Genomic DNA, 230,686 nt, shown 5'->3' with positions numbered 1-230,686 from the left:
ATCAACGAAATTAACCCTAAGTTTTTAGAACTGGATGTTAAACCTGCTAAATCAACCAGTTTTGATGGTAATTTTGATGATGACCGCAAATCGTGGACATCACAACCACGCGATTTCATTAGCAAACCTAAACCAGCAGCTGGTGCAACCACTTCTGCCCTACCAGTTCGACCAAAAACAACATCATTACTGGCAAAAGCCCACATCCCAACGCCTGGTTTTACCCCATCACAAGCACATGAATTTCAGGGTGGTATGGAAGTAGAACACGAAAAATTCGGCTTCGGAAAAATCATCAGTTTAGAAGGAACATTACCTGATGTTAAAGCAACGGTATTTTTCCAGGGATTAGGCAACAAACAGTTACTGCTTAAATTTGCGAAACTGATGATTGTGAAATAAGTTTTTTACCACAAAGGCACCAAGTCACGAAGAGCATTAATTTATACTTTATGTTTTTGTGCCTTCGTGGGTTAATTATGGAAAATGTAATGTGGATGATGGAATAATTTATCCTTTCACTTTGCGTCCTTTTCCCTTTTCTCTCTGCAACCTTTGCGGTTAAAACCACTTGAAAAAACACAAAATTATCCTTAATATTGAGGTCGGTTCTTCCGATTACAAACCATGCAACTTACCAGGTTAGAAATTAAAGGTTTTAAGAGTTTTGGCGATAAAGTGACCATCAATTTTAATGAGGGGGTTACGGCTATTGTTGGACCCAATGGTTGCGGGAAATCAAATGTAATTGATGCCATGCGCTGGGTTTTGGGCGAGCAGAGTACCAAAGCTTTGCGTTCTGAAAAGATGGAAAACATCATCTTCAACGGAACTAAAAACCGTAAACAAGCGCAACTTGCTGAAGTTTCATTAAGCTTTGATAATACCAAAAACATCCTTCCTACAGCCTACTCGCAGGTTACCGTAACACGGAAACTTTATAGAAACGGCGATAGCGAGTACCGTTTAAACGATGTTCAGTGCAGGCTAAAAGATATTACGGACCTCTTTTTAGATACAGGGATCGGCTCAGATAGTTATTCGATCATCGAGCTGAAAATGGTTGATGAAATTATCACCAATAAAGAACACAGTCGCCGTTCCTTATTTGAGGAAGCATCGGGGATTTCGAAATATAAATTACGTAAAAAACAGACTTTCAATAAGTTAAAAGATACCGAAACTGATTTAGAACGTGTTGAGGACTTACTTTTTGAAATTGAGAAAAACCTTAAAACCTTAGAAAATCAGGCCCGTAAGGCTGAACGTTATTATAAATTAAAAGAACAGTATCGCGAATTGAGCGTTCAACTGGCTACACACCGTATTGCGTTCTTCCGCACAGATTTAAGTGCATTGGAAACACAGGAACAAAGTCAGCTGGTAAACCGGACAGAGCTTAGCAATAAAATAGATACCGGCGAAGCAGAACTACAAAAGCTTAAACTGGGCAGCATCAGTCAGGAAAAAAACCTTTCCGTACAACAGAAAGCTACAAATGAATTTGTTTCTAAAATTCGTGCCTACGAAAGCGAGAAAAAGGTAAAAAATGAACAAATGCGTTTCTTGCAGGAAAAAGAAACACGTTTATCTGGTGAACTTGAAAAGGATAAAAACCAGGTTAACCACATTAAGTATAACATTAAACGCTTAAACGAAGAAGTGGTAACAGAAACCGAGGTATTTAACCGTCTGGATTCTGACTTAAAAACCTTAAAATCAACCCTTGATACTTTACGAGAGCAACAACAAACAGAAAAAAACAGGATTGATAACCTCATAAAATCTGTTAACGAACTGCAAAACACAGTTTATCAATCGCAAAAAGAAATAGACATCCTTAACATCCAGAAAGATGCCCTTGTACAGGAAACAAACCGGAATGTGGATGATACCGAAACCAAAACCTTAGAATTAAAAGCATTTGACCATGCTTTGGCTGAGTTGGATATCCAGGTAAGGGAAAAACAGGCCAATATTAAAAACCTAACGGAAGCTGAGGAAATCTTAAAAGAAAAATTAGCGGCTTCAGAAATCAACCTAAGTTCGAACAAGGAAAAATTAACGGCCGAAAATCGTAAAAAAGATGCCAAACAGAACGAGTATAACCTGACTAAATCGCTGGTTGATAGTTTAGAAGGCTTTCCGGAATCGATTCGTTTTTTAAAGAAAAACAATGCTTTTGCAAAAAGTGCACTGCTTCTTTCTGATATTTTATTTTGTAACGAAGATTATCGCATCGCTATTGAAAATTACCTCGAGCCGGTAATGAACCATTATGTGGTAGAGAAATATGCCGACGCTGTTCAGGCCATTAATCTTTTAACCGATGCCAGTCGTGGAAGGGCGAATTTCTTTATATTAGAGAATGTTCCCGATAAAAATCCCGTTATTGGTACTCACGAAGGTTTGGTTTCTGCATTATCGGTAATTGAAGTAGACAAAAAATATCAGCATCTCTGCAATTTGCTGTTACAAAATGTATATATAGCTATAGCGGAACAGGAAAATCTTTTTAAAGCAACGCCAACCGATAGTTTAACCATTTTGGCTAAAAACGGAAAATATGCCCAAACCAAATTCACTTTGGCAGGTGGCTCGGTAGGTTTATTTGAAGGAAAACGTATTGGCCGTGCGAAGAATTTAGAAAATCTGGCGAAAGAAATTAAGGCTTCAGAGTCATTGATTAACCAGTATGATGCTGCAATTAAAGCTGAAACAGATCATATATTTAATCTTAAAGAGGCATCTAAAATTAATCAGATCAATAGTTTGCAGCAGGAAATGAACCGTTTAAACAACGAACACATTTCGGTGCAAACCCGCCGCGATCAGTACCAGGAGTTTATCACCACCAGTGAAAACCGCAAAACAGATATTGCGCAAAAGATTGTATCAATAGAAAAAGCCTTGTCAGAAAAATTGCCAGCGCTGGTTCAACTGCAAAAAGATCAGCAGGAAGCGCATGTGAATCTGCAAGAGCAACAACTTAACTATCAGGAAATTGCCGACCAGGTAAACGAAAGCGCAGGTAAATATAACCAGGACAATATCCGGTTCCACCAACAACAGAATAAACTTTCAAGCCTGGAAAAAGACCTGGATTACCGTTTTGTACAGGAAGAAGCCTTAAACAAGCGTATTGCCCAAAATGATAAAGAATTGCAGGAAGCGTTGGTTCAAATTACGGCAACTTTACAACATACTGACCTGAACGATGATACGCTTTTAGAGATGTATCAGCAACGCGAAGAGATGGAAAAAGGCCTTGCCGAAGCCGAACAAGCTTATTTTACGAGTAAAGGAAGTATCAACGAAGTGGAGAACGACCTGACCAATATCCGTAAAAACCGTGAAGAAACTGATTTTCTGTTAACGGAGATCAAGGACAAAAAAAATGCACTAAAAATTGATTTGAATGCCTTAAAAGAACGTTTAGCAGTCGAATTTAATATTGATATCAACGATCTTTTAGAAACTGATACTGAAATTGAGGCTTTAGAAAGTGAGTTCGATCTACGCCAAAAAGTAGAGAAGATGAAGCGTCAGCTGGATGAATTTGGCGCCATCAACTCTATGGCTATGGAGGCTTTTAAAGAAATGGAAGAGCGTTACACCTTTATCCAGAACCAGAAAAAAGACCTTAATGCAGCTAAAACGGATCTTTTACAAACGATAAAAGAGATAGACGATAACGCGAAAGATAAATTTATGCAGGCTTTTACACAGGCTCGGGAACATTTTATCGTGGTTTTTCGCTCTTTATTTAATGAAGAAGATAGCTGCGACCTGATTTTATCAGATATTAACAACCCATTAGAAGCCGATATTGATATTGTGGCCCGTCCGAAAGGTAAAAGGCCTTTATCCATCAATCAGTTATCCGGTGGAGAAAAAACATTAACGGCAACCGCATTGTTGTTTTCACTTTACCTCTTAAAACCTGCCCCTTTCTGTATTTTCGATGAGGTTGATGCACCATTGGACGATACTAACATCGATAAATTCAATAATATTATCCGCAAATTCTCCGATCAATCTCAGTTTATCATTGTATCGCATAACAAACGCACCATTGCCAGCACTGATATTATTTATGGGGTAACGATGGTAGAACAGGGCGTTTCGAGGGTTGTAGCCGTAGATTTAAGAGAAGTAGCAGCGTAAAAGCTTAAAGTTAAAAGCAGAAAGGCCAGAGCAAAACCTATCTTATTGGAGTTTCTACCGTCATTATATTCTGTGTCATGCTGAGGCACGAAGCATCTGTTTCATATTTTGTTATGCTTCTTATCTCAGCATGACAAAATATTCAAGGTTGCTGCAAATAAAAAGTATTCTGTTCCCATCAGTTTTAGAAATGCAATACAGTAAACTAAACTACGTTTTCCTTTCTATAGCCTAATAATTAATATCTTTAGAAAAATTTAGGCAATAATCGTCCTTTCGAGCGAAATGAACGAAGTCGAGAAATCTATAGCAATAGATCTCTCCATTCCGCCATGCTCCGGTCGAGATGACGACCATAACTTATTACATTATAACCATGAAAATCCTATATATCCTTCCCTTAGCCATGATGCTAAGCTGCTGTTCATCAGTAAAAAATCAAACCAGTACCACTGATTCCGGCAAATTAGATACCCAGTTATTGAAAGATGTAGAAGTGCTGTCATCAGATGCCTATCAAGGCCGAAAAACCGGAACAAAAGGCGCAGAAATGGCCAGGGCTTATATTATAGAAAGATTTCAAAAACTAGGCTTAAAATCATATCCACAACATGTAAACTATGCACAGGAATTTACTTTTAATGGCAGAAATGGTGCAAAAGTAAATGGAACCAATATTATCGGCTATATTCCGGGAAAAGGAAACAATGTAATTGTGGTTTCGGCACATTACGACCACTTGGGTGTAGTAAAAGATGAAGTTTTTAATGGAGCGGATGATAATGCATCCGGAACAGCGGGTCTGTTAAAAATCGCAGCCTACTTTGCAAAAAACAAACCTAATAATACCATTATTTTTGCTTCTTTTGATGCTGAAGAAATGGGGCTGCAAGGCTCTAAAGCATTTGTAGGCAATCCTCCAGTATCCATTAACACCATTGCTATCGATCTGAATATGGATATGATTAGTCATAGCGACAAAGGTGAGTTGTATATTTGCGGAACCTTTAAACACCCTGATTTAAAGAAATACGTAGATACTACAAAAACCAATATCAAATTGCTTTTTGGTCACGACGATCCCAAACAAGGTCACGATGATTGGACCAACCAGAGCGATCAAGGGTCTTTTAATGCCAAAAACATTCCGTTTTTGTATTTTGGGGTAGAAGATCATAAAGATTACCACAAAGCTACCGACGAATATTCGACCATTACCAAACCGTTTTTCAGCAATGCGGCAAGTGCGGTATTAGATGTTGTAAAAAATATCGACAGTCAAACTGGCTTACAGCTGTTACTAAAAGATAAAATGAGGATGATGGACAATCCAAGAAAATCGGAAAGATTTTAAAAAAGCGATCAATTTAACCCAAGCCTGCCCTATGTGGCGGGCTTTTTTATGTCTTGACATTTTTAAATATAAATTATTTAGCTGTATATCAACTAATTAAAAATACTACTATAAAAATAGTTTGCAAACTATTTTTATAGTAGTAACTTCATTTATCCGAACTACAAAAATAGTTACCATGATAAAAGAACTCACAAAAGCAGAAGAACAGGTGATGCTCATCCTTTGGGAAATGGGCGAAGCACTGACAAAAGACGTGATCGAAAAAATGAATGAGCCCAAACCTGCCTACAATACCGTTTCAACGGTAATCAGGGTTTTAGAGGGAAAAGGTTTTGTTGATCACAAAGCCGTTGGAAATACACATATCTACTTCCCCATTATAAAAGAAACTGATTATAAACGTTTTGCCTTCGACAAGGTAATGAATAATTACTTCGAAAACTCATACGAAAGTTTGGTTTCCTTTCTGGTCAAAGAAAAAAGTATGAGTACCGAAGAGCTCAACGAAATTATTCAATTAGCAGAGAAACTTAAAAAAGACAAATGATGGGCTGGCTATATTATTTACTCGAAGCAAATCTATACCTTATGCTGTTTTATGGATTTTATAGATTATTTCTCCACAGGGAAACCTTTTACGAATTAAACAGATACTACCTTATATTCAGTACAATACTTGCCTACCTACTTCCATTTTTTCAGTTAGGTTTCTTAAAAAAAGATATAATAGGAGGTTATAATGAAAATATCCATATTCAAGACACGGCACCGTTGCTGAGTGCAGCCAATGTATGTTTATCGATCTACATCATCATCTGCCTTATTTTGAGTTTAAAGATTTTTTGGGGGTTACGCCACATCAAAAAATTAACGCGTAATGCTAAAAAACGTAAGGAAAATGGTATTACCATAATCGAGATAGACCATTCCAAGATCGCATTTTCATTCTTTAATTTATTGTTTATCGATCCTGAAATGAACCAAAAGGATACGGTATTAAAGCACGAAATGGTTCACATTAAACAAAAGCATAGCATTGATATTTTATTTTTTGAACTGATACAAATTTCAAGCTGGTTTAATCCAGTTACTTATTTCATCAAAAACGACATCAAACTCATCCACGAATATTTAGCCGACGAAGCAACTACCCAAAAAGACATTGCGAAATATGAATATGCATTATTTCTAATTCAAAATTCATATGGAAATCAAGAGGTTAAACTTAGCAATCAATTTTTCAATTCTTCACTACTAAAAAATAGAATAAGTATGTTAAATCAAAAAAAATCAGCGAAATGGGCCAGGCTCAGATTGTTATTGGTACTTCCTGTCGTTGGCGGAATGCTTTGTACCTCAACCATGGCTTTAACCAAAAATTATACAGTTGTCGATTTGTTTCCTAAAAAAGTAACAGCGTTAAATATTAAACTACAAGATACCGTTAAGAGACCAAAGGCTAAGGAAATTGTTATTGCTGAACCTGTTCCACAAGTAAAACAAGTAAGGAGCGTAAAATTAGCACCACCTCCGCCGATAGAACCAGCACCAAAATCTAAAAGCGCCAAAAAACAAATGAAAAGCGTAGCTCCTCCACCACCTCCAATGGAACCAAAGTCTGCCAAGGGTGAAATATTGGAAATAAAATTAAGTCCGCCGCCACCGCCAGTAGAACCTGGTACTTTAAAAGGGAAAAAGCCTACTCAAACAAAAGTTGGTCAAGTTCGTTTCGCTCCTCCTGTTGTAACAAAAGATAAAAAGAACTTGCCAGTACCACCGCCACCACCAGTTGAACCAAAAACTAAAAAAAGCAGTGGTAAATAGCGAAAGGTAATATATAAAGTAAAAGATAATTACTGCGGCACGTAAACCACATATTTAGTCTCAAAAAAATCTTCCTCAAAATAAGCTGAAAGCGGATATAATTCTGCTTTCAGTTTCGATTCTTTGATTTCTTCAGCCAAATCGCCACCTTTCAGGTACAAAATGCCGTTCGGAATAGCATTTAATGAGTCTTTTTTAAATTTCCCTTGTATCCATGGGTAAAATTCGCCTAAACGCGTAACCGCTCTAGATACCACAAAGTTAAATTTCTCTTTAATTTGCTCTGCCCGTAAATGGTCGGCCCTTAAATTCTCCAAACCTAATGCCGAAGCCACTTCTTTTACCACCTTAATTTTTTTTCCGATAGAATCTACCAGATAGAATTGCGTTTCAGGAAATAAAATTGCCAGCGGAATACCTGGAAAACCACCACCAGTACCTACATCTAAAACAGATTCGCCAGCTTTAAACATGCATACTTTAGCTATCCCCAATGAATGCAATACATGGCGTTCGTACAATTCTTCAATATCTTTTCTCGAAATTACATTGATCTGTGCATTCCAAAAGCTATATAATTCGAATAATTGCGAAAATTGGGAAATCTGTTTTTCGCTTAAATCAGGAAAATATTTTAAAACGATATCGGGCTTTACATCAAGCATATTGTAATTTCTAAAGATTAATGAATTATTTCCAGTTTACTTTTTTCTTGCCAAACAGGGCCAAAAATCCGTTAAGGGTTAAAAACAGGAACAAAAGTATATCTAAAATCGGGAACCACCAACGCAAATCGCTATAGTTTAAGCGTTTTAGCAATTTAGGATAGATAAAACACCTGATAATAATGCTAAATGCAAAAATGCCTAAGGCTACATATTGTGCATCCCGGCTTAAAAACATACATGCAGCAAAAAAAGCATAAAAAAGGAACTGGGCTACAATTTGAAGGGTTAAAATAAACTTATGTTTAGGTTTATATAATTTTCCAGCACCAAAATGACGCTTTTTTTGTTTAAGATAACCTCTCCAGGTTTTATTTGGTTCGCTCCAAACGTGGCTGTCCTGATGTAATCGGATTTCAGTATTGTATTTATTGGCATGCGCATTTACAAACAAATCGTCATCACCGGATGGGATATGCATGTGTGCGGCAAATCCTTTATTTTTAAAAAAAAGTGATTTTTTATAAGCCATATTCCTTCCAACCCCCATATAAGGCATGCCTTTTAAGGTAAAAGACAGGTAATTTACAGCAGTGAAAAAAGTTTCAAAGCGGATCAGCGCATTTAAAAGGCTTCTCTTTTTCATATAAGGAGAATAACCCAATACGATATCGGTATTTTCATCGGCCGGTTGTTGCATATCCATTAACCAACGTTCGGAGTTGGGCGTACAATCGGCATCGGTAAACACCAGCCAATCATATTTTGCGGCCTTTATTCCCATGGTTACCGCGAATTTTTTGCCTGCAATAAATTTATCGTTATCTAAAATTTTAACAATCCTGATGTTGCTGTATTTCTTTTCAAATTGCTCTAAAAATTCCTCTGTTCCATCCCATGAGCGATCGTTAACCACTACAACTTCGTATTGAGGGTAATCCTGGTTTAATAAGATAGGCAGGTATTTCTCTAAGTTTACAATTTCATTTCTGGCACAAACAATCACGCTTATCGGTTTTTGGGCCGATAACGGCACCTCTTCGATATGCACATTGGCCAGTTTTAAATGTACGAAAAGCACATAATACAGCTGAACCAAAAGGCAAAAAGCCAATATCGAGAGCAGAATAATTTCAAGCGGGGTTAATATCACGATGGTAAAATAAATAGGCGCAAATTTCTCATTTTTAATCTGTAAAACACTTTTATGTGGATAAAAAATTAAACAAAATAATGCCCTCAATTTTTGCTATTTTTGGCAGATTTTTGACGAGAAAAAACACATTATGAAATTTAGTTTACAGGCTAACGATCCACTATCAAAAGCCAGGGCTGGCACAGTAACAACGGCCCATGGCGAAATACAAACCCCAATTTTTATGCCTGTGGGCACTGCCGGAACGGTTAAAGCCGTACATCAGCGCGAACTTAAAGATGATATCGATGCAAAAATCATTTTAGGTAATACTTACCACCTTTATTTGAGGCCAGGTTTAGAGACCCTGGAACAAGCCGGTGGATTACATAAATTTATTGGCTGGGACCGTCCTATTTTAACCGATAGCGGTGGCTACCAGGTGTATTCTTTAAGTAAAGTTCGTAAAATTAAGGAAGAGGGCGTTACTTTTCGCTCTCATATTGATGGTTCGAAACACCTTTTCACTCCCGAATATGCCATGGATATTCAGCGGACTATTGGTGCCGATATCATTATGGCCTTCGATGAGTGTACACCATATCCATGTGATTATACTTATGCTGCGCAATCCATTAAAATGACACACCGTTGGTTAAAACGCTGCTGTGAACGTTTTGATACTACAGAACCTAAATATGGTTTTGATCAAACACTTTTCCCTATTGTACAGGGTTCAGTGTATAAAGATTTACGCATTAAGTCGGCAGAATTTATTGCCAGCATGGGCCGTGAGGGTAATGCCATAGGCGGTTTATCAGTTGGAGAACCCGCAGAAGAAATGTACGCCATGACGGAAGTGGTTTGCGACATATTACCGGTCGAAAAACCACGTTATTTAATGGGTGTGGGTACACCGATCAATATTTTGGAAAACATTGCATTAGGCGTTGATATGTTTGACTGTGTGATGCCTACAAGAAATGCAAGAAACGGCATGCTTTTTACCAGAAACGGGATCATCAACATCAGAAATAAGAAATGGGAGAATGATTTTTCTCCACTGGATGCAGAAAGCGACCTACATGCTGATCAGGTAACGAGTAAAGCATATTTAAGGCATTTAGTGCACAGCAAAGAGATGCTTGGCGCACAAATTGCTACCTTACATAACCTACATTTCTATCTATGGCTGGTAAAACAGGCCAGAGAAAAGATTATTGCTGGTGAATTTTACGAATGGAAGAACAAAATGGTTAAAATATTAGGCAATAAGCTATAAAATGAGTCTGTTAAAAGGAAGAATAAAAATCATCGATCAGTACATTATCGGTAAATACCTGGGTACATTTATATATACCCTGGCCATTTTCGTAATCATTATTGTGGTTTTCGACCTGTCTGAAAAGATGGATGATTTTATGAAAAGCGGGCTGAGTTTTTGGGGAATCCTCTCTAAATATTACGCTGGTTCTATTCCTTTTTACGTGAATATGCTTTCGCCTTTGATCAACTTTATTGCCGTAATTTTCTTTACGGCTAAGATGGCTGACCAGACCGAAATAGTTCCGATTTTAAGTGGCGGTGTAAGTTTTAATCGTTTTTTATTTCCCTATCTAGTATCAGCAACTATCATTTTTTCGGCAAATTTAGTCTCCAATTTATACATTTTACCTTACACCAACACCCTAAAAAACCGCTTCGAAAACACTTATGTAAAACGAAACGACCCCTCAACAAAATCGAACATCCACATGAAACTGGATGACAAAACCTATATCTATATTGATAATTTCGATAATAAAACAAACTCGGGATACCGCTTTTCACTCGACAATTTTAATGGCGATATTTTAACCAAAAAAATTGTTGCTGAAACGATTAAATGGGATTCATTAAAACGTAAATGGCAGTTAACCAACTATTCAATCCGTAAGATAGACGGCCTTAAAGAAACCATGATTTATGGTAATGGGAAACTAAAAGATACGATCCTGGATATGCGTCCGGATGATTTTTCTGCTTACGATAATGTGGTACAGAATTTAACCACAAAAGAACTTTCGGAGAAAATCAAAAAAGAAAAAATCCGCGGAACCGGCGTAATGAACGATCTTCAGTTTGAAAAATACAAACGTTACCTACACCCACTTTCGGCATTCGTATTAACCCTTATAGGAGTAGCCCTGTCATCACGTAAAGTACGTGGAGGGGTTGGTGTATCGTTAGGTATCGGAATCTTCATTAGCTTCGCTTATATCGTGTTTAACCAGTTTACACAGATGTTCTCTACCAAAGGCGGCTTACCTCCTTTTGCAGCTGTTATCATGCCTACGCTCTTCTTTGGCCTGTTAGGTTTTTATCTACTGAGGAAGGCACCAAAATAGTAATGGAAGCTACCAGAAAAAACCTGCTGATTCTTCATCTTACTGTATTTGTTTGGGGTTTCACAGGCGTACTTGGAAAAGTAATTTCCATTGATGCCGTGCCCATGGTTTGGTACCGCGTAATGATTGCAAGCATCACACTTTTTGCCTGGTTTTTAATCACCAAAAAAAATATTAAAATCAGTAAAAAACAGTTCATCCAGTTATTTTTAACGGGTGGAATTGTAGCCATTCACTGGATATTTTTCTTCCATGCGATCAAAGTTTCTACCGTTTCGGTTACCCTGGTGTGCCTTTCTTCTTTCACTTTATTCACCGCAATTTTAGAACCCCTTATTAAAAAACAACCGATTCAGATGGGCGACATCCTGATTGGCTTGTTAATTATTTTGGGCATTTATATGATCTTTAAATTCGAAGGTCAATACACTTTGGGGATCATTTTTGGATTGTTAGCAGCGGTAGCTTCAAGCCTTTTTTCGACAATTAATTCTACATTGGTACAAAAAACCGAGCCTTCCATTATTGGTTTTTACGAGTTGCTCGGTGCCTTTTTCTGGATCACTATATACCGTTTATACGATGGAACTTTGCTGCACACACACTTTAACCTGAGCACAAAAAACTGGTTCTGTTTAGCACTTCTTGGTACACTCTGTACTTCTGTTGCGTACGTAGCAGGCGTTTCAGTAATGCGCACTTTATCGGCGTTCAGGGTAGCCTTAATTACGAACTTAGAACCTGTTTACGGAATCGTACTGGCCTTCATTTTCTTTCAGAATAAAGAACAAATGACCGGCGGATTTTATATCGGCGCAACAATTATCTTGGGATCAATTTTTTTGTATCCTATCTACAAAAAGAGAAAGAACAAACTGTAGAAAGCAAGCCAGTACAACGCAGTATTTTCGCATCATAAAACAGCTTTTAGATCTATCAAACAGCTATCGCACGAAGCATAGCGGAATGAATATCCATCTACTCCGCTATGGATTATTGCTTAACAAAACGGTTATCTTTCTTAACTTTCTTGCAATCCGCTACCGCTGACAAACTTCCCTTAAAACTGGCCGTTATCCAGACTGTAGCGCAGCGAAACGGAGAGATCTAGCTCGAGGTAGATTCCCGACTGCATTGCTCTCTACTACCGCTGACAGACTTTAATAAGAAGGCTCGTTATTGCAAAGAACAAAGCAATCTTAAAGCTACGGCCAGGCAGTGGATCGTTTAAAATTACTTCCGAAAACCGGAGCAGACTGTCGGCTAAAAAAGTCTGCTTACATCCGATAGCTATCGCATGGCGACTATTTTAGACCTATCGCTGCGCTAAGAATTCTCCGTCACTCATGTTGATTTCACACAACAAATCATCCTTCAAATTAGACGGAAACACTTGTATGGAAGCTACATTACCCAAACGCCAAAAATTGGCTCATAAATGGTTACAAAAAGTAAAAATATCAACCCATAAAAACTACGACCTAAAACCATAAAACACATCAATATCTCCAGACAAACACCATGTATTCCAGATTACATTTCTTTTAAAGCAATCACTAAAAATAGCTAACCATTTCCATCAAAAATAAGGCATAAAAACACACGAAAATATACTTAAGCTACGGCATTAAAAAAAAGAAAATAATCGAATTTAAAACTTGATAATATTTAATACAAATTACAATTTCAAAATCAATATTTATCCGTGGATTAACCATATAAAACTGAAACTAAAGTCACATACAATACCTTCTAAGAAACCCATAAAAACAACCGAAAATTTTACTATAAAAAGAAGCACATACCTCACTTATATACGTTAGATAAACCCAGTAATATTAAGGTTAATTGCACACTAAAAAAACTATACCGAAACGGCAGTCACTCCAAACAACATCTTTCTTTCAGCTTAACATTTTTATCAAAACAGGTTTTATAAACAATAAAAAACGCGAACATTTCAATACTCCATTATCATAAAAATTGAAATAAAACAGAAGTTTATATACGCTCAAAAGAGTCTTCATGAATTAAAAAACAAGAAAACCCATCACACTTAGCACCGGGAAAAAATTAAAGCAAAACATGTAAAAAAACCTGTTTAAATAGCAAAGAGGCAAGTTTTTAATTTAAAAAATGATTTTCCAAAAAATGCTGATAAAAACCCTATTACCCGAGAATATCGTAAGGAAACAGCATTATCTGGTCGAAAAATTAGCGATTTCGAGGCTAAAAACTTCAAAAAAGCATACAAATCTGAATGTCCAAACCAAATTTTGAGCAAGAATTTCGTTGGTAAAATATTGATTCTACACATCAAAAACACGGATTTTAATAGATTTCGCCGGTGATTTTAAGCGTTTTAATTTAAGGAACCGGAACCAAAAGGCCCCATATCAATATGCTGAGATTGATAAAGCCGACCGCATTACGCCATAAAAACACACAGACATTTTGTCATAAAATTATCATCACTCGAATAAATTCCAATATTGAGCGAGCGTCTGTTTAGAAAAACAACAATACAAATCTTCGAGATAATTGATTTTACAGGCCAAATTTCTAGCGCCCAAATGATCAGTTTTTAAAGCCGGGATTTTGGCTACACAACCAAAAATCACCAGCCCTTTTTAACTCATAAAAATCCTTTAGCACAGTCCTTGAATTTATGAGATGCAGGTTCTATTCTCAGCACATAAACCCGATTGCTCCATTCATACAGAAATTAAAAAAGGAGGAAAAATTTTCAGGTAAAATCGATTAATAAGTGTAAATTAAATCAACAAAGTCACCGAGATTAAAAATGTGATCAGACACCTAAAGAAAGCGAAAAATCACATAAAAAATTACGGTAAAAACGATATTTAATAAATTTACATACAATTCATTTAAGCTTAAAAATCAATAAGTTAAACAACACAACTTAAATTAAAAAATTACTTTTAGAAAGAGTAGTAAAATTTAAAAAACTAAATATTTTAGCAAAGAATTCAGATGAATTTAAAAAAAGCAAACAAAAAACTAATTATCAAGTATTTAAGTGCAATTACTTTAAGTTTTATTTCACCATCGGTTTTTGGGCAAATTTTCAGCACTGCACAGAACCCACTTAGTGTAAAATGGAACTACATTTCATCTGGTGGCTTTAAAATCATCTATCCGGAAGAACTGGAGAAAGAGGCACAAAGAATGGCCAATACCCTACCCTTTATTTATACCAAAGTGGGACTCGGCTTAAGGCAGCAAAAAACCTCCATCCCACTACTCTTGCAGAACCGTGGTACGGTAGCCAATGGCTTTGTTCAACTGGGCCCAAAGAAGTCTGAATTTTATGCTACCCCCCCACAGTATTTCGATAGTCAGGATTGGCTAAACAACCTGGCCGTTCATGAGCTCAGGCACATTGCCCAGTTTGACAAATTGACAGGAGCACAGGCACACCCTTTTCCGGAGTTGGTTTACTTCGCCTATTTTGGGGCTGGCATCCCTACCTGGTTTTTCGAAGGTGATGCGGTGGTGAACGAGACTGCATTAACTGAGTCGGGTCGTGGCCGGCAGCCAAATTGGATCATGCCTTACCGGGCCTCGATTTTGGAAGGCAAAAAATTCACTTATAGCAAAGCCTATTTCGGATCGAACAAAGATGTAACTCCGGGGTATTATCAAACCGGATATTTGATGGTATCAGATATGAAAGAAAAATACGGCCAGTTTATTTCCGACAGCTTACTTGGCGACATCAGGAAAAGACCAGTTCGTCCATATCCATTTTCGAAAAGCCTAAAAAAATATACCGGAGAAAACACCCGACAGTATTTTTTAGCAACTCAAAATAAGCTCGCAGAAACATGGAAAAACCAGGAAGAAAAATCGGTTGCAGAAACCTATGAAAGTCTGAATAAAAAATCAGCATTGGCTACTAATTATTTCCTACCGGTAAGGTTAAATAAAAATCAGATTTTAGCACTTAAAGAAAGTAAAACTGATGCGCGATATTTTGTGGTGATAAACGAAGATAAATCAGAGCAAAAATTATTTGGAATCGGTTACCAGGAACAGCCCTGGTTCAGCTTAAAAAACGAGCTTTTGGTTTGGGATGAAATTCGTTATGATCCGAGGTACAAACAACGCAGTTACAGCGTAATTTGCTTATATAATTTAAAGACTAAAAAATTCAGCAAATTAAGTAGTAAAAGCAGGCTCTTCTCCCCTAGTTTATCTGAAGATGGAAAGAAAATTATTGCAGCCAAGGTTGAGCTCAACAACCAGTTCAACCTGGTGGAGATTGATGCCACTTCAGGAAAAATTTTAAAGACCTATCCAAATCCTGAAAATGACATCCTGCAAACTCCATCATTCGACAAAACAGGAAACAAGATTTCTTATATCGGCGTAAATGAAAATGGAAAAACATTATGGCTGATGGAGGAAGAAAAAAAATCAGCATTAATTTCAAACAGCAGACAACAACTCAGTCGTCCGGTTTTTATGGATGAAAAAATTGTTTTCAATGCACACTTTAATGGCATCGATAACATTTACGGAATAGATCCCGCTTCGAAAAAAATAACAGCACTCAGCGCATCAAAATATGGCGCTTTTAATCCTACTGAAACCAGCGATGGGAAAATCATTTTTAACGATTATAAAATCAATGGTTACGAAATTGCCGAAACCAGCATTAGCGAAAAACCTGTTGGCGAAAATAACTTTGTCGATTTTTCGGCAGCAGCAGAAAAGCAGGAAAACGTAGGAAATGTTTTTAATAAAATTCCGGATAGCACTTATCAATCGAAACGATATCACCAGGCGCTAAATCTTTTCAGCATCCACAGCGTTATCCCGGTAATTGATGATGAATATGTTTTTGGTTTGGAGCTGCAATCGAACAACCTGCTTAACACGATGGACTTTTATTCGGGTGCGAAATACCACCGCGATTTAAAACGTTTTGAGTACACAGCAGACATTAGCTATAAGGCGCTTTATCCGGTACTTAGTGTGTTGTATCGCAACCGCCCGAAAAGAACGTTCTACAGAACTAAAAACACGATAGAACAAGGCGACTGGAGGGAGAACTATATCAAACTTAATGCATCGCTTCCGTTATCGTTCAATGCCCGCAACGAGAACTATGCTTTTACCTTAAATGCAGCAACGAGTTTTACGCAGAGGTATATGCCCGAAAATATGCCGGGCAATTTTATCCGCGAACTTAAATTCCCGATGGAGTACAACTTTACTTTCAATCACAGTGTACGTACTACCGAAAGAGACATTGCGCCAAAGTGGGCGCAGGTGTTCAGGGTAACTTACGACCACCAACCTTTCGATAAAAATTTAGGTGGCGAAATTTTGGCGCTTGAAAGTTTTCTTTATTTCCCGGGGCTTGCCAAAAACCACTCCTTCCTGGCAAGTTTTAATTACCAAAAAGCAAGTGGTGTAAACCAGTACGCCACAGAGATTGCTACCGTGTACGGGTACAACAATATTTTGGCGAAAAGCAAACTGCAGAACAGCTTACTTTTTAACTATCGTTTCCCCTTTGCTTTTCCTGACTGGGAATTGGGACCGCTGGCTTACGTGCGGAATTTTAGGGCAGGTTTGTTCTGCCATTACGAAAACATTGGCAAAGGCACAACCTTTAACGATCCGAAAACTTATGGCGTAGAATTAAACACCAGCGTAAACCTTTTACGCTATCAACCTGTTGTAGATTTAGGAGCGAGATTGGTTTTTGTTAACCAGATTTACAATCAAAATCCGATATTAGAGTTTTCATTTAACTATAGCTTTTAAACCATGAGCGCAAAAACAATTTCCATCATCATACTAACGGTATTACTAACTGTTTTTTTAATGGTCAATACCGAACCTGTCGATTTCGATTTCCTGGTAGCAACAGTTCCTGTATCTAAACTTTTGGTTATTGGCATCTGCATCATCATCGGTTTTATTATCGGCTTTGTTGTAGGCCGTCCGCGAAAAACGGTAAGCAGTTACGATGATGAGATCGAAAGAAAAAGTCAGCCAACGGGAAATAAAAATGAGTTGAGCGACGAGGACAGGGATTACATCAGTTAGATCCTGGATTTTTAGGAGACTTATACGCTATACTAAAATCGTCATCTCGGCCGAAACGTCCCGACGATAAGTCGGGAGAGAGATCTGCTTCGATAGATTTCCCGGCTACGTTGCTCTCCGCTCGAAACGACGGATATTTTTTTTAGCATCGTTTTTTGTTTACAGCAAACTTTAGCGAAGTATTGTAAAATGTTTTGAAAAGCAAAACCAGTAGTGCTATTAATCTTTAGTCGGGCTTTTCGCTAAATCTTTTAAAATCCAGCTGTTATGCTGAGGCACGAAGCATCTTTTTCATCGTTGGCAGATGCTTCGTACCTCAGCATGACAGTAAAATGGAAGCAGGTGCTAATTTTAAAAGGATACCGCTACAATCCCGTTTAGGTAAACAGAATTGTGCTACTATTCGGGGTTTACCAGCAAAGCACATAAACCACTCTTTCTATACTTGTAGGGCCGTTATTATCTCCCCGTACAACAACCCACTCCCCCCGCCATAATGCTGGATAATTTTTATTCCCGGTTTAAGCACGGTTAGTTTTGCCCTTAATGCTTTTTCACATTCGGCATCAATTCCATTGCCTAACAATGCCAGGTCTATTTGCTGCGCCTGACAGATTTCGACAGCCTCTTCATCAGTGCATACACAGATGCCTTTCCATTCAGGTCGGGCATTTAACAAGCGGTTCATTACAGTTGTAATTTCGGGATCCCTGCCGATATAAAGTATAGTGGTTTGCATATTTTTAAGTTTGAAAATGTAGTTGTAATTAAAAAAAATCAACAAAAGAAAATCGTCATTCCGACTGAGGCACCGATTTTTGATCGGCAGGAAAAATTTGGTCTCTACTCCAAGATTTCTCCACTTCGGTCGAAATGACGATTTTTCTAAATTAATTCAATTCCATCGGAACATCCATCAATAAAACTTCTGCTCCTGCGGTATTGGCTTTAAAACTGATACTATCGGTATCCCACACGCCTAACCCATCTCTTTTACCAAGCACCTGCCCGTTAATGGTTACTTCTCCGCTGATTACAAAAGCATAAACACCATTACCGGCTTTTTTGATTTTATATTCGGTTTCGAAACCTTCATCAAAATTGCCTAATGAGAACCATGCATCCTGATGGATCCACACACCGGCATCATCTGCATTTGGTGATAAGATCTGCTGAAAGTTGTTATGACGGGCAGTAACATCCAAAGTTTGCTGATCGTAACGTGGTGTAACATTTTTCTTGTTAGGGAACAACCAGATCTGCAATAAACTTAACTGCTCACCGGCATTCGCATTAAACTCGCTATGACTAACACCTGTACCTGCACTCATTACCTGGATTTCTCCATTTTTAATGACCGCTGAATTACCCATACTATCTTTGTGTGCAATTGCACCCGCCAATGGAATGGTAATAATTTCCATGTTATCGTGTGGGTGACTACCAAAGCCCATACCACCATCAATCAAGTCATCATTTAAAACCCTCAAAACTCCGAAGTGCATCCTTTCAGAATTGTAATAGTTTGCAAAACTGAATGAGTGGTGTGCATTTAACCAGCCATGATTAGCATGACCGCGGGTGTTTTCTTTGTGCAAAATGAACTGTGACATAAATTTCCTTTCTTATTTATGATACAAAGTTAATGCTGTAAGGCTGGGTGTGTATTGATGTAGGGTAAGAAGTGAGGGGAGCGATGAACCTGGGGCGCAGAGCGGCAGCATCTAGCCTCGCGCTAGGCGCAAAGCGGAGCGTGTTTGTTTCTAAGCACTCAATTTTGACCAGTATAGCATTGCTGTTAAGTTCTCTTAAGGCACCTAACGCTACCCAGTTTGCTTTTTTATTGTTCTGGGCAAGAATGTTAATGGCCGTTTTTATAGCATGTTTATAGCATGTTGATGCAGGAAAGCATTCCGCTTGCCAATTTGCCTTAAAGCCCATGATGCCTTTTTAACAAAATTCCGGTTATCGTAAGCTTCTCTTTCAATTACCGGCAGAAAAGCAAGAAAAGTTTCATCAGGTTCTTTTTTCAGGTGAGCAGCTGCCTCGGCCATCAATACAAAACCGGTACGTTTTACAAATTCTGCTTCTGCTTCGGTAAACTCAAAAGCCTTCGACTTAAAATAAGGCGTTTTAACGAAAAGATTTCCACAAACCTGATCACAACATCCCGTGAACTGAAATCTTTTGTCCACGCGTTTATTTGCGCTTCTGTTACCAATTTATAATCGCCAATAAAGGTAGTCAACAAACGTGACTCATAAAATCCGGTTTCCAGAGCAATAAAGATAATTCCTGATTTTTACCGATCTGCTTGCCCAACTTTCTGATATTGGGTACACGAATGCCAAAAGCCTTTGAAATATCGATCCCAAAACGGGCCATTTTCTTCAGGTAATCGGGTTCACTGATACATTGCAGCCCGGAAAGGATAAATTCAATGCCTTTCATGATTCGAATTTAGTTTTTTTGCTCCGCTTCACTACGGATTTATCTCAAATGATCCTGTTTATTGAACGAAGTCTATTCTTTCTACTTCCGAAGTACCTTTTTGTACCTCCAGGCCTATTCTTTCTACTTCCGAAGTACCTTTTTGTACCTCCGGGCCTATTCTTTCTACTTCCGAAGTACCTTTTTGTACCTCCGGGCCTGTTCTTTCTACTTCCGAAGTACCTTTTTGTACCTCCGGGCCTGTTCTTTCTACTTCCGAAGTACCTTTTTGTACCTCCGGGCCTGTTCTTTCTACTTCCGAAGTACCTTTTTGTACTTCGGAACAGCAAATTGGTCTTAGGAGGTACTTTTAAATAGCATTGAAGCCCCTTTCTGCATTAATCGACCGGGATATAACCTAATCAGCCACAGCACTAAACATAACCAATCCTTAACACGGTTTCGGCTTTAAGTTTACATCAACCCTTTAAACTTGCTCCAATTTAACCAGAACAATCAACCTTATAAACTCATGCAAAAAAACATCATCTGGATGCTGTTAGCCTCCTGCCTGTTCGCATTTTCATGCAAAAAGAACACTATAACTGAAGAAAAGGGCAGCGCAACGGCTCAAAACAAAAATATGCTGATGGCTACTTCAGCAGTGAGCGCGGCTGTAAGTGTAAATGCCTACACCAATACTTCGGCTTACATTAACACCGGTTTTACTTTTCTAAACCCAACACAACTGGATAAAAACCGCCAGGCGATTGGCGGGAGTTCTTACACTGAAGTATACGGCTTTAACGTGCCTGAAGAAAACAGGGTAAGGGGTATTAGATGGAATGAAGATGATGAAACCACTTCTATTTGGCGCCCACAGGGTATCGCCGGCTTCTCCAGGAATGGTGTGCGTTATTTGCTGGTGAGCTGGTATGCCAAAGATGCGGCAGAGCCCAAAGGATTGAGGATAAGCCTTATCGACATCAGTCCGAGTTCGGCCACTTACTTAACTTACAGGCACATTTTACTGGTACAGCCTACCCTGCCAACCGGAACGTTAGATTATACACAATACGGCTCTTATGCACCATTAAATGTACATGCAGGTGGAATCGCTTATTTTAATGGCAAAATTTATTTAAGCAGCACAAGTTTAGGCTTAAGGGTATTCGATTTAGATAAAATTATCGAAGTAAGCGCTGGAACCGGCACCGAAAATAAATGTGGTAAAGATGCCGGTGGTAACCTTTATGCCTTTAATTACAGGTATATCCTCCCACAGATAGGTTATTATAAAATCAATAATGCTGGTCCGTTTTCTACCGTACAGGTAAATTACGAGAACAACCAGTTATGGACGGGCCAATATTATGCTGGCAGTGCTGATGCCTCCATTGTACCCAAAATATTCGGATTTCCGATCAATGCCTCTGGTGAATTGCAAAACTCCGGTATACAAACAGTAATCCCTAAAAACAGTCTGTTTACTTCCGATCATGCTCATGGCATACAGGGCGTTTTTAGAAAAGGAAACCGGACCTGGCTTTCTTGTACCGGATCACCCGGCGAATCGTACGGATCTACCGCCCGTTTGGCAAGGTATACCGATGGAGATACCAATACCGTTCGGTACAGGTGGCCTTATGGCTCCGAATCGTTATATCTTGAAGCACAATATGGATACTTATGGAGTTTAACAGAATTCGAACCCAACGCTGGTGCCAATAATGGCAGTCAGGTTAACCGTTGCATATTTGCAGTAGACTTTTCAAAATACGAATAGGAATAGTTAGAATAAAAAGGAGGTTGTATCATAAGCCTTGTATCTCTTAAAACTTGTCACGTTGAGCTTGTCGAAACGCTATGATAGATCCTTCGACAGGCTCAGGATGACAACCTTATGTATAATACACCTCCCTTTTTTATATATTTTGATTGCAGATTACGCCAACGCCTGCTCAATATCCGCTAAAATATCGTTAATATGCTCTAAACCGATTGATAAACGGATAGAGCCCTGTTCGATACCTACTTCATTACGTTGCTCTTCGGTAAGTTTGCTGTGCGTGCTGGTTGCAGGGTGTGTGGCAATAGAACGTGTATCGGCAAGGTTTGCAGAGATAGAAAACATCTCCAAGCGGTCCATAAACTTACGGGCTGCATCTATTCCTCCGTCAACCACAATGGTTACAATACCACCACCCTGTTTCATTTGCTTTTTGGCAATTGCATACTGCGGGTGAGATGGTAAAAACGGATATTTCACCAGTTTGATTTTCGGGTGTTTTTCCAGGTATTCGGCAACCTTTAAAGCATTTTCGCAATGGCGATCCATACGGATGGCCAAAGTTTCTAAGCTTTTAGACAAAATCCAGGCGTTAAAAGGCGAAAGTGCTGGTCCGCTGTGACGGGCAAAACCCACCACTTCAGCAATTAATGCTTTAGTACCTAAAATAATACCACCTAACACACGCCCTTGTCCATCGATGTATTTGGTAGCCGAATGGATAGAAATGTGTGCGCCAAGCTCAATCGGACGTTGTAAATAAGGTGTCGCAAAACAGTTATCAACCACCAGTAACAAATTGTGTTTTTTAGCCAGATCGCCTAAAAATTCCAGGTCGATAATGTCGATACCCGGATTGGATGGCGTCTCCACAAAAATCATTTTGGTGTTGGGTTTAATCAGTGCTTCCCAATCCTGTGGTTTATCTAAATCAGCATAATCAAAAGTTACGCCCCAGTTAGAAAAAACATTGGTTAACAATTGGTGTGTAGAACCAAAAACCGAACGGCTGGAAACCAGATGGTCGCCATTTTTCAAAAAAGCACCAAACGTGGTAAAAATAGCCGCCATACCGGTTGCAGTGGCAAAGCCGTCTTCTGCACCTTCTAAAAGGCACATTTTATCGATAAACTCTGACGTATTCGGGTTTGAATAACGGCTATAAACGTTTCCTTCTTTTTCGTTTGCAAATAAGGCACGCATTTCTTCCGCATCTTCAAATTTATAACTAGAGGTAAGGTAAATCGGCGATGAATGCTCTTTGTGTAAACTGCGTTCGGTTTGAGTGCGTATGGCTATGGTTTCAAAATTTTCGGATTTCATTTTTAGTATCAAGATTTGAGTATCAAGTAGCAAGTATTGAGTATCAAGTAGCAAGTATTGATTATCAATAACTTATCTTGCTACTCAATACTTGCTACTTGATACTATTTATATTATAAGTAAAATTAATGGTTGCTGAACGGCCTAAAATATTCGATACCGAGCAATATTTATCGAAAGTCATGGCTAGTGCACGTTCTACCTTTTGCACGCTTAAATCGCCAAAAAGATCAAAATGAATATCGATTACATCAAAAATCGGAGGCATTTCTTCATCTTTACGCGTTGCTTTAATCGCGATTTTAACATCATCAAGGGGTTCCTTTTGTTTGGTTAATACATTTACCATATCAATCCCACTGCAGCCACCTAATCCAATAAGAAGCATTTCCATTGGCCTGAAACCTTTTCCCTCGCCACCTATTGCGGCTTTAGCATCCAACTCTACGGTAAAACCGCTCTCGTTTTCTGCCTCAAAATTAAATTTACCGCTCTTGCGGACTAGATTAATGTTCATCTTGTTAGTATCGAGTATTAGTATCAAGAATCAAGACGCATTTGCTTTAGTCTTTCTGCTTTAACCTTTAAGCTCTATTTAAATATGATAATAAACTATATTGTTTTTTTCCAGTTCAGGCAATTTAACCGGATGGCTAAACAATGCAAAAACAGACGAACCGCTACCACTCATTAAAGCGAATGTTGCGCCTGCATCGTATAAACTGGTTTTTATTTGACGAATTTGGGGATATTTTGCGAAAACTGATATTTCGAAATCGTTAATAACCTTATATTTCCATGTTGTTGGATGCAAATGTATGATTTCTTTTAACGATTGCAAAGGCTTTTGCGGTTTTACATGGGCATAAGCATCGGCCGTGCTCACATGTACGGGTGGTTTTACCAAAACTTTAAACCACGCTGACAAATCTACTTCGCATTTTTCAAATTCATCGCCTTTATTAAATGCGTAAACAGGTTTATTTTCGATAAAGAAAGCACAGTCCGCACCTAGTTGGCGGGCGTAATCCTCCATTTTACCAGCTGATAAGTCTAAACTGAATTTTTCATTTAATAATTTGATCAGAAAAGCACAATCTGCCGATCCTCCCCCCAAACCCGCTCCTACCGGAATGTTTTTCAACAAATTGATTTGCTGTGCGGGGATATCGAAATCCCTTTTCACCAATTGATAAGCTTTAAAACACAGGTTATCGTTCGGATCGCCAGGAATATCAATGCCATGTATTTTGCATGAGGTTACCTGCGCATCGGTAATTTCTACCGCATCCTTAATATTAACCGGATAAAAAACAGTTTCGAGGTTATGGTAACCATCGGCACGTTTTTCGGTGATATTTAAACCTAAATTTATTTTTGCGTTGGGAAAAGATAACATGTTAGTCCTGAGTCGTGAGTCTTAAGTCATGAGTCCATGTGCCGAAACCAGCAACCGGCCCATTTTGCAAACATACAAATTTTATGTAGGTCGCGGCTTCACGCCGTGACTACAAACCGGAATTAAACATCCGGATGGCATGCCATAATTCCCCCAACCGATGTTAACAATTAAACATTAAAATGATTTACAACACCTGATAAATTTTAGATATTTGTATTTTATTAATTATTTACAATTTAAAAGCCCCTCAAGGGGTTTGGGGTGTATGAAACAATATTTAGATTTAATGCAGCATGTGCTTGATCATGGCGCTCAAAAACACGATCGTACCGGAACCGGAACAATAAGCGTTTTTGGTTATCAAATGCGTTTTAACCTGCAAGAAGGTTTTCCGATGGTAACCACGAAGAAACTGCACTTAAAATCTATCATTCACGAACTGATCTGGTTTTTAACCGGCGATACCAATATTAAATACCTTAAAGATAACGGTGTACGTATCTGGGACGAATGGGCCGATGAAAACGGCAACCTGGGGCCGGTTTATGGTTCGCAGTGGAGAAGCTGGCCAACTCCCGATGGGCAGCATATCGATCAGATTACGAATATCATCAACACCATAAAAAACAATCCCGATTCGCGCAGGATCATTGTTTCAGCATGGAATGTTGCCGAAATCGAAAATATGGCCTTGCCCCCTTGTCATGCTTTTTTTCAGTTTTATGTAGCCGATGGAAAATTAAGCTGCCAGTTGTACCAGCGCAGTGCCGATATTTTCCTGGGTGTTCCTTTTAATATTGCCTCTTATGCCTTGCTTACCATGATGGTGGCGCAGGTTTGCGGTTTACAGGCCGGAGATTTTATCCATACCCTTGGTGATGCCCATTTATACAATAACCATATCGAACAGGCCAATTTACAATTAAGCCGTGAGCCTAAACCGCTTCCAACCATGAAAATCAATCCTGATGTAAAAAGCATCTTCGATTTTAAGTTTGAAGATTTTACCTTGGAGAACTATGAAGCACATCCGCATATAAAAGGTATTGTAGCAGTATAATATTTGTTCATTGGTCATTAGCCATTGGTTCATTTGTTTGGGTGCAGAATAGAACATCTGATTTTTATAAATCATCCCGATATATAAATTCACTTAAATTGAAAAAAATGAATTATAAATTAGAGGATTTAGAAGTCTATAATCTTTCAGAACTGATTTCTGATAAAATCTGGGATATCGTTATGGGATGGGATTATTTCGCAAAAGATACCATAGGAAAACAAATATGCCGGGCGGCCGATTCTATCAGTGCAAACATTGCCGAAGGATATGGTCGGCATCATTTTAAAGAGAACAAAAACTTTTGCTATTACAGCCGGGGTTCAATCTTAGAAGTAAAATCATTTCTGAGGAAATCAAAAAACAGGAATTTAATATCTGAAGATTGTTATTCAGAACTTTATGCAGAACTACAAACTATCCATTTAAAACTAAATGCTTATATTAAGTACATTGGCAAAAACCTAAACAAATTTTAACTCACTGTTGATGCATGTTGGAGTCTGACCTTAAAAACCATGCTTTATACGCCTTGCAAAACACCAATAAACAAATGACTAATGACCAATGAACCAAAAAGCCCTTCGCTTTCTATCGCCGTAGCAGTAGGCGAAAATTACGCAATTGGTAAAAACAACCAGCTTTTATGGCACATGCCAGCCGATTTAAAGTTTTTTAAACAAACTACTTCAGGCCATACCGTAATAATGGGTCGGAAAACCTTCGATTCTGTTGGCAGACCCTTACCAAACCGCAGGAATGTGATAATTACAAGAGACACTGAATTAAAAATCGAAGGTGTTGAAGTGGTAAATAGCCTGGATGAGGCCTTAGCCATTACCAAAACGGAAGAAAAACCGGTATTTATTGTAGGCGGGGCAGAAATTTACAGACAGGCTTTACCCAAAACCACCACACTTTATTTAACCACCATCCATCATAACTTTGATGCAGATACTTTTTTTCCTGAAATTGACCGGAACGAGTGGAAAGTGATTAGCAGTGAAGCCCATCAGGCAGACGAGAAAAATAAATACGATTATACTTTTGAGGTTTTAGAACGGATTTAATCCTTCCGCTCGTCATTGCGAGAAGGCTTTTTCAGCCGACGAAGCAATCTTAAAACACAGGCTTACCAAGCAATCGTATAAGATTGCTTCGTCGTTCCTCCTCGCAATGACGTACCCATTAGCAGGACCGAACCAAAGCCAAAAGTGCAGCACCTGCTTTCCCAATCATTTGGCGGCATCAAAATGTAAGTATTTAGTAAAACGATTAGCAGACAAAAAATGAGATTATTGCCCGATAAAAATTAATGTTAATAAATTATCAATTAAGGGGTTCTATAATTTAAAAATTTAATTAGATTTGCCGACTTGTTAAAAAACAGCGAAAGACAAAATTATTTTAAACAAACAATGCAAGGAAAAGGTTTTATTAAGTTTATAGCGATAGTATTGGCTATCGTTTGTGCGTATGCACTTTCTTTTACTCTGGTAGCATCCAAGGTAGAAAAAGACGCAAAAAACTATGCGAAAGGTGACTTAGCCAAAGAAAAGGCTTACTTAGATTCGATGAGTACCGAGAAAGTTTATCCACTTGTTGGATTTACCTATCAGGAAGTAAAAGCCAAAGAGATTAACTTGGGTTTAGACTTAAAAGGCGGAATGAACGTAACGATGGAGATATCGTTAGCTGAACTGGTAAAATCATTAGCGGGTAACCCTACTGATGCCAACTTCAATAAAGCAGTTCAAAACGCACAGATCCAGTTAAACGCTGGCGGTAAAGACTACATCAAAATCTTCGTTAACGAATTTGAAAAATTAAGTCCGGGTGTAAAACTTGCTGATTTCTTTTCAAATCAGGACAATGCTTCGCAATTAAAACCAAACGCAAGCAATGGCGATGTTGAATCTTTCTTAGAAAAAGAAGCAACCAGCGCTATCGATCGCTCATTTACAGTATTACGTTCTCGTATTGATGGTTTCGGAGTAGTAAGTCCGAACATGCAAAAACAAGAAGGCAGTAACCGTATTTTAATCGAAATGCCAGGTGTGCAGGATAAAGAGCGTATTGCTAAACTTTTACAAGGTTCTGCCGAATTACAATTCTGGCAGGTATACCAGGTACAGGAAGTTGCACCTTTGTTAGAAAACATTAATAAAACTTTAGCTTCAACATTAAAAGCTGATGCGCCTGCAACTAAAGATACAACTGCTGCTCCGGCTGCTGGTGGTAAATTAGCAGGATTAGAAAAAGCTGCTACTAAAGATACTACTGCTAAAGGTGGTAAACTTGCCGGTTTAGGTAAAAAAGATTCTACAGCCGTTAGAGCGGAGTTAGCAAAATCTAACCCATTATATGCTGTTCTTAATCTTCCAATTTATCAAGGACAAAACGGACAACAACAATTAATGCCAGGTGCAGTAGTTGGTATGTCGTTACAAAAAGATACTGCAAAAGTTAATGCATATTTAAGAATGCCTGAGGTTGCTGCTGCAATTCCATCTACGATGAAATTTATGTGGAGCGTTAAACCAAGAGAAGGTTCTAAAATTTTCGAATTGTATGCCATTAAAGTGGTTAGTGCTGATGGCAAACCAGATTTAGGTGGTGAGGCGATCAGCGATTCGCGTGCAGATTTTGATCAGAAAGGCAAACCAGAAGTAACCATGTACATGACCAGCGAAGGTTCTGCTAAATGGAAAAAAATTACTGCTGAAGCTGCTGCTGATCCAAATAACAAAAAATCTATTGCTATTGTATTAGATAACCAGGTTTATTCTGCTCCTACCGTTCAGAATGAAATTGCTGGCGGTGTATCTTCTATCACTGGTAACTTTACACAGGCAGATACTAAAGATTTATCAAACATTTTAAAAGCGGGTAAATTACCTGCTCCTGCACGTATTGCAGGTAGCTACATTGTTGGTCCTACTTTAGGTGCACAAGCTATCCACGATGGTTTAATCTCTTTCGTAATTGCGTTTATTGTAATCTTAATCTTCATGGCGTTGTATTATCACCGTGCAGGTTGGGTTGCTAACTTTGCGTTGTTAATCAACTTATTCTTCGTTATCGGTATTTTAGTATCGTTAGGCGCCGTATTAACTTTACCTGGTATTGCCGGTATTGTATTAACCATCGGTTTATCGGTTGATGCAAACATCCTGATTTTCGAACGTGTACGTGAAGAACTTGCACATGGTAAAAGCATTGGTGTTGCCATTAAAGAAGGTTTTAAACATGCAATGCCTTCAATTATCGATTCAAACGTTACCTTATTCATTTTAGGTGCTATTCTTTATGCTTTCGGTAGCGGTCCGGTTCAAGGTTTCGCAACTACATTATGTATTGGTATCCTTTCATCTTTATTTGCTGCCGTAGCCATTTCAAGAGTAGTTTTCGATTCATTCTTAACACGTAAAATCGAAATCAACTTCGATAATAACTTAACCCGCAACGCATTTAAAAACTTAGCATTCAACTTTGTTGGCCGTCGTAAAATTTATTACATCATCTCTACCATCATTATTTTGGCTGGTATTGGTATGTACTTCAAAAATGGTGGTTTAAACCTTGGTGTTGATTTTAAAGGTGGTAGAACTTATTTAGTCCACTTCGATAAATCGGTTAATACTGAAGATTTAAAATCTAAATTAACTCCTGCTTTCGGTAATGAAACGCCAGAGGTTAAAACTGCAGGTGAAGACAGCCAGGTTAAAATTACCACTACTTTCCACATCGAAGATCAGGATATTAAAACTGATAAAGTTGTAGAAGATGCCTTAAACAAAGGTTTAGCAGGTTCGAAATATGAAATCGTAAGTTCACAAAAAGTAACGCCGATTATCGCAAGCGATATTGTAAACGGTGCTTTCTATGCCGTATTGATCTCATGTTTATTCATGTTTATCTACATCGTTGTACGATTTAAAAAATGGCAGTATGGTTTAGGTGCGGTAATCGCATTATTCCATGATGTGTTAATGGTATTATCTTTCTACACCATTTTAGATGGTATTATGCCATTCTCATTAGAAATCGGTCAGGATTTTATCGCAGCAATTTTAACGGTAATGGGTTACACCATGACGGAGACAGTTGTTGTATTCGACCGTATCCGTGAGAAATTAAAAGAATCTGGTAAAGAGGATTTACATGGCGAAGAGCGTAACAACTTAATTAATTTTGCGTTAAACAGTACCTTAAGTCGTACCATCTTAACCTCATTAACCGTATTCTTCGTGTTATTGGTAATCTTTATTTTCGGTGGCGATAGCATCCGTGGATTTATCTTCGCATTGTTAATCGGTCGTATCATCGGTACCTATTCATCATTATGTATCTCTACTCCTATCGTAATCGATTTGGGTAGCTCAGCCGAGAAAAAATAAGAGATTAAATTTCTTAAAATATATAAGCGCTCCGATTTATCGGGGCGCTTTTTTTGTGCACCTCACCCTGTGAATGTTTGGAATATTTATGCTGAAGTGCCATCCCTCTCCCCCAAGAGAGGGAAACAAGGTGTTGTGTTTTCAACCATTTTTTTTAATCTTTTGTACTAACCAAACTATTCTATATAACCTGGAAGATAACACAATCTAATTTTAACCCATGTTATAAAAAGTGGGGATTACCTACTGCCTTATCCTGTCCCTCTCCTCAAGGAGAGAGACTAATGAACCCTGGCCTATCTTCTAACTTAAACAGGGTGAGGTTTTTGAAAAGCAATACCCGTAGCTTTTCGGTTCCGATAGCCCTGCTGTTCGTTTTATCCCGATGAAGGATCGGGATGCCCACTGCCATCAGGTTTAATTAACTTAAAACAGTGCGGAGAAACCTATAAAATCCCGTTTCGTCATACCAACGTTATATCTTCTTTATTAAGTTAGAATAACTGCCAAAACCCTATTTTTTAAACCTTTTGGCTACCTTTTTGTTACATTAGCAATAGATAAACCGATACAGAATGGATTTACAACTTCCGAAAAGCGAATACCCCAGAGTAGTTATTGTTGGTGGTGGATTTGGTGGGATTGAGTTAGCTAAACGTTTAAAAAACAAACCTTTTCAGGTGGTTATGCTCGATAAACATAACTATCATACTTTTCAGCCGTTACTTTACCAGGTAGCCACTGGAGGATTAGAAGCCGATTCGATCGCTTTTCCCTTACGTAAGATTTTCAGGGGACAAAAAAACCTCATTTTCCGTGTAACCAAAGTTACTGAAGTAAATGCGGCAGAAAACTGTTTGCAAACCGATATTGGCAGGGTTAATTACGATTACCTGGTGATTGCTACAGGTTCTACCAGTAATTTCTTCGGCAATAAAGAAATAGAGGCCAATTCTATGCCCATGAAATCGATCCCCGAAGCGTTGGATTTAAGAAGTTTGATTTTACAGAATTTCGAAAAATCGCTGATCGAAAAAAATGCAGATAAAAAAAGTGCACTGTTAAACTTTGTGGTAGTGGGTGGCGGTCCAACAGGGGTTGAAACCTCAGGCGCTATTGCAGAGCTGAAAAGACATGTTATTCCAAACGATTACCCTGAAATGGATTTAAGTAAGGTAAATATTTACTTAGTAGAAAATTCACCAGAATTATTGGGGGTAATGTCGCCACAGGCACAGAAAAAAGCAAAAGATTTCCTTACCGATATGGGCGTTCAGGTGATGAATGAAACCCGGGTACTGGGTTATGATGGTCATACACTCACTTTACAGGATAAACCAGCGATTTTAAGCGCTACCGTAATCTGGAGTGCTGGTGTTAAAGGCGAAGTTTTAGCTGGTTTAGACCAGGCTGAAGTAGTTCGTGGAGGAAGATTAAAAACCGATATGCAGAATTTAGTAGTGGGCTATCAGAATGTGTATGCCATTGGCGATGTTGCTGCCATTATTGATGAGGAAACACCAAATGGTCACCCAGGAGTTGCGCCTGCAGCCATACAACAAGGACATCATCTGGCTAAAAACCTGATCAACATTAAAGAAAATAAACCTCTGGAGAAATTTAAATATTTCGATAAAGGATCAATGGCCACCGTAGGCAGAAATAAAGCGGTAGTGGATATTGGTAAAATTCGTTTCCAGGGCGTTTTCGCATGGTTTACCTGGATGTTTGTGCACTTAATGACCTTAGTGGGTTTCCGTAATAAAATTATCGTTTTCGTAAACTGGGTTTGGAGTTATTTCAGTTATGATAGAGGAACCCGTTTAATTATCAGAACCTTTGCAAAAGATCGAAGTGTTGATTATAGAGAGGAAGTGAAGAGTGAGGTTCATTAGTTCATTAGTCGGTAGTTCATTAGTCAGTAGTTCATTGGTTCATTAGTTTATTGGTGAATTTCCACAGACCTGGTTGTTCATAGTTGTTGGTTTATAGCTTACAGGTTAATGGTTGTAATTGGTTAATTGATTTGACAAGTCGGTCAGGCAATAGCCTTATGAGCCGTTTTACTATTTGACCATTAACTAGAAAACCATTTGCTATTTATGCACCACGGCTATCAACCACCCTAACCATGAACCATCACCCATAAATATCGAATTCTTTCCTTATTTTGCTAAAAATTCCACTAGCCAAAAATATGAGCCAAAATAAATTCAAATTAGTAGAATGTCCACGCGATGCCATGCAGGGATTGCATGATTTTGTTCCAACGGCACTTAAAGCCGAGTATTTGAACCTTTTACTTCAGGTGGGTTTTGATACGCTAGATTTTGGAAGTTTTGTTTCGCCTAAAGCCATTCCGCAAATGGCCGATACAGCAGAAGTTTTAGCACAATTGGATTTGAGCAGCACCTCTACCAAACTTTTAGCCATTGTAGCCAATTTAAGGGGCGTAGAAGACGCTGTAAAGCATCAGGAGATCGATTACCTTGGCTTTCCTTTTTCTATCTCTGAAACCTTCCAGCAGCGTAATACCAATTCAAGCATTACACAATCACTAAATACAGTTGAAGAAATGCTTTCTTTATGTGCAAAAAATAATAAAAAAGCCGTTGTTTACTTATCCATGGGTTTTGGAAATCCCTACGGAGATGAATGGAATTACGATATTACAGAAAAATGGGCAGATGTGCTGGTAGGTAAAGGCGTTGAAATTTTGTCGCTGGCTGATACCGTTGGCGTTTCTACACCTGAAAAGATAGAAAGTATATTACCGAAGCTAATTTCGCGATTTAATAACACGGAAATTGGCATTCATTTACACTCCACTCCTGCCGAACATTTCGAAAAAATAGAGGCTGCTTATCTTTCGGGCGTAACACGTATAGATTCAGCCTTAAAAGGCTTTGGTGGTTGCCCAATGGCTGCTGATGACCTTACCGGTAATATTGCGACCGAAGATGTGATCAGTTTTTTGAATGCAAAAGGAGAAAATCTAAACCTGAATATGGATAAATGGAATGAGGCAATGGCTTTATCAGGGAAGATATTTGGGTAGGATTGTTTTTCTCAAGGATCGTCATTGCGAGGCACGAAGCAATCTTACAACTATGGGTAGGTAAATTATCTCAAATACGTAACACAACTTTAACTTGTTATCATTCACTCCCTGCCCAAAGTCGTCATTGCGAGGCACGAAGCAATCCTACTACTATAGGTGGATAAACGAACTCCTAATAAGATTTTAATTTATTAATATCCACTCCCTGCCCAAAGTCGTCATTGCGAGGCACGAAGCAATCCTACTACTATGGGTGGATAAATAACTCAGATCCAGCGATCGCTTTAAGATTGCTTTTCCGAAGAGTCGGAACAGGCAGTACCTCGCAATGACGGAATCTACTCATTCAATCCACTATATAAATCAAGCCAATTTGGATTAACAGATACAATTAAATCTATTTTCTGTTGGCGACTGCCTCCCTTTATTCTTTTTTCTTCGTCAATAGCTTCTTCGATATCAGAGAAAAACGAGTAGTAAACCAACTTATAACATTTAAATTTTGAAGTAAAGCTTTTTGGGAATTCGTTGTTTTTATGTTGCCAAATCCTGCCGGGCAAATCAGAAGTTACACCAGTATAAAAAACAGTATTAAAAGAATTTGTCATGATATAAACACATCCTCCCCTTTCCATCTTAATTTAATCAAGTTATTTCGACAGTGATTTTTAGCGTGCGTCATTGCGAGGCACGAAGCAATCCTACTACTATGGGTGGATAAATAACTCAGAGCCAGCGATCGCTTTAAGATTGCTTTTCCGAAGAGTCGGAACAGGCAGTGCCTCGCAATGACGATTGTTCGTTGAATGCCTTGTGCTTTCCGTGTCTCCGTGGCAAATTATCTTTAAACCTTCTTCACCATTTTAAAGTGCTGTATACCTGCCTCTTCAAACTGATCTCCTTCAGCTACAAAACCAAATTTGGCATACAAACTCATGGCATCTAACTGCGAGTTAAGGTAAATATAATGCGCGTCCTCCGGCAGGTCTGATAAAGCCTCTGCAATTAACGCACGGCCTACACCTTGCCCCCTAAAATCTTTTAAAACAGCAAAACGCTCCAGTTTATAACCAGCATCTGTTCTACGCCACCTGCAGGCACCGCAAGGCTGCCCGTTGTTGGTAGCGAGAAAATGTGTTGATTCATCTTCATGCTCCCACTCCAGCTCCGGCGGGCAATTTTGTTCGTCTACAAATACAATTTTACGTATAGCAAATACTTTATCTAAATCTTCTGGGTGGTTAACTTTTTGAACTAGTAGACTCATTATCGTGGTGTTTAAAGTGTTTATTCGATTTTAATTTCAATTCATTGAGCTCTTTTGCTACATCTATCGAATGCGAACAATGAATATCGGCCTCTTTTTTGGCAAGTGTGGCAATCGTAACGTAAAATTTATGTAATTGATCCAATTCTTTCTCGCTCAGGTCTTCAATATCCACCATTCGGTTGCTTGCACCCTGTTGTGCGGCAATTAATTCGTTCAGTTTTAACTGAATTGCCTTACCATCTTTATTTTGCGCCTTCTGGATCAGAAAAACCATTAAAAAAGTAATAATTGTGGTCCCAGTATTGATCACCAATTGCCAGGTTTCAGAATAATTGAATATCGGGCCACTCAATGCCCAAATAACGACAATAGCGGTTGCGCTGATAAACGCAGCAGAACTACCGGTAAACTTGGTTGCCGCATTGGCGAATTTCTCGAAAAAATTATTTCTTTTAGTTTCAGTTTTAGATTTTGCCATTACAATTTGTTTGCTTAAATATAACCATAAAACAAACAAAAGCGCCATAAGTTTTTAAACCCATGGCGCTTTTGTTTAACGTTGTAATGTTAAAAACGTTTGCATGTTGTAAGGTTTGAAAGTTGCAACATTAAAACATTCCAACCTTACAACTTTTCAACTTAATTAAAGTTTGTCGTTAACGTTGATACAGTTCAGATCTTCGAAAGCAGTAGTTAAACGTTTCACAAAAGTTTCTTCGCCTTTACGCAACCAAACGCGTGGATCGTAGTATTTTTTATTTGGTTTATCATCGCCATCAGGGTTACCAATCTGGCCTTGAAGATAAGCTTCGTTCTTTTTATAGTATTCTAAAATACCTTCCCAAAATGCCCATTGCATATCAGTATCGATATTCATTTTAATTGCACCGTAAGAAATTGCTTCTCTGATTTCTTCCTGTGTAGAACCAGAACCACCGTGGAAAACAAAATTGATTGGTTTCTCTGCAGTTAAGCTGAATTTTTCTTTGATAAAATCCTGAGAATTTTTCAAAATTACCGGTTGTAATTTTACGTTACCTGGTTTATAAACACCGTGTACATTACCAAAAGCGGCTGCAACGGTAAAACGATGAGAAACTTTACTCAATTCTTCGTAAGCATAAGCTACTTCGCTAGGCTGAGTATATAATTTAGAGCTATCTACATCACTATTATCAACACCATCTTCTTCACCACCTGTTACACCAAGTTCGATTTCGATAGTCATGTTCATTTTAGCCATACGGGCTAAATATTTAGCAGAAATTTCCATGTTTTCTTCGATCGATTCTTCCGATAAATCTAACATGTGTGATGAAAATAAAGGTTTTCCGGTTTCAGCGAAGAATTTTTCACCGTGGTCTAAAAGTCCGTCAATCCAAGGCAATAATTTTTTAGCCGCGTGGTCGGTATGTAAAACCACAGCAACACCATAATGTTCTGCCAATAAATGTACATGTTTAGCTGCCGATACAGCACCTAAAATACATGCTTGCAATTTCTCGTTATCTAAAGATTTACCAGCATAAAACTGTGCACCTCCATTTGATAACTGAATCATAACAGGCGAATTTACTGCCTTTGCAGTTTCCAATACCGCGTTAACCGTATTGGTACCGGTTACGTTTACTGCTGGTAAAGCAAACTGATGTTTTTTAGCCTGCTCAAACAATTCTTGAACGGCATCTCCGTAAATTACGCCTTTGTAGCCTTTTAAACTCATTTCTTGTTAATTTTATTAAGTCCGAAGTTATAAAAAAAAATAACATTCCAAGCTTTTGTAACAACAGAATTATTTGCCTAACAGCAAAATAAGGCCTATTTAGTGTAAAATACACATTATCCTTAGTGTAAAAAAGACACACCTCTGCAAATAATCAAATCGCAATGATCAATTATCAAACCATACTAAACGCCTGGCAAGTTTGATGATTGTGATTTGATCATTGGTTATTAATGATTGTAATTCTTTATCTTAATTATATTTTTCGTTTCTTTGCAATCCAATTCTTTAAAAAATTATATGGCTTGGTTTAAAAGAGAGAATAAAGGTATCATTACCACAACAGAAGAGAAGAAAGAAGCACCAGATGGTTTGTGGAATAAATGTCCAAATTGTAAGAAACCGCTACATCAGGCAGAACTTCAGGAAAACAAATACGTTTGTCATTACTGCGATTACCACCTGAGGGTAGGCTCAAAAGAATATTTCGAGGTTTTATTTGATAATAACGAGTTTAAAGAGCTTTTCCCTAACTTAACATCAGGTGATCCGTTAAACTTTAATGATAACAAACCTTATACCGATAGGATTAAAGAAAGTCAGGCTAAAACAGGTCTAAAAGACGCTATCCGTGCAGGTGTTGGTAAAATTGAAGGACAAGATCTTGTTATTGCCTGTATGGATTTCGCTTTCATCGGCGGTTCTATGGGTTCAGTTGTGGGTGAAAAAATTGCCCGTTCAATCGATTATAGCATTAAACATAAAGTTCCGTTCCTGATGATTTCTAAATCAGGTGGCGCCCGTATGATGGAAGCCGCATTTTCATTGATGCAAATGGCTAAAACATCGGCTAAACTAGCCTTATTGGCTCAAGCTAAGGTTCCCTATATTTCTTTATTAACCGATCCTACTACAGGTGGTGTAACGGCATCTTATGCGATGCTTGGCGATATTAATATTGCCGAACCAGGTGCATTAATCGGTTTCGCTGGTCCGAGGGTAATTAAAGAAACCATTAAAAAAGATCTGCCAAAAGGTTTCCAAACCGCAGAATTTGTGTTAGAACACGGTTTCCTTGATTTTATTGTTGATAGAAGGGCAATGAAAGCTAAATTGAGCGCTTTTATTAAAATGATGAGTAATTAAAATAGTTCAGTAGTTCATTAGGCATTGGTTCATTGGGCTGGATGCAAAAAAATGGATTCATAATATTTAGAAAAGCAGGGCTTGGAGAACTTCGGTTAATTCAGTCCTGCTTTTTGTTTCTCCTGATTTTACATCGGGACCGCGGCAATCAGGTTTAGTTAATATGGGACGGTGGTTCTTTTGAGGGATTTTCCCAGCGAGTGCTACAACCACCCCGCCCTTCGGGCACCCCTATAATGGAGGGGAATTGGAGCAAACTTATCCCACCACAACCTTTCCGAAGTCCGCATCCGGCATCAGAAGATTTGGCAGTAAATGCAAATAAATCTTTGTTACTTTCCATTTCAATAAGCACTGAAGCAAGAAATCCTACGAGTGTTGCAGAAACAAACAAAAACCACAAACGTTCTCGCGGCTTAGGATTACGCCTAAAGATTTATTTAGGATTTGCAACAAAGGTTCGCGAGCCTTGATTTTTTGTTTCTTTTTTATCAAGAAAAAAGAAAGAGCCCTTCCGGCGGTGAGGAAAGACACTACAATTTTTCTTATTTTTAGCTTAACCAAACTAAAAATCAGATGAAAAAGCTATTATTATTCACCTTCCTCATCACAGCTATTATTTCTGTTTATGCACAAGAAAAAAAAGCTAAAGCCCCTTACGACGAAGCTTTAGCAAAAAAACTCGGCGCCGATAATTATGGAATGAAAATGTATGTTTTAGTAATGCTTAAATCAGGCACCAATACCACAGAAACCAAAGCCAAGTCTGATAGTTTATTTGCAGGTCACATGGCTAACATGGGCAAAATGGTCGAAATGCAAAAACTAGTAGTTGCCGGACCGTTGGGTAAAAACGATAAAAATTACCGCGGTATTTTTATTTTAAACACAAAATCGATCGAAGAAGCCAAACAGTTATTAGAAAGCGATCCGGCAATTAAAGCCAAATTATTAGAACCAGAATTATATAACTGGTATGGATCTGCTGCACTTTCGGAATATCTGCCATTTCATGATAAGATACAGAAGAGTAGTCTTTAGCAAAATTTGTGAGGTCAGATGTTCCCATCTGACCTTTAAACCTAGTGAATCATTCAAGATTCCACTGGTGTCAGCTGGTAACAGCTGACACCACAACTCAACTGCAACATTTCCATTAACTTCTCCAACCATACCGCTAATTCCATAAATTAGCGCATCAAATAATCAACCCTAACTAATTATGAATAAAAAACTACTATTTTCTGCACTATTCCTGTGCGCTTCGGCCAGCGTTTTTGCGCAAGACCGGAAAGTAATCGATAATATTGTTAAAGAAGTAAACGAAAACTCCCAATTAGAGAAACTTGCTCACGAATTGCTTGATGTTGTTGGTCCGCGTTTGGTTGGCTCCCCACAAATGAAACAGGCCAATGATTGGGCTGTAAAAAAATACAGCGACTGGGGTATCTCTGCCAAGAACGAAAAATGGGGCGAATGGGCTGGTTGGGAACGTGGCATTACCCATATCGATCTGGTAAGTCCGCGGGTACGCACTTTAGAAGGCACACAATTGGCATGGAGCCCATCAACCAATGGCAAAGCCATTAATGCCGAAGCAATTATCCTTCCGGCAATAACAGATTCGGTATCTTTTCAGAAATGGTTGCCGAATGTAAAAGGTAAAATCGTATTGATTTCTATGAACCAGCTTTCTGGCCGACCAGAAAAAAACTGGGAAGAATTTGCCACAAAAGACCTTTTCGAAAAATTTAAAAAAGAAAAAGCTGAAGCAGCAAAAGCATGGACAGCTAGTCTGGCCAAAACAGGCTTAACCGCTAAAACACTTCCTGTAGCTTTAGAAAATGCAGGTGCGATGGCTGTAGTAATCAATAACTGGTCGCAAGGTTTTGGTGTAGATAAGATTTTTGGGGCAAATACCACAAAAGTACCAACTTTGGATCTATCTGTTGAAGATTATGGACTGGTTTACCGTTTGGCATTAAATGGCGACAAACCGAAGCTTAAAATTGAGGCAGATTCGAAAAAATTAGGCGCTGTGCCAACCTTTAATACCATTGCAGAGATAAAAGGAACACAAAAACCGAATGAGTATGTAATGCTTTCGGCACATTTCGATTCGTGGGATGGTGCAAGCGGTGCTACCGATAATGGTTCGGGAACCATTTTAATGATGGAAGCCATGCGCATTTTGAAGAAAATTTACCCTAACCCAAAACGTACCATTTTAGTTGGCCATTGGGGAAGCGAAGAACAGGGCTTAAACGGTTCGAGGGCATTCGTAGAAGATCATCCCGAGATTGTTGGCAATTTACAGGCTTTATTTAACCAGGATAATGGAACTGGTCGTGTAGTAAATATTGGCGGACAGGGTTTTGCGAAATCAAAAGACTACATCACGCGTTGGTTGGCCGCAGTACCTGATACCATTAAAAACCAGATCAAAACCAGTTTCCCTGGAACACCTGGCGCAGGCGGATCAGATTTTGCTTCATTTGTAGCTGCAGGAGCCCTTGGTTATTCATTAAGTTCTACCAGCTGGGATTACGGCACTTATACTTGGCATACCAACCGCGACAGTTACGACAAATTGGTTTTCGATGAAATCAGAAGCAATGTAATTTTAGCTGCCATTATGGTGTATATGGCATCAGAAGATCCTGAAAAAACTTCGAACGAAAAAGCTACGGATTTACCGGTTAACGAACGTACCGGAAAGCCATCTACATGGCCGGTTCAAACCAAATCGAACAGAAAAGGTGGGTTGTAGATAAATATTTTTAAATCGGTTTATAAAAGGGCATTTGGAAACAGGTGCTCTTTTTTTTTGGAGCAACCCTGAATATGCTGTCATGCTGAGGCACGAAGCATCTGTTTCATTGGTTGCAGATGCTTCGTACCTCAGCACGACAACAAGCGGCATTACTCCTCTTTCTTCTGAAATTTATAAAACAAATACCCCAAAAAAGGTAAAATCAATATACTACCCAACAAAAGTGCTAAACCTAAACTATAAATGGTTTTTTCAGGTCCAACGGTTTCCAATAGCGAAATTGTATTTCCACCTTTTAAACGGATAAAATTCGGGAAGTGGGCATAACTTATCGCCAGGAGGATCATTGTTACCTGGAAGCCAGCTAAAATGCGTAAAACTTTTGTTTTACCTTTAATCAACAGGTACCATAACAATACCAGGGATAAACTGGCCAAAATAATAGCCGATAACCCAACATTGCTTTTAAAAACCCAATCAACCAAAGGAATTTTATCACGCTGTGCCGCAATAAATACCATGGCACCAAAAACTACCGCAGCAACATTCATAAATTCGGCTTTTTTAATAAAACGGCGTTTATCATGCGCTTCCTTCGTTTCACCTATCAGATAAATTGCTGCAAGGAAACCGCATAATGCAACTGTGAAGAAGCCTACAGCAACAGAAAACCAATTTAACCATCCCGAAATATAAGCGGTATAAAAATCGGTTGCCTGCGGATTAATATGGCCAGAAATCAGGCTTCCTGCAATAATCCCGAGGAACAATGCCGTAACAAAGCTAGAGTACCTAAAAATCCGGTTGTAGAGCCACTGCATATCATCTTTTACAGCATCATAATGACGGAATACAAAAGCGGTACCTCGGGCAATAATCCCGATGAGCATAATGGCCAATGGAATATGCAGGTAAACCGACATGGTGGTATAAATATGCGGGAAACCTACAAAAAGGATTACTATGGCAATAATTAGCCACATGTGGTTAGCCTCCCAAACCGGACCAATGGCCTGGTACATGGTTTTTCGGGTTTTACTCCTGTTTTTTGTTGAAGTAAACAGTTCGATAATCCCGGCACCAAAATCGGCCCCTCCCAATAAAAAGTAGAGCAGGATGGCCATGCATAAAAATGTAATTACAACGTATTCCATAGTCTATATTTTTGCCACAGATTTGCACAGATCTTGAATAGTTCAACCACAGCCACTAAATTTTTATCCGTGCTTATCCTTTTCATCTGTGATTAATGATTATTTTCCTCAGTTTTATTGTATAGTACAGGCACCATTTTAATCTGCCGATACAGCAAAAACGTTACGATAATACTCAGCGACACGTAAATTGCAGAGAAGATATAAAATGAATAAGCTATACCTGGCATTGGTGTAATCGCATCTTTGGTGCGCATAACGCCATAAATAATCCACGGCTGCCTGCCAACCTCTGTAACTACCCAACCGGCCTCTAAAGCTAGATAACCGAGCGGAATGGCAAAAACAAATAGTTTCAATAACCAGCGTTTTTCAGTTAAAGGTTTCTTTTTAAAAAGCATGAAGAAATAAATTAACGATACCAAAAGCAACAAGGTACCAATGCCCACCATAACCTGAAAAGCATAATGTGTTATCGCAACAGGAGGGTGCTCGTTTTCAGGAATCTGATCCAGTCCTTTAACTTCAGCCTTGAAATCACCATGTGCCAGAAAGCTTAGTGCCCCAGGGATTTTGATTGCACCTGTTACCGTTTTATCTTGCTCGTTTACAATACCACCAATCAATAACGGTGCAGGTTTTTCGGTTTTATATAATGCTTCCATGGCGGCCAGCTTAGCAGGCTGGCGTTTGGCAACATCTTTTGCAGAGATATCGCCACTTAATGGCTGTAACAAAGCAGCAATGCAGGCAAATACAGCCGCAATTTTAAAGGCTTTTAAATGAAAATATGCATTTCTGTTCCGTAAGATCATTAAAGCATGTACGCCTGCCACGGCAAAGCCAGTTGCGGTAAAAGCAGCTAAACACATGTGCAAAGCCTGACTGAACCATGCTTTATTGAACATGGCCTTTATGGGATCGATATTAAGGTATTGTCCGTTTACAAAATCAAAACCTGCCGGACTGTTCATCCAGGCATTGGCAGCTACCACAAGTATGCCCGAAGCCAGTCCGCTTACGCCTACTACCATACCCGTAAACCAGTGAAACCATTTATTTAACTTATTCCAGCCATAAAGGAAAAAGCCAAGTGCTATCGCCTCGATAAAAAAGGCCGTTCCTTCTAATGAAAATGGCATTCCGAATATCGGTCCGGCATGATCCATAAATTTCGGCCAGAGCAGCCCCAGTTCGAACGATAACATGGTACCTGATACGGCTCCTGTTGCAAAAAATATGGCTACGCCTTTACTCCAGGCTTTGGTGAGGTTTTTATACACCTCATCGTTCGTTTTAAGCCATTTATAATGCGAAACAGCCATAAAGAAAGGCATCACCATGCCGATACAGGAAAAAATAATGTGAAAGCCTAATGATAAGGCCATCTGGGAACGGGCTGCGATAAAATCATCCATGAGCTGTAGATTTTGAATTGTAACAAATATAGTTGTTAAACACTAAAGCCTACGGTAATTCAATGCCGTTGAAAGGATTATTTTAAATATAGAACGTTTATAAATTGAAAAAAGATTTGGTTGTTCTTTAACACATAAAAACTTAATATCGCTGTTTGTCATCCTGAGCGGAGTCGAAGGATTAGCCATGGAATTAATTCGTTCAAAAATTAACAGTCAAAAAGTCCTTTCCTAATAAATTAGGATAACATTATAACCACGCTTATGAGATTGCTTCGTTGGCTGAAAAAGCCTTCTCGCAATGACGAAATCCTCTAAACCCCTTTCAGCTCATCATAAGCAGCACCTAAACTCCTTTGGATCCCCTCTCCCTTCCATTCTGTTGCATTTGGAATTGAGCTTGCTTTTAGAATGTCTTCTTTACTTTTACCTGCTTTGATTTCTCCGCTCACAAAAGTTAAAAGATTCTGCAGGTAATTTTGAAAGGCTTTAACATCTGCTTTGTTTCCGGTTACTTTTTCAGGTTCTAAGCTGTGCCCCCAGATAAATAAGGTATCGTTATCAAACTGAGCTAAAATTTTATCTAATGCAGTGATCCAATTGCCGATGTGTGCGCCGTTTTCGCGATCAATGTAAGGAAACTTACGATTGAACACTAAATCACCTACATGTGCAACATTTGCATGCTCAAAATGATAAACGGCATCTCCATTGGTGTGGCCAGAACCATAATAATAAGCCTTGATATTTTCGTTGCCAACTTTTGCATTCCATTTTGTGCCGAAAGTAGTATCAGGCAATAACTGTTTATCCAAATTATTAGCTTTTTCTGATGCCCTTTTCTGGTTAACTAAGGAATTTTGATGGGCTACTACTTTTTCGGCCAGTCCTTTAAAAGAAATGTTCCCGGCGGTATGGTCGCCGTGGTGGTGCGTATTGATTAAATATTTGAAAGGTTTTTCGCCAAGCTTTTTTAATTCGTCGATTACATGAGGTGCTGTAGTAGGAAATTGCGCATCAACCACCACAAAACCATTGCTCGAATTTAACCAGCCGATTGTACCACCCTGCTCGGTAAATATGCCTACATCATTACGGAGCGGTTTAAAGTTGTAAGCACGAAGCAGGTCTTGTTGTGCAAAAACATCTGTTTTATAAATCGAAAGCAGGGCCATGGCCAATGCTGAATTTTTGATAAAATTTCTTCTTTCCATTTTGGGATTAAGCTAAAAAAAACCACAGCAAATGCTGTGGTTTAAATTTAATCATTTTGATCGTGAATTAACAAAATTTATATGCCCGAACCCGGTGTAGTACCCGGCTCGTGCCCCGGACCAAAAGAATTATTCTTACGGTCTTTGTCTTTATTAAACAAATTGGTAGTTACTTTAGATGATTTGTTTTCATCTAGCGTTCTATCCTCTTTAATATCTTCTGCGCTTTTATCCAGTAAATCGTTCTCAACAACTTTACCTTTTTCTTTATTCGTTTCCATAGTAATTGTAAATTGATGTAATATAGGAACAAGCGAAAAATAAGATTGTTTTTAATTTTGTTTTAGGAATGGGATTTGGTAAAAGAAAAATGTTGTGGTTGGTGAGCAACCAATTAGAGAGTTTGAGTTTAACTAACTTTCTGCTTTACAAACAAAACTTCGGGTAAAATTATTTTGACTTCTTCACTTGTGCCTTCTTTTAGCCAATAAAGTACAAAATTCACTTTTGCGGCTTTCAGATCATAACCTTTTTTCTTTTGCATTTCTATTTCTGCAATAAATTTCCTTGAAAATTTAAGAACAGATTGACCACTTAAATTTTTACACTCATCTCCATCAACCATTAATCTATCCCCACTAATTAATTGTGACAATAAAGATTGTTTATTGGCAAAATAATCCAACCAGATATCAGTATGCGTTAGGTTATAAACAATTTCTTCCAATTCAGGATAAATATTGTCATCTTCAATTCTTTCCAAATTTTCAACATCGATATGATCCAGATAATTACTATTTATATGGATTGACAGGTTATTTTTTGCCCTGGTTATCCCAACATATAACTGCCTTTTAGTACTATCCTTACTCACATCAAAATCTTTCAACAGTAAAAAAACGTTATCATATTCTTTACCCTTTGATTTATGGATGGTAGAAACCATAATTATCTCGCCATTATCATTAAAAAAATCCTCAATTTTTGATTCTTTGATAAAAACATCGAAATCAGACTTATACTTGATTTTTGGATTAACAGCTTCAAAATCACGGATGAGGTTATCACAGATTTTGAATTTGGAGCTTTTTTTAAATTTATAGTTCAATTCCCGATATGCATTTGCCCAAACCTCATCACTATAAGTGTATACTTCATCATTAGTTGCCAATTTTGATAGGAAGAACCGGATTTCTGCAAGATTATATAGATTAAAATAATCATTAGTCTGGATTAACTGCGTCGGCATTTTATGTTTCAGCAAGCTCCCAACAACCATAGCTGCTTCTTCATTTGTTTTTGTTAATACACATGTTGTTCCGGTTAATCCAGTTTGCAGCATATCATTAACCAAGGGGATAATTAAATTGCCGTTTTTATGATGGGTTATTTTTAGGTTGCCAATATCGTTGCGGTTCGGAATAATTGGTGTTGTTTTTAAACGATGGCTTACTTTTGCAATAAATTGATTACTGAAAGAAACTAAATTCCGCTTACTCCGATAATTATCAAGTAATTCATACTTAACAGCATCCTTATTTTTAATAAATTCATTCAGGTATTTCGAATCTGCATTTCTAAACTCATATATATTCTGGTCATCATCGCCAACGGCAATTACCCGCATTTCTTCATTTTGTTCCATTAATGAGTTGATCAGCTCAAATTCGTCAGCATTCATATCCTGTGCTTCATCAATTACCAAAACAGCTTTAGTAATTTTGCTGATTTCTACTTCATTACTTTTTATTTTGGCTATAGTACTTTTTAATATTGCCTCTGCTTTTTCCAAACTACCCACCTTACCCAACAGGTCAAAACAAAAAGAATGAAAGGTTTTGATCTCGACAAAGCCTGCAGCATTGCCAATTAATTTTAACAAGCGCTTTTTGAACTCCGTTGCCGCAGCCCTCGAAAAAGTAAGCATTAACAACTGCTCATGCTTTACATCTTCCATCAATAAAAGAGAGGCGAGCTTATGGACCAATACTTTGGTTTTCCCACTTCCAGGCCCAGCAGCTACAACGATATATTTATTCTCTTTATCACTTATTATTTGGGACTGAGTTTTAGACAAACTACCAAACAATTGACGGTATTTAGCTGGAGTAATATTCCGCTTAATTTCATTTTGGCGGGTAGCATTAAAATATTTATTTAAAAAAGAAGTATAATTAAGCTGAAAATAATCTTCTGCAAATGCTAAGGCCAAATTATAATTTTCGATCATTTTCTTTGCATACTCTCCTACAATATGAATCTGTTGTACCCTGTTTTCATAAAACTGACTTAATTTTTCATAATCTTCTGCCTTATACCTTACTTTGTTATCATTTTCCAGTCTATCTATCGTTAAACGGTTATAGATCACCATAAAACCTCCCTCAATCTTAATTGCTTCAATCCTGGAGAGATAAAACAATGTATCTTCTACGTCATCAACGGTAACTGAAAGCTGAAATAAACTGCCCCTATTATAAAAGGCATCTTTTAGTTCGTGAACAGAAAATTCGACTAATACTTCATCCTTTTCGGTATTTTCTTTACTATTATTGGATTTATCGTATAAATATTCGACTATAAAGCGGGCCAATTCATGTCTTTTCTGCAGCTTATCTGTTAATAAGCCTAATAGTGGAGTGGTAGTTACTGTAATATGGTTTTTGGAGTTTGAATGATGCTGCCTCTTGATCCAGTTCTTTATCGCCCAAAAATTGATGATGGTTTTGATTTTGTTGGGAGTAAAATCGTTAAAGCTCAAAGATTCTGCTTCTTCATTTAGTTCTTTCAGATTGATTGTTCTTTCCTGTTCTTTAAAAAACGGCAGCAAGAAGTTCTCAATTTTTCTAAATGTTTCTACAATACTTAGCGAACGGTTCCGGTTTTCATTTTTTTTGATAAAAGCAGTCAAATCCTTTCTATCAGCAAGAATTTTCTCCTCTCTCAGTAAGTTTATAATGTGGATCACGTCTTCTTTTACAATCCCCAAATGATCAGATATATAATCTACACGTGCCTCACCTTCACCATCCGATGCTTGCTTTCTATTTTTGCTCGACAGCAGTTTCCTGATAATCCGGATAGCCTTTTCTTTCTGTTTTTCATCAAACCGAAAAGAGTTGTTAATTTTGTCTATTGCCTCTTGGGCTGTTTTGGCTAAAATGCTATTCGCAAAAACCCTTGGCATATTCTGCCCACGCTTTAGGTAACCGGCATCTTCTAAGGCAGCAATAGCCGTAGTAACCCTTGTTTCAATTTCATTTACACTATCGTCCCAGCCTGCCTTTCTGGCAATTTCCAATGCAGAATTTGAAATATTTAAACGGAACCGCGTAATATCTTTTACCGCCTTCCAAATCTGCTGGATTTCTTTTATGCTTAATTTGGTTTGATTGAGCAAGATAAAATGTTTGCTTAAATCTTCTTCACTAAACAACACATAACAAACTGCCGATAACTTTTCATCACGGCCTGCCCTGCCCGCTTCCTGAACATAATTTTCTAAAGAGTCGGATATGTCATAATGCACCACCATCCCTACATCTTTTTTATCTACCCCCATTCCAAATGCAGAGGTAGCAACCATAATATCAATTTGTCCTGCTATAAACTCATTCTGATTTTTAGTCTTATCCCTCGATTCCATTCCCCCGTGGTAATAAGCTACAGAAAAACCATCCTGTAATAAGCGCTTAGCCAACTTAACAGCCCTACCCCTTCTGGATACATACACAATGGTTGGACACAGCTTTTCATCTATCAGATCTCTTAGTGCATTGTATTTTTCTTCTTCGTCGTTCTTTTCAAATACATTATAAGTAAGATTTGTCCTCGTAGCCTTTGAGCTAAAAACCTCTAGATCAAGCGATAATTTCTTCTTAAAATAACGCCTAATATCTTCTATAACATTTTGTTTGGCCGTGGCAGTAAAACAGGAAACGGGAATATGCTCTTCGAGATTCTTTTTTTCCTGCAATAGTTTTATAAAATCTCCTATATACAGGTAGTCAACCCTAAAATCTTGTCCCCATGAGGAGAAACAATGTGCTTCATCTATTACGAAACGGATAATTTTTCTTCCTAAAAGAAGCCTTTCAATTGATTTTGAACGTAAAGATTCAGGAGATATATACAGCATTGATGCCGAACCATCCTCTACCCGCTCAAACGATTTCCCCTTTTCTATCGGATCGAGCAAGCCGTTGATTGTAACTGCTTCTGTTATTCCTATTTTTTCCAGATTATCTACCTGGTCTTTCATTAAAGACTGTAGCGGAGATATGATAACAGTGAGTCCCTTTGCATTTGCACCTCCCATTAAAGCTGGTACCTGAAATGTTATTGATTTGCCACCTCCTGTAGGAAATATGGCTAAAATGGATTTGTTTTGAATAGCTGCTTCAACCGATTTTTCCTGTAATGGCTCGCCGGCATAACTTCGGTACAAATCAAACCCGAAATATTTTTTTAATCCTTTCCTAATATCCAACGCAATGTTACAATACCCACAACCGGTTAAACATGGCTTGTTTGTTAATTCAAACATAATATGCTCCGTTTTTGGATAATTTTTTAATACCCAAGGTGGCGTAATTGAATGCCTGTTTTGGCAATTGATTAATGATAAACAATAAGCAAACTCTATAGGATTTTGTTGTAGAATTTTTTCGAGGTCAGAATGCCGGCAGATTTTAGAGTGAAATCCCTCATGTATAACCCTAACAATTTCAATAGGTTCAGCTTGGAAATCGATAAATTTAAAAAAGGCACCAAACTCTTTTTTATCATTTAGTAAAAAATAAAAGATCTGTTTTAGCGAATTATCCAATTGATCAAATGATGCAATTTCATCATAAAAAAGATCTCTCGCTTTTATAGCATCATTTAAGGGATTATTTAATTCTTCAACCTGGAGTTTATCGTCTTTTAATAGCGCATGATAAGGTTTATTTGGAAAAAGTAATGGCGATAAATACAGCGTATCAATAATCTGTAAATTATCTAATCCAGTTATTGATTTTTTAAGGTGCGGTATATCATGATAAATAATATTATGCCCACAAATGAATTTGGTATTGTTTAAAAATAAAGAAATGGATTCTGCTGAATTTGAATGAATACTTGTTCCATCGTTCTTTACACAACCAATATCAAAAATCTTTAAAGTATCAGGTTGGATTTCGGTATCTATAAAAGCTATTGGTTTCATAAAAATGATAACTGAGCGCGTTAATGACTATTTTTAATATGCAATATAATAAAAACCAAATGCTTGCAAAAAAGTCCCGGTAAAAACCAAGACTTTCTTATTCGATTAACAATAAATTTAAACCTGTAAAATAAACCAGGCACAGGAGCTGGCTGGCGATTGGTGAACCACCAATTAAGGCGTTAGATTTTATAATAATGGTCATCTCTACAATCTTACACTCCGCTTGCAATGACGACATTTCCGATGAAGATTTTACAACATCGCCCCAGGCAGTTTGCCTAACTCATGGATGCAACCAAAAGAATGAAACCTCCTTTTATGGATTTTATTGAAATGGTTCGAAGATTCGAAAGAAAACGGATTGAAGATAAATTTGTAAATGTGTTTCCTCTCTTCATTTAATTTTTCTTCCAGTTTTGCGTTTTCCAGATTTTGAGTGTTGTGGTTCGTTTCCATGATGATATAGATTATAGAAAACCTGGCGGGTTTTCAGGGTTAACAATTTTAATAATAATAAAAAGCTATTTTAAAATTTGCTTAACCTTATACCATAGGATTTGATAAGGTTTCGTTTAGGAACAACAGGTAAATGGCATGGATTGCCTTATGTTTAATTAAATATAAGCTTAATTTTTGAGTTTTGCAAGCTCATTTCTGTTTTTTATATGAGAAATTCAAAAGGTGGTATTTTTTTTTGGAAATCAGGTATAGTGGCATTTGGCAGATACAGTCCTGCTCTCCACTTTATCCCGATGAAGGATCGGGATGTTCGTTCCGATCAGGTTTAGGTGGCACAGCCGGTAATAGTATTTAGGGCTGCAGGATGTACAAAATCCTTTTTTAAACCATGCTATTAAACGTTAATAGCAACACCAGCTTCTGTATATAAACCTGATTGAAGTGAGCATGCCGATCCTTCATCGGCATAAAACGGAAAGCAGGACTAAAATTAAAATGAAATGCTGCCTTTTCTTTCCAAAAAATCAGCTATTTGTTTGCACACAAAAAAAGTCCCGATTTACACCGGGACTCTCCTATTTGGTTAATGATATTTTATGCTAAAGCATTCTGCTTTACTACCATTTTAACTTTTTCGATTACGTAATCCAACTCTTCTTTAGTGGTATATTTACTAAAAGAAAAACGTACGGATGGGCGGTTTGGATCGGCATTGATACCGTTTAATACGTGCGAACCAATATTTGAACCTGATGAACAGGCACTACCGCCGGAAGCGCATATGCCATTAATATCTAAGTTAAACAATAACATATCGGCCATATCCATTTCAGGGAACGAAACATTGAGCACGGTATACAAACTTTTATTGGCATCGGTTTCACCATTAAAGCCAATGCCAGGTATTTCGGCAATCAATTGTGCTTTTAAATAATCTTTTAAGCCCTGAATATACGTTTGGTGCTCAGTCATTTCGGCATAAGCTATTTCTAAAGCTTTAGCCAAACCAACAATACCGTAAACATTTTCGGTACCACCACGCATATTACGTTCTTGTGCACCACCATAAATCATCGGTGGGATTTTAATATTGCTGTTTACATATAAAAAGCCAACGCCTTTTGGGCCATGGAGTTTATGTGCAGCACAAACAATAAAATGTGCTTTAAGTTCTCTTACATTATGTGGATAATGCCCCATGGTTTGCACGGTATCAGCATGGTAAATGGCATTATATTTCTCGCAGATATCGCCCACTTTAACCATATCGGTTAGGGTACCCAATTCATTATTGGCGTGCATTAACGATACAAAAGTGCGTTCGTTGTTTTGAAGCAGCTCTTCTAAATGATTGTAATCAATGTTGCCTTTTTCATCAATATTAACGAAACTCAATTTATCGATTTCGCCATTTTTAAGCATGGTATTTAAGGTATGCTCAACCGCGTGGTGTTCTATTTTAGAGGTAATGGCATGTTTTATACCGTAAGCAGCAATACCACAACGGATAGCGGTATTATCGGCCTCTGTACCACCAGAAGTAAAAAATATTTCGGAAGGTGACGCATTTAACAAACCTGAAACAGTTTTACGGGCTTTTTCTACAAGGGTACGCACCTCGCGACCAAGCGCATGAATGGCAGATGGATTACCGAAGTAATTTTCCATCACATTTGTCATTTCTGCAATTACTGCCGCATCTAAAGGCGTTGTGGCCGCATTATCTAAATAGACCCTTTTCATTTCTACGAATATTTAAAAGTTAGTATGTTGCTAAGATGTTTTGTTATCAACATCTCTGTTGTAAATAGTTAGCGTTGTACCTCATGTTAATGTTTATTTAAACTGGTCCTTCGACAGGCTCAGCATGACAAATTCACATTGATAATACAACCCTAACGGTATGCCTGATTCTTAAATCCAAATGGGATTAAAGGTGTAATATTTCTTTAATATCTGATATGATTTTATTTGCCAAATTTTCGGCAATGGTTTCATTTTCAGCCTCACTGTAAATCCTGATAATTGGTTCAGTATTCGAACGGCGTAAATGTACCCAGGTTTTATCAAATTCTATTTTCAAGCCATCAATGGTACTGTATGGCTGATTTTTGTATTTCTCTTCTACCTGTTTCAGTAAATTATCGATATCCATTTCTGGTGTAAGGGTAATTTTGTTTTTAGAAATGTGGTATTGAGGATAACTGGCCCTTAATACAGAGATCGATTTGCCAAATTTAGCCAAATGGGTTAAAAATAAAGCAATACCAACAAGGGCATCTCTACCATAATGCGATTCAGGGTAAATGATACCACCGTTTCCTTCACCGCCAATAATGGCATTAGTAGCTTTCATTTTATTTACCACATTAACCTCGCCCACGGCCGAAGCATTGTATTCTGATCCCGCTTTTTCAGTCACATCACGCAAAGCACGTGTTGAAGAAAGGTTAGAAACGGTATTTCCAGGTGTATTTTTCAATACATAATCGGCAACGGCTACCAAGGTATATTCTTCGCCAAACATGCTGCCATCTTCGTTTACAAAACATAAACGGTCAACATCAGGGTCAACCACAATACCTAAATCGGCATTTTGTTTCTGAACTTCTTTTGATATTTCTGTTAAATTTTCTGGTAGCGGTTCAGGATTGTGCGGAAAATGTCCATCTGGTGTACAATATAGCTCAACCACTTTGTTAACACCTAACGCCTTTAATAAAGCAGGAATAAAAATGCCACCAGTAGAGTTTACACAATCGATTACTACTTTAAAATCGGCCTTTTTAATGGCTTCAACATCAACTAATGGCAATGCTAAAACTTTATCAATGTGTTTTTGAAGGTAAGTATCATTTTTGATTACTTTTCCTAATTTATCTACATCAGCAAAGTCGAAATCGGCACTTTCGGCTAAATCTAAAACCTCTTTACCATCTGTATCGCTGATAAATTCGCCACTGGCATTTAATAATTTTAGTGCATTCCACTGTTTTGGGTTATGGCTGGCTGTTAAAATAATACCACCGCCTGCGTTTTCATCAGGTACTGCAACCTCCACCGTTGGTGTGGTAGATAAACCTAAGTCGATTACTTCGATCCCTAAACCCTGCAAGGTTCCAATAACGAGGTTATTCACCATTTCTCCCGAAATCCGGGCATCACGACCTAAAACTATTCTTTTATTACCTGTTTTTTGTACCACCCAGCTTCCAAAAGCCGCTGTAAATTTCACAATATCAAATGGGGTTAAGCCATCGCCAACTCTTCCACCTATGGTTCCGCGTATTCCTGAAATCGATTTTATTAAAGTCACTCCGTATAATTTATTTGAGGCTCAAAAATAACAAAAAAAACAAGATAGCTGCTATTTAGCAACGTTTTGCGATGCAAATTTACATTGTTTTTATATCTAGGTAGGCGATGTATTTGATAGAAATTATATCTTTATTTACAATCAAACGTGTGTTCTAATCCAGAAAATTATTTTTATTTACCAATCTCGATTTTGGTTATATAAAATTTCATTCATAATATTCTTGCAACATTATTGCATAAAAGCACATTCTAACTTTACTAGCGGTTGTAAAACCTTATATTTGCATCTTTTTAAGATAAAAACGGCTATTATATGCAGCGCAAGTGGTTTCAATATTGGTTTAATTCACCATATTATCATATTCTATATCAACAACGAAATGATGCTGAAGCCGAATTCTTCATTGATAAACTTACTCATTTCCTCCATCCTAAAGCTGATGCAAAAATGCTGGACATTGCCTGTGGCAAAGGCCGTCATTCCATTTACCTCAACAAAAAAGGTTTCGATGTTACCGGGATAGACCTTTCTGAACAGAGCATTAAATACGCCAAACAATTCGAAAACAACAAATTACATTTTCTGGTACATGATATGCGCAGGCTGTTCTACATCAACTACTTTGATGTGGCGTTAAACCTGTTTACCAGCTTTGGTTATTTTGATACCGAGAAAGATCATGTAAATGCCCTTAAAACTTTTCGCAAATGTTTAACTGCAGATGGTATTTTGGTGCTCGATTATTTTAACACCGAAAAAATTATCCGCAACTTAAATTCATGCGAAGTAAAATCGCTTGATGGCATTACTTTTAATATCACCAAAAATGTTGTGGACGGTAAAATCATCAAAAAGATAAATTTCGAAGATAACCACAAGGTATATAATTTCGAAGAACGGGTGCAGGCATTTAGTTACGAAGATTTCGAACGCATGCTCACCAAAGCAGGGATGCATATTGAAAAAACCTTTGGCAGCTATAGTTTGGATGATTTTGATCATTCTACCTCCGATCGTTTAATTTTAATCTGTAAAAAGGCATGATAGAAAGCATACAGCAATTTGATGTAGAATTGTTCCTGAAAATCCACCGCGGACTTTCAAACAGCTTTTTTGATTGGCTAATGCCTTTAATGCGCAACCGTTTCTTTTGGTCGCCACTTTACCTTTTCATCGTTATATTTTGCATTAAACAGTATAAAAAACAAGGCTATTATATTATCGGCATGGTACTTTTTACCTTTGCCATGGGCGATTTAATTGCTTCGAGGGTAGTAAAACCATGGGTATCAAGGGTTAGGCCCTGCAATGATATGAGTTTGGCCAATGACATTATCCATCGGGTGCCTTGTGGCAGCGGATTGAGTTTCCCTTCAGCACATGCTACCAATCATTTTGCGATAGCCGTTTTTTTAATCTGTATTTTTTACAGCAGGTGGAAACCCATTTTACCAATTGGCATCTTCTGGGCGTTCATTATCAGTTTTGCGCAGGTATATGTGGGCGTTCATTATCCTGTTGATGTTACTACTGGTGCCCTTTTGGGGATCACCATAGGCATTATCTGTTCGAGAATATTTAAAAAATTACAACCTGATTTTTAAACTATGGAAATCTGGAAACTTTGTGTGCTCTTTTTCTGTGCCTTTTTAGGCGGAACAGCTATTTTTCTGGTAAAGAGCGATAAATCGAAACTACTGAAACTGATTTTATCTTTCAGTGGAGCTTATTTATTTGCGATTACGGTTTTACACCTGATCCCGGATGCCTACAGCGGTACGGATAAGTGGCAGATTGGTGTTTTTATCCTCATTGGTTTTTTATTACAGATTTTCTTAGAGCAATTTTCTGAGGGTGTAGAACACGGCCATATCCACAAACACCATCACGGGCACGTTTTTCCTTTCGGAATTATGATTAGCTTGTGCCTCCATGCCTTTTTAGAGGGAATGCCATTAGCAAAAGAACAACATAATGAATTGATTTTCGGTATTGCGTTACACCATATTCCTGCTGCTTTTGCACTGGCCAGCATATTGATGCAAAACCACTTTAAGATAGGCAGCATCGTACTTTATCTCATTTTATTCGCAGTAATGGCACCATTGGGCTTTTATGTAAGTGTTGGTTTAAGCAACGGAACCATTGGCGGTTTAGATGCCTATTTTAATAAAATTATGGGTATTGTAATCGGTATTTTCCTGCATATCTCTACTACTATTTTATTCGAATCGAGTGCTGACCATAAGATCAATACGCGCAAAATGATCGCCGTTTTACTGGGAATAGGTGTGGCACTGATTGGTTTCTTTGCCGGACACTAGGTGAGTTGACAGATTAACCGATTTAAACAGTTACCAGTTAACCATTCGTCCCCAGTTCAAAAAACTAACCTGCTAGCCGTTTTAAACGTTTAATCGTTTAAATTTTACAGCCTCTGTAAAAAATTGGGTAAATTCGTATATGGACGAAATTGTAAATGAACCGATTGTAGCCTATCAAAAAAGACGTTACACTGTTGAAGAATACCTGGAGATGGAAAAAGAAGCGACAGTTAAACATGAGTATTTTGAAGGTGAGATATTTGCAATGTCGGGTGCCGGTGATAATCATAATGAGATTTTTAGTAATGTCTTTGGAGAGATACTTAGCAAGCTCAAAGGCAAACCTTGCAGACCTTATGGAAGTGATAAACGGATGAACATTCCAGAGAATACATTATTCACCTATCCTGACATATCCATCTATTGCAATGGCCTAATACATAGCGAATTTGATGATGATACTTCAATCTTACCAACGGTAATCATCGAAATCCTTTCCCCTTCTACAAAAAACTACGACAGAGGCAAAAAATTTAACCTGTATAAAGATATTCCTTCGTTAAAAGAATACATTATGATCGAATCGGAATCGGTTTCGGTGGAGGCTTATTATATCAATGAAGAAAGGAATTGGGAGATCAATCAACATAAACTAATTACCGATACCTTAACCTTTGTTTCGATGGGATTTGATATGGCTTTAAGTGATATTTATTATTACGTTAATATTTAAAATCTAACTGTATATGGATAACATTGTAAATGAACCGGCTGTAGCCTATCAAAAAAGACGTTACACTGTTGAAGAATACCTGGAAATGGAAAAGGCATCAACAGGGAAACATGAGTATTTTGAAGGGGAAATATTTGCAATGTCGGGGGCAGGCTTTAACCATAATCTTATATTTTCAAATGTTTTCGGACTTCTTTTTTCTAAACTAAAAGGTTCGAAATGTATACTGTTTGGAAGCGATATGCGAATGAATATTCCCGGAAACACCTTATTCACCTATCCCGATATCTCTATCTATTGCAACGGATTAACGCATAGTGAATTTGATGAAGATACCTCGATTTTACCAACGGTAATCATCGAAATTCTTTCCCCTTCTACAAAAAACTACGACAGAGGCAAAAAATTTAACCTGTATAAAGATATTCCTTCGTTAAAAGAATACATCATGATTGATTCTGAATCGGTTTCGATTGAGGCTTATTATATTGATGAAGAAAAAAGCTGGAAACTTAACGAGCACAAAAAGATTTCTGATACCATAACCCTAGTGTTGATGGGATTCGAAATAGGTTTAAGTGACATTTATTATAACACCAGTATTTAAAATTAATGTATATGGATAACATTGTAAATGAGCCGGCTGTAGCCTATCAAAAAAGACGTTACACTGTTGAAGAATACCTGGAGATGGAAAAAGAAGCGACAGTTAAACATGAATATTACCAAGGTGAGGTATTTGCGATGTCGGGCGCAGGCAACAATCATAATCAGATCTTCAGCAATGTCTTTGTCGAAATAGGTATTAACCTAAAAGGCAAGGCATGCAGTCCTTATGGAAGTGATATGCGAATGAACATTCCAGAGAATACTTTATTCACCTATCCCGATATTTCAATTTACTGTAATGGCTTAACACCTAGCGATGTTGATCAAGAAACCTTTATTTCACCTATAGTCATCATCGAAATTCTTTCGCCTTCAACCAAAAACTACGACAGAGGCAAAAAATTTAACCTGTATAAAGATATTCCCTCATTAAAAGAATACATCATGATTGATTCGGAATCGGTTTCGGTTGAGGCCTATTATATTGATGAAGAAAAAAAACTGGAGACTTAACGAGCACAAAGAGATTTCTGATTCCTTAACCCTAGTATCGATGGGATTTGATGTGTTTTTAAGCGATATTTACAATCATGTCCGCTTTAATAAAAAGTAATATCCAAACCTGAATTTTGGGTTCAAAACTAAATACTATTGCAATTACGAACTGAAACTGCCATTTATTAACTGCCAACTAAATTACTTTTTCTCTTTCTTCTTCCCATAACCCCAGGGGCAGTGTTTGCACTTATTTTTACAGCAATAACCGCGTTTTAAGTGGTAAGCTTCGGTAAACACCATCAATCCATCTTCGTTAAAATAAAAATCTTCACCTTCTTTCATAGTTAGTTTTGAATGATTGAATTAGAGAATGAGTGAATGTCTTATCGTATTTTTCTATCTATCATTCAATCCTTCTCTCCTTTACTAATTCAGTATTTTAACTTCGAGTTTATCTTTAAAATAATCTTTAAGCTGTTTGCCATCACCATGCAAAGTCCATACCTGTTTTGGTTTTACTTTTTCAATGGTTTCTAAAATGGCATCCCAATCAGCATGATCAGAAATATAGAGTGATATTCCATTTTGCTGTTGGAGGTTTTTCCAGCCAGAAGCAAAAGCTCTTACCACATTTATTGCTTTATGATAGCTATGAAAAACCATTGGCGGAACAATATAAACCTGATTTTCGTGATTATTTTTCATCACTTTCCGGTCGTACATTTTGTAATTTCCCAACTTCACACCATAATCTTCATATATTTTAACAAAAGGCACTATACTGAAATGTACCATAATATTGCGCGTTGGGCAATATTCGTTTAACAGTTGAATAATCCGCTGACTTTTGCCCAGGGCGTAAGCACCAAGCATGATATTGGCATTGGTTTCGTTCAGTTTTTTGATTTCATCAACCGGAGAGGGGTGTTTAGTTTCAGGATCGGCAAAGGTACTTTCGGTAATCAATACATCAGCCTCAACAAATTCAAAAGCTTCACAAGTAGCATCAGGTTCTATTTTATAATCGCCAGTATAAAGGTATTTAACGCCTTTATATTCCATTAAAACCTGTGCAGATCCTAAAATATGTCCTGCTGAATAAAAAGTAATGGTTACATCCTTTATTTTAAAAGCTTCGTGGTATTTTTTTGTAAAAAAATCGACCGCGGCAAATTTACGGTAACGGTGTTTCATAAAAGCCGCAGTGGCTGCTGTACAATACACATTCTGGCTTCCGCCAATGGCATGATCGCCATGTGCATGCGAAACCACAGCTTCATTAACGGGCTGTTGCGGATCAAGGTAAAAATCGCCGTAAGCACAATACAGGCCCGTAGGGGTAATGGTAATAAAATCTTCTAAAATCATGATCAGGATTTTGAGGATTTAGGGATATGGCAGGATTTAATTTTCATAAACTGGATTTAATAATAACATTTCAACATTCAAACCTTTCAACATTTCAACATTCAAACCTTTTCAACTCCTCAGCTATTTGTAAAAAGTGCTTGTGTAAAGCTAAAACCTGTTCAATAATGGATTGCTCTTCGTCATTAACAATAAAATGATCAGCTAATTTACCTTTTTGCTCATCGCTAAGCTGTTTATCCATACGGGCTTTTATCTGTGCTTCTGTAACACCATCGCGCTGCATTAAACGCTTTATTTTAACATCGTACGGCGCTGTAACCAAAATGGTAGTATCGCACATTTTATACGACCCGCTTTCGAACAATATTGCAGCTTCTTTTAAGGTATAAGGCACAGTTGAAGGAATAGTAGCTTCCCAGGCATCAAAAGCCCTGAAAACTGCCGGATGAACCAAAGCATTTAACTGTGCAAGTGCTTTTTCATTATTAAAAACTATACCCGCGATATGTTTATTATTCAATTTACCATCTTCGAAGTAACTTTCATTACCAAAAGCAGTTTTAACCCCTTCTATCAATAAAGCATCCTTAGTCATGATTTCTTTTGCCACGGTATCTGCATAAAAAACAGGAATTCCCAATACTTCAAAAACCTTGCAGGCAGTTGTTTTACCACTGCCTATTCCTCCGGTTATACCTACTTTATACATTATTTTTCTACTATGAAATCAATTTTGGATGGCACCACTTTTACCAGCTTACAATAATCAGGAAACTCTGTAATCTTGACTGTAAACTGGCGGTGCTTTAAATTTTGCCATTCGTCTACATCAACAATGGCGGTAATAAAACTCTCATCTACCTGATCGTAATTACTTAATGCAACCAAAAATGAAACTTTTATCTTTTTAGGGTAGAGTTTTATACTGTTATAATTTCTATTGTTGATTACTTTTAAAGGTACTTCGATGGTTTTCTCTGTAAACTCATCAACAGGCAGCCGAACTTCTACAGATGAAGGATAGATGCTTACATTTTTATGAATACTGTGCTGTAAAGCCACTCTGGTGTTACTACTACTTTGTATTTTATCCAGCTTTAAAGTATCTGTAGGCCAAAACTTAATTTTAGCCAGTTCTTCTGTAGGTCCTGCAACTTTAACATATTTTGGATTAAGGATAATCTCACTCGAGATGCCATATTGTTTTATAAAGCTGAGCTTATCAATCAGTTTAACCGGAACCTTTTTTACCACGCGTTTGGTAAAATCGAAATATAAGGTATCGGGTTTAACCGAAATTACTTTTTGTGTACTTTCCAGCTGCCTGTTGATATTGAACAACTGATCGGAAAAAACAATAAAATCTTTTGTATTGAGCTGGCTTAAGTTTACAGAAACGGATGGCGGACTAATCCTTAATCTTGCAAATAATAATTGCCATCCTGTACCTTCCACCTGTAAATCTATCGTATCTGATTGCAGGGGGTAAAATGCCCTTTTGGTAGGCGTATTTTTAAACACCAGTACCGTTTTTGCTACATAAATATATTTGTTATTCAACGCCATAAAAAGCCATGCAGCAACAGCCAGCAGCAAACAGGCCAATAAGCTAAATACACGTCTTTTTTCAATCTTCGTTAATCTGATGAAGGGCATAATAAAAACTTAGTTCTCTACAGCAATAACGTCAAATGTAACAAAACTAAATAGCTGCTCAAAAAACTAATCTGTTTAATGATAAATTAACATCATAATTTCGTTAGAATGCTTACAGATAACTACATTCGTAGTAGATAAAACATGACATGAAAAAATATATTTTAACGCTCATTGCCTTAACCGTTTTTAATTATGCCTTTGCACAAAAAGCAACTCAGGTTTCCTATTTTAAAAAAGGCATGGTAACCGAAAACAAAAATAATTACGATTACCGGCGGGTGATCCAGGAAACAGATACTGTTTCGCTCTACCATTTACTGGAATTTTACCCGGATAATACTGAAAAAACAATTGGTAACGTTTCTAAATTTGAACCTAAGCTTGTTTATGAAGGCCTAAAACAAAGTTTTAACAAACAAGGGATTTTGACTGCCAAAGAAAATTTCAAAAATGGGACACTAACGGGTGAATGTTTTTATTATCATAACAACGGTAAGCTAGAAAATATTTTTCAATACGATGGCCCGGATGACAGGAAAAGAAAGTGGCTTACAGGAATAGACTCTTTAGGCAATCAGTTTATCAAAGATGGCAATGGTTTCTATAAAAAATTTGATAAAAAAGGACAGGGTGAAGAAGGAAACTACCACAATGGTTATAAAGATGGAACCTGGAAAGGAACAGGAAATAAAGCTACTTATGAGGAAGTTTTCGAAAACGGTGTTTTTAAGTCAGGAATAAGCACATTTGAAGATGGAAAGCAAATCCAGTATGATAAAATGGAGCAACAACCCGAATTTAAAGGGGGAATAGCTGAGTTTTATAAGTATTTAAGCAGAAATTATAAATTCCCTTCTGAGGCACAACGAAATCGCGTAAGTGGAAAATTGTACATTACTTTCGTTGTAGAAAGAGATGGCAGATTAACAGATTATGAGTTTAAAAATAGCCTGGGTTATGGCACACAGGAAGAAGCCGTAAGGGTTTTAAACGAATGTCCTAAATGGATTCCCGGACAACAACATGGTATCCCGGTGAGGGTTAAATATAATATTAACATCAACCTGACACAGCGCTAAACAAAAATGCCACCCGATAGAGGTGGCATTTTATTGCTTTTTATTAAAAACTAAGCTTTAGTTGCTGGAGCTGTTGTTGCTTTTGTTGCATCTAAGGAAACTGCCGATTTATCGAAACGGATTTTTACACCACCTTCAACCTCGATTAAAAAAGTGGTATCATTTAAATCGGCAATGCGACCGTGAATACCTGCTGTAGTTACAATTTTATCTCCTTTTTTCAACTCGCTGATCAGTTTTTTATGGTCTTTAGCTTTTTTAAGCTGAGGGCGGATCATAAAAAAGTAGAAAACTAATGCAATTGCTCCAAACATGATTAATTGTCTTGGATCAAATCCTCCTGCTGCCTGTAAAATTACTGTTGATGTCATTTTATATTTTTTTGTTTGTGTTATGAATAGCTGATGATCTGTATCTTAGTGCGATCAATAATCAGCTAAATTATTTTTTAGCAAGTACCTCTCCTACCAAATGAACGGTGGCTACCGTTGGGTTTGCATTTGATGTAATGGTTACTACTTTATCTTGCATACCCATTTTGCCTTCGCTGTTAAAAACTACGCTGATGATACCCGTTTTACCCGGTAAAATGGGCTCGCCTGGTACTTGAGGAACGGTACAACCACATGTTGCTGTTGCATTTGAAACAATCAGCGGGCTTCTACCTGTATTCTTCAGTTTGAAATCGTGTTTTACTTTTTCACCCTGCTCAATTTTACCAAAATCGAAAATATCGCGTTCGAAAACAATAACGGGCGCATCTGCCGGGGCAACTTTTGCTGTTTTTGAAGTATCGTTACCTACAGAAACTGTTGATTTACTTTCTGAGGTCTGATTATTTGCATTACGGCAAGCAGCAAATGAAAGTGCAGCAATAGCCAAGATAAATGTTCTTTTCATTTTTAATCTTCGATTAATCCACGGCCAATCTTTTTAATGGTATTGTTTTTCTTAAGATCGCCTAAAATTTTGTCCAAAATACCGTTTATAAATGAATTACTCTTCGGTGTACTGTAATCTTTTGATAACTCTAAATATTCGTTGATGGTAACTTTAACCGGAATAGATGGAAAGTTTAACAACTCACAGATGGCCATTTTCATCAAAATGGTATCCATAAGGGCAATACGCTCCGATTCCCAGTTTTTTGTTCTATCGGCAATCATTTCCTGGTATTTGGCATCATTTTGTAAAGTATGCACAAAAAGATCCTGTACAAATTTGCTATCCTCTACCCAATCAGCACTAATTTCGGTCAGTTTGTTTTTGAAAGGATCATCGAAAGTAAAGTTTTTCAGGGTTTTGGCTACCATTCCTTTCATTACTTCGTGATCTACCTGCCAGTTGATAAATTTTTCTTCAAAAACCTGCAAAATAGCCTGGTTTTTTAAGATGATTTTCCTGAAAATGTATTTGATAATGTCTTTTGAGGATTCTAAACTTTCATTTGGATCTGCAAGGTAATCGGCATATTCTTTTGAAGCTTTTAACGAGTTATACACGGTTTTACGGATTTCAGGATCGAAACCCCAATCTACCTTGTATTTTTTAATCGCAGAAACGTATTCCGGGTTCTGCTGCAGTAAAATGCTAAACTTATTGTGTAGCAATTTCATGTTAGGATTGATATCCTCTGCTGTTTTAATGAATTTGTTTGCGCGTTCGGCCGCGTCGTTGGCAGTAAATTCGGTAACTTCTACCATTAAAGAGAGCATCCAGATGTACATTTCGTACACACTGTCGATACTTTGCATTAAGGTTTTCAAGTCACCTTTAATGTCTTTTTTGTCTGCCATGTGCCATGCAAAAATGTTTTGCAAAGCTTTGATCCTTAAGTGCCTTCTGTTTAACATGAATGTAAGAACGAGTGCGGTTTTTTAAAACCTGTTTTAATAATTATGATTTAATATGACGATTTAATTTTTTTAACATCTGCAATCCGTTTTTCAGCAATACGGTTTGCAGCAATATTTGTTGAAATGTTTTCAGCTTTACTCAATTTAATTACACTGCGGGTAGCATCATAAATATTTTCAGTAAGCTGTACGGTACGTTTTTTACCAAAACCAGTTAATTCAGAGTAGCAGGCAATCAATCCGCCAGCATTAATTAAATAATCAGGGGCAAATAAAATTCCTTTTTTCAAAAGCAATTCGCTATCTAAAAACTCATCTTTTAGCTGATTGTTTGCGGAACCTGCAATAATTGCAAATTTCATTTTCTCGATGGTTTTGTTGTTTACAGTCGCACCCATGGCACATGGGGCATAAACATCGGCATCGATAGTAAAAATTTTATCTGCTTCGATCGGTTTTGCTTTATATTTACGTGCAACGTAAGTTAGCTGCTCCTGGTTAATATCGCTAATGAGTACCTCGGCATTTTCTTTTCTTAACAAAGCTACCAGGTGCTCTCCAACATTACCAATACCTTGCACCACAATTGTTCTGCCGGCAAGCATATCGGTACCAAAAACTTCTTTAACGCTTGCTTTAATACCTAAATAAACACCCTGAGCTGTAAAAGGAGCAGGATTACCTGCACCACCAATTGATTCGGGAACACCAGTAACGTGGCTGGTTTCCATGCGGATATATTCCATATCGCGCGTATTGGTACCCATTTCTTCGGCCGTAATGAATTCGCCATTGAGGTTTTTAATAAACCTGCCGTAGCTGCGCATTAAAGTTTCTGTTTTATCTTTTCTGGAATCGCCAATGATTACGCCTTTTCCACCGCCCAGGTTTAAACCGGTGATGGCGGCTTTATAGGTCATTCCGCGTGATAAACGAAGGGCATCTTCTAAAGCTTCGGCCTCGGTAGAATAGCTCCACATCCTGGTTCCGCCTAAAGCAGGACCTAAAGTGGTATCATGTATAGCAATAATTGCTTTTAAACCTGTATCTGGATCATTACAAAAAACCAACTTTTTGTGCCCATAGGCACTTAATTGATCTAAAATTGATGAATCTGACGGAGAATTTGCTGGCATATTGGACGTTCGGCTAACCTGCTGCAAAATTAAAATAAAAAACCATTATTACACGTATTTAACTAAACTATAACAAAATTAATTCAGCCCAGGGCTAAATTAATAAGGTTAAAAAAGCATTCTTTTGAAAAAAAATAGTGAAATGTTGGTTTGTGGAGACACGAACCAAGGTGCAGGACAGGATTAAGTGATTAAAGTTATATGTTTAAAAAAGTATCATTTTAAAGAAAAACATACTCAGCCTGATCTTAAAACCACAGGTTTATGTTAAATAAACCTGATAAAGCGAAAAGCCCGCAGCGTAGCGAGGACTTGAAGCGATAGCAGGACTGGTATAACCTAAAAGTACCGAACCTTGCTTTTCAAAATAATAATCGACCACCTAAGCCATCTGAAATATGTTAGCAATTACCCTGCATCTTCCCTTTTACATCTGAAAGTGTCATTAATTTCTAAAGCTTAAGCCCGAATGGATAAATATGCTACATGAAATAACAAAAATATCTAAGTTTGTACAACATGAAACATCTGAGCCGATTAAACAAATACTTTCTCAAATACAAATGGTGGATTATCCCAGGAAGTATTTTCGTGGTGATTTCTAACATTTTTGGTGTTGTACCTGCACAGGTTATTGGCTATGCGGTAGATCTGATCACTGAAAACATCCAGATTTTTAACCTTTTTCATGGTTTCGATCGCCAGGCCATTATTTATGATATTTTTAGCAGCAACCTTTTGTATTTCGGTCTGTTGGTTATTGCCCTTTACTTATTGAGGGGTTTATTCTTATTCTTTATGCGGCAAACGATCATTTTAATGTCGCGGCATATTGAGTTTGATATGAAAAATGATATCTATCAGCATTATCAGGAGCTAAGCCTGGGCTTTTATCGCCGGAATAATACTGGCGATTTAATGAACCGTGCCACAGAAGATGTGAATCGGGTAAGGATGTATGTGGGCCCGGCCATTATGTATACCATCAATACTTTTGTGCTTTCGGTACTTATTATTTGGTCGATGTTTGATGTAAACTCAAAACTGGCTATTTACTGTTTACTACCTCTCCCCTTTTTAGTGGTGATTATTTATTATGTAAATACGCTTATCTTTAAGAAAAGCGGAAAAATCCAGGAACGTTTATCAGATCTATCCAGTTTTGTACAGGAGCGTTTCTCTGGAATCAGGATTATAAAATCGTATGTACGTGAAGATTATACACGGAACATGTTCGAAATACAGAGCAATGAGTACAAAAAAGACTCGATGAGTTTGGTTAAAGTATCGGCCCTGTTTTACCCTACTATGCTGTTATTGATTGGCCTGAGTACCATTTTAACCATATATATAGGTGGTATCCAGGTGATGAACGGCAGCATTACCGCAGGGAACATTGCCGAATTTATCATTTACATCAATCAGTTAACCTTTCCGGTTACCATGCTGGGCTGGGTTACTTCGTTGATCCAGCGGGCAGCAGCTTCACAAAAAAGGATCAATGAATTTTTGGATATCCCTTCAGATATCCAATCAAAAGAGACTGAAGGTAGACCTTTATCAGGTAATATCAAATTTGATCAGGTAAGTTTTACTTATCCGGATACGGGTATTGAAGCTTTAAAAGATGTCAGTTTTGAGATCAACAGCGGCGAATTTGTGGCGATTATCGGAAAAACCGGATCGGGGAAATCGACATTGGCCAACCTGATTATGCGGATGTATGACGTAGAAAATGGCGCTATTGATATTGATGGAAAGAATATTAAGGCACTAAATCTTAAAGATTACCGCGGACAGATTGGTTTTGTACCACAGGAAGTTTTCTTATTTTCTGACACGATAAAAAACAACATTGCCTTTGGTTTAGATGCTGTTACAGATGAAGAAGTCTATACTGCAGCGAAAAATGCCTCGGTGTACACCAACATTATCGACTTTGAAGAAAAGTTCGAAACGATGCTTGGTGAACGTGGTATAACCTTATCAGGAGGACAAAAACAACGGGTTTCTATAGCAAGGGCTTTGATTAAATCGCCTAAGATTTTGATTTTTGACGACTGTCTTTCGGCTGTTGACACCAAAACGGAGGAGGAAATCTTACAAAACCTGGGCAAAATCATGGCCGGAAAAACAAGTATTTTAATTGCCCACCGGATTTCTACCATTAAAAATGCGGATAAGATTTTAGTGCTCGATAATGGAAAAATCATCGAACAAGGCACACACAATGAATTACTTAGTTTAAATGGCAGTTATACGGAGCTTTATAATAACCAGCTTTTGGAGGAGGAAACACGAACGATTTAAATTGTATTAAAATTGTATTTTGAACTTTAAATATTTGCTTTATATTTACCGAAACCAAAAACCAACATCAATACCAACCATGGGAGAATTCGACAACAAGGAAAGAGAAGAAGTTTTTTCAAAGAAAGTAAGAGCAGGTAAGAGAACTTATTTCTTCGACGTGAAGGCTACTAGATCGGGTGATTATTATTTAACAGTTACCGAGAGCAAGAAAAGATTAGAAGACGGTGTGTTTGTAAAACATAAAATCTTTTTATACAAAGAAGATTTTGAAAAATTTGCAGAAGGATTAAACGAAACTGTTGATTACATCAAAACCCATCAGGATGTGGTTGAAAAGCGTTATGAATATTCTGAAAATGGAGAACATAGCACCAGATCAAACGACGATTTTACTTTTTAAGTAATATAATTTCAATAAAAAAGCCTTCTAATTTTTAATAATCAGAAGGCTTTTTTGTACGCGGTAATATTTTATTTTATGCCTCCGCTGGCAAGTACTGCCAATAGCAACAGGAAATAACTGGCTATAAGTATAATGGTAAGCACTCCCCAAAATTTAAAGAGCGATTTTACATGGGAAATGGAATCACTGAAATTTTCCTGGTCGCCGAACAAAATCCCCTGTTTTGCTTTGGCCGAAAAACGCAGCAGCAGCAAACTCGGATAAAAAAAGAGCAATGCCAAAAACAAGTAAAATATGGTAAAGCCTGTAGCACCAATAGCTCCCAATGGCCCCAATTGACTGAGCATGGCCGGATTGGCACTTATGGCTGCCCCTATCCCAAACGAGCCCAAGGTTAAAAACGCCGAAACCACAAACCCTACAACCGATAAAAACCTGGCCCATTTACTCATGTCGTAAAAATAGCTCCGCATTTCTTCGGTTACTACTAATTTTACTTCCTGAGGTACTTCCTTTTCAAAATCTTCCATTTATGTATCTGTATTTTCGGCTAAACATAGATAAAATATCGATTTGATACAATAGCAAGGGTTTAAATAAAGGTTTTAAAAGCTTATCTTTGCGCGGAAATTGAGATGTGAGATGATTGGCCATGAGCCATCAAACTAAAACTCAAAATTACTGAATAGAGAAATAAAGACTAAAAAATAATGGCATTACAATGTGGTATAGTAGGTTTACCAAATGTTGGAAAATCGACTCTTTTTAACTGTTTATCAAATGCAAAAGCGCAGGCAGCAAACTTTCCCTTTTGTACAATTGAGCCCAATGTTGGCGTAATTACAGTACCTGATGATCGTTTAACCAAACTTGCAGAATTGGTTAAGCCAAACAAAGTGCAACCCAATACAATAGAGATTGTAGATATTGCTGGATTGGTAAAAGGTGCATCGAAAGGTGAAGGCCTTGGAAACCAGTTTTTAGGAAACATCCGTGCTACAAACGCCATCATCCACGTTTTACGTTGTTTTGACGACGGAAATGTAATCCACGTAGATGGTTCTGTTGACCCCATCCGCGATCGTGAAATTATTGATACGGAGTTACAGCTTAAAGATTTGGATACGGTTGATAAACGCATCCAAAAGGTAGAGAAAATGGCTAAAACCGGTGGCGATAAGGATGCGAAACGCACTTATGAAATTTTAACTGCAGTTAAAGCTCACTTAGAAGCTGGTAAATCGATTCGCACGGCAGCCTTAGCACAAGATGATTTTGATTTTATAGAAGATTTAGGTTTACTTACCCAAAAACCGGTAATGTACGTTTGTAATGTTGATGAAGCATCGGTAATTAACGGCAATAAATACGTAGATCTGGTAAAGGCAAATGTTGCTGATGAAAATGCTGAGGTTTTAGTCATTTCTGCTAAAATTGAATCAGAAATTGCTGAGCTGGAAAGCTACGAGGAGCGTCAGGAGTTTTTGGCTGATTTAGGCTTAACTGAATCGGGCGTAAATAAATTGATCCGTGCGGCTTATAAATTATTAAACCTTTACACATATTTCACTGCGGGCGTGCAGGAAGTTAGAGGCTGGACGATTACAAAAGGTTTTACAGCCCCACAGGCTGCTGGTGTAATCCACACTGATTTTGAAAAAGGTTTTATCCGTGCTGAGGTAATTAAATACAATGATTTCGTAACCTTAGGGTCTGAAAATGCGTGTAAAGATGCAGGAAAGCTTGGTGTAGAGGGAAAAACTTATGTAGTGGAAGATGGCGACATTATGCACTTCAGGTTTAATGTTTAATTAGACCCCAAACCCCTAAAGGAGCTTTTTACAGCATAGATGATATTGAGCCATTCGAAAGAATGGCTTTTTTCGTTTAAGATTTTGTACCACGGAAATACAGAAAATACAGATATATTCGATTGTGACGCTGAGCGGAGTCTAAGCGCATTAGCGCGCTTAATTAACCACAGATTTAAACGGATAAACACAGATAATTAAGTAGGGCGTTCACTTGTAATAATAACAACTGATTTGCCTCCTAAACCCGATTGACCGTGAAAGCGGCTGATTCTTCATCAGGCCTTGAACAGAAAGCGGGAGCAAGCTTTAAAAACAGCTCCTGCAATTGCTTTTCAAATACAAAGTTATATTTTAACATTCTAGGCTAGAAGTAATCTAAATGCTTAATGCGATGGGCAATTCGGGCCTATACAACCCACAGTAGTAAGATTGCTTCTTCGTACTTCCCCGCAATGACGATTTATCTATTTAGACCTCCAGCCCATAAGCAGCCAGTTGCATTTTGGTATCTTCGTAACCGGTATGATGGATACCCTTTAAACCCAAACCTTCGGCAACCTGTACAAACAACATTCTATCATCGATATATAAACTGGTTTCTACATCGCTTTGCGAAATATCAATTGCTACTTTAAAAATATCGGCATCGGGCTTACGGAAATGCACAAAACTGGATGAGACAAAGAAATCGACAAATTCGTTCAGTTTGAAGGTATTGATGCGGTATTGGTTCAATTCTCTCCCTTCGTTGCTGATTACGGCTACTTTTAGGTTATATTTCTTTTTAAGTTGGCAGATTAGTTGAATCATTTCGGGATAAGGAAGTGATTTTTTGAACATAAATTCTTTAAAATCATCATAGCTAAAACTACGTTCTTCGAAGAAAACGATGCGTTCTAAATACTCATCAAGGGTTAGTTTACCCACTTCGTAAGTATCGAAGGTAAGGTGGTGGCGTTCTTCCAGGTCAACTGAATCGAGGTTAAAAAGTACAGCCGCCTCTCCCCTTGCCTGTCTATCCCAGCCATTGGTTAGTAAAACGCCGCCGATATCGGTAAAAAGCGTGGTAATTTTCTTTTGCATGATTTTGTTTTAAAGTAAAACGCCTTTTAAAATTAATACGGCAACACTAAAATAGATTACAATCCCGGTTACATCAACCATAGTAGCCACAAAAGGCGCTGAAGAGGTTGCCGGGTCGAGTTTGAGTTTTTTCAAAATAATGGGCATCATAGAGCCAATTAAACTACCCCATAATACAATGCCAACCAGGGTAAAAAATATGGTTGCGGCAATTAAAAACCAATGCGGGCCATAATTATAAAGGTGTAACTCTTGCCAGGTTACGATGCGGATAAAACCGATTGTACCTAAAATAATGCCAAGCAATGCACCCGATACCAACTCCCGGCGCATAACACGCCACCACTCGGCTATGGTAACTTCGCCCAGAGCCATGGCCTGAATAATTAATGTGGAAGCCTGCGAACCACTATTGCCACCACTGCTCATAATTAAGGGGATGAAAAGCGATAAAACGACCGCTTTTTCGAGTTCAATTTCGAAATGCTGCATGGCGGTTGCGGTTAACATTTCGCCTAAAAACAGTACAATTAACCAGCCTGCGCGTTTTTTTACGAGTTTTAGGATGGGAATATCGAGATAAGGCTCATCCAGGGCTTCAGTACCCCCGATTTTGTGCATATCTTCAGTATATTCTTCATTTGCAATCCATAAAATATCATCTACGGTAACAATTCCCAACAAAATATTATTTTCATCCACTACAGGTAAGGCCACACGGTTATTCATCCTGAAGATATTAATGGCATCTTCCTGCGGATCGTTGGCTTTCAGGGCAATAAAACGTTTGTCCGTAAGTTCACCGATAATTGCTTCGGGATCGGCCAATAACACCTCCCGGATCCGGATATCATCCAACAATACGCCATCTTTATCAATTACATAAACCACATCGATGGTTTCTGAATTTTTTCCGTAACGCCTGATATGTGCCAAAACATGTGTAATAGACCATTCGGGTTTTACAGCAATGTAATCGGGCGTCATTAAACGGCCGATACTGTCTTCTTTATAACCTAAAAGTGCAAGTGATTCTTTACGTTCTTCGGGCGGTAAAAGGGTAATCATTTTTTTTACCACATCGCCCTTTAACTCACTAAAAAGTGCGGTACGGTCATCAGGAGGCAGATCTTTAATAATCTGATTGAGTTTATTGCCCGAAAGTTTTTTAATAATACGTTCCTGGGTTGGAAAATCCAGGATTCTGAATACGTTTACAGCCCTGTTGAGGGAGAGGGTTTCGATAAATCTGGCTGCATATTGTGGAAGTTCATCGATCAGTTCTTCAACATCCGAAATGTTCAGTTGATCGAGATATTGCTTTAAGGCTTTATCATTTTCTTTTTCAAGTAGTTTCTGAATTTCTTCCACAACCATTTCTTCCATACACAAAAATTAATTTATTACATGCTAAACCTCTATTAACGGTTCGCAAAGGTGCATTTTTATTTCTTAAAAAGCCAGCCGCATCCTCTAAAATTCGAACACTAAAAAGCCTATTTTAAAAATACAAGAGCTTAAACCCTTCAGGTGTGAAGGTTTAAGGGAATGATTTAATCATTTTATAACATAAAAAACATCTGTTTATGGGCGAGGCTGATTTAACATCATATTATCCCCCATTAAGGCAGGTTTTTATTTTAAGTATTTATATCCTTTTTTAAAACCGATAAAGGCATTTTCGATATTTTATATCTAATTTTAAAAATCAACTGTGATAGCTATATACTTTGAATGATCAATAATTACCTTCAATATCTTGATGGCGGTGGCGAAATGGGCAAACTAACCAGAAACTTTAACTGGAAGGATACCTCACTTGGTTCTCCTGAGGGATGGCCATCGAGCTTACTTACTACGATAAGTATTGTCCTAAATTCCAGGTTTCCTATGTTTATCTGGTGGGGAGATGAGCTGATCCAGTTCTATAACGATGCTTACAGACCGAGTTTGGGCAACGAGGGGAAACATCCTGCAGCTTTAGGTCAGCGCGGAGAAGATTGCTGGCAGGAAATCTGGCCAGTGATAAAGCCGCTTATCGACCAGGTTCTGGCAGGTGGTGAGAGTACGTGGAGCGAAGATCAGCTAATCCCTATTTACCGCAACAACAGGCTTGAGGATGTATACTGGACTTTTAGCTACAGCAAACTGCTTGGTGAACTGGGAGAAATAGCCGGCGTATTGGTTACCTGTACTGAAACCACAAAACAGGTTACGGCCCTTCGTGATGTATCTACTGCAAAACAGGAGCTGGAATTTGCAATCAATGCGGCAAACCTGGGTACATGGGACCTTGATCCAAACACAAACCGCTTTATTGGCAACGAAAGGCTCAAAAGCTGGTTCGGACTTGAAGCAGGTGCAGAAATAGAACTCGCTAAGGCTACCGATGTAATTATTGCCCAGGATCGCGATCGGGTGATCACTGAGATAGAGCAGGCAATGACATTTGGTGCCAGTGGGTATGATATTGAATATACGATCATAAATCCATTAAAACCTGAACCCAGACTGGTAAGGGCTGTAGGTAAAGCTATTTTTAATCCGGAAAGAGAAATTGTGCGTTTTAGCGGAACCTTACAGGATATTACTAAGGAGCGTAATGCATTAAAGCAGTTGAGGGATGCCCACCACAGGCTTGAGCTTACGCTTGATCAATCCAGGCTATCTAAGATTGCCGCCCAGCTGGGAACCTTTGATATGGACCTGATTAAAGGAACAATGGAATGGGATGACCGCTGCAGGGAGCTGTTTGGTATCAGCCACACGGGAGATGTCTCCTATGAAAGAGATTTCATCAATGGCCTGCATGCTGAAGACCGGAACAGGATATTAAATATTATCGATGATGTTTTTGATAAATCGAAAACTGATGGTGACTATGATGTAGAGTACCGGACTGTTAGTGTAGCAGACGGAAAGGTAAGGTGGGTACGTGCAAAAGGGAAAGCTTATTTCGACGATGCTGGAAAGCCCTTTCGTTTTATCGGCAGTGTGTTGGATATTACAGAACAGAAAACAGACGAACTCAGGAAAAACGATTTTATCGGCATGGTTAGCCATGAGCTGAAAACACCACTGACCTCACTTAAAGGCTATATCCAGATCCTTAACCATAAAGCAAAAATTAACGCTGATGATTTTGCGGTGAATGCCCTGCTAAAGGCTGATATGCAAATCGGCAAAATGAGTAAACTTATAAATGGTTTTCTGGATGTATCGCGGCTTGAAGCTGGTAAAATCAGTATCGAACCTGAAGATGTTAACCTGAAGGAGATCATAGATGAAGTAGTTGAAGACCTTAAGATGATTTCTACTACCCACCAAATCCATATTGTGCCCTTCGATCCGATAATTGTACAGGTAGACCGTGATAAGATTATTTCGGTAATTTCAAACTTGTTGAGTAATGCGGTTAAATATTCGCCCCAGGGTAGCAAAATAGGAATCAGTTGTGATACACAGGATTGTTTTGCTAGGGTAAGCGTTAGGGATGAAGGCTCAGGAATAAAAATACAGGACAGGGAAAGGCTATTTGAGCGATTTTACCGAGTGGGTAGCGCAGAATCGTCAACCGTACCTGGTTTTGGGATTGGTTTGTACCTCTGTGCAGAAATTATTCAACGACATAATGGAAAAATCGGACTGATGAGCGAGCCAGGCAAGGGAACAACTTTCTACTTTTTATTGCCATTAAACAAGTCTGTTAATTGATAATTGGGTAAATACTTTGCTTGGTTTATCATTTGTAGAATATGATTTTCCCCCCACTTTTACCAGATTATTGAGAATCCTGTAGTGGGAATCCCTTTGGAGAATACACTTTTTATGCAATTCCGCCTAAAGTGGATATTTCGGTACATCCTGATTGCAAGGCAAATCGGCTAAAAGGAAAGATTAACCAGGGAATGCGACATGCAAATTGGATTGTCGATATTTATTCAGGAGGAAAGAATAAGTGTTTTTTTTATTCAAAATGCCAAAAAAATAAGTTTTCAAATCCTATATTTGCAGCCTTGCTCCCGTAGTTCAATGGATAGAATTATGGTTTCCGGTACCATCGATATGAGTTCGAATCTCGTCGGGAGCACTTAAGGAGACAACACATTCTTGTTGCCTCCTTTTTTTATGCCTCTAAAAATCTGTTGCACAACAATTTAACACGCCAGAAATTAGTGTTCGATTTTAAGTTTGAAATTACTTATACCCTTTTTAGAATTGATTCAAAAAACACTTAGATATTGTTTCTATTGCCCTTTCGAGGAGTTCGATTTCTCCTTAGGGATAATTGATTTTTCAGCATCATTACCAATCGGATTGTTTTTTGCCATTAGGTAAAGGAAATCAAGTATTATATGCGCCTCAGATCTAGAAACAACAATACCATCCTTTCCCAAAAGTAAAACAGCCTCATCATCAGAGATTTTTCTATCTAAAATCATCATAGCTTTAAGCTTTAATTGTAGTATGAACTAAGATTTTTTTGAGGGCATCTGGCAATTGTATGGAAAGATTTCCTGAAGTAAAATCAATTCCCTGCGGCGGGATAAGTGTGGCTAACTGTTTCTTGTCAGCAATATCAAAGCTTGAATAACCTTTAAAAAGCTGTATTGAACGTTTACTGCTATGTTCCCGTTGCTGGCAAATATTATCAACCATATCCATATTTTTAGCTATCTCTTTTTTCAGACAGTTAGTACGCTCAAGAACTTCTCCCTTGAATTCGTTGTAGTCATCAAGTTTCAATATATCTTCAACAAAAAGACTACGAGCCTTGGATAATGATTTCTGTTGGCTCGAAAGTTGTCTAAGCAAACTAGCTCTTTCATTTGAATATTCTTGAATAATTGAATCGAGATTCACTTCCTCCAAGATTTTATTGTAGAGGGCAATCGCCCCTTTAGAAAGTACATAATGTTGTAGGTTATTTTCATATTTGAGGTTGACAAGCCTTGCACTTACCCTAGTTGCACACCTATTTCGACAATGATAATATGGATATCTAGACCTCGCTCCCCGGGAAAAACTACCAAGAATTATGTGTCCACAAAGCGGACAAGTCATAAAGCTCCTTAAATAGAACATTTCCTTCACCGCCGTATTTTTTGCGCACACTTTTCTTTTGGAATTGATAATATCCTGAACTTCATAAAATAATGACTTATTGACCAGAGCCTCATGGTTACCTTCCACAAGTTCTGATTCACCAGATTTGGTTGATAAAGTAATGAGCCCGCAATAAACAGGATTGCGAATGATTTTAAAAAAATATGAACGAGTACAATTAAAACCTTTAGCCAAGGCCATCCTACGAACCTCAGATGGGCTATAGAGATTCTTTGAAAGTTGCTTAAATATCCACTGAATAATACCAGCTTCAGGCCATTTTGGGGCTATAAACTTACGACCTTCAATCGAGGTGAGGTTCACAAATCCTACTGGGGCCTTATTGGGATAACGGCCCATAAGCTTAGCCCTACGCATACCATTTGCAGTATTGAGCGCACGCCTGGTATTCTCAGCTTCTGGAATGGCAAGATATACTGCTAACATGACTGAGCTTTCCGGAATTCCAAGATCAACAGGCTGGTCTATCGCCATGGCATTGGTGTTGTACTTCCGTAAAAAACCTATCGTTTCATAAGCGTACTGAATGTTTCGACTGAACCGGTCCCATTTCACAAATAATATGTTGTTTTCTCCCCTCTCCTTATTCTTTTTAATTTCCGAAATGAGTTTCTTCCATTCCGGCCTAATAAAGTTTTTAGCGGAAAAGTCCTCCCTATAAATTCCTTTCACCTTGATACCATTACCTTCACAATATTTCAGTAATCTATCTTCCTGTTCAGGCAAAGAGTATCCTTTTCTTTTCTGTTCATCCGTACTTACGCGAAGATATAGATAAGCCGATTTCATGAGTCTTAACGTTTATATCCTATTTAACGAATAAGAGTTAACAATAATTACATTAGAATTTGTGAGTAAGGTTTCAGACAGAGAATTCACAGTACTTCATTCCAAGTATGCATATATTTCTTTTTCAGGGATAGGGATTTTCTGGGTCAGTCTTAATCCAAACACAGACTGTGTATTTCATTAAAAGTTGTTTGTCCCTACTTTTACTGAAATATAGACCTATTCTACTGATCAGGTTCCGGCATATGGTTTTGATCGTATAGAAAAACTCTCAGAAGGAGAGATTATAGAATTGGATATCGTGCTCAGTCCTATCGGAATGGTTTATTATGCCGGCGACACCCTGCGGGTGATGATCAGCAGTAAAGATGAAATCGGGTCGGTAATGCCGGGAACTCCAGGCTGTATCACCAACAACAAAGGCATACATATTCTGCATACCGGAGGTAAATATGCCAGCTATCTACAAATGCCTATATTGAAATAACGGATATTTGACCACTCCTTTTTTTAAACAAAAGGAGTGGTCTTTCAGTTTATTAAACGGCCATAAAACGGACAGGCAAAACTGTTAAAGCCACTTCTTCCATTTAAACCAAATTAAAGGTGCAAGAAAACTTAAAAGCAGTAATATGATTACGTAAGTATATCCATACGCCCATTCCAGCTCCGGCATAAATTTGAAATTCATACCATAGATCCCTGCAACAAGCATAGGAAGGGAAATACAGACCGTAACGATGGTAAGCGTTTTAAAAATCCGGTTCTGCTCCATATCCACTTTATTCGATACGTATTCTTTAAGATCATCTAAACGTTCAAAATTATTCTGAACATATTCATTGATAACGGTCAGGTCGTTCAGGTCCATCAAAATAGCCTCTTTTATCTGTTCGTTTAATTTTTTGCTTTTTCTTAACATGAGCAAGATCCGGCGGTATTTATTCAGCGATTCTTTTAGAATGAAATTATTAAATTTAAGCTTGGTTATTTCATCGAGTGCATTTTCAGAAAGTAATTCCTTTTTTTGGAGATTTGAGTAGATAATCTTTATATTTTTGGCAATTACCTCAGTCAGGTCGGCAAAATAATCAGAAATAATTCCAATCATCATAAGCAAAAAAGTATCAAGGGTAAAGGGCAATGTGCTTATATGATCAAACTGCTTCTGTTTTTGATTTTCGGGAATAAACTGTTCAAAATTTATGGCCATGAAGGAGAACATCAGCTTTTCCTTTAATATAAAACAAATTACAACTTCTTCCATTCCATTTTCTGAACTGAAATAAGGAAAGGTAAAGTTAAAGGCGAGCTGGTCTTCTTTTTCCAGATAATGGGAACTTATTTCAATATCGTCGCCATGGTTCAACATGGAAGCGTCTATACCAAAAAGCTTCTCAAGCTGCGTCACTCCTGCCTGTGTATAACCGATAACCTGCACACTCGAAATTCCACTTAAGTCGTCCGGAATTTGCTCAACATGCTCCAGCGTGATAATTTCCTTATCGCTTTTTAACAGTTCAATAATCATTATTTGCTCATTTTACGTTTAAGTCCATGGATTATTTCTCCATGCAACTAAGATAAGTAAATGTAGAAAATTATCACCTTTCGATCATTGAGGGAATTTCTTAAAGTATCACTCAAAATATCGGCAGAAATGTAAAAAATCACGAGTTAGGTCTTCATCGTAAACAGCTGGCATTTTCAAATAAGTCATTCGCTGACACTGCTCTGTTTAGTTGGATTTAAAGTTCTTTACATCAGATTGATAGATTGCTGTCCGCTCATCCGGTGACTGCAGGAAAAACTTTACATTATTAAGTTCGATGCCATTAATATGCCTTAGAAATAGTCCGTAGGCCGGTAAGGTTTTGCCAAACATGCTGTTTCCAGGGTACCCTCCACTGTTTTCCGGAATTGGTTTAGCGGGGTCTAAGTTTTTCCCACCTCCTTTGCTAATGAGCATAATGTCGCGCAAAATTACATTGTTTACATCATTACCGGGAATACCTGTAATGGAACTTGGAAGAAAACTTGTTGAGGTCGCTGTAACGTTACTGATGATAATATTGCTTACCGGTGCCGGCTGAAATTTGCGGTTCCCAAGTTTGATAAAGATCGGTGTCTGGATACCTGTCATGGTGATATTCGAAATTACAACCTGGTTAATGCTTCCACCATCTACCGCCTCGAGTGCAATTCCAGCTTCAGCTGAAATACTATCTTCAACACTGATATTGTGTCTGTTCTTTTTCCCCATGATGGATACCGATGCTTTTTTCAATACGCAGTTACTCACCGAAACGTTTTTAAACCCCGCATAACTTGCCGTACCCATTTTAATCAGGTTGCAGTTGGAAGCGACTACACAATTGGTAATGCTCACGTTTTCCACTAAATCAAAACCATCGCTTTTCATGCAGATTGCATCATCATCGCTATCAATATTGCAGTCGGATATAATAACATTTTTACTGTCGATATCTATTCCGTCATTGTTTAAATTTCCATGATTATAAACATTTACGCCCGTAATCCTTACCCCATCGCAGGCGAAATAATGCTGAAGCCAGAAAGCAGAATTTCGGAGGTGGATATCGCGTACATTAACATCCTTACATGCCACGAACATGATCATTTTAGGCCGGTTGGGATCATCATCCCTGGTTTTAAATTCTTTGCTCAGTCCGTTACCGTTAATTGTACCCTCGCCTGTGATGCTGATATGGCTTTGCCCGTCGGCATAGATAAGTGCACGGCTTGGCATTGAAGGCCACTGTGGACGGTGAGGAGGTCTGGTTTTAGCCGAAACAGTATTTACAGGATAATCTTTTAAAAACGGGCTCCCTACAAGTTCAGCACCCTTCATTACCGATAGGGTTACATTGCTTTTAAGGTAGATGGTGCCAGAATAATATTTGCCTGGCGGCACAAGTACTATCCCACCTTTTTGGGCACATTTATCAATTGCATTTTGTATAGCTTTTGCATTATTGAGATTGCTGCCTTCCTTCGCGCCAAAAGAAACTATGTTTAAAACCTGGGCAAAAGAACTGGTAGAGAGCAAAAGTGCAACAAACGCACCGATTAATTTATTTTTCATATAAGGATTGAATTCTGAAAAACCTGTGCCCAGTCAAAGGCACAGGTTTGATTTAATAATTTATTTTCTAATTGATTTCGAGAGCCAAAGCCTCTTCCAGATTATCAATGGGCTTGATGTTGCGTTCAGATCCAGAGTAGCCGATGGGTTGATTGATCCTTCCCTCTCGGTTTGCATCTATGTCCCGCTGCGGAACCGGATAGTAAATATGGTATGGGCTAATCCTGAACACAGAGCCATAGGTCGTCTGAACATTTTGACGATAAAAATTATTATATGTAATTACGCGGGTATACCAGTAACTGTCTTTCGACAGGTTTGCAACTGTATAACTTTTCCCAAATTCATCCGATTTACCTGTCGAAGCAAAAATATACGATACACGGCTGAGTTCCATATGGCGCATTTCCTCATAATTGAGTTCCCTGGCACGCTCATCCATAATCTTTCCCATGGTCATCTCGCCGGCAGTATACATTTTTGTGCACTGTGCACGGCGGCGTACGGTATTTACATCATTTGCTGCAGATTGAAGATCCCCTTTCCAAAAGTAGGCTTCAGCCCTTAACAAATATGTTTCCGCCAAACGGTAAATATACCAGTCGCCTGCCCCGCCGTTGTACATATCCTGGTTTTCGGCACGTGGTGATTCTACCCAAAGTTTGTAATGTGGCCAGTCATACCAGCATCTAATGGTATCGGTAACCAACATTTTTCCATTACTGTTATAAAGTTGTAACTTTTTACCATAATAAGGGTCTCCTGAAGACTGCAGTGTTGGGTTATTGTATACCAGATCTTCCATACGCATCCAGTTTCCTGTACTGCTGCTATGGCGAAGATCGTTCGGATCATCCCAGATGGCATTGGTACTATACCAGGTACCCCTCGAAGTTCCGATCCCACGTCCGTAGGCTTTTCGTTGATCTATCTTGTTAAATGTAGCGGAATAACTCCAGTTCAAACCAGCTTTACCGCTCGGCGTGATGATCAGTTGCGAACCTGTTCCCACAAAAAATGGTGTGGCGTTTCGCATTGTGGTCATATCAAAACGACTGGCGGCATTTTCCTCGCGGTTGACAAAGGTCATAATCGCTTCCTTGTTGGCCCCTATCGACTTGTTCTGCGGCCTGTGCAGATCCCAGATCACATTCCTGGTGATATTATGAACGGCAGGCATCGGGTTGATGAAGGTTCCGAAGGTATTAATCATCAGCGAATATCCAGAACTATTGATCAGTGAATTGGCCGTTTCAATAGCTTTATCAAATTTTCCCGTTGCCAGGTAATATTTGATCAGCAACTGCTGACAGGCACCTTTATTCACACCTCCAAAATCGCCGACAGCAGGTACATTGGCGACAGCAAATTCCATATCAGCTGTCATTTTTTCGAGGATTACCGAGCCTTTGGTTGACCTGAAATTAAATTTTGGTCTTGTCACCTCTCTGGTAATCAAAGGTACGTCTCCATAATCGAATACCAGCCAAAGATACCTGAAAGCGCGGTGGAAATAGGCCATTCCCAGCATCTGGTTCCTAAGTGTCGGATCCAATCCCTCTACTTTATCTATATTGGATACAATGGTGTTGGCATATTTGATCCCACTATATCCCTGATCCCAAAAATAAGTAGCCTTGTTTGTATTGGCGTTATAATTGTCTGATGTTGGGGTAACCATTGCATTCAAATCCTGCGCCGGACCAGAACCGCCCGTATTGGCATTGACAGCTACCTCACTAAAAAGCATTTCAGTTAAAATCGGTGCAGCATCACCTGTATAGAGCTGAACCAAATTCCTGTTACAAGCGGTTATTGCTGCCTGCAAACCCTGCTTTGTCGTAAAAGTAACTGAAGGTTCATAAAAAGAAAGCGGATCAGGCTTAAGAAATTCTTTTTTACAGCCATTTGAGCTGATCAGTATTGCGCTTAAAAATGCTATTGTTAAAATTGATTTATTTTTGATCTTCATGTGGATTCATTTTAAATTAAAAGGTTGCTGTTAAGCCCAGGGTAAAAGTCCTCGGCAAGATGTTCCCGGTTTCAGGATCCCAGGTTGTCCAGTCTTTGCTTCTGCTGTAAACGGCTACGTTTCTTACACTGGCATTAACTCTTAATTGACTGAGCTCCAACTTCTTTGTAAAATTAGTCGGAATCAGATAAGACATCGAAATATTGTCAAGCCTGATAAATGACCTGTCGATAACTCTCGAAGGTGAAATGTTCTGCACATTGGTCGAGTTTAAACGCGCAAATTCATTTGACGGGTTATTTGGCGTCCAGTATTCCCTAACGTAAGAATTACTTCTATCAATCAGCACGCCTGGATTGTTCAGGTATTCAGTAGAAGTAACCTTTTGCCCGATGTAAGAATAAACATTGATAGAGACATCCAGATTCTTGAATAAAGTAAAGTCATTTCTCAGTGTCCAGCGGAAACGGGGATTTTTCGAGCCCTGGAACTGTTTATCGGCGTTGGTATATCGTCCATCATTATCTACATCCTCCACTTTCACATCACCAGGAATTTCGCCATATCGGGCTGCTTCAGCCTCCTCGCCTTTCTGCCAAATACCCAAGACTTTGTAAGTCCAGATTGAATTGATATCCTGGCCGATAAACCAGTTGTTGGCAACATCATCATCCTCTTTAGAGGTGATGTTCCCGTTTGCATCGGTTACGTCGGTATAGGTATAATACAGGTGTTTGATCTTGTTTTTGTTAAAAAACGCACCCACATTTGCAGACCACTGGAAATTAGGATTGCTGATAATATTACCGTTCAAATTCAATTCCAATCCATCATTAATTACCTCTCCAAGGTTAGCTGTAACCACTTTGAAACCTATAAATGGCGGCAGTCCTTGATCGATTAAAAGATCCGTTGTTGGCATGTGATAATAATCGATGCTACCGTTAATGCGGTTATTCAAAAAACCGAAATCCAGTCCAAAGTTATATGACGCCGTAGACTCCCATTTCAGGTCGGTATTTGCCATACGGTCTACATACAGCTGGCCAAGTTCGTAAACGGTACCGCTTGGGGTTGCATAACTGAATTTTCCTGCCCCTGTTGTCAGGTTTGAAAGTGCCTGATAAATTCCGATAGAGCGGTTACCACCAATACCGTAAGATAATCTTAGTTTCCCTGTACTCAAAGCATCCCATTTAATAAATTTTTCATCTTTAAAATTCCATGCAAATCCCAGTGACGGGAAAGTTGCCCTGGGGTTAGAAGCACCGAAAGCAGAATAACCATCACGCCTAACTGTGGCAGTAAGCATGTATTTATCGTCAAAAGAGTAAAAAATCCTTCCCATCAGTGCATCTCCCGTGCTGTGTGAATCATCGGTAGAAAATGAACTCTTAGACATCGTTGCAGCCCCGATATTGTGAAATCCCAAAGCATCGGTCGGCGAAAAGTCTACACCGGTCATACTATCTTTCCAGCTCCAGTGTTCTTCTGCATTCTGGAGCAGTGTTACCTTTAAACGGTGTTTTTGTCCGAAAGATTTTTCCCAGTTCAAGGTATTATCAACCTGCCAATCATAATTTTTTTGAGTTTCCCGCAGCACTCTACCATTATCACTCCACAATGGATTTTTTGACGATTCATGGTATCTGTTATAAAAGAATTGGTAACGGGGCGAAAAATTGGTGTTCAGGGTAATATTGAATGGTAATTTAACTGTTCCATATAGTGTTGTATTTAATACCGTATATCCTTTTTCAAGCTCCTTGAACTGATTATTATAGGCTGTATTTGTCCCCTGGTTTACACTTGCTCCCATGGGCTGGCCGATTAAGGCCCCGTTGTCATCAAAGGCCCTTGCAAATGGCGAGTTGTTGATAATCTGACCGCCCCAATCAACAGCGAGGTTACCATCACTTCTATCCTGAAAATTGACATTGATTCCGGTAGTAAGCCACTTCGTAATTTTTTGGCTCAATTTAAAATTGGCGCGGTAGGCACGGTAGTCATCGCCAACCACTACAGCTTCATTTTTAAGATAACCTAATGACATGTAATAATTTGTACTGTTGTTGTTACTCTGTCCGGAAGCACTTAAATTGTAATCCTGTGAATAGCCAGTATGAAATGAGGCATCGTACCAATCGTAGGTTTTCCCTGCGAAATAGTTTGCACGCTCGTTTTCAAACAGGCCGATACGCTGCAGCCATACCTCCTGATCTGATCCGGTAAGTCCATCATATGCCTTCCACTGCGCGTAGGTAATGCCTGCGCTGGCCAGATTCTCTGGGGTTGGATTGACATATTTGCCCGGCGAGGTAAATCTGGATGTACTGTTAAACAGGTCTTGGCGGTAGTCCAGATAGCCCTGTGCATCATATACCGGGCGGTTTACACCCATGGTAACCAGGCTATTGGTAGCCGTTAAACGGATGGTCGGTTTTTCGCTTTTTCCTTTCTTGGTGGAGATAATGATTACGCCATTGGCTGCTTTTGCACCATAAATTGCGGCAGAGGATGCGTCCTTTAATACATCTACCTGTTCGATATCCAATGGGTTGATCTCTGAAAGTTCTCCAAAGAAGATTACTCCATCAACTACCAGAAGAGGCGAATTTTCTGCCTTTAACGACCGCTGTCCACGCACCTGAAGATCGCCACCACCTTTGGCAGAGCTATTCTGGCCAACAGCCAGTCCTGGAATCCCGCTCCTGAGCAGATCCTGAACCGAGCGTGGTGCTTCTTTTTCTAGTTTCGCAGTCCTAAGCGTTCCTATAGATCCAGTAAGATCTTTTTTCTGAGCAGTTCCATAGCCAATTACCACAACATCAGTAAGATCATTATTTGCTGGCGATAACTTAATCTGCATCGGCTTTGTTGCATCGGCTTTAATGGTAAGTGGCGAATAACTTAAACTTTTAATTTCCAACATTCCGTTTACCGGAACATTGAGGCTGAATTCTCCGTTATTATCTGTTGAAGTTCCAGTAGTTGATCCGACAACCCTAACGGCTGCACCGATAACGGGTAGGTTATTGCCGGAATCAGTAATTTTACCTTTAACAGTCTGGCTCTGCGCAAATGACTGCAAAAAACAGAAACCAACTAAAAATAGAGCCAGCAGCCCTTTTAGCTGGCGAGGTTTGTTTGTAAAAAAAATCATAAAATTTGGTTAAAAGGGTAATTGTTTTTGTAAGGGGGAGCGAAATCTCGATTGGGTTTTTATTAATTTTTGGTTTTATATGCTATTGAATGGACTGATTTTAACTTCGATGTTAATAATATCAGCCTGGAAAATGCTTCGAAAAGTATGAGAACATCTGGTTAGGGTATGTGGTAATCGGTTTCATAATTAATAGTTGGTTAGCTCTTTATTTGCACAAACATGGCTGTGCATTGTTGGGGAAACAAAATTGTAAATAGGAATCTGTAATTCACTCGAACAGCTGGTCCATAAATAAAAAATCAAAGCCAAAAAAAATACAAAACACTGATATACAGATTGTTAATAATACATGTTTATCAAAAAATCAAATACATAGAATAGATTTCGGCATTAAACGTTTTAGTAAACTGAGCAGTTTAGGATGATTATTAATGCGAAGTGGAAATGAATCCTCACATATTAGCGATGTGTGATCAGAAAATTAATCGATTGCTTTCGTAGCCGTATAAATCATGATCGTTATCAAAGAAATACCATAACTTGTTATTCCAGTAAAAATTGCGTTGCCAGCATACCCTATAAATAAAAACCCCATGGCAAGGGGTTTCTATTTTGAATTTATTTTATGGGTTTTTAAACCTCAAACAGCCTTCCGGTAACGCCCATTTCAAGTCCACGGAGTTCGGCCAAACCTCTTAAACGACCAATGGCCGAATATCCTGGGTTAGAGTGTTTCAATAGGTCGTCCAACATCTGGTGACCATGGTCGGGCCGAAATGGAATGGGTGTACTGCGCTGGTTATTTTCTTCTATTAAGGCTTTCATCACCCGATACATATCCACATCGCCATCCAGATGATCTGCTTCGTAGAAACTTCCATCTTCATCCTTAGTTACATTACGCAAATGGGCGAAGTACACCCTATTTTTCACTACACTAAAAATTTCAAGCACATTGTTATCAACGCCTGCACCTAAAGAGCCTGTACAGAAACATACGCCATTAAATGGCTCGTTAACATTGCTTAGGATGTAGTTAAAATCATCAACAGTGCTGGCAATTCTGGGTAAGCCAAGGATAGGGTAAGGCGGGTCGTCAGGGTGAATAGTCATTTTTATACCTTCACTCTCACAAACGCCGGCAATGGATGAAAGAAAATAAACAAGATTTTCCCGAAGACCATTAACTCCAATTTTTTCATATTCATAGATACTGTTCCGCAGGGTTTCGAGTTCAATTTCTTTTTCGTTGGGGATCCCCATTAAAACATTGATCCGAAGGTCGTCCAATTCTCCTACGGTTAGAATTTCATATTTGGCTTTTGCTCTCTCCAATACAGATTGGGGGTAATCAGCAACAGCACGATCTCTTTTCAAAATGTACAGGTCGAAAATTGCCAGGTCGATCCAGTTAAAATAAAGGGCTTTCGATCCGTCTTTCATTTCTAGATCAAGCTGAGTACGGGTCCAATCTAAAACGGGCATAAAATTATAGCAGACAGTTTTTATTCCACAGGCTGAGAGATTTTTAAGTGAAGCCTTATAAGCTTCTATATATTGATCTGCGTCTGTCCTTCTGGTTTTGATCGCCTCATGTACAGGAACACTTTCCACCACTGACCAAGTTAAACCAGCAGCTTCGATAATTGATTTACGCTCAAGAATATCTTCCACCGGCCAGATTTCTCCATGCGCAATATGATGTAATGCAGTTACAATACCTGTTGCCCCAGCTTGTTTTACATCCTGTAAGGAAACGGGATCGCTTGGACCATACCATCTCCATGTTTGTTCTAAATTATTGTATATTTTTTTCATAAAATTTATTCATTTGTTGCCGCTAATATGACGGGTATGGATGTTGTTACTAATAGTAAAGAATGCTTTAGTCCTGAATCACAAAATATTCATAGAAAAAGCCTTCCTTTAAAGCCAAATAATCGGCAACAACATTCAACATCGTTTGATAATATAGATTTATATCTACTTCTATCCCACCAAAACATACGGTATAACCTTTACCAAGATCAAAGTTTGAAAAGTTCAATCTGAAATTCTTAGCACACAGCCAGGAATGTTCTGCTGTGTTAATGCCATCAACATGGCATTCAGCAAGAACACAATCTTTTCCAGATTTAGTATAGAAGGATAGGGAATAATCTACAGGGAGTTCAACAATCCCATAGCCGATCATATCGATAAGTACGTTAATCTTTTTCTTCATTTCGATGGGGTTAAATCAATATATTTCCGGGCAGGTTACCATATGGGTTTTATAAGCAAAGCATTCATTCGTTTTTCTATTCCATCAATACCAAATTTTGTTTCTTTGGCATACCAGTCAGAAAATTGATCATGCTCTGCCTGGTCCAATTGCTGATGCATCAATTTAAGTTCGGTTAAACTTTGTTTGAGCAATTCCTTCTTTTTAGCTGTTGCATCTTTTAGCTGATAACATTGGGCCAAGCTGTTTAGCATCTTATTTAGATGTAGCATTACATAAGCCTGGCCACGGAGGTTATCGTTAAAAAAGACCTTTCCAACAGTTAGTTTGCTGTTATAAAGTACATCTGCCTTATCTGTAATTTTTTCTAATTTTTTGATAGCTGTTTCTGTTCCCTTTAGGATGGCCTCCAATTGATTGGTTACTCCATTGTCTTCCGGAATCACGCGAAAATATCCGACACTGCCTTTATCAGGGTTATCCATCGGGTGATTTTCCAACGGATTCAAGCTAAATTTTCCTTTTTCAAGGTCACTTAAGATCATCTCAGCTGAGCGGGCATAACGCATATCCTGAAAAATGTATTGTCTTTCAAAACCCGGAATATCTGCTTTTTTCTGTTGCCAGTAAGCATTAAAAAAATCAAGGTAAAGGTTTGAAATCTCCTGCCCTAAATCTTGTCCGAAGTAAGTTGAACTGAAATTTTTAAGAAAAAGTTTTGGGTCAAAGCTTTTGAAATCCCACATCATGGCTGCATTGGCTGCGAGTTCCACTACGTGTTCCCTTACATTGCCGGCATTAACCACAGAAAACATCAACTGCCCTTTGCTCAGGCTATCGACAATTCTGTAATTCTGTTCCATTTTGCGTGGTCCTTCTGCCTGAGCCAAATGAGAACCTGTTGAGGTAAACTGAAAATTCATATAATAACCAGTGGGTTCATTTGACGAAAACTGGTGTTTATAAATATCCTGCGCAGGGAAATGGTCTCTTCTGGCCGCCACAAAATTGCGTATCAGGGAAGGTTCGTTCGGAATCTGCAAAAATCCCTGAGCAAGCAAGGTAGTCATTTCATTATACAGCGTTAAGCGCATCGGAGGATTTGAATTCCCGGTTTTCTTTTTAAGCAAATCGATCTGCAACTGCACCATTTCGCCAATTACCTTTGCCCTGCTTTGGGCATCTTTAGGCGCATCGGGGAAAAACTCCCAGAATGGAATGTCCCTGTTGCCACGAAAACCGACCAGCCAGATTATTTCAGCCTTATTTTTCATGGCCAGATCGATATGGTAGCCCCAATATTCTGCTAATGCATTACGGTTTGCAATTGTTAATTCGGGTACATCTTGATGGCGTACCGCTTTCCAGTATTGACTCCAGTTGCTGTAATTTGAACCAAAAATTTGCATGTGATGACCGGTATTTACCAGTCCCCTTCTTTTGGCTGCCTGTGCCTGTCGGCCTAAAGCCATCGATGGACCAAAACTATTGCTATCTGCAATCCCTCCTTCAATGGTGTTGAGCTTTAAGCGTAACATACTTTCAAATATGGCTTCGTAATTTTCCTGAGAACGTTCCTGCCAGGGACTCAAAAAATCGGTATCGTTGGGCAGCCAGGTGCGGTATATAATGTCGGGAGATTTAAATACTTTTAAAAAACGATCAGGCAGGTGAAGTTCTGCACGCTTTTTAGGTGCCTGGGAAGCCCAGAACCAAAGTGGCTTTACGCCCAAAAGTTCACTAAAAGTATAAATGGCATAGATCGTACCGCGCGGATCTGCTCCGTTAAGCACTACCTGGCCATTATTAATAAACAACTGATGCGCTTCCCAGCCTTTTATTGCTGCATGTTTACTTTTAAAATGGTTACCCGTAGACACAATAATGGCCGTACCCGATTTTGGCTGTTGATCAACAAGCGGGGATTTTTGCCCAAAAACATTTTGTAAATCCCGCAGCAAATCTGCAACGGCCAGGCGCACTTCAGCAGATTCTTCGGGGCTCACATAAACCGGAACCTTTCCACGGATAATGATATCCTTTGCATCTACACGCAGTGACGTAACAGTAAGGGCCAGCAAAAACAGGAAGTACTTTTTCAATTTGTTGATATTGTTAAACATGTTATCTTTTTCAGATTATAGTTATAGACCTGGCTGCCCACCTGAGAAACGAATCTGGAATGTATGAGCCGCTAGATGTTCTTTAGGCTATTAATATGTTCATAAAACATTCTTTTTCAGAAGACGATTCCCTGTACAGATATAAATGGCTCGTACAAACTTGCAAAATTGTGTTACATATTTTCATAATTGCTGTTTACGGGTTGTGAAAATCAAAACCACTTAAAACACAATGACCTCACTCCCAAATACTTAAAAACAAAACAGCTTTCAAAAATCTCGCTTATCCATTGTAGCATAAGAAAATCCACATGCATATCCCTTATTCATTTCTATTTATGTAAGCATCAATTATATTTTGATCCGGTTTTAGGTATCAGTTCCAACCGGATTTTTTCATCTGCATCCGTTGACCACATCCAGGCTTCTGGTTTAAAATCCGCATTTGCCGCATCATAGGAAAATACAAAAAGTTCAATTTCCTGGTTTATATATTCTTTTTTCAAAGGAATGTAATAGGTATAGTTCTGATCAAGTTTGGCGTTGCTGTGTTCCCAGGTATTGGAAGGATAAGAAACCGAACGATCTGGTGCACCAATGTATTTACCGTTTATTTTAGCTGCTACATATGCACCTTCTATCCCATGTATACCGTTAAGTGCAACGCTGAGGTATGCATGGTTAGTCAGCTCCTCTAATTTAAAACTGGTTTTCCATGCTTTGGAAGCCACCATTTTGTTTGCCGGTGCGAAAAGATTGGAAGCACGCCAACTAGATCTATCCAGCTGCTTACCCTTATAAAGTGCCTCTACTTCTGTCAACTGTTGCGGCTGGTTTACAAACCTAAAATAGCGGACTGAGTCGTTAACAGCGATTTTCATGGTGGTACCTGCGATATAGGTAAGTTGCTTCCATTTGATCAGGTCTTTGGAAACCTCAACAAAGTTGCCTTCGTCGGGAAGCAAAGGCTGTAAAGAAAATATATCGGGCACCTTTAGGATCAGCTCGTCAACGGCTGTTACTTTGCCAAGGTCTAGCCTGAACATGCCACCTTTAACCTTTTGTGCACCGCGGTATTTAGCTGATTCCCAAAAACCTGTTTTTAAATCGCCATCGAAGAGGTTTTTATCCCAAACACCTCGTTCAACGAATGCATCCTGTTCAAAAAATGCATCTCTGGCCTGTTTTACCGCCGGAATGTCCGTTTTACCTGAACGCATTAAAGAGCGGACTTCCAGGGCGTTATTGTCTGCCGCAAAAACTGTTGCTTCGTATAGGCTTTCAGCATCCTTTGGCACAGGAATAATACTGAAGCCAGCTAATTTTCTTTTGGTATCATTTTTTAATGATGTGCCTGTAAAGGTTATTTTTTGTTCACCGCTAATTGTCATCTTTTTAGCTGTAAGATCAGTAAGCCCGGCCTTTTTGTATTTCCATGGATCCAGTACAGAAATGGAAACTGTGCTTCCAGGATTGCCCAGTACATCAATTAAAATGGGTTTACCCGGCACATTCTGTATCACCTGAAATCTTGCACCCGCAATTACAGGGTCGCTGTATTCTTCGGTGGTTGCAATAAATAGTGCAGACCTGAAAGGTTCGATATTTACCTGCACTGCATCATTATATTGGTGTGTTCCAAGATATTCTTCATCCGGGTGCAAGCGGATTAATTTCACTTTTTCTCCTTTGGCCAACCCTATCTCATTTCCTAACCTGAGTGTACGCACCTGCTTTGTCCAGGTTAAATTTTTTAAGGTAATTAGGCGGGTTTTGTCATTACCCCTTGAAACTGCATCAGCACCGTAGGCTTTTGCTGGCAATACCATTCCACTTGTAAGAATATCCTTATATTTTTGATGGATATTAAAAATTCTCGCTAGCTTTGGATATTCTTCATCCCTTAATAACCAAGGATTCCCATAAATTTCCGGTGATAAAATAAGGCTCCTGTTAAATGCCTGTAATACCAGGTCATCGTCCCAATAATCCAGACATGATGAAATACACACACCATGATCCTCTGTTAATCTTTTAAGGCCTGGCACCAAACCTCTTGATAATGCACCCTGCCTGTGGTGCGGCGCTGTAGAATTGTTGTTCATCACAACATCAATATAAGTTTCGGCCCCTCCCCATAAAAATGTAGTCGCATAAGGCAGTCCTTTGGTTAATCCCAACCGATGGTTGAGCAAAATAAGATCTGGGCTATATTTTCTGGCTTCGATCATCATTTTAACAAAGGCATCTTCTTTTTCGGGGCGTAGGGGCCCACAAACGGCATCGAACTTGAATAAAGCAAAGCCATAATCTTTGCAGAGCTTAACCATCTGGCTTATCCGCTCCTGCTGTTCTTCTGCTGTATTTCCAAATCCATCAGGCCCTCCCCAAATCCCTAGACGCATGCCCAGATTGGTTGCTTTTTTATAAAGCGGGTCGAAACCGTTTGGAAACTGTTTTTTAAACCGCGCTGAGTTCAGGCTTCCATAGAAATTTTTGCCATCAAGTGCACCGGCATCAAATGCATAGATATCAAGCTGCATGCCATAGGTACTTTTAAGCCAATCGAAAAATGCAAAATTGATGAGCGTCTGTTTTTCAGTCGGCCCTTCATTGGTATTATTGATCCAGCTAAAATACTGGGCCTTCGAAGGTGTTTTTTCATCTGCACCGGGAAAAACTTTCTCTTGGGTATAGCCCATTTGCGCACTAATCAACAGGCAAAAAAGTCCAGATCGGAATTTCGTTCTTTTCATAGCCAAATTAAGCACTTCGCTTTTGGATTGGCTATCCATTTCATCCGAAATATTTGACATATTGTTTTTTTTTTGCTTTCAGTAACACCTTTTGCGATCTTCATTATTATGATAATAAACAAAAGGACAATAAATATGAATAGAATGTCAACGCGGTAAAAATTAGTTTATGTTTCTTTGATAGAAAGAAAAATTGATTTTTAAATATGTTCAAAAACCTATTCATGATGAGCAGCCTGTGCCTGTGCCTGATTTCGCTACAGGGATTTTCTCAGGCAAAAAAAAACAGGTCTACTAAGGTAAACAACCCAGAAAATTTCCAAAAAAAACTTACTGATTCTTTGGAAAGTATGGCCAAAAACCTACCGATCAAATTGGCCTTAGATACTGGAAAAGTACCCATATATGATGTTGTAACAGACCTTAAACTGGATAATACAGGTGCTACGCTCATTACAGCCCGTTTTCAAAAAGCCATAGATTCTTGCGCAAAAATTGGTCCTGCGAGGTTCTTTTTCCCTAAAGGCACCTATTTATCGGGAACAATTATCCTAAGGTCAGGCGTCCATATCGAATTGGCGCATTTGGCCAAAATTATAGGAAGTGTAGATGCAAAGGACTATCCGGTAATTTATCCAGAATATAAAGCAAACACCGATTTACAGGTCGACAAATCGTTGTTTTATGCTGAGAAAGTTGAGAATATCTCATTTACCGGAAAAGGAATGATCGATTTCAGGGGAGACCATGAAGTTTACTTCAACACCGGTAACAATGATCCGCGCAGACCTTTCGGAATACGCATTGTAAGTTCGAAAAATATTTATGTGGCTGGCCTGATGTTTTGGAATTCTCCACAATGGATGCAGCATTACCTGAACTGCGAAAATCTAATGATTGAAAACATGAGTGTTTTTAACCATGCACACCAAAACAATGATGGCATTGATATAGATGGCTGTAGAAATGTTTACCTGAGGAACAACCGTGTAGATAGTGATGATGATGGGATCTGCCTTAAAAGCAACGGTCCTGCATTGTGTGAAAACGTATTGGTAGAAAACTGTACAGTTTCAAGTCACTGCAATGCGCTCAAATTAGGTACAGAAACTACTGGCGGGTTCAGGAATATAATTTACCGCAACTGTAAAGTAATAAGATCGGTAACTGCCGATCACCATGTAAATGGAGCTGAAACAGCACGCACAGCAATAACGTTGATCATTACAGATGGCGGCAAAATGGAAAATGTGTGGTTTAATAACATTACAGCGGAAGATTGTGTTTCCCCTATTTTTGTAACGCTTGGCAACCGTAGCCGCAAGCACACTAAAGATGCGCCCAAACCAGGTATCGGTACCATTGAAAATGTGGTTATCTCCAATGTCAAAGCAATCGGAGCCGGACCGATGCCTTCATCTGTTACCGGATTAGACAATAGCCATCTGATTAAAAATCTGACCCTAGAGAATATCATCCTCGAACAGATCTATACTGGTAAAAGAGAAAACCGTAGCACAGATGTAGTAAAGGTATTACAGCGGGTAAAAGCAGGATATCCTTCTCCAGATGGTTGGGGTAATTTAAATGCATCGGGTTTATACTGTGGTTATGTAGATGGGTTAACTTTGAAAAACGTTACCGTTAGAGCCACTGCAAAAGAACCAAGAAAACCAATTGTGATCGAAAACTGTAAGAACGTAAAACAGGCCGATTAATCAACGAGTAGCACAAAAGAATTTTAATTCGAATACACATCCTACTACAATATCATGTTATACAAACACATACGCCTCCTGTTCACTCCTGCCCTGCTTCTTGTAATGGTTTGCCAGGTGATGGCACAGGGTCAACTTTACAATGTAAAAAAATACGGTGCTAAGGGAGATGGGAAAAACCTGGATACCAAAGCCATTAACCAAACCATTGAAGCAGCTAGCCTTGGTGGTGGAGGAACAGTTTATTTTCCGGCAGGGGATTACCTTTCTGTAACGATACATTTAAAGAGCAATATTAATCTTTACATTGAGCAAGGGGCAACAATTGTTGCTGCTGCCACAACAGCGGCCGTTAAATACGATCTCCCTGAAAAAGGTGAAAATGAAATTTACCAGGATTTTGGCCATAGTCATTTTCAGAACAGCTTAATTGTTGGCATAGATCTTCAGAACATATCCATTACCGGACCAGGGCGTATATGGGGAAAGGGATTGATTAGAGAAGATGGTATTAATGGCGTGAATAGTGGTTATGGAAACAAAACACTTGCTTTAAAACGCTGCCGAAATGTAATACTGAAAGACTTCACAGTAGAAAAAGGCGGCTGGTTCGGTTTTTTACTTACTGCGGTTGACAATGCCACAATTGACAACATTAAAATGGATGCGAACCGTGACGGTATTGATCTGATCTCGAGTAAAAATGTAAGGATCTCGAACTGCAGCATCAATTCACCGGGTGATGATGCCATTGTTTTAAAGAGCGATTATGCGCTGAATTACCCACGCGTTACCGAAAATATCACCATTACGAACTGCCAGGTTTCAGGTTATGACGAGGGCACATTTTTAGATGGCACCTTTCAGAAAAAAGGCCGTAAAAACCCTACAGGCAGGATAAAACTAGGAACCGAATCCAACGGCGGTTTCAAAAACATTGCCATTACCAATTGTGTATTTGACCATTGCCGTGGACTGGCCATCGAAACCGTAGATGGCGCTGTGCTGGAAGATATTGTGATCAGTAATATTACCATGCGCGATATTACCAATGCTCCTCTATTTATCCGGCTTGGTGCCAGACAGCGCGGTCCGGAAGGATCACCATTCAGCATTCTGCAACGCGTGATGATCAGCAATGTGATTGCTTACGATATAACCGGCGAACAGGGTGCAATTATAAGTGGCATACCAGGGCACGATATTGATGACCTTAGCTTAAACAACATCAGCTTCTATTTTAAAGGGGGCGGCACCAGTGCACAGGCTTTAAACGAGATCCCACCCTTAATTGATAGTTATCCCGATCCAAACCGTTTCGGCATTACACCAGCATATGGTTTTTTCATTAGGAATGTAAAAAACTTAAAAATGAACAACATTAAGGTTAGTTATGTCACACCTGATTTCAGACCAGCATTTATACTGGATAATGTAACCGGGGCCGATTTTCAGCAGATCAGGGCAGACCAGATCAAAGGATCCCCGGTATTTAATTTAAAATCAGTAAAAAACTTTAGCCTAAGCAACAGTAATCCAATAGTGGATATAACTTTGACTGAGGCAGATAAAAAACAATTTTAAAAGCTAAAGGCAAGCCATCAAAAACAAGGTCAGTTGGTTTTTCTAATTGCCTGGATATACTGCAAAGGTGGCTTGCCATATTCTTTTTTAAATGCCCTTGAAAAATTGGAACTGCTCTGGAAACCGATCATATTGACCACTTCATTAACGGATAAATCTTTATCTACCATCAGCTGAACAGCTTTTTTTAGCCTGAACCGGCGGATTAATTCGCCAACGGAATGATCGGAGCTCAGTTTCACTATTTGATAAAGTTTACTCCGGCTCACCCCTAAATTTTTGCATATAAAATCTACATCAAGGGCGGGATCTTCAATATTTTCTTCGATCAGGTCTTGCAACTTCTGATGGAAGGCTTTTTCATTTTTAACCGGAACGGGCTGCGGCTTGCCAAATAGGTAACCTCCGGTATATTTATGTTTAAGTTTCATATCCCGCGCAAAGATATTCCGTATGGTAACCAACAATAGATCAATGCTCAACGGACGCGAAAAGTAATGGTCCGCTCCAGATTCCATGCCTTGCATTTTGAGCGAAGGCTCATCATATGCAGACATAATGATAAAGGGAATATGTGTGGTTTCCATCTGCCTTTTCATAATCTTGCAAAATTCAATGCCATCCATGTCGCGGATTGCAATATCACTGATGATCAGATCTGGTATGGTTTCGCTGGCCATCAAAATTGCAGAACGGCCCTCACTAACTTCATTTACGTGGTAATATTTTTCAAGCCTCGGCCTTAACGATTGCCGGAGCTGCCGGTTGTCCTCAACAAGGAGAATGTGGTTTTTCATACAAATTCCGGTTTAAAGTTGCAGCATGGCAATGCCCTATCTGCAACGGATCAGATGAATAATGAGTGATGGAACTCCATCACCGTTAATTTTTAATAGAATTAAACTTTATCAACAATAAATTCCATCCAAGCAACACGATTGGATTTATGAGAAGATGGTAAAGCATTTCACTTTACCATCTATTATCAAATTTTATTGCCAACCCGGATTTTGGGGATAAGGGGCACCTGTGCTCACCGCATCAATCTGTGATTGCGGAATTGGCCTCAGAATGTGTTTGGCTTGTATTGCGGTACCCGCCTCTGTATTATATAATTTCACTCTATCGATCAGTTTACCGGTTCTTACCAAATCAAACCATCTCATATTCTCACCACAAAGCTCTCTCGACCGTTCTTCTAAAATAAAGTCAAGAGAAACATCACTTGCCTGAATATCCATCGCAGTCTTATTTGCCTGGTTCGCGGCAGCTCTTTCCCTTACCGTATTGATTAGGGTAACTGCTCTAGGTGTTTGTCCAGACATAAATGCTGCCTCAGCAGCAATAAGATAGGTTTCGGCCAAACGATAAACAATTACGGGCCTAATAGATACCACATCGGGCGTTGTCCGCTTCGAATCGAAATATTTGGTAAGTGTTGGAGCCAATGTATTATCATATTTACGCGGAGGAATCACCAGATACCGTGTGGCCGCAATTTTAGCATCAGTAACATCTACACCCGGCATATAAATGGCGGTATCCCCTGCTTTAAATTTAGCCTGACCAACAATAGCATTTGCAGGCGCACCCGCAGGAAGTGGATTCGGCCATAGCGGATAGCCTGAAGCAGCGGGATTGTTTGCAATCCAAACCGTTTGGAAACTTTTGTTATATCTTGAGTCATTAACCCTTTCCTTAAAAGCGGTATTCAGTAACCAGTTTGTAGGTACGGCGCGATTGAAAGGCCTTCCGTAAAAAACATCGCGCACCATTCCAGGTTTTCTTTCGTAATAACCAATAAACAAGTGGTTTAACATATTATCCCCTGTTGCACCACTAGGTGCACCAGGACCATTATAAGCAAGATTAGAAGTATGTTGTACCGAAAAAAGCACTTCACTATTATCTTCATTTCCCTCGGCAAATACTCTGGCAAAATCGGCCTGTAAGCTTAATCCAATAGTGGATGCTGTAGTGATCAGCTCATTCGCAATAGTATACGCATCCTGATAGTCGCTAGCTTGCTTTGCAGATGAACCTGCTCTGGTTAAATAAATCTTTGCCAATAGGTGTTTCGCTGCAGCAGCTGTGGCTTTTCCAGGCAAAACGGTCGCACTGATTTTTGGGCTCGCAGGCAGTACAGGAATAGCATCCTTTAAATCCTGGATCATAAAAGCATAAACATCTGCCATTGGTGCGCGAGAAGCTGATGTGCTGCCAACCGTTTCGAAGTTTTTAAGCAGGGTAACATCTCCAAAAGATTGTACCAGGTTGAAATAGTAATTGGCTCTTAAAAACTTTGCTTCCGCGATCATCTGTGCCCTGACTGTTGGCACCAGATCCACATTCGGTGCATTATCTATTACTCCGTTACAAGAATTGATAAAGATGTAACAGTTTCTCCAAATGGTATTTACCCTACTTTCCGTTGGTGTAAATGTATAATTGGCTGCGGCTGCATTTGCATCCCCACCTCTAGCAAACTCATCTGTACCAAGGGTGGTCATAAAGAAATAATCCTGGCCGCCCCAAAGGTTACGGGATCCGGCATAAGAGGCATCTAATGCCAACTGTAAACCAGCTGGCGATGTTAAATTTTGAGGAACCAAAATAGCTTTAGGATCTTCAATCAGTTGTTTTTGGCAACTGGTGAATACTGCCATTAATGCCAGTATTGCAACAAATATTTTTATTTTTTTCATAACAGCGTCTAAATTAAAATGAAACATTAAGGCCAAAAAGGAATGATCTCAACGGAGGAGTATCAATTCCGATAGTACCTGCCGATTCAGGATCTAATCCACCTGCTTTCACGTATGGAGAGAAAAGGGTAAAGGGATCTGAAGCTGTAGCATATACCCTAACCGAACGGGCACCAATTTTTTGAATAATTGATGTTGGAAGGTTATATCCTAAACTCATGGTCCTAATTTTCACAAAACTTCCGTCATAATAGCCCAATGTAGAGAGGTAATTAGGCAAACTATTTACCCCAGTTGGATTTGTATTAGGTTTTGGAAATTTATTTTCATTATTGCTAGGTGTCCAGTAATTCACTCTTAAGTTATTGTAAGTACCTGCATAAGTGCTGATACCGTTACCACCTTCAATAGCACTGCTTAGGATGCCACCAATTCTGGCAAAAACCACAACAGTAAAATCAAAACCCTTGTAACCAACTCTCTGTGTCATACCACCCTCCCAATCAGGCTGGCTCGATCCGATAATTTCACGATCATAAGTATCATCGATTTTCCCATCAGGTACTCCGTTAGGACCATTTAGATCAGCTACACGGATTGTACCGATCACAGAAGTTACACCGGTTGTGCTTAAACCAAATTTTGTTGCTGCTGCAATATCTTCAGGTGTATTCTGCCATATTCCCAACCTCCTATAATCATAATACGAATCTACTGGCTGACCGACAAACCATCTGCTACCTATATTTCTTGTTACCCCAGAACCAAGCTCTGTAATTTTCCCCCTATTTAAAAAGAAGTTGTAATCACTTGTCCAGCTAAAATCATTTTTTTCTGCTCCCTGGATATTGACCGTACCGATATGTACTTCAAGACCTCTGTTTTCGCTTTTTCCAATATTTCCAATTGTTGGATTTGGAATACCTGAAGTGATGGGCAGCACCTGTGCTAATAGCAAATCCTTTGTGAATTGTTTATATATCTCTATTGAACCTGAAATGCGGTTATTTAATAGTCCAAAATCTAGTCCAATGTTTGCTGTAGAAGTATATTCCCATGCTAAAGCGGTGTTACCCGCATTTGTTAAATAAGCTCCCGTAACGTTGGCTTGACCATAATTATAGGTAACGGATGACAAATTACCTAATGTTCGGTAGGGATCAATTGCTGTGTTACCCACATTTCCATAACTGGCCCTCAACTTCAAACTGCTCAATGCATTTATGCCTTTCATAAATGATTCATTGCTAATATTCCATGCCAATGCTGCAGAAGGAAATGCGTGGTATTTATTACCTGGAGCCAAACGCGATGAACCGTCAGAACGCAAGGTCAATGTTGCCAGGAATCGATCGCTAAACCCATAGTTCAATCTTCCCATGTAAGAAATGATAGACCATTTTGATTCTGCACCTGAACCAACCAGGTTGGCGCCAAAAGTAGGATTATAATAAGCCAACTCATCAAAAGAAATGTTGGAATTATTAAACTGGTTGCTCTGCACCCGTTGATCCTGCAAGCTGTACAAACCGGTAAAATTAAATTTGTGCTGTCCAAACGTTTTATCATAAGTTAAGATGTTCTCCAGGGTATAATTCACATCGAAACTAGAACGGTTTGAGGAAGTATTTGCACCACCCCTGTTAAAATTGGTTTTTGAAGCATAAAAATTGCCATAATTCTCACTTCTAATTTCGGCACCTGCATTAAACCGGTATTTTAAACCTTTAATAATTTCAGCATCAAAATAAAGGGTTGTAAAAGTTCCAAAACGCTGCCTGTTTTCTACAGCTGCGCCAGGAAGAATATCAGCCAACGGGTTCCATACCTGATTATTACTACCAGGAATGTAATTATTTAACAATCTGCCTTCGGCATCGTAAGGAGCAGCAAGAGGAGATGCACGTAAAGCATATTGCATATTACTAGCATTTTCGCCCTTCCTTAAAGAAAAATTGTTTAGAGAACTCAATCCAATTTTAAATCTTTCGCCTAACTTTTGATCAACGCTCAACTTTACACTATAACGCTCAAATCCCTGACCTTCATAAATACCGGTCTGATTAAAGTAACCAGCCGATAATGCATATTGCGTGGCTTCTGTTCCACCATTAACCGAAAGCTGATGATCGGTCATAATACCTGTTTTGTAAATATAATCCTGCCAATCTGTGCTGCGACCTGTTTTAGCACCTTCGACCTCTTCAGGCGCGAATACGCCATTTGTATAAAATGAAGGATCATCAAGACCAGTATATTTTCCTGGGAAACCATTTATGTTCGCCCATTTTTTATAGTTAATAAATTCCTCGCCACTAAACAACTGAAACTTTTTTGCCACGTCCGTTTCTCCGAAATATGCACTGTAGCTTACAACGGCTTTACCAGTTTTTCCTCTTTTGGTGGTAATTAAAATCACCCCGTTAGCTCCCCTTGAACCGTAAATGGCAGTGGATGAAGCATCTTTTAACACATTTATTGATGCTACATCGTCCTGGTTGATATCATTGATATTACCATTAAAAGGAATTCCGTCTATTACGATTAAAGGTGAATTTGTTGCGCTCAGGGATCTTTGTCCGCGTATCAAAATACTTGGTGTGGCGCCTGGCTTACTATCACCACCGTTTTTACGAATATCTATCCCTGCACCCTGCCCTTGTAATGCAGAAGCAAGATTGGAAGCCGGCACATCTTTGATTGCCTGCTCACTAATTGTGGTAATGGCACCTGTTACGTCAGATTTCTTTCTGGTTCCGTAACCCACAACCACAACCTGGTTGAGTTCATTCTTATCGGTTAATAACTGAACAGACAATTTAGTATCTGCGCTTCCAACTTTAATTTCTTTTGTGATATATCCTACGTAAGAAAAACGGAGGTTGCTATTTGCCGGTACACTAATCTGAAAACTACCATTAACAGCTGTTTGAGTACCCTTATTACCTCCGATTAAACCAATGGAAACTCCACTGATAGGCTCCCCGTTCTGGCTGGTGACCACTCCGGAAATAACAATATCTGCCCTTTCCCCAAGATCCTTATCTGCAGTTCCGGTAGGAACTATGGCAATCAGGTTATTGGGCAGCACTTGATAGGAAAAAGAAGTTCCTTCCAGCAACTGTTTAATCAGGCTTGGTACTTCTCGATCGACCACATTAAGGTCGGTATATATACCTGACGGGATTTTACGTTCGCTGAAAACAAAACGGTAGCTGGTTTTCTTTTCGATCTCAGAAATAATCCGTTTGAAATCAGCAGAAGGGAGATTTAAGGTGACTTTACCTTGCGAATAAACATTCGCTAATACTTGAAAATTGAGAACAAATATTAGCATAATTGCTAATTTCATAATTAAACACAGTTTTTTTAGGCAAAAGGTATTTTGAACACCCAAAGGATGTAAAAAAAATTTCATAATATTACAGAATTAAAGGTGAAATGATCAGGCTTCCGTCCAAAGCAGCCTGGTTAATTAAAACATCTTGTCAGTTACGGGGATTTTATATCCCCGTATTTTTTTCGCTCTCTTTTTTGTCTTTGGTCATTTAGTTGAACTTGGTTTATATGGTTAGAATTTACTGGTGTTATTAATAGATTATAATCTTGTCTTTCAGCACCTTAAAATTGAAATTTTCAGTTAACTGTAAGGCACTCAATACTTCGGTTAGGCTTTCCTTTTCAAAAACTCCTGAGAACCTAAGGTCTTTTAGGTTTAAATTCTGAAACTGGATCTTGGTGCCGTACTGCCTTTCCAGGCTATTCGTCAATGATTCAAAATCTTCATCCTTGAATATCAGTTTGCTTTGCAGCCAAGAGGTTTCAATCACAATATTATCCTTTTTCTGCATGTAAGAAATTGCCGGCAAGGCATTTGGGCTATCTTCAACATCGCTTGTTTCTTTCTTCACTGGATCAGGATACTTTACAACCAGTTTTTCTGTCGGCTTAAGGATTATACGGTCTTTGGGACGATCGGCAAGGGTTACCTGAACGCTTCCATGAATTAAAGTGGTTTCGCTAAATTTATCGTTGCCATATGCTTTTACATTAAATGCGGTTCCGAGCACGCGGATATCCATCTTCCCTGTATGGATTACAAATGGATGTAAGCGGTCTTTTTTTACATCAAAAAAAGCCTCTCCGGTAAGATATACTTCCCTTATAGAATCTTTAAAACTTGCTGGGTACGAAAGTTTACTTGCTGCATTGATGGTAACCCTGGTGCCATCAGAAAGGATCAGTACCCTTTTTTCTCCAGACACAGTTTGCACACTGAGTGCTTTCTTATCTGGAGTAACTGATGAGTACATTTTATAAAGATATACCGAAGAAATAACGAGCAATACTGCAGCGGCTTTCCAGATAATAGGGAACAACCTTTTAGCAAATAATAATTTTCTTTTAGTGTTAAACTCAGGTTCTGTTTCCCTGATTGTGCCGGTGATTTTTTGAAACAGTGCCTGATCATCAGATCTGTTTTCCTGGTCACTTTCCCAGTACATTTTAAAGTTGGCCCGTTGTTTTGCATAGGCAGGATCGTTTTTCACTAAAAGCATCAACTCACGATACTCATCAGATGTGAGTTCGCCCAGCAGCTCTTTGGTGATCAATTCTATAAATTTTTCCTGACTCATGCTTGTTATATTCGGTTGCTTAAAAGGAAGGACAATAAAAAAAGAAAAAGTACTTACAAGAATTATAAAAAAAATAAAAAAAATTAAATGCGTTGAAATTCCTATATTACATCATTAAGTTGCAGGTAAATAAATCACTATCATATCCGAAAATTTAATACATTTGAAACATCCCAAAATAACCAAATATTTAGCCTGAAGCCAAGCGGTTTCACAATACTATATGAAGAACCCAATCACAAAGGAAATGCTTTGGCAGCAATTTGTGGAAGGAAATGATTCAAAGGCATTTGAAGCACTTTTCTTTCAACTGAATTCGCGGCTGATCAAGTTTTGCATTTACTATGTCCATCTAAGGGAAGTGGCGGAAGAGATTGTGTCTGATACATTTGTGAAGTGCTGGCAGAACAGGGAAAATCTTAAGCATATCGAGAACCCTGAGACCTACCTTTTTGTATGTGTCAAAAATCAGGCACTTAATTATAGTAAAAAAATGTCTTCGATCCACCTGGTTCATATTGATGAGCACACTATCGAGCTCATTGATACTGCTAGTCCGGATCTTAAAATGGAAAAGAAAGAATTGTTGTTTAAACTTGACAGCGTTATCGAAACATTGCCCCTTCAATGCAAAATTATCTTTCGTCTAGTTAAAGAAGACGGCATGAAATGTAAGGAAGTTGCCGATATTCTTTCTCTATCTGTACGTACCGTACATACTCAGTTATTCCGCGCTATGGGAAAATTGAGCCTTTTAATGCGCGAATACGACCGCTCGGTTAAGAAAGAAGAAGATACAAAATACCACTAGATTTAAGCTTACTGTCGATTATCCAGCTCTTATTTTTCTGAAATAATTGGAATAGAAAAAGCCCCCTTTATTTTTAGGAGGCCTTTCATATTTAATGGATGTTTGCCAGATGTATGGACGATTTGATTTTGTGCGACACGCCAGCTCTAATTTTAACTTTATTCACCTCCTGGGTAAGAGGCAGGTTTTAACAAATTACTTTTTAGGTTGCGGTGCATTTAATGCCCATTCTGCAATCTGGCACATCACATCATCCCATTGCCTGTTCATTACCAAACGATAAAACTTATAAGGGGTTTCGTTCACAAAACGGAATATCTTTTGGTTTTTACGGCCAACTGATCCCACAGGCCACTGAATGTCCTCTCTCTGGTCAAGCACTACCCAATCGGCAGCATTATTGGAACCAACATTTGACCCCTCAACGCGCCATTTCCTTAAATCACGCCCTGGAAGATCATTCGCTGAAATAATGGTATACGTATTCGCGGCTACAGGTGTATTCAACTCAAATTTCGCCCATACATTGTTATCCGAATTTCCAGGCCAGGTAAAGCAAAATTTGGTATCCTTACTTCCATCTGTTAATTTAGGAGAACCTTCTACATCTCCAATTCCTTTAGGATTTTGATGAGACGTGGTCAGAATCCCGTTAATGGTAACGAAATAGTTTTCACCCACTTTCGAAGGATCAAAATTAGGGTCACGGGTATCGATAAGTACCTCTTTTCTCGCCCAGAAACCTTCCGAGTTTCTTGCCGATAACCTGATCTTATAAATCAGGTTATCCTGAAACTGATGTACAACGTCGGTGTCCTGAGAAATTACGCCATCGCCAAATTCCCATAAAAAATGGTTGTAATTTTTTGCCTGGCTCTGGAAACGAAATGTTCTTAAAGTATCAGTTTTTTTAGGGTTTGTGGTATTGATCACCTTGCTAAAGGTAAATTCTACGATCGGCTTAGGTACTGGTACAGCTTCTGTCTCTACAGGTGCATCCTTCTTATCGCAGCCAAGCATTACCAATAGTACTGCCACGGTCCATAAATAATTTAATCTGGTTTTCATATCATTTGGTTATGTGATGTAAATAATTATAAAAGTTTGCTAGTTAAGGTGCCGGGTAAAATTGTGTGCGGGGAACAATCTGCTTAGGTAGAAGTCCTGTAACTTCATATTCAAAATAAGCTTCCGCTGTTCCGGTATTTTGGCGGTACCAGATCTCAAAATCGTACATTTTACCTCTTTCCAGCCTTATTTTTGTTATCCTTTGGGTCCGGTTTGGTGTATCATTAAATTCCGTAACGGGATACTGCATTACCCCATTGATGATCAGCATTGCGCCATCATTCCAACGGTCCTGATAAAAAATATAATCTCCACCATGAGGTGCCAAAAACTTACCTTTCCAACGGGCAGACCAGTTATCATTATCCCAGGGAACAAGTGGTACATTGGCAGAGAACGGATTTGCACCAAAAGCAAAATTAATCGTCTGATCAATCCTGGTACGTGTAGCCACACTGGCCGGATCCATTGGTAAATCTTTGTTGCCCCTAAAATATTCTCCCTTAAGACCAGTTCCAATACCTTTCACAAAAGCATTGTTATCCAGATTAATGGTAGGACTAAAGAGCAATATCGCATTATAATTGGTAGGATGTAGGGCATGCATACTCGGTCCGACCAATTTAAGGGCGAGTGCCAGCGTATTGTTGCCGGTGTTTGCATCGAAAACTGTCCAGGGAACGGTGACTGAAAATACAGCAGAAGCCTGATTGGTTTTAAAAGACAATGCGGCCGGCTCCAATCTAACCTCGGTTGTTTTTAATGCTTTCGCATTTTCGAATTCCGATGCTTTTGACGTAATCAACTTTTGCACCGTATCAACATTATTTAAAAGGCCTACAGTGAAAAAACTTGCTGGTACTCCGGCTAAATCTACAGCCATAGAAACTTTTATGCCATCACTGGTAACCGTGTAATCCCCTGCTTGCTCAATCCTCGATGTTTTGCCGCCATATTTGGCAATCGAAAGATAATGGATGTCGGCAAAATTTAATATATCCGCGGTATTCAAAACAACTACAACAGTGGATTTTGAGGGATTTATGTCGTTACCTTTTCCCGCCGAGGTTAGTTTAAATGCTACAGCCACCTTTTTACCGAAATTCCTTTCAATAGCAGAGATTTTTATGCCAAGTTTCACATTTGCCGTTCCTGCACCATATACCACCTCAATGGTGCTCGGATACTCTATTGTAGTTGAGGCCAGCGCTACGGTATTACTAAGGGTGTTGTTAGTAATCAGTTTGTTAATGGTATCTCCAGTACTTTCCAATTGTACCTGAAAAGTTTTGGTAGCGGCGCCCGATAGCGTTATCGTCAGTGGGATCCGAACAAACTCAGACTCCTTTTCTATTTTGGAATAATCTATTTCTTTTACAGAAACTGTTTTTCCCTGATTGGCTGCAAGACTGAAATTTTCCAGTTGATCTTTACATGAGCTTGCTCCAATAGTTATAAGCCCTGCCAATAAAATTTTCTTTAATATTTTCATCATGATTATTTCTTATCTATCAATCCAAACCCTACCATCTAAACCCCACGAACCGAGAACGGGGATACGTAACCAACTAAAAATCTGAGCAGGAATATCAGAATTCTGGGGTACCTGTTTGGCCAAATCTGTTATTGCAGGTGAACACACTAAATCATTAAAATCGATCCATTGGTAAGGCCCAGTCAAAAGGAAATGGTTTTCCCATGGAGAAACATCGGCTATTCGTCCTCCGTTACCATCTGTTACTGGCCAATAACCTACAAGTGAGGAATAATTAGGGTGGTTTTGATCGATATAGGTTTCGCAAACATACCGGCTGATGATATTATCGGGAACGGAACTGCGGAATATCCGGATATCGGATACCTGCACATCTGGTTCGCCTTGTCCACTGCTTGGGATAAAGCCTAACCTTAAGGGATCGATAGATTTAATATCGCCCACATCAGTAATATCCGTTTCGCCATAATAAACACCATCTGTATAAGTGCGCAAGTATTTCTTCCCTGATCTTCTTTCTACCTTAACAGTAAGGGTATTCCATACACCTTTGCCAAGGTTGCCTCCCCTTTGCTGCTTTCTTGGCACATTGCCAAATACAGAGAACTGCCAATAAGTACCTTCAAAAAATATTGCCCAGCCGGCATCAGTCGGCCATTTTGTTGTTTTGGCCAGAATGGCCGGAAATTTATCAAAGGTATACGAACCGTTATTCAACGGATCATTCTTTTTCACCTTTAACTCAATGGTAAAATCTACTGAATCAGGAAAATCATAATAGGTAAAAGCACCATTTGGAACGGAGGCATTAACTCCTGTTGCTCCGCCTTTAAACCTAACAGTTTTCCCTAAGTATCTATTCCCAGTAAATGGCTTACTGATAATCTTCGAATTGTATTTTGGGCTGTAATACAGCACAAAAGTATTTGCGGAAGTATTGCTAAAAATCGTTTTATCATTTTCATTATCCGGAAGGGTAAAAGCACCGCCATTGGTTGATGAAATAACAACCAGCCAATTTTCCAGGGCGAAATCTCTCCTACTTCTTAATGCGGCGATCATTTCGCCGACACTGGAATCAAATTTTTCGATTGCTGCTTTATACGCCGTAGAAGAAAGATCATAGGTAGAGCCCGGCTGGCTTCCAGCTTTATCCACAGCAGAGAAGTGTGCAAAAATAAATGAGGCGGTGTCAGTTTTGAGGTTATTAACCACTTCTATTTTTACCTGATCATCATCAGAAAGTAGTACCTTGGTATCCACTCCGCTTGTTAAATTGTTATTGAGTAATGCTGAGGTAGAAAAAGAGACGATTTTTGCACTCGCTTTATTGTCTTTTACCCTTTTGAATATTACCGGGTACCTGGCAAGGTCGTTGTTTGCAAATGTTTCTGAAAGCACATGGTGTTTTTCCTTTTTTACCCCTGTTAGCATATCTGCCCAGTTATTGGGCTTTGCATATAGGTCTACATCAGCAAGCGACTCCCAGGAATACACTGAATGTGGAAGCAGTGATTTTATGTTCGGGGTGTTGCCTTCCCTTATCGATCTTCCTCGGGCACCATCAACAACAATGTAGAGTACTTTTGGCTTACCAAAAGCTAGCGTAACTGAATCTTTATAATTCTGGTCTTCGAGGATTTTCTCGAAGTTTTTGTTACATGATGAAAAAGTTAGCACCAGTAAAGCAAGGAAACTAACATATAATCCAATAATTCGTTTCATACGGTTATTTTAAAATTGGTATGGTTATTCTTATAATATTATTCACTTCTTTCCCATCGAAGCGGTTAAACTGTCCCATTAAAAGCAGCGTCCTTATTCCAGTATCATTTTTACCTTCTATTGCATCGGAAAGACTGCCTGAAAATATCCCTGTGGCGTTGTAGCCTGCAGCGAGCTCCCCATTTGGCTGAAGTATCATAAACCTTGAGCGGGAAATGCCATTATAATTGTTAAATCCACCGCTTACCACAATCAGTCCATCCGGGCCAAGCTGCTTGGCAAAACTTGCATAGCCGCCGCCAATCGCTTTAGCTGTGAAGCTCTTATCAGGTGACCCGTCTAAATTTATCAAAGCAATACCTGCTGAAGGATGTCCGTTGTAGGAAGTAAAACTTCCGGTAATGATGTATTTCTGGAGTAACTCGTTATAGGTAAGTGAAGTTATCCCATTCCTTGCACCAATTCCTGTCCCAGTTCCAGGGTTAAAACTTGGGTCTATTGTACCATCTGAATTAAGGCGGATAATATTAGGTGACGTGCCACCATCAAATTTTGAAAAGGTACCATAAATAACCAGCTTGTTTGCGTTGGCCCCCTCAGCATGCATGAAGGAATTGATATTGCCATTTGCCCCCGGCAGACCAGTATTCGCTGCTAGGTCAAACCGATAAGTTTTATCCAAAGATCCATCTGCATTCATTCTTAGAATCTGCCTGGCTTCAGTACTATCGAGAATAACAGTATCCAGTTCCATTAAGCGGTTGGGCTTATCATACTGCCGCTTAACATGGTACCTAAAATTTCCAGTGGCAATAATTTTCCCATCCACCGTATAGATTTTACTGATATAACTATCGGTTCCACCATTAAACCTGGGGAAATATTTGATGGTATCGGTTTGGTCAGGTCTTCTAAAAGTATGGATGCCCATGGTATCTATGGTTCCATTTACGTTTAGGCTGGTGATATTGCTGATATTATTATTCCGTTGGGCATAGCCGCTAAAACCTCCTGAAATAATAAATTTGCCTCCAATTTCCACCACCCTGCTCAAGCCACCGTTTGCTGCCCTTCCCGACCTGAACGTACGATCAAGCAATCCATCCTGAGCCGTCATAACAATCCTGTTTAAGGGACTGATTGATCCTTTATCGTCGTAATTGGTAAATGAACCAACAATCAGTTGTCTGCCATCTGCCAAACGGTACACTTGGTTTACTGCGCCATTTGCCCCCTTCGTTGCCAAAAAACCGGGATCAATGGCGATCGAACCATCGACTTTAAAATTTGGACCGAACACCATCTGGTCATCAATAAGCAAGGCGGTTAATCCCGAACTTGCAAATGCAGGTACACGAACCTTTATATCCGTTTCGGTTACTTTAATGATTTCGGCCTCAATTCCATTAAAAAGAAACTTCACGCTGCCTTCAAATGGTTTTAAGCCTGTTACCGGGACTGTAACTTCGCTACCTGGCGATCCATTTGCCGGTACAGGTACCGCCTCAAGGGGAATATTAACACCTATGGGTGAAGTCCCCCCGGTATAGGGATCTTCAAAACCTTCGGTTTTTTTGCAGCTCTGAGACAATAATGCGAGGCAGCCGATTAGTATGATAAAGTATTTTTGTATGTTCATATCTTGGTTTTTTAAAGCGGTAAACTAGTTTCTTGAATCTATTACATCGCGGATAAAATCGCCGTTATAACCAAATTCGCGGCGTACGGCCTGCAGCGCATGGACAATCCCATTATTGGGTTTAATATCTGCTGAAGAAACTGCACAGGTTACCCAGTTATCCTCCGGATCGGTGAGATCTGGTATGAAAGAAATATTCAACTGCCTGTATCCGATATATTTAATACCATTTGCATCGGCATAAGTAACACCAATATTAAATACAGATCCATCACGGGCGACATATTTCTGCCCGGGAAAAATCAGTCTTTGGTCAAAGTCAATCTGTGGGTAATCGATCATCCTTTTGGTTCCCTTGAACATATAGCGTTGGATAAATTTCTTCCATATCAATGGATCTACATCAGAAAGCTTTTTAATCGGTTCTCTATTTATGGCCCTCAGCTGAGAATTAACGCCTCCGTTATAAACGGTATCTCCTTTTTGATTGATGTAGGTACCGATAGCAACTTTAATAAACTCATCACTAGGGGCAAAAAATGTAAAAGATTCGTTTTTGAAAGTCTGCTCGAGCCCAGCAAGTTTTATAATCTGCGCTACACTGTCGAACAGCACAGGTTTTGATTCCAGATATTGCAACATATCACCATTAAACTCGGCTTTAGACGTTCCTCCATCAACATAATACTCATCTTGTTTGCACGAGGCAAAAAACAGCAACAGCGCAAGGATAAAAATCAGGTTTTTCATATTTTTTATTTTGATTTTGCGACCGGTTAAACGCCTCCGTTTAGCCAATAGCTGTTTAATACCATATAAGGATTGTTGTTAAGGGCAGACGAGGCGATAGGCCATGTCCAACCACCACGGTTAAACTGATCTAGGTTTAATGGATAGGTCGTCCAGTCAGGGCTTAAGATTCTTTTGGTCCTTACCAGATCAAAATACAATTGACCTTCACCAAACAACTCTCTCGCACGTTCTGCAAAAATGAATTCTTTTAAATCCTGCCCAACGCCGTTATAAGGTTCTGCATTTGCGCGCCCCCTAACCATGGCCAGCATTTTTAGGGCCTCAGCGTTTTCGCCAAGTTCGGCAAGCGCTTCCGCACGCAACAGTATTGCGTCAGCATACCTGAATATCAGTACGGCATTATCCGGCGTAGTCGCATCAGAACCCACCTGGCTATACACGTTCTGAGCATATTTGATCAGCATGAAGTTTCCCTCATTGGCATATATGTTCTGGAACCATTCGGTTTTCCTATCATCGCTAACTGTTTCGGGAAAGATTTTACGCATGTAAGGCGCTCTGTAATAGGCAGAACTCAGTACCCACTGGTAATAGGGCTTTTTAAAAGGATAGTGAAGAAACATATCGGCAACCGAAGCCTGTGGATTACTGGCCTCACTATAATTAATCGATCTGTAAAATTCGAATAGGCTTTCGCGGCTCCTTCCTTTGATAACTGTTTCCCATTGATTGATAGGCAGCAGTGTAAATGCATTACTGGCCACCAGCTCGCCTCCAAGTTTGGCTACAGCCTGATAATATTTCCCGTTATCGGTATCAAACCCTGCATTCCACATATTCATATGCATCAGTAATGCAACAGCACTTCCCCTACCTGCCCTTACACCAATTTTTGTCGGATCATCATACGTCCACGGAAGACCATCTTTGTACATGCTCATATCGGCAATGCACCTATTCAAAACAGACACCATGTTTTCACGTGCCAAAGGTTCGATGTGAAAAGGATCATTATAATAGGGAACATCGCCAAAAAGCCTAACCATAACGAAATAAGCGTAACAGCGCGCAAAAGCGGCCTCTCCCAAAAACTGTTTTTTCTGTGTTTCTGATACTCCTGGTACCCCCTCGTTCAGCCTTGATATCAATATTCCTGCGCCCTGAATTACCTGAAAGTAATTTTTCCAATTGGTGATCCTGGAAAGATTATAATTGTCCCATGCGGTACCCGTTTGCAAGGCATCAAGCAACTTATTCTGGGCAAGAAGGTCGATAAATACCTTTGCAGGAGCGTTAACTGCTGCAAAAGGTTCTGATTTAACCTGACCTGAGCGGTATTCACCCACCGATCCTAAAAAATGAGTTTCATCAACCTTGTTAAACAGCATTAACGAGAGGTTGTTGATATTGGCCTCTACATCCGCAGCCGACTTGAAAAAATTATTTCCGGTAAGCTTGTCGATTGGCTCAACATCTAAAAAATCTTTACAGCTGCTGAAGGTCAGAACAGAGACTGTTGCTATATAAATAAAAATCTTTTTCATCTTTTAATATTTTATTGTCCGTTCGCTAATTCCATATTAAGGCCTATTGTATAGGTCCGCGGCACGGGATAACCGTTAGAATTATCCCTTCCCAAAGAATTCACATTCTCCGGATTTGGGCCGGTATATTTAGAAAAGGTGATTACATTGTTTGTAGAAAAGTGAACCCTTAGGTTATAAAGACCAAAGCGTCTTATTTTTTCCTTGTTGAAATTATATGCCAGGGTTACATTATTAATTTTTAGATACGAACCTGATTCGGCCCATAAGGTCTGATCTTTTCTTAAAGGCTGTATGCTGCCATAACGTGCATAATCGTATGGATTAGGGTATTTTGCAACATCACCCGGTTTGATCCAGATATCCACATCACTTAAGGGCACAACTGAGCTAAGGCCAAAGGGGTTCTGCATAATAGCAAGACGATCTGAGAGTGCGTTGTTCAGTATCGTACGCCCAACCGTATAAGAAGCATATACATTAAGTTGAAATCTTTTGTAAGCAACTGCATTAAAAGAAAATCCACCGACAAATAAAGGCTGTGAATTTCCCGAGATCAGGTAATCATTGTCATCCAGAATATAATCGCCGTTAACATCAAGAAGGTTTGGATCCCCTGCCTGGAAAAAGCGGCCATTGGTTTGGTAACGCAGAGAAGTAACAGGATCGAACGGCACATCTGAATCTTTTGAATACGTTCCTTGATTGATCCTTAGATAATTAGACAAGGTATTTCTTCCCACCCTAAGTACAACGTGTTGTAAGGAATTGGGATCACTGTCTCTGTTGATGAGCTGGCCGTGATATTCTTCTGGAAGCCTCGCAAGAACATCGCGGTTAATAGCGGCATTCAGGTTGAAACTGATATTGAAATTGCTATTCGGATTAGAAGGCCTTAAATTGACCGCAAATTCATACCCGTAATTAATAATTGCAGCATCATTACTCGATACCTTGGTAAAGCCTGATATATCCGACAGAAATCTGTCCGTTACCATGTTATCCACCTTTTTAAAATAGGTATCGAAAGTAAAATCTATCCTATTATTCAATACAGAAAGATCAAATCCTAGGTTGTATTGTAAGGTAGTTGTTGGTTTTAACAAAGGATTAGGTATCCGGTCATAGTTGATCGCAATAGTCTGATTGTCATTGTAATTTCCGTTGATATCGTACCTTCCGAAAATACTTTCCAGGTTGCCTTTCGGACTGATGGTTTTTCCCCAACTCAACCTTAAACTTCCGGCGTTTAGCCAGCTGTATTTTTCAAGAAAAGCTTCTTTCTGGAAATTCCACCGCAAACCTATTGAAGGATTTTTCGCATATCTGTTGTTAATCCCACTGGATGAACTTCCATCCAGGCGGTAAGTAAGGTCTAAAATATATTTACGCTTATAATTGTAAGAGAATGCTCCAGAATAAGAAGCTAAGCGCACATCTTTATAACCTGGAAGGACACCACCACCCGATGAATTAAAGGCACCATAACCAAAAGGTCCCTGAATCTGATCGTTAGGCGTACGCTCTTGCTGAATTATCCCACTCTGTCCTGTCTGCTTAGAGAATTCGTTAAAAAAATTGATAAAAAAATCGTGGTCAGTCCCAATGGTTTTGGCATACTGTAAACTGTTACGGTTATATAGCGTTGATCTGCGGCCCGCGTATCCTTTAACCCTTGTAAAAGAGTTGTTTGCTATAGCAGGCGTAAAAGTATCCTCACCGTCGGAGTAATAGTCATAACTGAGGGACGATCCCAGGTTCAGTCCCTCCAGAAGTTGGTAGCGGCTATCAATATTTACACGCAAATTTCGAGAAGTGGCATCGTTATCAGTCTGCAGTGCAGAAAGTACACCTGCCGACGACTGGAAAAACGAGGGTTCGGGAAGCAGCGATGAGGCCTGTCCGTTCGAAGCTACACCGGTTTGAAGTATACCCAGTCCGTCGCCTTTTTGAGTCTTACCCAGTGCTCCGAACAAACTTCCAAAAAACCTGAATTTGGAAGATGGTTTGTACTCCATATTCATACTGGTGCTATATCTATTAAAACCAGTGTTTTTAATAATACCCTTCTGAGAATAATACGAAAAGTTGGCTTTATAGTTAAATAGATTAGGGTCACCCCCATCAACCGAAAGGTTATGGGTTTGGTTATATGTAGTTTGATAAAAAATTGACTGCCAGTCTGTAGAGTTATCATAATATTTGTTCAAACTATCAGATAAAAATGCAGTAGTTCCAAGCCTTCTGATATCATCGGGATTCAGGGCATTGTTAAGTACCTGTTGAATTTTGAAGTTACGTTCATATACTCCGCCAAGGGTTGACCTTAATTTAGGTGGACTGGAAACAAATGCCTGCACCGAATAACGCACCCGTGGAACCGGGGAATTGCCACGTTTTGTGGTGATGATGATTACCCCATAAGCACCTCTTGAACCATATAGTGATGTTGCCTGGGCATCTTTTAAAATTTCTATGCTCTGGATATCCTCCGGTGGAATAAGCGAAATTGGACTCACCCCTGGACCAGGTGTTTCAAAGCCCATTTCAGATGCCTGATCAGCATCTAAAGGTACCCCGTCAATAATATACAGCGGTGATGCGGATTCTAAAAATGAATCACCACCTGATCCGCCAATGGTCATTGTAGAGAGTCCCCTAATCTGTACGGAGCCCCTAAATCCGGGTGCACCAGTATTATTCTGGATGTTCAGACCTGCAACTTTACCTTGCAAAAGCTGCTCTACATTTGTTACCGGTTGATCGGCAAGATCCTTCGCAGTAATCACCGTTGAGGATCCGGATGATATTTCCTTTGCCCTGCTCACGTATCCCCTTACTACCACTTCATTAAGTGCCTTATTGTCTTCTACAAGTACAACATTCAGTTTATTCTGTCCTGCCGGAACTTTAAACGTCTGCGTAAGATAACCGACATTGGAAAACTTAATAGTGGCGCCCGGAACCACACTAATGGTATATACGCCATCTCCATCAGTTGTTCTGGTGATATTCCCTGAGCTTACCGACACGCCAGGAATAGCCTGCTTTTCTGCTTTATCGGTCACTTTACCGCTTATCAGTATAGCTGTCTGAGAAAATACTTTCAAAAAACTTAAACAGGTAAGCAGGAAAATAATAGGTATTATAATTTTTTTCATATTGTTGAGTATCATTAATCGTCTTCAAACTTTGGGTTCTCATTCTTGAAATGGAAAACTATTTCCCAATCACCTTCTTTAAAAATGGCAAAGTCGATCCCAAAACTGGAAAACTGCCTGATGCCTGATGGGCCTAGCCTTGAATATTCTATTTTGGTTACTGCCCTAGTTCCGTTGGGTGCATAAACTGTAGGAAGCGGTGCAAGAGGAATCGGATAGGCAACATCATACTGAACATATTCATCAGTTTTTTGCATATTAAATGCATGAAGCATCGTTGTCCATTTAGTTTCGCCGAAAAGTTTCGGGTTTAAGGCCACCGAATCCCTGCCCAGCACTTTTATTCTCAGATTATGACCATTACCTCCAGTGAAAGGCCTGATGTAAACCACCAAGTTTTTTGTTGTACTGTTGTTCACCATGTTTTTCTTTGTGCTAACACCCAGCACATTGTTGATGTTCGCCAGCAGATAGTTGATCCCTTTTTTGGTAACCTCATCGGCATAGGCAACTTTCCCACTGTAATAATTGAAATCGTTCGAAGGTTCATACGGACGTTCCCTAAACATGCGTATTTCGAAATCTTTTAACATCATAGTGCCACCCGAATTGGTGACTTTCAGATCAAAAAAACGGGAGTCTTGCGGAAAATTAGAACTATCTGCTGCTCTTGGTTTTACAAGCTCATTACTAGAAGAACCCCAAAAAATAAACTGTCCAGAACCTCGCACCTCGAAAAGCGGATGGTTTTCCAACTTGCGCTTTGAGGCGATTTCTTCTAAAGTTTTTTCAAGACCCGTGTATGGTGCAGTCCATACATAAGTTGGCCGTAGCTGAAATAAATCTGTAACCGGTCTTCCGTTACCAAACCTTGCGTTAACAATCTCTAACTGAAGCGGCAGCGTTGAACTGGCACTATTTAAACTGCCCAATATAAGGGTCCTTCCCAAAATTGGTTGCAGGAGTTTCTCCTTGTAATTGAGATCCGGGCTCAAAAACTCCTTTTCTTCCGGAAATTCAAATATCTTTTTACAAGCGCTAAATAGCATAATAACGGCAAAGAGAAAGAGTATCCTATTATTTTTAAGTATTGACATGTTGTGATCGCTTAATTTGATGATGTTAATTTTTTTTCGGACCATTGATAGAGAATTCGGTGATCTGGAATTTCGTTCCGCTCCTCATCGCACTGAAGGTGATCCTGTAGAACTTATAGGGAATCGTATTATTGAAATAAAACACTCTTTCCATTATCCTGTATTTAAATACCTGATTCAGCTGACTATCCAGGAGGGTCCAGTCTATATTGTTATTGGAACCTTCAAATTTCCATGCCTGAGGATCCCAGTTAACGTTATCATTTCCGGAGATGAGCACATAAGAACCTGCCGCCACCGGATAAGGAAACTCCCACTTGATCCAGCCATTAACAAAATTTGAGGTCACGAACTTAGAATTTCTGTCATTATCAAGTGCACTTGCCATCACCTCTGCTGTTCCCGTACCTAAGTATGAACCTGTAAATGTGCCGCCATATTCCTTGAAATAATTCTCGGGTGGCGGTACAATGGTAATACGGCTAACAAATTTGTTAAAGCCAAATACATGGCCAGCCTCAACAATATGCACCACTCCTGTTTTAGTTTTGATGTTGCTCGAACTCGTAGAAGTGCCTACCCAGTCGCGGGTAAACTGGCTTTTATTGGTGTTAAAAAACTTGATTGTACTTGCCCCGCCCTGAACAAAGCCCGCTGAGGCACCTTGGTCGGTTTCTACATGCATTGGCCATCCAGGTGTACCGATAATGCTGCTGATATTGATGCCATCCTTAGAAGAAAGGTCATCACTGGTTACCTTTCCTTCAATGATATACTGACATACCATCGTATCCAAATGATGGATATCAATCGATGTGATCGATAGCGGTGGCTTTTGAGACAATTTTCTTAAATTGTTCAAACTGGTAAAAGCAAGTTCAAAGCTGGAGTTTGTAACCGCAAATAGGGTAGTCGCTTCTTTACCGCTCGATAATCTTTCTTTTATCCTTTCTTTTTCCGGCTTTTCGAAGTTTAGCGAATCAAGGCGGTTGATGGCCTTTAATAGCGAATCGTAAGTGCCCGGTTTGCTCTGCAGGTAGTTATAGGTATTACCGTCGAATGCTTTATCTTCTACCCCGGCAGCATAATAACCATCTTTTTTACTACAGGAAACAACCAGTATCACCACCACAATACCTAACAACATCAGCGGTTTTGAATATCTACTTAAATTTTTCATATCTGTTCTGATTAATTCCAATAAGGGTTTTGGGTTAATAAACTGTTCTGATTGAGCACTTTTTTGGATATCGGCCAATAAATCCCGCCGCTATTGATGAGATTGGTCATGACTGCTCTTGGTTTGATACGGGTGTAGCGGATCAGATCATACCAGTTATGCCCTTCACCGATGAGTTCGCGTTTTCTTTCTTTAAAAATCGCATCGATCAGATCTCCATTTACATCAATGTTGTAATTGGCAAGTGCTCTTCTTGATCTGATGTTGTTCAACATTTCTGTAGCGCCCGGAACGTCCCCGAGCACAGCTAAAGCTTCAGCCCGCAGCAGAACAATATCTTCATATCGCGTAAATAGCGCTACGCTGGTAAAATACCTGAAATTTGGGTCTCCATTCCCACCCTGAATGGCTTTAATTTTACTGAAAATGGGATACTTGCCGTTAAAGTTGGTGATGTATCGTGTAGAAAGGGCATTGCCTAAAGTATCGATGTTAAACCTTGCATCATCCTGCTCATTAAACAATGCCAAGATGGTATCCTTTGGAAGATAGATATCGGGCATTTTTTTTATCACAACAGGCTCAGCCAGTGTAAGTTCCTCAATATGTCCACTGGTAGATCCATCATTGTGCCCCCACTCTGCATTAAAACCTAAAATATGCCTGTCTTTTCTACCGTTAAACAATCCGCCCCCAGCTACAAGATCATCAGAACCTGTATAATCGATATTGCTTTTTGCCCGGTTATCGATTACGAACTTGGTGTAAACGGCGGTTGAATAATAATCACCCTGCCAGGCCGCAACGTGAGAAAGCACGGCATAGGCAGAATTTTTTGTCGCAAGGGTACCCAGCCATCTGCTATGGGTTTCATTATAATAATTGCCAGGTTGCTGTGGATCGTTACTGCTGTAGATAAAAGGGAGTTTTACAGATGCGGATAAAAGTTCTTCTTCAACCCAGGCCAGTACCTTTGCCTGTTTTTCTCTTGGCAGCTTGTCAAATTGCCCGTCATGTGAACTAATAATCAAAGGAACATCTCCCCAAATCCTGACCATATAAAAATATGCGAATGCGCGAAGGAATCTGGCCTGCGCCACATCGATAGAAAGGTAAGTATCCGAATACCTGGGATCAGCTTTCTTTACATCTCCCACCCGCTCTATAAAAAGATTGGCCGCGTTAACTACCGCAAACCATCTCGTCCAATCAGAAAGTGCATCAAGTGTAGGAAAAGATGCATTTAACGAATTGTTAATAATTGCGTTTAAATCCGGCCGGTTGGGGCTTGTAAACGTCTTTGGCCTTACATCGCCATACAACCAGTGTGCGTTATTGTCTACCATGGCTGCCCTCGATAATGCATATATACCTAAAAGACCAGCGCGAGCGTCTTCCAGTGTATTCCACATGTTTTTTTCGCTCACCGTACGCACAGAATCCACATCAAGCACTTTACTGCATCCGGATAGCAGTATTAAAAATGCCAGGGATGATAATATTATCTTTTTCATCAAAAAAATTATTTGTTCTTGCTTAAATAAATTTTAAACTGAATTACAGCTCTGCCTTAATACCAAAGGAATAGGTACGCGGAATCGGAAGTCCGTAACCGTTATCATATCCATTATAATCGGCCAGTTCAGGGTCACGGCCAGAATATTTTGTTACCGTGAAAATGTTGTTAACTGTTCCGTAGATGTAAAAACGGGTAAACTTTGCTTTTTTACCCACGAACTTGGTCAGGTCGTATCCCAAAGAAACTGTACGCAGTTTCATAAATGAAGCATCCTCTAAAAACAGGGTCTGGTCCAAGCGATAGGCTTCTACCGGGCTCCAAGGGTTATATAACGGATAAAGGCTATAGTCTCCACTTTTTTCCCAGAAGGTAATTTCTTTGACCGAATTGATGTTAGATTGGCCTTCCCGGTTAATAAAATTAAAGCGGTTGGCCATATTTTCATTGATTAGGTCTCTACCAAGGTTATAATAGATATTGATATTGAGGTCAAATTTCCCCAAAGTGATGGTGTTGTTAAAATTCCCGCTCAGTACCGGCAGGGAATGTCCTGTGAATACCTTATCCTGATCATTAATCACATTATCATTGTTCACATCTCTCCATTTCGGATCTCCGGCCTTCATAATGTTTCCATTAAATTTTAAAGGCTGTCCGTTTACAACCGGCACTTCAGCATCGGTAGTATAAATCCCATCATTGATGAATAACCAATAACTATCTATCGGCTGGCCAACTTTGAGCAGCCTCGTACCTTCGCTTATACTCACCTGTTCCAATCCACGCGGTAAAGCCTTTAGTTTATTTTTATTGATGTTGAATGATAGTGAAGCATTCCAATTTGTTCCTTTCGGACGACTTAACACCATAGCATTCAGCACGATATCAATTCCATTATTATTAACCGACATGCCTGGCTCAAACGACTGACTATAGCCATACTCCGAACCATCAGGAATACCCACAAGAAGATTTTTTTCTGTTTTAGTATATAAATCAGCATATAATTTAACACGGTTGTTAAACAGCCCTGCTGTGAAGCCTATATTCAATTGATCTGAATAAGCCCATGGAATTCCATAACCGATCCATCCAAAAGAATATGGCCGTGAAAGCACACTAAAGCCGGTATACCCAGGCACTGTAAGGTTTCCTGTATAGCCTGCGTAAGCAGAGTACTGCGGCCCTTGAGAATAACTGTCGAAACTATTGATCCGGCCAATTCTTCCTGCACCAATTTTTAGTCCCAGTTCTGAAATGGTATTATTTTTTTCAAAAAATTCATTTTTAATGTTCCAGTTTGCCGATACTGTAGGAGAAAAGAACCAACGTTTGGTAGGTTGTGCATTAGATGAGCCATCCAATCTTAAAATAGTAGAAAATGAATATTTATTTTTAAACACATAATCAGCATTACCATAAAATGAGCTGAGGTTATCGTTAGTCCGATCAAGAAAACGGAAAACCAGTTCCGAAGGGAAAGTTCCAGGCCTGTAAGTTTCCCCATCCAGCAGATTAAGTTTAATAAAATCGCTAACCCCTTTATAGGCATAACTATAATTATATTTATATGTAGTCCACTGGGTAGACTGGCCAACTTGTAAATGTATAGCATGATTTTTTTGCGCTATATCGTAAGTTATTACATTATCAAGTATAGCACGTTGGCTATAACCATAATAATTGGAAACATAACTTGTGTTCTGGATTAAAGGCTTTGGAAGGAAAACATCACGATAACCTTCATTATAATCCAAAGACATGCGCGACATGAAATTTATCTTCCCAAAATGCAGCCCAACATTTGCAAAACCTTCGATGATATTGGTTTTATTGTTATCGTAACTGTTATCGTATGCGGCAAGATACTTCCCATATACATCTGCATTAGGGCTTAATGGTGATGTTAAATCCGGAAAATAATTCATCTGGCTGAAGCGGTCACGCAGGCTCCTGTTCCGGTCTCTCTCCACTCGGTTTGCATTCGCCATAACCGAAAAATCCAACCATTTTATAGGCCTCATATTGATTTCGAAACGGGAACTATAACGGTTTAATGCAGTTTGGTCTGCAACACCCTCGTTTTTCAAATTACCCAATGAAAATCTGAAGTTTGCATTTTTCATTCCTGCGGTAATTGACGCATTAAAAGCATATACAACCCCATTTTTATAATACAGATCGTTCCAGTTAGAGGGGCCGTAATAACTGTTGCTTAAAGAATCGCTAAGATATGCCGGATAGGTTTCATCCTTTGAATACCTGCCGTTAGCAGTATACAGATCATAAAAACGTTGCCTGAAAGCATTTTCATATTGGCCGTTGATGGTAGTTACCGAAGGCTTTTGGGCAAAGCCGACATAACTATTTACCTCGATGCGTTTATTAATTTCAGATGGCTTTGTTTTTAACAAAATAACACCATTAATACCCCGTGGGCCATAAAGCGCGGTTGCCTGTACATCTTTCAATATCTCTATAGATGCAAGGTTGTCCAGGTCAATATTTGAAAATATATTGGTAGCTGTACCTATTCTATTAAAATCAAACTGTTGAATATCGAAAGCGTAAGGATGTTCGGTAACCATTGGTATTCCATCTAAAACCACTAGTGGCTGGGCATCATATAGTTCCCTTTTTGATAATAGTGGAAGCGCTGAGCCTCTGATAAACATGTTTTGCACTGTTCCGGGCTCACCGGAAGGTTCTTGAATATACAAGCCTGCGTAATTGCCTTTAAGCGATTGCTGTAGCGAACTTGCCGGAAAAATAGAAAGTGCGGATACTCTAGGCGTATAAGCACTAACTATGGTGTCTTTACTAATAACAGGATGCTTTTTACGAATAGTTACGGTATCAGTTGCTTTTGCATTATTTGTTTTACCGGTGCCTTCCTGTAACTGGGCATAGGTTTGTTGAAAACAGAGTAGCAGCAAAAATACCATCAACTGACTTTGCAGTCGTCGCCTTTTTTTTCTAGAAGAGAACATTTGGTTTATAATTTGGTCAGCACAATTATAGCTTCTTTATGCTTTTTCAGACTGCCGAAACGTACATATTTATGTACAAAATATCCATTCTAAACACTATAAAGCGATATTGATATCATTTTTCGCAAAAAACGTCAAACATGAAGCAATAACACCTAAATAATTACGTTCCCGAGGAATACAAAACTAATTTTCAAACGGATAGGTTTTATTTACTTCTTTTATTGACTGCGTAAAACCCCAAGATCTTGATAAAATTGAATAGCAAATCGGTTTTAGGATCGGGACGAAGCTTTCTATTGATACTACCGGTGGTAGATCTAAGCTATTTAGAATATTATAGAGTAATAACATTAACACGCATTAAAGTAATCTCCAAGCCGATATTTATCAAGTTGATTACAATTTGTAATGCATTGATAATTTGTAGATTGTATTAAGATTTACCCCTGTGCGGGAATGAAGGCCAATATCCTATCAGTCATTGATAGAATGCGTTTTTGCGTGCGTTAACTAAATGTTTTATCTATTCAAGCGGACCAAACAAAAAACTTAATTTTATTTTTTAGATTAAATTACCTCATTTTAAAATGTTCTCTTTCAGTAGCTTTTTTAATGTAAACATGAGGTCTCGGTAAACTAGAAGCTCTTACATTTAAGGTACAGGGAATATTAACGGTACAACATGAATCCGGACTACTTGTATGACTTATCCTTGAGAGTAAAAGCTCCATAATATGTGCAGCAATTTTATCTAAAGGCTGTTCGATTGCGGTAATGGGTGGTGAAATAAATTCAAGCAGCTCAAAATCATCAAAGGAAACTAGGGCTATATCATTTCTGATTTCATCTTTGGCATTTCTTAGCGCGCGTAAACCTTCCATTGTGATGTAATTAGTACCGAAAATCACCGCATCAATATCGGTCAAATGATCTAGAAAGTTTTGGATGCCTTCTACCGTACTTCCGGGGCCGGTATATTTTAATTTTAGTATGTGTTCTTGTCCCCTATTGCTTAAAACAGCTTTCCTGTAGCCTTCAAGCCTATCCATCATTTGCTGTTGTTGCGTTTCTATTGTAATAAAAGCACAATTCCGATAGCCATTTCCGATCAGGTGGCTCGTAGCTTGAAAGGTACTTCCGAAATTATCAACTAGCACATAATCAGCGGCAATATTGGGCAGATAACGGTCAAAAAGAACAACAGGAACTTCAGAACTGATCAATTCTTTAATTTCTTCTTCGATACCTTCTGCAGTTGCGATGACATAACCTTCTACACGCCTTTCAGTAAAAACTCCGATTAAGTCTCTAAATTTATTCTTTTCTATTCCAGTGCTTGCAAAAAGAATTTTATACCCGTTAAGTGCCGCTTTTTCTTCCAAAAAGCGGGCAATACCTGAGAAAAAGGGCATTGAGATATCATCAACCAAAAAGCCTATTGTATTCGATTTCCCTGTCCTCAGGCCTTTTGCAAAAGAATTTGGCCTAAATCCAAGTTCCTCAACAAGTTTCAGCACTTTGGCTGTAACTTTTTTACTGATTGATTTTTCTGCTGCTTTTCCGTTGATGACAAAAGAAACAGTGGTAGTGGAAACATTTAGCCTTTTGGCAATATCCTTAATCGATAGTTTTTCATTCATTGTGAGCGTTTATGAAAAATATTTAACTTAATATGAAAGAATAATTATCTCTTAATGGTGATAATGTTACAAAACATCGGTTACCGGGTATCAACTTCTACTTTACCCCCATTAATAAATAGGTCGTGGCTAACAAAATAATCCATTTTAATGTTTTCTTTACCGTTAACCTTAATGGCAGTCAGATTCCGTCCTTTTCCAGGCTTTGTGATTGTAATAAACTTTCCATTGGCCGTTCGCCAGGTTATTTTATCGAAAAGAGGTGCTGTAACAATATATTTCGGATCAGTTGCAGAAAAAGGATAAATACCCAGTGCACTAAATACATACCATGCCGACATTTCCCCTGCATCATCCATACCCGATAAAGTGATTCCATCTTTAATACCGTAAAGATTATTCATAATGTAATCGAGAAGTTTTTGAGTTTTTTCTGGTTTGCCAATAAAAGTGTAGGAAAATGGTGCTTCATGGTCGGGCTGGTTTCCCTGGCAATATTGACCGATCATAGTCTCTACGTTCCTGGCAATATATTTTGCGTTCCATGGCAAGGTAAAGAATGAATCTAATTTAGATTCGAAACCTTTCGGCCCGCCATATAATGCAATCAAACCTTCCATATCGTGTGGCGCATAAAATGACACCTGCCACGCATTTGCCTCACGGTACATATACTCATAATATGGATACTGCGGATTGAAATTTTTCACCCAATCTCCATTTTCCAACCTGCCACGCATAAACCTTGTTGAGGGATCGAACATGTTTTTATAATTTTTAGATCTGGCCATTAAAATCCGGTAATTGCTGGTATCGCCAAGTTTTTGAGCAATCTGGGCGAGGGAATAATCGTCATACGAATACTCTAGTGTTTTGGATACACCTGCTTTTGCTTTGGTTTCGACATGTGGATTGGTAATATCCGGATCTGATATATATCCTTTTTCGATATATTCTTTAATATGCGGACGGGCACCGCCAGCTACATTGGCATTTCTTAATAAAATCTGATAAGTGCCTTTGATGTCGAAATTATCAATTCCCCGTAAATAAGCCCCAGCAATGGAAGAGGCACCATGGTCGCCATGAAAAAAAGTTGGTATAAAACCGGTTTTATCGCCAACATCTTTCATTGATTTAATTACGTCCAAGGTTACTTGTGGTGTTACCAATCCTAAAAGTATATCTTTATTCCGGTAGGTATCCCAGAGTGAGGGCTCTGTATAATAATTGAAATCAGATTTTGCTATATTCCGCTTTTTGTCCTTAAACTCTCCATTTACATCGCTTCTTAAGGCGGGCCACAAAAAAGAACGGTAAAAACAGGAATAGAACATCTGCTTTTGTTTCTCAGTCCCACCTTCGACTTTAATTGCCGACAAAAGATTTTCCCAGATTTGATTCGCTTCTTTACGAACGGTATTGAAGGTTTTAATACCTATTTCTTTTTCTAGGTTTTCTCTGGCATTTTCTGCGCTTACAAACGACAACCCGATTTTAAGTTCCACTGCACCACCACTACCATCAGCTAAATGAACAATTGCATAACCGCCAGGGCTACCTTCATTGGTTTTTTCGAGCTTCTCAATCTTGGTATTTAGACGGGCGTAGAAATAAACATTTTCTCCGCCTTGAAATCCTTTTAGCGCAAAATCTCCATCCTGGCTGATATTCCATGTTGAAACCCGGCTGTTCGCTTTTGCCAGGTCAAACAGAATCTGCCTGTCCTTGTTATCTTTAAATTCATATTGATGGAATCCGCATCGCAATGTAGAAGTTAAACTCACGCTCACTTTATAATCATCCAGGTAAACCTGGTAGAAACCGGGCGAAGAACTTTCTTTTTGATGGGAAAATTTTGAACCAAACTTACCCTGTGGATTGGAAAGCGGCAATATTGGTATGTTGCAGAGGTTCCAATGGCCTTTGTTGGTATGGGCAAACCCTAAAATCACCGAATCTTCGTATTCGTAACCAGCGCCTGAACCAAATTCGGTTATCGGACTCAGCTGGACCATGGCATTTGGAAGTGAAGTACCCGGAAAAGTAAGCCCAGCCCATGAGCGCCAGCCTTTAGGCAACTCGTAGCCCAATATTTTAGGATCGGTAAGCGGTGCCGTACCTACAAAAGTGTTCACATAACGGGTATATTCGCCCGTTTGGCATTTGGCATATCCCGAAAAAAGCACTCCCATTAACACAATGACCAGGAACTTATAATTTTGAATCTTCATTTTTTTCTAGCTTATTAGTTTTAAACCCCCAAACCGGCATACTTAAAAAAACCGATCAGGGAAATAGCATATTGCGCTTTCTTTACCGAAGGTTTCTTTTTGATCATGTTCTGCCTATTTATTGTCAAACTGATGGAAAGCAATGCCAGGATAAGTGTTTTCTTCATTTTTAAATTTTATAGAATTTTCAGATAATATTTGGTTAGCAATCTGATATGCAAATTACTGAACTGAAGTTTCAAACAACCGCCCATATCGTTCGTTTTTTTTGCCATTTTATACATAAATGATGTGATTTTGATAGCTAAGACGCATATTCCAGAAGGCCAGGGGTTATATTGACTGAAGGTCCTAATGAAATAGATAAATTTACAACAGAAAGGTTCAAAAATTTCTCCATCACGGTCGAAATGCTCACCCACTACTCTGGGCAATACCTCATTAAAAAACATGCCCTTTTTTTAGAGGGCATGTAGTTGAGAGCATAGGTAATATTTTATTATTTTTAGGGGCACTTACTGTTATTTTAGCGTGTGCTATAAAATTCTTTCATGATATACCAAGCTTTTTTCTTTTCTCCCTGATCAGAAAGCAGGCCTTTGCGGTTCCAACCATTCTGGAATTTAAGGTTCATACGAAACGGTGTCCTGAAATCAGCTAATATCCATGGACAAACACCAGCTAAAAAAGGAATTTTTTTAAACATGGTGATATTATCTTTATACAGTTGCTCTTGATATTCTTCGCTCCATATTCCCATATCATCAGCTGGCCCGTGCTGTCCGTAGAGTGCTTCTGCACCAAATTCAGACATGATTACGGGTTTGTTGAATTTACTTTCCCACACTACATCCCCAGGTTTTGATGGCCACCTTGCATACCAGCCCATGTACTTATTCGCAGCCAGAACGTCAAGAGAATTGCTTAGTTCGTCATCGATGATAATTTTATTTCCATTATATTTAAAATGATCAAAAGCCGAAGAGACCAGTCTGGTAGAATCGAGGTTTCTGCAGATTGAAGCCATTTCTTTTAACACTTTATTCCGGTCAGGTGAGGGTGCGGTTTCATTGGATAAACTCCAGATGATAATCCCGCAGCGATTTTTGTCTCGGCCCACCATCTCATTAAGCATGTTCTTTGCTTTGCCAAGTAATACAGGGTCGTTAAAAGCTATTCCCTGCCATACTGGAATTTCTTCCCACATCATCAGGCCCATAGCTTCTGCCATTCTAACGGTATGTTCATTCTGCGGATAATGTGCCAATCTCACGAAATTACAACCCAGGTCTTTAGCCCATTTTAACAATTGTTCCGCATCAGCATCGTTGGTGGCACGCCCTTGCCGTTGTGGTATCTCTTCATGAAAACTGATCCCCTTTAAAAAAATCTTTTTCCCGTTAAGTACAATCTCTGTTCCTTGTACCTGAATGGAACGGAAACCGATACGGTCTTTAACGGTGTCGGTATCGCTGAAAATATTGACATCATAAATTTTTGGGGTTTCCGGAGACCACAAGCTTAATCGGGCTTTGATATCGATCAGAGCAAGTCCATTTTCATCAGTCTGAAACTTACGGTTGATTTTAAGTTCGGGAATACTTATCCTAACGACGGCATTTTTTTTGGTCTGTCCTTTTAACTTAACCCAGCCTTTTATTCTGTCCATGCTATTTTTCTCAAGCTGGATAAAGTAATCGTCGACATAACTTTCTGCGCTCTCTATCAGATAGACATCACGGGTAATCCCCCCATAATTCCACCAATCGAATGCCATTGCAGGTATGCCATCCATCTTGCGCTGGTTGTTTACCCGCACAACCAGGTCATTGTTGCCTTCTCTGATGGCTGAGGTTACATCAAATTGAAAAGGGGTAAAACCACCTTCATGGCAGCCAAGTTTCTTTCCGTTAAAATAAACTTCGGCCTGATAGCTTGCTCCACCAAAATAAAGGTAGGCGCGGTGGCCGTCAGTTTTATGGTAATTAACCGTTCTTCGGTACCAGATGGTACCCTCATAGTATTTTAGTTCGGGTTGTTGCGAATTCCAATCGCCAGGTACATTTAATGTTGGCGTATCAAATCTATATTCTCTAAAACCATTTTTATTATAAGAGGTATCGTTTTTTGAAATGTCATTGCCTCGATTATACCAATCGGTAATTACCTGCCACTTACCATTGAGGTTTTGTTTGGAACGGCCCATAACATTACCCATGGGCAATTGTGCCATGCACATCTGATTTAAAATTAAAAAGGTGATGATACAAGCCAATGCTTTTATTTTACTGTTGTATTTCATGATGATAGCTACTGCTGATAAACACGGATCGCTTTAAAATTATTTCTGAAAAACCAAAACCATTCCAGGTGCTGACTGGTCGCCTGGAGATGCCGCCGAAAGGCCAACTTTATCGATTAATTTCCCGGGAATGGTGATTTTATTTCCTTTAATTTTAATCTGTTTGGTAATGTCCAAGGGGAATTCGCCAGCAAGATCCTGTGCCAAAACTTTAGTGAAAGAACGTAATTTAACAAGCTCCAAAGTTAGCGTATTGTAATGTCCAAAAATTCCAAAAGGTTGATCTAAATTTTCTACTTCCAAGGTTACATCAGCTCTTGGTGTAAGATAATTACGATCTATTGTACGCCCAATAGCCGCGATTGCCACCGATCCGTTAGGATACTTTGAGGCGAGTATGTAAGGTTTTAGTTCACCTTTTTTAACTGAAACAACTGGTTTCTTAAGGCCTCTGGTAATTATTGCTGGTGCCTGCCATTCATTTTTATAACCTTCTTTATCATGAGATTTCAACCAGGTTTCTTTACTTTTCATGGTCCAATAGTCATGAAGCAAGGTCGTATCGATGGCGAAATCTGTTTTATTGATTCCAAATGGAAGCGCTATCCTATGCCACAACACTGCTCGGATTTCCTCATCCAGGCTTTTCTTCAGATCTCTTCCTACTGGAGGGAAAGCATGATCTTGAGCACCATTTGGTAAATTTCCAATAAAGGGATGGCGCATGATTCCAATTGCACATCCCAGACCAACCGCGATATAGGGCTCATCTTCACAATTGATAATACTTTCAGCTTCACCTTTGGGTAAAGCGGTCAATAATTTTGCTACCCGGTCTATTGTGTGGGGAACTGAAATGATATTTTCAACGTCATAAGTCCGGTAAACAACAGCAGTAGCCATTGTAGCAGGCGTCATTGCTTGTTCTATAATCAGATCCGGCGCAGTTTGTTTACCTATTTTTGTTAACCAGGTTCTCCATTCAGCGCTTTTAGAATCCTTTCCCCAATCAACTTTCCAATAACTTACACCGGCTTTTTTCATCCAGTTTAATCGCTCAGTCCAGTAGGTATCGTTATCAGCCATTTGGAATTTTGGGGCCTGTTGCGCGCAGATCCATAGGCCAAGGCCTTTCCATCCAAGATCTTTTGTTTTTTTGGTTAATTGGCCCAACCGTTGTTCTGGCGTAAGGTCTTTTAACGATGGAAAACGTTCTGAGTCAACAATTAAACTTCCATAATAACTTTTGTCGCCGTTTAATGGGGTATCCCACGCATCATCCAGTACCAGATAAAGATCCTTGTGTAATCTTGAGAACATATTTGCCCACCCTTCATATTTGCCATTTCCGAAAACATTTTGTTCGTTCATGGCTTTTCTCATCACGGGAGAAGATTCGTAACTTGTTACATATCCCTGCACATTCCAGATACAAAAATAATCGGGAGCCTCAGATGGCTTAGCGGGAACCAAAGATGGTTCCTGCTTTTTCTGACAGTAGCCAGAAATATAAAAAAGACATGTTAATCCAAATAATAGTAGTTTTTTGCTCATTAATTTTAGCTATTAAGTTATTTTTATGGTTAGGAGATTGGAAAATATTTAGCCCCTTTTATATATTATTTCTTTCACAAAGAACATGATTAAGCCCAGATCCTGATTGTTGAATTGTTCTTATTTTTATACCTTTTATCCATTTCCTGTTTGATAACCGGCTCACTTTTTCAGTGATTTAATAAATTGCATCGGCGATTGGCCATAATGGTTTTTAAATGCTCTTGCAAAATTCGAACTACTTTGCAGTCCGATCCGATCAACCACTTCGGTCATCGATACATCTTCATGTGTCATAATGTTTATTGCCTTTTTTAAACGGATTGTTCTTATAAACTCGCCCACCGATAAATCTGAAACACCTTTTATTTTTTGGTAAAGTTTTGTCCTGCTGATGCAGAGGTATCTGCATAAATAATCGACATCCAAATTGGGATCCTGAATGTTTTCTTCAATCACATCTAGGATTTTTTGAAGAAATTCTTTATCCTTTTCAGTCCGCACAAGTTCTTTGGCTTCAACAAGATAACCTCTACTATATCGTTGTTTTAGCTTTTCGCCCTGCTCAATAATATTCTGAACGGTTAGGAACAGCAGTTCCATATTTAAGGGTTTCCCAAAATAATAATCGGCACCCGATTCCATTCCTTCAACTTTTGATCCCAGCGTATCTTTAGCCGATAGTATGATAAAGGGAATATGGCTGATTTCAAACTGTTCTTTTACCGACTTACAGAAAGTGATGCCATCCATTACAGGCATCATCACATCACTAACAATTAGGTCAGGAACCTGCTCAATAGCGATTTCGAGCCCTTCCAAACCGTTTGCTGCTTCGTAAATATAAAAATGTTTTTCAAATGTTTGCCTTAAAAAGAACCGCAGCTCTTCATTATCATCCACAATCAGAATCCGTTTTTTATTTCTTAAATCTTCCCGGTCATGATTAGTTTCTAATAAAAGTGGTATTAAAATTGAATTGTCTACAGGCTCTAGCTGAGGGGCTAAATCTCCTTCCAAAGACGTCACGCCTGCTTCAGCATAATTTTCTTCTCCCCACGGAATGCCAACAATAATTTCGGTGCCTTTATATCGCTCGCTATAGAGGTAAATATCACCTTTATGCAATTGGGTTAAACTTTTCACCAGTGCCAAACCAATTCCCGATCCGAGCTGATCTCGGCTGATGCGGTAATAACGATCGAATATTTTGTGGATAGCATCGCCTGAAATACCGATACCAGTATCGCCCACCGCAAAATAGATATATTTTTTTGCCCTATAGTCTTTATTTAACAGCTGAAATTCGTTTTTAAAGGATGGTTTATATTGCTCAAGGTCAAAAAACACCTCAAACGATACTTCGCCTCCAGCCTCTGTATATTTAAAAGCATTATTCAACAGGTTAAAAAGGATTTTTTCAAGAATAGGCTTATCAAATAATCCGACGAGCCTTTCGGCTTGTTTTGTACCTGTATGATCTATAAGTTTAAAATTAATGTCTTTTCCATTTGCTAGTTCCTGAAATTCGGAAGCAAGACCGGTATAAAAATCTCTTATCGCTAGCGGCTGTACATTTAGCTTGATAATATTATCGAGCGTTTTTTTAAAATTCATCAATTCACTAAGCAGGTTCATCAAACGTTTGGTATTCCTTAGCATCAATTGATAAGAATTGCTCAGTTCCGTATATTTATTCTTGCTAACCAATTGCTCCAATGGTCCTAGAATTAACGTTAATGGTGTGCGGAACTCGTGAGAAATATTGGTAAAAAACTGAAGTTGTTGTTGATAAAGTTCGGTACGTTGCTGATGCATTTCTTCTCTTTTTTGCTCGTTCACCGCACGGAGTTCTATTTCTCTTTTTAAAAGATGCCACCTAGATTGATAAACATAAATTCCGGCCAGACCAGATATGGCTAAAATGGAATAAAGTGCCTTTGCAAGATCTGATTTCCACCACGGCGGAATCACGGTGATATTTAGTTCTGCCTTACTTTTCCCCCATATACCATCAATATTAGTGGCCTCTAATGCAAATTTATAATTACTATAGTTCAGGTTGCTATAGGCTGCAGTTGGATTATGGCCATCTGTATACCTCCATTCTTTATCGAAGCCGATCAATTTATAACGGTATTTACACTTTAGTGGGTTTGCATAATCCATTGAAGAAAAAGAAATAATGAAATTATTCTGCAAATGGCTAAGCTCCAGATCATGTGCATAGGATATGGCTTCTTTGATTGAATTTTTCAGAGAATCAGATGCAATTAAACCCGGTTTTTGATTATTGATCAAAATATCTGTCAATACCGGCATTGCCTCTATTTTACTGAGGCGGATCTGGTTGGGATAAAAATAATTCAATCCATTAATCCCCCCAAAGTATAGCCGCCCGTCTGCCCCTTTAAATGACGCATTATTTTTAAAGCTATTGCCCTGCATCCCATCATTCTTATCGTAACGAATCAATTTCTCAGTTTTGGGATCAAAGCGCAACAGTCCGTTTTCGCCCATCCAGATATTGCCAGCATGATCAATTTCCATACTCTCAATATCATTGAAAATACCGTTCTTGGTACCGTACCGTTTAATGGTGTAGGCATTAGTTTTCAGGTTTACCGTTAAACGGTTCAATCCGCCACCGATAGTGCCAATCCAATAGATTCCGTCGGCCTGTTTGCAAACCGGATAGATATAATCGGAAGTTAATGAGTTTGTACCAGATGATGCCCTGTACCGGAATGTGTGTATAATATTTCCCCTTTCATCAAACAATACCCTTTTTAAGCCATTTGTGCTTGAAATAAACATCTGTGGCTTACTTTCATCAGTTAATATAAAATAGCCTTCATCATAATATTTTACCTGGTAAACTCCTTTATCGTCTTTCCAGATTACGCCAAAACTATTGGCATGGTTACCAAACCAGATATTTCCATAACAATCCATCGATAAAGTTTCGATAACATATTTCGGAAATTTTTCGTAGCCTTTGGGTTTCCAAAGTGCTCTGCCGCCAGGTTTTAGAATATCAATACCTGCACCGCCGCCAACCCACAGATTATGTTCCCTATCAAAGGTTAAGCAAATTACCATATCACTTTTCAGTTTTACAGCAGAATTGGCCGTATTATAATATGTGTATCGCTTTGTAGCAAAATTGTACAAGTTTAAGCCATTTGCTGTTGTACCGATGTACAACTTATTTCCGTCTTCTAGTATAGACCGGATGTGGTTGCCAGAAAGGGAATTAGCTTCGCCCCGTGTTCTCCTGATGGTGTAGAACAATTTTTGATTCAGATCGCAGTAATTAATGCCACCGCCAAATGAGCAAACCCATAAACATTGGGAACGGTCTATAAAAATTTTTTCCAGAGATCGCGAATTAAGACCATTCAGCGAGCTTTCATTGTCAACTTTTTGAATAAAATTCAAGTCTTTATCCAACCGGAGCAGTGCTGCACCTGTATTTACCCAATAATCCATTTGGCCACCTTGCCTGATATCTCTGATCGAGCCATTTCCAGCAAAACTTTTATGTAATTTTAAGTTTTGCTCTTTTAAGGCCAAAAAAACATTATTGTTATCCGAAAGCAGGAAATTACCCTGACTATCAATAAAAATATGCGATAGCGCAGTTGGAATGCCGGCAACGGCGATTTTTTTAAATATATTGTCCTGATCAAGTGCCCATAGGCCATTATTACCGGTTAGGTACAGTACGCTTTTATAGAAAAAGAAGTCCGAAAAAAATGTTCCCCGAGGCATAGACAACCGGTCTTCTAGAATACTATCGCCGCTAATTTTGTATACCCTTAATATATTCCCGGTAAGGGCATAAAGCTTATCACCTTGTGGTTTAACCAATTTAGTTATGGGAGGTGCTACATATTTTGCCAGGTGCTTAAAGTCTAAATATCTTTCGGCTTTTGGATCAAAACATTGTAAGCCATCTTCGGTACCTAGCCAGAGCCTGCCGTTTTCATCACTACAGATACTCCTTACCCTATTTTTAAATGCATTATGTACAGGTTCGTTTGTATTATAGAATTTTTTTATTGCATAGCCATCATATCTGCTGATCCCGAAATAAGTTGCAATCCAAATAAAACCTTTATTATCCTGAGCGATATCGTTTGCATCCGTATGCGAAAGCCCTTCATCAACTGTAAGGTAATTGAATTTCAACGGAATTGGCTGATTCTGTGCACTGGAAAGGGTAAAATGAAAGACAAAAAGAAAAAACAGAAAAAGGTTTTTAGATCTACTCATCATTTCAAATAGTTTTTTTGAAGGTCATTAGCGTTAATCTGACTTGGGTTTGGTTTCGGGAAAAAATTTTGCTTGTTTTAAGTGGAAAGTTTCTGCTTGAATGAGAACATGGTAAACCACTAGCTGGTATGCTGGAGAAAACTTCATGTTCATTTTAGTATTTGGTTATGATTAGGGATGGGTGATTTCCTATCTACAAATTTGGATATAGGATTTTGTATTTGGCCGGTTTTATACGAGTCCTCTAAAAAAATCAAAGCACACACAATCGCAACTAACTATAAAACAAATACTTAAAAAAAATAAACAAAGAAAAAATCTAAGACGTATTTATAGTTTACATTTAATTAACCCATAATTTACAAGAAAATTTGCGGATGGCAGCCATTTTCTGAACAGTTTAACCACTACTATTACCCTTTTAATTATGACAATCACCAAGACAAGTAGAGCATCATCTTATATGGCAAAATCTTCCAATATGGAAAGCATTTTCTTGGACAGGCAAAACATATCACCCAAGATAAACGCAATATTTAATTTCAGTTTCTTTTAGTTGTAATCCAGAAAACTGGACTTAAGCATGTATATAAAAGTTATAATTATAATAATTACCCCTAGATTTTCGGAAGCAAAAAATACGACAAAACACTGTATACAAACGACTTAACAATAATAAGATTTTGATTTTTCTAAGCTCGATTTCGAACAGGACCAGAATATGCAGCAAATGCACAAATTTGCATCATCATACAACCACAATGTAAACTAATAACCAAATATTAACAACACAGATGAGACCAGATTTCCCCCTGATTAGTGCTTCAACAAGCTTCGGATTCAAAAAATATTTCACTTTACTGATTTATATTTCAGTAACTCTTTTATGCCAAAGCAGCCTTCTTTTTGGAAAAACACATAATGTAGTTACGGAATATGGAGCAGACCCGACAGGCTTGAAATATTCAACAGTTAATATTCAGACAGCAATCAATGCCTGTACCCCAGGGGATACCTTACTGATCCCAAAAGGAACTTTTTTAATTGATAACGGGCTTAATTTGAAATCAGATCTCACCGTTAATCTTGTAAAAGGGGCATTAATTCAGGCCAATACCTTACATATCTGGGTAAAAAACAGGAGCCATATCATTAATGGTGAAAATCTTAAAAACGTGACTATTACCGGTGGTGGCAAAATTGATGGCGGTGGCCTGGTTTATCCGCGGGGCGACTACGACCGCCTAAGGCCAGGACGTGGGATTAGATTTTTCATGTCAAGCAACATTACTGTCCGCAACATACAGGTTTATAACATTCCAAATTTTGCAGTCGACTTTGTAAACTCCAAAAACCTTACAATTGATTCACTTATCATCCGCGGACGTGGCTTTTTCAACCTAAAAGGATCGTCGGATGGGCTTGATATTGAAGGTTGCACCAATGTAGACATCTCCAACTGCAATATTGAGGTTGGCGACGATGGACTATGCATTAAAACCAGTTATGAAAACCGAGACTTTCCATGCAGAAACATCCGCATCAAAAAGTGTGTGTTGGCTTCAACCTGTAATGCTTTTAAGATTGGAACAGGTACCCTCGCTGATGTTTACGATATTTTAGCAGAAGATATCATCATAAACAAACACTCCAACCCTGGTGTGGGAAATCCGGTTCCAACAGGTGACTGTATTTCAGCAATTGCGATCGAAAGCAATGACCGCCATCACGTTTACAATGTTATCTGCAGAAATTTCACCATCAATAGCTGTTATAATCCAATATATTTTGCTTTACAGAACCGAAAGGAAAATAATCCTCAAGGCGTAATGGGAAAACTCAGTAACATTGTATTGGAAAACATAAATTGTATAAAATCAGTATCGCAGCCAATTATTTTTAACTGGCAATGCGATGGGGCAAATAAAATAAAAGATATCACGCTCAAGAATGTTGTTATCCACAATTTCGGAACAGATGCAGGAGCCAATTTAAGCTGCATGAACGGCAACTACCCTGATGCGAACAAAAATGGAATAGCAAATTCGTACGGGATATGGGCCCGTGGGTTAGACGGACTAAAGCTGATTAACTGTAAATTTTATGATGATGGTGGCAGTAAACGGGAGAAATTTGTATTCGACGCAAGTGTTGAACATGTTGAAACCAATGCAAAAAGATAAGATGTTAATATTATTTCAAAACTAATGAAAGCACATTTTTCTATCCTATTACTCGTATCGGCAACACTAGCTACACAAACGGCGACCGGACAATCATCTCAGCAAAAGACTGGTCAGGAAAGGGCCAAAACAGATTCGCTGACCAAATTGAATTATCAGCAGGTACTGCAGCGCTTAGCAATTAAATTACCCACACTTCCACCACAGGCTGAAGATCCTAACCGTCCTAAAAATGCTATTGTAAAGGGTAAAGGTGTAGGTTATAATGACGATCAGGGCAGGAACATTTCGCGTTCTGCATGGGGTGCCTGGATAAATTATGATGAGGTAAGGGCAAATGATTATGTTCTTCCTGATCCATTGATATTAAAAGGAGGCAAAGCAGTTACTAGCGCTAAAATATGGTGGACACAGCGCCGCCCTGAAATTGTAACCGATTATGAATCTGAAGTTTTTGGCCGTATACCCAAAAACACTCCCAGTGTAAGCTTTGATGTAACTGAAACTGATACAACAGCATTAGCAAGTAAGGCAATTAAAAAGACCATCATTGGACGTATCGATAATGCGGCTTATCCAAAAGCGAGCCCGGTTATCAATATAACGATGTATCGGCCAAAAAATGCAAAAGGGCAGGTTCCACTGGTGGTTATTATCTCCTCTAGTGCAAAAGGCAATAACCAAACCATCGAACTTTTAAACCAAACAGGATGGGCTGTTGCTATATTTGATACCAACTCGTTACAGGCGGATAATGGTGCAGGATTAAACCTTGGCATTATTGGTCTGGTAAATAAGGGCCAATTTAGAAAACCTGATGATTGGGGAGTTTTAAGGGCCTGGAGCTGGGGATTGAGCAAAGCCTTAGATTATTTTCAGAAGGATAAATCAATCAATCCTAAAAAGATCGGTATCCAGGGGCATTCCCGTTGGGGCAAAACTGCTTTATTGGCTGCTGCAATGGATACAAGATGGGCGGCTGTTTTCGCCAGCTGCTCCGGATCGGGAGGTGCATCATTGGAGAAAAGAAACTTTGGTGAAAATCTAGATGTAATTGCAGGAGAAAGTGAATATCACTGGATGGCACCAAATTTTGTGAAATACGGTGGAAACTGGGAATCTTTTCCGGTAGATGCACATCAAATGATAGCCCTGATTGCTCCCAGGCCATTGTTCATTACCGGTGGAACACAGGATATCTGGGCAGACCCAGTTGGAGAATTCAAAGCCTGTGTGGCCGCCTCACCTGTATATAAATTGTTAGGTAAAACGGGAATTACCACAACGCAGTTTCCGGCACCAGATGTTTCATTGATCGATGGTGAGTTGGCCTTCCGGTTTCATGAGGGTGGCCATACAGATTCAATGGACTGGCCGATTTTTATATCATTTGCGAAAAAATATTTTAATTAGTAATACATTTTTCTGCCATTATTGAACGGATACCGAAAAATAGCTTTGATATTGGCTGGCTTTCGGTATCTATTGTTTTTAGGATATTTCTACCCTTAGTACTTAAAGGCATACAAGGCCCACCGGATAAGCCTTACAAAACACTAAAATATATTCATCATAATTTGTAAAACCATCCAGTAGGCTATCATCTTTTAACAATTAATCACTTTTGAAATGCGAAAATTTTCTCCATTAGTTATAACTTGCTCCAATTATAAAATGGTTAAACCAAGCAACGCATCGAACCATGAAGATTTTATTCTCACTTTTACTTTCCTTTCTGTTTCTTAACTCAGCAAGGGGACAATCATACGATAGCCTTTTAACCGTACTTAAATCTGAAATTTTAAAGAAAAACAGCTACGAACGAATCAAGGAAAATCATTTAATACAGTTAAAAAAAACTTTGTCGGCAGTTCCGTCAACAAGCGTGTCAACACGTCATGCAATTTTAAATGAAATAATTGAAGTTTACAGGGATTATAGTTTTGATTCGGCCCACGTTTACACTTATAAACTGATAGAAGTAAGCAATCTGCTAAAGGATCGCCAGAAGCAATATGAAAGCAAAATAAGATTAGGGGCACTTCAATTATCGTGGGGAATGTTTAAAGAGGCATTCGATTGTATCAGCGAGATAAACGTAAATGCACTACCAGATAGCACCAAATTACGGTTTTACGAATTTAAGGCGCGGGCTTTAAATGAGATCTCGACATATAATTCCAATCGGTTTTATTCTCCCGTAAACCGGCTTGAATCTATTAGGGCATTGGATTCTGCTGTTCTCTTGAGTAAACCTGGAACATACGACAAATATAAGAACCTGGGGCAATTGTATAGCATTACCGATCAACGAAGCAAAGCTGTTGTGGTTTTGAGGCAGTTATTAAATAAGAAAGACCTAACTATCCACCAAAGGGCGATGGTTATAAATGATCTTAGTTATCTGGTACCTAACCCTGAAAAGGAAAAGCTATTGATGATTGCTGCCGTGTATGATATCAGATCTGCAACCAAACAAACTATGGCCATTTCCAGGCTTGGAACCAAAATGCTGGAGAAGGGTGAACTGGCCGATGCTGAAATTCTATTAAATGAGGCATTAGCAGAAACTATCTTTTTTGGAAACAAGATACAGGAACGGAATATATCCATTTCTCTTTCTCAACTCGCAGCTGAGAAACTGATCAGGTCTGAGAATAAAAAAATTGATCTTTTAATCATTCTGATCATCGTAGTAAGCCTAGGCTTGATTGGAATAGGCGTTATATCATTTATCGTTTACACACGCTTAAAAGCCGTTAAAATAAGAGAGATGGCAGTGCAGGAGAAATATAGATTTCTCGATCAGATCAATAAGCGTTTACTGGAGGATGGCCGCATCAAGGAAGAATACTTGGGGCATTTCTTCCACCTCATTTCCGGATACATTTCAAGACTGGAAAAGGTTAAAAGAAATACCGAACACAAGCTAAAAATCAAGAACTACGAGGGATTATTGCTTCAAGCAAAGGAAATCAATATTAAAAAGGAAAGAGAAGATCTTTTTTATACGTTCGATACCATCTTTTTAAAACTCTTTCCGAATTTCATCCAGTCATTTAACGCCTTACTTAACGCTGATGATCAGATTGTTCCTAAAAGCGGCGAAATATTGAATACCAATCTCCGGATATTTGCATTGATGCGCTTAGGGATAAAAGATGCCCAGACGATTGCCAACATATTAGAAAGCACGCTGAGCACCGTTTACACCTACAAAAACAGGATCAAATCCAAATCCTTATATCATGGAGAAGAATTTGACAGCAAGATCATGGAAATCAAATTTGTTGATGTACAAGAGCCCTCAACAGAGACTTTTGTACATTAGTATTTTTAGACCAGAATTAGTGTTCGGACTGCCCGGGAATTTCGGGAAAACCCGGATCATCCAATATCTGTACTGCTGTTGCATCGCCAATATTTTTCCAGTCCTGTAATACCCATACAATTTTCTTTTCGCGGGTTACTTCGATGAGCTGTGGCCCCTGCCCTCCTTTACCTCTTGAAGTAAATATGGTATTGCCATTATTAAGCCTGGTACAAGATTGTGGTGCAGATGTAAACTGATATTCTGCTGGCAGATCGGTTTTACAATTGAATTCCCAAACCGTTTCTCCTTTGTTGTTCACCTCACGTGTAAGGTAGTCGGCCTCATCGGTAATAAGGGTATTTCCATTCTTTAAACGGATCGCAGCCCAGGGCTTTGGTATATTATAACTCCAGATTTCTTTGAAATCTTTGTCATATTCAACCACGCGGCCCATGGTGAGAAACGATACCAGATAAGTACCTTTCGCTGTCACCCTTGCACGTCTAAACTGCCCATGGATGCTATTAGGATCGGCAGGTTTTTGGTAGGGTAGTTCCTGTTCAACCTCTATCTTACCTGTTTTGGTATTCACAACAAATAACTTTGGTGGAAGCCCATTTACCACAAACATTACCTTATCCAAACCAATAGGCTGACAGGCATGCACTTCGGTATGGGCTGCACCTTTAGTATTATTACAGTCGTAGCGCCATAGCACTTTTTTATCAGGGCTTATCAGCGCAACATATTGCATACGTGTAAATAGGATATTGCCATTGGAAAGCATCCATACATCATCATATTCAGGCCCTTTGCCGGTAGAATAACTCCAGATTGTTTTTCCATCTTTTAACAGGAACATTTTGTTGCAATTTTCGCCCACATAAAGCATGGGATGTTGCGCCAAACCTTTTCCAGGCAAATTCGATGGAATTATTGCATTTGGGTTTCCGAAAGCAGCAAACTCCTCTTCGGGTGCCATTTGTGGCACATTTGTCGAAGTGAAAAGCGGTAGCACCTCCATGCATGGAGTGGCCGAAACCTTCTTATTTGCTTTTGTTTTGACATTCTGTGCCAAAGTAAATTTTGAAGCAGATAAGAACACAACAATATAAAAGACACGTTTTAGATTTAATTTCATGATCATGGTTATTTTATTAATACAAATTCACACCGTTATTTCCTTTTTATTACCTCATATCCTGTTGAAGCAGTTTCCAAAAATCGGCCTGTCCCTCCCGTATTAAGGAAAGACAGACCGTCAAAATTTGTCGCTTAAAAATTTACAACCGTTATTTTAACACCGCTGCAAAGCCACCGTTGCGAACCATTTTTATACTTATTTTATCGCCTGCCTTTACCTGAACAGTTTTTTTTCGATAATCCATGGCTTGTTTTCCCGCGTTTATACCATCTTCAAAATAAGTCATGGTATAGGTTTTTCCTTTTTCAAGAAAGTCAAAATTCAGATCTATATTTCTCTCTGTTTCTTTGCCGTTGGTAATTCCTCCTATAAACCATTGTACCCCTTTTCGCTTGGCTACTACCGCCACTTCACCCGCTGTGGCTACAAGCGCTTTAGTTTCGTCCCAGGTGGTGGGTACGCTGGTAATAAATGCTGTACAATCAGGATTTCTATAGTAAAGTGTAGGATTATCTGCCAGCATTTGAATGCCACTCTCAAAAACAACATATAAGGCAAGCTGGTAGGCTCTCGTTCCCACGCCGGTTGCATTTGGCCTAACAGCACGGTTTACCTCCGGTTGCATATTGAGCATTGCGCCAGGGGTAAAATCCATAGGCCCAACGGCATTACGCATAAAAGGGAGGTACACGCTGTTATCGGGTGTACAGCCGCCCATTTGCTCTAATCCCCTAACCCCTTCATACGAAATTAAATTAGGGTACTTATATTCCAGTCCAGCAGGTTTAAATGAACCGTGGAAATCTACAAAAATCTGGTGTTTTGCGGCCTCTTTTACCACATCCTCATAATAATTTACCATCCATTGATCACTTCGGTCCATAAAATCGATTTTAACCCCTTTAATGCCCCACTCATGAAAGGTTTTAAACAACCCCATATTGTTGTGTACGGTTAACCAGGTTAACCAAAGCATAATATCTACATTTTTTGTCTTTCCGTAACGGATCAACTCTTTAACATCAACTTTTGGATTTGGTGTATAAGGATCGGTGGTACTTTTGGCCCATCCTTCGTCCATTACGATATATTTAATTCCATATTTGGATGCAAAGTCTATATAATATTTGTAGGTCTCCAGATTGTAACCAGAAACAAAATTCACATCAGGTCCATAAGGCGTAGCATCATTCCACCATTCCCAGCTGGCCTGCCCCGGCTTAATCCAGCTAGGATCAGCGATTTCACTTTTTGCTGCCAGTTTTAAAGTCATGGTGTTTTCCATTAACTGTCTATCATCAGAAGTGATCACAAAATAACGCCAGGGAAAATTCCTCGTCCCATTGGTTTTTGCGATATAATCTCCTGATTTGGTAATTTTCTGACTACGGTCGCCATCAGGAGCAAATTCAAGAGGCACTTTCGGAAATGCCCCTTCTATCCCATTATTCCCATTGCCTTTAAGAAAAAGTGCCGGATAATCGGAAAGGTCAGATTCACTGATCAGTATTTTATATTTCTTTTTCGTATCGATTAAAAGCGGCAAATTCGCCATTTTATCACCGAATTTCCAGTCACTTGATTCAATATGCTGATAGGCTTCTTCGTAAGCGGTTTTAAAACCGTTATTCTGCTGAACATGCAAAAGGTAATTACTAGGGAAATTAAGGGCAAACTGTTCGTTAGTTACCTCAATCTGTCCTTTTTTGGCCGTGATAAAACGATAAGCGGCACCATCATCAAAGACGCGGAATTCTACCGAAAAATCACCTTTAAATTTCAGTATCAAACCATTGTAGCTATTCTTCACGGTTGAAAACTTTAAAGGAACATATGGTTTTATCAATTCTTCTCCCTTGGTTTTCTTACTCGAAATTAACTTTGGGTTTGCTCCAAATGTTTCATCTTTAAGGTTCAGAGAAAGCACATTTTTACTGAGCAGTTGATCATTTTTTATTGCCAACGAATAATAGATTTTATCGCTAAGGTTAACAGATAACTGTATTTCTCCATTAGGGGAGGCTAAATCTATTGGTGTTGATTGTGCCCGGAGCTGGAAGGATAGCACCGTTAGCGTGATAAGGCAAAAGGTAATTTGTTTAAAAAAATTCATATATAATTAATATTGTGTTTTTGATATTCTACCCGAATGATGAGGCTATCCTTAAAATTCTTTATTTTTTACTTCGTTTATTTTTGTATCGGGAAGCCCTTGACTGTTGAACAGGTTAAAATTTTTCACTTGGTTTAGCCTGAAGGTTGGAGCACTTCCGGTTTTTTGAGCACGGACATGCTGAAAATCAGCTCCATCCACTTGATCTAAAATGAAGGCCGGCCGCAGATCTTCTTTGAGATAACTGACTTCTATGTTGTTCAGTTTAATATCCTTTACATTCCGTATAAAAAAACCGTAAGCTGGAGTAATCCCAAAGCGGTTCGGATCCGGATAGCTATCTATTAATGGTGGTATTTCGCGTTCAGCCTGTGCTTTGGTTCCACCACCGTTAAAATAAATCTTAATATTGTTCAGGGTTATATCCTCAATATCATGACCGGGTATGCCACTGATAATAGCCCCTTGTGTACCAGTAACGCCATAAGCAACAATATTGCTAATGTTGATCCGCTTAAGGGTGCTGTAGCGAAAATCTTTAGGTGCGCGCATTCTTGCACCTAGTCTGATAAAAATTGGGGCATTGCCAACATCCCGCATTGTGATATTGCTAATCGTAATATCTTCTAAGGCCGCGCCATCTACCGTTTCTAGTGCTAGGCCCCGACTATTGTCGAATACGCAGTTACTGATGGTAATATTTTTAAATCCTCCGTTTGATTCTGTCCCTAGTTTGATCCGCCCTGTAGGTGATCCATTGCTCCATTTCACGTTGGTGCCATCCAGTAGCGTACCTTCTTTGTAACCCGATACCTGACAGTTGGTAATGGTTACATTTTCAAGGTCGCGTGGATAGTTTAGTGCATAATCGCTTTTAAGTACAATCGCATCATCAACAGGCGAATTAATTGTGCAGTTCGAGATACGCACGTTTTTGCTCGAAACAAGATCAATGCCATCACGGTTGGTGTCCATTTTAATATTATCAATCGTCATGTTATCTACACCAGTAAGTAAGAAGCCAAACCAACCGCCATGGGCAATGGTAAAATCCCGTAATAACACATTACGGCATAATTTAAGTGCAAGCGTCTTATTTCCGAGTCCTGGCGTGTTCACACCATTGGTTCCTTCTTTCATTTCCAAACCTCTCCCCCATATTTTCCCGGGGCCAGTGATTGAAATATCATGCAGGTTCTCGCCATAAATCAAACTATTGCGAAAATAGCTATGACCATAATCCTGATAGGTATCGTTATCAGCTTTCTCAGGGAAGTCGTATTGAATGCCTTTACTTGCAGTTGCAGCGATGATAGTTGCACCATGATCAACAAATAAGCCTACGTTACTTTTCAAGTGGATGGTAACAGAGAGGTAATCGCCTGCCGGAAAATAAACCGTTCCTCCTCCCGCGGCGTTGGCCTGAGTTATGGCTTTATCGATCGCCTTGGTATCTAGCGCTTTACCATCGCCCTTGGCTCCGAACGTTTTTACATTATAAACCGGCGCCTGTGCCAGTGCAAAAAAAGAAAATGGAAAAACAAGGCAGATTGTAGCCAGAATATTTTTATAATGCATGATCATTTTTTAGTTGTTTTACGCGCTGCTGTAACTTCTGCTAAGGTTATGGCACTTGCTTTATTGCCAAAACTATTGCGTACATAGGTGAGCACTGCTGCAATTTCTTTATCACTTAGAAAATCGTGTGCAGGCATTACATTGCTGTAACTTTCTCCGCCGATGTCGACACCTTTCATACCTTTGAGTAGTACATTGATCAGCCTGCTTTTATCGCCTAGCACATAATCGGTTTTAATAAGCGGGGCATTTAAATTCTGTACACCTCCGCCATCGGCCATATGGCAGGCCTGGCAACTGTTTTTATATATTGTAGCACCAACAAGGTAAGAAGCTTTCATATTTGTTGCTACCTCGGCTTTTACAACATTTTTTTTAGGTGAAATGGTTTCAGCTTTTTTATCTTTTGAATTTATTGCTTTTCCATTATAACTAATTTTATAAATAGCTCCTTTCGAATCATCGGTTACATAAAGTGAACCATCAGGACCCTGCGCCAATCCACATGGACGGTGATCTGCTCGGCCTGCTGCTGTTTTTTCTGGCGAGCCTGAGAAGCCATCTGCAAATACCTCCCAGTTGCCAGCTGGCTTACCATTTTTAAAGGGTTGAAAAATAACATAATACCCGGCCTGAGGCTCGGGAGCCCTGTTCCATGACCCATGGAAAGCAACAAAGGCTCCATTTTTATATCTGGCAGGGAACTGGTTTCCGGTATAAAAAAGAATATCGTTGGGGGCCATGTGGGCAGGAAAAGCAACAACAGGATCAATGTAGGTTGAGCTACCCTCCTTTTTTCCATCGCCGCCATATTCAGGTGCAAGGATTTTTTTATGCTGCAAACGATCATAATAAATAAATGGCCAACCTGCATTGTCTCCTTTTTTCAGGGCATACATACATTCTGCGGGCGTTTCGGCATTTTGCTTTGCATTATACATATCCGGGAATAAATTATCAAGCTGATCCCGGCCGTGCTGCATCACATACAATTGATTCGTTTGCTGGTTCCAATCCACGCCAACCACATTACGTAATCCGGTTGCATAACGGATACCATCTTTATACGTTTGTTCAAGCCGGTCAGGCTTAAATTGCCATACTCCACCAGCAGTTTCGAGCAGCGGACAACCTGGCTGCCCTAAAGATCCACGTTTACGGTCTTCAATCTGACAGGAATTTGATGGACAGCCTATTGGGATATACATATTCCCTAAATTGTCCATCACAATTGATTTGGTTTCATGCGTACCCTTATCTACCAGGCCGGTAACAATGGTTTCGGGGGCTGATGGATCAATAACTTGTTCATTGGCATCAACTTTATAGCGAAATACTTCTGAGTTAGAAGCAACATAGAGGTAATCTTTATACAACCTAACTCCTGTACCTCCATAATTGCCAAATCCGGTTTTCACAATAGCTTTTCCGTTATTTTCTTCTAAGACCAAAGTGCCCTGATTATTAACTGTTTTTGCCAGCCTGACATAGATAAGCCCTTTTGGTGTAACGATCAGGTGGCGGGCTTTTCCAATTCCCTCAATGAGCTTAACTGCCGAAAAACCCCGGGGAATGAGTAAACCCGCATTGTCTGATCCATCTTGCCTCGGTTTGTATTTTAATGATGATAATGTTATGGCCACCAAAGCCAAAACGGCCAGGAGTAACCTTTTTCTGTATATTTTGCTCATTTGAGTCTTTTTTGTTTATAATTTAATTTCAGATGAGTTTGCTGTGAAGATCTTTTTCTTGCTTTGGGGCTCTTTTACAATTAGTTTCTTAAAGCTCAACTGGTGCGTATCATCCAAAACTATTGGGGTTCTAAAATCTGCCTTGCCTATCGCTATCGAAAGTCCTTCAACTTGAATATTTCTGGCATGGCGGATGAATACGCCCCAAGATGGTAAATCGCCAAACATATTATATTCTGGGTAGCTATCTGCTTTTTCAGGGATATCTTTCAGGTTATCAATTGATATTTTTGCGGAGGCTTTATCTGCTCCACCTGAAGATTTTATTACAATGTTTTTAAGTTTTACATTTGTGATGATCTGATCTGGCATACCGCCAATCACTATTCCTGGCATTTCCTTAAGGGGATTTTTTTCTCTCCGAATTTCAACATCTACGTTTTGAATGGAAACATTTTGTAATGTCCCTTTACGCTTTCCTTTGCGGGCTCCTGCCCTTAAAAAAATAGCGTTGCCAATATTCCGGCCCTGCAGCCCGTTTACTTCAATATGATCAATTACAGCCCCATCCACTGCCTCTAATGCAATGGCAGAACGATTGGTATCGAATATTTTATTATTTAATATCCTGATATTTTTAAAGCCGCCTAAAGAAGCCGTGCCAAACTTAATGCCACTCGCATCAGTAGTCATACTGTTGTTTTCGATTAAAATATTCTGATTTGCCGCATCGGGATCCAGTGATTTTAAACAAATCCCATCATCACTGCTGTTAAAATAAGAGTTGCTTACTTTAAAATCTGTACAATCAACAATATCTATCCCATCATTGTTCCAAAACGCCCGGCTTTCCACACGGATGCTATCAATATTAACATTCCTGCATTTATTATAACACTCCACCCAACAGGCAGAGTTTTTTAAAGTGACATTTTTAACCGTAACACCCTCACAACCGAACAAATTGATAATCATTGGTCTGTTATCTTCATCAGGACGGCTTACAGAACGGTCTTTAATCAATCCTTTTTTAACCATTTCACCAACAGCGGCCGCCAGTTCTTTTCCCTGTCCATCAATTTCTCCCGAGCCGGTAATACCGATATTATGCTGGTTTAACCCTAGAATCAGCGCCAGAGAGGTTTGAAAGTTATGGTCGAATGGAGTGTTCTGCCGATCATAATCAAAAGGGTTGGTTGAACCGAGCAACACTGCTCCTTTATTTAGATGTAAGGTTACGTTAGATTTAAAATGTATGCAGCCCGTTAAGTATTTCCCTGGCGGAAAAACTAATCTGCCACCCCCATTTTCGCTGATATAATTAATGCCAAACTGAATAGAACGGGTGTTCAGCACTATGCCACCAGACTGGATTCCAAAAAATGATGCGTCATAATCTTTGGCAGAAACGATAATAACTTGAAATATCAATAATACCGTTAATAGGCAGATACGCTTAAACTTTGTGCTCATGATTTAATACTTGGTTGCTTATTTGGTTGTGTGGTTTCTTCCACAAATTTGCCGATAGCATTTGAGATTCCCTTACCGCCTGGTAAACGAAAATAAAAAATCAAAAGCATTAAAAAAACAAACAACTTTAAATCAGCAGCTTAACACACAAAATCCAATCAGAAATCTAAGCATAAATTGATGATTTTCGAATGTTATAAGAACCTAAAAAGCAGATTACTTCATTATCAGGGAAAGAATTTGCTAGAATTTCTTACTGTAGTTCACCTTAAAAACGGCATGGCAATAAATCTATAAAACAATCTGTAATTCTCCAGAATCATAACTATTTAATGACTATTTTGTTATGAATTAACCTGTAGCTAAATGAACTTTAAATCATGAATTACACATAAAAAATGAAAAACTTGAAATAAAGTTCGACGAAAATTTATTGATTTATAGTTTATGATTATTCTGGCACTTATTATTTCCCTAAATATACTATGCTTCCCGATTTTATTATAGCGCCCATACGATTAAAGTTTAACAAACAGCTTCCAGAAGAATTTCTTCAGGACCTACAAGAACATGCCACGCTTTTAACACTCAAAAAAGGCGAGATTCTCTTTTCAAAGCAGGCTAGGGGAAACAAAACTTTTGTAATTATTAGTGGCAGTTTAGTTCGGTTTATCAGTACCCCAGAAGGCGTGGATCGTGCAAGTATGTTTCACACAGAAAGCTTTTTTCCCATGATTGCAAATAATTTCGTAGAAAAAGAAGCTTCCGATCTAGTTTACTATATCAAAGCAAATGAGGATGTACAACTAGTTGAATTTAAACAGGATTTCGCCCTAGAAAGTGTAGAAAAATTTCCTTTTCTGGCAAAAATAACCTTTCAGAACATGATCCACTATTTTCAAACGCACCATTTGATTCAAAACCATCTCATTGCCCTTTCCAGCCTTGAGTTCTTTCAATGGTTCCTGAAGCACAACGCCCCAATTTTCCAGCGGTTTCAATCCAAGGATATCGCAAGTTTCATGGGGATAACTCCAGCTTGGTTGAGCAAACTCAAACGGAAAGTCAATTCAATATAAATTTTCTCCTTTTTGTGTGTTTATTGTCTTAATTCAAGTGGCAACAAATATTTACCCCATAAATTTACGGTGTGGAGAAGTCGAAATACATCATCCGCATTTTTTATAATTTTTAAATTTAAAGAGCAATGAATAAAGTAACGGAAAAAATGATTTTCAAATCAGCATTTGAATACATTGACAACGGCATCGAGCATGGCGTCCTTAGTCCATTTAAAACCAAAGAAACACTTTTAAAAAAAGGAGAACAAATTGCACCGGGCTTCAAACCTCTCGATTGCGACATACGATATTTAAAAGATATTCCTGTAAAATTGCGCGATGGCGTTACCATCTATACTGATATTTTCTTACCTGTTACCCAGGAAAAAGTCCCAACATTAATTGCCTGGAGCCCATACGGAAAAAGTGCTGGCACAGCGCCCCGTTATATTAACCTATTCAATATGCTTGGCATGGGCAATGCCTGGGGTTCGGGACTTACTAAATTTGAAGCCCCAGATCCAGCTTATTGGGTTAAGCATGGCTATGCAGTATGTAATCCGGATGCCCGCGGAATTGCGCATAGCGAAGGTGATATCACCATGATTGGTTCTCAGGAAGCTGAAGATTGTTACGACCTTATAGAATGGTTGGCTGTACAGGATTGGAGTAACCAAAAAACAGCCTTGTCAGGCACATCATATCTGGCTTTTTCACAATGGTTTATTGCCGCGGGCCAGCCACCACACCTCACTTGTATAAGTCCTACTGAAGGTTTACAGGATGCGTACCGAGATCTTGCTTATATTGGTGGCATACCCGATCCCAATTTCATCCACCGTTTGCAGGTGAACCATGTAAGTGCAACTGGGGCGCAACGGGAAGATATGGCTGCTGAATTGGAAGCCTATCCACTTGCAAACTGCGAATTGTGGCAGGATAAAGTAGCTGATGTTTCCAAAATTACAGTACCTGCTTATGTGGTGGCGAGTTATTCTAACACCTTACATACAATGGGAACCTTCCGTTCGTGGCGTTCAATAGGGTCTGCTGAAAAATGGCTGAGGATTCATGACAGTCAGGAGTGGCCTGATTATTATGCTAGCGAATCTACTGAGGAGCTCCGTCGGTTCTTTGATTATTATCTGCTTGACAAACAGAATGGCTGGAAAAACACACCTCCAGTAAGTTATTCTCTTTTGGATTTCCAGGGCAATAATCGCACTGGCCTGATAGCAGAAGCTTTTCCTCCGAAAGCATCTGAATTACAACGGTATTACATGAATGGCAGAACACGGACGTTACAACTAACTGCCGATGATAATGAGTTGGCATTACGTTACTTTCCGGAAGCCTTACCTTGCCGTGTATCCTTTCAAACTACATTTGAAAAGGATACTACATTTATTGGTTATCCAAAAGTGAAACTCTTTATGGAGGCAGAAAAAACTGATGATATAGATGTGTTCGTATGGGTCCAAAAAATTGACAGATTAGGCAATGTATTGAGTGAATTTGTTGTGCCCAACCGCAACGCCCCTTTGCAGGATTTCACTCAGGATGGTGCCTCCGCATTACGTTACAAAGGCCCAAGTGGCCGTTTGCGTGCTTCAGCGAGACATTTGGATCCAATCCATTCTACTGATGAAATACCTGCCTATAGTTTTGACCGCGTAGAAAAACTTTCTGAAAAAGAAATTGTGGAATTAGATATTGTGCTTAGTCCCATCGGAATGGTGTATTATGAAGGCGATACCTTGCGTGTGATGATCAGTAGTAAAGACGAGATCGGATCTGTTATGCCAGGAACCCCGGGTTGCATTACCAATAACAAAGGCACACATATCCTATACACCGGCGGTAAATATGCCAGTTATCTACAAATGCCATTAATGAAATAATTAATCAGGTTCGACTCCCTTGGGGAGCCGAACCTTGAAATCCCTAAAATGATCCAGGGAGGTTCAATTAACCTAATTCAAATTTTTCGAGCAAAACTATTTAGGAATTTTCAAATCCGATATCCGCTTCAAATCCTCAATAAAAAAGTTCGTTAAAGATCTCGTTACGAGCACTTAAGGAAACAACATACCATTGTTGTTTCCTTTTTTCATACCAATAGAAATCTGACACACAATGATATAATACACCAATCACTGGTATTCGATTTAAGCCAGAATTCTCTGTACTGTTTATTGAATTGGCGCAAAAAAGACCAATTCATCTACCCTAGTGAGATTTTAAAGTGTTCGATTTCTCCTTAGGGTTTATGGGCTTCGGGACATCACCTATGCAACTATTCTTTGCAATAAGATAAAGAAAATCGAGTATTATATGTACCTCAGCTCTTGAAACAAGGATGCCATTTTTTTCGAGCAGTAAAACTGCATCATCATCGGAGATTTTTCTATCTAAAATCATAACGGCACAAACTTTTAATTTATGAGTAAACCAGAATCTTTTTGAGGGCTTCCGGCAACTCTATAGAGACGTGGCCAGAGATAAAATCAACAGCCAATAGCGGGATAATGTTAGCCAGTTGTTTTTTATCGTCAACATCAAACATTGAATAATTTTTAAAGGGTTGAGCGGCATTTTTGCTGTAAAGATTTCTTTGCTGGCAGATGTTGTTAATCCCTCAACCGACGTTAGGTTTACAAAGCCAATTGGAGTCTTGTTAGGGCAGCGTCACATAAGTTTAGCCCTGCGCATTCCGTTTGAGGTATTGAGTCCTCTCCTTGTATTCTCTGCTTCCGGGATGGACAAATAAACAGCCAACATCACTACGCTTTCTGGGATATCAAGATCAACTGGTTGATCGATGGCCATTGCAATTGTATTGTATTTTCTCAGCATTCCAATTACCTCATAGGCATATTGAATGTTTCTGCTGAACCTATCCCATTTGACAAACAATATTGTATTAGGGGTGATACCTTTAGATTTTCGGATTTCAGAGAACAGTTTATTCCATTCAGGTCTTTTGAAAGTCTTTGCTGAAAAGTCTTCCCTAAAAATCCCTTTTACCACAATGTTATTGCTATCGCAATATTTAAGTAACCTATCCTCTTGCTCAGGTAGGGAATACCCCTTTCTTTTCTGTTCATCAGTGCTCACTCGAACATATAAATAAGCCGTTTTCATAATCTTAATATTTATACGTTATCTAACGGATTACTAGTATCAATAATTACATCAGCTTACAGGGTACTGCACTTTGATACTTTCGTTTACAAAATGATCATCAATAACTTGCATATTACGCTGATAGTGCAGTGATTTTCATTCCAAACTGTACACCGAGCGAAAACAGGTGGATACTATTGCCGAAATCCCCAATGTCTGCTTTTGGCTTCCGGACTTTTAATAAATGGTTTTAAATAATAGCTTCCAAACCGACTTTCTTTTAAAAAAATGCCTGTACTCTTGTAAATATTCATCCATTATTCTCGGCTTTCTTAAAATCATGTTGGTTATTGTATCAGATTGGGGCTCTGGCACCCTGACCGCGAGTTCATCAAGTTCAATAATGTGGGTGGCTAGCCACTTCGGCAATTTTGCTTTTTTTATCAAATGGTTAAATAATTCTTCGGGTTTAAGATCAACATATTCGATAGGTTTGCCAGTTATAAGCGAAAGCTTTGACGCTATTTCTCCATTGGTAAAAGCTTGCGGGCCTGCAAGTATAACGGATGTTTCACTCGGTATTCCGATAGCCAGTAATTTATTCACCGCAACCGTTGCCACATCACGGCAATCAATGTAGTTCCTAACCTCATTACCTAATGATCCAAAGATTTTCCCAAAATATTGTATACTGAAGGTATTCCGCGACCAATTCTGCATAAAAGAATGTGGCCTCAGGCAACAAAAATCAGGTATATTTTGCGAAAGATACACATCGATTATGCGATGCCATTCGCTAACTTCTACCTTGGCCGGTAAATTTACAATTGGAGAAGATAATTTAACTACCCGTTTTACTCCACTTTCCCTAGCAGCATCGATAATATTAATTTCATAATCAACCTGATTTGGAGAAGTAGCTGTAAGCAGAAACAAGGAGTCGGCACCCGCGCAAGCTGCTCTAAGTTGAGCTTTTGAATTTAAATCCGCACTAACATAACTTACGTTGCTAAACCTATTCCCTAAAATTACCGGGTAAGCACGGTCGGCTGCCCTAAGCACCCCTCTTACCATACAATCACATTCACTTAGCTGGCGCATTACCTCTGATCCTACTGCACCAGTGCACCCAAAAATGACTATGGTAGGTTTAATTTTCTGCATTACTGTAGTTTTTAAAATGTTTGCGAACCATAAATACTGTTGTCCCTATAAAAGCAGAGACACTTATATTTAGGCGTTCAGATTTAATTTGAGGAATTATAGTGAGTAGCAAAGCCAAACCAACCATAAAAAGGATGATAAGTATCGTTCTAACAGCCCTTGCATGAATCATAATCTTTCGCCCATCTAACTGCCATAGCACAATAAAACTCAACACTGTGGCACTTAAGGAAGAAAGACCTATGCTGGTGTAACTTGCTTCAATAAGTCTGTTATCCTGCAGAATGACTCCGGATATGAAAGACATTAACGCAGCAAAAGCATAAGAAGGAAGGGCTGCACTTAAGAGTTCAGCAAAACTAAAATTTGAATGGAGATAATTTGTGTTGTTCATAAAAATGATAGCGGTAGTCAGGGCGAAAGTGGCAAGAAATTCTTAGGCCAAATTCCCCTTTCTCAGTCTTAGTTGATTAAATTATAATAGAGTATTTACCGACTTTTGATGGCTCTTCTGCCAAAACGGTAGGTAAATGCGGCTTTACCATAAAGCATGTTAGAGATAGAAAATTTACTGATCTTATTTTGGTCCCCGTCGAAAACCTCATAGCGGTTCAAAAATCCTCCTCCAACCTGCACCTGTAGCCAAATTCCCCCAACTAACCGTTGATGCACCTGTAGCCCGGCATGTATCATAGAAAATTGAGCATAATCGATCTCTTTACCGGTAAAGCCAACATGGTTTTTCAGATTGAATCGGTTCCAGTCAATTGACCCGGCCACGCCTAAATGGGTATCTGCAGTTAAATGATATAAAACATTCAATCTTGGCCAGTAAAACTGGGCCAGCCACTTTTTATTACTGCTCTGGTATTCAAATGATATACCCGGGGTAATCAAAGTCTCGCCGAAGGATTGTAGTACGTGAACCCCGATTCCAATTTCAAGATTCGATTCAGCACCAAATTTTTTCGATACACCAACGATTCCGTCTAAAATCAAGTCGTCAAAGGAAACAGATTTTTTAAGATCAGAGGCAAGGGCCGGCATTACTATTCCCAGAATAGACCATTTGGCTGATATTGGATGCCGTATGATAATTACCGATTTTATTTCATGTATTTTATCGGGCAGACTACGATCATTTATTGCCTTTCCGCCATAATCGAAATCCATCAAACGGTAATTGAGGTTGCTCAAGATACTTGTTTTACCGACTTTAAAAGGAGGCAAAGGAAGCCATGCGTCATAAGTGTTCAACTGAAACTGATATCCGGTTGATGAACTTTGTGAAGACATGTCTTTAAAAGTTGATTTAGCATGAACGGTGGTTGCAATACCGCCAACATCCTCAATGATCTGGCTATGGCCTGGATTTGTAAAAAAGAGCAGCAATGCCAGAATACCAAGGTAATGCCATCTGGTTATCAATATGTTCTCATGATGGGAGAAAACACGGGCCCCGATGCTAATGCAGCATTTTGCAGCAATCATTTTTATCTTCATTTACATTGAATTTTAATGAAACAAAGGTCTGATGAAAGCCGTAACTACTTTAAAACGAAACCACTCTTTACTCGGACAAATCGTGCATAAAACGGTTTCGGTATTCGGAAGGTGTAACTCCGGTTATGTTTTTAAAGAGACGCCCAAAATAGCTGGGATCTCCATAACCGAGTTCGTAGGCTATTTCTGAAATGCTTTTGGTGAGATCCTGCAAAAGCAATTGGCTTTGGAGTATGCTTATTTTATTGATCCATTCCTTCGGACTAACTCCGGTAGTATCTCTCACACATCTGCTTAAGTAATTCTCAGAAACAGATAACCCATCTGCATAAAATAAAACAGTTTTGTACTTTAGGTGATTTTTATACACTAACTCCTTAAAATTGAAGGTGATTTCGGTACTTCGGTTTATCCCTTTATTGAAGATGCCGCTTGAATTAAAGATTTTCTGCAATCCCGCCTGCAAAAGCGAACAGCAAATACTAAGATCCATATTTGAACCCTGGAGCTCAATACGCAAAAGTTCAAATAAACCGGTTAGCCATATACTGCTCTCCTCAGACAAAAGGATAACGGTATTTACTGAAAATAACTTGATCAGCTCCTGTTTCGATAACAACTGATTGAGGATCTGCTCTTCAAACAGAATGATCTTACCCGCTGCATCGGGGCTTACTTCTTTTAGCGAGGTTATACTTCCCTGCCTCACAAATAAAATCTCATCCTGTTTTATCGATGCGATACCGCTATCCACCTGCTGTTTGGCATTTCCTTTGGTGATGTGAACAATGAAATTGAATTCGGGTCTGTGTAAAGGCGTGGGCACTTTAATGAATCCCGAGGTTTGCGCAATATCATGTATTTGAAGGGCCGACCCTAACGCCTTAAAATCGCCAGACAATTCCGTCATGTACTGCCCGCTAAATTCGGTTGGAGTTATTCTCTTTATTATAGCCACACTACAAAACTAACATCCAATAGTATACCATGCCTTTGTTTTTTAAAAAACAATTAAAATAAAGACTGATTTTCTGAAAGCGCTTCGACTATTCGGACGAGACCTGCATAACTACATATCTGTAAATACCTGATTATTAAATTTAAATTCAGGTAATGAAAATTATATTCAATAAAATTTGAATATAATAAGCACACTTATTATATTTGCACATACAAAAATCATAACATATATGTGGACGAAATCCTATTCAATCGTAACTAAAGACGCAACTAAAGAGCAAATGTGGAAACTTTTTTCCGATGTAAACAACTGGCATACCTGGGATGATGGAATAGAATATGCTAAACTCAATGGGAACTTTGAAGAAGGAAATCACATCGAGCTGATGCCAAAAGGCGGTCCAAAAGTTAAAATCAATCTACTTGAAACCGTTGTAAATGAAAGTTTTTTGGACGTTACCAATTTCCCGTTCGCCAAAATGTTCGACAATCATACATTTGAAGAAACCGAACATGGGCTTAAGGTTACAAATACTTTAACTGTTAAGGGCGCATTGGGTTTCTTATGGGTTAAACTGGTTGCAGGTAAAATGGCAGATGCGCTTCCGGTAGATATGATGAACCAGATCAAAACGGCATCAAGGCTCTAATCGCGGGCTGCAAAATCATGCAAAACAGAAGGAAATTACGGCTTATTGGCAAAAAATATGCAGCTTGCACTGATAAAATGTATTTTCCACCTGTTTGGTGATTTAGAACAAATAAATTGATGAACAATAAAACGATATTATGGAATCAGAATACAATACTTTTAGTGTAGAAAAGGCTGAAGACAGTTCGGGTTTTCTCTTATGGCAGGTTACAAATCTTTGGCAAAGGGAAATCAGAAAGGCGTTGGAAGAATATAATATTACCCATTCTCAGTTTGTGCTTCTGGCCAGTATACACTGGTTAAGTGTTCAAAAAAAAGAAATAACCCAGATTTTACTTTCAACGCATACCAAAATTGATCCGATGACAACATCATCGGTTTTAAAGACCCTTCAAAAAAAAGAGCTCATCCAACGAAGCGAAAACCTGACAGATACGAGAGCCAAAACAGTGGTATTGACAGAAGCTGGCCTGAAATTAATAGCAAAGGCTGTGGTAACTGTAGAAAAATTCGACCGTGATTTTTTCTCCATATTGAGCGATAAGGCCCGGCACCTTAACAAGGATTTGCTTGCAATACTTGAAAACCAAAAAAGCAGCAACAGATAGTCTTTTGCCAAAATCCCCTCATAAAACTCATTTACCAAGACAAATTAGATGGAAATGCTACTGTCCTGCCATAACTGGGCTTGTTTTTTCATCTATTTGCTTTTTATAATTATGACAGGCCTTATGCCAGGAATTTCAACAAAAGCACCCCCGCATTTAAGCTTTAACTAACAGGCGCTGCAAGTTTATATCTTTTCAGAATCAGATGATTATAATCATCGTCTGGAAAATTAAGTCTGTAACACATTATCTGCCAAAGAGCTGATCTGGACGATATCGAAGTTATTCCCATTATATTTGAAACAATCCTGAATTCCGGGGTTTTTAATCTCCGATCCGCCCACTGCTATCAGATCGCGATCCAAACAATCATTTTTGTATGAAGCAGCCCCTATACACTAAACCAGATTAATGTTTTTTGACATTTACTTCCTTAACGTTTTCACCGGCGGTTGGTTTTACTATTGGCACCTGCTTATCTTTCGCCGCCCCATAAGCACCGATATAGTTTTCATTACCTTCGAAGTCGGAGTTATTGAATGTAAACAACTTCTGCATTTTTTCCGGATGTACCATCACATAACGGCAGTTATTGATCTTATTGTTACTAAAATTGAAAGGAGTTCCATAACCCGCGCACCAGATAGCCGCTTCGTACGATCCTTGTATGAGTGTGTTTTTTAATGAAAATTCATTGAATGTTCCGAAAAGTATAATTGCGGTTTTGCTTTGAAAGAAAGAACAATGGTTTATAGATATCCCTTTGCCGGTTAACCATAACGATCCTTCGATGGGTGAGCCCTCCTTTTTTCCTATAAAATCGCAATATGATATTTCCAGCCCGGTTAATTTAGGATCACTTCTTCTGATTGGATAGTAGGCTGTATTATTCGCGTTGGAATTACCGGTAAACTTTAGTCCCACAAAATTAACGTTATGCTTTTCTACATCAAAGCCAACGGCACATACCAGGGGAGTTGAAATATTGTTGTCCGAAATGGAAGATATTACAGGCATTTTAGATTCTTTCCAACCCTTGCTTTGGGGTATTATCGTTGCTTCAATTGTATAGGATATCGTATCAGTTTCTGAAAGCATCGTTCGAATATGCATCCGGTTCTGGAGGATATAGTTTCCGGGAGCGAGCTTAATATGAATCGCCTCTAAGCCAGTAAAACTATTAGTTTTGTTTATTGCTTCTTCTAAACTGGCCAAAGGATGGTTTTTACTGCCGGTAGATCCGGCTTTCCCTTTCAGGGCATCTACATAAAGCGTTTGGGCATTTAAGATGCTTGATGTACCTGTTAATAACAATAAGCTCATGAATATCGGGAATATTGCTTTAAATTCTAAAATCCAATTTTTAAGTGTTTTCATGGTGCAAGTTTAGACTTATGGGCCAATTACCCGCTTTCAATTACTGCTCAAGTTTTTTCAATTCATATCACGCTAATCTACAGAAGGTTATGTATTTGCAGTCATATATTTACACAATAGATTTTTTACTAATTTAGACGCTTAATATATACCCTGTTTAGTATCCTATGAATGAATAATTTGGCGTTAAAACAATTATTAGATATTATTGAAATACAATTAAACTGGGGCGCCTCAGATACTTGGCTAAGCAGGGATTTTGAAAAACTTAATTTGCTGATCTCCGAAAAAAAAGGTTTCTTTAAGTGCGAGTACTTTAAGAAGGCTTTGGGGGAAAGTAGAATATTATAACCAACCCAGTGGTACAACCTTAGATACATTGGCACAGTTTGCAGGTTACCAAAGTTGGCGGGATTTCAATAAACAGTTTGAAATTCCCTCAGCAAAAAAAGCTGAACACTTTCGTTTTAAAGGGCTTTTTAATCGAAGGACTATGCAAATAATTGTTCTCGTGGCTGTAACTTGTGCCATTTTTGTTATGTTTTGGAGAAATATTATTGTCCAGCAAGTCGATGCACATAGTTATGTTCTACACAAACGGATTATCACCAAAGGTGTTCCTAATTCAGTAGTTTTTACCTATGATGCACACCTCTCCCCTACAGATTCCGTGTTTTTTCAGCAGTCGTGGGACAATAGTAAAAGAACCCAGATTGCTAAAAACAATCAGCTATATACTTCGATTTACTATCGCCCGGGGTTTTATCTGGCCAAACTGGTTGTTGGCAAACAAGTAGTCAAAGAAGAACCTGTAATCATTTCTACCAATGGCTGGCTGGGACTGATTTCAAAACAGCCTGTTCCGGTCTATCTTTCACAACAGGATTTTTTGTACAAGGCCGAACTTAATGTTACCGATGCGAAGATTACTGCTAAAGGGATTTCGCTTTATCCGGATCCACCGCGGGTAGAATTTTACAATGTAGGTAACTTTAGGCCAGTACCGCTCTCTGATTTTTCTTTCAGTGCAACCGTAAAAAGTTTCGCTCATAAAGAGACCGCAGCATGCCAATTGATAAAAGTAATGTTAATCACCGATGAAATGCCGGTCGAAATTCCTTTGTCGGCTCCGGGCTGTATTTCCAGTCTTGATCTGTATGATGGAGTAAACAGGATCTCTGGCAAGTTTACAGATCTTTCCGGATTTGGCACTAAACTCTCTGACTGGGTGAAAGTTTCCTGCCATTCAAGCGGGCATAAATTACAGTACTTAATAAATGGAAAATTGGTTTACGAATCTAAACTACCCGATGTTAAAAGGAATATTCTGGGTATAGGATTTAAATTTCAAGACGCCGGAGCTGTTAAAGAAATAAAACTGGAAAGCGGAAATTCAACTGTTTATAATCAAGAAATGGATATACTTTAATAATTGATATTAAAGCTGTCACCATACCAACGATAGAATATTTTTCTATACTGATTCATCCCGAATTTACTTCTGGTTTTGAATTATAGTACTACAATTAATTTACATCTTTCAAAAAGCCACGAATAATCCTGTCATTGCCATATATCTGGCATTGCTGCTTAAAAGTTTAGCTGGTTACTTTGTATCATATATTAAGCAATATATGTGGTAACCATATTTAAGTCAGTTCAAAACGCGTAAATTAATTAAAAGCATTATGATAAAAACAGTATTAATCACCGGGGCCAACAAAGGAATTGGTTTTGAAGTGGCCAGGCAATTAGCAGAATTTGGTTTTTTTGTTTACCTGGGGAGTAGAAATAAAGAACGTGGGGATGAATCTATTCAAAAACTAAATAGTTTGGGGTTGTCTAACGTCGAAAACCTGGTAATCGACGTTACTGACGGGGATTCTATTCGCCTTGCAAGGACAGCGCTAGAAAGCAAAATTACAAAACTAGACGTTTTAATAAATAACGCAGGTATTGGAGGTGAGCTTCCACAAGATTTTTCTACCTGTGACCTGGAAAACCTGCGCCGGATATTTGACACCAATTTTTTCGGCGCCATACAAACCAGTCAGGAATTTCTGCCCTTACTTAAGAAATCCGGTCAATCGTCCATTATCAATATTTCGAGCGAAGTGGGTTCACTTTCGGCTATGAGTGCACCGGATGGAAATACCAGCAGGCATAAATTTCATGCCTATGGCGCTTCTAAAACAGCATTAAATGCTTTTACGGTGATGCTCGCAAACGAACTGCTTGAAAGTGGCGTTAGCGTTAACAGTGTTACCCCAGGCCATACCGCTACCGACCTTAATGGGTTTCAGGGAACAAGAACGGCAACAGAAGGTGCTGCGCCAATTGTAAAACTGGCAACGGAGTTTTCTACCGGTATCACGGCAAAATTCTTTAAAGAGAATGGGGAAGCGAATTGGTAGGCACAAATTAATTTTCTAATAAATAATCATCAATCGAATATGCGAATAGTAACATTAGAAGAACATATTTCCTTTCCGGAAATGGCCGAAAAAATACCTAAACATGCTTTGGGTGGGTTTGGCCAATCGGAAAGGATGCAACAGCTTGCAGCGAAATTAGCCGACATCAGCGGCGAGCGTTTAAAATCGATGGATGCAAACGGTATTTCCATGCAGGTGTTATCTGTTGATAGCTCAGGCGCGAACCTGCTAAACCCGACTGAGGGCCCAGCCTTTGCCACATTGTATAATGACCTGATAGCAGAAAGGATCACAGGCCTGGAAAGCCGGTTTACAGCCTTTGCGCATTTACCTATGACTGCACCTATGGCTGCTGCCGACGAATTGGAACGGGCGGTAAAAAAATACAATTTCCGTGGCGCAATGATCCGGGGGCTTACACAAGGTAAATTTCTGGATCAAGCTGAATTCGAGCCCATATTTGAACGGGCCGAAAAACTGAACGTTCCTATTTACCTCCATCCGGGCTTGCCACCAAAGGAAGTGGCTGATATTTATTATAGTGGACTGCCCAATCATTCGGGCATGGCCGAGGCCCTGGCATGTTACGGTTGGGGTTGGCATGCTGAGACCGCCCTGCACGTTCTACGTCTTTTGTACTCAGGAATTTTCGACAAATTCCCTAAACTTAATCTGATTATCGGACATATGGGAGAAATGCTGCCTATGATGATGGTAAGATCAGAACGTGCTTTCCAGCCTGGCAACGGGGGCGCCAACCAGCGCTCACTTAGCGAAACTTTTCATCAGCAGGTTCATATTACGACAAGCGGTTTTTTTTCACAACCACCCTTAAAAATTGCTTTAGACACCTTCGGTATTGACAACATCATGTTCTCTGTTGATTATCCTTTCAGTACAAACGAGATGGGTATAGCATTTTTGAATGATATAGAGCTTGCGGAAGAATATGTGGCTAAGATTGCCCATGGAAATGCGGACAAGCTATTGAATTTGAAGATATAAATGTAATTTAGTGCTGATGAACAGCATTCCGGTAGATCAATTACAAAATAAAACAAGTATAAGTCTGCAGATCAAATTTTTCAGGCCAGAAGATAATGATGCAGCTATTTCACAAATAGCGCATCGCGACGATCATTATGTTTTTTTTCTACTAACCAGTGGTTCCGGAAGTTTAAAGGTCGACGCACAGGAGGTGATTGTAACCGGCAATCACCTTTATTATATCTTACCTACACAGGTTCATTACCGGATAAAAACGGACCAGGCAGAAGGCTGGTTCCTTGCAGTGGATACTTCATTAATTCCACCCGAATTGAGAGATGTCTTCGAACACCGCTCAAACCTCCAGGTTCCATGCATGGTAAACAAATTTGAATTAAAACAGTATTCAGATCTGCTGAATTTATTACATAAAATGTCGCGTGAACGTAAGGATGACAAGTATTATCTACAAATTATCCATAACCTTTGTCACACATTTTTGGCGATGGTTGCCAGCTCCTACCAGGCTGTAGAAACCATGAAGGATACCAGTACACGGTCTGCAGAACTTACCCGTTTGTTTAGAGATTTACTGACCACACATTCACACACGATTAAAAGCCCTTCACAATATGCCTCCATATTGAATGTTTCGTTAGGCCATTTAAACGAAACGATTAAAAAAGCTACCGGCTCACCGGTAAGCTATTGGATTGGGCAGGAAATATTGAGTGAAGCCAAACGCTTACTGAATTATACCGATGCCAGCGTAAAGCAAATTGCCCATGAATTGGGCTATGCTGATCCTGCTTACTTTATCCGCTTTTTCCGTAAAATGTCGGGATTATCGCCTTTGAGGTTTAGAAGGTTTTCTCAGAAATAGGTTCGGGGATTACATTTTCAACAAAGCTTTAACCGAACTTCTTTTTTGTCTTGATATCGGAATCTTTTGATGGGTATCATTTAGTATCAGATAGCCAGAGTCTTCATTAAGGATACTGCTAATATGCGATTTGTTCACTAAATGCGATTGATGGCAACGTATAAAACCATACGGGCTTAATAATTCCTCGTATTCATATAAAGGTTTCGAAATTAGATGTTGAGCTCCGTTAGTCAGGAAAAAAGTAGTATAGTTGTTTGAAGACTCACACCTGAGGATGTCTTTTACCGGAACGAGATAAGTTTCTTTCAAGGTTGGCAAAGCAATCTTCTGGTTTTCATCGGGTAATCTTTTATCTAATAGCTGTAAAAAATTGTTTATTCTTACGTTATTCTTTTGGGTATTTACCGATGCCTGTATCTTTTCTACTGTAGCTTTAAGTTCAGCAATATTGATTGGTTTTAATAAATAATCGAGCGCCGAAAACTTGATGGCCATTATACCATAGCTATCGTATGCGGTTACAAACACAACGTTAAGGTCAGGATTATTCAGCGATCTTAGCAGATCAAAGCCATTCTTTTCCGGCATTTCAATATCAAGAAATACAACATCGGGTTTTAATTTCAGTATAAAGGTTTCCGCCTCGTTGGCACTTAATGCTGTGGCTACCACGTCAATTTCTTCGCAATGACGTGCAAGCAAAGCTTTAAATTACTGATATTGATGGGCTCATCATCAACTATTATCGCGCTTATCATTTAGTTATCTATCCAATTGTGAAAGGTCAAAACGGCCTCCGTTCCCTGTTGTTTATTAAAATGAAGCGCTATCTCCTGCCCTTTCTTCATTTTATTAATGGTCCATATTCTTTCTGCTGTTAAAGAAAGTCCATAACCCGTTCCCAAGCTTTTTTCAAGCCAGGTTCCGTTATCCTTCACAACAATTACAAAAGTATTCTTTTCCTGCGTTTCTTTACAAATGATGAGTAAATGCCCCTTGTTGCCCAATCTTTTAAGGCCATGTTTAACCGCATTCTCTACCAGTGGTTGTATAAATAAGGTTGGGATCTGTATATCAACTGCATTAAGTTTAGCGGAAATCTCGATGTCCCACGAGAAATTAAATCTTAAAGCTTCTAAACGGATATACATACGCATCATCTCCAACTCCTGGTCGAGACTATTAAATACCTGCTGGCTTTTAGACAATGTTTTTCTCAGCAAGGAACTAAATTCCTGCAGATAAAAATTAGCTTCTTCAATACGGTCTGTATTCATTAACCCCTGTACGGAGCTGAGTGCATTAAAGGTAAAATGAGGGTTCAACAGCGATTGCAGCCTTACCGCGGCCTCTTCTAGTTTTTGCTGCTGTTTTCGCGATGATTTGATTTTATTTTTTAAAACTGCAGTAACCAATAGAAAGCCAAAAGCAATAACTACCGTAGAGATTAGAACATAGGTTACAGCCGATTGGTACCAGTAAGGGGCTATCCGAAGGTAACCTATACCTACACTCTGTTGTTGGAGAACATAGTTCACCCGCAACTGATATTCGGTATTCGCTGAGAGCTTTAAGGATTCGAAACCGGTCTTGCTGATTCCATGTTCAGACCGCCTTGTTTTTAAGTTCAGCAAGGTATACTCCACCTCCAGATCTTTAAATTTGGTATCTCCAACAATACTGATCTTCAATTGATCACCTGGTGATATCTTGAGTTCACCGGGATGATTATCCAAAGATGAAATCAGAAAGGGTAGCTCCTTGTTGTATCTCTGGCTATAAAGTTTAACTTTTGGGATAGCCTTTATCCTTTTAATGATGTACCGGCAAACAAGTGTATCCTTTTGTCGATCCAGTATATCCATAAAAACTTCTTTATTAACATCCAAATAAACCTGATTCGCATGTCCCGATAGTGCAACTTCCTTTACAGCTCCGGAATTTGAAGCACTTTGCGGCACGCTATCCTCAAAATACCATCGGTAATAAAGCTGATGGGATGATGTAGTAAAGGTGCTGGTCGGTCGGAACTTAATAAAACCTCCTATGGTATAGATCGACACTAATTTCCCCCGCACAGTGGTTTTCATTGAGCTGCCCGTGTTGCCTTCGCTTTCAATGTGCATATATGTTTTGTCTTGCCGGGCATAAGCACATTGAAGATAAACAACAAGCAAAAAAATAAGTGTGAGATATCTTCTAAACCGCATCTGGTGCTATGTAATTATTTCTGGAAATATTTTAAAATCCAATATAATGTATTCTACTGATATTTATTGTGCTTTGGCGATCGCAATCATTGCTTCCATTTCATTTATCAGTTCCTTATCGGATGAATATCCAACGCTCGAAAACCGAAGCTTGCCCTGCCTATCCATAACAACTTTAGCAGGGATTCCTGTTAGTTTAAAGGCTGCGGCAAGCGGAAATGTTTTAGGCTCCCTGGCGGTTGGTTTGTCGATCAATACATTAAACGGAAATCTTTGGCTTTTAAGAAAGGCTCTGATGCGGGCTTCAGCGTCATTTCCGGTTTCCCGGGTAGCGATAAATAGAAAAGCCACTTCGGGGTGCTCACTACTTAGTTTCCTCATTGCCGGCATGGAGGCAATACAGGGCATGCACCAGGTTGCCCAAAAATCGAGCACGATCACTTTTCCTCTCAGGCCATGAAGTGATACACGCTTTCCATTCAGGTTAAACAGGCTGAAATCAGGTGCTTTTTTATTAACTATCATTTTTTTGGCGATTTCGGTCTTGTAGGTCCTAATTAGGTTTTTCCGGATAGTGTCTAAAAAAAGAGATGCATTACTTTCATTCCTACCCTTCTTAATATATAACCGCTTGAGCTGCGTATCCATATTTGTATTTGATTTCCCCATTCTGGCCATTTTCAGCAAAATGTCGTAAGCCTTATCATCTTGTCCTGCAGTTTCTAACAGAGCGGTATACAATTCCAATGATGGCTGGTCCATATCTTGTAGTTCTATGTTTTTTAATGCTTTCTGCTCATAAAAAAAGGCGAGTTCATTTTTTCCTTTTACATGAAGTATTTTAGCGTAGGTTTCGTAATAGGGATAAGCAGCCATTTTCATAAATCTATTCCAATCCTCCAATGGGAAGTTGGCTGGTCGTGCTGATGCATCTTCTTTAAAGGAATCATATCGCTTTACGGTTTTTTGGGCAATTTCTTCCGTGTAATCCAGCTGTGCCGTGTCTTTATATAAGATATCTGCCGCCATGTTCAGATACGAAGTTTGATTAAAACAGTTTTTAATTGAATTGACATAAGATTCGAATTTTGAAAAAGCACCAGCACGGAGAAAAGACAGTGCCGTCTCCCCTTTTAGGACATCAATATCCTCCGCGTTTTTGATGGTATCAAGATGAAAATCTTTAATGATATGATCCATAGAAACTACATTTTTTTCTGGGTTCCTTTCCTTGCTCATGGCTTTGATTCTGACAGCAATTTCTGAGTTTTGTGCATTCGCGTGCCATGATATGCAAATAATCATCACGAATAACAGGGTTGTAATCCTTTTCATATTTTTTTGATTTATGGAAACGGCCGCTTTGATACTATTGGTAACCGTTTAGGTCAAAACTAATAGCAGGTACATCTAAAAAATAACCCTATTGTGAAAACAGCGTATATTGCTGTGAATTCTGCTCAACTCCTGATTATGGTGGTACCTGAAATACATTCTTCTTGTACTCCAAATCATAAGGCATGTGATAGAAAATAAAACTTATCTTTACATCAGCACAGCAATTAGTCAGCATAATGGAATCGTTAATGTCTTTATTTACCGAAAAATTAGGATTGGACATCAACCATTTTGAAATCTTCAGGGCTCAGCTAAAGGTCAAAAAACTAAAGAAAAAAGAACATTTGATCCGCGAAGGTTCGGTTTGTAATTTTATTGGCTTTGTATCTTCAGGCACGCTCCGGTCGTACGTGATGAACGAGGAAGGCGAATTCAATAACGATTTTTATTTTGATCATGATTTTGTAAGTGCCTATACCAGCTTTTTAACGCAGATGCCCACCAATTGCAATATAGAAGCATTAACTGATAGCATCATTTATACCATTAGCTCCGAAAAGCTCAATAAATTAATTACGCAGGATAGTGCCTTTCTTAAACTGGGCAAATATATTTCTGATCTGTATTTCATCAGAAAATGCAGACGCGAGACCTCTTTTTTAAAACAAACAGCGGCAGAAAGATTGGAAGGTCTGTCTACCCTATATCCAGGTATACAACAACGGGTTTCGCAATATCATATTGCTTCATATCTGGGCATTAAACCCGAATCGCTTAGCAGAATCAAACTCTTAACCTACATCAATAAATAACGTCTTATTTAAGCTGAATTTTACCCTTATTAATTCACTTAAATATTGACTTATGCCCATAATTGATTTAAAAGTAAGTGGTGAGGAAAACCCTGCCTTAGCACAAGAACTCGTAAAAGAAATCGGCCGATTGACAAAAGAGGTTTTAAACAAAAAGCCTGAAGTTACTGTCGTTACTCTGTCGTTCGTACCTGAGCACCTCTGGTTTGTTAATGCGGTATCCCTGGCCGAACTGAAAACAAAAAGTTTCCATCTGAACATTAAAATTTCGGATTCTACCAATCTTAAAACAGATAAGGCCAAATATATTGAGGCGGTACACCAATCGTTAATCTCTATTATTGGAGATGTCCATCCGGTAAGTTATACTGCTATCCACGAGATGAAAGCAGATGCCTATGGTTATGAAGGTTTAACGATAGAGTATAAGATCATCACTAATCAAAAGAAATAACTGTTTTCTGGAATCGCATGGCACTAACTTGCTATGTTATTCCTTTCGTTCTTATTAAAAACTTAACAAACATAAATATGAATCCACTAAAATTATTATCAATTATCTTGTTGATAACCATTCAAAAAAGTTTTGCACAACAGGCGGCTAACAATAAAAGCGCGATAAACGATATTATCAATCAGTACAGGGAAAGCGTTATTGAGAAAGACTCTGTTAAATTTTATAATTTGTTTAATGATGGCCCTGTTATTTGGTGTGCCGCAGTTAAAGACAGATCGCATGCCAAAGAGATAGAAAGAGATGGGATAAAAGCAACTGGCAGCAATTATTTTGCGGGAAGTTATAAAGGCTTTTTAAGGGGCTTATTCAAATATCAGTTAACCGAAGATAAGTTTGACAATATCCAAATTATTGAAGATGGTACCGTTGCCTCCGCAACTATGGACTATAGTTTTTGGGCAAATAATAAAATGACCAATTGGGGCAGCAAATACCTGGGTTTAATAAAAAGAGACGGTAAATGGAAAATCACCAGTGTAATTTATTCTTTAGAGCTTACCGAGTATTTTAAGCAACCCACCCTCAAAGAACGGATGAAATCTAGGTTGGGGAGCAAATCATAGCAACCTGTTCATTATTGTAAATTACAATGGCCATTATAATATAGATGGAAATGCGATAGACCCGGCAAATAAATTCGGTCTGCGTATTTCCATCTTGCCTGATAGATATGGATTAAAAAGCTCTTACCTACCAGAAAATTCCTCGAATGCCGCTTTTGCTAACTTAGCAATAACTGCATCCCGTTGCACGTCATCTGCATAAGAATCAGTAATCATCACCGCGATACAAAGGTGATTGCCGTTAGGCAGCGTTATTGTAGCGATATCGTTGGTTCCCGGCGACAAACCCTTTTCATTTGTTCCGGATGTACCCGACCGGTGTTCTACAATTGTTCCTATGGGTAAAAAGAACCTGATCCGTTTAGGTGTTACATAGGTTTCGCTCATCCATTTCCGAAGAAGATTATTCGATTTTTCCGAAAGTATTTTCTGTGTTAAAGTCATCTCCAGAAGCGCAACCAGAGATGATGGAGTAGTCCAATTTAGATATTGCCGCTCCCAGGATCCGGCCATTTCGTTTTCATTTACTTTCATCCGGAAATCGGTTATACCGAGGCCATTTATAAACTTTTGTACCACAACAGGACCTTTTACCAGTTTCAAAAGCAGATCACATGCATTGTTATCACTTTTGGTAACCATGTCTTCCAACATTTCGCGTACGGTGATATACACATTTCCACCAGGGTATTTATCATAGAGTGCACTTACCGTTTTGTGGAGATCAGCTTTTCGGACAAATATTTTCTGGTCGAGTTTCAATTTCCCTTCGTCAACCTGTTTTAATACCAGCATCGCAATTGGGAACTTGAATACGCTTTGCATCACATAATGTTCCTCGTTGTGGAAACTAAGGGTATCACCCGTTTCAGGGATTTTTATAAAAACACCGAGATGCCCTGCCGAGTTATCTGATAACTTACTGATCAGCGACCTCAAAGCCGGATGCTGCGCGTAAACAGAACATATTACGAAAAACAAAACAATAATTGAAACTAAGCTCTTTTTGATCATAAAAGTCTTTTTTTAGAGGGGGCTTTACCTATTTTTTTAAAATTCCCTTTGCAACGCTTTCTTTTAATAAGTCTTCTGCATAATGCCAGATGGCAGAAGAACCATCATTTATCACTTTCTTTTTCTCATACACCTTCTGAAATGGTACATTATATTCTGCCCAGGTTCCACCCTTGTTAGATGCATTCTGTAATAATGGTTCAAACCTATCCATGGCCCTTGCAAACCTGGCTTCTTCAGTAATACCTTCCTCAAACTCTTCCCATATTGCGATAAATTCATTTGCTTGCTCAGCAGGCAGGATTCCAAATATCCTTTTTGCCGCAATAAGTTCTTCTTCGGTATTGGTGTGGCTCTTGCTGGTATCGTAGATAAAAGTATCACCCGCATCAATTTCTACAATATCATGGATCAATACCATTTTAAGCACCTTCAGAACATCTATCGGTTTGTTCGAATGTTCGGCCAGTATGATCGCCATCATGGCCAGATGCCAGCTGTGTTCCGCATCATTTTCAGGTCGGTCGCTATTAAATAATTTTGTTTTTCGCTGAATATACTTCAACTTATCAATCTCTTTTATAAAAGCGACTTGTTTTAATAAATTATCGGAATCCACTTTGTTTTTGAATTTATTTACGCTTAAATTGTTATAAGGATCAAAGATAGTTGTTGCGCACAACATTGTCAGATCTGTAAAGAGTATTAACAACAAAAACATGTAATAATATTCCTGGAGCCGCATAAAGAATATGCCCACATTTAAAGCAAAAACATTTTAAAAGCAAAGGAAGGTGCCATCGAGTGATAATACCTTCCTTAATTCCTCCAAACAATATTCCTTTAAGTCGTTATTGGGTGATTTTTACAATAGCGGTAACTTCTATCTCAATGATTACATCACTCCGAAATAAACCTTTTACTTCAACAAGTGTACTTGTTGGTGGATGATTTAAATTAATGAACTGATCTCTGGCTTCTCTGTAGCCCGCTATTTGTGAAATATCAGAGGTGAAAATCCCAAGTTTTATGATATCCTCCATGCTGGCGCCACAGGCTTCCAAAATATCCCTGATATTTTCAAAAATCTGAATGGTCTGTGTTTTTACATCTTTACCAACTAACTCACCCTGTTTATTAAGGGGAATTTGCCCCGATAGGATAATCATTTTCTGATCACCAAACGGGATTTCAATCGCCTGTGACAAGCCCTTTATTGCAAATACTTTTTCTGAGTTTTTAAATTGTAGCATAACTGTTTATGAATTATTTTTTTTTTACAAAATTCTACTAAATATGATACAATGAGATTGTTTAAAACGCCATATTTCATGACTTTTTGTGTCAACTGAAAAAAGATTTACAACAAATTAGGACCTATAAATTATATACTTTTGTCAAAACGCAGGTGCATGGATGTTGTAAAACAAGTAGCAGATCAAAGTTCATTTCAGGGAACACACATTATTTTAACTTCAAAGGAAATCGGCACAACAGAGATTTGCCGCCAACAGCATAAAATCCCTTTTCATAAACAGAATACGTTAAAAGAACATTTTTTGCTATTTGCAGTGGAAGGAGTTAATGAACTTCACATTGGGAATCATTTTTTTCGGTTAAAAAAGGGTGAAATGTTATTGATAAAAAAGGCAACTTATGTAGAGATTGTGAAAACTGGTGATGCAATGGATGGTTATATGTATGAAAGTGTTTCTTTCACTTTAAAGAAAGACATTATCATCGATTTTATAAAATTGATTGAGATGGATGATTATCCAAGAGAGACAGGTTTAGATGAAGAAATGATTATTCATCCATACGGAGGCCGTTTGCAATCATTCCTGGCATCTATGAAACCTTATTTCGACGACAACCAAAATGTAAAGACTGGCTTGTTTAAGTTAAAAATCCTGGAATTACTTTATGGCCTTTCCCAGGAAAATCCAAAGTTTTTACAGCAATTGATAAACCTTAACCGGTATGAAACTAAAGATTTATTAAAAACTATAGAGGCACATTACCTTCAGCCTTATACACTGCAGCAATTGGCCCATATTTCGGGAAGAAGTTTATCGACCTTTCGGAGGGAATTTGAATCTCTGTTTCAGATCACACCCGCCAAATGGATACAGGCAAAGCGATTGGAAAAAGCCAAAAGCCTGTTCTTTTCTACTCAACTAACCATTGCAAATGTATGTTATGAAGTTGGTTATGAAAATGTTTCACATTTCTCACGCCTGTACAAAAGTCATTTTGGATACAGTCCCAGCGAAACTAAAAAACATTGCGCGAGCTGATTCACAGGTAATCTCCTTAAAAAGTATTTTGTAATGTATCTTAACGAACCTGGCATCATCCGTTTCTGTTAGGGTGCTCAACATACCAGCAAACGTGGGGAAGACTCTCTATTAGAGAAATCCCCACCTGGCTAATTTTACTTTATTATCTACCCTTAAACATTCATTATTCAGGTTAATTCAGTGTTCCGAACAGTTTCCATGCCAGCAAGCTCAAAAGTAAGATTTACGGAGCGCCCGCCCAGCGGCCTGGTACGGTGATTCACATTTGCAGGGATTGTGAACAGTTGACCTGGTTTAAGCTCTACAGTTCGGTCTTCAAGGTCAATTAACAAAATCCCTTCGGTTACTAAAAAGGTTTCGTCGCTATTAGGGTGGTAATGCCAATAAAAAGGCTCTGTCATTACGCCCACCCTTACAACATGATCGTTGAAAAATGAAAGTGGAATATTTTTGTTGCTGTCGAAAGCCTGCGTTTCCTGTTCGATATCGACTACCGTTAGTGGTGTTATTATTTGGGCCATTTTATTAGGAATATTTAAGACAAATATAATTGTTGGGTGATTAATAAGCATAGTATAATGCATCTTATGGAGAATTTCGGCTAAAAACGGAATTAATACATTGCATAATGATCTACCTTATCTTTTTATTTAATCCGTAGTATGTGGTCTTCATTAAGGTTATAGACTAGACCAGTAACCCGAAATATGTATATTTGATGTGTTTATGATCAAGGAAAAACGTTTCGAATATATTATTGCCAGCCTGAAAGAAAACGGAGAGATTTCATATGGAACGATGGCGGCTGAGCTCAAGGTTTCAGAGGATACTATTAGAAGAGACATTGATTATCTCCATCAACATGGCCTATTAACCAAAGTGCGTGGAGGTGCTATAAAAGTGGATAAAAATCCTTTATCCTTTAGCGACCGCGAAGAAGTACAGTATTCAGAAAAGGAAAAGATTGGATTAAAAGTTCAGGGGTTACTAAAAAAGGGCATGACAATTTTTATGGATGGGGGAACAACAGTATGCAGTATAGCTACAAATTTCCCCCTTGATTCTGCCTTTCGCATTATCACAAACAACCAGGCACTGGTACCAATCATCTCCCGTTTTAAGGATATAGAACTCATAGTACTGGGCGGAGTATATAACAGAGATGCCCAAACAAACGTAGGAGCACAAACTTGCAAGGATGCTGAGGGTTTTGTTGTAGACATCTACCTCATGGGAACTTGCGCCATTTCCAGGGAATTTGGAATCACAGCTGCTATCCGCGAAGATGGCGCGGTGAAACAAGCGATGCTTAAGGGTGCCAAGAAGGTTATTGTTGTAAGCAATAGCAAAAAGATCGGCACAAATGAAGTATTCCGGGTTTGCGATTTATCTGATATAGATGTGGTGGTGACCGAACTGCCAAAGGATGATCCTCAACTAGATCCTATCCGTTACACGGATCTTAAAATAATTTAATACTGTTTCCTTCTTAGTTCTGAATTTTTAAGGTTTGCAAATTTAAACAAATTTGCATAAAATCGCATAAATAATCTTTACTCACATTCTAATCAAACAACTATGTGAGCCCACAATATTTATGCATATTTCAAATCCTTCGTTAAAAAACAAACCACATTTCACTATATTGGATGGACTTCGTGGTGTGGCCGCTATGATTGTAGTGGCATTCCATATTTTTGAGCCTAATGCTTCAAGTTCACATGATCAGATCATCAATCATGGGTACCTCGCAGTAGATTTCTTTTTTATTCTCTCCGGGTTTGTTATTGGATACGCTTATGACGATAGATGGGACAAACTGACTGTTGGAGGTTTTTTCAAGCGCAGGCTGGAGCGTCTGCAGCCAATGGTTATTATGGGAATGATTATTGGTGCATTGCTTTTCTATTATTCTGATTCCCCAAAATGGCCGCTTATCCACACAATACCTATATGGTCGGTGATATTGACTATGATAATAGGGTTTACACTCTTGCCAATGCCTCCGGCATTTGATATCAGGGGATGGCAAGAAATGCATCCTTTGAATGGTCCAGGCTGGTCACTCTTTTATGAATACATCGCTAATATACTTTATGCATTGGGCTTAAGAAAGTTATCTAAAACTGCCTTAGGTATATTGGTGGCCATTTTCGGTTTATACCTGGTCTATTATGCGGTTACTTCCCCCAGCGGAGATTTGATGGGCGGATGGACATTTAATTATGAGCAGCTGCACATAGGTTTTACTAGGCTGTTGTTTCCTTTTTTTGGAGGACTGCTACTTTCCCGAATGGTAACAATAGGCAAGTTAAGCAATTCTATGCTGATCAGTTCTTTGATGATTTCGGCGATACTTTTCATGCCAAGAATTGGTGGTGAGGAAAATAGATGGATGAACGGTTTGTACGAATCACTTTCGATTGTACTAATCTTCCCCCTCATCATTTATATTGGTGCCTCTGGCCAGGTGACTGGTAAAATCGGAAATAAAGTCTGTAAATTCTTAGGTGATATTTCCTATCCGATATATATCACCCATTTCCCCCTTATTTATTTATATAGTGCCTGGATCAGTAAAAATCCTAACGCAGGAATATCACAAAAAATTGCTTATGGAGGGCTCACCTTTTTATCAGCATTACTGATTGGATATTTTACGCTGAAGTTTTATGATGAGCCGGTAAGGAAATGGTTGAGGAAACGTTTTGGGAATGCTTAGTTGATTCATAACCTTTTTTATCATCAATACTCGATCCGGGCCCGGATCGAGTATTGCACTATGTTATTTTACATTAATCTGAATGGAAATTATAATGTTACAGCTGCTTGATTTTTATATTTTTAAAAGAAACGCCTTTGTTCCAATCCTGAAGAGCGATTTGACCTGAAGTAAATTTGCCGAACTCAGGAAAGTTTTTGAAACTGGTAGCTGCAACCGCTTCTTTCCACGCAGCCGTCTTCAAATCTTGGTCGGCCGTTTTAACACCATTCAAGAAGAACTCGATTATGCCATTCTGCTGACGGATTATGGAATGGTTCCAGCCACCAGCAGGAATAGTTTCTACTTTATTTAGTTGTTTTGCAAATCCGTACAGGCATCCAGAACGTTTCATCTCCAATTCATAATCATGGTGGGTTCTATCCAAAAGTTGGTATTCTGGTCCAGATGCCCAAGCCGTTGGAATATCTTTACGTTCCAGTACATTTATGAACACACCGCTATTCCCTTCCTTAGAAATTTTCCAGTCGAACCTCAATTCATAATTTTTGAACTTTGAATTTGTAACTAAATCCCCATGAGCTGCACCAGTTCCTGGAATACAGCGCAGCTCTCCATTTGAGGCCCGCCATGCAGAAGGAATATTTCCCTGGTTATAAAGATGCCACCCCTTCAATGTCTTGCCATCGAATAATAATTTGAAACCGTCTTGCTTTTCCTTTTCACTAATTCTATTATCGCTAATACTTTGCGAATATACTGCAGTTGAAACGGTTATGAGGAACAGCGCTCCGATACTTGATAATTTCATCCTTGAAATGTTTTTAAGTTAAATTCATAAAAATGCTATATTATGCAAAATTGAATAAAAACGCAAATTTACCACCAATTATATGACCTCGATGTATCTTGTCGTAAAAAAAAACTATTATCCAAAACCTATGTATAGACCAAGCTAATTGTATTGAATTTGTTTTATAAACCGAAGTAATATGCAAGACTTATTTCGAAATTTTCAAATCTGCAATACGTTTCAAATCATCAATAAAAAAGTTCGTTAACTGTCTCGTCCGGAGCACCTCACGAGACAAATCAGTTTTTTCGCTGTTTGTCTCGTTTTTTATTCTCCGTAACTCACTGTTAATAATATACACTAACTCTGCTCCTTCATTCATTCTTGGTGTTCGATAAGTTCCGCCACTATACACCAATTTTTCGGGGAAAATTGCCGCGATAATTTCACGTTTTAGGTGAATATCTGCCTCGAGTTAGCCTATTGATTTTTATCGAATTCGTTTTCAGATAGCTCATAACTGCTTCCGCATGCTTTGTTTAACCTTTTCCCTATGCTGCTCACCCCAGGCATCCAATTCGCCCAGTACCTTTTTTAAAGTCAGACTATAATCAGTTGCTTCATAAATAATACTCACCGGCGTAGTGGGATATACAATACGTTTGATAAAATCGTTTAGTTCTAAATCTTTTAATTCTTTCGCCAGTACTTTGGATGAGATGCCGACAATCTCGTTCTGTATTTCATTGAAACGTTTTGAGGACTGCACGAGGGAAAGGATCAAAGCCAGTTTCCATTTTCCATTAAGAACATACAGTGCATCCAAAACATTTTTAAGTGAGCCTGCGCATTCTGTCTTACCTGGAAGGTTACCGTTTTTTATGATTTTCATGATCACAAATATAGGCACTTACCTCAACGTAAACACTTACCTTTAGGTAACGACCAACTTTTTACCACCTGTGCACCTTAATTTTGCAACTGATCATTAATCAAATAAGTTTATGAAACACATCCTTCATTTAAAATCAAGCATACAAGGTACCACATCGTATAGTATCAAATTAGGACATGCCATTGTCGAAAAAATTCAGGATAAATATCCGGGCAGTACACTTGAAGAATTGAACCTTGTGGATATAGATATACCACACCTTACACCCGAAGTGCTCCGTACATTCTTTATTCCAGGTGATCTGCTGACTGTAGAAGAAAAAGAATCCATCCGCCTCTCTGACGATTTGGTTAAGCAATTACTCGCGGCAGACATCATCGTAATTGGCGCACCGCTGATCAACTTTACCATTCATTCATCACTAAAAGCATGGATTGATCACATTACCCGTGCAGGAATAACTTTTGGCTATAGTGAAACCGGCCCAGTGGGGAAAGTAACAGGGAAAAAAGTTTATGTAGCCATGTCATCCGGTGGCGTTTATTCGGAAGGGCCAGGGAAAGCCAATGACTTTGTTGCACCTTATTTAAAGGCTTTTCTTGGGTTTTTAGGGATGACAGACCTAACGGTATTCCGCGCTGAAGGATTAAAAGTGCCTGGCATTAAGGACTACGCCTTTGATAAAGCTGTTGAAAGTATAAAAATCACTTAAAATCTTCCTGTAGTTTTATATTTCAATGAAAGTGTTTCTTTCTGCTAAGCGATACGGATAGACTTTCGATGCTCCTCTGCCCAATCTGCAAGCACAAGTATAATGGGTTGGGTAGAGTGCCCGTATTCAGTTAATTCATAGTTTACGGTGAGGGGCTGGCTTAAGGAAAAGGACTTTCTAACTAAAGAATTAATTTCCATTTCTTTCAGCTCTCTGCTCAGCATTTTACCAGAGATACCTGTCACATCTCTTAAAATATCCGAATAACGTTTCGGGCCGAAAAGAAGACAGGTGATAATGGATATTTTCCATTTACCGCCCAAAACATACATCGCATCGTGCACACCCATTATCGCCTTTTTGCAATCGTGGGTTGGTGTTGGTGTTATTTTCGCCATAACTCTTGTTACCTGTATGTCACCATTAATTCCTGTTTGTTTGTGACAAAAGTATACCAAAATTAACGAGGTTTGCCGGATAAAAAAACAAAAAAATGAATTTAATTGAAAATCTTAACTGGCGATATGCCACAAAAAAATTCAATGATCGCAGAATCTCTCCAGAAACGATTGGCAAACTGATTGAGGCCATCAACCTTTCAGCAACATCGACTGGTATCCAGCCTTTTCGCCTGCTGGTGATTGATCATCCGGAGCTTCGCCTTCAACTTGCAGAAGGTTCATTCAATTCACAGATTTCAGCCTCCTCACACCTCCTTGTATTTGCAGCTTTTGAAAAATTAACGCTCCAGAATATCGAAGATTACATGAATCACATCGCATCTGTTCGCGGTATCGATGTAGATGGCCTATCGGATTTCAAGATGGCCCTGGTGAATGGTTTGTTGAACCGCAGCGATGAAGAGAACTTTCAATGGGCCACAAAACAAGCCTACATTGCGCTTGGTACGGCTTTAATTGCAGCAGCAGATCTGAAAATTGACTCAACTCCAATGGAAGGTTTTGATTCAGAAAAATTTGATCGCTTGCTTGAACTTGATAAAAAGGGACTAAAATCTGTGGTAACATTGGCAGTAGGTTACCGCGATGAGGAAAATGATGTTTTCGCAAAGTTTAAAAAGGTACGCCTCCCTGCAGAAGAATTTGCTACTTATATCAGTTAATTTGACTGGGATACACTCACCAGCATCATAGGGGTTATTTTCTTAGGGAATGTAGTTGACAAAATGATTCTGGCAGCATAAATCATTTGTGGTAGAAACGGAGCATCTTATAACCAAAATGTTAAGTGGGGTTGGGTTACTAAATGCCGACATACGGTTATAAAATCAGATTCCTGAGGTGCAATTTTTAAAAAAAAGGTAGCGAATTTATTTTATCGCTACCTTTTTTAAACTTCGGTTTTATGAATACCGTTAACGCATGCTTACGGCAATACCCTTAACATTTACGCCTGTTTGTAAAAAAACAAAGTAAACATCCGAAAGCACATTTACATTGCTGATATCGACAATGCCATTATTATCCTGCTTCCGGGTTATTCTTCCTATTAATTTTCCCTCAGGCGAACCTAAGTGGATTTCAACCTGGTCGGGTGCATTTTTATCGCCCACAACCTCAATTGTTTTTATGTCTGTAAGGTCAATTTTGCGGAACAACAGGTAAGCGCCCTTATCTGTAACCGTTGCAACAGAGCGGTCGTTATTAAAAGTAAAGCCCTTATTGCCGTTACTTTCATTTACCGGGAGATATGGGTTACATAACACCACAATGCTTTCAGAGAGTTGTGAAGCCAGCTTCCCTGCTCCTCTATCCCGGTATGCCGCCCTGAATATGAAACTGCCTTTATTGGTTGCATTGGCAGGCGCGCTTGTGGTATAGTTCCCTTTAACAGGCAGGTTATCCGGCGCAGCTTGTTTATCGCCCAAACTCAGGATGTATTTTACAATTGCATTTACTTCGCTCGGCGGCAATGTGGCATGCGCCGGCATCATGGCATCCCCCCAAACACCCGATCCGCCATTAATTACTTTTTTTACCAGGCGTTCCTGTGCGCCTTTATCGCCTTTATATTTTAAGGCAACCTGGGTAAAGGGCGGACCTAAAGATTTGGCGGTAAGATCGTGACAGGCACTGCAGGTACTTTTTTTCATCAGCGCCCTGCCAACCTCAAACTGTGCAGCGGCATCAAACCGCTGTTGGTGCTGTGCTATGGTAGTCATATCATAACCTTCTGAAAGGTAGTTAATGGATACCGAAACCTGCGATGGGGTAATCCGTTTATCTTTTAAACTACCATCTTCTTTATCGCTCACATTTACGGCATAAGTGATGGTATTGCCCGGAAAGTAAAAACTGGAGTTGCCTTTTACAAAATCAAATTTAACCACCGGGGCGGCGTTACCGGCAGAAATTTCGACCGATTTGCTGTTTTTTGCTCCTGATGGATCGGTAACAGTTAAGGTTGCCTTATAAACGCCCGCAGCAGTAAGCTGTAATTCAGGATTTGCAGTTTTATATACCGATTTAAGCACTTTATCTTTGGTAATGCGCCATTCGTATTTTAAAGCATCACCATCATAATCCATGGTGCCTGCAGATGATAATTTAACTTTTAAGGGTAAAGCGCCTGAAACTTTATCGGCAGCAGCCTGTACAACTGGCTTACGGTTGCCCCCATTGTATTCTATCTTGATCAGTTCTGCCTCGGGGTTATCTTTAAAATACCCGTTGCCGTATTCGAGGATATATAAGCTTCCATCTGGACCAAATTTCATATCAATCGGACCTTTCAGGCTCACTTCGGGCATAAAACGCTCCATTGATTTATAGTTGCCCTCGTCATCCATCGTAATGGTGAGGATCCATCCACGTACCCAATCGGTAATAAACCATTTGCCCTCGTAATAAACCGGAAAAACATTGTTTGCACCTTTAAAATCATTTTGGTGGAATATCGGACCGCCTACTGCACTTCTGCCACCACTGCCCATCAAAGGGAAATACTCGCTTGCGCCATAAGGGTACCAAACCAAAGAGGTTTCGGTAGGTGGCAGCACATTAAGACCGGTATTATTTGGCGAATTGTTTACCGGCCGCAGGGGATCGTAAAGATCGCCTGATTTTTTGGTAGCAAAATCATAATAGCGGTAAGGCAGGTTATTGCCGATAAAATACGGCCAGCCATAATTACCGGCTTTTTTTGCCCGGTTAAATTCATCGTAAGAAGCCGGTCCACGAGATTCGGACGCATTTGATCCATCGGGGCCAACTTCGCCCCAATAAAGCCAGTTGGTTTTGCTGTCCAAACTCATACGCCATGGATTACGGTTACCCATGGTATAAATCTCAGGTCTGGTTTTAGCCGTTCCTTTCGGAAAAAGATTGCCTTCGGGGATGGTGTAGGTACCATCAGCTTCGGGATGGATCCGCAGGATTTTACCCCTCAAATCATTCGTATTCGATGATGATTTTTGTGCATCGCGCGCACTTTCGCCCGCACGTTCATCAATGGGTGTAAAACCGTCAGAAGAACGTGAAAAGGTATTATCGCCAGTACTCAGCAACAGGTTATTGTCTTTATCAAACAGCATCCCACCCCCAACATGGCAGCATTCTTCCCTTTGCACAGGTACTTTTAAAACCACCTTTGCCGAGCCCATATCCAGTTTGCCACCTGCCCAGGTAAACCTCACCAAACTGTTTACGGCTTCATTGCCCTTAACGGAATAGTAAGTGTAGATCCAGCGGTTTTTATCGAAATTTGGGTCGAGGATAACGCCCTGAAGACCGTCTTCTCCTTCTTCCCTTTTCCCGTTTTTATCTACATATTCTGTACTCACGGGTATTTCGGCAATGATATCGAGTTTTTTGGTACCAGGGTTATAAACCTTTATTTTCCCTTTTCGCTCGGCATACAGCACCTTGCCATCTTTTAAAACCTGGAACTGCATAGGCTCTTCGAGCTTTTGGGCAAGCACTATTTTTGTAAACCTGTTCATCTCCGGCCCATGTCCGCTCTGCGAACGGGCAGCAATAGCACTAAATGCAAAAGCCAAAACCAGGGGGAATACTTTTTTAAATTTAATTGAAACCATGCTTATCTATCATTAAGGTTTTTGAACAGCCTGGCGGAAGTAGGCTACACTTTTTGCAACATCATCCGTGTTATTATCCCAGTTGTATTCGTATTCTGCAGAAATAATGCCTTTAAATTTCTGTCTTTTTAGTTCTTTTATCACCGCATCGATGTTGGTAGCACCGGTGCCCCAATGTACATCGTGTGCATTTTCATCTGTCCCGTTCAGGTCTTTCATGTGCAGGTGAAGCACATGGCCTTCTGCTTTTTTGATACACTCGAGCGGATCAAGGCCTGAATGCACCCAATGGCCAAGATCGGCGCACAACCCCAAACGTTTGCTTTTCCCTTTGATGGCATTTAAGATGATATCAGGGTTCCAATACCTGGAAGGCTTAGCATGGTTGTGGATGGCGACATTAATTTTGTATTTATCACACAGATCGGAAAGCAACTGCATATCTTTTTCATTAGGCTCTGCAGTGATGGTTTCGAGACCCATTGCTTTGCCAAATTCGAATATTTTGATCCATTCGGCTTCGCTATCAGCACCAATAACACCAAAAGCAGCCATTTTTACATGGCTTTTCTTTAATAGCTGGAGAATCTGTTCCCTTTTTGCCGGTTCCATGTGGTAATCTATTTTCCCTTCAATACCCCCGCCAATTTCCTGACCGGGATAGGCTTCAATATAATCCAGTTTGCAGCTGGCAGTTTTAGCTACCGCATCAAAAAAAGTAAAACGGTTAAAGGTAAAAGCTTGTGTACCGAGTTTCCAGCCGAAGCGTTCTTCGGGGCGGTCGGGTTTGGTGCTGTAGCCTACCGCAATGGTAAGCAAAAAAAATCCCAGGCTGTAAACCAGTAAGGATAACTTGTTTTTGTAAAAATTCATGTTGGTTTATTTATGTGTTAAAATTTGTGTTGATTTTTTTTTAAAGAAAGGATGTGGTTGCATAATAAAACAGAGTTGTCAATCCTGAGCTTGTCGAAGGACCTGCCAAAACACCATTTAAGGCGTTTCGACAGGCTCAACGTGACAAATTCTAGCAAAACTTAGCTTAGGATACAACCTCATCCGTGGCCAATAAACCCATTATTAATATCCTGGATTTTGCACCAAAACACCACCGCTTAACTGAATTTCGGTTAAAGGAATGGGAACATGTTCATTTTTACCGGCTTTAAAATTGGGTAATAGCGTTGCAGCTCTTCCCGTTCTAACCAGTTCGTAAAACCTGCGGTGTTCGCCCAGTGCCGTTTCTACCCGCATTTCGTGGTAAATATTGTCTAGTGTTACCGCACCATAAGCAGGAAGAACCGTTTGATCGGTATTACCTCCGCTTTTCCTTGCCCTTGTTCTGATCTGATTCACCAGATCAGTGGCATGCGGAACTGCCCCATTATGAAAAGAAGCTTCTGCTGTCCATAACATTACCTGTGCCAAACCAAATACCCTGTCGTTGGTTGGTCCATCACCTGCGCCACCACCATTTTTAGTAGGGATTTCATCAAGGGCCAGCCAATATTTCCTGTTCCAGTAACCGGTCTCACTTCCACTGGTGTTGGCGGTGGTACCATCAGGCATGAGCTGGTTGTTCACAATAACCGTTGCACCAAACCTTGGATCCCCTTTTTCAAATTCATCTACAAGCGATTTAGAAGGCACCGTAAAACCATAACCCCAGGTATTTCTTGGTGCATTGAATAAATTAAGGAGGTTACCTACATTTCTTCCCGGAATGGTTGCATTATTCACTTCAAAAATAGATTCTGGTCCAAATTCCCCTGCCAATGTCCATATTTTGGTCACATCATCAGCCAAATGGTATTCTCCCGAATTAATCATCTGGTCTCCCAAAACCTGCGCTTCAGTCCATTTTTTCTGCCACATATAAGTTTCGAGTAATAAAGCCTGGGCAGCGCCCTTAGTGGCCCTTCCCCTATCAACCGTTGCCTGTTTGCTGTTATCGGGTAGGTTATTAATGGCCAGGTTGGCATCTTTTTCGATCAGGGCAAGAATATCTTTTTCCTCTGATTGTTTAATGTTATAGTTTCCATCTTCTATTGGTGTGGTAACCATCGGGATCCGGCCAAAAAGCCTCACCAGGTGCAGGTAGTAATAAGCACGCAAAAAATACGCCTCTGCCAGCACTTTGCTTTTCAAACCTGCATCCATTTCAATGGCAGGCACCTTCTGTAATACCAGGTTTGCCAGGTAAACACCTTTGTAATTATCCCGCCAGGCATTAAATACATAACCGTTATCAGATCTGGCAGTAAATAGTTTCAGGTCCTGAATCAATCCCTGATCAGAAGCACCACCGCCGCCTTTGTTTGCGTCATCGGCCATAATATCGCCAAACGAAGTTGGCGAATAGCCACCATAGGCCTGGTCTCTCAACATTCTATAGGCATCATTTACGGCACGTACCGCATCATCACCCGTTTTATAAAAGTTACCGGTTGAGAGATGAGCAGTAGGTGTCTCATCAAGAAACTTCTTACATCCGCCGAGGCCGAACATCAATACAGCACTCAGGATTAAATAGTAATATTTCATATTTCTTTATTCAAAGTTGAATTTCCATTAAAATGATAGGTTTAAACCTGCAGAAATTGTTCTGCTCTGTGGATAATTGCCGTTATCGATACCGATATCGCGTGTACCGCCGGCGCCACTGTACTGTTGCCCAACTTCAGGATCAAATCCTGTATATTTGGTAAAAGTGAGCAGGTTTTGTGCCGATAAATAAAAACGCAGGTTTTTGATATTTAATTTATCCAATACCGTTCTTGGCAATGTATAACCCAATACCACGTTCTGCAAACGTAAGAAAGAACCGCTTTGCAGGTAAAAACTGGATACCCTTGAGTTATTGTTCGGGTCGCTCGCAATTAAGCGCGGCAGTGTATTACTGGTACCCGGCCCTGTCCATCTGCCCAGCGCTTCTGTTTCCATATTGTAGTTGGAAATGAAGAAACCATCTGTATAATACTTGTAAGCTGCGTTGATTTTATTGCCATAAACGCCAGAGAAAAAGGCTTTAAAATCGAAACCTTTATAAGTTGCGCCTACATTAAAGCCATAGGTAAGTTTAGGTATCGGAGAACCCAGAAAAGTCTGGTCGTTCTGATCTATAACTCCATCGCCGTTCAAATCTTTAAAACGGATATCTCCCGGGGCTGTTCCGGTTTGTTGTTTGGCATGACTATCAACTTCCTGCTGGTTCTGGAAAATGCCATCGGCTACATAACCATAAAAGGAAGCCACAGACTGGCCTACCTGGGTAAGCTCTGTTTGCCCGGGTTTAATGTTTCCGCTATATAATTTTATACCGGTCTGATTCAGCTCTAACACCCTGTTTTTAATGGTTGCGAAATGGAAACCTGCATCAAGGTTAAAATCGTCGTTAACTTTGCCGGTATAATCCATCGAAAATTCGATGCCTGAGTTCTGCATCGCACCTGCATTACGCGGAGGACTTTGTGTAAAACCTGAAACAGATAATATGTTCAGGTTCAAAAGCATATCTTTGGTGGTTTTATTATAATAATCGAATGAACCGCTCACATGGTCACCAAAAAGGCGGTAATCAAAACCAGCATTCCATTGTTTTACCTGTTCCCACTTAAGATCCGGATTTTCTAAACTTCCGGGGCCTGCTGTAGGCTGAGCTGTAGCTGGTACACCAAATGCATAATAACCGGTATTAATCCTGGCTGAATAATCATAATATCCAACAGGAGCCTGATTGCCGACTATGCCCCATCCACCCCTGAGTTTCAGGTAACCGAGAATATCGTTTTTAGGAAAGAAGGATTCGTTTGTTAAAAGCCAGCCCACAGAGCCGGATGGAAAATTACCATATTTGTTATTTGCTCCGAATTTAGAAGAACCATCTCTGCGGAAAGTAGCTGTCAAAAAGTATTTTCCTTTGTAATTGTAATTTAAACGGCTCAAATAAGAAAGCAGGTCCCAACGCTGCTGGTTTCCGCCAACAACCTGGTTACTAATCCCTCCATCAAGATATTGTAAATAAGGATCGTTACCCGGTTGGCCCTGATTGGATCCATTAAGGTAATTATAGGTAAATTGTTGCGCAGAGATTCCCGCAAGCAGATCAAAATGGTGGTCTTGGTTTACGGTAAACTCATAAGCTATCGTATTGTCCCAGGTCCAGTTGGTCGCCTGGTCTTTCTGCTGGTAAACGCTCGGATTCGGGTTATTAAAGTTTGGCGCCACATTATAACTTGGGGTAAACCTTTTATTATCGCTGAATTTGAGGTCGACACTGTATGTTGATTTCAATGTTAAACCTTTTATCGGTTTATATTGTGCGTAAACACTGCCCAATAAGCCCCATTGGTTGTAAGGGTTGTTATCGGATAAATATTGGATCCTGGCCAAAGGATTAATGATATCCGAATATTTGGTTGCTGTAAAATTGCCGTTCTGGTCTTTAACCGGTATAGTAGGATCGAGTGCAAGTGCATCATTGATGATATTGGCCCCAAAATCTGTAGCAACATTATGTGATCTCGATTTATTGAAAGCAAGGCTCTCGCCAAATTCAAGTCCTTTTTTTGGCGTAAAAGTGAGGTTATTGGATAAGTTTACCCTGTTATAATCTGACCCCACAATGGTTCCTTCCTGATTTAAATATCCTCCACTAACCCGGTAGGTAGAATTTTTGCTGCCACCACTGATGGCCACATTGTAATTTTGCATACGGGCGGTACGGAAGATTTCTTTCTGCCAGTCGGTGGTTGATGTATAACCCGAAGGCGGCCCGGCAAATGGCGATGTACGACCGGCATTGGTATAGGCCTCGTTATTGAGCATTACATAATCTGAAGCATTCACCATATCGAGGGTTTTCCGTACGTCAGTTATGCCCTGATAGGAACTTAAAGAAATGAGGGCTTCACCGTCGCTACCTTTTTTTGTTTTCACCAGGATTACCCCGTTTGCTCCCCTTGAACCATAAATGGCCTGAGCCGAGGCATCTTTTAAAATATCAATCGACTCAATGTTTGCCGGATCGATGATATTGATATCGTTTGAAGTAAGCGGAATTCCATCTACCACATACAAAGGATCTGAATTATTGATTGAAGTTAACCCGCGGATACGCACTTGTGCTACAGAACCCGGAGCACCGGAGTTTTGCGTAATCTGCACACCTGCGGTTTTCCCCTGGAGTGCACCTTGAAGGTTAACCACCGACTGATCTTTTAATTTATCAGCAGATACTGAAGAAATTGCCCCGGTAATATCGCCCTTACGCTGTGTTCCATAGCCAATTACCACCACTTCATCAAGCGCTGATGGTTTGGTGAGCATCACAATGGTAAGCTCCGAACGGCCATTCAGTTCAACGTCCTGACTTGCAAAACCCAGGTAGCTAAAAATCAAAACCGAATTTGGGTCGTTTACTTTTAATGAAAAGGAACCATCGGTATCGGTTACTGTTCCGGTATTTGTTCCCTTCACTTTTATGGTAACACCGGGCAGGCCAACGCCGGCCTGATCATTTACTTTTCCTTTTACGGTCACTTCGCGGATTAGGGCAACAGGCCTTAATTTCACAACCACCGTATTATTATTAATGGTATAAGTAAATACCTGGTTTTCAAAACACTTCGCAATTACTTCCTCTATGGGCGTATTCTCGAGCGAAAGGCTTACTGGTTTAGCCTTATCGAGCATATCGCTGTCGTAAAGAAAGTTATAATTACTTTGCTTCCTCAATTTCTTAAAAATGCTCTTTAAGGGGGCATCTTTTACAGAAATGTTGATTTTTTGTGCGAAACCAGACGCACTAACCTGCAAAAATGAAGCCGTCAATAATATGACTATCAATTTCATAATGAGCAATGATTTATAGAATGACCGGAAATTCCGTGTGCATGAAAATGCACCAATATTTTTATACATTTGGTTAAGGTTAAATGAATGATTGATTGTTCGAAAATTGATTATGTTTCCTTATGCCGAAAGGCTACAGACCGGATGCACTCCACTGCATTCGGTCTTGATAAAGACAACATGATAACCCCTATTTTATGGCATCACGATGATCCTCCTTTCCTTAATTTCAAAATGAACAGAGCCTGTTAATTCAAGTGATTTTAAAACCTGCGTAACGTCTTTAAAGCGCGAAACCGTACCTCCAAAACTGGCTCTTTTAAAGTTTGGTGGAAACACCACTTCAACATCGTACCACCTCGAGATGCGTTTCATAATGGTATGGATATCTTCATTATCAAAAACAAAATAGCCCTCTTTCCAGGCTACTGCTTCTTCGGCATCAACCTGCTGAACATCAATTGATCCTGAACCATAACTGAGCCTGCCCTCTTCACCGGGTTTTAACATCACTTGTTTATGCGGTGTAGTTAACTGAACCGAGCCTTCTAACAAAGTTGTTTTGATGGCCTTTTCATCTTTATAAGCCATAATATTAAAATGGGTTCCTAAAACTTTTACATCAAGGTCATCAACATTAACTTTAAAGGGTTTTGTTTTATCTTTTGCCACCTCGAAATAGGCTTCACCGGTGAGCTGTACTGTGCGCTCATTTTTAGAAAATTTAACAGGATATTTAAGGGTGGAAGCAGAATTTAGCCATACTTTAGTTCCATCAGATAACAGTAACTGATACTGGCCTCCGCGGGGAATGGTAATGGTATGATAATCAACAAAATCATTACTGCCGCCCATATCTGCAATCTTGTTGTACCGGAGCAGCCCATCTTTTACCTTATCAACAGCTACGCCATTTTGGGTAGCAAGTCTTTCATTTTTTAAACCATCCAGGGTAATCACATTGCCATTACCCGTTGTTAAATAAGCCTTATTTCCTCCGGGAATGATTTTCGAAGTGCTGGTTTTAACAAGCTCAACAGGTTTGATGGTACTTGATTTTTGCAAAAAGGTAATATATATCGCGGCAGATATAACCACCAGAAAAATTGCTGCAATTTTTAAGAATTGCAGCCTGCGTTTTTTAGCAAAGCCCTGCTGGTCAGGAATACTGTTTGCCAGTTTCTCTTTCAGCATCAGGTAAAGTCTTTGAGTGTCTTCCTGATTTGGATCCGGAAGTGCTGCAGTTAGCTCAATTTCCTCATCATGATGCAATTGCAGCATTTCGATTTCTTCAGCTGTACAATTCCCTTCCAAAAACTTTTCGTACAGCGCTACAAACTCTTCTTTGTTCATCATTCAGATAAATATTTGGTCTATATGATATAAGTACCAAAAACATCAGCCTACACCCATACTTTTATATTTTTTTTAAAAAATCTTTAATGGCCTGTTATTTTCAAATATTTTTATAGTTTTAGCCGACCAAATATGCGCCCATCCGATCAAAGTGATTCTGAACTCTGGTTATCCGTCCGAAATAATGATGGGAAAGCATTTAATGTGCTTTTCGACCGGTATTGGTTAAAGCTTTATAAGGTGGCACTACAACAGTTAAAAAATGAGGAAACGAGTTTAGAAATTGTCCATAATGTTTTTGTAAGCCTATGGACCAGACGGAAACACCTGGAAATAAATACTTTGCAGAATTTCTTATTTATTTCCATTAAATACCAGGTATACAAAAGTTTGAGACCAAAAAAACTTTCGATCGTTTATAAGGCAGACGTAAGTGATGATAGTTTTTCTACCGAGGCTAACCTGGGAGATTTGAAGATCCAGGACCATGAGCTTCAACAAAAGTTAGATAACTCCCTTAACCAATTACCAGGCCGTTGCCATCAGATATTTCGTTTAAGCAGGTTAGAGCACTTTTCGAATAAGGAAATTGCAGAACGCCTGGGCATTAGTCAAAAATCGGTAGAAAATCAGCTAACCGTTGCTTTAAAACACCTCAGACACCATTTTAAAGACATTGCCTTTTTGATTTTCATCATGTACCGTTTATAACTGATATTGGGCAGCGCGATCAGTAGCAATTTTTGCTAACTAATGGTCTATGCAATATCATTAAGTTAAGCCCTGCGTTTGTCACTATAAGTGTAGTCAAAAGCTTATAAAGGATGATCAGTCAAAAAAAGCTACCCCCCTCGACTACGCTACCATCAACAAGGCCTAATTAAAAAGGTCGTCATTGCTGTGACGATTTATCGGGTAATTGCCATTATAAAGTTCCTCTGCCACTTATATTGATTTTTATACCGATCATCCCTCAGCATGACGCCCTGCTATTAAATCTATCTATTTCCCAAATTCAAGTACCCTGAATGTTCCTGAAACCCTTTTTGGCTTTTGTGTGGCATCAGTATTTTTTTCGAATGTTGCCGTAGGAAGAAAGACATGGTGGGTTATTGGGTCAAGGGCAATTGTTCTGGCACCTGTTTCTGATTTAATGATTTCCTGAACGACAAATTTATCAGCCGAAATTTCTTTAACCGCCGTAATGGTTCCCTCGCCATTTGAGCTATAGGCTATTTTGGTAGCCGGATCGAATACCACACCATCCGAACCATCGCCAATTGGTAGTGTTGTAATCTGCTTTCCTGTTTTGGCATCAAGAATGATCATTACCTTATTTGCGCAAACCGTAAAAAGCCTCGAAGTGGCACGGTCTATAGCCAAACCTGAAGGTTCTTCGCCACCTTTCAGTTTATACCTGGAAAGCACTTTATAGCCATTGATGTCAAAACATACAATTTCACCAGTATCTTCAATATTCACATAAATTTTTCCTTTTCCATCAGAAACACCAGCTTCCGGTTTTCCACCAAGCAGAATTGTTGCCAGTACCTTATCAGTTGCCGGATCGATGATGCTTACATCGCTGCTTTTTCCGTTAAAAACAATTACTTTTTTCGAAAAATCATCATAAAAAGCAGCATCAGGATTCTGCCCTACTTTTACAGTAGCCATTATCCTAAAATTTTTCAGGTCGAACACCGTACAGGTGCCGGCCTTGCCATTGGTGGTATAACCTTTACCAAATGCACCAGCAATTACGATTCCATGCACCCCCATTGTATTGCGAATCACTCCTACTGAATCGCCGTTGTTTTTGTTGAGGATGTTTACCTGATTACCATGCGAAACATACAGGTTGTTATTCTTATGGTCGATGGTGAGGTAATCCCAACCGCCATCGCTCTGGATCTTGTGGGTGGCCAACAAATGCATAGCTGGCCTTTGTTGCGCAGAAGCTGAGATAATTGTGCCCAATAATAATGCTACACTTAAGAATTTCTTTTTCATTATTTGTTTTTTGTTGAGTTGGATTTTTATAATTAAGGGTAATGTTACCATGTAAATCCCCAGGCATATGCATCATTTATCGTTTCTTGCACAGGCACATATATAAAACCTGTGTTTAGCTATGTGCATCTGTAGTTAAACTGCTTAATAAGCGTTAATAATTAATTATGTGCTGGCGCATTTCGCTCCTCTTTGCTGGTGTAAAACCTCCAGATTAAACTTGGCAGAGCGATGAGTAAAAGTGGCAGCGCAACAATAAAACCACCAATAACGGCAATGGCCAAGGGTTGGTGCAACTGTGCCCCCGCTCCTATACCAAGTGCTAAAGGCATTAAAGCAATAATTGCCCCCAAAGCCGTCATCAGTTTTGGCCTTAACCTCGTAGAAATGGCAAAAGTAATGGCATCATCTGTGTTTTTTTCGTTCAGCGATTCCTTAAATTGTAAAAAGGTAAAGACGGCATTCTCTCCGATAATGCCCACAATCATAATCAGACCGGTATAACTGCCTACATTTAACGGTGTACCTGTAATTAACAGGGCAAGGTAACTTCCCGAAATGCCCAATACCGAAATTAAAAGGATCAGAAAAGCAATCTTAAAGTCACGGAATAGGAAAAGAATTACACTGAACACCAATAAACTCGAAGCAATTAAAATGGTTAACAGCTCAGAAAACGACTGCTGCTGCTCTTTATAAGCGCCACCATATTCGATATGATAACCATATGGCAGATTAACTTTGCTGTTAACCGCTGCCTGGATATCTTTCATCACGCTGCCCAAATCTCTATTATCAAGCCTTGCCGTAATGGCACCAATGGTTTGCAGGTTTTCGCGTTCTACCTCCGCGTTACCTGATTGCAGATCAACCTTCGCTAAATTCCGGATCGGTACTGCTGTTCCGTTAGGGAGGAAAATTTTAAGGGAAGCAATATCTGATACGCCAAAACTCCGGCTTCCGGGATATACTATCCTGATGGGAGAAAGTTGTTGTTTATCGTACAAATCGCCAATTACATTGCCTTGCATGGCGGTTTGTACCTGCGCCTGAAAGGAAAGTGGCGTAATGCCGTATTGGGCAAGCATGGCAAAATTGGGTTGAATATTAACCGTTGGGCCCGATAAAATAATCCCGTCAAATACATCTGCTACGCCGCTAACCTTCGAAACCAGGCCGGCAACCTGTTTAGATAATACCTGCAGTTTCTGCTGGTCGTTACCAAAAATTTTCACTTCAACAGGTTGTGTTGAACTCATTAAATCGCCCAGCATATCGCCGATTACCTGTCCAAAATCGACAACCAATGCAGGTTGGGTATGCTCAATATGCGTTCTGATATCCGAAATTACCTCATCGGTACTTTTGGTACGGTTTGGTTTCAACTGGATCAGGTAATCACCCGTATTCGGTTCGGTGATAAAAAAACCCATTTGTGTGCCCGTTCTTCTCGAATAGGCCTGCACATCCGGAATTTTTACAATTTCTTTTTCCACCTCTTTCAGCATCCTGTCGGTTTCTTCCAATGATGTTCCCGGAGGAGATGCATAATCGAGTACGATACTGCCCTCGTCCATTTCGGGTAAAAATCCGGTTTGCAGCCTTGGAAAAACCAGCACAATTGATGCGAGAAGTACCAGGATAAAACCATACGAAATGTAAGGCCGTTTAATAAAAAAACGTACCCAGTTCTGCGATTTTACCTCGTGTACAATAGCTTCTTTTCCGGATGAATTGCTATGCGCATTTTTGGTCAATAATAAATAGATCACCGGTAAACCGATCCAGGTTACAAAAAAGGAGCATATCAGCGTAATAATCATGGTATTGGTCATCACCTGAAAATATGATCCTGCAACCCCCGTCATCAATACAAAGGGCACAAAAATGACGATGGTACTGATGGATGAACCCAGCATCGCCGGGAAAAGGTAACTGATGGCTTTACTGATTAAAGGTGCTGTAGGCTCATCGGGGTGCTCTTCGTGTGTACGGTGAATCTGCTCTACCACCACAATGGCATCATCTATAATCAACCCGATGGCAGCTGCAATGGCCCCAAGTGTCATGATATTTAACGAATACCCAACAAAATAAAGTACAATAACCGTTAGGCAAAGTGTAACCGGAATGGTAATGAGAATGGTTGCACTTGCTTTTAGTGAGCGTAAAAAAATAATGGCCACAATAATGGCCAGTGCAAGCCCAATCCATAAACTATCGCGCACACTTTTAACCGATTCGTTAACAAAATCGGCCTGTACATAATAAGGTTTAATGCTTACCCCTGCCGGAAGAATATTTTTAAGTTGCGTCACTTTTGCAGCCATCTGCGCAGAAAGATCTACGAGATTTGCATTTGGCTGTTTAATAACAGCAATCAGTATCCCGTCTTTTCCGTTTGCATTAATACGCGTATATTCTACACTCTGCTGGATATTTACCTTGGCCACATCCACAATACGTACCGTTCTGTTCCCTTTTCTGGTGAGTACCAGTTCTTCCAGATCGCTTTTGGTTTTTACTGTAGCATCGGTTACTGAAAGATAAAGGAAATTATGATCAGATAAATAACCATTGGATTTGATAAAATTGGTTTGTGAAAGCGCTGTAGAAATCTGGTCAGGAGAAATGCCAAGCGATTGCATTTTCTGCACATCCAGTTCCAGCCAGTATTCTTTGGTTTTGCCGCCAATTACACGGATTTCTGAAACACCATCAACCTGCGATAAAAAAGGTTTTACGGTATAGGTAGCTATCTTTTTAAGTTCTGCGGACGAATAATTGTGACTTTCTAAACTATATCCGCTAACGGGGAGTATAGAAGGATTCATTTTCTCTACCGAGATATTAACACCAGCGGGCAACGATGCAGAAATTTTGGCAATCTGCGATTCGATCCGTTGCTGGCTCAGGTCGATATCTGCCCCTGGGTTCATATAAGCAGAAAGCTCGCAACTGCCACGGCTGGTGGTACTTCTTACCAGTTGCAGATCGGGCACCTGTTTTACCGCATTTTCTAATGGCCGGGTAACCGTAACCACCATTTTATCTACCGGCTGGAGTTCTGCATCGGCAATAATCTTGATCTTTGGAAAGGTAATTTCCGGAAAAAGCCCCGTTTTAAGCTGCCGGAAGGAATAAACACCACCAACAATAATGATGATCAATACGGCCAGAATGGGGTTTTTATGAGAAATAAAGAATCTATTCATGGCTATTTCTGTATTTTTACCTTGGCTGTATCAGCAATACCATAATTCCCCGTTTTGATGATCCGGTCGGTTTTTGCAAATCTGGGCTCCAGCACCTCAATTAACGAATTGCTTTCTATCCCCTTTTTCACCTTTATTTTTACAGCAGTAGAATCATTGATCATTTTCATTACCCAAAATTCATCTTCTGTTTCGTTGGATAATACAGCTGATTTAGGTAGTACCTGCGCCTCTGCATGGCTCAGCTTAGTTAACCTTACCTTAGCAATAAGCCCTGCAGGAATATCTTTTCCGGGCGATACTTTGATGATGTAACGCTGGGTTTGGGCAAGCGAATCAACCGATGGCATGGTACCTGAAACCAATCCGCCCAATTTTGTCCCATCAGGTAAAAGCACATCGATTGTTTTGTTCTGCGAAATAATCTGATTCAATTCGTAAGGAAGATCGAGCAGAAAAACCAGGCTGTTCCGGTTACTGATGGTTGCCAGTGCCTCACCATCCTGTACGTAATCACCATTCTGGTGGTTCACCTGTACAATGGTTCCGGCCTGCCCTGAACGGATATTGGAAACACCCGAAAACTTAAAACCGGGATCGAGTTTATTTACTGTATTCCCTATCGAACGGGCCTCTTTGGTAATTAATGTAAACAGCAAAGTTCCGCTGCCCACCTGCTGACCGGTTTTTGCACTAGTCCGCTCTACATAACCGTTAATATTGGCCTTTACAAAACTTTTTTCGAGGTAAGCTGATACGGCTGACAGTTCCACAAATTCAGAAAGCGAACTGTCTCTGAGCTTGGTTACCTGTACAGGTGTAACCGGAGATGAGGCATCGGTTTCTGTGGCAGGATCTGCACTATTACATGCTGAAAGGCATGAAATTAGCGCTATGGTACCAAAGGTTAATGTTAAATATTTTTGCATGGTTATCTGTTCCAGTAATTAAATTGGTTGATCAGTTTCAGTCGGTTGATATTGGTTTGCCTGAGCAGGTTTTGCGCAGAAAGGTAATTGTTGATGGCGATGATAAAATCAGAAACCTTTAAATCGCCGGTATGGAGCAATTTACTATCTACATCAATTAACCCTTTGCTAAAACGGATCTGTTCGTTGATCTTCACAAAAAGCGCATCGGTTTGCGTAATTTGCTGGCGGATCAGGTTAATCTGCTGGCTTTGCTGACGGATGAAAAAATCCCTGTAACCGGCAACGGTATTGGATGAAAGCGCCAGTTTATCGTATTGCATTTTCCTTTGGCGGCCATCGTATACCGGAACTGAAAAGGTAAAGCCAACACTTGCACCAAAATTTTTATAAGGTTGAAGCACCAGCGAAGAACTATAACCACCATTGGCATAAATACCCAGTTTTGGTTTATAGTTAAGGTCTATTCCGTTTTTCAGGTTTGCATTTTTCAGGCTATCCAGTTCGAAACGCCTGGTGAAAAAACTTTTATTGCCTGCAAACATTTCACGCTGTAATTTGGGCGCTGCAAGCATAACCTGGGTGGTATCAGCTACACCAGCTAGGTAATTGAGTGTGGCGTAATCATTTTTAAACTGTAGTTCTGCCTGTTTTAAACTGAGCTGCTGCTGCTGGAGGGTAACCAGAAAAGTAAGGTATTCTGATTGTTTATAAATATTACTGCGCGTTAGGGTTTTTAACAGTTTTTCTTCCCGGTCTAAAAGTGTAACCACCTCGCGGTTAAAATCAACCTGTTGCTGACTGGCAAAAGCGGTAATATATTGATCAATAATTGAACGGTTAAGGTCGAATAACGAAAGCTGACCTGCGTATTTTACTGAATCGCTTTGGATTTTAATGCCCTCGAGCTGATTATTGATTCGTTTTTTGTTTAACAGGTCGTAATTTACATTCAACATGGCCTCTAAAGCCTGTCCATTGGTAATTACTTCATCATAACCGTATCCACGTATAATGGGTGCATACAAACCTGTACCAGTGCCTGTAACCTGGGGTTTTGCCGTTGCCCTTACAATAAGGCTGTCAATCCCTGCAGTTTTACGCTGGTTTTCAAAATCTTTCAGTACCGGACTAGAAGATTTGGCCTGCTGTAGATAATAATCCAGGTTTTTTATTGGTTCCTGTGCCCTAACCAGGATACCCGAAACAATCAGTAAAATGAAGAGGAGCGGCTTATAGATCATGTTCTTTCATATTATTTAATCTTTGCAGATTTGGATTTCAATTGTTACACAGGCTAAGTTAACACCTAATTATGAAGTAATTCTGTAGTTACCATTTCGGCAGTAAATATCCTCTGCAACTATAAATATAAAATTTCCGAACAGGTTGTCCATGCAAATTAATGATCACAGGGTTTAACTGTTTAACCGATTTAAAATAGCCCATTATAACTGATGGAGGTACGGTATCTTTCTGGTTTGTTTTAAATTGGGGGTCAGAGTCGATAAAAATGGCATCCTTACCTTTTAATTTGCTCAGGTCTGTTCCGATAAAATCAAACTGTAGCGCACGTTCCCCGGTTACATTCTGTCCGTAAACAAAATTTTCACTATACAGGTTAAGTGCTGCCGATGTTTTATAATTATCTGCCGAGAATACAAAATCGGCATGTTGTTGCTTTTTGATCTTTTGCACCTGATCGGAAAGAGGCTTCCAGCCCACCCAGGTATCGTCTGATTTAATGGGAAAAGGGTAAAGCAGTATTTCTACCAGCAAGCCTAAATGAACGATAAAAGATATGACAATTTGCACATGAAGCCATTTTTTGCTAATAAAACTTCCTGCTAAAATGATTCCGGTTATGTAAGCGGGCATCATCCAGTTAATTTTAATCCAGTATATGGGCGATAACAGGAGAAAAGTAAGAAATAAAGGCAGAAAAAAGCAAAGCAAAAATACGCCTGTGGCCGGCATCCTGCTCCAGCGGTTGGCATAGGCCTTAATCAGTTTAAAAACCGAATAAAGTACTGCAATTAAAAGTACGGGGATTAATAATATCAGCTGATGGCCCAATAGGCCAAGCATAAATTTAGGTTTTAGGGTAAATGCTGCAGCTTCGTGCATTCGTTGACTGCCCTGAAAGGCGAAGGATGCAAAATGGTTATTCACATTCCAGACGATAACTGGAGAAGCAACGGCAATCATAATGATACCGGTTAACCATGGCCATATTATTAAAAGGCATTTCCTGCTGGCATTAGAAAGCAATAAGAACAGGATCATCCCCGCAGGCAGAAATACGGCAGTATATTTACTATCGAAAGCCAATCCCATCAATACACCTGCTAAAAGCCAATAAAGTTTTTTCTGGTTAAATATGACTTCGTAAAGTGCAATTAGTGAAACCGTCCAGAAAAAAAGTAAAGGGGTATCGGGAGTTGAAACCAGCGAAAGGATACTCACCATCAATGTACTTAACAACAGGATGATGATTTTTTCGGCTTCAAACTTTGGAAAAAACCGGATGGCCAGCTTGTAAACAGCTAAACAGGTGAGTATGGTTAAAAATGAATTGGCCAGTTTAATGGCCAGTACATTTTTGCCCAGTACAGCGGTAAATATCCATAGCAAATAAGCAATAGCCGGCGGATGGTCGAAATAAGAAAGTGCGGGATGTTGCGAATAAAAGAAATAATATGCATCCTGGGGCATTGGCCCCATAAAAAAAATGGAAACGAACCTGATGAGCAAAATTGTGGTGAGCAGGTAAAACGGCACTTTTCCGATAGTTGTACCTTTGATTCTTTTGATAAAATCCATCGACCTAGAGATTTACAAAAATTGGGATGATTTAACTAATTACAATATGTAGATAATCAATGCTTTAACCATAACCACCTGTTTAAAATCTGCCTGAAAGCATTAAGCCGGTACTGCCTGGCTGGTGGAAAGGCATCAAAGTAAAATTTCCTTCTTTTTTTGAGGTAAAAAGGCTTTTCATATAGGGATAAATCAGGTAGGCAATTTTGGTAGAAGCTATACCGAACCCGGCACCTGCCACTACATCGCTAAACCAGTGTTTGTTGTTGTACATCCTGAGTGTACCTGTTGCCGTGGCCACAAAATAACCTGCATAACCGATCCATGGATTTACATCTTTATATTCCTGATGCAGAAATTCTGCTGCCATAAAAGCGGAGGCTGTATGCCCTGATGGAAACGAATTAGTGCCTGAAGCATCAGGCCTCATCCTGCCCACGCCCTGTTTTACAAAATGTGTAGAAACACCCATAATGGCAGCAGAGGTTACATACAACATCGAAGCATCGAAAAGATTGTGTTTCCCTTTAATACCCGAAAGATTTAATGCGTAAACCGCAGCAGCTGGAGCCAATTGTAAATAATCATCCACATGGGCGGCAAAAAGCGGATGATCTTCCTGCAACTCAGCCTTCGTACTTACATCAAGCTGTTTAAGGGCGCCATGGTCATAAACTGCAGCAAAACCATACCCCATTAATACAACCGGTGCAATAAAAGCAACTGCTCTGAATTTATTTTTTGGCACTGCATTTCCGGTACGCCATCTTCCGGCTGTATCCGCCGGAAGGCTTTTAGCAGAATCGGTAACCTGTGCAGCACAAAAAGATACCGAAGTGATAAAAAACAGGATAGAAAGAGATATTGTACGCATGATCTAATTTTTAACCCTATTTCCGTTTACATCGAACAAAAAATCTTTGCCTTTTACTTCCGCCTCATAATGTATGGTACCATCGGCTTTTCTAATTTTTGCAGCTTCAGCAACCGTCATTCCTTTTAGTTTGGCCAACACTGCTGCAGGCAATTCAGTAGATTTGATCTCGGTTTCTGTTTCCTGCAAAGTACCATTGGGGGTATAAACTTCAGAAGTCTCTTTTCCATTAAGGTTAAAGCCGGCTTCATAATTGGCCTGTTCCATTTCCCATTTTACCTTGGCAGCAGGATGTAGTTTTTTAAAAGCAGCGCTAACGGCAGCCGGTACTTTAAGGGCATTGATTTTTTGCGCCTGCGAAGAGAAAACCGTCCCTCCTGCCAGCAATACAATTCCGAAGATGCTTTTCATAGTTTTAATTTTTAATCAAAACTATAGGGCAATTATGTAGCAATTCTGTAGTTATCTGCCTTAACCTAAATAAATTAAAAAAATATTTATTCTTTAAATGCAGGATGTATTCGTCAATTGCTAAATTTATAGCCAATACCATAAACCGAGCGTAAATAGTCTGCAGCGCCGGCTTCGCCAAGTTTTTTCTTCAGGTTTTTAACGTGTGTGTAAATAAAATCAAAATCATCAGACAAATCCATTTCATCACCCCAAAGGTGTTCGGCCATGGCATTTTTGGTTACCACTTTATTTTTGTTGGAAAGAAAATAAATCAATAAGTCGAACTCTTTTTTGGTAAGCACAACAGGTTGTTCGTTTACAGTAGTTTTCATGGCCGCAACATCAACCTTAATCTCATTAAAAGTAATCACATTATTTCCCTCAAAGTTCTTTCGCCTAACAATGGCACTTACCCTTGCTTTTAACTCCGAAAGGTGAAAAGGTTTTACCAGATAATCATCGGCACCAAGATCGAGACCGGCCAAACGGTCATCAAGCGAGTGCCTGGCTGAGATAATTAATACCCCATCTTTTTTATTAATGCTTTTTAACCGGGTAAGCAACTCCAGTCCTTCTCCATCCGGTAATCCAAGATCAAGCAAAATGCAGTCGTAATGATAAAGCGCTATTTTTTCGGTTGCCGTTGCAAAATCGGTTGCAAACTCACAAATATTGCCCTCGCCGGTAAAATAGGCAAGAATGCTATCAGAAAGTGCCTGTTCATCTTCTATGACCAAAATTTTCATAAAACGTAAATTACAATTGGAGCCTAGCCAATACGGTTGGTAAGTTTTTTAATGTTGAATGCTTTTTTCTCCTGTAATACCGTTTTTCCGTAATCAGTAAAATACTCATGGCGGCGCAGCATTTCGAGATTCAGCTTATCCCAGGCCAGATCTGTATAAACCACTTTGAGATTCTCTTCCCATTCGGCTTTTAACCTATCGGCAAAGTGCTGGTAATTCAGCAATGAAAAATGATAAAAATCAGCATCACAAATTACCTTTTCCAATTCATTTTTAGGGTATTGCGGAAAGCGTGTAGCCATAATACATCCGCAAACCAGCTCTATTCTATCTTGTTCGAAGCCATTTTCTGTCAGGAACCATGCAGCAGTACCGACACTGGCTTCTTCATGCCCGATGTATTTTTCAGTATAGCCCAAATCGTGTAAAAATGCAGCCAGTACAACCACCAAACGGTCTTCTTCCGAAATACCAGCATGCTGGCTGATTACCTGTACACCTTCTACAACCATTAAAGTATGTTCCAGATTATGGAAATACATTTTTTGCGAAAGTCGGTTCTTCAGACGGTCTTCAACGAAATATTCTACTTTGGTCAATAATTTTCCTGCAGCCCTATCCATGTGGATCAAAGTTAATCTGGTACAATAATAAAGCTCAATTCTGGAGAAAATCTGTAGCAACTATCCTACAAATATTACATGTAATTATTCCATTACAATTGCTGTATTAAAAGAGATCAGAAAGCGGATAATGCGCCACGGATACAGAAGGAAGCAAATAATTTCAATGATTTTTCCTTTTCCCGAACACAACTACAGAATTTCTTCAGATTTGATTGTGATATTGATGGTTTTAACATTAGTTAGTAGAAAACGATACATGGTTCCCTATCTGATTATGGTAAAAAAAGCATCAGAACAAGGAAAACGGTAAAGGTATTATGGCAGTAAATATTGGATTGATTATCTGGAAAGAGATAAAAGCAAGATCGATACAGCGGGATCAGTTTGCTGAGGATATAGGGATTTCACTTCATAAACTGAATAAGATTATCAAAGAAACTTCGGTAGATACTGAAATACTTGCCCGTATGTCGGCTGTACTCGAAATTAATCTCTTTGAATATTTTATACAGGATGAGGAGCTGAACAGTTTCCATATTTCTCAAAAGCAGGTAAACATTAATGAGCGGAAACAACTTTTAGATTTACTTGATGAAAAGAATGAACTGATTAGGCTAAAGGATGCTACGATAAAAAACCAGGCCAGGGCAATAACGATATTGGAAGCCATTACAAAGGGCCAGGCTGTAAATGTTATGTTAAAAGAAATGAAACAGGTTTAACTGTTAAATATTAAAGCGTTGAATTATATTTAAAGATATTTCATGTATCGGTTTAAATTGTGTCTGTACGCATCAGAAACGGGTAACAGACTTCCTTTAATAACAAGCGTTTTGCCTTCGGCACCATCTACCTTATCCAAATTGACAATAAACGACCGGTGAATCCTTAAAAAAACATGCTGTGGCAGCTTTTCTTCCATTATCCTTAACGAGGAGTGTACTGCATAACAACAGTTTTCGAGGTGTATCCTAACATAATCTCCGGCAGCCTCAAGGTAAAGAATATCACTAATCCGGAGCCTGTGTATCTTATTCGAATCTCTGATAAACGTAAATTCGGAAGGTGTATAAGCAAAGTTTGGCTGTTTTTTATCAGAAAGAATCCTCGCTTTTTCAACAGCCTTAAAAAACCTGGCAGGAATAATAGGTTTAAGTAGATAATCAACGGCATTCAGGTCAAATGCTTCAAGGGCATATTCAGATAGTGTGCTTGTAAATATAATCATGGGTAGCCTAAGTTCCATTATCCCAGCCAATTCAAGCCCACTTATGCCAGGCATTCGTATTTCCCAAAATATAAGATCGATGTGATAGCCTTTGATTTTTTCAAGTGCATCAGTAGCACTCCCACATTCATCTACCAGCGCTAAACTATTGTCGAGACTCAATAGCCTTTTAATAGAAGTCCTGAAGCTTTTCTCTTCATCAACAATTAAACAGTTCATTTTTGGATAGATTGGGCAACACTAAATTAGTTATTAATATTGTAAATAAAGAACAACACAATACATCACAGTAGAAATTTAACTACACATAAATAAAAGTTAAATAAACATTCAACTATCTTATTATAAATAAATTAACAGCATTATTTTTTTTTACAGAAAGAGAATATTGAGTTGTGATTTATTCTTTTAAGGTATTTATTTAAGCCATAACTTAAAAAATTACTACAACTTATCATATAACAAAACCCCTTTAAAGAATAATTAAAGTCGTTTTTCTTTAAAAGGCCTTAGCTGTACTTCCAGGCACACTAACATTTGGTTTTAGGGTTACCGTAAGTTTCAATGTTGCGTTATTCGAGGCATTTGCTTAAATGTTAAAACTTCAAGCTTAGATGAGCATTGTAATGTTGAATAAACCATGCTAAAGCTGGATTCTGATTAGATTCTTTATAAGCCAGCACCACTTCCGTATTTACCGGAATATCATTAAGAGCAATAAAAGACACATTTAATTGAGCGTACTGTTTTTTTAAAGATGAAGGCAAAATAGATACCCCCAGTCCTGCTTCTACCAATTGCAATATCGAATGTACATTATTGGCCTCGTGGGTAATATCGGGCGTAAAACCCATTCTTTGACAGATTTCCATCAGTTTCTGGTTATACTGCGGGGCAAAATCTTTATTAAAGAAAATGAAGGGGCTTTTTTTCAGAAAACGGGCAAACGCTTCCTGGGTTGCAAACTCCTGATCGGTTAAAGGAATTACCACCACAAAGGGATCAAAAAACAACGATTCTACCTTTAATTTTTCGGATAATACTGGCGCACGCAAAATCCCAGCATCCAGCCTTCCCTCTTCCAGTTCTTTAATCTGTGTAAGGGTAGGTACCTCGAACAGACTGGTTTTTAGGTATGGGAATTCTTTTTGCATTGATTTTAAAATTTCGGCAAGCTGCGACTGGTACACGGAACTGATGTAACCAATTTTCAGTTCGCCACTTACACCCTTGTATATTTTACGTACCACCGTTTTACTTTCTTCGAGTTTTGCAAATAAGGCCTCTACTTCAGCTTTAAAGTATTTTCCGGCGTCAGTTAGCAACACCCGTTTATTATCCCGCGTAAATAACTGAACCTCAAGCTCTTCTTCCAGTTCTTTAATCTGCCGGCTTAGAGGTGGTTGTGAGATAAAAAGTTTGGCTGCTGCCCTGGTAAAATGAAGCTCTTCGGCTACTGTTTTAAAATATAAAAGATGTCTGAGTTCCATATTACTATACCTATAAAGTATCAATTAATGCTAAAATTGATATTTTACAAATATGATCAACAAGCTTAACTTTAGCAAAAAAATAAAATATGAGTACAGATTATTCGCAGAAAGCCACTAACGAAGAAATTAGAACCAGGTTCGATCATGATGTAGAACGTTTCTCCAACCTGGAAAGCGGTCAGCAGACCACTATTGATGCCCCGCTTACCATGGAGCTTTGCACTGGCGCAGCAAAATACATTAACCCGGATGCAAAAGAGTTGCTGGATATTGGCTGTGGTGCAGGCAATTATACTTTAAAAATGTTGAGCAAAATCCCTGATCTTAACTGCACTATAAATGACTTGAGTTTACCCATGTTAACGCGTGCAAAAGAACGCATATCAGCACAAACCGCCGGAAAAGTAACGGTTATACAGGATGATATGCGCAACCTCGATCTACCGGATAATCATTTCGATATTATACTTGCAGCGGCAACTTTCCATCATTTACGTACTGATGCAGATTGGGAACTGGTATTTAACAAAGTGTACCAGGCTTTAAAACCCGGGGGCAGTATCTGGATTTCGGATTTAATAGCACATGATTCAGCTTTGATTGATCAGCTTTTTCAGGATCATTATGGTGCTTACCTGGAAACGCTTGGCGGCCCCGAATACAGGCAAAAGGTATTGGATTATATTGCATACGAAGATACACCGCGCTCTTTAAACTATCAGCTTGCATTATTGCAGAAAGTAGGTTTTAGGGTTACAGAGATCCTGCATAAAAACGCTTATTTCGCAGCTTTTGGAGCGATAAAATAATAAATGATTAATGCTCACCCTTACTAAAATATAACGCTAATTTGCATTATCAATAACCCGGGCACCGCTCAACCTGTGTTACTTATCTTTTTAAATCTGCGAAAAACCTTAATCACAACCCGTTTGCAATGCAGAATAGGCCACAGATTTACCTAAAATGAATTAATGGTGAAGAAAATTTAAAACAGCGGCAAAGTATTGTTTTAATGTAACAAACCTGTTATATTCACGTCGCTAATTATTATTCATACATCAACCAAATCAGTTATGAGAAAAGGTATTGTAACACATATTGATCCGGCTTTTGACAAAGGCTTTATCGAAGATGAAAACGGACAGGACATTTTTTTTGATCTTGACCTGATACACAACGACATCAATGTAGGAGATCCGGTGAAATTCCAGATTATTCTTGTGCCCGGTGGCCTTGTTGCTTCGGATGTTCAGGCTTTACAAATAAGCAATTTCGATCTTCATACGGATAATAAGGCAAACTATAGCAGCCCATTGGAATGTCAGTGATAGTTTTTTAATGATTTAATAAAAAAAAGCACAATCAATTAAACAAAAAAACAGGAGTAAGCACAAACTTACTCCTGTTCTCCAATTATATTCCTTTTATCAATCCTGCATCATTATTTCAGAACTATTTAGAAAATCAGGTGATTAATACCCCTGGTTCTGTTTAATCGATTTGGTTACATCAAGCGTTGCCTGCGGGATGGGGAAGATCCTTCTGAAAGGCTGGGTGGTTGGTTTGGCGCTGAAAGGCAGTTCAAACTTACCAAAACGGATCATCTGTGGCCGTCTTAACATCTCCCAATACGTTTCGAAAGCAATTTCCTTATAAAGCGTGGCCTCATCAATACTTGTAATCGGCGTGCCCGGTGTACTGCCATAATAGGCCTCACGCTTGCGCGTGGTTCGTAGTCTGTTGATATCGGCCATGGCCTCTGCTATCATCCCCTTACGGAAATAAGCTTCTGCACGCATCGTGTAAATCGCGCCCAAACGCATTAACGGGATATCCACATTACTCGTGCCGTTATCCAGCTCCGGGTCGAACTCGTATTTAAAACAACGTGCACCACGGTTAATCTCGTTCTGTGCAAACACCGCCTGCGCTGGGTTCGAGAAATTCAGCTCAGGTGTAAAGTCCATTTTCGTGGTGGTACTTTTCTCCATCACCAGTTCTGATACTTTGATCCTGCCATTATCGGTCATTTCAAAAGCACCCGTAGAAGTTAACTTAGGGCCATATTGCTGGCCAGCCATAATCCCCCGGTTAAAGTGGAACCATGGCAGGTTGCTGCTTTTCGGTACAATATCGGTAGCCGGTACACTACCCGGACCATCGTTGGTAAACCATGTACCATCGGCATACTGGTATTTCTGCGAAAACCTGGGGTCATCATGGTTACCATCCCAGCTGGCATAAAACTGCGGACTGATACAAGCGGCATTGGTACCTCTGTTCACGGGCGAAGCCCGTTGGTTACGCTCTACACAAACATAAGCGAAAGAATTAGAACCATTTCGCAGGTAATCAATCTTCTGCACCACCACAAAAATCAGCTCCTGTCCGCCAGAATTCTTGATTGCAAAGTTGTCGAAATAGTTGCTCAGTAAACTGAATTTGCCCGAGTTGATCAATAACGAAGTGTAGCTGATCACCTTGTCCATATCTGTTTCTGCCGTGTTCACCGATTTCTCGTTGAAGTTGAAGGTAGCCGCATAACGATCTTTAAAAACTGCACGGTTGAGGTACATATTGGCCAGTAATCCATAAGCTGCCTCTTTGGTAAACCTGCCGTTGTGGGTAGATTGCTCACCCAGTGGTGCAAGATTTGGGATCAATGCCTCTACCTGTAAAATCAGTTCATCAATTGCAGTGGCGCTCTGTTTCATCTCCAATGGCGCCTTCTCGTCCATCGGATCCCGGTAAGGTGCCTGCCCGAAAAGATCAAGCGTGGTATAGGTATAAAAAGCCAGCAGGCCTTTTGCTTCTGCTAAATAGATTGTTTTTTGCGCAATGCTGCTGTTGGTGATCTCCTTTATAGCAGTGAGCGAGCGGGTGATCCCGTTGGTAAGCATATTCCAGTTATCGGTAACAATCGGGTTATTGGCCGCCCAGGTAAACTCGTGCATCGAGCGCCATTTGCCGCCATCGCCCCAGTCGCTGCCGCGTGTGGCCAAAATAGCTTCATCGGTGGTGTATTCCTGTAGGGAGAAAACCGCTCCGTGATCTACAAAGGTGCCTTCGCCCAAACGGCTATAAGCGGCTGTTAGTGCACCTGCAGGATTGGAAGCACTGCTACCCAGCACCTCATCAAGCACTTTTTCATCAAGCTTGGTACAGCCACCGAAAACAAGCGCGGTAGCAAGCAGCATTGTGTTTTTTATATTGAATATGTGATAGTTTTTCATTTTTATTATAGTTTTAAGGTGGCACCAAAAATAATTGTACGTGCAGTTGGGTAGCTGGTATAATCGATACCGATTGACTGGTTACCATTTGCTGCCTTCGGACTGTTGATCAATGGATCGTAACCGCTGTAATTGGTGATGGTGAACAGGTTTTGCCCGGTAACATAAAGGCCTAGGCCCTGTAACCAGCTCAATTGTTTTACTTTGATGTTGTAGCCCAGCCGTACCGAATTTAACCTAATGAAATCAGATTTCTCCAGGTACAGCGAAGATAATTGTGGCGGGTTGGCCGGGTTGGCGCCCATATCGAAATAATGCTTTGATACGTTCCTGTCGGATGCAAGGTTATTGATGTTAAGTGCGTTTAGTCCGGTATTGTTCACCAGGTAAGCACCCGTCTGTCCGATGATAGAGAACGAGAAGTCGAAGTTCCCGTAAGTCATCTGACTATTCAGTCCGTAGGTAAAAGTAGGAATAGCCCCCTGAAAAATCACTTTATCCTTGTTGTCAATCACGCCATCGCCGTTAACATCCCTAAAAATATTGTTACCCTTGCTGTCGAAACCAATATGTTCGAGCATGTAGAACGCCCCTGCAGCATAGCCGTTTCTGTAGATATTTGCCGTTACGCCTGATAAACCAGGGCCCGAAATCGTTCCAGAGGTAATCTCCGAAATGGGAAGGTCTTTCACTTTGTTATTTAGGGTGGCGCCGTTTACATCAACATTCCAGTTAAATTTGCCATTGCTGATCAGTTTCGAGCCTAACATAAATTCAAAACCCTTGTTCACAATCTTACCACCGTAGTTTCCGTCGAGGTTTACCCAGATATCATTTGTAGGACTCAGCACCGGTGCAGGGATGTTAAGGATGGCATCGGTAGTGGTTTTATTGAAATAATCCAGTGTACCGTAAAGTTTGCCTTTAAAGAGTTCAAAGTCGAGCCCCACATTGTACTGCGTAACCACCTCCCATTTAAGGTTAGGATTTGGTGTCCTGATTACATTGATACCGTTTACCAATGTAAGATCGTTGTTGAGGTAGTAACCCTGGGCAGGCGAAAGTGCATAACTGGCCTTGGTAAGTTTGTTCTGCACCTCCTGGTTGCCGGTTTGGCCCCAGCTTGCCCTCAGTTTCAGTTCATTTACAAGCGGAATTGCTTTCAGGAAATCTTCCTGGGCAATGTTCCAGCCCAATGCGAATGAAGGAAAGTAACCGTATTTATTGTTTTCGCCAAAACGGGTAGAGCCATCGGCACGTACTGATGCGGTAAACAGGTATTTATTGTCGTAAGCATAATTTACCCTCGAGAAATACGACTGTAACTCATTAACCTGTGCAAAACCTGTTACCCCGTTTTGTGTACCAGCGTAACCCGGATTATTCTCAGGCAGCACACCAGTACCCTTGCTATCTAAACCAATGATATTAAAACCAGTACCTCCCCTTTCGAATTTCTGATAGGAGAACCCGGCAACAGCATCGAGTTTGTGTTTGCCTGTAAGCAAGTTGTAGTTCAGGTAGTGCTCCATCAAAGTGCTCTTCGAATCAACATTGGTCTGCACATATTTTCCACTCTGGCTTTGATCCGTTATGTTGGGGAAGATCGTGGTGTTACGCTCGCCCACTGAACGATCGAGACCAAGATTAAACTTATACTCCAGTCCTTTTACAATCCTGAAGGATAGATCCATGTTACCCAATACCCTCAAAGTGCGGGTACGGTCGCGGTAAATATCCAGCAGATAAGCCGGGTTATAGTGCGCATTGGCATTGAAGTTGGTAAAATTACCGTTATTATCATACACCGAACGGGTGGGGTTCGACATGAGTGCCTGGATAATCAACTGACCGTTAGAACCACCATCATCACTGGTTGGTACACCGTCATCACGGGTCTCACTTGCTGTCAGGTTAACGCCGATTTTTAAACGTTTATCGTCCAAAAAAGATTCTGACGCATTGATCCTGGCAGAAGTACGCTTAAATTCGCTGTTTTTTACAATCCCTTCCTGGTCCATTTGTGCAGCCGAAACGTAATAATTTCCGGTAGCAGTGGCTTTCGAGAAGGATACCGAGTTGTTTAATGTTTTTGCCTGGCGATAGATTACATCCTGCCAGTCGGTATTGCCACCATGATCGAAAGCTTTATCCTTGATTGCAGCACGGTATTCATCGGCACTCAACAGGTCGAGTTTGTGCGCAACATTCGAAAGGCCCAGGTACGAATCGTAGGTAAGACTGCCTGCGCCAGTTTTGCCTTTTTTGGTGGTTACAATTACTACACCGTTTGAACCACGGGCACCGTATATTGCTGATGCAGAAGCATCTTTCAGTACCGAAATGGATTCGATATCACTGGTATTCAGGAAGTTTAACGGATTTTTAGCTTTTGATGAACCAAAACCCACGTTAGAACCGCCCGGGCTCACATCATCGTTGGTTAAAGGAACTCCATCCACCACGAAAAGCGGCGTACTGCCACTGCGGATGGAACCGCTGCCACGGATAGTTACATCCACACCACCTCCGGGTTCGCCACTGCTGGCCACTACCCTTACGCCGGCGATCTTGCCCTGTAGCAGGTTATCGGCAGAGGTTACCACACCCTGCCTGAAATTGGCCGCATCAAGCTGGGTAACCGAACCGGTAACGTCCTTTTTAGCCTGTTTACCGTACCCTACTACCATTACCTCATCCATCATAGAGGCATCGGGATCGAGTTTGATATTGATTACATCTGCATTAGCGGCCACAATTTTTGTTTTGTAACCAATAAAGGAAACCTCAAGGGTTTTGCCCTTTACATTGTTCAGCTTAAATGCACCATTGGCATCGGTAGATACCGCATTGTTACTGTTCTGTTCTTTTACTGTTGCACCGATTAGGGGTAAACCTGTTTCGTCGGTAATGTGACCGTTTACCGTGCGGCCAGCTTGTTGGGCGGAGGCGCCTAGTGACGTAATCAGGAGTAACGCAATTAAAAACATCTTCTGGAAAAGATGCTGCGGTAACCGGAATTTAAAAACATAAAGTCCTTTCATGAGCATAATTAATAAATCGTAAGTGTTTGGTTTGGGATATTGTTATTTATAGAAATCGCACAAAGATGTTCTTTTGATGTAAGCCGTATTAACTCCTTAGATTATTAAATTGTTAAATCTGGCAGGGAAATTTTATACGGTGATTGTAAAATAAATGTGGCTTTAACGCTTATTAGAAGGGAGATTTGAGCAGATCGGGCATTTTTTTGAGGAGTGCATAACCCGCCAAATTAATCGAAATAAGGTAGATAAAAAACCGGCTTTTTAAGCTTTTTAAAGAAAAGGCATTTAACGGTGATTTCTATCGATTTAAATAAACCCAAATGGTAAAAACCGACTTATTGATGGGGTAAAAAACCAGCTAACAATTAGTTAACATTGCAGACTGGGGTGATTGAGAACAAAGGGAAATTTTTGGAATGGCGCATTCATTAAGGTAAAACCTTTTAGATTTTATTCGGAAGTGTGTTGAGGTCCTGCAGTTAAATACGGTGTTAATTTATTCCATCATCCGTTTTACCTCTTCCATCTTAAAAACCGCCTTGGATTTTCCGTTCACTATTTCATTTCATCAGCCCTGGCCAGGTATTCGCTTGGCATGCAACCATAATGCTGTTTAAAAGCGGTAGAAAAATACGAAGGAGAATTGAAACCACACATATAGGTAATTTGTGCAATGGTGTAACGTTTGCTCTGCATCAGTTCTACAGCTTTATTGAAACGGATCCGTTTGATAAAATCGGTTGCTGATTCGCCTGTGATGGCTTTAAATTTTAAATACAGGTTTGAGCGACTCATGCCTATCGCCCGGCTAAATTTATCAACCGAAAATTCGGAATCGGCAAGATGTTCTTCTACAATAGTGATGGCCTGTTTTAAAAACTCTTCATCGAGGGTATTAAAAGCAATATTTTCGGGCACCATTTCTTTTCTGGCAGAATAATGCTCTTTTAAACGTTTACGCGAACGAAGTAGGTTGGCTACTTTTGCAGCCAGTAAACTGGTAGAAAAAGGCTTGGTTACATAATCATCGGCACCCATCTCTAAACCTTTTATTTGTTGTCCGGTTTCGTTTCTGGCGGTTAACAACATTACGGGAATGTGCGAGGTATTGATATTCTGTTTCACACGTTTACAAAAGTGCAGCCCATCCAGCTCCGGCATCATTACATCGCTGATGATAATATCGTATTGTTCTATTTCAAGCATTTCTAATGCCATTTGCCCATTAAATGCAATGGCTACCTGATATAGTTTACTAAAATATTCCTGAAGGTAAGCGGTAATCTCTTCATTATCATCAACAATCAAAAGTTTTGTTGCCAATGTATTTCCATTATCTGGTATGGGTTCATCTTCTTCCCAAACGGAAACATCTTCTGCTACAGCCTGATCGGGCACAATAGATAGTTCGTACATTTTGTTTTCCGTATTGAAATCGTTGCGGTAAACGCTATCTGCAATAGGGATAGTAACCGTAAATACACTGCCCTGTCCTTTTGCACTTTGTGCGGTAATACTACCGTGATGCAGCTCTACCAAACTTTTGGTAAAAGCCAAACCAACACCCGAGCCCAGGTTCATTTCGCGGTTATTAACCTGATAAAACCGATCGAAAACTTTTGATAAATCCTGCTCGCCAATGCCCACGCCTGTATCTGCCACTTTAATCAGGATATTATCACCCTGTTTAATCAGTTCGATACTGATTTTATGGCTCACTTCGGTATATTTAAATGCATTAGATAACAGATTAAACAAAATCTTTTCCATGGCGTCCTTATCAAAATAGAAAGAAAGTTTGGCCTCGGTAGAATGAAAGGTGTAACTGATGTGATTTTTTTCAGAAAGTGGCCTGAAAGACTCATAAACTTCATGCACAAAACTGATAATATCACTTTTATCTACCTTAAGTTTCCTGGTACCCATTTCGGTTTTCCTAAATTCGAAAAGCTGATCAACCAGGTTATAAAGCCTTTTGGCATTGATCAGCATCAGGTCGTATTTCTTTTTCAGGGTTTTATCTACCTGTGGCAGTTTCAACAATTCTTCCAGCGGAGCCAAAATCAGGGTTAAAGGCGTTCTCAGTTCATGCGATACATTGGTAAAAAAATCCATTTTTACCTGATTGATATCTCTTACGCGTTCTTTTTCGATCCGCTCCAGCTTTAGTTGCTGCAGGGCTTTAATGCGCTCGGCAATAATTTTATAGCCCAGATACGAAGCTACGCCAAGCAGTACAAACAGCAGCAAATAAAACCATAAAGTTCTATACCAAGGCGGAAGGATGGCTATTTTTAATTGCCTAACCGGGCTAACTTCTCCATTTGGACCAACGGCTTTAATTAAAAAGGTATATTTTCCTGGCGGGAGATTGTTGTAACTCACCTTAATCTCGTTGGTTTTCTGCCAATCGTTATCAATCCCTTCTAACCTGTAATAATATTGGGTACGGTTTGCAGAAATGTAATTAAAGGTATTAAACAGGATACTAAACTGCTTAAATTCCGGCCCAAGTGATAAAGCGCCTGCCTGATCGATATAACCCTGCAGGATATCCGTTCCATCGCCCGCAGCTACGGTTTTATTAAAAACCTCCAAACCTGTAAAAGTGAGGTTTAAACTAAGTGCCTGTTGGTTAACCATTGATGGATAAAAATATGATACTCCCTTTATTCCCCCGAAAAGCAACATCCCATCTTTGGCCTTGAAAAAAGAATATTCGTTAAACTGGTTATTCTGTAATCCGTCACTCTCATCAAAGGTTTGTACCTGGTGTTTATCAACATTAAATTTAACCAATCCGCTATTGGTCGAAATCCATAAATTTCCATCATCATCGGGCTGGATGCCATAAATTGTTCCTTTAATAAAATCTTTCCGGGATTTGAAACTGATAAAGGCCTGTTGCGTTTCATCATATAAATTCATGCCCTCACGGGTTCCCATCCAGATCCTGTGTTTCTTATCTTCGGTAATACAGGTTACAATATCTTCGCTTTCTTTCCCATTTACGGTAGTGCCGAAAAGCATATTATCTGGATAAAAAAGCGTTGCGCCGTTGGTGGTGCCAATCCATATCCGGTGCTGACTGTCTTCAAAAAGAAAAGTAATGTCATCAGAGGTGAGGCGTTTACCCGCTTTATCGAGGTGGATATGGGTAAAAGATTGCGTTTCAGGATGAAACTGATCTAAACCAGTGCGTGTACCTACCCAAATGCGGCCTTTGTAATCTTTTATAATGCTGTACACCAAATTACCAGCAATACTGTTTGGATTGTTATCGTTATGGAGATAACGTTTTACCACACCATTATTAGGGTTTAATACGTTTAAGCCCCCGTTATGCATACCAACCAGTACATTACCCTGTGCATCAAATTCGATGGCTTTTACGTTATTAGAACTGAGGCTGTTTGCATTATTTTCCTGATTGGCGTAATAACTGATGGTGTTGCTGTTTCTATTCCAATAGTTCAGGCCTTTATCGTTTGTACCAATCCAGAAATTACCTTTTGCATCCTGTTTTATTACACCGATTACTTCATCATTTAAGGATGTTTTTCCTGTATTCTGGCTCAGCAGGTTAAATTTAATGTCGTCTTTATGGTAATAATTTATCCCACCATAATAAGTACCCAGCCAGATGGCTTTTTGCTTATCCTGAAAAACACAACGCACAGAATTCTGACTAATTGTATAGGGTTGAGAAATCTGATGATAATAATTATCAAAACTAAGGTTACTTAAATTGAATACCGAAAGGCCTTTAAATGTACCCAACCACATATTGCCATCTGCATCTTTACTAATACACCTTACATTGTTATCGGCAATGCTGTTTTTATTTGCCTGATGCACAAAAAAAGCAGTTTTAGCGCTTAAGGTTTCATATTTGATCAGGCCATGGCCTTCAGTGGCTGTCCAAAGGTTTTCGCCATCAATATATACATCGTTTACTGCCGGTTTATCAACGCCGAGGTTTATTTTGGTAAGGTAATGGCTTTGTCCCCTAAATTTAAAGAGCCCAACTTCGGTACCAATCAATAGGTCCTGGTTCCAGGCACCGATGTATGAAATTTTTTTGATGCCATGTTCCAGTGCATTAAAATTAACCTGCTTAAACTGGCCGGTACCTGCTTCGAGTTTAAAAATACTGCCTGCAATGGTGGTTGCCCAGATGTTGTGTTTGGCATCTTCTGTAATGGAAGATACATACCACTCGCCAAGGCTGCGGGGAAGTTTGTAATTCACAAAATTATCTGCTGCATAATTATAGCGACTGATGCCCTGGTTTCCGCCAACCCACATGGTTCCTTTATGATCGATAAACAGGCTGCGGATATAATGTGATTGCAGGCCATTTTTATCACCTTCTACCGGGCGGTACACCCTAAACCCCTTACTGTCGTAGCGGTTTAATCCGTCCTGTGTCGCCATCCAGATAAAACCGAGGCTATCTTGTTTAATTGCAAAAACCGTACTTTGAGATAATCCCTTATCAACCGAAATATTACGAAAATAACGTTCCTGTAACTGTGCCTTAACATTGCTTCCGGTAAAAAGCAAACCAATAGCAATTACAAAAACAGCCAGCCAGCGGTATGTGCTGATGGTTGAGTCAGGTTTTTTAAAGGTTGTTTTTTGAACCATGGTTTTTCAAATTTAACAATTCTAATCGAATGGTCGTTATTCCGTTTTATCATCCCCGCTTATCACGAGGATGCGTGAAAGCAGTGGTTTTATCGCCACCAGGAAATTATAATTCTACTCAAATTTGTCACATTGAGCTTACTGAAAAATCAAAACAATAATCAAATATCTAATATTTAAGCAGGGGCCTTCGATAAGTTATCATTAACAGATCCAATACAATGGTTGTCATTGCCGGGGAGCTGCGATGAAGCAATGATGATTTATCGAGGCATATTGCCATCATAGCGTTCCGCTGTCACTTATATCAATTTTATACAATAAATCACCTCACAGGATAACAATTCTATATCTTAATCACGCATCCTGTAATTATTCTTTATCATAAATTGCAACATCAGGCAGTTTATCTATAACTTCCTGTTTATTCAGTTTAGCACCGTTCTGCTCCAATAAAATGGAGCTGCCAGGCATAGCCGGTTTATATATTTTGCTGTTAAAAGTGATTGGTAAATCACCGTAATTAAATAGTGATCCTGCCTTTTTGCCCAAAACCTGCAATGAAGCTTTTTTATTGCCATCAAGCTGTACCTGGATCTCCCAATCACCTACCTGTAAATGATACAGGCCATTTGCATCCGATAAAGTTTTGATAATTTCAGTTTTGCCATTTTTTACCTGGATGAGGGTTAAAAACCTAAACTTTTGTGCAGGTAATGAAGTAATGCCTGCATGCCACTGATCTTTATATTCTCGTAACTTTCCTCCGCTGCCGGTAAGCTTCATCCAGTTTACGGCAGGCTCGGTAAAATTGTGATGTACCTTTAAGCCAATAGCAGCGTTAGCGAATATACTGGCATCCAGCTGCCCGGTTTCCGTTTTTATTGTAAAATGCTGTTGAACGGATTTTTCACTTTTCTGTGCTTCAATGGTATAATTGGGTGAGTGAAACTGTGTAGTCCATTTTACTGATTTTTCAGCTTCCAGCTCATCGTACAATATAATGTAATTACCATCTAACTGCAACATGTGCCTGCGGTACAAAGTTACATGAGGGTTGCCATGGCCATTGGCTGGCGTTGGCACTAAATTAATTTGTTTAAACCTGTCCAGCCAAAATTCACTTTTAATATCGCCGTAAGCATTGCTGGCATCGCCAAGTGCATATTGAATATGCTTGCCAGAAATAGCCCTTGGTATCCAGCCATAACCTTCTTCTCCTAGTTTTTGTCCAAGGCTATCGGCCAGTATGGTGCTATAGGCCCTTGATGTGCGGTAATATAACAAATTGTGTTTATCACTAAAATTGCTGTAGTAGCCAGAGGCACCCAACACCACTTTACCCTGATAATTAACGGTAATGGCATTTTGTGCAGCGTGCCCATGACCTGAAGAACCAAACGGACTACTGAGCAGGTAGCTGGCCAGCTCTTGATCGGGCTTAGCTAAATCCCCATGCATGGCCTCTACACCCACATCGGCAAATAATTTCGATTTTGGTAAATCAACAGGGGCTTTTTGGGGGAACTGTTGTGCTGGTTTGTAATTTAACAACCTAAACAGCAAATAATCATCATTACCTGTAAAAAATTCAGGATTATTGGTTTTCACCTCGTTTACATACCAGTTTAAATAGGGATTGTTAATTTTTAAAGCAATGGCTTCGGCAAACTGACCTTGTCCTTTATTTACATTTGGCATATTTTCCCACATATCGCCTATAGCCGTTGATGCCGATTTCGGCGGATTGGTATATAACATATAATCGGGTAAACTTTGCATCCATGGCAGTTTAAAATAGTTTACCCCTGTACAATCGCCAAAAAGTTGCGACAAGTAAATAATTGATCTGTAATTTACCTTAAAATAGCCGTTTCCTTCGTGCCAGCCCCCATCGGTGGTACCTAAAACAGGAAAACGTGCCGACCATACTTCGTAGAGATAACTGAGCCATTCTTTAGCTTCAGGTATCTCATTTACAACAGGAATGGTACCAATGGCCAGGTTCCGCATGGTAATTTGCCAAACATGGTTATCACTCACATGCAACTCAAAACGATTGGGTAAATGATCGAAAATAACTTTCGCCCGTTTTTTGATCATTTTTTTAAACTGATCTTTTTCATTGCTGGTTAAACGATCATACCCCACATCGTAAAACCAACCTAAAGCTTCGAGCACTGCTCCATTATTAAAATCGTCTCGGGTGGCATAATGTTTGTCAGGATCCATGCCCAGGAGGTTGATGGCCCTTCTTTTTGCATCAACAATAAAGCGGTCATCGTGGGTTAACTGGTAAGCAATACAAAGGTCGCGTACCGGACTACCCACTATATCTCCAAAATCATGGTACATCCTGTCCATCAATCCTTTTTTCTCCAGGCTGGTTTTTCCTGTTGTATCAATGTCTCTCACAGGTTTTTCGGTAGGTAAAGGCGCTTTCATTAACTTTTCTGCATAACCGATAAACTTTTTTGCTTCAGGGTTTTGCAGATTGTTGCTGTAAAATTCGTTTCCAATGGCATGCATATTCCACAACCTGGGGTGTTGTGCTTCATTACGTTTAAGAACTTCAGCTAATGGAGGCGATACTTTTTGGCTGCTGTATTTGGCGTCTATTTTAAAATCATATACGGGCGACCAGCTCCATTTATTAGTTCCTTTTAATGCATAACCATATTTCCAAAACCATTTGCCTGGCTGTAATGCCTGATGTAAGGGATAAACCGCCCAGCTTTGAATATCACTTTTAATTAGTGAGGTTTTAAAAGCATTATCGCGGGCCAGCATTACCTGATAACGGACATTGCCAATATTAGGATCTTCGGGTACTTCGCTCCCACTCTCCATAGGCAATACCATGTTTTTACCATTGGTTGCCGGCCACAATAAAGCAGGCGCATTGGTAGGTACCGTAATGCCATTTACAGGATAAGGCCATTCGCGTACCCGTGCATGCAATTTTTCGGCAGTAGGTTTAATTACGCCAGGCTGTTGCTGAGCCAGGGCATTTAGTGAGAGTAGCGTAAAAATTGGGATTATTATTTTTTTCATTGTTTGTGGTACGGTTCTATTTTTTTATTTGGGCGTGCCCCTGCGGGTCGGGCTATTCGCTACAAGTCCCTGCTGCGCTGTGGGCTTTGCGCTGCTATCCCTCACGCAAATCAATCTCAGCGGTAAAATCGCCTACAAACCAGCTGTAAATTTATCGCCGTTTGTTTTACACCATTGTTTTAAGTAATTTCTCATTGTAATCAGCTTCTTTTTAAAAGCAGTATTTACGGCAAGGTTGTTCATTTCGCCAGGGTCTTTGGTTAAATCAAACAATTGTTCTTTTATCTCACCTTTGTTATAAACAATGTATTTAAAATCGTTGGTAATGACCGATCTGCCGCTAATTCCCAATAAATCTTCATTATCAGCAAAGTCGGTTTCGATCACTAAAGTATCGCGTAAGTTTTTACCGGGGTCCGTTAGTTTTTTGCTAATATCAATCCCTTTTAAATACGCTGGCTTTTTTATACCGGCCAAACCGCAAATGGTTGGAATCATATCCGTACCATTGCATACCAGCATATCATCGGTACGCGATTTTATAGATCCATCCATTTTCGAAATGATAAATGGCACTTTCGAGGCTTCTTCGTACAAAATCTGTTTCTGGTTCCAGCTGTGGCCTGCATAACCATCACCATGATCGGCAGTAAAAATAATGATGGTATTTTTTTCTACACCGTATTTTTTGAGGGTATAAAGTACCTGACCGATATAATCATCTACTTTTTCTACCAAACGGTTATAAGCCCAGCGGTATTGGCGCCATTTCTCTGGTGTATAGTTTACCGAAGGATAGGTACGTAAACCAACTGTTTTTTGCTGATCGCGGACAATTTTTGGCTCGTTAGCCGGAATTTGCCAGTTGGCCGGTAATTGCGGGCATTGATCAGCCGGAGGAACATCTTCCAATACATCCATTTTTAAGGCCTCGCCCCTTGCCCATTCGCAAATATCGTGTGGGTTTAAAAAAGAGGCCACTAACAAAAATGGCCTGTCTTTATTTTCTTTAATAAAACGGGCACAGTAAGAAGGGGTTGCGCCATCGTTATAATCTAAAAAACTGGTATTTTCTATGTATCCAAAGCCGTGTTGGCTTATCTTGGTGGTGGGCACAGGCAAATGCCATTTACCAACATAGCCTGTTTTATAACCGCCATTCTGTAAAATTTTGCCCATCATGAGCAAACTATCTGGCCATTGACCATCCTTTTCTACGGCATTACCTACAAAACCGGTTTCGAAAGGCATTTTACCACTAAAAATGGAGGTGCGTGATGGGGTACATAATGGTTGTGCACAATAAGCCTTGGTAAAACGGACCCCATTTGCAGCCAGTTTATCCATTGCAGGAGTATGCAAATCCTTATTTCCCGCATTGCTCATGGCATCAGCCGTTTGCTGGTCGGTCATGATGATCAATATATTGGGTTTATTGCTGGTTTGGGCATTGGCCACTGTTGCTAAAAAAAACAACAGGCAAAGTATATTATATTTCATATCGCGGGATTATTTCTAATAGCGAATTTAGTTATCGTTACCCGTAACAAGTTTAAAGTATGGTTAAAATAGATGCAGTTTTGTTGAAATTAAGGCTGTAGGATTAAACAATCAGGCGCTACGTAAATAAAAAACTCCTGCCTCTGCTTTAATTTGTAACAAAAGAATAAAAATCATCAACAACAAATCCATCTCACTTAAAAAGATATCAATTATGGAATAAACGCCTATCTATATTATTTTAATGACTTTGAGAAGAAGTATAAATTTTCCCTCCAATTAAGTTCACATCCTTTGTTTCGACTGTTTGAAATTTTGGCACCATGTAAGCGTATAAAGGATAAGGCCATGAAATTTGGCCTGGCTTTTCTTCAAAAGCCTTTAGATATCTGATATAAATCGACACGTTAAATTTATCACTCCCTGTTTTTTTAGTATTAAAACCTAAGGCCTGGCCAATCCTGATTTTCTGTCCAACACTAACCCAAATACCTTTTTTTAGTCCTTGGTAAGTAGCCATTGTACCATCTTCGTGTTCGATTGCAACAGCATTCATGTTGTTCGTGTTTGCTACTCCGTTATTTAACTCAACAATATCTTTTATCTGGATAACCAAGCCCCCGCGGATTGCGACAACAGTATCCTGTTCCGCTGTATAAAACAAATGCAGCTTATCTTCATCAATAATCTTTTTGCCTAGTTCGTTAGTTGGATACAGCGCCGATCTTCTAACGAGCATCTTTTTTCCATTCGAATATGGAAGTATGTAATTGTAATTGCTATCAATTTTTGGGTTAAGTTCACCTTGTGTATAAAAACAACGGTATAATAGGATGGTTTGCTGACCATTAAAATAGCTTTCTGTTAAATTACCAGACTGTTCATTCCCTCTAAAATTTGAACGCTGACCAGGAAGCACTTTGTCAACAACTTGTGCTGTTAAATTATTCCCAGGTACGGTTGTAATATTTCTAACATTATTCTTTTGCACGAAAGATTCGCGGTAAACTATAGGTGATTGTGCCAATCCACTGGAAAATAAAAGCGTATAACTACCAGGTAGCATTTTATGTGAGGTTATATTAATTGCTTTTTCATTATTTACAGACAGTTGTATTTCTATGGGTGGTTTCCTTTCGATTTTCACATTCTTTATTGTATCAGCTTGTTGTGCGATAGAGGGCAATGCTAAAAATATATTGAAGATTAAAAGCGCTAAATTAAGTTTCATTTTGTTCTCGTTAAGAATTAATAAGTATTGTATGTCTTGTTGGCAATCGTTCTTTTGTATTTCATATATATAACAAGTAAATCCATTTATGGCACTTTTTACGTCCCATGTTTTGTTTGCCGGAACAAGTTTCAAAATGTCATCATGGTCATTTATATGTTTCAGTTGGTGAAACCTTTACCCAAACTTATTTTTAATTTTCTGGTACCTCAACAAGGCTTCTAAAAAGTAATAGTCGGCGTAAATTAATCCGGCATCTAATTCCGATTTCCGCAGAAAGTTACCTGTTGCATGTTTTAACAAAAAGACACCTTGTTTGCTGGTGTTCAAATATGTTGGAGACGCTAAACTTTCTAATATTTTTTCTCCGGCCTCAAAATATTTTTCACCATTTTCAGGAGCGATTGCAGCCAGTTCCATTAATCCTGATGCCAGCAAGGCAGCTGCCGAAGCATCCCGCATGGTCGGTAATTTTGGTGCATTATAATCCCAGTACGGAACCATGTTTACCGGCATATTCGGGTTATTTAAAATATAGCCGGCAATGTGCTCTGCCTGTTGTAAATATTCTTTTTTATGGGTGTATCTGTACATGGTGGCAAAACCATATAACCCCCAGCTCTGGCCGCGGCTCCAGGCGGCAGTAGCCGGATTATCATTACCATTGTTCCAATCGCGCTTACGCATTTTACCTGTTACCGGATCATAATCTACCACATGCGAACAGCTAAAATCGGCACGGTATTGATTTTTCATGGTGGTATTGGCATGGTTAACGGCAACTTTATAGAAGGTGCTATCACCAGAAAATTCGGTGCCATTCATCAACAATTCCAGGTTCATCATGTTATCAATAATCACCGGAAATTGCCAATCTCGTTTAACATCGGGGCTCCATGACATAATGGATTTAACGGTTGGGTTATACCTGGTAATCGCGGTTTTTGATGCCTGAATAATCACTTCTTTATATTTCGGGTTTTTAGTCAAACGATAACCATTTCCATAACTATACTGGATCATGAAACCAATGTCGTGATCTTTAACAAAAAACTTATTATTTTCTACCAAGGCAGTGGCATATTCGGCTTTTTTAAGCATATCCTGGTCTTTAGTCGCTTCGTAAACCATCCACAAAGCGCCAGGATAAAAACCACTGGTCCAGTCTGTTATTTCACAAAAGCCCTTTTCGTTAGAGCGGGGCAACCTGCCTGTTGTTTTTACAATTTCGAATGCATTATTGGCATATATTTTTTCCAGTTCAAAAATCGATGCAATTTTTTCGTCTGTAAGTTCAGTAGAAGATGTTGTGGTACAGGCCATGCCAAGGCCTATTACAAAGGTTATGCAGGTATTTATTATGGTTTTGTGCAGGATTGTTTTATTAATCATATTGGATATAATATGGTTTATGATTATTTCTTTGGAATTTCGATATTAATTGGCGCTGCATTATATAATTCGGCCTGGTAGTTGTAAAAAGCTTCATCACGTTTATCGGCCAGCTCGGCTACAATTTTCGATCCCTTGCCCTCAGCAGTTATGGTAACGTATTCGCCTGCCCGTGGGTAAACGCCACCGTATGTAAACTTGTACTGCCCAGGTTTTAAAAGCTGTGAGGTATGAAACACCAATTGCTGTTGATTAATGTTGGGTGTTGGGTTACTTACGGTTAACTTCCAGCTGTTACCGGCATCTTTCAAAATCAACAATACCGGGCTTTCGGCAGATAATGTGGTATTGCCCAGGCTGATGTTAGAAGCTTTAAAGAAAACAGCCTCCCATGTTTTTTCGCTTTGTATGTAAACGCCATGAGCCTCACCATCTTTTTTGTAAATAATGTCATTCGTATATTTTTCTAGCACAGCAGTCATTTCATCTGCCGAAACATTGGGCACCAAACAATAGAAATAACCTTTGGTAGGTTCAGGATTTACACCATGGTTAACTGAAATGATAAAATTGGGCACTTTACTGGCCATTGCCGGATCGGTAGTGTTTACCTCTTTACCCGTTTTAACCAACAGCTGCTCTTTTCCTTCAGGGAGAATGATATAACCTTTATCGCCAGTATGCAGCCATAAAGGGCCATTAATATCGTATTTCAAATTCACGGCATCACCCGGCTGGATCACTTCTTTTATACCATCATGAAAAATAGTAAGGGGCTGCAAAAATGCAGATTGATCTAAAGTGGTTACTATATCTTTTTGCTGACCTGCCCTGATCCGTTTGATGTTGCTGCCCATCGCAATAATTTTATCGCCAATAAAATAATAGCTTTTATAAGCTGATGCCGAGCTGTAGGTTTCACTTGGCAAATGATGATAAATGGCCACGCCATTTTCCCCATCGGCAGTTACACCTGCTACTTCATTGGCTCCGGGCAACGATGCTTGTGCACCACCCTCAGTTGGCATAGGATCGGTACGCCACTCTTCGGTTAGCCCAGGTAAAGCATGGAAATCCATGTTTTTCAATACCTTATCCGAATATTCATCGCCATTAATTTTTAAAGGCATAATGCCGTAACCGGCATACCATGATTTTCGCACTTTGTCAAAATCTTCTGCACCTACCGTACGCTTCGATTTTAATTTCACCGATACATAAAAAGGTTTTTCATTTTCGCCCCGGCGGTGCGTTAAAAACTCATTTACCCAATACGCATCAGTGCCGGAATATTGGTAGGTATTATTTTTGATTTTGGTATAAACCTGATCCAATGCACTTTGATTAGTTAATTGGGTATTTTCACTTTTCGATTCTTTTAATTCAGCAATAGTAGGCAAATAGGTATTGGTCACAAAATCCTGCAGGTCGCTCATAAATGACCGTCCGGTAATTAAGAAATCAAAACGGCCTTTATAAATCAGTTTAGGATATATTCTTTCCAACCGATCGGCTGGAAACTGGTAAGCAGCATTATCCAATTTAAAATCGGTATTTTTTAATTGATTAAAACCAATTAACCCATCAGTAAGCCATTCGAAGCCATAAGCCACCATTACTGCATCAGTAGCGTGGTCTACGTGGTGCGAAACCGTTCCATCGGGTTGGAAACCAGATTGTGCATATAAATGGGCAGGTACATTATATTTAGTTAACCACCTGGCCACATCGGCCACTACTCCATTGGGGCTCCAACCGTACGAATAACTGAAATTTTTAAATGGTTTGTTTTTATAATAATCGGTATACCAATATTGCACATAAGTTAACGGACGGTTATAATCGGCCCAAACAATAGGCATTGCCAGCATCCAACGCGAGCGGTGGCCCAGATTGGCATCGGCCCAGGCACCAGATGAGCGTAAGGTATCGGTTAAATTACCCCAGCGGTTATCGGGATCGTTAATGGCCCTGCGACTTTCAATTTCGGCCATCTGCGTCTGAAAAAACCTGACCAAATCGTAATAAACACGTTCTGCCTGCTTATCGCCATTTTTAATTTCTTTCACCATATCCGGCATAAGGTGAACCGCCGGGGCGATTAATGCATCAGAAATAGACCATTGGTGTGTAGCCACCTGATTTTCGATAACTTTATATTTAACCAGATTTGAAAAGCCATCACCGGTTTCGTTGCCAATTGGTTTCCCTTCTACTTTTACATCGCCCCCTTCAACAGGCACAGCTTCTGTATAAGCAATAAGTGCTTTATATATGGCACTTTTTAACTGTTCCCTGGCTTGTGGATCGCCATTTGGCCCGTACTTTTTTGATTTGGCATAGGCATAACCTAAACCACCAATGTTATTGGCTACCTGTTCCCAATCGTACTCAATTTTTTTGCCTTTGGGCTTGTAAACCATCGGGCTTACGCCGTAAAAACCAAATGCCGCAAATTTGCCATTATTGGTTTCAAGCTCGGTTATCATTTCTGCAACTTTATCATCCTTGAAATTTTTCCGGCCATACATACGTTGCCCCTCTTTTGATACCGTATAGTCTTTACAGCGATTGTAAAGCGTTTGCAAAAGGGTTTCATTAACCACTTTTACAATAACAGCAAAAGTGTTGATCGTTTTTGGCCCATCCTTCAATACAACAGTTAACTGATGCCTGCCTAAGGTTTTATCATCCAATTTGGTGTTTGCTAACAAAATCCCCATCATTCTGCCTTGCGGATCAAAACGGGTTTCCAATCTGAATAAATTATTCTCTTGTTTTGTTATAAAAAAGCTGTAGCTTTTTGGGATGGGGCTGGTTAACACATCCTTATTACGCTCCAAATGGATACGCCCAATAACTTCAGCATTTTTTGCACTGTTTACCTGAATATCGAAATAGTTGGCGAATATTTTTTCTTGTGCCGAGGCTGCAGCAAAAGTGGCACAGAAAAGCAGGGATAGTAATATTTTTTTCATTGGAATATTTTGAAAGTTATTGTATTTATCAGAACCGTTTGTATCCTTATTAATCTATCGATCCGGCTTTCATTTTCTTTTCAGGTATAAATTCTTTTTTCTTAGCCAGTCCATCCAGTTTTATCGTAATTACCGATGCGATGTTATCGGGTGCAGTATTAGGCAATCCTTCAATCTCTAGGCTACCTGCATCATTTTGTGTTAACTTCAGTTTTACGTTATCACCGGTTAATTGTGCGCTCAAAGCTTTATTGCTTAATCCTGCTAATTTCAGCTTACCGTTAGCTGGCCAGTTAAAAACTGATAGGTACAAAGTGGTATTACTTTTATTGTCTTTTGCGGTAATCCTGCCCCAATCTACATTGGCAACCGGGTTGGTATGGGTACCATAAATGGCTTCACCGTATTTTTTCATCCACTTGCCCATTTCTTTTAAGCGATCCACACTTTCCTTTGGAAAAGTACCATCTGGCTTAGGCCCAACATTTAATAAAAAATTCCCTCCTTTTGAGGCAATATCAATCGTATTACGCAACAGTTCTTCTGTCGATTTCCATTCATGGTCGCCGGTACGGTATCCCCAGGTACGGTTCATGGTCATACAGGTTTCCCAATCTTTACCATCAAGTTCGGCCAGGTTAGGTATTTTCTGTTCCGGGGTTTTGTAATCGCCGGTATTTCCGCCGCCCAACCTATCATTGGTAATCATATTTGGTTGAAGGGTTTTTGCCATATCAATCATTTTTTTTGCCTGCTCTTTAGATAATCCACCTGGTGTATCCCACCATAAAACCGATATATCGCCATAATTGCTCAGCAATTCTTTTACCTGCGGATAGGATACCTGGTTAAAATAATCATCAAAAGTTTTGCTTTGCTGTAAAGGGTCCCAGCTGCCTTTGTGTGCCAGCGTGTAAGCATCAATTTTAGCACTATCGGGGTTTAGCCAACCTTGTTTCATTACCCTGCGACCTGTTATCCCCCCTGGGTTTACCCAATCCTGCGATTGCGAATAATAAATCCCGAACTTAATGCCATACTTTTTGCAGGCTTCGGCCAATGGTTTAATGATATCTTTGCCATAGGGCGATGCCTGAACAATACTCCAGTTGCTTGCTTTGGTATCAAACAAGGCAAACCCATCGTGGTGTTTGGCGGTAATTACAATATATTTCATACCTGCATTTTTAGCCATTTGCACCCAGGCTTCGGCATTGTATTTTGCGGGATTAAAATGCTGGGCAGTATTTTTATATTCCTGCACAGGTACCTTCATTCTGTTCATTAACCATTCGCCGTTTTTTACAATTTGCTCATGCCCACGGTAAACCCCTCCAAACTGTGCATATACACCAAAGTGGATAAACATACCTAAACGGGCTTCGCGCCACCAGGCCATTTTAGCATCTTCGGTATTAGCCTGAGGTGTTGTTTGGGCAAATACCGAAGAAATACACCTTATAAAAAAAATAGAGAATATAAACAATGTTGGTTTGATGTTTATTTTCATGATGTTACTTTAACAGGTCTATATTGGTTAATTGATGTTACTAATATAGAAATAAGCGATGCGTACCTACTTTCGGATATCGCCAAAATAGTTTAGAATTTGAGTAAAAAACAAAAGGAGCCACATTTAGCGACTCCTTTCAGGTTAAAAATTATTTTGCAACTAGCTTTAAATAAAGCTTATCATTTTAAATTTACAGTTTAGATGCTTTTTGTTTCTCTCTTAATTTTGTCGCAAAATCTTTCCACGCTTGCGATTGCTCAGGTGTTAAAATGGTACTTTCTTTAATTGCTCTTTCTTTGTCATAAGCTTTCAACTTTTCCTTTTTTTGCTCATCCGTTAAAGAAGCATCTTCCGATATCGCTTTTTTGGCTTTACCGACCTCTGCAATCAAATCATGCATTTTTTGCTTGTTTTCATCACTTAGCTTCATCTCTGTAAATACAGAATCGCGAAGTTCTTTCATACTTTTTGGCTTGTTTTGCGCAAAAATTACTGTGGTGGCCAACATTAGGCCGAATAATAAAAGTGCTTTTTTCATCATTTTTTTGATTTATATACTTAATATTAATAGCCAGGGTTTTGAACAATAACTTTGTTAACATCCACTTCTGCTGCAGGGAACGGAAAGAGTTCGTGCTGGTTGGCTTTAAAATTATCGAAAGCCAAATAAGTGTAATTTGCCCGGATAATCGATTTCGTTAACGCAATATTTTTGCCCAATAAATTCCATCTGATTAAATCACCTCGTCTGGTACCTTCAAAACACAATTCGAATGCCCGTTCTTTTGTCAAAGCATCAAAAAACGCCTGTTTACTTAACCCCGATGGTAAATCTGCATCTGTATTGGTTGGTTTTGGCAAGATCGTAGCTACGGCAGTGGCCGCGCTTGCATATTGAAATATTACACCGGTTGCTGCCGCAGTAGAATTTCCTGTAGTATGTGTAGGCGCCGTAGCATTTGATTTTCCTGCTGCAGTTACACGATAATAATTATTGCCGCTTTTTACATAAGCATTTGCTGCGTAATCCGTATTGGCTGCCCAATTGTTAACATTAGCCGGCCATGGCGTTGGGATCACCACAGTTGGTGCATTGGTATATCCATAACCTGCATTTAAGGTATTAGGATAACCTGTACCTCCGGTAACCGCGATAATCGGGCCTAAAGAACCATTCGTAGTAACTAAATTGGCACTGCCGATAGCCCCTGTTCCACCACCACCTGTTATGGTAAAATTAGGCAAAGTTACATAACCAGAACCCGGAGAGGTAAGCTGGATAGATACACTGTTACCATTACTGTTAACGCCAAATCCACGTCTTCGTACCTCATTAATAGCATCGTAGGCTAAAGTATTCGGACCACCATTTAATTCGTTCTCTACCTCTGCGCGCATCAGCAGCACATCCGAATAACGCATCAACACCGTATTGATATTGGTACTCTGTTGCTCTTGAATTGTGTTTGCCTGGTATTCCCTGCTCCACTTGGCTACTTTCCACTGCTCTTCCTGTCTAGATACCACCAATGGTAATTTTATCCCGTTAGCATCAATGGTATAGGTTGCAATACTAAAATCTCTTCTCAGGTCTTTTGTATTAAACCAATCGAAAAACGGTTTCATCACTTGTACCCTGCCGTTGGTGTTTTTATATACCCCGGTTGCTACGTTTGGCGCAGTAAAAGTACCAAGTGTATTGCCACCACTGCTGGAGTTATACTGGTTGTAAATGGCAATTTCAAACAAACTTTCTTTAGGCTCCAGTATAGATTGGTTCTGATTTTTAAACACCTGTGTAAAATCTGGGTTTAAACTGTAAATACCACTACCAATTACTGCATCAAGCTGTTCTTTTGCCAACACATAATAATCTCTGTAATTGGCAGGCTGTTCCATTACACCAGCACCACCTTTATTGCGTAAAGAGAAACCACCGGCATACAAAGCAACACGGGCCAATACTGCCTTGGCACCCCATTTATTGATGCGTTCATCGGTAGGTAAGGTTGCAGGAAGCAATTCCGAACCTTCTTTCATATCTTTTATAATCTGCTCATATATCTTATACCTGTCAGTACCGGCAACTGCAAAATTCTCACCAGCTTGTGATGGAGTAAGTTTAAAGGGAACATCACCGAAGAGCCTTACCAAATCGAAATAACAATAACCCCGTAAAAATTTTGCCTCGCCCAACATCCGGTTAAGCGATGCTTTTTGAGCATCGGTACCATTGGTATAAGTACTCATTTGCGGAATTTGGGAAATTACCACGTTGGCCCTGTCTACCCCTTGATTGAGTGCAACCCAGGTTTGATCGAGCGCTGCACTTTCTTTGGTGATTGCATAGTGTGGAAGTGCTCGCCATGGGTTAACGTCAACCGAGCCGTCTATTTGAGAAATATCGGTATCATTATCATAAACAGCATTAACGTACCAGGCATAGGTTGCCTGGGTACCAAGTGATTGGTAAATGCCTAATGTGGCCATGTAAGCCTGATTTTCGTTCTCGAAAAAATTGGCACTTGTGAATGAAGAATAAGGATCTGCTTCAAGTGCTTTCTTGCAAGATGATGCTGCAAGTGTTAAGCATAAAATGCCAACTAAAAAGCTATTATTAATTAAATTTCTTTTCATAATGATTTCTTATAATGATACATTAAGTCCTGCTACAATTGATCTTGCCCTTGGATAAGCACTAAAATCTACAGATGGTGTAAGTGCACCTCTAATCGCACTAACCTCTGGATCATAACCTGAATATTTTGAAAATACATAGAGATTATAGGCTGTAACATAAATCCTTAATCTATCTATTTTGACTGCACTTAACCAACGTTTTGGAAATGTATAGCCTAAACTTACATTGTTGATCCTTAAGAAAGATCCATCCTCTACCATCTGATCATACAAACGCCGATCAGTACTGCCAATTGTACGTGGAATGGTTTTACCCTGGTTCAAGGCTTCCTGCTCGGCTGGAGTAGCAAGCTGTCCGTTGGCGTTAATGGTTGTCCATCTATTGCTTTGATAAGAAAAAGCATTACCATACTCGCCAATGATCTGCATATTCAGCCTGTTGGCATTATACACCTTATTCCCTGTAACGAAGTTAATGAACACGCTCAGATCAATACCTTTATAACTGAAGGTGTTGTTTAAACCGCCGGTAAATTTAGGGTTACCGTTCCCCAATATTGTCCTGTCATTATTATCAATTTTACCGTCACCGTTCAAATCTTTATATTTCAAAAAACCAGGCCTTGGTGTTACTGCATCCGTAACCACGCCACTTTTTAAGGTATAAACATTTGTAGTTGGATCGTAGTTAAAATCTGAAACCTGGTACAATCCATCCTGAACCCAGCCGTACATGTTACCAACCGATTCACCCACCTGTAGAATATAGTCATTAGTGGTTGTATAACTAGGCACCACCATTGAAGATTCATTATCACTAAGTTCCAATACCTTTGTTTTATTGAAAGCGAAGTTTAGGGTACTGTTCCAGCTAAAATTTTTACTGGCTACATTTACCGTATTTAGGGTAAGTTCTAAACCTTTACTTGAAGTAGAGCCAATATTACGCAGTTGCGTGGCGAAACCAGAACTTGCCGGAATACGTGACCTATATAATAAATCTTTCGATTTGTTATTATATAATTCTGCAGTCATGGTAATGCGTTGTTTAAACAACCCTATATCCAGGCCTAGATTGGTGCTTTGTAATGCTTCCCATTTCAGGGCCGGGTTAGATAAAGCATTTAATCCTACACCGATTACGGGTTGGTTTTTTAAAGGGTAACTCAGGTTACCAAACGTACCGAGGGCTAAATAGTTATCAATCCTGTTATTTCCGGCAACACCATAACTAAACCTCAATTTCAACTCAGAAAGATTTTTAAAAGACTTCATAAAATCTTCGTTTATAATTTTCCAGGCTACTGCAACGGAAGGAAACACTCCCCACCTGTTTTCTGGTCCAAATTTCGACGAACCATCATAACGCAAACTACTTGTTAACAAATATTTACCTTTATAAGAATAGTTTGCCCTACCAAAGAAAGAAAGCATTTTATCGTCTTCAGCTGAGGTAACAGGAATATCAGAAAGTGTTGCAAAACCAAAATTGTCCCAACCTAAATTTTCAGTAGGAAATGCGGATGCCCTGAAGGAAAGCCCTTCGTTATAATTGTAAATATATTCCTGGCCTAGTGTAACATCCAATTTATGGTCTTTAGCAAAAGTATTGGCATAGGTTAAGGTATTGTTATAATTAAATCTGGTTGACACACTTTGCCTAATTGCACCAAAAGGGCCGCCAGAACGTATGGCAACAGCAGAGGCAGCCTCTGTAAACTCTTTGGTTTTATCTCCGTTATCAGAGTAGCTTACCAATCCACGATAAGTTAGATTTTTTAAGAACTTATATTGTAAAGTAGCGTTCATATTTAATGAGCGCTGCCTGCGCTCCCTTAAACTACTTTGAGCTGCAGTAACAGGATCCTGAAAGGTTGGAGAACTCGGGTTGGGATCTAAAGGATCTATATTGCCGCTTAGCAAATCCTCATCCGAACCAACCAAACCAATAATTGGCCTGTACTGCAATACATTTTGAAGAAAACTTAAGCGGGTATTACCACCGTCGTTTGTACCTATACCAGTAGTTTTCTGGTTAGAATAGTTTACAATTGCGCTTACCGTTAGCTTATTGTTCAGGTTATGGGTAAGGGTAAGTTTGGCGATGTCTTTATCCGAACCACTTCCCACCATAATACCTTCATCTTGATTATGTGAGTAAAAAGCATTAAACTGGGTTTCATTACTTCCACCACTAAAGCTGAATTTATGATATTGGTTCATGGCATTTTTTCCAAGTAACAAGTCCTGGTAATTGTTGCCTGGCCTGTTCAGAAAATTTTTCTGAAGGTCTGCAAAAGGCCCGTAAGCTTTGGTAATTTTATCAATCACTGTTGCGTTAGTAGAATTTGCCGCTACTTCATATTGTGCCAGGGCATACTCATAACTGTTAAACAAAGGCAGTTCCCGGGTAATGGCTTTTACGCCTATATAATTATCGTAGCTAATTCTGATTTTCCCAGCCCTGATTTTTTTCGTAGTAATTAATATTACTCCATTTGCACCTCTGGCGCCATAAATAGAAGTAGAAGACGCATCTTTCATCACATCTACCGATTCAATATCTGTTGGATCTAAAAATGCCAGACCATCAGTTTGAGGCACACCATCTACCACATATAATGGTTCGTTACTTTGTGTAATAGACATTCCACCACGTAAAGTAATGCTTGGTGTTGCACCCGGAGTACCATCCGGCATTGATATTTGAAGCCCTGCAACACGGCCCTGTAAAGCCTGTGCAACGTTTTGAATAGGCGTTTTCGCAATTTCTTCACCCTTAACAGATGATATGGCTCCTGTTAAATCTCCCCTGCGGGTAGTTTGACCGTATCCTACAACAACCACATCATTCAGGCTATTGGCCTCATCAACCAATATCACGCTTATGGTTGTTCTTCCTTCTACTTTACGCTCAACCGTTTTAGTACCCAGGTATTTAAAAACCAGTGCCGCATCTTTGCTAACCTTAATCTGATAGTTACCATTATTATCAGTAATTACAGCATTGGCTTTACCCTTTTCAGAAATTGTAGCTCCCGGTATAGGCTGTTCTTTAGCATCTTTTACGGTACCTTTTACCGTAATAATTTCCTGGGCATAAGAAATCTGAAAGCTCAGGAGGCATAAGATATATAATAAAAATTTTTTCATGTTTTTTTTTATAATTTATGTGAAACGGTAAATACTTGTGGTAGTGCCATTTTTAATAAAACCGTTGGCATATGTTATTACACTGGCCCTTGGCATAGGTTCATCAAAAGATTCTGAAGCAACAACACTTGTGATCTCTTTTACGCCGTTTAGCCCAATTAATTCAAATCCAGCCTGAGTGGTATTGGTCTCATTTTTATTTTCGTAAGCTGCACTTAGGCCGCTTATTCCTGAATCGTTTGCAGTTAAAGGATCAATCACTCCGGCAGCATTTCTACGGTAGCCTACCCACGGTCTCACAAACGCTAAGGTAGCTGGATCAGTTACAGGGTATGCTGTAATTAACTGTCTGATTTGTGCCGAATGCCTGGCTTCAACAGTATGTATTTGTGCTGCAGTTGATAATACGGTATTGTTTGTTCTTAAAAACTCAAACTGGCCTTTATAAGCCCTTACGCCTAAATCTTCAAATACCATGGCTAGTTTTAAGAAAGTAGGGTAATTAATAGCAATAGTAGCACCAAAAGCCGGCAAGGTAGTTCCACGTCTCGTATCAATCTCTGAAAATGGAATTGCTATACGGGGTGTTCCGTTTAAGGCGGTTATGGTTTGCACCAATAAATCTATATGTGCTTTTTCGTGATTTCTGATTGCGGTAATAACAGGAACAACATTAGCAGGCAACATGGTTGATGCATTGGTAACCGCATAATTATACAGTTCGTACTCCATGTATTCCAGTCCTAAAGCTAAATTTAGCGCGTTAACAACTGGCGATGGAGCTGTTGTTTGTCCATAAGCTTTTTGAAACATAGCACCCAAAGCCAAAGGCAATGCCGCCATGGAAATTTTCTTACTGATGTTAAAAAAATCTTTCATGGCATTACGACGCGGATTCAGGCGTTCGTAAACTTCTCCATCTAATTTTTCTATCTCGTTTAGTATATTTTGAATATCCATATTGGGTTTGGTTAGCGGTTGATGATATTAAGTTTAGTTTTAATGATTTTCGAAACCTGCTCCAATACCTTTGCTGGAGGAAGTGAAACATCTAAACCATTGGCTGCTACTGCACCAAGTAAAGCAAGATCATTTAAATCGGATGCGCTGTTAGCACTAACTAAGTTTCTAAACCATGCTGCATGCCTTGCCTCTATCGATGAGATCTGACCCGCCAAAACAATAGTTGCTAATTCCTGTGCTTTTGCAATTACACCGTTATAAGCAGCTACGCCAAGATCTTCAATTGTTTTAGCGGTGCCAAGCACCCCTTCCCTGGTTGTGAAATTGGTAGCAGAAAAATCAAATTCTAAAGTACCTATAGCAGCAACACCAAGATAACGTTTAAAAAATTCGCGGTGCGTTAACTCATGCTGTCCAATTTCTTGCAAATATTGTTTTTCTAAATCTGAAAATGTTGCCGGAATGTTCTCCATTACTTTTATATAAAAAGCTGCTTCCAATTGCTCTAACGCATAAATATAATTCAATAGCCCAATATCCTTACCCAGATCAATCGTATTATCGGTATTGATGGCTGGTGTAGTGGGATTATTAAAGTCTTCTCTTTTACAGCTTATTACTGTAGTGGTTAGTGCAGCAGCACCGGCGAGTTGCAAGAACTCCCTCCTTTGCATAAATTTAGCTGAAAGAGAATCTTTCTCTACTAGAATTTCAGGATTATTCTTATTCATTTTGTTAGTTGGTTATAATTTTGGTTAGTCACATTTTTTTATCGATAGTTAATTCCATGTGGATTATTTATCGATATGAATAATTATTTATTTTTCTTTAAACCTTTTAGATTTTGGTTAGTCTGAATGATCAATGAAGTTTTAGTCGCAGTGGTTAAATCCGTCTCCATAAATATCTCCCTTATCAAACAGTAACGAATTTAGCAATCACTTTAAAAAAAGAGTTTTGAATTTGTTTAAAATACTATCAAATTTGGC

At 39.3% G+C, this 230,686-nt stretch carries 173 protein-coding genes and 1 tRNA gene (1 of these 174 running past the window's edge); 59 read left to right on the top strand and 115 right to left on the bottom strand.

All coding sequences use genetic code 11. The annotated features are described in order from the left end of the window. The 5 genes from R2R28_RS01910 to R2R28_RS01890 all read left to right on the top strand — a co-directional run. On the top strand, positions 1 to 402 hold the 3' portion of the coding sequence (locus tag R2R28_RS01910) for an ATP-dependent helicase (RefSeq protein WP_316824013.1). The gene continues 1,902 nt to the left of window position 1, outside the view; the window shows 402 of its 2,304 coding nt (coding positions 1,903-2,304); the start codon falls outside the window, past its left edge; it ends in the stop codon at positions 400 to 402. A 225-nt stretch (positions 403 to 627) separates the two neighbouring features. Next, complete coding sequence (gene smc / locus R2R28_RS01905) at positions 628 to 4,167, top strand: chromosome segregation protein SMC (RefSeq protein WP_316824012.1); 3,540 nt, start codon at positions 628 to 630, stop codon at positions 4,165 to 4,167. Positions 4,168 to 4,543: 376 nt separating this feature from the next. After that, complete coding sequence (locus R2R28_RS01900) at positions 4,544 to 5,521, top strand: M28 family peptidase (RefSeq protein ID WP_316824011.1); 978 nt, start codon at positions 4,544 to 4,546, stop codon at positions 5,519 to 5,521. Positions 5,522 to 5,699: 178 nt separating this feature from the next. After that, positions 5,700 to 6,071: a BlaI/MecI/CopY family transcriptional regulator gene (locus tag R2R28_RS01895; RefSeq protein ID WP_316824010.1), complete on the top strand. Its 372-nt coding sequence runs from the start codon at positions 5,700 to 5,702 to the stop codon at positions 6,069 to 6,071. Continuing rightward, a complete protein-coding gene (locus R2R28_RS01890) occupies positions 6,068 to 7,348 on the top strand; it encodes a M56 family metallopeptidase (RefSeq protein ID WP_316824009.1) in 1,281 nt (426 codons plus the stop codon). Before R2R28_RS01895 ends, R2R28_RS01890 begins: the two co-directional genes overlap by 4 nt. Before the next feature lie 29 nt (positions 7,349 to 7,377). Here R2R28_RS01890 and rsmG read toward each other — a convergent pair whose 3' ends face one another. Continuing rightward, positions 7,378 to 8,013, bottom strand: coding sequence for a 16S rRNA (guanine(527)-N(7))-methyltransferase RsmG (gene rsmG, locus R2R28_RS01885; protein ID WP_316824008.1), 636 nt, complete (start codon positions 8,011 to 8,013; stop codon positions 7,378 to 7,380). A gap of 25 nt (positions 8,014 to 8,038) precedes the next feature. Beyond that, a complete protein-coding gene (locus tag R2R28_RS01880) occupies positions 8,039 to 9,256 on the bottom strand; it encodes a glycosyltransferase (protein WP_316824007.1) in 1,218 nt (405 codons plus the stop codon). A 43-nt stretch (positions 9,257 to 9,299) separates the two neighbouring features. Between R2R28_RS01880 and tgt the strand changes: the two genes are divergently transcribed. The 5 genes from tgt to R2R28_RS01855 all read left to right on the top strand — a co-directional run bounded on the left by tgt (position 9,300) and on the right by R2R28_RS01855 (position 17,619). Further along, positions 9,300 to 10,430: a tRNA guanosine(34) transglycosylase Tgt gene (tgt, locus tag R2R28_RS01875; protein ID WP_316824006.1), complete on the top strand. Its 1,131-nt coding sequence runs from the start codon at positions 9,300 to 9,302 to the stop codon at positions 10,428 to 10,430. Between the two features lies 1 nt (position 10,431). Next, a complete protein-coding gene (locus R2R28_RS01870; protein WP_316824005.1) occupies positions 10,432 to 11,535 on the top strand; it encodes an LptF/LptG family permease in 1,104 nt (367 codons plus the stop codon). 2 nt (positions 11,536 to 11,537) lie between these two features. Continuing rightward, complete coding sequence (locus R2R28_RS01865) at positions 11,538 to 12,416, top strand: DMT family transporter (protein WP_316824004.1); 879 nt, start codon at positions 11,538 to 11,540, stop codon at positions 12,414 to 12,416. Between the two features lie 2,113 nt (positions 12,417 to 14,529). Continuing rightward, a complete protein-coding gene (locus tag R2R28_RS01860) occupies positions 14,530 to 17,334 on the top strand; it encodes a hypothetical protein (RefSeq protein WP_316824003.1) in 2,805 nt (934 codons plus the stop codon). 3 nt (positions 17,335 to 17,337) lie between these two features. After that, positions 17,338 to 17,619, top strand: coding sequence for a lipopolysaccharide assembly protein LapA domain-containing protein (locus R2R28_RS01855; RefSeq protein ID WP_316824002.1), 282 nt, complete (start codon positions 17,338 to 17,340; stop codon positions 17,617 to 17,619). 439 nt (positions 17,620 to 18,058) lie between these two features. Here R2R28_RS01855 and R2R28_RS01850 read toward each other — a convergent pair whose 3' ends face one another. The 4 genes from R2R28_RS01850 to R2R28_RS01835 form a co-directional block, all read right to left on the bottom strand. Beyond that, a complete protein-coding gene (locus R2R28_RS01850) occupies positions 18,059 to 18,358 on the bottom strand; it encodes a hypothetical protein (protein WP_316824001.1) in 300 nt (99 codons plus the stop codon). 151 nt (positions 18,359 to 18,509) lie between these two features. Then, positions 18,510 to 19,232: a pirin family protein gene (locus tag R2R28_RS01845; protein WP_316824000.1), complete on the bottom strand. Its 723-nt coding sequence runs from the start codon at positions 19,230 to 19,232 to the stop codon at positions 18,510 to 18,512. Positions 19,233 to 19,493: 261 nt separating this feature from the next. After that, positions 19,494 to 19,814 carry a DNA alkylation repair protein gene (locus R2R28_RS01840; RefSeq protein WP_316823999.1) on the bottom strand — a complete coding sequence of 107 codons (321 nt, stop codon included), beginning with the start codon at positions 19,812 to 19,814 and terminating at the stop codon, positions 19,494 to 19,496. 49 nt (positions 19,815 to 19,863) lie between these two features. Beyond that, positions 19,864 to 20,070: a DNA alkylation repair protein gene (locus R2R28_RS01835; protein WP_316823998.1), complete on the bottom strand. Its 207-nt coding sequence runs from the start codon at positions 20,068 to 20,070 to the stop codon at positions 19,864 to 19,866. 511 nt (positions 20,071 to 20,581) lie between these two features. Here R2R28_RS01835 and R2R28_RS01830 point away from each other — a divergent pair. Beyond that, a complete protein-coding gene (locus R2R28_RS01830; protein WP_316823997.1) occupies positions 20,582 to 21,835 on the top strand; it encodes a hypothetical protein in 1,254 nt (417 codons plus the stop codon). A 159-nt stretch (positions 21,836 to 21,994) separates the two neighbouring features. Here the strand turns inward: R2R28_RS01830 and R2R28_RS01825 are convergent, their stop codons facing one another. The 3 genes from R2R28_RS01825 to ispE all read right to left on the bottom strand — a co-directional run bounded on the left by R2R28_RS01825 (position 21,995) and on the right by ispE (position 24,560). Beyond that, positions 21,995 to 23,161 carry a trans-sulfuration enzyme family protein gene (locus tag R2R28_RS01825; RefSeq protein ID WP_316823996.1) on the bottom strand — a complete coding sequence of 389 codons (1,167 nt, stop codon included), beginning with the start codon at positions 23,159 to 23,161 and terminating at the stop codon, positions 21,995 to 21,997. A 94-nt stretch (positions 23,162 to 23,255) separates the two neighbouring features. Further along, positions 23,256 to 23,678 carry an OsmC family protein gene (locus R2R28_RS01820; RefSeq protein ID WP_316823995.1) on the bottom strand — a complete coding sequence of 141 codons (423 nt, stop codon included), beginning with the start codon at positions 23,676 to 23,678 and terminating at the stop codon, positions 23,256 to 23,258. Positions 23,679 to 23,756: 78 nt separating this feature from the next. After that, positions 23,757 to 24,560 (bottom strand): 4-(cytidine 5'-diphospho)-2-C-methyl-D-erythritol kinase, encoded by an 804-nt coding sequence (gene ispE, locus R2R28_RS01815; protein WP_316823994.1) that lies wholly within the window; start codon positions 24,558 to 24,560, stop codon positions 23,757 to 23,759. A 268-nt stretch (positions 24,561 to 24,828) separates the two neighbouring features. On the opposite strand from ispE, the gene R2R28_RS01810 reads away from it, so the two are divergent. From R2R28_RS01810 to R2R28_RS01785, 6 genes are all read left to right on the top strand, one after another. Beyond that, entirely contained in the window at positions 24,829 to 25,623 is a 795-nt protein-coding gene (locus tag R2R28_RS01810; protein WP_187591051.1) for a thymidylate synthase, read from the top strand. 107 nt (positions 25,624 to 25,730) lie between these two features. Beyond that, positions 25,731 to 26,102 (top strand): four helix bundle protein, encoded by a 372-nt coding sequence (locus R2R28_RS01805; protein ID WP_316823993.1) that lies wholly within the window; start codon positions 25,731 to 25,733, stop codon positions 26,100 to 26,102. An 81-nt stretch (positions 26,103 to 26,183) separates the two neighbouring features. After that, positions 26,184 to 26,693: a dihydrofolate reductase gene (locus R2R28_RS01800; protein ID WP_316823992.1), complete on the top strand. Its 510-nt coding sequence runs from the start codon at positions 26,184 to 26,186 to the stop codon at positions 26,691 to 26,693. Between the two features lie 348 nt (positions 26,694 to 27,041). Further along, on the top strand, positions 27,042 to 30,023 hold the full coding sequence (gene secDF / locus R2R28_RS01795) for a protein translocase subunit SecDF (protein ID WP_316823991.1): 2,982 nt from the start codon (positions 27,042 to 27,044) through the stop codon (positions 30,021 to 30,023). A gap of 575 nt (positions 30,024 to 30,598) precedes the next feature. Next, the gene (locus R2R28_RS01790) at positions 30,599 to 31,918 is read left to right on the top strand and encodes an NAD(P)/FAD-dependent oxidoreductase (protein WP_316823990.1); all 1,320 of its coding nucleotides are present in this window, start codon (positions 30,599 to 30,601) and stop codon (positions 31,916 to 31,918) included. 302 nt (positions 31,919 to 32,220) lie between these two features. Then, complete coding sequence (locus tag R2R28_RS01785) at positions 32,221 to 33,081, top strand: hydroxymethylglutaryl-CoA lyase (protein ID WP_316823989.1); 861 nt, start codon at positions 32,221 to 32,223, stop codon at positions 33,079 to 33,081. Between the two features lie 341 nt (positions 33,082 to 33,422). Here R2R28_RS01785 and R2R28_RS01780 read toward each other — a convergent pair whose 3' ends face one another. The 4 genes from R2R28_RS01780 to fbaA all read right to left on the bottom strand — a co-directional run bounded on the left by R2R28_RS01780 (position 33,423) and on the right by fbaA (position 36,077). Next, positions 33,423 to 33,719 (bottom strand): GIY-YIG nuclease family protein, encoded by a 297-nt coding sequence (locus R2R28_RS01780; protein ID WP_316823988.1) that lies wholly within the window; start codon positions 33,717 to 33,719, stop codon positions 33,423 to 33,425. 209 nt (positions 33,720 to 33,928) lie between these two features. Next, on the bottom strand, positions 33,929 to 34,351 hold the full coding sequence (locus R2R28_RS01775) for a GNAT family N-acetyltransferase (RefSeq protein ID WP_316823987.1): 423 nt from the start codon (positions 34,349 to 34,351) through the stop codon (positions 33,929 to 33,931). Further along, positions 34,326 to 34,832, bottom strand: coding sequence for a low affinity iron permease family protein (locus R2R28_RS01770; RefSeq protein ID WP_316823986.1), 507 nt, complete (start codon positions 34,830 to 34,832; stop codon positions 34,326 to 34,328). Before R2R28_RS01770 ends, R2R28_RS01775 begins: the two co-directional genes overlap by 26 nt. Before the next feature lie 165 nt (positions 34,833 to 34,997). Further along, positions 34,998 to 36,077, bottom strand: a complete 1,080-nt coding sequence (gene fbaA / locus R2R28_RS01765) for a class II fructose-bisphosphate aldolase (protein ID WP_316823985.1) — start codon at positions 36,075 to 36,077, stop codon at positions 34,998 to 35,000. Between the two features lie 300 nt (positions 36,078 to 36,377). Between fbaA and accD the strand changes: the two genes are divergently transcribed. The 3 genes from accD (at position 36,378) to R2R28_RS01750 (ending at position 39,993) form a co-directional block, all read left to right on the top strand. Further along, complete coding sequence (gene accD, locus R2R28_RS01760) at positions 36,378 to 37,223, top strand: acetyl-CoA carboxylase, carboxyltransferase subunit beta (RefSeq protein WP_316823984.1); 846 nt, start codon at positions 36,378 to 36,380, stop codon at positions 37,221 to 37,223. Between the two features lie 576 nt (positions 37,224 to 37,799). Next, positions 37,800 to 38,264, top strand: a complete 465-nt coding sequence (locus R2R28_RS01755) for a YciI family protein (RefSeq protein ID WP_316823983.1) — start codon at positions 37,800 to 37,802, stop codon at positions 38,262 to 38,264. A 181-nt stretch (positions 38,265 to 38,445) separates the two neighbouring features. Beyond that, entirely contained in the window at positions 38,446 to 39,993 is a 1,548-nt protein-coding gene (locus R2R28_RS01750) for a M20/M25/M40 family metallo-hydrolase (protein WP_316823982.1), read from the top strand. Positions 39,994 to 40,145: 152 nt separating this feature from the next. On the opposite strand, the gene R2R28_RS01745 is transcribed toward R2R28_RS01750, so the two are convergent. The 8 genes from R2R28_RS01745 to glmM all read right to left on the bottom strand — a co-directional run bounded on the left by R2R28_RS01745 (position 40,146) and on the right by glmM (position 52,769). Beyond that, a complete protein-coding gene (locus R2R28_RS01745) occupies positions 40,146 to 41,150 on the bottom strand; it encodes a cytochrome d ubiquinol oxidase subunit II (RefSeq protein ID WP_316823981.1) in 1,005 nt (334 codons plus the stop codon). A 92-nt stretch (positions 41,151 to 41,242) separates the two neighbouring features. Next, on the bottom strand, positions 41,243 to 42,568 hold the full coding sequence (locus R2R28_RS01740) for a cytochrome ubiquinol oxidase subunit I (protein WP_316823980.1): 1,326 nt from the start codon (positions 42,566 to 42,568) through the stop codon (positions 41,243 to 41,245). Positions 42,569 to 42,882: 314 nt separating this feature from the next. Beyond that, on the bottom strand, positions 42,883 to 43,782 hold the full coding sequence (locus tag R2R28_RS01735; RefSeq protein ID WP_316823979.1) for an MBL fold metallo-hydrolase: 900 nt from the start codon (positions 43,780 to 43,782) through the stop codon (positions 42,883 to 42,885). A 77-nt stretch (positions 43,783 to 43,859) separates the two neighbouring features. Continuing rightward, positions 43,860 to 44,063: a hypothetical protein gene (locus R2R28_RS01730; RefSeq protein WP_316823978.1), complete on the bottom strand. Its 204-nt coding sequence runs from the start codon at positions 44,061 to 44,063 to the stop codon at positions 43,860 to 43,862. Between the two features lie 128 nt (positions 44,064 to 44,191). Beyond that, positions 44,192 to 48,991 (bottom strand): RecQ family ATP-dependent DNA helicase, encoded by a 4,800-nt coding sequence (locus R2R28_RS01725; RefSeq protein ID WP_316823977.1) that lies wholly within the window; start codon positions 48,989 to 48,991, stop codon positions 44,192 to 44,194. A gap of 255 nt (positions 48,992 to 49,246) precedes the next feature. Continuing rightward, the gene (locus R2R28_RS01720) at positions 49,247 to 49,450 is read right to left on the bottom strand and encodes a hypothetical protein (protein ID WP_113947076.1); all 204 of its coding nucleotides are present in this window, start codon (positions 49,448 to 49,450) and stop codon (positions 49,247 to 49,249) included. Between the two features lie 597 nt (positions 49,451 to 50,047). Then, positions 50,048 to 51,196 (bottom strand): cysteine desulfurase family protein, encoded by a 1,149-nt coding sequence (locus tag R2R28_RS01715; RefSeq protein WP_316823976.1) that lies wholly within the window; start codon positions 51,194 to 51,196, stop codon positions 50,048 to 50,050. A gap of 187 nt (positions 51,197 to 51,383) precedes the next feature. Continuing rightward, positions 51,384 to 52,769, bottom strand: a complete 1,386-nt coding sequence (gene glmM, locus R2R28_RS01710) for a phosphoglucosamine mutase (protein WP_316823975.1) — start codon at positions 52,767 to 52,769, stop codon at positions 51,384 to 51,386. Between the two features lie 315 nt (positions 52,770 to 53,084). Between glmM and R2R28_RS01705 the strand changes: the two genes are divergently transcribed. The 6 genes from R2R28_RS01705 (at position 53,085) to R2R28_RS01680 (ending at position 56,951) form a co-directional block, all read left to right on the top strand. Beyond that, the gene (locus R2R28_RS01705) at positions 53,085 to 53,816 is read left to right on the top strand and encodes a class I SAM-dependent methyltransferase (protein WP_316823974.1); all 732 of its coding nucleotides are present in this window, start codon (positions 53,085 to 53,087) and stop codon (positions 53,814 to 53,816) included. Further along, complete coding sequence (locus tag R2R28_RS01700; RefSeq protein ID WP_316823973.1) at positions 53,813 to 54,376, top strand: phosphatase PAP2 family protein; 564 nt, start codon at positions 53,813 to 53,815, stop codon at positions 54,374 to 54,376. Before R2R28_RS01705 ends, R2R28_RS01700 begins: the two co-directional genes overlap by 4 nt. Positions 54,377 to 54,379: 3 nt before the next feature. Further along, complete coding sequence (locus R2R28_RS01695; protein WP_316823972.1) at positions 54,380 to 55,096, top strand: ZIP family metal transporter; 717 nt, start codon at positions 54,380 to 54,382, stop codon at positions 55,094 to 55,096. A 139-nt stretch (positions 55,097 to 55,235) separates the two neighbouring features. After that, positions 55,236 to 55,829 (top strand): Uma2 family endonuclease, encoded by a 594-nt coding sequence (locus R2R28_RS01690; protein ID WP_316823971.1) that lies wholly within the window; start codon positions 55,236 to 55,238, stop codon positions 55,827 to 55,829. Positions 55,830 to 55,842: 13 nt separating this feature from the next. After that, complete coding sequence (locus R2R28_RS01685; RefSeq protein ID WP_316823970.1) at positions 55,843 to 56,436, top strand: Uma2 family endonuclease; 594 nt, start codon at positions 55,843 to 55,845, stop codon at positions 56,434 to 56,436. An 11-nt stretch (positions 56,437 to 56,447) separates the two neighbouring features. After that, positions 56,448 to 56,951: a Uma2 family endonuclease gene (locus tag R2R28_RS01680; protein WP_316823969.1), complete on the top strand. Its 504-nt coding sequence runs from the start codon at positions 56,448 to 56,450 to the stop codon at positions 56,949 to 56,951. A 183-nt stretch (positions 56,952 to 57,134) separates the two neighbouring features. Here the strand turns inward: R2R28_RS01680 and R2R28_RS01675 are convergent, their stop codons facing one another. From R2R28_RS01675 to R2R28_RS01660, 4 genes are all read right to left on the bottom strand, one after another. Continuing rightward, on the bottom strand, positions 57,135 to 57,278 hold the full coding sequence (locus tag R2R28_RS01675) for a DUF5522 domain-containing protein (protein ID WP_162799929.1): 144 nt from the start codon (positions 57,276 to 57,278) through the stop codon (positions 57,135 to 57,137). An 84-nt stretch (positions 57,279 to 57,362) separates the two neighbouring features. Next, positions 57,363 to 58,304, bottom strand: a complete 942-nt coding sequence (locus R2R28_RS01670; RefSeq protein WP_316823968.1) for an MBL fold metallo-hydrolase — start codon at positions 58,302 to 58,304, stop codon at positions 57,363 to 57,365. Positions 58,305 to 58,398: 94 nt separating this feature from the next. Continuing rightward, the gene (gene coaE, locus R2R28_RS01665) at positions 58,399 to 59,016 is read right to left on the bottom strand and encodes a dephospho-CoA kinase (protein WP_316823967.1); all 618 of its coding nucleotides are present in this window, start codon (positions 59,014 to 59,016) and stop codon (positions 58,399 to 58,401) included. Then, positions 59,016 to 59,963, bottom strand: coding sequence for a YbbR-like domain-containing protein (locus tag R2R28_RS01660; RefSeq protein WP_316823966.1), 948 nt, complete (start codon positions 59,961 to 59,963; stop codon positions 59,016 to 59,018). The genes coaE and R2R28_RS01660 overlap by 1 nt, the downstream gene beginning before the upstream one ends. Before the next feature lie 149 nt (positions 59,964 to 60,112). Between R2R28_RS01660 and R2R28_RS01655 the strand changes: the two genes are divergently transcribed. Further along, positions 60,113 to 61,045: an energy transducer TonB gene (locus R2R28_RS01655; RefSeq protein ID WP_316823965.1), complete on the top strand. Its 933-nt coding sequence runs from the start codon at positions 60,113 to 60,115 to the stop codon at positions 61,043 to 61,045. Positions 61,046 to 61,095: 50 nt separating this feature from the next. Here R2R28_RS01655 and yajC read toward each other — a convergent pair whose 3' ends face one another. The 4 genes from yajC to R2R28_RS01635 form a co-directional block, all read right to left on the bottom strand. Continuing rightward, positions 61,096 to 61,416: a preprotein translocase subunit YajC gene (gene yajC, locus R2R28_RS01650; RefSeq protein ID WP_316823964.1), complete on the bottom strand. Its 321-nt coding sequence runs from the start codon at positions 61,414 to 61,416 to the stop codon at positions 61,096 to 61,098. Positions 61,417 to 61,486: 70 nt separating this feature from the next. Further along, entirely contained in the window at positions 61,487 to 61,945 is a 459-nt protein-coding gene (locus R2R28_RS01645) for a DUF1573 domain-containing protein (RefSeq protein ID WP_316823963.1), read from the bottom strand. Positions 61,946 to 61,947: 2 nt separating this feature from the next. Next, positions 61,948 to 62,898, bottom strand: coding sequence for a transcription antitermination factor NusB (nusB, locus tag R2R28_RS01640; protein WP_316823962.1), 951 nt, complete (start codon positions 62,896 to 62,898; stop codon positions 61,948 to 61,950). A 50-nt stretch (positions 62,899 to 62,948) separates the two neighbouring features. Continuing rightward, positions 62,949 to 64,037 (bottom strand): Glu/Leu/Phe/Val dehydrogenase, encoded by a 1,089-nt coding sequence (locus R2R28_RS01635; RefSeq protein ID WP_316823961.1) that lies wholly within the window; start codon positions 64,035 to 64,037, stop codon positions 62,949 to 62,951. A 519-nt stretch (positions 64,038 to 64,556) separates the two neighbouring features. On the opposite strand from R2R28_RS01635, the gene R2R28_RS01630 reads away from it, so the two are divergent. Both R2R28_RS01630 and R2R28_RS01625 read left to right on the top strand, forming a co-directional pair. Further along, on the top strand, positions 64,557 to 66,347 hold the full coding sequence (locus tag R2R28_RS01630) for an ABC transporter ATP-binding protein (RefSeq protein ID WP_316823960.1): 1,791 nt from the start codon (positions 64,557 to 64,559) through the stop codon (positions 66,345 to 66,347). Positions 66,348 to 66,426: 79 nt separating this feature from the next. Then, positions 66,427 to 66,750 carry a DUF3276 family protein gene (locus tag R2R28_RS01625; RefSeq protein WP_316823959.1) on the top strand — a complete coding sequence of 108 codons (324 nt, stop codon included), beginning with the start codon at positions 66,427 to 66,429 and terminating at the stop codon, positions 66,748 to 66,750. A gap of 71 nt (positions 66,751 to 66,821) precedes the next feature. Here R2R28_RS01625 and R2R28_RS01620 read toward each other — a convergent pair whose 3' ends face one another. Further along, positions 66,822 to 67,283 carry a hypothetical protein gene (locus R2R28_RS01620; protein WP_316823958.1) on the bottom strand — a complete coding sequence of 154 codons (462 nt, stop codon included), beginning with the start codon at positions 67,281 to 67,283 and terminating at the stop codon, positions 66,822 to 66,824. A gap of 180 nt (positions 67,284 to 67,463) precedes the next feature. On the opposite strand from R2R28_RS01620, the gene ychF reads away from it, so the two are divergent. Next, the gene (gene ychF / locus R2R28_RS01615) at positions 67,464 to 68,564 is read left to right on the top strand and encodes a redox-regulated ATPase YchF (protein WP_316823957.1); all 1,101 of its coding nucleotides are present in this window, start codon (positions 67,464 to 67,466) and stop codon (positions 68,562 to 68,564) included. A gap of 471 nt (positions 68,565 to 69,035) precedes the next feature. Here the strand turns inward: ychF and R2R28_RS01610 are convergent, their stop codons facing one another. Beyond that, entirely contained in the window at positions 69,036 to 69,650 is a 615-nt protein-coding gene (locus tag R2R28_RS01610) for an HAD hydrolase-like protein (protein ID WP_316823956.1), read from the bottom strand. A gap of 9 nt (positions 69,651 to 69,659) precedes the next feature. Next, the gene (gene mgtE, locus R2R28_RS01605) at positions 69,660 to 71,036 is read right to left on the bottom strand and encodes a magnesium transporter (protein WP_316823955.1); all 1,377 of its coding nucleotides are present in this window, start codon (positions 71,034 to 71,036) and stop codon (positions 69,660 to 69,662) included. A gap of 348 nt (positions 71,037 to 71,384) precedes the next feature. Here mgtE and R2R28_RS01600 point away from each other — a divergent pair, with 348 nt between their 5' ends. After that, positions 71,385 to 73,364, top strand: coding sequence for an ATP-binding protein (locus tag R2R28_RS01600; protein ID WP_316823954.1), 1,980 nt, complete (start codon positions 71,385 to 71,387; stop codon positions 73,362 to 73,364). A gap of 304 nt (positions 73,365 to 73,668) precedes the next feature. Further along, positions 73,669 to 73,740 (top strand) — tRNA-Arg (locus tag R2R28_RS01595). Between the two features lie 157 nt (positions 73,741 to 73,897). Here the strand turns inward: R2R28_RS01595 and R2R28_RS01590 are convergent. Continuing rightward, positions 73,898 to 74,095 carry a hypothetical protein gene (locus tag R2R28_RS01590; RefSeq protein ID WP_316823953.1) on the bottom strand — a complete coding sequence of 66 codons (198 nt, stop codon included), beginning with the start codon at positions 74,093 to 74,095 and terminating at the stop codon, positions 73,898 to 73,900. 4 nt (positions 74,096 to 74,099) lie between these two features. Next, complete coding sequence (locus tag R2R28_RS01585) at positions 74,100 to 75,566, bottom strand: recombinase family protein (RefSeq protein ID WP_316823952.1); 1,467 nt, start codon at positions 75,564 to 75,566, stop codon at positions 74,100 to 74,102. 259 nt (positions 75,567 to 75,825) lie between these two features. Between R2R28_RS01585 and R2R28_RS01580 the strand changes: the two genes are divergently transcribed. Beyond that, positions 75,826 to 76,053, top strand: coding sequence for a CocE/NonD family hydrolase C-terminal non-catalytic domain-containing protein (locus R2R28_RS01580; RefSeq protein WP_316824178.1), 228 nt, complete (start codon positions 75,826 to 75,828; stop codon positions 76,051 to 76,053). Between the two features lie 84 nt (positions 76,054 to 76,137). Here the strand turns inward: R2R28_RS01580 and R2R28_RS01575 are convergent, their stop codons facing one another. From R2R28_RS01575 to R2R28_RS01540, 8 genes are all read right to left on the bottom strand, one after another. Further along, positions 76,138 to 77,097 carry a CorA family divalent cation transporter gene (locus R2R28_RS01575; RefSeq protein ID WP_316823951.1) on the bottom strand — a complete coding sequence of 320 codons (960 nt, stop codon included), beginning with the start codon at positions 77,095 to 77,097 and terminating at the stop codon, positions 76,138 to 76,140. Positions 77,098 to 77,304: 207 nt separating this feature from the next. Continuing rightward, the gene (locus R2R28_RS01570; protein WP_316823950.1) at positions 77,305 to 78,672 is read right to left on the bottom strand and encodes a glycoside hydrolase family 28 protein; all 1,368 of its coding nucleotides are present in this window, start codon (positions 78,670 to 78,672) and stop codon (positions 77,305 to 77,307) included. 67 nt (positions 78,673 to 78,739) lie between these two features. Beyond that, complete coding sequence (locus R2R28_RS01565; RefSeq protein WP_316823949.1) at positions 78,740 to 80,644, bottom strand: RagB/SusD family nutrient uptake outer membrane protein; 1,905 nt, start codon at positions 80,642 to 80,644, stop codon at positions 78,740 to 78,742. A gap of 16 nt (positions 80,645 to 80,660) precedes the next feature. Then, a complete protein-coding gene (locus R2R28_RS01560; RefSeq protein WP_316823948.1) occupies positions 80,661 to 83,807 on the bottom strand; it encodes a SusC/RagA family TonB-linked outer membrane protein in 3,147 nt (1,048 codons plus the stop codon). Positions 83,808 to 84,443: 636 nt separating this feature from the next. Continuing rightward, complete coding sequence (gene uxuA / locus R2R28_RS01555; protein WP_316823947.1) at positions 84,444 to 85,628, bottom strand: mannonate dehydratase; 1,185 nt, start codon at positions 85,626 to 85,628, stop codon at positions 84,444 to 84,446. Positions 85,629 to 85,695: 67 nt separating this feature from the next. Then, a complete protein-coding gene (locus R2R28_RS01550; protein WP_316823946.1) occupies positions 85,696 to 86,034 on the bottom strand; it encodes a hypothetical protein in 339 nt (112 codons plus the stop codon). Between the two features lie 35 nt (positions 86,035 to 86,069). Then, a complete protein-coding gene (locus R2R28_RS01545) occupies positions 86,070 to 88,136 on the bottom strand; it encodes a glycosyl hydrolase 115 family protein (protein WP_316823945.1) in 2,067 nt (688 codons plus the stop codon). Positions 88,137 to 88,504: 368 nt separating this feature from the next. Then, the gene (locus R2R28_RS01540; protein ID WP_316823944.1) at positions 88,505 to 90,973 is read right to left on the bottom strand and encodes a hypothetical protein; all 2,469 of its coding nucleotides are present in this window, start codon (positions 90,971 to 90,973) and stop codon (positions 88,505 to 88,507) included. A 146-nt stretch (positions 90,974 to 91,119) separates the two neighbouring features. Here R2R28_RS01540 and R2R28_RS01535 point away from each other — a divergent pair, with 146 nt between their 5' ends. Together R2R28_RS01535 and R2R28_RS01530 are read left to right on the top strand one after the other, a co-directional pair. Next, positions 91,120 to 92,631, top strand: coding sequence for a glycoside hydrolase family 28 protein (locus R2R28_RS01535; protein WP_316823943.1), 1,512 nt, complete (start codon positions 91,120 to 91,122; stop codon positions 92,629 to 92,631). Positions 92,632 to 92,685: 54 nt separating this feature from the next. After that, complete coding sequence (locus R2R28_RS01530; RefSeq protein ID WP_316823942.1) at positions 92,686 to 94,215, top strand: glycoside hydrolase family 28 protein; 1,530 nt, start codon at positions 92,686 to 92,688, stop codon at positions 94,213 to 94,215. A 29-nt stretch (positions 94,216 to 94,244) separates the two neighbouring features. Here the strand turns inward: R2R28_RS01530 and R2R28_RS01525 are convergent, their stop codons facing one another. The 4 genes from R2R28_RS01525 to R2R28_RS01510 form a co-directional block, all read right to left on the bottom strand. Further along, positions 94,245 to 95,012, bottom strand: a complete 768-nt coding sequence (locus R2R28_RS01525) for a response regulator (protein WP_316823941.1) — start codon at positions 95,010 to 95,012, stop codon at positions 94,245 to 94,247. 195 nt (positions 95,013 to 95,207) lie between these two features. Continuing rightward, positions 95,208 to 96,920: a RagB/SusD family nutrient uptake outer membrane protein gene (locus R2R28_RS01520; protein ID WP_316823940.1), complete on the bottom strand. Its 1,713-nt coding sequence runs from the start codon at positions 96,918 to 96,920 to the stop codon at positions 95,208 to 95,210. Between the two features lie 13 nt (positions 96,921 to 96,933). After that, positions 96,934 to 100,272 carry a TonB-dependent receptor gene (locus tag R2R28_RS01515; protein ID WP_316823939.1) on the bottom strand — a complete coding sequence of 1,113 codons (3,339 nt, stop codon included), beginning with the start codon at positions 100,270 to 100,272 and terminating at the stop codon, positions 96,934 to 96,936. A gap of 238 nt (positions 100,273 to 100,510) precedes the next feature. Beyond that, a complete protein-coding gene (locus tag R2R28_RS01510; protein WP_316823938.1) occupies positions 100,511 to 101,557 on the bottom strand; it encodes a FecR family protein in 1,047 nt (348 codons plus the stop codon). Positions 101,558 to 101,780: 223 nt separating this feature from the next. Between R2R28_RS01510 and R2R28_RS01505 the strand changes: the two genes are divergently transcribed. After that, a complete protein-coding gene (locus R2R28_RS01505; RefSeq protein WP_316823937.1) occupies positions 101,781 to 102,368 on the top strand; it encodes an RNA polymerase sigma-70 factor in 588 nt (195 codons plus the stop codon). 195 nt (positions 102,369 to 102,563) lie between these two features. Here R2R28_RS01505 and R2R28_RS01500 read toward each other — a convergent pair whose 3' ends face one another. The 17 genes from R2R28_RS01500 to R2R28_RS01420 all read right to left on the bottom strand — a co-directional run bounded on the left by R2R28_RS01500 (position 102,564) and on the right by R2R28_RS01420 (position 132,553). Next, positions 102,564 to 103,436 carry a PKD domain-containing protein gene (locus tag R2R28_RS01500; protein WP_316823936.1) on the bottom strand — a complete coding sequence of 291 codons (873 nt, stop codon included), beginning with the start codon at positions 103,434 to 103,436 and terminating at the stop codon, positions 102,564 to 102,566. Between the two features lie 43 nt (positions 103,437 to 103,479). Beyond that, complete coding sequence (locus R2R28_RS01495) at positions 103,480 to 104,931, bottom strand: PA14 domain-containing protein (RefSeq protein ID WP_316823935.1); 1,452 nt, start codon at positions 104,929 to 104,931, stop codon at positions 103,480 to 103,482. 9 nt (positions 104,932 to 104,940) lie between these two features. Further along, positions 104,941 to 106,656, bottom strand: a complete 1,716-nt coding sequence (locus R2R28_RS01490) for a DUF4983 domain-containing protein (RefSeq protein WP_316823934.1) — start codon at positions 106,654 to 106,656, stop codon at positions 104,941 to 104,943. A gap of 4 nt (positions 106,657 to 106,660) precedes the next feature. Continuing rightward, positions 106,661 to 108,295: a DUF5008 domain-containing protein gene (locus R2R28_RS01485; RefSeq protein ID WP_316823933.1), complete on the bottom strand. Its 1,635-nt coding sequence runs from the start codon at positions 108,293 to 108,295 to the stop codon at positions 106,661 to 106,663. Between the two features lie 24 nt (positions 108,296 to 108,319). Then, positions 108,320 to 109,045, bottom strand: a complete 726-nt coding sequence (locus tag R2R28_RS01480; RefSeq protein ID WP_316823932.1) for a hypothetical protein — start codon at positions 109,043 to 109,045, stop codon at positions 108,320 to 108,322. Between the two features lie 26 nt (positions 109,046 to 109,071). Continuing rightward, on the bottom strand, positions 109,072 to 110,592 hold the full coding sequence (locus R2R28_RS01475) for a RagB/SusD family nutrient uptake outer membrane protein (RefSeq protein WP_316823931.1): 1,521 nt from the start codon (positions 110,590 to 110,592) through the stop codon (positions 109,072 to 109,074). A gap of 11 nt (positions 110,593 to 110,603) precedes the next feature. Beyond that, the gene (locus R2R28_RS01470) at positions 110,604 to 113,753 is read right to left on the bottom strand and encodes a SusC/RagA family TonB-linked outer membrane protein (RefSeq protein ID WP_316823930.1); all 3,150 of its coding nucleotides are present in this window, start codon (positions 113,751 to 113,753) and stop codon (positions 110,604 to 110,606) included. A 14-nt stretch (positions 113,754 to 113,767) separates the two neighbouring features. Then, on the bottom strand, positions 113,768 to 114,850 hold the full coding sequence (locus R2R28_RS01465; protein ID WP_316823929.1) for a DUF5007 domain-containing protein: 1,083 nt from the start codon (positions 114,848 to 114,850) through the stop codon (positions 113,768 to 113,770). A 25-nt stretch (positions 114,851 to 114,875) separates the two neighbouring features. Next, the gene (locus tag R2R28_RS01460; RefSeq protein WP_316823928.1) at positions 114,876 to 116,030 is read right to left on the bottom strand and encodes a fasciclin domain-containing protein; all 1,155 of its coding nucleotides are present in this window, start codon (positions 116,028 to 116,030) and stop codon (positions 114,876 to 114,878) included. A gap of 11 nt (positions 116,031 to 116,041) precedes the next feature. Next, positions 116,042 to 117,544 carry a RagB/SusD family nutrient uptake outer membrane protein gene (locus R2R28_RS01455; protein WP_316823927.1) on the bottom strand — a complete coding sequence of 501 codons (1,503 nt, stop codon included), beginning with the start codon at positions 117,542 to 117,544 and terminating at the stop codon, positions 116,042 to 116,044. Positions 117,545 to 117,587: 43 nt separating this feature from the next. Next, positions 117,588 to 120,539, bottom strand: coding sequence for a SusC/RagA family TonB-linked outer membrane protein (locus R2R28_RS01450; RefSeq protein ID WP_316823926.1), 2,952 nt, complete (start codon positions 120,537 to 120,539; stop codon positions 117,588 to 117,590). A gap of 575 nt (positions 120,540 to 121,114) precedes the next feature. Further along, entirely contained in the window at positions 121,115 to 122,182 is a 1,068-nt protein-coding gene (locus tag R2R28_RS01445; RefSeq protein WP_316823925.1) for a LacI family DNA-binding transcriptional regulator, read from the bottom strand. Between the two features lie 80 nt (positions 122,183 to 122,262). Then, complete coding sequence (locus R2R28_RS01440) at positions 122,263 to 124,416, bottom strand: GH92 family glycosyl hydrolase (protein ID WP_316823924.1); 2,154 nt, start codon at positions 124,414 to 124,416, stop codon at positions 122,263 to 122,265. Between the two features lie 20 nt (positions 124,417 to 124,436). Then, the gene (locus R2R28_RS01435; RefSeq protein WP_316823923.1) at positions 124,437 to 124,583 is read right to left on the bottom strand and encodes a hypothetical protein; all 147 of its coding nucleotides are present in this window, start codon (positions 124,581 to 124,583) and stop codon (positions 124,437 to 124,439) included. Between the two features lie 359 nt (positions 124,584 to 124,942). Continuing rightward, the gene (locus R2R28_RS01430; protein WP_316823922.1) at positions 124,943 to 126,718 is read right to left on the bottom strand and encodes a glycoside hydrolase family 2 protein; all 1,776 of its coding nucleotides are present in this window, start codon (positions 126,716 to 126,718) and stop codon (positions 124,943 to 124,945) included. A gap of 39 nt (positions 126,719 to 126,757) precedes the next feature. Next, a complete protein-coding gene (locus tag R2R28_RS01425; protein WP_316823921.1) occupies positions 126,758 to 128,272 on the bottom strand; it encodes a hypothetical protein in 1,515 nt (504 codons plus the stop codon). A gap of 162 nt (positions 128,273 to 128,434) precedes the next feature. Further along, on the bottom strand, positions 128,435 to 132,553 hold the full coding sequence (locus R2R28_RS01420) for a two-component regulator propeller domain-containing protein (RefSeq protein ID WP_316823920.1): 4,119 nt from the start codon (positions 132,551 to 132,553) through the stop codon (positions 128,435 to 128,437). Positions 132,554 to 133,344: 791 nt separating this feature from the next. On the opposite strand from R2R28_RS01420, the gene R2R28_RS01415 reads away from it, so the two are divergent. The 3 genes from R2R28_RS01415 (at position 133,345) to R2R28_RS01405 (ending at position 138,064) form a co-directional block, all read left to right on the top strand. After that, positions 133,345 to 134,733: a glycoside hydrolase family 28 protein gene (locus R2R28_RS01415; RefSeq protein ID WP_316823919.1), complete on the top strand. Its 1,389-nt coding sequence runs from the start codon at positions 133,345 to 133,347 to the stop codon at positions 134,731 to 134,733. A gap of 24 nt (positions 134,734 to 134,757) precedes the next feature. After that, on the top strand, positions 134,758 to 136,146 hold the full coding sequence (locus R2R28_RS01410) for a hypothetical protein (RefSeq protein ID WP_316823918.1): 1,389 nt from the start codon (positions 134,758 to 134,760) through the stop codon (positions 136,144 to 136,146). Between the two features lie 289 nt (positions 136,147 to 136,435). Beyond that, a complete protein-coding gene (locus tag R2R28_RS01405) occupies positions 136,436 to 138,064 on the top strand; it encodes a DUF6377 domain-containing protein (protein WP_316823917.1) in 1,629 nt (542 codons plus the stop codon). A 16-nt stretch (positions 138,065 to 138,080) separates the two neighbouring features. Here R2R28_RS01405 and R2R28_RS01400 read toward each other — a convergent pair whose 3' ends face one another. The 5 genes from R2R28_RS01400 to R2R28_RS01380 form a co-directional block, all read right to left on the bottom strand. Beyond that, entirely contained in the window at positions 138,081 to 139,187 is a 1,107-nt protein-coding gene (locus R2R28_RS01400) for a PQQ-binding-like beta-propeller repeat protein (protein WP_316823916.1), read from the bottom strand. A 151-nt stretch (positions 139,188 to 139,338) separates the two neighbouring features. Next, on the bottom strand, positions 139,339 to 141,303 hold the full coding sequence (locus tag R2R28_RS01395; RefSeq protein ID WP_316823915.1) for a glycoside hydrolase family 97 protein: 1,965 nt from the start codon (positions 141,301 to 141,303) through the stop codon (positions 139,339 to 139,341). 51 nt (positions 141,304 to 141,354) lie between these two features. Continuing rightward, positions 141,355 to 142,881 carry a glycoside hydrolase family 28 protein gene (locus R2R28_RS01390; RefSeq protein ID WP_316823914.1) on the bottom strand — a complete coding sequence of 509 codons (1,527 nt, stop codon included), beginning with the start codon at positions 142,879 to 142,881 and terminating at the stop codon, positions 141,355 to 141,357. Between the two features lie 2 nt (positions 142,882 to 142,883). Next, the gene (locus R2R28_RS01385; RefSeq protein WP_316823913.1) at positions 142,884 to 144,572 is read right to left on the bottom strand and encodes a PQQ-dependent sugar dehydrogenase; all 1,689 of its coding nucleotides are present in this window, start codon (positions 144,570 to 144,572) and stop codon (positions 142,884 to 142,886) included. Positions 144,573 to 144,587: 15 nt separating this feature from the next. Then, entirely contained in the window at positions 144,588 to 146,045 is a 1,458-nt protein-coding gene (locus tag R2R28_RS01380) for a glycoside hydrolase family 28 protein (protein ID WP_316823912.1), read from the bottom strand. Positions 146,046 to 146,530: 485 nt separating this feature from the next. On the opposite strand from R2R28_RS01380, the gene R2R28_RS01375 reads away from it, so the two are divergent. Further along, the gene (locus tag R2R28_RS01375; protein ID WP_316823911.1) at positions 146,531 to 147,124 is read left to right on the top strand and encodes a hypothetical protein; all 594 of its coding nucleotides are present in this window, start codon (positions 146,531 to 146,533) and stop codon (positions 147,122 to 147,124) included. Between the two features lie 128 nt (positions 147,125 to 147,252). Beyond that, on the top strand, positions 147,253 to 149,007 hold the full coding sequence (locus R2R28_RS01370) for a CocE/NonD family hydrolase (protein WP_316823910.1): 1,755 nt from the start codon (positions 147,253 to 147,255) through the stop codon (positions 149,005 to 149,007). A 539-nt stretch (positions 149,008 to 149,546) separates the two neighbouring features. Here the strand turns inward: R2R28_RS01370 and R2R28_RS01365 are convergent. From R2R28_RS01365 to R2R28_RS01340, 6 genes are all read right to left on the bottom strand, one after another. Further along, the gene (locus R2R28_RS01365) at positions 149,547 to 149,672 is read right to left on the bottom strand and encodes a hypothetical protein (protein WP_316823909.1); all 126 of its coding nucleotides are present in this window, start codon (positions 149,670 to 149,672) and stop codon (positions 149,547 to 149,549) included. A gap of 122 nt (positions 149,673 to 149,794) precedes the next feature. Further along, positions 149,795 to 150,250: a recombinase family protein gene (locus tag R2R28_RS01360; protein ID WP_316823908.1), complete on the bottom strand. Its 456-nt coding sequence runs from the start codon at positions 150,248 to 150,250 to the stop codon at positions 149,795 to 149,797. Between the two features lie 219 nt (positions 150,251 to 150,469). Then, positions 150,470 to 151,396 (bottom strand): NAD(P)H-binding protein, encoded by a 927-nt coding sequence (locus tag R2R28_RS01355; protein ID WP_316823907.1) that lies wholly within the window; start codon positions 151,394 to 151,396, stop codon positions 150,470 to 150,472. Beyond that, on the bottom strand, positions 151,383 to 151,790 hold the full coding sequence (locus tag R2R28_RS01350) for a hypothetical protein (RefSeq protein WP_316823906.1): 408 nt from the start codon (positions 151,788 to 151,790) through the stop codon (positions 151,383 to 151,385). The genes R2R28_RS01355 and R2R28_RS01350 overlap by 14 nt, the downstream gene beginning before the upstream one ends. Positions 151,791 to 151,885: 95 nt before the next feature. Next, on the bottom strand, positions 151,886 to 152,899 hold the full coding sequence (locus R2R28_RS01345) for a DUF6268 family outer membrane beta-barrel protein (protein ID WP_316823905.1): 1,014 nt from the start codon (positions 152,897 to 152,899) through the stop codon (positions 151,886 to 151,888). 67 nt (positions 152,900 to 152,966) lie between these two features. Beyond that, on the bottom strand, positions 152,967 to 153,857 hold the full coding sequence (locus tag R2R28_RS01340; RefSeq protein WP_316823904.1) for a helix-turn-helix domain-containing protein: 891 nt from the start codon (positions 153,855 to 153,857) through the stop codon (positions 152,967 to 152,969). A 232-nt stretch (positions 153,858 to 154,089) separates the two neighbouring features. Between R2R28_RS01340 and R2R28_RS01335 the strand changes: the two genes are divergently transcribed. Next, positions 154,090 to 154,509, top strand: a complete 420-nt coding sequence (locus tag R2R28_RS01335) for an SRPBCC family protein (RefSeq protein ID WP_316823903.1) — start codon at positions 154,090 to 154,092, stop codon at positions 154,507 to 154,509. Between the two features lie 139 nt (positions 154,510 to 154,648). Further along, the gene (locus tag R2R28_RS01330) at positions 154,649 to 155,119 is read left to right on the top strand and encodes a MarR family winged helix-turn-helix transcriptional regulator (RefSeq protein WP_316823902.1); all 471 of its coding nucleotides are present in this window, start codon (positions 154,649 to 154,651) and stop codon (positions 155,117 to 155,119) included. A 408-nt stretch (positions 155,120 to 155,527) separates the two neighbouring features. On the opposite strand, the gene R2R28_RS01325 is transcribed toward R2R28_RS01330, so the two are convergent. After that, entirely contained in the window at positions 155,528 to 156,496 is a 969-nt protein-coding gene (locus R2R28_RS01325) for a hypothetical protein (protein ID WP_316823901.1), read from the bottom strand. Between the two features lie 493 nt (positions 156,497 to 156,989). Here R2R28_RS01325 and R2R28_RS01320 point away from each other — a divergent pair, with 493 nt between their 5' ends. The 4 genes from R2R28_RS01320 (at position 156,990) to R2R28_RS01305 (ending at position 160,801) form a co-directional block, all read left to right on the top strand. Further along, positions 156,990 to 157,925, top strand: a complete 936-nt coding sequence (locus tag R2R28_RS01320) for a hypothetical protein (RefSeq protein WP_316823900.1) — start codon at positions 156,990 to 156,992, stop codon at positions 157,923 to 157,925. A gap of 259 nt (positions 157,926 to 158,184) precedes the next feature. Beyond that, complete coding sequence (locus R2R28_RS01315; protein ID WP_316823899.1) at positions 158,185 to 158,910, top strand: SDR family NAD(P)-dependent oxidoreductase; 726 nt, start codon at positions 158,185 to 158,187, stop codon at positions 158,908 to 158,910. Between the two features lie 39 nt (positions 158,911 to 158,949). Further along, positions 158,950 to 159,936: an amidohydrolase family protein gene (locus R2R28_RS01310; RefSeq protein WP_316823898.1), complete on the top strand. Its 987-nt coding sequence runs from the start codon at positions 158,950 to 158,952 to the stop codon at positions 159,934 to 159,936. A 16-nt stretch (positions 159,937 to 159,952) separates the two neighbouring features. Beyond that, positions 159,953 to 160,801, top strand: coding sequence for a helix-turn-helix domain-containing protein (locus R2R28_RS01305; protein WP_316823897.1), 849 nt, complete (start codon positions 159,953 to 159,955; stop codon positions 160,799 to 160,801). 9 nt (positions 160,802 to 160,810) lie between these two features. On the opposite strand, the gene R2R28_RS01300 is transcribed toward R2R28_RS01305, so the two are convergent. From R2R28_RS01300 to R2R28_RS01290, 3 genes are all read right to left on the bottom strand, one after another. Beyond that, a complete protein-coding gene (locus tag R2R28_RS01300; protein WP_316823896.1) occupies positions 160,811 to 161,506 on the bottom strand; it encodes a LytTR family DNA-binding domain-containing protein in 696 nt (231 codons plus the stop codon). A gap of 56 nt (positions 161,507 to 161,562) precedes the next feature. Further along, on the bottom strand, positions 161,563 to 162,930 hold the full coding sequence (locus R2R28_RS01295; RefSeq protein ID WP_316823895.1) for a sensor histidine kinase: 1,368 nt from the start codon (positions 162,928 to 162,930) through the stop codon (positions 161,563 to 161,565). 147 nt (positions 162,931 to 163,077) lie between these two features. Continuing rightward, positions 163,078 to 164,349, bottom strand: coding sequence for a TlpA disulfide reductase family protein (locus R2R28_RS01290; protein ID WP_316823894.1), 1,272 nt, complete (start codon positions 164,347 to 164,349; stop codon positions 163,078 to 163,080). Positions 164,350 to 164,600: 251 nt separating this feature from the next. Here R2R28_RS01290 and R2R28_RS01285 point away from each other — a divergent pair, with 251 nt between their 5' ends. The 3 genes from R2R28_RS01285 to R2R28_RS01275 all read left to right on the top strand — a co-directional run bounded on the left by R2R28_RS01285 (position 164,601) and on the right by R2R28_RS01275 (position 166,244). Continuing rightward, on the top strand, positions 164,601 to 165,164 hold the full coding sequence (locus tag R2R28_RS01285; RefSeq protein WP_316823893.1) for a Crp/Fnr family transcriptional regulator: 564 nt from the start codon (positions 164,601 to 164,603) through the stop codon (positions 165,162 to 165,164). A gap of 52 nt (positions 165,165 to 165,216) precedes the next feature. Continuing rightward, positions 165,217 to 165,618, top strand: coding sequence for a 4-oxalocrotonate tautomerase (locus tag R2R28_RS01280; protein WP_316823892.1), 402 nt, complete (start codon positions 165,217 to 165,219; stop codon positions 165,616 to 165,618). A 77-nt stretch (positions 165,619 to 165,695) separates the two neighbouring features. After that, a complete protein-coding gene (locus R2R28_RS01275) occupies positions 165,696 to 166,244 on the top strand; it encodes a nuclear transport factor 2 family protein (RefSeq protein WP_316823891.1) in 549 nt (182 codons plus the stop codon). A 123-nt stretch (positions 166,245 to 166,367) separates the two neighbouring features. On the opposite strand, the gene bla is transcribed toward R2R28_RS01275, so the two are convergent. The 3 genes from bla to R2R28_RS01260 all read right to left on the bottom strand — a co-directional run bounded on the left by bla (position 166,368) and on the right by R2R28_RS01260 (position 168,511). Further along, entirely contained in the window at positions 166,368 to 167,258 is an 891-nt protein-coding gene (bla, locus tag R2R28_RS01270) for a class A beta-lactamase (protein WP_316823890.1), read from the bottom strand. Positions 167,259 to 167,286: 28 nt separating this feature from the next. Next, on the bottom strand, positions 167,287 to 167,877 hold the full coding sequence (locus R2R28_RS01265) for an HD domain-containing protein (protein ID WP_316823889.1): 591 nt from the start codon (positions 167,875 to 167,877) through the stop codon (positions 167,287 to 167,289). 232 nt (positions 167,878 to 168,109) lie between these two features. Further along, complete coding sequence (locus tag R2R28_RS01260; RefSeq protein WP_316823888.1) at positions 168,110 to 168,511, bottom strand: RidA family protein; 402 nt, start codon at positions 168,509 to 168,511, stop codon at positions 168,110 to 168,112. A gap of 159 nt (positions 168,512 to 168,670) precedes the next feature. Here R2R28_RS01260 and R2R28_RS01255 point away from each other — a divergent pair, with 159 nt between their 5' ends. Next, on the top strand, positions 168,671 to 169,555 hold the full coding sequence (locus tag R2R28_RS01255; protein WP_316823887.1) for an AraC family transcriptional regulator: 885 nt from the start codon (positions 168,671 to 168,673) through the stop codon (positions 169,553 to 169,555). Positions 169,556 to 169,725: 170 nt separating this feature from the next. Here R2R28_RS01255 and R2R28_RS01250 read toward each other — a convergent pair whose 3' ends face one another. After that, the gene (locus R2R28_RS01250; RefSeq protein WP_316823886.1) at positions 169,726 to 170,079 is read right to left on the bottom strand and encodes a cupin domain-containing protein; all 354 of its coding nucleotides are present in this window, start codon (positions 170,077 to 170,079) and stop codon (positions 169,726 to 169,728) included. 205 nt (positions 170,080 to 170,284) lie between these two features. On the opposite strand from R2R28_RS01250, the gene R2R28_RS01245 reads away from it, so the two are divergent. Together R2R28_RS01245 and R2R28_RS01240 are read left to right on the top strand one after the other, a co-directional pair. Then, complete coding sequence (locus R2R28_RS01245) at positions 170,285 to 171,034, top strand: DeoR/GlpR family DNA-binding transcription regulator (protein WP_316823885.1); 750 nt, start codon at positions 170,285 to 170,287, stop codon at positions 171,032 to 171,034. A 121-nt stretch (positions 171,035 to 171,155) separates the two neighbouring features. After that, positions 171,156 to 172,280, top strand: a complete 1,125-nt coding sequence (locus R2R28_RS01240) for an acyltransferase (protein WP_316823884.1) — start codon at positions 171,156 to 171,158, stop codon at positions 172,278 to 172,280. A 97-nt stretch (positions 172,281 to 172,377) separates the two neighbouring features. Here R2R28_RS01240 and R2R28_RS01235 read toward each other — a convergent pair whose 3' ends face one another. Further along, positions 172,378 to 173,091, bottom strand: a complete 714-nt coding sequence (locus R2R28_RS01235; protein WP_316823883.1) for a DUF1080 domain-containing protein — start codon at positions 173,089 to 173,091, stop codon at positions 172,378 to 172,380. A gap of 496 nt (positions 173,092 to 173,587) precedes the next feature. Continuing rightward, on the bottom strand, positions 173,588 to 173,965 hold the full coding sequence (locus R2R28_RS01230; protein ID WP_316823882.1) for a helix-turn-helix domain-containing protein: 378 nt from the start codon (positions 173,963 to 173,965) through the stop codon (positions 173,588 to 173,590). 112 nt (positions 173,966 to 174,077) lie between these two features. On the opposite strand from R2R28_RS01230, the gene R2R28_RS01225 reads away from it, so the two are divergent. After that, positions 174,078 to 174,680 (top strand): FMN-dependent NADH-azoreductase, encoded by a 603-nt coding sequence (locus R2R28_RS01225; RefSeq protein ID WP_316823881.1) that lies wholly within the window; start codon positions 174,078 to 174,080, stop codon positions 174,678 to 174,680. A 44-nt stretch (positions 174,681 to 174,724) separates the two neighbouring features. Here R2R28_RS01225 and R2R28_RS01220 read toward each other — a convergent pair whose 3' ends face one another. Further along, positions 174,725 to 175,078 carry a helix-turn-helix domain-containing protein gene (locus R2R28_RS01220; protein WP_316823880.1) on the bottom strand — a complete coding sequence of 118 codons (354 nt, stop codon included), beginning with the start codon at positions 175,076 to 175,078 and terminating at the stop codon, positions 174,725 to 174,727. A gap of 95 nt (positions 175,079 to 175,173) precedes the next feature. Here R2R28_RS01220 and R2R28_RS01215 point away from each other — a divergent pair, with 95 nt between their 5' ends. Next, a complete protein-coding gene (locus tag R2R28_RS01215) occupies positions 175,174 to 175,803 on the top strand; it encodes an NAD(P)H-dependent oxidoreductase (RefSeq protein ID WP_316823879.1) in 630 nt (209 codons plus the stop codon). Positions 175,804 to 176,055: 252 nt separating this feature from the next. Here the strand turns inward: R2R28_RS01215 and R2R28_RS01210 are convergent, their stop codons facing one another. The 5 genes from R2R28_RS01210 to R2R28_RS01190 all read right to left on the bottom strand — a co-directional run bounded on the left by R2R28_RS01210 (position 176,056) and on the right by R2R28_RS01190 (position 185,943). Then, positions 176,056 to 178,737: a PQQ-dependent sugar dehydrogenase gene (locus R2R28_RS01210; RefSeq protein ID WP_316823878.1), complete on the bottom strand. Its 2,682-nt coding sequence runs from the start codon at positions 178,735 to 178,737 to the stop codon at positions 176,056 to 176,058. A gap of 12 nt (positions 178,738 to 178,749) precedes the next feature. After that, positions 178,750 to 179,610 carry a sugar phosphate isomerase/epimerase gene (locus tag R2R28_RS01205; protein ID WP_316823877.1) on the bottom strand — a complete coding sequence of 287 codons (861 nt, stop codon included), beginning with the start codon at positions 179,608 to 179,610 and terminating at the stop codon, positions 178,750 to 178,752. A gap of 204 nt (positions 179,611 to 179,814) precedes the next feature. Next, positions 179,815 to 181,278, bottom strand: coding sequence for a RagB/SusD family nutrient uptake outer membrane protein (locus R2R28_RS01200; protein WP_316823876.1), 1,464 nt, complete (start codon positions 181,276 to 181,278; stop codon positions 179,815 to 179,817). A gap of 27 nt (positions 181,279 to 181,305) precedes the next feature. Further along, a complete protein-coding gene (locus R2R28_RS01195; protein ID WP_316823875.1) occupies positions 181,306 to 184,587 on the bottom strand; it encodes a TonB-dependent receptor in 3,282 nt (1,093 codons plus the stop codon). Positions 184,588 to 184,782: 195 nt separating this feature from the next. Further along, positions 184,783 to 185,943 carry a FecR family protein gene (locus R2R28_RS01190; protein WP_316823874.1) on the bottom strand — a complete coding sequence of 387 codons (1,161 nt, stop codon included), beginning with the start codon at positions 185,941 to 185,943 and terminating at the stop codon, positions 184,783 to 184,785. A 132-nt stretch (positions 185,944 to 186,075) separates the two neighbouring features. Here R2R28_RS01190 and R2R28_RS01185 point away from each other — a divergent pair, with 132 nt between their 5' ends. Then, on the top strand, positions 186,076 to 186,654 hold the full coding sequence (locus R2R28_RS01185; protein ID WP_316823873.1) for an RNA polymerase sigma-70 factor: 579 nt from the start codon (positions 186,076 to 186,078) through the stop codon (positions 186,652 to 186,654). Positions 186,655 to 186,945: 291 nt separating this feature from the next. Here R2R28_RS01185 and R2R28_RS01180 read toward each other — a convergent pair whose 3' ends face one another. The 9 genes from R2R28_RS01180 to R2R28_RS01140 form a co-directional block, all read right to left on the bottom strand. Then, positions 186,946 to 187,953, bottom strand: coding sequence for a YncE family protein (locus R2R28_RS01180; protein ID WP_316823872.1), 1,008 nt, complete (start codon positions 187,951 to 187,953; stop codon positions 186,946 to 186,948). A 161-nt stretch (positions 187,954 to 188,114) separates the two neighbouring features. Beyond that, the gene (locus R2R28_RS01175) at positions 188,115 to 191,168 is read right to left on the bottom strand and encodes an efflux RND transporter permease subunit (RefSeq protein ID WP_316823871.1); all 3,054 of its coding nucleotides are present in this window, start codon (positions 191,166 to 191,168) and stop codon (positions 188,115 to 188,117) included. A gap of 2 nt (positions 191,169 to 191,170) precedes the next feature. Beyond that, positions 191,171 to 192,097, bottom strand: a complete 927-nt coding sequence (locus tag R2R28_RS01170; RefSeq protein WP_316823870.1) for an efflux RND transporter periplasmic adaptor subunit — start codon at positions 192,095 to 192,097, stop codon at positions 191,171 to 191,173. 2 nt (positions 192,098 to 192,099) lie between these two features. After that, positions 192,100 to 193,341 carry a TolC family protein gene (locus tag R2R28_RS01165; RefSeq protein WP_316823869.1) on the bottom strand — a complete coding sequence of 414 codons (1,242 nt, stop codon included), beginning with the start codon at positions 193,339 to 193,341 and terminating at the stop codon, positions 192,100 to 192,102. An 88-nt stretch (positions 193,342 to 193,429) separates the two neighbouring features. Beyond that, positions 193,430 to 194,920, bottom strand: coding sequence for a glycosyltransferase family 39 protein (locus R2R28_RS01160; RefSeq protein WP_316823868.1), 1,491 nt, complete (start codon positions 194,918 to 194,920; stop codon positions 193,430 to 193,432). An 82-nt stretch (positions 194,921 to 195,002) separates the two neighbouring features. Further along, a complete protein-coding gene (locus tag R2R28_RS01155; RefSeq protein ID WP_316823867.1) occupies positions 195,003 to 195,794 on the bottom strand; it encodes a phosphatase PAP2 family protein in 792 nt (263 codons plus the stop codon). Between the two features lie 3 nt (positions 195,795 to 195,797). Then, positions 195,798 to 196,205, bottom strand: coding sequence for a hypothetical protein (locus R2R28_RS01150; protein WP_316823866.1), 408 nt, complete (start codon positions 196,203 to 196,205; stop codon positions 195,798 to 195,800). Positions 196,206 to 196,318: 113 nt separating this feature from the next. After that, on the bottom strand, positions 196,319 to 196,993 hold the full coding sequence (locus R2R28_RS01145; RefSeq protein WP_316823865.1) for a response regulator transcription factor: 675 nt from the start codon (positions 196,991 to 196,993) through the stop codon (positions 196,319 to 196,321). A gap of 23 nt (positions 196,994 to 197,016) precedes the next feature. Continuing rightward, positions 197,017 to 197,616, bottom strand: a complete 600-nt coding sequence (locus R2R28_RS01140) for an HD domain-containing protein (protein WP_316823864.1) — start codon at positions 197,614 to 197,616, stop codon at positions 197,017 to 197,019. Positions 197,617 to 197,936: 320 nt separating this feature from the next. Here R2R28_RS01140 and R2R28_RS01135 point away from each other — a divergent pair, with 320 nt between their 5' ends. Continuing rightward, on the top strand, positions 197,937 to 198,341 hold the full coding sequence (locus tag R2R28_RS01135; protein ID WP_316823863.1) for a helix-turn-helix domain-containing protein: 405 nt from the start codon (positions 197,937 to 197,939) through the stop codon (positions 198,339 to 198,341). Positions 198,342 to 198,370: 29 nt separating this feature from the next. Here the strand turns inward: R2R28_RS01135 and R2R28_RS01130 are convergent, their stop codons facing one another. Together R2R28_RS01130 and R2R28_RS01125 are read right to left on the bottom strand one after the other, a co-directional pair. Further along, complete coding sequence (locus R2R28_RS01130) at positions 198,371 to 199,066, bottom strand: LytTR family DNA-binding domain-containing protein (protein WP_316823862.1); 696 nt, start codon at positions 199,064 to 199,066, stop codon at positions 198,371 to 198,373. A gap of 377 nt (positions 199,067 to 199,443) precedes the next feature. Next, a complete protein-coding gene (locus tag R2R28_RS01125) occupies positions 199,444 to 200,337 on the bottom strand; it encodes a LysR substrate-binding domain-containing protein (protein WP_316823861.1) in 894 nt (297 codons plus the stop codon). Positions 200,338 to 200,426: 89 nt separating this feature from the next. On the opposite strand from R2R28_RS01125, the gene R2R28_RS01120 reads away from it, so the two are divergent. Together R2R28_RS01120 and R2R28_RS01115 are read left to right on the top strand one after the other, a co-directional pair. Next, positions 200,427 to 201,149: a class I SAM-dependent methyltransferase gene (locus R2R28_RS01120; protein ID WP_316823860.1), complete on the top strand. Its 723-nt coding sequence runs from the start codon at positions 200,427 to 200,429 to the stop codon at positions 201,147 to 201,149. A gap of 267 nt (positions 201,150 to 201,416) precedes the next feature. Continuing rightward, positions 201,417 to 201,671, top strand: a complete 255-nt coding sequence (locus tag R2R28_RS01115; protein ID WP_316823859.1) for a cold shock domain-containing protein — start codon at positions 201,417 to 201,419, stop codon at positions 201,669 to 201,671. Between the two features lie 144 nt (positions 201,672 to 201,815). Here R2R28_RS01115 and R2R28_RS01110 read toward each other — a convergent pair whose 3' ends face one another. The 14 genes from R2R28_RS01110 to R2R28_RS01045 form a co-directional block, all read right to left on the bottom strand. Then, the gene (locus R2R28_RS01110; RefSeq protein ID WP_316823858.1) at positions 201,816 to 203,576 is read right to left on the bottom strand and encodes a RagB/SusD family nutrient uptake outer membrane protein; all 1,761 of its coding nucleotides are present in this window, start codon (positions 203,574 to 203,576) and stop codon (positions 201,816 to 201,818) included. Between the two features lie 5 nt (positions 203,577 to 203,581). Next, positions 203,582 to 206,620, bottom strand: coding sequence for a TonB-dependent receptor (locus R2R28_RS01105; protein ID WP_316823857.1), 3,039 nt, complete (start codon positions 206,618 to 206,620; stop codon positions 203,582 to 203,584). A gap of 558 nt (positions 206,621 to 207,178) precedes the next feature. Further along, positions 207,179 to 211,273 (bottom strand): two-component regulator propeller domain-containing protein, encoded by a 4,095-nt coding sequence (locus tag R2R28_RS01100; protein WP_316823856.1) that lies wholly within the window; start codon positions 211,271 to 211,273, stop codon positions 207,179 to 207,181. Between the two features lie 372 nt (positions 211,274 to 211,645). Beyond that, positions 211,646 to 214,327 carry a DUF4962 domain-containing protein gene (locus R2R28_RS01095; RefSeq protein ID WP_316823855.1) on the bottom strand — a complete coding sequence of 894 codons (2,682 nt, stop codon included), beginning with the start codon at positions 214,325 to 214,327 and terminating at the stop codon, positions 211,646 to 211,648. A gap of 132 nt (positions 214,328 to 214,459) precedes the next feature. Further along, complete coding sequence (locus R2R28_RS01090; RefSeq protein WP_316823854.1) at positions 214,460 to 215,827, bottom strand: sulfatase; 1,368 nt, start codon at positions 215,825 to 215,827, stop codon at positions 214,460 to 214,462. A gap of 241 nt (positions 215,828 to 216,068) precedes the next feature. Then, positions 216,069 to 217,058 carry a peptidoglycan DD-metalloendopeptidase family protein gene (locus tag R2R28_RS01085; RefSeq protein WP_316823853.1) on the bottom strand — a complete coding sequence of 330 codons (990 nt, stop codon included), beginning with the start codon at positions 217,056 to 217,058 and terminating at the stop codon, positions 216,069 to 216,071. Positions 217,059 to 217,235: 177 nt separating this feature from the next. Beyond that, positions 217,236 to 218,450 carry a glycoside hydrolase family 88 protein gene (locus tag R2R28_RS01080; protein WP_316823852.1) on the bottom strand — a complete coding sequence of 405 codons (1,215 nt, stop codon included), beginning with the start codon at positions 218,448 to 218,450 and terminating at the stop codon, positions 217,236 to 217,238. A 23-nt stretch (positions 218,451 to 218,473) separates the two neighbouring features. Further along, positions 218,474 to 221,428 (bottom strand): polysaccharide lyase family 8 super-sandwich domain-containing protein, encoded by a 2,955-nt coding sequence (locus R2R28_RS01075; RefSeq protein WP_316823851.1) that lies wholly within the window; start codon positions 221,426 to 221,428, stop codon positions 218,474 to 218,476. A 49-nt stretch (positions 221,429 to 221,477) separates the two neighbouring features. Then, entirely contained in the window at positions 221,478 to 222,938 is a 1,461-nt protein-coding gene (locus R2R28_RS01070) for an alpha-L-fucosidase (RefSeq protein ID WP_316823850.1), read from the bottom strand. Positions 222,939 to 223,131: 193 nt separating this feature from the next. After that, positions 223,132 to 223,482 carry a hypothetical protein gene (locus R2R28_RS01065; RefSeq protein ID WP_316823849.1) on the bottom strand — a complete coding sequence of 117 codons (351 nt, stop codon included), beginning with the start codon at positions 223,480 to 223,482 and terminating at the stop codon, positions 223,132 to 223,134. Positions 223,483 to 223,505: 23 nt separating this feature from the next. Then, a complete protein-coding gene (locus tag R2R28_RS01060) occupies positions 223,506 to 225,578 on the bottom strand; it encodes a RagB/SusD family nutrient uptake outer membrane protein (protein ID WP_316823848.1) in 2,073 nt (690 codons plus the stop codon). Between the two features lie 9 nt (positions 225,579 to 225,587). Then, a complete protein-coding gene (locus tag R2R28_RS01055; RefSeq protein ID WP_316823847.1) occupies positions 225,588 to 228,734 on the bottom strand; it encodes a TonB-dependent receptor in 3,147 nt (1,048 codons plus the stop codon). Between the two features lie 15 nt (positions 228,735 to 228,749). Continuing rightward, a complete protein-coding gene (locus R2R28_RS01050) occupies positions 228,750 to 229,694 on the bottom strand; it encodes a ferritin-like domain-containing protein (RefSeq protein ID WP_316823846.1) in 945 nt (314 codons plus the stop codon). Between the two features lie 11 nt (positions 229,695 to 229,705). After that, positions 229,706 to 230,428: a ferritin-like domain-containing protein gene (locus tag R2R28_RS01045; RefSeq protein WP_316823845.1), complete on the bottom strand. Its 723-nt coding sequence runs from the start codon at positions 230,426 to 230,428 to the stop codon at positions 229,706 to 229,708. Positions 230,429 to 230,686: the final 258 nt, after the last annotated feature.

The sequence above is a fragment of the Pedobacter miscanthi genome, assembly GCF_032678605.1.
In the GTDB taxonomy this organism is placed as follows: domain Bacteria; phylum Bacteroidota; class Bacteroidia; order Sphingobacteriales; family Sphingobacteriaceae; genus Pedobacter; species Pedobacter miscanthi_A.
Note: the sequence above shows the minus strand (reverse complement) of the source record. Positions and strands in the feature narration are given on the sequence as shown.

What these genes read in the sequence shown, in the direction of transcription:
- smc (WP_316824012.1), top strand. Translation starts at nt 628, where the DNA reads ATGCAACTTACCAGGTTAGAAATTAAAGGTTTTAAGAGTTTTGGCGAT.
- R2R28_RS01900 (WP_316824011.1), top strand. Translation starts at nt 4,544, where the DNA reads ATGAAAATCCTATATATCCTTCCCTTAGCCATGATGCTAAGCTGCTGT.
- R2R28_RS01895 (WP_316824010.1), top strand. Translation starts at nt 5,700, where the DNA reads ATGATAAAAGAACTCACAAAAGCAGAAGAACAGGTGATGCTCATCCTT.
- R2R28_RS01890 (WP_316824009.1), top strand. Translation starts at nt 6,068, where the DNA reads ATGATGGGCTGGCTATATTATTTACTCGAAGCAAATCTATACCTTATG.
- rsmG (WP_316824008.1), bottom strand. Translation starts at nt 8,013, where the DNA reads ATGCTTGATGTAAAGCCCGATATCGTTTTAAAATATTTTCCTGATTTA.
- tgt (WP_316824006.1), top strand. Translation starts at nt 9,300, where the DNA reads ATGAAATTTAGTTTACAGGCTAACGATCCACTATCAAAAGCCAGGGCT.
- R2R28_RS01870 (WP_316824005.1), top strand. Translation starts at nt 10,432, where the DNA reads ATGAGTCTGTTAAAAGGAAGAATAAAAATCATCGATCAGTACATTATC.
- R2R28_RS01865 (WP_316824004.1), top strand. Translation starts at nt 11,538, where the DNA reads ATGGAAGCTACCAGAAAAAACCTGCTGATTCTTCATCTTACTGTATTT.
- R2R28_RS01860 (WP_316824003.1), top strand. Translation starts at nt 14,530, where the DNA reads ATGAATTTAAAAAAAGCAAACAAAAAACTAATTATCAAGTATTTAAGT.
- R2R28_RS01855 (WP_316824002.1), top strand. Translation starts at nt 17,338, where the DNA reads ATGAGCGCAAAAACAATTTCCATCATCATACTAACGGTATTACTAACT.
- R2R28_RS01850 (WP_316824001.1), bottom strand. Translation starts at nt 18,358, where the DNA reads ATGCAAACCACTATACTTTATATCGGCAGGGATCCCGAAATTACAACT.
- R2R28_RS01845 (WP_316824000.1), bottom strand. Translation starts at nt 19,232, where the DNA reads ATGTCACAGTTCATTTTGCACAAAGAAAACACCCGCGGTCATGCTAAT.
- R2R28_RS01835 (WP_316823998.1), bottom strand. Translation starts at nt 20,070, where the DNA reads ATGAAAGGCATTGAATTTATCCTTTCCGGGCTGCAATGTATCAGTGAA.
- R2R28_RS01830 (WP_316823997.1), top strand. Translation starts at nt 20,582, where the DNA reads ATGCAAAAAAACATCATCTGGATGCTGTTAGCCTCCTGCCTGTTCGCA.
- R2R28_RS01825 (WP_316823996.1), bottom strand. Translation starts at nt 23,161, where the DNA reads ATGAAATCCGAAAATTTTGAAACCATAGCCATACGCACTCAAACCGAA.
- R2R28_RS01820 (WP_316823995.1), bottom strand. Translation starts at nt 23,678, where the DNA reads ATGAACATTAATCTAGTCCGCAAGAGCGGTAAATTTAATTTTGAGGCA.
- ispE (WP_316823994.1), bottom strand. Translation starts at nt 24,560, where the DNA reads ATGTTATCTTTTCCCAACGCAAAAATAAATTTAGGTTTAAATATCACC.
- R2R28_RS01810 (WP_187591051.1), top strand. Translation starts at nt 24,829, where the DNA reads ATGAAACAATATTTAGATTTAATGCAGCATGTGCTTGATCATGGCGCT.
- R2R28_RS01805 (WP_316823993.1), top strand. Translation starts at nt 25,731, where the DNA reads ATGAATTATAAATTAGAGGATTTAGAAGTCTATAATCTTTCAGAACTG.
- R2R28_RS01800 (WP_316823992.1), top strand. Translation starts at nt 26,184, where the DNA reads ATGACCAATGAACCAAAAAGCCCTTCGCTTTCTATCGCCGTAGCAGTA.
- secDF (WP_316823991.1), top strand. Translation starts at nt 27,042, where the DNA reads ATGCAAGGAAAAGGTTTTATTAAGTTTATAGCGATAGTATTGGCTATC.
- R2R28_RS01790 (WP_316823990.1), top strand. Translation starts at nt 30,599, where the DNA reads ATGGATTTACAACTTCCGAAAAGCGAATACCCCAGAGTAGTTATTGTT.
- R2R28_RS01785 (WP_316823989.1), top strand. Translation starts at nt 32,221, where the DNA reads ATGAGCCAAAATAAATTCAAATTAGTAGAATGTCCACGCGATGCCATG.
- R2R28_RS01780 (WP_316823988.1), bottom strand. Translation starts at nt 33,719, where the DNA reads ATGGAAAGGGGAGGATGTGTTTATATCATGACAAATTCTTTTAATACT.
- R2R28_RS01775 (WP_316823987.1), bottom strand. Translation starts at nt 34,351, where the DNA reads ATGAGTCTACTAGTTCAAAAAGTTAACCACCCAGAAGATTTAGATAAA.
- R2R28_RS01770 (WP_316823986.1), bottom strand. Translation starts at nt 34,832, where the DNA reads ATGGCAAAATCTAAAACTGAAACTAAAAGAAATAATTTTTTCGAGAAA.
- fbaA (WP_316823985.1), bottom strand. Translation starts at nt 36,077, where the DNA reads ATGAGTTTAAAAGGCTACAAAGGCGTAATTTACGGAGATGCCGTTCAA.
- accD (WP_316823984.1), top strand. Translation starts at nt 36,378, where the DNA reads ATGGCTTGGTTTAAAAGAGAGAATAAAGGTATCATTACCACAACAGAA.
- R2R28_RS01755 (WP_316823983.1), top strand. Translation starts at nt 37,800, where the DNA reads ATGAAAAAGCTATTATTATTCACCTTCCTCATCACAGCTATTATTTCT.
- R2R28_RS01750 (WP_316823982.1), top strand. Translation starts at nt 38,446, where the DNA reads ATGAATAAAAAACTACTATTTTCTGCACTATTCCTGTGCGCTTCGGCC.
- R2R28_RS01745 (WP_316823981.1), bottom strand. Translation starts at nt 41,150, where the DNA reads ATGGAATACGTTGTAATTACATTTTTATGCATGGCCATCCTGCTCTAC.
- R2R28_RS01740 (WP_316823980.1), bottom strand. Translation starts at nt 42,568, where the DNA reads ATGGATGATTTTATCGCAGCCCGTTCCCAGATGGCCTTATCATTAGGC.
- R2R28_RS01735 (WP_316823979.1), bottom strand. Translation starts at nt 43,782, where the DNA reads ATGGAAAGAAGAAATTTTATCAAAAATTCAGCATTGGCCATGGCCCTG.
- R2R28_RS01730 (WP_316823978.1), bottom strand. Translation starts at nt 44,063, where the DNA reads ATGGAAACGAATAAAGAAAAAGGTAAAGTTGTTGAGAACGATTTACTG.
- R2R28_RS01725 (WP_316823977.1), bottom strand. Translation starts at nt 48,991, where the DNA reads ATGAAACCAATAGCTTTTATAGATACCGAAATCCAACCTGATACTTTA.
- R2R28_RS01720 (WP_113947076.1), bottom strand. Translation starts at nt 49,450, where the DNA reads ATGGAAACGAACCACAACACTCAAAATCTGGAAAACGCAAAACTGGAA.
- R2R28_RS01715 (WP_316823976.1), bottom strand. Translation starts at nt 51,196, where the DNA reads ATGAAAAGGGTCTATTTAGATAATGCGGCCACAACGCCTTTAGATGCG.
- R2R28_RS01705 (WP_316823974.1), top strand. Translation starts at nt 53,085, where the DNA reads ATGCAGCGCAAGTGGTTTCAATATTGGTTTAATTCACCATATTATCAT.
- R2R28_RS01700 (WP_316823973.1), top strand. Translation starts at nt 53,813, where the DNA reads ATGATAGAAAGCATACAGCAATTTGATGTAGAATTGTTCCTGAAAATC.
- R2R28_RS01695 (WP_316823972.1), top strand. Translation starts at nt 54,380, where the DNA reads ATGGAAATCTGGAAACTTTGTGTGCTCTTTTTCTGTGCCTTTTTAGGC.
- R2R28_RS01690 (WP_316823971.1), top strand. Translation starts at nt 55,236, where the DNA reads ATGGACGAAATTGTAAATGAACCGATTGTAGCCTATCAAAAAAGACGT.
- R2R28_RS01685 (WP_316823970.1), top strand. Translation starts at nt 55,843, where the DNA reads ATGGATAACATTGTAAATGAACCGGCTGTAGCCTATCAAAAAAGACGT.
- R2R28_RS01680 (WP_316823969.1), top strand. Translation starts at nt 56,448, where the DNA reads ATGGATAACATTGTAAATGAGCCGGCTGTAGCCTATCAAAAAAGACGT.
- R2R28_RS01675 (WP_162799929.1), bottom strand. Translation starts at nt 57,278, where the DNA reads ATGAAAGAAGGTGAAGATTTTTATTTTAACGAAGATGGATTGATGGTG.
- R2R28_RS01670 (WP_316823968.1), bottom strand. Translation starts at nt 58,304, where the DNA reads ATGATTTTAGAAGATTTTATTACCATTACCCCTACGGGCCTGTATTGT.
- coaE (WP_316823967.1), bottom strand. Translation starts at nt 59,016, where the DNA reads ATGTATAAAGTAGGTATAACCGGAGGAATAGGCAGTGGTAAAACAACT.
- R2R28_RS01660 (WP_316823966.1), bottom strand. Translation starts at nt 59,963, where the DNA reads ATGCCCTTCATCAGATTAACGAAGATTGAAAAAAGACGTGTATTTAGC.
- R2R28_RS01655 (WP_316823965.1), top strand. Translation starts at nt 60,113, where the DNA reads ATGAAAAAATATATTTTAACGCTCATTGCCTTAACCGTTTTTAATTAT.
- yajC (WP_316823964.1), bottom strand. Translation starts at nt 61,416, where the DNA reads ATGACATCAACAGTAATTTTACAGGCAGCAGGAGGATTTGATCCAAGA.
- R2R28_RS01645 (WP_316823963.1), bottom strand. Translation starts at nt 61,945, where the DNA reads ATGAAAAGAACATTTATCTTGGCTATTGCTGCACTTTCATTTGCTGCT.
- nusB (WP_316823962.1), bottom strand. Translation starts at nt 62,898, where the DNA reads ATGTTAAACAGAAGGCACTTAAGGATCAAAGCTTTGCAAAACATTTTT.
- R2R28_RS01635 (WP_316823961.1), bottom strand. Translation starts at nt 64,037, where the DNA reads ATGCCAGCAAATTCTCCGTCAGATTCATCAATTTTAGATCAATTAAGT.
- R2R28_RS01630 (WP_316823960.1), top strand. Translation starts at nt 64,557, where the DNA reads ATGAAACATCTGAGCCGATTAAACAAATACTTTCTCAAATACAAATGG.
- R2R28_RS01625 (WP_316823959.1), top strand. Translation starts at nt 66,427, where the DNA reads ATGGGAGAATTCGACAACAAGGAAAGAGAAGAAGTTTTTTCAAAGAAA.
- R2R28_RS01620 (WP_316823958.1), bottom strand. Translation starts at nt 67,283, where the DNA reads ATGGAAGATTTTGAAAAGGAAGTACCTCAGGAAGTAAAATTAGTAGTA.
- ychF (WP_316823957.1), top strand. Translation starts at nt 67,464, where the DNA reads ATGGCATTACAATGTGGTATAGTAGGTTTACCAAATGTTGGAAAATCG.
- R2R28_RS01610 (WP_316823956.1), bottom strand. Translation starts at nt 69,650, where the DNA reads ATGCAAAAGAAAATTACCACGCTTTTTACCGATATCGGCGGCGTTTTA.
- mgtE (WP_316823955.1), bottom strand. Translation starts at nt 71,036, where the DNA reads ATGGAAGAAATGGTTGTGGAAGAAATTCAGAAACTACTTGAAAAAGAA.
- R2R28_RS01600 (WP_316823954.1), top strand. Translation starts at nt 71,385, where the DNA reads ATGATCAATAATTACCTTCAATATCTTGATGGCGGTGGCGAAATGGGC.
- R2R28_RS01590 (WP_316823953.1), bottom strand. Translation starts at nt 74,095, where the DNA reads ATGATGATTTTAGATAGAAAAATCTCTGATGATGAGGCTGTTTTACTT.
- R2R28_RS01585 (WP_316823952.1), bottom strand. Translation starts at nt 75,566, where the DNA reads ATGAAATCGGCTTATCTATATCTTCGCGTAAGTACGGATGAACAGAAA.
- R2R28_RS01575 (WP_316823951.1), bottom strand. Translation starts at nt 77,097, where the DNA reads ATGATTATTGAACTGTTAAAAAGCGATAAGGAAATTATCACGCTGGAG.
- R2R28_RS01570 (WP_316823950.1), bottom strand. Translation starts at nt 78,672, where the DNA reads ATGAAAAATAAATTAATCGGTGCGTTTGTTGCACTTTTGCTCTCTACC.
- R2R28_RS01565 (WP_316823949.1), bottom strand. Translation starts at nt 80,644, where the DNA reads ATGAAGATCAAAAATAAATCAATTTTAACAATAGCATTTTTAAGCGCA.
- R2R28_RS01560 (WP_316823948.1), bottom strand. Translation starts at nt 83,807, where the DNA reads ATGATTTTTTTTACAAACAAACCTCGCCAGCTAAAAGGGCTGCTGGCT.
- uxuA (WP_316823947.1), bottom strand. Translation starts at nt 85,628, where the DNA reads ATGAAAAAAATATACAATAATTTAGAACAAACATGGAGATGGTATGGT.
- R2R28_RS01550 (WP_316823946.1), bottom strand. Translation starts at nt 86,034, where the DNA reads ATGAAGAAAAAGATTAACGTACTTATCGATATGATCGGCTATGGGATT.
- R2R28_RS01540 (WP_316823944.1), bottom strand. Translation starts at nt 90,973, where the DNA reads ATGTCAAATATTTCGGATGAAATGGATAGCCAATCCAAAAGCGAAGTG.
- R2R28_RS01535 (WP_316823943.1), top strand. Translation starts at nt 91,120, where the DNA reads ATGTTCAAAAACCTATTCATGATGAGCAGCCTGTGCCTGTGCCTGATT.
- R2R28_RS01530 (WP_316823942.1), top strand. Translation starts at nt 92,686, where the DNA reads ATGTTATACAAACACATACGCCTCCTGTTCACTCCTGCCCTGCTTCTT.
- R2R28_RS01525 (WP_316823941.1), bottom strand. Translation starts at nt 95,012, where the DNA reads ATGAAAAACCACATTCTCCTTGTTGAGGACAACCGGCAGCTCCGGCAA.
- R2R28_RS01520 (WP_316823940.1), bottom strand. Translation starts at nt 96,920, where the DNA reads ATGAAAAAAATAAAAATATTTGTTGCAATACTGGCATTAATGGCAGTA.
- R2R28_RS01515 (WP_316823939.1), bottom strand. Translation starts at nt 100,272, where the DNA reads ATGAAATTAGCAATTATGCTAATATTTGTTCTCAATTTTCAAGTATTA.
- R2R28_RS01510 (WP_316823938.1), bottom strand. Translation starts at nt 101,557, where the DNA reads ATGAGTCAGGAAAAATTTATAGAATTGATCACCAAAGAGCTGCTGGGC.
- R2R28_RS01505 (WP_316823937.1), top strand. Translation starts at nt 101,781, where the DNA reads ATGAAGAACCCAATCACAAAGGAAATGCTTTGGCAGCAATTTGTGGAA.
- R2R28_RS01500 (WP_316823936.1), bottom strand. Translation starts at nt 103,436, where the DNA reads ATGAAAACCAGATTAAATTATTTATGGACCGTGGCAGTACTATTGGTA.
- R2R28_RS01495 (WP_316823935.1), bottom strand. Translation starts at nt 104,931, where the DNA reads ATGATGAAAATATTAAAGAAAATTTTATTGGCAGGGCTTATAACTATT.
- R2R28_RS01490 (WP_316823934.1), bottom strand. Translation starts at nt 106,656, where the DNA reads ATGAAACGAATTATTGGATTATATGTTAGTTTCCTTGCTTTACTGGTG.
- R2R28_RS01485 (WP_316823933.1), bottom strand. Translation starts at nt 108,295, where the DNA reads ATGAACATACAAAAATACTTTATCATACTAATCGGCTGCCTCGCATTA.
- R2R28_RS01480 (WP_316823932.1), bottom strand. Translation starts at nt 109,045, where the DNA reads ATGAAAAACCTGATTTTTATCCTTGCGCTGTTGCTGTTTTTTGCCTCG.
- R2R28_RS01475 (WP_316823931.1), bottom strand. Translation starts at nt 110,592, where the DNA reads ATGAAAAAGATTTTTATTTATATAGCAACAGTCTCTGTTCTGACCTTC.
- R2R28_RS01470 (WP_316823930.1), bottom strand. Translation starts at nt 113,753, where the DNA reads ATGAAAAAAATTATAATACCTATTATTTTCCTGCTTACCTGTTTAAGT.
- R2R28_RS01465 (WP_316823929.1), bottom strand. Translation starts at nt 114,850, where the DNA reads ATGTCAATACTTAAAAATAATAGGATACTCTTTCTCTTTGCCGTTATT.
- R2R28_RS01460 (WP_316823928.1), bottom strand. Translation starts at nt 116,030, where the DNA reads ATGAAAAATTTAAGTAGATATTCAAAACCGCTGATGTTGTTAGGTATT.
- R2R28_RS01455 (WP_316823927.1), bottom strand. Translation starts at nt 117,544, where the DNA reads ATGAAAAAGATAATATTATCATCCCTGGCATTTTTAATACTGCTATCC.
- R2R28_RS01450 (WP_316823926.1), bottom strand. Translation starts at nt 120,539, where the DNA reads ATGTTCTCTTCTAGAAAAAAAAGGCGACGACTGCAAAGTCAGTTGATG.
- R2R28_RS01445 (WP_316823925.1), bottom strand. Translation starts at nt 122,182, where the DNA reads ATGAATGAAAAACTATCGATTAAGGATATTGCCAAAAGGCTAAATGTT.
- R2R28_RS01440 (WP_316823924.1), bottom strand. Translation starts at nt 124,416, where the DNA reads ATGAAGATTCAAAATTATAAGTTCCTGGTCATTGTGTTAATGGGAGTG.
- R2R28_RS01435 (WP_316823923.1), bottom strand. Translation starts at nt 124,583, where the DNA reads ATGAAGAAAACACTTATCCTGGCATTGCTTTCCATCAGTTTGACAATA.
- R2R28_RS01430 (WP_316823922.1), bottom strand. Translation starts at nt 126,718, where the DNA reads ATGAAATACAACAGTAAAATAAAAGCATTGGCTTGTATCATCACCTTT.
- R2R28_RS01425 (WP_316823921.1), bottom strand. Translation starts at nt 128,272, where the DNA reads ATGAGCAAAAAACTACTATTATTTGGATTAACATGTCTTTTTTATATT.
- R2R28_RS01420 (WP_316823920.1), bottom strand. Translation starts at nt 132,553, where the DNA reads ATGATGAGTAGATCTAAAAACCTTTTTCTGTTTTTTCTTTTTGTCTTT.
- R2R28_RS01415 (WP_316823919.1), top strand. Translation starts at nt 133,345, where the DNA reads ATGAGACCAGATTTCCCCCTGATTAGTGCTTCAACAAGCTTCGGATTC.
- R2R28_RS01410 (WP_316823918.1), top strand. Translation starts at nt 134,758, where the DNA reads ATGAAAGCACATTTTTCTATCCTATTACTCGTATCGGCAACACTAGCT.
- R2R28_RS01405 (WP_316823917.1), top strand. Translation starts at nt 136,436, where the DNA reads ATGAAGATTTTATTCTCACTTTTACTTTCCTTTCTGTTTCTTAACTCA.
- R2R28_RS01400 (WP_316823916.1), bottom strand. Translation starts at nt 139,187, where the DNA reads ATGAAATTAAATCTAAAACGTGTCTTTTATATTGTTGTGTTCTTATCT.
- R2R28_RS01395 (WP_316823915.1), bottom strand. Translation starts at nt 141,303, where the DNA reads ATGAATTTTTTTAAACAAATTACCTTTTGCCTTATCACGCTAACGGTG.
- R2R28_RS01390 (WP_316823914.1), bottom strand. Translation starts at nt 142,881, where the DNA reads ATGCATTATAAAAATATTCTGGCTACAATCTGCCTTGTTTTTCCATTT.
- R2R28_RS01385 (WP_316823913.1), bottom strand. Translation starts at nt 144,572, where the DNA reads ATGAGCAAAATATACAGAAAAAGGTTACTCCTGGCCGTTTTGGCTTTG.
- R2R28_RS01380 (WP_316823912.1), bottom strand. Translation starts at nt 146,045, where the DNA reads ATGAGCACAAAGTTTAAGCGTATCTGCCTATTAACGGTATTATTGATA.
- R2R28_RS01375 (WP_316823911.1), top strand. Translation starts at nt 146,531, where the DNA reads ATGCTTCCCGATTTTATTATAGCGCCCATACGATTAAAGTTTAACAAA.
- R2R28_RS01370 (WP_316823910.1), top strand. Translation starts at nt 147,253, where the DNA reads ATGAATAAAGTAACGGAAAAAATGATTTTCAAATCAGCATTTGAATAC.
- R2R28_RS01365 (WP_316823909.1), bottom strand. Translation starts at nt 149,672, where the DNA reads ATGTTTGATGTTGACGATAAAAAACAACTGGCTAACATTATCCCGCTA.
- R2R28_RS01360 (WP_316823908.1), bottom strand. Translation starts at nt 150,250, where the DNA reads ATGAAAACGGCTTATTTATATGTTCGAGTGAGCACTGATGAACAGAAA.
- R2R28_RS01355 (WP_316823907.1), bottom strand. Translation starts at nt 151,396, where the DNA reads ATGCAGAAAATTAAACCTACCATAGTCATTTTTGGGTGCACTGGTGCA.
- R2R28_RS01350 (WP_316823906.1), bottom strand. Translation starts at nt 151,790, where the DNA reads ATGAACAACACAAATTATCTCCATTCAAATTTTAGTTTTGCTGAACTC.
- R2R28_RS01345 (WP_316823905.1), bottom strand. Translation starts at nt 152,899, where the DNA reads ATGAAGATAAAAATGATTGCTGCAAAATGCTGCATTAGCATCGGGGCC.
- R2R28_RS01335 (WP_316823903.1), top strand. Translation starts at nt 154,090, where the DNA reads ATGTGGACGAAATCCTATTCAATCGTAACTAAAGACGCAACTAAAGAG.
- R2R28_RS01330 (WP_316823902.1), top strand. Translation starts at nt 154,649, where the DNA reads ATGGAATCAGAATACAATACTTTTAGTGTAGAAAAGGCTGAAGACAGT.
- R2R28_RS01325 (WP_316823901.1), bottom strand. Translation starts at nt 156,496, where the DNA reads ATGAAAACACTTAAAAATTGGATTTTAGAATTTAAAGCAATATTCCCG.
- R2R28_RS01320 (WP_316823900.1), top strand. Translation starts at nt 156,990, where the DNA reads ATGCAAATAATTGTTCTCGTGGCTGTAACTTGTGCCATTTTTGTTATG.
- R2R28_RS01315 (WP_316823899.1), top strand. Translation starts at nt 158,185, where the DNA reads ATGATAAAAACAGTATTAATCACCGGGGCCAACAAAGGAATTGGTTTT.
- R2R28_RS01310 (WP_316823898.1), top strand. Translation starts at nt 158,950, where the DNA reads ATGCGAATAGTAACATTAGAAGAACATATTTCCTTTCCGGAAATGGCC.
- R2R28_RS01305 (WP_316823897.1), top strand. Translation starts at nt 159,953, where the DNA reads ATGAACAGCATTCCGGTAGATCAATTACAAAATAAAACAAGTATAAGT.
- R2R28_RS01295 (WP_316823895.1), bottom strand. Translation starts at nt 162,930, where the DNA reads ATGCACATTGAAAGCGAAGGCAACACGGGCAGCTCAATGAAAACCACT.
- R2R28_RS01290 (WP_316823894.1), bottom strand. Translation starts at nt 164,349, where the DNA reads ATGAAAAGGATTACAACCCTGTTATTCGTGATGATTATTTGCATATCA.
- R2R28_RS01285 (WP_316823893.1), top strand. Translation starts at nt 164,601, where the DNA reads ATGTCTTTATTTACCGAAAAATTAGGATTGGACATCAACCATTTTGAA.
- R2R28_RS01280 (WP_316823892.1), top strand. Translation starts at nt 165,217, where the DNA reads ATGCCCATAATTGATTTAAAAGTAAGTGGTGAGGAAAACCCTGCCTTA.
- R2R28_RS01275 (WP_316823891.1), top strand. Translation starts at nt 165,696, where the DNA reads ATGAATCCACTAAAATTATTATCAATTATCTTGTTGATAACCATTCAA.
- bla (WP_316823890.1), bottom strand. Translation starts at nt 167,258, where the DNA reads ATGATCAAAAAGAGCTTAGTTTCAATTATTGTTTTGTTTTTCGTAATA.
- R2R28_RS01260 (WP_316823888.1), bottom strand. Translation starts at nt 168,511, where the DNA reads ATGCTACAATTTAAAAACTCAGAAAAAGTATTTGCAATAAAGGGCTTG.
- R2R28_RS01255 (WP_316823887.1), top strand. Translation starts at nt 168,671, where the DNA reads ATGGATGTTGTAAAACAAGTAGCAGATCAAAGTTCATTTCAGGGAACA.
- R2R28_RS01250 (WP_316823886.1), bottom strand. Translation starts at nt 170,079, where the DNA reads ATGGCCCAAATAATAACACCACTAACGGTAGTCGATATCGAACAGGAA.
- R2R28_RS01245 (WP_316823885.1), top strand. Translation starts at nt 170,285, where the DNA reads ATGATCAAGGAAAAACGTTTCGAATATATTATTGCCAGCCTGAAAGAA.
- R2R28_RS01240 (WP_316823884.1), top strand. Translation starts at nt 171,156, where the DNA reads ATGCATATTTCAAATCCTTCGTTAAAAAACAAACCACATTTCACTATA.
- R2R28_RS01235 (WP_316823883.1), bottom strand. Translation starts at nt 173,091, where the DNA reads ATGAAATTATCAAGTATCGGAGCGCTGTTCCTCATAACCGTTTCAACT.
- R2R28_RS01230 (WP_316823882.1), bottom strand. Translation starts at nt 173,965, where the DNA reads ATGAAAATCATAAAAAACGGTAACCTTCCAGGTAAGACAGAATGCGCA.
- R2R28_RS01225 (WP_316823881.1), top strand. Translation starts at nt 174,078, where the DNA reads ATGAAACACATCCTTCATTTAAAATCAAGCATACAAGGTACCACATCG.
- R2R28_RS01220 (WP_316823880.1), bottom strand. Translation starts at nt 175,078, where the DNA reads ATGGCGAAAATAACACCAACACCAACCCACGATTGCAAAAAGGCGATA.
- R2R28_RS01215 (WP_316823879.1), top strand. Translation starts at nt 175,174, where the DNA reads ATGAATTTAATTGAAAATCTTAACTGGCGATATGCCACAAAAAAATTC.
- R2R28_RS01210 (WP_316823878.1), bottom strand. Translation starts at nt 178,737, where the DNA reads ATGGTTTCAATTAAATTTAAAAAAGTATTCCCCCTGGTTTTGGCTTTT.
- R2R28_RS01205 (WP_316823877.1), bottom strand. Translation starts at nt 179,610, where the DNA reads ATGAATTTTTACAAAAACAAGTTATCCTTACTGGTTTACAGCCTGGGA.
- R2R28_RS01200 (WP_316823876.1), bottom strand. Translation starts at nt 181,278, where the DNA reads ATGAAATATTACTATTTAATCCTGAGTGCTGTATTGATGTTCGGCCTC.
- R2R28_RS01195 (WP_316823875.1), bottom strand. Translation starts at nt 184,587, where the DNA reads ATGAAATTGATAGTCATATTATTGACGGCTTCATTTTTGCAGGTTAGT.
- R2R28_RS01190 (WP_316823874.1), bottom strand. Translation starts at nt 185,943, where the DNA reads ATGATGAACAAAGAAGAGTTTGTAGCGCTGTACGAAAAGTTTTTGGAA.
- R2R28_RS01185 (WP_316823873.1), top strand. Translation starts at nt 186,076, where the DNA reads ATGCGCCCATCCGATCAAAGTGATTCTGAACTCTGGTTATCCGTCCGA.
- R2R28_RS01180 (WP_316823872.1), bottom strand. Translation starts at nt 187,953, where the DNA reads ATGAAAAAGAAATTCTTAAGTGTAGCATTATTATTGGGCACAATTATC.
- R2R28_RS01175 (WP_316823871.1), bottom strand. Translation starts at nt 191,168, where the DNA reads ATGAATAGATTCTTTATTTCTCATAAAAACCCCATTCTGGCCGTATTG.
- R2R28_RS01170 (WP_316823870.1), bottom strand. Translation starts at nt 192,097, where the DNA reads ATGCAAAAATATTTAACATTAACCTTTGGTACCATAGCGCTAATTTCA.
- R2R28_RS01165 (WP_316823869.1), bottom strand. Translation starts at nt 193,341, where the DNA reads ATGATCTATAAGCCGCTCCTCTTCATTTTACTGATTGTTTCGGGTATC.
- R2R28_RS01160 (WP_316823868.1), bottom strand. Translation starts at nt 194,920, where the DNA reads ATGGATTTTATCAAAAGAATCAAAGGTACAACTATCGGAAAAGTGCCG.
- R2R28_RS01155 (WP_316823867.1), bottom strand. Translation starts at nt 195,794, where the DNA reads ATGCGTACAATATCTCTTTCTATCCTGTTTTTTATCACTTCGGTATCT.
- R2R28_RS01150 (WP_316823866.1), bottom strand. Translation starts at nt 196,205, where the DNA reads ATGAAAAGCATCTTCGGAATTGTATTGCTGGCAGGAGGGACGGTTTTC.
- R2R28_RS01145 (WP_316823865.1), bottom strand. Translation starts at nt 196,993, where the DNA reads ATGAAAATTTTGGTCATAGAAGATGAACAGGCACTTTCTGATAGCATT.
- R2R28_RS01140 (WP_316823864.1), bottom strand. Translation starts at nt 197,616, where the DNA reads ATGGATAGGGCTGCAGGAAAATTATTGACCAAAGTAGAATATTTCGTT.
- R2R28_RS01135 (WP_316823863.1), top strand. Translation starts at nt 197,937, where the DNA reads ATGGCAGTAAATATTGGATTGATTATCTGGAAAGAGATAAAAGCAAGA.
- R2R28_RS01130 (WP_316823862.1), bottom strand. Translation starts at nt 199,066, where the DNA reads ATGAACTGTTTAATTGTTGATGAAGAGAAAAGCTTCAGGACTTCTATT.
- R2R28_RS01125 (WP_316823861.1), bottom strand. Translation starts at nt 200,337, where the DNA reads ATGGAACTCAGACATCTTTTATATTTTAAAACAGTAGCCGAAGAGCTT.
- R2R28_RS01120 (WP_316823860.1), top strand. Translation starts at nt 200,427, where the DNA reads ATGAGTACAGATTATTCGCAGAAAGCCACTAACGAAGAAATTAGAACC.
- R2R28_RS01115 (WP_316823859.1), top strand. Translation starts at nt 201,417, where the DNA reads ATGAGAAAAGGTATTGTAACACATATTGATCCGGCTTTTGACAAAGGC.
- R2R28_RS01110 (WP_316823858.1), bottom strand. Translation starts at nt 203,576, where the DNA reads ATGAAAAACTATCACATATTCAATATAAAAAACACAATGCTGCTTGCT.
- R2R28_RS01105 (WP_316823857.1), bottom strand. Translation starts at nt 206,620, where the DNA reads ATGAAAGGACTTTATGTTTTTAAATTCCGGTTACCGCAGCATCTTTTC.
- R2R28_RS01100 (WP_316823856.1), bottom strand. Translation starts at nt 211,273, where the DNA reads ATGGTTCAAAAAACAACCTTTAAAAAACCTGACTCAACCATCAGCACA.
- R2R28_RS01095 (WP_316823855.1), bottom strand. Translation starts at nt 214,327, where the DNA reads ATGAAAAAAATAATAATCCCAATTTTTACGCTACTCTCACTAAATGCC.
- R2R28_RS01090 (WP_316823854.1), bottom strand. Translation starts at nt 215,827, where the DNA reads ATGAAATATAATATACTTTGCCTGTTGTTTTTTTTAGCAACAGTGGCC.
- R2R28_RS01085 (WP_316823853.1), bottom strand. Translation starts at nt 217,058, where the DNA reads ATGAAACTTAATTTAGCGCTTTTAATCTTCAATATATTTTTAGCATTG.
- R2R28_RS01080 (WP_316823852.1), bottom strand. Translation starts at nt 218,450, where the DNA reads ATGATTAATAAAACAATCCTGCACAAAACCATAATAAATACCTGCATA.
- R2R28_RS01075 (WP_316823851.1), bottom strand. Translation starts at nt 221,428, where the DNA reads ATGAAAAAAATATTACTATCCCTGCTTTTCTGTGCCACTTTTGCTGCA.
- R2R28_RS01070 (WP_316823850.1), bottom strand. Translation starts at nt 222,938, where the DNA reads ATGAAAATAAACATCAAACCAACATTGTTTATATTCTCTATTTTTTTT.
- R2R28_RS01065 (WP_316823849.1), bottom strand. Translation starts at nt 223,482, where the DNA reads ATGATGAAAAAAGCACTTTTATTATTCGGCCTAATGTTGGCCACCACA.
- R2R28_RS01060 (WP_316823848.1), bottom strand. Translation starts at nt 225,578, where the DNA reads ATGAAAAGAAATTTAATTAATAATAGCTTTTTAGTTGGCATTTTATGC.
- R2R28_RS01055 (WP_316823847.1), bottom strand. Translation starts at nt 228,734, where the DNA reads ATGAAAAAATTTTTATTATATATCTTATGCCTCCTGAGCTTTCAGATT.
- R2R28_RS01050 (WP_316823846.1), bottom strand. Translation starts at nt 229,694, where the DNA reads ATGGATATTCAAAATATACTAAACGAGATAGAAAAATTAGATGGAGAA.
- R2R28_RS01045 (WP_316823845.1), bottom strand. Translation starts at nt 230,428, where the DNA reads ATGAATAAGAATAATCCTGAAATTCTAGTAGAGAAAGATTCTCTTTCA.